Raw genomic sequence first — 223,931 nt, forward strand, 5'->3', positions numbered from 1 at the left:
TCAACGGCCGCACACTGCAGCAGATGGCTGCGGCCGTGGAAGCCGACGACAAGACCCGGGCCCGCATCAAGTTCGCGGTGCAGCAGTTCGTCGATGCGGCCTCGCCCAGCAACTTCCTAGCGACCAACCCCGAGGCGCAGAAGCTCGCGCTGGACAGCCATGGCGAAACGCTGGCGCGCGGCCTGCAGCAGCTGTGGGGCGACGTGCAGCGCGGCCATGTGTCGCAGACGGACGAAAGCGCCTTCGAGGTCGGCAAGAACGTGGCCACGACGGCCGGCACCGTGGTGTTCGAGAACGAACTGTTCCAGCTCATTGAGTACGCGCCGCTGACGCCGCAGATGCATGCCCGGCCCTTCCTGCTGGTGCCGCCCTGCATCAACAAGTTCTACATCCTCGACCTGCAGCCGGACAACTCGTTGATTCGTTACGCCGTGGCGGAGGGGCACCGCGTCTTCGTCGTCAGCTGGCGCAACCCGGACGAGTCGGTGAAGCACCTGACCTGGGACGACTACGTCGAGCAGGGCGCTGTTCAAGCCATCCGTGTCGTGCAGGCCATCTCCGGCCAGGACCAGATCAACACGCTGGGCTTCTGCGTAGGCGGCACGCTGCTGGCCTGTGCGCTGGCCGTGCTGGCCGCACGCGGCGAGCAGCCGGCTGCCAGCCTGACGCTGCTGACCACGCTGCTGGACTTTGCCGACAACGGCATCCTGGACATCTTTGTCGACGAGGCCAGCGTGCGCCTGCGCGAGGCCACGCTGGGCCCCGACTCGCCCAAGGGCCCGCAGTTGCTGCACGGCCAGGAACTGGCGACGACCTTCAGCTTCCTGCGACCCAACGACCTGGTGTGGAACTACGTCGTCGGCAACTACCTGAAGGGCGAGGCCCCGCCGGCCTTCGACCTGCTGTACTGGAACGGCGACTCCACCAACTTGCCCGGGCCCATGTATTGCTGGTACCTGCGCCACACCTACCTGCAGAACGAGCTGAAGGTGCCGGGCAAGCTGACCGTGTGCGGCGAGAAGCTGGACTTGTCCGCCATCGACTGCCCGGTCTACATCTACGGCTCGCGCGAGGACCACATCGTGCCCTGGCAGGCGGCGTACCGGAACACGCAGATCTTCAAGGGCCCGCGCCGATTCGTCATGGGCGCCTCGGGCCACATCGCCGGCGTCATCAACCCGCCGGCCAAGGGCAAGCGCAGCCACTGGATTGCCAAGAGCACGGCCCTGCCGGCCGACCCCGAGGCCTGGCTGCAGGGCGCCACCGAACACCCGGGCAGCTGGTGGACCGACTGGTCAGCCTGGCTGGCCTCGCATGCGGGCGCGATGAAGCCCGCACCCAAGACCCCTGGGAACCGCAAGTACAAAGCGATCGAGCCCGCGCCCGGCCGCTACGTCAAGGTCAAAGCCTAGACATGGTGAGCCCCTCGTCCAAGGCGTACCTTGGCCGGTCCCCCGAGTGGCCGGCGATGCTTGCAGCGTTGAGCTGCAAGCATCGCCATCGCGGGCCGGCTTGGGAGCGGCCCGGCGCTCGGCCCGAAAACGTTTCGTCCATATCACTGAGAAGGAGACTCCCATGAGCCAGCAAGACATCGTCATCGTCGCCGCCGCGCGCACCGCCATCGGCAAGTTCGGCGGCACGCTCGCCAAGACGCCCGCCAGCGAGCTGGGCGCGGCCGTCATCCAGGACCTGCTGCGCCGCACTGGCCTGGCCGGCGAGCAGATCAACGAGGTCATCCTGGGCCAGGTGCTGACAGCCGGCGTTGGCCAGAACCCGGCCCGCCAGGCCGTCATCAAGGGCGGCCTGCCGCAGGGCGTCCCGGCGTTCACGATCAACAAGGTCTGCGGCTCGGGCCTGAAGGCCGTGATGCTGGCCGCGCAGGCCATCCGCGACGGTGACAGCGACATCGTCATCGCTGGCGGCCAGGAGAGCATGAGCCTGTCGCCCCACGTGCTGCCCGCCTCGCGCGACGGCCAGCGCATGGGCGACTGGAAGCTCGTGGATACCATGGTCAACGACGGCCTGTGGGACGTGTACAACCAGTACCACATGGGCATCACCGCCGAGAACATCGCGAAGAAGTACGGCATCACCCGCGAGCAGCAGGACGCGCTGGCGCTGGCCTCCCAGCAGAAGGCCGCAGCCGCTCAAGATGCGGGTCGCTTCAAGGACGAGATCGTGCCCTTCAGCATCGTGCAGAAGAAGGGCGACCCCATCGTCTTTGCGGCCGACGAGTTCATCAACCGCAAGAGCAACGCTGAAGCGCTGGCCGGCCTGCGCCCCGCCTTCGACAAGGCCGGCAGCGTGACCGCCGGCAATGCCTCGGGCCTGAACGACGGTGCGGCCGGCGTGATGGTGATGACGGCCGCCAAGGCCGCCGCGCTGGGCCTCACGCCGCTGGCGCGCATCGCGTCCTACGCGTCGGCGGGCCTGGACCCGGCCTACATGGGGATGGGCCCTGTGCCCGCCGCCCGCAAGGCGCTGGAGCGTGCCGGCTGGAAGCCGGCCGACCTGGACCTGCTGGAGATCAACGAGGCCTTCGCGGCCCAGGCCTGCGCCGTGCACAACGAGATGGGCTGGGACACGAGCAAGGTCAACGTCAACGGCGGCGCTATCGCGCTGGGCCACCCCATCGGCGCCAGCGGCTGCCGCGTGCTCGTCACGCTGCTGCACGAGATGGTCAAGCGCGACGCCAAGAAGGGCATCGCCTCGCTGTGCATCGGCGGCGGCATGGGCGTGGCCCTGACGGTCGAGCGCTGAAATCTTTCCAACACTCCAACGAGCAGGAGACACACATGAGCCAGAAAGTTGCCTACGTCACCGGCGGCATGGGCGGGATCGGCACCGCGATCTGCCAGCGACTGCACAACGAGGGCTTCAAGGTCATCGCCGGTTGCGGCCCGAGCCGCGACTTCACCAAGTGGCTGGATGAGCAGAAGGCGCTGGGCTACACGTTCTACGCCTCGGTCGGCAACGTCGCCGACTGGGACTCCACGGTCGAGGCCTTCACCAAGGCCGTGCAGGAGCATGGCGCCATCGACGTGCTGGTCAACAACGCCGGCATCACGCGCGACCGCATGTTCCTGAAGATGACGCCGGACGACTGGAAGGCCGTCATCGACACCAACCTGAACTCCATGTTCAACGTGACCAAGCAGGTTGTGCCGGGCATGGTGGAAAAGGGCTGGGGCCGCATCATCCAGATCTCCTCGGTCAACGGCGAGAAGGGCCAGGCCGGCCAGACCAACTACTCCGCCGCCAAGGCCGGCATGCATGGCTTCACGATGGCGCTGGCGCAGGAGCTGGCGGCCAAGGGCGTGACGGTGAACACCGTGAGCCCGGGCTACATCGGCACCGACATGGTCAAGGCCATCAAGCCTGAGATCCTGGAGAAGATCGTCGCCACCATCCCGGTCAAGCGCCTGGGCACACCGGGCGAGATCGGCTCGGTCGTCGCCTGGCTGGCCGGCGAGGACAGCGGCTTCACCACTGGTGCGGACTTCTCCTGCAACGGCGGCCTGCACATGGGCTGACGCGGCCTCGGCCGCATGAGCAGCCGGCTGCGCACGCAGCCGGCTTTCTTGCGCGTGCGACCCGCCGTGCTCAGCCCCCCAGCGCCGGTTTGTTCACCATCAGGAAGAACACCGCCAGCATGGCCGCGAAGGCCGGGTAGCCCAGCCACTCCCAGGCGCGTTGCCAACGCCCGTATTGCACTGGCAGTCCGCGGCCCTCGGCCAGCGCGGACTCCACCTCGCGTGCCATCTTCAGCTGCAGCCACAGCACCGGCAGCCAGCAGGCGCCGGCCAGCGCAAAGAGCAGCAGCGAGGCCAGCAGCCACGGTGTGGTCAGCGGCCAGCCGGCCGTGTGGGCCAGCCAGAGGCCCGTGAGCGGCTGGGCGATGACGGCGGGCGTCGTGAACCACAGGTCTGCCCGCACGACAAGGCGGGCGACCACCGCGCGGGCCTCGAGGCTTGCGCTGCGGTTGGCGAAGAACAGGTAGAAGGCCGAGCCAAATCCGGTGCCGACGAGCACGACACTGGACACGATGTGCAGCCATTTGACGAGCAGGTAGGCGTTCATGTGCGGGCGCCCTTCTCGCCCAGCAGCGCGAGCAGGGCCAGCGTGGGCAGATTCTTCAGCAGCGCGCCGAAGGGGTCCAGCCACAGCGCGGGCATGAGGGCGGTGGCGATGATCGTCATGCCGACAACGCCGAGGGCGGCCAGCCGGTAGGTGAGGGCGCCGGGGCGCAGCAGCAGTAGCAGTCCGATGGCGGCGTCCCAGGCGCAGCCGAGCAGCACGATGGCCCGCGCGGCGCCTGTGGAAATACCGGTGGCCTGCTGCAGCAGCGCGATGCCGGCCGCGCCGCCGTCATGCAGGCTGGCTGCGACAGTGCCCCACCACAGCAGCACGAGGGAGGCGTGGGCGATGCGCGGCGATGTCATGCCCAGGCCCCTTGCATCGCATCGCGCAGCGGCCGGCCCAGCGGCGTGGGCGCCGCCGGTGCGGTGCTGTCGTGGGCCAGCAGTGCCAGCGCGGTGCTGCACCAGGGGCCCAGGGCCAGCAGGTCGCCCGCCCGTGCGGAGGCTCGCGTCAGCGCGCCCGGCAGAGAGATGCCGCGTGCGGGGCGCTGGCCCCGGGCCACGCGGCGGCGGGCTATCCAGTCGGCCACCGGCGCCGCCTCAGGTCCCACGGCCGTCCAGGTGATGAGCGCCTCGCTGCCCAGCGCCTGGACGATGCCGGCGGCCAGGTCTTCCACGCGGATGGGCTGGACACGGCAGCGCGCCACCTCGGCCGGCAGCGGCAGCCATGGCAGGCGGGCCAGGCGGTCCAGTAGGCGGCTGCTGACGCCACCGGGGCCGACCACCAGGCTGGGCCGCACGATGCAGGCGCGGCCGGCCAGCGCTACCTCACCGGCGTGCTTGCTGCGCGCATAGGCGCTGATGCCGCCGCACAGCGCGGACACATGCACCAGCCGCCGGATGCAGGTGGCCTCGCAAGCATCGGCCAGGGCGGCCGGGGCGCGGTGGTGCAACAGGTCCAGCAGGTCCGTCACGCCGCCCGCCTGGTCGCGCAGGCAGCCGGCGGCGTAGACGACGCCGTCCACGCCGGCCAGCAGTGGCCGCCAGGTCTCGGGACGGCTCCAGGTCGTGACAGGTGGCAAGGAAGGGCGCACGAGGGTGTGGCCGGCGTCGGCCAGCGCGTGGCGGACGTGCGTGCCGATGAAGCCGCCGGCGCCGATGACGAGGATGTTCATGGCTCAGACCCACCGGTCGGCCGCTGCGATGGGGGCCTGCGGTGCCGCAGGTCGAGCCAGCCGCTCGCGCACCGGCGCCCACACCTGCCGGGCGATGACGGCGATGCTGATGAAACTGCCCGCCGCAGCCAGCCACAGCGCGCGGCGCAGCGCATCCAGCAGGCTGCCGTCGAATTCGCCGAAGCTCAGGGCCAACACCAGCGAGCCGGCTATGGCCAGCACATGGGCGCTGCGTATCCAGAACTGCGCGCCGGCCTGGCCCGGCAGCGGCTGCGCGCAGAGCGTGTCCAGCACGACGAGCAGGATGGGCTTCAGGTAGCCGATGGCTAGCAGCGGGCCCAGCACGGCGATGACGAGGGTGAGGACGAAGTTCAGTTCCGACATGGTGCTCTCCTTGGGGGTGATCTCAATGGGTGCGGCAGGCGCCGTCCGGGGCGCAGCGGCCGGCGTGCAGGTGCACGAGGCGCAGCAGCCAGCGCGGCAGTCGGTAGCGGTGGTCGGCCAGCCAGTCGTAGGCCGGGCCGGCCAGCCGCGCCAGAACCGGGTGGGCGAGCGCGGCGGCGATGCGTGTGTGGCCGGTCGCGGCATAGGCAGCCTGCACGGCCGGCACGCCCACCAGCCAGCGGCCGTCCTCGCGCAGCACATGCAGCCGCGCCATCAGCGCGGCCTGCGTGACGCCCAGCGCCGCGGCTTCAAAGCCGGGTCTGGCGATGTCGACGAAGCGCAGCCGCCCGGCGCGGTTGTCGCGCATCAGCACGCCCATCTCGCTGCGGCACAGCGGGCAGTCGCCGTCGTAGAAGACCGTGTGACTGGGCGGGTTGGCTGTCATGGCTGTTATTTCTGTTGAAAGAGAAATTAAAGGGCAAAAAAAGGGGCGCAGCTGCACCCGGTGCGGCCTCATCCCATCGGGGGCAGGGTGGGCATGGCGGGGAAGGCAGCGGCCGGCGCGTCGGGCGCGTCCACCGGGCGCACGAAGCGCTGCACCTGGGCGCCCAGGCGCAGGATCTTCTCCAGCGTGGCGGGCGACAGCCGCAGCATCTCGTCGCTCCAACTGCCCAGGGTCTGCATGAAGTCCAGCGTGCTGCGCAGCCGGTCTTGCATCTCGGGGGACTCCTGGGCCAGCGCAGGGTCGACGGACAGGTCGCGCAGCAGAGCGACGGTGGGGTCGAACTCGCGCTCCTTGCGCTGGCGCACGATGGTGCGGAACAGCTCCCACACGTCGCTGGAGGTTTCGTAGTAATCGCGGCGGTCGCCCAGCGCCTGCGTGACGCGGATGAGCCGCCAGTTCAGCAGCTCCTTGAGGCTGTTGCTGACGTTGGAGCGGGCCAGCACCAGGGTGTCGGCAATCTCCTCGGCGTGCAGCGGCCGGCCGTGCACGAACAGCAGCGCGTGGATCTGCGCGACGCTGCGGTTGACGCCCCAGTTCGTGCCCATCTCGCCCCAGTGGACGATGAAGCGGCGGCTGATGTCGGTGAGTTCCATGGCCTGCAGCGTACGTCATCTGAAATTTCTGTCAACACAGAAATTAAGGGGGGTTTGGAGACCCGTGGCATCATGCGCGCGCTTTTTTCAGGAGAGCCGACATGGCGATGGATGTAGTCGATTACGAGATCAAGGGTGCCGAGATGCAGTTCGTCGAGGTCGAACTGGACCCCGGCGAAGCGGCCATCGGCGAGGCCGGTTCCATGATGTTCATGGATGCCGGCATCCACATGGACACGGTGTTCGGCGACGGCTCGGCCAACCAGGGCGGCGGCTTCTTCGGCAAGTTGCTGGGTGCCGGCAAGCGCCTGATCACGGGCGAGTCGCTGTTCACGACCGTCTACACCAACAACGGCCACGGCAAGCAGCGCGTGGCCTTCGCCGCGCCTTATCCCGGCAAGATCCTGCCGATGGACCTGCGCCAGCTGGGCGGCATGCTGATCTGCCAGAAGGACTCCTTCCTGTGCGCGGCGCGCGGGGTGTCGCTGGGCATCGCGCTGCAGCAGAAGCTGTCCACCGGCTTCTTCGGCGGCGAGGGCTTCATCATGCAGAAGCTCGAGGGCGACGGCCTGGCCTTCGTGCATGCGGGCGGCACGGTCGTGCGCCGCACGCTGCAGCCAGGCCAGACGCTGCTGGTGGATACCGGCTGCGTGGTGGCCTACACGCCTAGCGTGGACTTCGAGATCCAATACGTCGGCAAGATCAAGACGGCGCTGTTCGGTGGCGAGGGCCTGTTCCTGGCCAAGCTAACCGGTCCGGGTGAGGTGTGGCTGCAGAGCCTGCCGTTCTCGCGCCTGGCCTCGCGCATCTTCGCGGCGGCGCCGCAGACCGGCGGGGGCGGCCGCGAGGAGGGCTCGGTGCTGGGCGGCTTTGCCGGCGCCGGCCTGCTGGGCGGCTTGCTCGGGGGCGACCGCGACGACTGAACGCGCAGCGCGCGCGGTTTGACCTGGGACAGCTGGCCGCGCAGGCCCCCCGGGTAAACTGGTTTTGCAGGGCGGCGTGGGCCGCCCTTTTTCGTGGTCGACGGGAGTTCGGGATGTTGCGCAGTTGGTCGGTGGCCTTGGCCATGGTGGTGGCGCTGGGGGCGCAGGCCCAGCCCGTTCAGCCGGCGCGTCCGCCGGTGTTTGTGCTCAATTCGCTGAGCGCGGACATTGCCGTCGTCGACCCGGTGAGCTTCACCGTCACCAAGCGAATCCCCACCGGCAAGGAGCCGCATCACCTCTACCTGTCGCCGGATGAGAAGTCCCTCATCGTCGCCAATGCGCTGGGCGACTCGCTGACCTTCGTGGATCCGCGTACGGCCGAGGTGCAGCGCGTGGTGAGGAACATCTCCGATCCCTACCACCTGCGTTTCTCGCCGGACATGAAGTGGTTCGTCACGGCGGCCAACCGGCTGGACCATGTGGATCTGTACCGCTGGCAGGGGAGCACGGCGGCCGAGCCACTGCAATTGGTCAAGCGTATCCACGCGCCCAAGACGCCCAGCCACCTGAACATCGACACCCGCAGCACCACGGTCTACGTGAGCCTGCAGGACAGCGACGAGCTGCTGGCCATCGACCTGGGTACGCAGGCGATCAAGTGGAAGACGCCGGTCGGCAAGATGCCGGCCGACATCTACCTGACGCCGGATGACAAGCACCTGCTGGTGGGTCTGACGGGCGACAAGTTCGTGGAGGTGTGGGACGTCAGCGGCGCCGCGCCCAAGCTGTCCAAGCGCATCCCCACCGGCAACGGCGCGCATTCCTTCCGCGCCTGGGGCGACAAGCGCCACGTGCTGGTCAGCAACCGCGCGGCCAACACCATCAGCAAGATCGACCTGACGACGATGAGCGTGGTCGACCAGTTCCCGGGCCCGGCCGGCCCGGACGACATGGAGATGCTGTCCGATGGCAAGACGCTGCTCGTCACCTCGCGCTGGGCCGGCAAGGTCACCGAGATCGACACGGGCACGCGCAAGGTGGTGCGGCAGGTCAAGGTCGGAAAGTCGCCGCACGGCATCTGGACCTTGGATCACAAACCCCGTCTATGAAGGCGCGACTGTTGGCGCTCGCCGCGGCCTGTGCGGTGGTGTCCCCATGGGCCGGAGCGGCCTGCGACAAGCCGGTCTACCTGACCTTCGACACCGGCCACATGGGCGTGGCGCCGCTGATCGCGCAAACGCTGAAGAAGCACGACGCGCGCGCGACCTTTTTCCTGGCCAGCGAGCCCACGCAGACCGGGGGCACGACGCTGGACGCGACCTGGGCGCCGTGGTGGCGCGAGCGCGTGGCCGAGGGCCATGACTTCGGCTCCCACACCTGGGATCACGACATCTGGCTGGCCGACCTGCCCGAGGCCGACGGCCGCGTCACGCGCTTTCGCGTGCGCACCCAGGCCGGCGTGCAGAAGCCCGTCGTGCGCGAGCTGACGGCCGAGCAGTACTGCGCCAGCCTGAAGCAGGTTGGCGAGCGCTTCACCGCTATGACGGGCAAACCGCTGGCGCCGCTGTTCCGCGCGCCGGGCGGCCGCACTTCGCCGGCCCTGCTGGCCGCCGCCCAGGCCTGCGGCTTCACGCATGTGGGCTGGAGCCGCGCCGGCTTCCTGGGTGACGAGCTGAACAGCCAGGCCCATCCCAACGCCCAACTGCTGGAGAAGGCGCTGCGTGACGTCCGGCCGGGTGACATCCTGATGGCCCACCTGGGCATCTGGGACCGCCAGGACCCGTGGGCGCCGGCGGTGCTGGACCCGCTGCTCCACGGGCTTTCCCAGCGCGGCCTATGCTTCGCGCCGCTGCGGGAGCATCCCCGCTACGCCCGTTGGTTCAAGAAACCGTGATCGACTGGATCTCCAACACCTTCGACAACCTGCAGCTCGCGCTGTACGAACATGCCGTGCAGCCCTTGGTGTTCGGCATCGGCCTGGGCAACCTGCTGGAGGACGCGTTCGCCGCTACCGGCTGGCTGCTGCTGGGGCTGCTGCAGATCGTCATCATGCTGCTGGGCATCCGCCTGCTGGAGCGGCGCTGGCCGGTGGAGCCGCTGACCGACCGTGCGGCGGTGCGCACCGACATCGCGTACACGCTGATCCACCGCCTGGGTCTGGTGCGGCTGGCCATGTTCTTCAGCATCGAGCCGTTGTGGGATGCGGCCGCCAGCCAACTGCGCCTGGCCGGCCTGCCCACCTGGCAGCTGGACGCCCTCTGGCCCGGCGTGACCGATATCGCCTGGGTCAGCCTGCTGCTGTACCTGGTGGCGTTCGACTTCGTCGGCTACTGGCTGCACCGCTGGCAGCACGGCTGGCACTGGTGGTGGGCGCTGCACAGCCTGCACCACAGCCAGCGCCAGATGACGATGTGGAGCGACAACCGCAACCACCTGCTGGACGACGTCATCCTCGGCACCGCGTTCGCGCTGCTGGCCCGCTTCATCGGCGTGGAGCCGGGCCAGTTCGTCGCCATCACCGTCATCACGCAGCTGCACGAGAGCCTGCAGCACGCCAATGTGCGGCTGAGCTTCGGCGCCCTCGGCGAGCGGCTGCTGGTGAGCCCGCGCTTCCATCGGCTGCACCACAGCATCGGCATCGGCCATGAGGCGAACGGCCGCGGCACGCTGGGCGGCCACAACTTCGGCGTGCTGCTGCCGGTGTGGGACCAGCTGTTCGGGACCGCCAACTTCGACCTGCGTTACGACCCCACTGGCGTGCGTGACCAACTGCCCGAGGAGGGTGGCCGCGACTACGGCCGCGGCTTCTGGCGCCAGCAGTGGCTGGGGCTGGTGCGGCTGGTGCGGCATTGACCGTGCCCTGAGAGCTTGAGAGTCTTTCACCCATGCCCGCCTTGCACGCCAAAACACCCCCGCTCTTCGTTGCAAATGCGCGCCATAGCCCGAGCTATGGCTGTGCTTTGCGCCTAGATCGGAGGCGCTTTGACGTGCCTTTCGGGCACGGCCGAAAAACTCCCAAGCTCTGAGTCACGCCGCGCCGCGCGCAGTGATACTCCGCCCGCGATGAACAGCTTGATCGACTCCTTCTGGCGCGCCGCCGCCTACTGCCTGCACCCGCGCGTCATCGGCCTGTCGCTGCTGCCGCTGCTGATCTGCGGCGTGCTGGCGTTCGGCTTCATGTTCTTCTTCTGGGAGGGCGCCATCGCCAGCGTGCGGGCCACGCTGGAGAGCTGGCTGCTCGTGGAGAGCCTGCTGCGCTGGCTGGACTCGTTCGGCCTGCAGTCCTTCCGCAGCGTGCTGGCCAACATCGTTGTGCTGGCCGGCGTGCTGCCCGTCGTCATCCTGCTGAGCCTGCTGCTGGTGGCGCTGTGCATGACGCCGGCCATCGTGCGGCTCGTCGCCGAGCGGCGCTTCCCGCTGCTGGAGAAGAAGCGCGGCGGCACGCTGGCGCAGAGCGTCGCGGCGTCGCTGGGCGCGACGTTGCTGGCGTTGGTGCTTATCGTGCTGTCCATGCCGCTGTGGCTGGTGCCGCCGCTGGTTATGGTGCTGCCGCCGCTGATTTGGGGCTGGCTGACTTACCGCGTGTTCGGCTTCGACGTGCTGGCCGAGCACGCCTCGGCCGACGAGCGCCGCGCGCTGCTCAAGGCGCACCGCGTGCCGCTGCTGACCATGGGTGTCATGTGCGGCTACCTGGGGGCCGTGCCGTCGCTGGTGTGGGCCGTGTCCGGCGTGGCGGGCGTCATCTTCGCGCCGCTGACGGTGCTCGTCGCCATCTGGCTCTATACGCTGGTGTTCGCGTTCTCCACGGCCTGGTTCACGCACTACGCGCTGGCGGCGCTGCAGGCGCAACGCGCGGGCGAGCCGGTCGTTATTTCCGAAGTCCTCCCGGGAGCCTGAAGCCCATGCACGTTGGCCTCATCATCATTGGCGACGAGATCCTGTCCGGCAAACGCCGCGACTCCCACCTCGCCAAGTTCATCGAACTGCTGGCCGAGCGCGGCATGCAACTCTCCTGGGCGCAATACCTGGGCGACGACCGCGAGTGCCTGACGGCGCGGCTGCGCGAGGCCTTCGCCAGCGGCGACCTCGTCGTCAGCTGCGGCGGCATCGGTGCCACGCCCGACGATCACACCCGCCAGGCCGCCGCTGCCGCCCTGGGCCGGCCGCTGGCGCTGCACCCCGAGGCGCGCGAGCTGATCTGGCAGCGCGTGCAGCAGATGGCGCAGGAGCAGGGGCAGACAGCCGCCGAAGATCACCCCGATACGGTGCGTCGCTTCGAAATGGGTGTGTTTCCCGAAGGGGCGGGGATCATTCCGAACCCCTACAACAAGATTCCGGGTTTCTTCGTCGGCAACGTCCACTTCGTGCCAGGCTTCCCCGTCATGGCCCATCCGATGATGGCCTGGGCGCTGGATCGCTACCCGCAGCTGCACCGCCAGGTGGGCGTGCAGGAACGCTCGCTGATCGTCCAGGGTGCTATGGAAGCCAGCCTCACACCTCTGATGGAGCAGGTGGAATCGACCTTCGCCGGCATCAAGGTGTTCAGCCTGCCCAGCGTCGATCACCCGCAGTGGGGCCGCTGCATCGAACTGGGTGTGAAGGGCGATGCCGACCGCCTCGATGCGGCCTATCTTGCACTCAAACAGGGCGTGATCTCATTTGGTGCATCTATAAGCACCGAACTGGTGCGATAGAACCCTGGCCGTAACCGGCCTCCCAACGATAATGAACCGAGCAGCCGAGCTGCAACCCATGTCGGTGCATCTGGCATGCAAACTGCTTTGCTTTCCCCCGTGGCTGAAGCGCGTGTGCGTTATCAGCGGCAACCCACCCCCTCGATCCCGTAGGAGCAATTGATGGCCAAGACCGTCGCCGATGTGATGAACCTGGTGAAGGAGAACGAAGTCAAGTTCGTCGACTTCCGCTTCACCGATACCCGTGGCAAGGAACAGCACGTCACCGTGCCGGTGTCCCATTTCGACGAAGACAAGTTCACGTCGGGTCACGCTTTCGACGGCTCCTCCATCGCTGGCTGGAAGGGCATCGAGGCGTCGGACATGCTGCTGATCCCCGATCCCAACACGGCCAACATCGATCCCTTCTTCGAAGAGCCGACGCTGATCCTGACCTGCGACGTCATCGACCCGACCGACGGCAAGGCCTATGAGCGCGATCCGCGTTCGCTGGCCAAGCGCGCGGAGGCCTACCTGAAGTCCTCCGGCCTGGGCGACACCGCCTTCTTCGGCCCGGAACCCGAGTTCTTCGTGTTCGACAGCGTCCGCTGGGGCAACGAAATGTCGGGCTCGTTCTTCAAGATCGAATCCGAAGAAGGCGCCTGGAACTCGTCCAAGGAATACGAGCACGGCAACTCCGGTTACCGTCCCACCGTCAAGGGTGGCTACTTCCCCGTGCCCCCGGTCGACAGCGGCCAGGACATGCGCTCGGAGATGTGCCTGATCCTCGAACAGATGGGCATCCCCGTCGAAGTTCACCACCACGAAGTGGCGAACGCCGGCCAGATGGAAATCGGCACGCGTTTCAGCTCGCTGGTCGAGCGCGCCGACTGGACGCAGCTGCAGAAGTACATCGTCCAGAACGTCGCCCACGCCTACGGCAAGACCGCGACCTTCATGCCCAAGCCGCTGGTCGGCGACAACGGCTCCGGCATGCACGTTCACCAGTCCGTCTGGAAGGACGGCAAGAACCTGTTCGCCGGTGACGGCTACGCCGGCCTGAGCGACTTCGCGCTGTACTACATCGGCGGCATCATCAAGCACGCTCGCGCGCTGAACGCCATCACCAACCCGGGTACGAACTCGTACAAGCGTCTGGTGCCCGGCTTCGAAGCCCCGGTGAAGCTGGCCTACTCGGCCAAGAACCGCTCGGCCTCGATCCGCATCCCGTACGTGGCCAACCCCAAGGGCCGCCGCGTCGAAGCGCGCTTCCCGGACCCGTCCGCCAACCCCTACCTGTGCTTCGCAGCCCTGCTGATGGCCGGTCTGGACGGCGTGGAAAACAAGATCCATCCGGGCGAAGCCGCCACGAAGGACCTGTACCACCTGCCGCCGGAAGAGGACAAGCTGGTCCCGACCGTCTGCCACAGCCTGGACCAGGCCCTGGACTACCTGGACAAGGACCGCGCGTTCCTGACCAAGGGTGGCGTGTTCACCGATGCCTACATCGACGCCTACATCGACCTGAAGATGCAGGAAGTGACCCGCTTCCGCATGGCCACGCACCCGGTCGAATTCGACATGTACTACGCGCTGTGATGCGCCAAGGCAGCAGGCTTGCTGCCGCCCGCCCGGGCCGCAGCGTCAACGCTGCCTTGACCATCCTCCGCCAAGGGGGCCGCTGCTGCGGCCCCTTTTTGTTGGCTCATCCGGCCCTTGCGCCTGATCCACAATGCCGCCATGCTGAACCGACTGCTGGCCCCGTTGCTCGTTCTCGCCAGCCTGGGCGTGCAGGCCCAGGGCACGGTCTACCGCTGCCCCGGCCCGCCGGTGCTCTACACCGACGCGCTCTCCGCCAAGGAGGCGCAGGAGAAGGGCTGCCGCACGATCGAGGGCTCGCCCATCACGGTGGTGCAGACGCCGCGGCCGCGTTCATCGGCGCCGGCGGCGGAGGGCTCGCGCGGTGCTGAGGGCCGCGTCGATGCCGGCCAGCAGCGCGTGCGCGATGACGAGCGTCGCCGTGTGTTGCAGACCGAGCTGCGTCAGGCTGAGGAGCGCCTGGCCAGTGCGCAGCGCGAGTTCTCGGCGGGCCAGGAACGCCGCGGCGATGAGCGCAACTACCAGAAGTACCTCGACCGCATGGCCGAGCTCAAGGACAACGTCTCCCGCTTCGAGGCCGATGTGCAGGCCCTCAAGCGGGAAATCGCCAAAATCCCCTCCTGACGCGCCCGGCGCGGCGGGAGATCCCGTGCGCCATGACTGATCACTCTTTGCTGCCGGCCGAGTTCGCCGGCCTGGACCTGCTGGCGACCATGGTCGTCGTCACCAGTGCCGCCGGCGAATGCTTGTTCGCCAACGCCGCGTTCGAGGACACCATGCGGCTGTCGCGCCGCGCGGTGCAGCGGGCCCAGTTGCCCGACTGGTTCGACGACGCCCAGCGCCTGCTCGAGACGCTGGACGGCGTGGCCGCCAACCACTACTCCAGCAGCCGTTTCGACGCCGTGCTGCGCCGCGGCGCCTGGGCCCATGAGGACGGGCTGCCGGTGCATGTCATCGTCTCGCAAATGGAGGCGGCGGCCGGCGGCACGCCGCGCGTGCTGGTGGAGCTCATCGAGATCGGCCAGCTCGCCCGCCAGGACCGCGACGAGCGCAACCTCGACCAGGTGCAGGCCACCAAGGAGCTCACGCGCAACCTGGCGCATGAGATCAAGAACCCGCTGGGCGGCATCCGCGGTGCGGCGCAGCTGCTCGCGCTGGAGCTGCAGGACGGCAGCCCCGAACTGACCGAGTACACGCAGGTCATCGTGCACGAGGTCGACCGCCTGCAAAGCCTGGTGGACCGGCTGCTGGCGCCGCACCGCAAGGCGCAAGTAGTAGGTGACGTCAACATCCACGAGATCTGCGAGCGGGTGCGGGCGCTGGTGTTGATCGAGCATCCCAAGGGATTGGCGATCCAGCGCGACTACGACACCTCACTGCCCGACTTCCGCGGCGACCGCGAGCAGCTCATCCAGATGGTGTTGAACATCGTGCAGAACGCAGCCCAGGTGCTCGCGCCGCGCATGGCGGCCGGCGACGCGCAGATCCTGCTGCGCACGCGCGTGGCCCGGCAGGTCACGATCGGCAAGCAGCGCTGGCGCTTGGCACTGGAATTGCATGTCGAGGACAACGGTCCCGGCGTCCCCGCCGAGATCCGGGATCGCATCTTCTTTCCCCTGGTCTCCGGGCGGGAGGGCGGCTCGGGCCTCGGACTCACGCTTGCGCAAACGGTCGCCCAGCAACACCAGGGCATGATCGATTGCGAAAGCGAGCCGGGCAAGACGAATTTCAGAATCACGCTACCGCTGCCCTAACCCCACAAGGCCACGGGGCAGCCGAGGACACGCATGAAATCCATCTGGGTTGTAGACGACGACCACTCGATCCGCTTCGTGCTCGAGAAGGCCCTGGCCCGCGAGGGGCTGCCGGTGCGGTCTTTCAGCAATGCGCGCGACATGCTGGCCGCGCTTGACGAGGACTCGCCGCAAGTGCTGGTCTCCGACATCCGCATGCCTGGCGGCTCGGGGCTGGAGCTGCTGGCCAAGGTCAAAGCGAGGCTGCCTGCACTGCCCGTCATCATCATGACGGCCTATTCCGACCTGGACAGCGCCGTGTCGGCCTTCCAGGGCGGCGCCTTCGAGTACCTGCCCAAGCCCTTCGACCTGCCGCGCGCCGTGGAACTCATCCGCCGCGCGCAGGAAGAAAGCCAGCGCGAGGCCGGCGCGCAGGAGGCCGCGGCCGAAGTTCCCGAGATGCTGGGCCAGGCCCCGGCGATGCAGGACGTGTTCCGCGCGATCGGCCGGTTATCGCAAAGCAATGTCACTGTGATGATCACGGGCGAGAGCGGCTCGGGCAAGGAACTGGTGGCCCGCGCGCTGCACAAGCACAGCCCGCGCGGCGAAGGCCCGTTCGTGGCCATCAACACGGCGGCCATCCCCAAGGACCTGCTGGAGAGCGAGCTCTTCGGCCATGAGCGCGGCGCGTTCACCGGTGCGCAGGCCTCGCGGCGCGGCCGCTTCGAGCAGGCCGACGGCGGCACGCTGTTCCTGGACGAAATCGGCGACATGCCGTTCGAGCTGCAGACGCGCCTGCTGCGCGTGCTGTCCGACGGCCAGTTCTACCGCGTTGGCGGCCACAGCCCGATGCGCAGCAACGTGCGCGTCATAGCGGCCACCCACCAGAACCTGGAAGAGCGCGTGCGCCAGGGCGTGTTCCGCGAGGACTTGTTCCACCGCCTCAACGTCATCCGCCTGCGCCTGCCGCCGCTGCGCGAGCGCAAGGAAGACGTGCCCGCGCTGGCCCGCCACTTCCTGCAGCGCAGCGCGACGGAGCTGGGCGTCGAGCCCAAGCGCCTGTCCGACGCCGCGCTGGCCGTGCTGACCAACTTCGAGTTCCCCGGCAACGTGCGCCAGCTGGAGAACATCTGCCACTGGCTCAGCGTCATGGCGCCCAGCCAGATGGTGGAGCCCGAGGACCTGCCGGAGGAACTGCAGCCGGGCTATGTGAGTGCCGCGCCGCTGTCGCCCCCGGCGCTGCAGCCCGGCCTGGTTGCTGCGCCGGCCGTCGCGTCTGCGTCACCGGCCGCGCCGGCCAGCACCAGCAGCGGCGAAGGCTGGCTGGCCGACATGGCCGCCGACGCCCGCACCCGCCTTGCTGCCGGCGAGCCCGATGTGTGGGACGCGCTGACCAAGCGCTTCGAGGCGCAGTTGATCCTGACCGCCCTGGACATCACCCGCGGCCGCCGCATCGAGGCCGCGCAGAAGCTGGGCATCGGGCGGAACACGATCACGAGGAAGATCCAGGAGCTCGGCCTGGACGTTTGAGTCGCAGTTGGGCGGTAGGTGCCGCCTAACGGCCCGTCGCGCGCAAGCCCAGCAGCACCAGCGTCGCCAACCCGAACACCACCGTCATCCCCTGCCAGAACAGCAGCGGATGCCGTTGCTGCAGCGGCGTGCGGTCCCGCGTCATGAACTCCGGCCCCGGCGCGTGCAGGTCGTGCAGGAACTCCGACAGCGCCTGCTGCCGCCGCGCCGCCTGCGGCTGCAGCGCCTTCTTCAGCACGCGGTCCAGCCATGCCGGCAGGTCGGGGCGGCGCGTGCGCAGCGGTACGTACTGCAGCTTGTGCAGGTCGCGCTCGCCGCGCACCTGGGGCACCTGCAGGCCGTAGGGCAGGGCGCCGGTCAGCATTTGGTAGACCAGCACGGACAGCGAGAACAGCTCGGCCAGCGGTGAGCCGCCGTCGCCGGTGAAGTACTCCGGCGCGGTGTACTGCAGCGTGCCCGCCAGCTCCAGCGCGCGGCTGTCACCCGGGTAATGGCCCAAGCCTTCGCTCAGGCCCGCCACATGGGCCGAGGCCAGGTCGATGAGGATGACGGTGCCGTGGCGGTCGATGATGAGGTTCTCGGGCCGCAGGTCCTGGTGCAGCATTTCCTTGCGGTGCAGCGCCTGCAGTCCGCGCGCGATCTGGTCGGCGATGCAGCGCACCTCGTCCAGCCCGGGCCGCGGGTGGTCGGTCATCCACTGCGCCAGCGTCTGGCCATGGATGAACTCGACGGCGGTGAACAGGTGCTCGCGCTTGCGCTCGGGCGGCGCGGCCTTGATGACGTGCGGGCTGTCGACGCGCCGCGCCACCCATTCCTCGGTGGCGAAGCGGTCCAGCTCGCGTGCATGGCCGGCCAGATCGGCCGTCGGCAGCTTGAGCGCCCATTCGCGCCCGTCCGCGTCGACCGCGAGCACGACCTGGCTGCGCGCCGTCTGCTGCAGCTCGCGCACGACGCGGTAGCCCTCGAACTCCTGGCGTGGCGACAGGCGCGGCGGCAGGCGCAGGCCGTCGCGGCTGACGGGCGCGGCGATCTGCGTGGGCAGGGATTCGACGCGCGCCAGCATGACGGTGACGTTGTCCTGGCTGCCACGCGCCAGCGCTGCCACCACCAGCGCCTCGGCGGCGGCCTGCATGTCGGCACCGTGGGCGGCCAGCGTCTGCTGCACGACGGCAGCGTCCAGGAATTCGTAGGCGCCGTCGCTGGCCAGCAGGAAGGTCTCGCCGACCTCGGTGGCCCAGCAGGCGTAGTCGATGTCGAGGCGTGCCGTCACGCCCAGCGCGCGGCCGAGGTAGGTCTGGCCGCCGTACAGGCGCACGCGGTGGTCCTGGCTCAGTTGCTCCAGCGCGCCGCCGGCATGGACGCGGTAGACGCGGGTGTCGCCGACGTGCAGCAAATGCACCTCGCGGCCCTTGAACACCAACGCGCTGAAGGTGCAGACATGGCCGCGGTCCTTGTCGAAGCGGCCTTCGCCGCGCTGGCTTTCGGCGTGCAGCCAGCCGTTGGTGGCGGCCAGCACGCATTGGGCGGCGCGGCGCACCGTCCAGGCCTCGGAGGTGCCGTAGTAGTCCTCCAGGAAGCCGCGCACGGCGGCGGCGCTGGCGACTTGGCTGACCGGGCTGCTGCTGATGCCGTCGGCAATCGCCAACGCGATGCCGCGCGAGCGGCGCTGCGCGTCGGTCGGCTGGGCGACGCCGTGGAAGTCCTGGTTCAGCGGCTTGCGGCCGGCCTCGGAGTGTTGGCCGACGGCCAGGCGCAGCGTCATGTCGGTAGGCTCAGGAAATGCAACCACAGAGGCACAGAGCAAGCTCTGAATTTCTCCGTGCCTCTGTGACTCTGTGGTTGCCTTTGAGTCTTCTTCAACCCACCACGCGTTTGGGCGCCGTCTTGTAATGCGTCGCGTACAGCGTCAGGCCCACGAAGGTCAGGCCGCCCACGAGGTTGCCGACGACGGTGGGGATCTCGTTCCAAATCAGGTAGTCCATGATCGTGAAGTTGCCGCCCAGCATCAGGCCCGACGGGAACAGGAACATGTTGACGATGCTGTGCTCGAAGCCCATGTAGAAGAACACCATGATGGGCATCCACATGCCGATAGCCTTGCCCGAGACGGACGTGGACATCATGGCCGCGACGACGCCGGTGGACACCATCCAGTTGCACAGCACGCCGCGCACGAACAGCGTCAGCATGCCGGCTGCGCCGTGCGCCGAGTAGCCGACCGTACGGCCCTCGCCGATGTGGCCGATCTTTTGGCCCACCGCATTGGGCGCCTCGCTGAAGCCGAAGGTGAAGATGATGGCCATCAGCACGGCCACGGTCAGCGCGCCGGCGAAGTTGCCGAAGAACACCAGCGTCCAGTTGCGAAAGCACCCGGCCCAGGTTGCGCCGGGGCGCTTGTCCAGCACGGCTAGCGGCACCAGCGTGAACACGCCGGTCAGCAGGTCGAAGCCCATCAGGTACAGCAGGATGAAGCCCACCGGGAACAGCATGGCGCCCACGAGCGGGTTACCGGTGTTGACCGTGACGGTGACGGCGAACGCGGCCGCCAACGAGAGGATGGCGCCGGCCATGTAGGCGCGGATCAGCGTGTCGCGGGTGGACATCAGCAGCTTGGATTCGCCGGCGTCCACCATCTTGGTGACGAACTCGGTCGGAACGACGTAGGCCATGGTCTTGTCTTTCGTGGAGGAACGAGAGGGATGAACAAGCGCAAACGCCCCAGCCGGTGCGGCTGGGGCGTTTGCGGTTCGAGGTCGAAGCGGTGGCGTCGTCGCCACCGGGGAGCAAGTCTTGGCGCGGCCCTCAGGCCCGCCGGGGTCGCGGCGTCAGGCCAGCGCGACGAGCACGCGGCCGTCCTGCACCTGCACGGCGTGCGCCCGCACCGACTGCTCGGGCGCTTCGAGGCATTCGCCGGTGCTGAGGTCGAAATGGTTCTTGTAGAGCGGCGACGCGACGACGATGCGCTCGCCGAGGTTGCCCACCAGGCCGCGCGACAGCACGCTGGCGCCGGAGCGCGGGTCGATGTTGTCGATGGCGTGGAAGCGGTCCGTGCCGACGCGGAACACGGCCACGTGGCGGCCGTCCACAAGCGCGGCGACGCCGGTGTCGGGCAGGATCTGGTCGACGCTGCAGATGGGGGTGAAGGTCCTGTTGCTCATGCGTTGCTCCTTGGATGGGCTCAGGCGGGTTGCTCTTCGCGTTCCTCGGCGCGGGCCGGGCGGATCTGGCCGCGCTCCTCGACGAAGATGATCTTTTCGTCGGCCTTGTCGCTGTTGACGAAGCTGCGGAAGCGCTGGCGCACTTCGGGCGTCGTGACGGCAGTCTTCCATTCGCACTGGTAGGTGTCGACGACGGCCTGCATCTGCGCTTCCAACTCAGGCCCCAGGCCCAGCTTGTCGTCGATGACAACGCTCTTCAGATAGTCCAGGCCGCCCTCCATGTTGTCGCGCCAGGTGCTGGTGCGCTGCAGGCGGTCGGCCGTGCGCACGTAGAACATCAGGAAGCGGTCGACGTACTTGATCAGGTCGGCCTTGCTCAGGTCGCTGGCGATCAGCTCGGCGTGGCGCGGCTTCATGCCGCCGTTGCCGCAGACGTAGAGGTTCCAGCCCTTGTCGGTGGCGATGATGCCGACATCCTTGCCCTGTGCCTCGGCGCATTCGCGGGTGCAGCCGGACACGCCGAACTTGATCTTGTGCGGCGCGCGCAGGCCCTTGTAGCGGTTCTCGATCTCGACGGCGAGACCCACCGAGTCGTCCACGCCATAGCGGCACCACGTGCTGCCCACGCAGCTCTTCACCGTGCGCAGCGACTTGCCGTAGGCATGGCCGGATTCAAACCCGGCCGCGATCAGCTCCTCCCAGATCAGCGGCAGCTGTTCGACGCGGGCGCCGAACATGTCGACGCGGGCGCCGCCGGTGATCTTGGTGTACAGGCCGTACTTCTTCGCGACCTGGCCCACGGCGATGAGGCCGTCGGGCGTGACCTCGCCGCCCGGCATGCGCGGCACGACAGAGTAGCTGCCGTCCTTCTGGATGTTGCCCAGGTAGTAGTCGTTGCTGTCCTGCAGCGCGGCGAGTTCGGGCTTGAGCACGAAGTCATTCCAGCACGACGCGAAGATGCTCGCCGCTGCCGGCTTGCAGATGTCGCAGCCCAGGCCCTTGCCGTGCTTGGCCAGCAGGTCGCTGAAGGTCTTGAGGCCGCCGACGCGGATCAGGTGGTACAGCTCCTGGCGCGAGTGCGGGAAGTGCTCGCAGAGGTGGTTGTTGACGGCCATGCCGCGCTTGGCCATCTCGAACTTCATGACCTGCGTGACCAGCGGCACGCAGCCGCCGCAGGTGGCGCCGGCCTTGGTGCAGGCCTTGATGTCGCCGATCGTCGTACAGCCCTCGCCGACGGCCGCGCAGATCTGGCCCTTGGTGACGTTGTTGCACGAGCACAGCTGGGCGCTGTCGGGCAGCGCGTCGGGGCCGATGGCAACGGCGGCCTTGCCGTCGCTGCTCGGCAGGATCAGGAACTCGGGGTCGGCCGGCAGCTTGATGCCGTTCAACGCCATCTGCAGCAGCGTGCCGTATTCGTCGGCGTTGCCCACCAGCACGGCGCCCAGCAGGAACTGGCCGTCCTCGCTGACGACGATCTTCTTGTAGATCTGCTTGCGCTCGTCAACAAACTGGTAGCTGCGCGCCTTGGGCGTCTTGGCATGCGCGTCGCCGATGCTGGCCACGTCCACGCCCATCAGCTTGAGCTTGGTGCTCATGTCGGCGCCGGGGAAGGCGGCGGCGGCGTCACCGGCGATGTGGCGGGCCACCACGCGGGCCATCTCGTAGCCGGGAGCCACGAGGCCGAAGGTCTGTTCGCGCCATGACGCCACCTCGCCGATGGCGTAGATGTGCCGGTCGCTGGTCAGGCACTGGTCGTCGACGACGATGCCACCGCGCGGGCCCGTGGCCAGCGCACTCTGCCGGCCCAGCTCGTCGCGCGGGCGGATGCCGGCGGAGAACACCAGCATGTCCGTCTCCAGCCAGGTGCCGTCGGTGAACACCAGGCGGTGGCGGGCCGACACGCCGTCAGTGATCTCGACGGTGTTGCGGTTGGTGTGCACCTGCACGCCCAGCGCCTCGATCTTCTCGCGCAGCACGCGGCCGCCGCCGTCGTCCACCTGCACGGCCATCAGGCGCGGCGCGAACTCGACGACATGCGTCTGCAGGCCCATGTCGCGCAGCGCCTTGGCGCACTCCAGCCCCAGCAGGCCGCCGCCGATGACGACGCCGCTCTTGCTGACCCTGCCCGAGGCCTGCATGGCCTCCAGATCCTCGATGGTGCGGTAGACGTGGCAGTGCGGGCGCTCGCGGCCCGGCACGCCCGGCACGAAGGGGTACGAGCCCGTGGCGAGCACCAGCTTGTCGTAGTGCACGACCTCGCCGTCGGCCAGCGTCACGGTGTTGTCGCGGCGCTCGATGGCCGTGGCCTTGGCGGCCAGGCGCAGGCGGAAGCCCGGGTGCTGCTCGAAGAAGCCCGGCGGCACCAGCGACAGATCCTCGGCCGTCTTGCCCGAGAAGAACTCGGACAGGTGCACGCGGTCGTAGGCCGGGCGCGGCTCCTCGCACAGCACCGTCACTTGCACTTGGGCAGCTGCGGGGCCCTCGGCGAGGGATTCGAGAAATTTCTGGCCCACCATTCCGTGGCCGATGAGGACGATATGCATGGCTTTCCTGTCAACAACAGCCGCCCACGGGCCGACAGAAAAGCCAGCACCCTCGGCGGCACCCTGTCGGGTGCGGTTTGAAGAGACTGCCTGCGCCGCAGCGCCCCGAGAGGGCGCTGGTTGCGAGGCACTCGCCGCCGTTGGCGATGGTTTGAAGAGATCGGGAGCCCGCTTTCGCGCGGCGCCTCGACAGGACATTTGCAAAAGCCATGCCCGCCCGCTCGCCTGGGGGCGGGCAGCAGGTCAGCGCTGCCTAGCACTCGGGCGGTGCAGCCGCGCCCTTGCGGCGCACCGGTGCGGTGCGAGTGCCGCCCGGCGCCAGTGCGATTGCTCAGCGCGGCGGGCGGTCCAGCCAGACTTCCAGGCCCTGGGCGTTGAGCTCGGCGTCCAGCGCCAGCCATGCGGCGGCGTCGGCGTCCGCCGCGTGGCCGTGGGCGCGCAAGTGCGCCAGGTAGCCGTCCAGCAGCCCGGCCTTCAGCCGCTCGTGCCGGTCGGGCGCATCGCGCAGCGCCAGCGCCAGCGCCACCATCTCGTCCAGCTGCACGAGCATCTGCGCGGCCAGCCGGCGCACCTCGGCCTCCGAGCCGCCCACGCGGCCGTAGTGCGTCAGCAGCATGGCCTCGGGCCGGGCTTCCAGCAGCCGCTGCGTCGTGGCCTTCAGAGGTTCGGGTTCGAACTGCACCGGCGTCGTCGTCGGCGTCAGCCAGGCGCGGCCGTCCACGTCGAAGACCCGGTAGGACAGGCCGAAGGTGTCGCCCGTGAACCAGCTGCGGCTGCGTTCGTCCCAAATGGCGTGGTGATGCCGCGCGTGTCCGGGCGTGTCGATGAGGCGCAGCGGCCGGCCGGCCAGCATCAGCACCTGCTCGTCATGGCTGGCCTCGGCGCGCTCGGTGGGCACCGGCACCAGACGACCGTAGCTGCGCATCATCTCGGCCTCGCCGTATACGGCCATGGCGCCCAGCCACAGCGCCTTGGGGTCCACCAAGTGGCGCAGGCCGCGCGGATGGATCAGCGCGCGGGCGCGGGGCAGGGCGTCCATCAGCAGGCCCACGCCGCCGGCATGGTCCAGGTGCACGTGGGTGGGGATGACCCAGTCCACCGCGTCGCGCGCCAGGCCCAGTGCCTCCAGCGCGGCCAGTAGGCGGGGCACGGCGTAGTTGGTGCCCGTGTCGATGAAGGCGGCACGGCCGTCTTCCACCATCAGGTAGGCCGCATCGAAGCGCGGGCGCTGGAAGCCGGTGTCGATGGCGTAGATGCCGTGGCCGAGGTCGTCGAGGAAGTCGAGCATGAGAGTGAGTTTCTAGAATCGGCTACGTTTTGACCTGGGAGGCCCGCTTGGCCGTTCACGAGATCCTGAAGATGGGGGACCCGCGCCTGCTGCGCGTCGCCAAGCCGGTTGCCGAATTCGGTACGCCGGCGCTGAGGGCGCTGATTGCGGACATGTTCGAGACCATGGCCGCCGCGAATGGAGCCGGCCTGGCCGCGCCGCAGATCGGCGTCGACCTGCGGCTAGTCATTTTCGGCTACTCCAAGAATCCCCGTTACCCGGAGGCCCCGCCTGTGCCGCCCACGGTGCTGATCAACCCCGTCATCGAGGTGCTGGACGGCGGCCGCACCGAGGGCTGGGAGGGCTGCCTGTCGGTTCCCGGCCTGCGCGGCGTCGTCGAACGCGACGAGCGCATCCGTTACCGCGGCTTCGATGCCGACGGCCACCCCATCGATCGCATCGCCGATGGCTTTCATGCCCGGGTGGTGCAGCACGAGTGCGACCACCTGGATGGCATCCTGTACCCCATGCGCGTCACCGACTTCACGCGCTTCGGCTTCACGTCGGTGCTGTTCCCGGAGCTGGACCCGAACAGCGACGACGACTGACGCCAGCCCAGCCCGGCCCAATTGAAAAACTTGTAAGCGCGGTGCACCGCCCACGGGCCGCCCGCGTTGCGCAGGCGCAAAGGAGCAGCAGCTCATGACTACTTCCACCGACTCTCCGCTTGTCCTGTCGCGCCGCCAGTGGCGCATCCTCGCGATGGCCTTGCTGGTGGCCATCGCCCCCGGCGCCCGCGCGCAGGAGGCCGACCGCGACCCGCCCGCGCGCGCGGCCCGTGTCGTCGAGGTCGTCGGCGACGCCTGGTTGTTCGACCACGACACCCGTGAATGGACCCGCCTCACGCGCAACCAGACCGTGGGCGAGGGCGACCGCGTGCGCACCGACGAGCGCGGCCGCGTGTCGCTGCGCGCCGGCTCCACCTCCATCTGGCTGGACGAGCGCAGCGACCTGGAGCTGACCCAGCTGGACGACGGCCAGACACTGCTGCAGATCGATCGCGGCGATGTCGCCATCCGGCTGCGCAACGCCGAGAACGTGGCCGAGACGCGGCTGCGCACACGCGAGGGCACGGCCCAGCCGGAGCGCGAGGGCCTGTACCGCGTCGAGCAGCTGGACCGTGGCACCAAGGTCTACGTCTGGCAGGGTCGGCTGCGCTTTGACTGGGCCCGCGGTGCGGCGCCGGTGTCGCTGGGCAGCGGCGAGCAGGTGGAGCTATGGTGGCCCGACGGCCCGCGCGCGGAGCGCAGCTCGCTGTACGCCGATGGCTTCGGCGACTGGGTGCTGGCCGAGAGCCGCGCCGAGGGCGACCGCCCCGTGGCGCGCTACATCTCGCCCGAGATGACCGGTGCCGAGGACCTGGACCGCCACGGCCGCTGGGAGACGTCGACCGAGTACGGCAACCTGTGGATCCCCACCACGCTGGTGGTGGCCGACTGGGCGCCCTACCGCCACGGTCGCTGGGTGTGGTCGCGCCACTGGGGCTGGACCTGGGTGGACGACGCCCCCTGGGGCTTCGCGCCCTTCCACTACGGGCGTTGGGTCAGCTGGCGCGGCCGCTGGTGCTGGGCGCCGGGGTCCTACGTGCATCGCCCCGTCTACGCGCCGGCCCTGGTGGGCTGGGTGGGCGGCGGCTCGGTGAGCGTGGGCATCAGCATCGGCCATCGTGCGCCGCCGCCGCGCTTTGGCTGGTACCCGCTGGCGCCGCGCGAGGTCTACGTGCCGGCCTATCGCCACACGCCGCACCATGTGCATCGCGTGAACCCCTGGCGTGAGGCGCGTGACCCCGTCACCGTGCAGCGCCCGCACCGCTACCGGGACGTGCCCCAGGCCGTCAGCACGCTGCCCGCCCCGGGCGCGGCCATCCAGCCGCTGCCGGTGCGCGGCCCCGATCGCAAGCCCGAACCGGGCTGGAACCGCCCGCTGCCTGCGGCACCGGGCCGTGGGGATCTGGCCGCTGTGCTGCCGGCCCTGCCGACGCGGCCGGCCGAGGCCGAGATGCCGCATCGCCGGGAGCGCGAGCGAGACCGTGAGCCCGGCATGGGCTGGCGCAGTGACGACCAGCTGCCGCTGCGCCGCGAGCCTCGCCGTGGGTCGGATGTGACGCCGCCTGCCGCCGTGGTGACCGCGCCGCAGCGGCCTGTCACGCCGCAACCCATCGCCCAGCCGGGCCTGCCCGTGGCCCAGGATCCGGCGCAGCCAGCCCGGCCTGCCCAGGAGGCGCCGCGCGGCGGGCCCGAGAATGTTCCTTGGGGGCCGCAGCGCGAGCACCAGATGCGTCGTGATGAGCAGTTCCAGCGCGAGCAGGCGCAGCGCGCGGCGCAGCAGCAGCAGTTGCAGCGCGACATGCAGCAACGCGAAGCCCAGCAGCGTGAGGTGCAGCAGCGCGAAGCCCAACAGCGCGAGATGCAACAACGCGAAGCCCAGCAACGCGAGATGCAACAGCGCGAGATGCAACAACGCGAAGCCCAGCAACGCGAGATGCAGCAGCGCCGTGAGGCCTTCCAGCAGCAGCAACGTGACATGCAGCAGCGCGAGATGCCGATGCGCCGTGAGGAGCCGCGTGCGCAGATGCCGCAGCCGGCCCGCGAGGCGCAGCAGCCCCGCACCGACAACCCGCAACGCGCGCGCCAGGACGGCGTGCCGGCCCGTCAGGAGCGCGCCGAGCGCCGCAACACCGACGGCCCGCAGCGGCAGGGCAACGACCTGCGCTGAGTCAGGCCCGGCACCCGCGTGGGCGCCGCGTCAGAGCATCGGCCGCAGCGCCGGCCAGACGTTGTCCAGCATCGTCGGATGCGCCTTGGCCAGCGGGTGGATGCGGTCGGGCTGGAACCATTCCAGCGCGTCAGCCCGGTCCGCCACGCCCTTAAGCAGGAAGGGCACAAGACCGGCCTTCACCTGCCTTGCCACATCGCCGAACAGGCCTTCGAACTCGCGGCCGTAGCTGGCGCCGTAGTTCGGCGGCACCTGCATGCCGACGATGACGACCTTGGCGCCGGCCGCCTGCGCAGCGCGAGCCATGGCCAGCAGGTTGTCGCGCGTGCCGCTCAGCGGCAGGCCGCGCAGCGCGTCGTTGCCGCCCAGCTCAATGATGACGATGGACGGCTTGTGCGTGCGCAGCGCGGCGGGCAGGCGGCTGCGGCCGCCCGCCGTCGTGTCGCCGCTGATGCTGGCGTTGACAACGCGGTGCGGCTTCTTCTGCTGCGCCAGCCGCGCCTGCAGCAGCGCCACCCAGCCGCTGCCGGCGGTGATGCCGTATTCGGCCGACAGGCTGTCGCCGACGACGAGCACCACGGGGGCCTCGGCCGCCGCAGTGACCCCTGACGTCCAGCTGGCTAGCGCCCCGACGCTAAAGTGCGCCAACCACCAACGCCGCCGCAGTCCCGACATGCCCGAAGTCCTTGTCCAAGTTGATCAGATCACCAAGCGCGTGCGCGACGCGACCGGGGAGCTGACGATTCTGCATGACATCAGTTTCGAGCTGGCCGCGCAGGAGTCCGTTGCCATCGTGGGCGCGTCGGGCTCTGGCAAGAGCACGCTGCTGGCCATCCTGGCGGGCCTGGACGTGCCCAGCGGCGGCACCGTCAAGCTGCGCGGGCAGGATCTGTTCACGTTGGACGAGGACCAGCGCGCCGCCGTGCGTGCGCGGGAGCTGGGCTTCGTGTTCCAGAGCTTCCAGCTGCTGCCCAACCTGACGGCGCTGGAGAACGTGATGCTGCCGCTGGAGCTCCGCGGCGCGCGCGATGCCCGTGAGCAGGCGGCTGCGATGCTGGGCCGGGTTGGCCTTGGGGAGCGCCTGGGCCATTACCCACGCGTGCTGTCGGGCGGCGAACAGCAGCGCGTGGCGCTGGCGCGTGCCTTCGTGCAGCGGCCGGCGCTGCTGCTGGCCGACGAGCCGACCGGCAGCCTGGACTTCGCGACCGGCGCGGCGGTGATGGAACTGATGTTCGAGCTGAACCGCGAGGCCGGCACGACGCTGGTGCTCGTGACGCACGACCGTGAGATCGCGGCGCGCTGCGAGCGCCAGCTGCGCATCGAGGCGGGGCGGCTCGCGGCTTAGGCCAGCGCCTGGTCGAAGTCGGCGATCAGGTCTTCCGGGGCTTCCAGCCCCACCGACAGCCGCACCAGCCCGTCGGCGATGCCCATCGCGGCACGCGACTCGGCGCCCATCTCCCAGAAGATGGTCGGCGCCACCGGGATGATGAGCGTGCGCGTGTCGGCCAGGCCGGTGGCCTTCAGTGGCAGGCGCAGTCGGTTCAACACCTCGACGAGGCGGCCGGCGTCGCCCAGCTCGAAGGCCATCATCCACGAGCCGCTGCCGAACCAGTCGCGGGCGCGGGCGTGCTCGGGGTGGCTTTCCAGCATCGGGTAGTGGACCTGGGCGATGGCCGGGTGGGCGGCCAGGTGGCGGGCCAGCGCCAGCGCGGTGTCGCTGCTGCGCTTGAGGCGCAGCTCCAGCGTCTCCATGCCGACGAGGATGCGATGCGCCGCCTCGCTGGACAGCGTGCCGCCCATGTCGCGCAGGCCCTTCTTGCGGATCTGCTGCAGGCCCCAGCCGCGCGGGTCGCCCTGGCGGTAGGCCGGGAAGATGTTGGGGTAGGTGGCCCAGTCGAAGCAGCCCGTGTCGGTGACCATGCCGCCCAGCGCCTCGCCGTGGCCGGCCAGCGTCTTGGTCAGCGAGTTCATGACGAGGCCAGCGCCGAAGCGCTTCGGTTTGCACAGCGCCGGTGACGTGACCGTGTTGTCGACGACGTACAGCAGGCCGCGCTCGCGGCAGAGCGCGCCGATGCCGTCGAGGTCGGGAATGCGCGTGCTGGGGTTGGCGATGGTCTCGGCGAACACCATGCGCGTCTCGGGGCGCAGCGCGGCCTGCACGGCGGCCACGTCGCCGGCATCGACGCGGCTGACGGTGATGCCCAGGCCCTCCAGCGTCTGGAACAGGCTGTTGGTGTTGCCGAACACGCGGGCGCTGGTGACGAGATGGTCCCCCGCCTTCAGCAGCGTCAGGAACAGCGCCGTCAGCGCTGCCATGCCCGTGGCGAAGCTGATGCTGCCGGTGCCGCTCTCCAGCTCGGTGACGACGGCCTCCAGCGCCGCTGTCGTCGGCGTGCCCTGGCGCGCGTAGTTGAAGCTGCCCTTGACCCGGCCCTGGAACACGCCAATCAGGTCCTCGACGTTGTCGTAGGCGTACTGCACGGAGGGGTGGACAGGCACGTGGACGCCGCCGGAATGGCGGTCGCCACCGGTGGCGTGAACGAGGCGGGTGCTGAGGGCGTCGTGTGCGTCGGTCATGGCGTGTGGGGCTCAGATGGCAAAAGACCCGCCGGAGCGGGTCTTGAAGTACGTCTGCTGAGCAGCTTACTTGCTGAAGGTGTGGTCGGTCTTGGCCTTCTTGATCAGGCCGTCCTGGAATTCGGCCATCTTCTGCTGTTCGATGCGCTGCTTGATCTGGGCTTTGACGTCGTCGAAGGCCGGGAAGGTGGCGGCGCGCGTGTCTTCCAGCTTGATGATGTGGTAGCCGAACTGGCTCTTCACCGGCTCTTGGGTCATCTCACCCTTCTGCAGCGCGGTCATGGCCTTGCTGAACTCGGGCACGAAGTTGTTGGGGTTGGCGAAGTCCAGGTCGCCGCCGTTCTGCGCGGAGCCGGTGTCCTTGGAGTTCTTCTTGGCCAGTTCCTCGAAGTTGGCGCCACCCTTGATCTGGGCGATCAGGGCCTTGGCGTCTTCTTCCTTCTCCACCAGGATGTGGCGGGCACGGTACTCGTTGCCGGTGTTGGCCGCCTTGAACTTGTCGTACTCGGCCTGAGCCTCGGCGTCGGCCACGGGGTTCTTGGTCTTGAAGTCTTCCATCAGGCCGCGGATCAGCAGCATCTGGCGGGCCAGTTCCATCTGGGCCTTGTAGTCGCTGGTTTGCGGGATGCCGGCCTTCTCGGCTGCCTGCATAAAGATCTCGCGGCGCACGACCTCGTCCTTGACCTGGGCTTCCAGTTCCGGCGAGCGCTGCTGCTGGCCGCTCTTGGTGACCTGCTGGATCAGCGTCTCCATGCGGGCCTTGGGCACGGGCTTGCCGTTGACGGTGGCGATGTTCTGCGCGATGGCAGCGGCCGGGACCAGTGCCGCGACGGCGGCGGCGAGCGCAAACTTCTTCATGGATGGAGAGATCAGGTGGTGCTAAAAAAAATCGCGCCCGGGATGGGCGCGTGGTTTGGTCACGCCCGGCCTTCAGGCTTCACCCGGCGCCTTGGCGTCAATTGCCAGAGCGTGGATGCCGCGCTGCATCAGGTCGGTCAGGCAATGATAGACGAGGCGATGACGCGCGATTCTTTGCAGACCGGTAAAGCGGGCCGACACGACAGTCACATGAAAGTGACCGCCCTCGCGGGCCCCGGCATGGCCGGCGTGGTTGGCGCTGTCGTCGCGGATCGTCAGCAGCGACGGAGCCAGCTCGGCCTGCAGCCGGCGCTCGATGTCGGCGGCGATGGTCATTGGCTGTCCTCCTCAGGCGGCAGGTGCTTGCCGAGATAGACGCTCTGCGCAACGGTGAACACCAGGATCAGGCCCGTGACGCCGAAGACCTTGAAGTTGGCCCAGGCTGACGTGGAGAAGTTGTAGGCCACATAGAGGTTGACGACACCCATGGCTGCGAAGAACAGCACCCAGGCGCGGTTGAGCGTGGCCCAGATGGCATCAGGCAGTTTGAGCTGCGCACCCAGCATCGCCTGGATGAGGTTCTTGCCGAACGCGGCCAGCGAGATCCAGAGCGTGAGTGCCATGGCCCAGTACAGGCCGGTAGGCTTCCACTTGATGAAGGTCTCGTTGTGGAACCAGATCGTCGCGCCGCCCAGCACGACGACCAGCGCCAGGCTGATCCACAGCATCAGGTCGATCTTCTGGCCGCGGATCTTCAGGATGGCGGCCTGCGCCAGCGTGGCCAGCATGACGACCACGGTGGCCAGCAGCACCGGCGCTTCCTTGGGGCCAACGACGCCGCCCTGCACGAGGAAACCGAAATGCTGGGTCGCGAACGCAGCCGCTGCATCGGGGTTGCCTTCTGCGCCCTTGAAGGCGATGAAGAAGAGGATCAGCGGGAGAAAGTCGAGCAGTAACTTCATGAAGAGGAATTGTCCTCGACGAAGTCGATGGCGGCCGAGTTGATGCAGTAGCGCTCGCCGGTCGGCTCGGGGCCGTCCGGGAACACATGGCCCAGGTGGCTGCCGCAGCGGTTGCACCGCACCTCCACGCGCACCATGCCGTGGCTGCGGTCGACGACGCGCTCGATGACCTCGCTGTTGACCGGCGCCCAGTAGCTGGGCCAGCCGCAGCCGGCGTCGAACTTGGTGCCGGACTCGAACAGCGGCGTGCCGCAGCCGATGCAGTTGTAGTGGCCGTCGGTGAAATGGTCCCAGTACTTGCCGGTGAAGGCGCGTTCCGTGGCCGCGTGCCGGGCGACCTGGTACTGCACGGGGTCCAGTTGCTCGCGCCATTCGGCGTCGGTCTTGTGGACGGGGTAGGTCTTGGTGCTGTCGTGGGTCATGATGAGCAGGAAACTTCGAGGCCTTGGGCCCAGTCGGGCGGCAAGGCCGCGTCGTGGGGGTTCTCGGGGTCGTCGAATGGGCGGCTCAGAACTTTCAGCAGTCGGCTGACTTCGGTGAAATCGCCCTGTTGCGCGGCCTGGATGGCGCCCTCGGCGAGGTGGTTGCGCAGCACGACGGCCGGGTTGACGGCCAGCATGCGCGCCTCGGCGTCGGGCGCCACGCGGGCGCGCCAGCGGGCCAGCCAGGCGTCCAGTGCGTCGCGGTCGACGAACAGGTCGCGCAGCGGCTCGGGATGACTGAGCGCGCGGGACAGGCGACGGAAGCTGATCGTGAAGTCAGCGCGCGACGCTGCCATCAGCTTCAGGAAGTCGTCGGCCAGCGCCTGGTCGCCGTCGTCTTCGCCCGTGAGGCCCAGCTTGGCGCGCATGCGGCCCAGCATCTGGCTCGCGAAGCGCCCACGGAAGGCCTCGACGGCTGCCAGCAGCCGCTCGCCCGACGCCTCGGCCGCCTGATCGGTGTCGATGGGCAGCAGCGGCAGCAACGCTTGGGCGAGCGCATGCAGGTTCCAGAACGCGACGCCGGGCTGGCGCGCGTAGGCGTAGCGGCCGCGGTCGTCGCTGTGGTTACAGATGTGGCCGGGGTCGAAGGCGTCCATGAAGCCGAATGGGCCGTAGTCCAGCGTCAGGCCCAGCATGGACATGTTGTCGGTGTTCATGACGCCGTGGCAGAAGCCGATGGCCTGCCAGTGCGCGACGAGGTCGGCCGTCTGCAGCGCCACCTTCTCCAGCAACGCAACAGCAGGCTCCGGCGCGTCGGCGCATTCCGGCGCGTGGTGCGCGATGAACCAGCCGGCCAGGCGGCGCAGCGCGTCCAGCTGCTCGTGGTGCGCGAAATGCTCGAAGTGGCCGAAACGGATGAAGCTGGGCGCCAAGCGCGTGACGACGGCGGCGGTCTCGATGGACTCGCGCCGCACCGGCAGGCGCGAGCCTGTGAGGCACAGCGCCCGCGTCGTCGGTACGCCTAGCGCAGCCATGGCCTCGGAGCACAGGAACTCGCGGATGGACGAGCGCAGCACGGCGCGGCCGTCGGCGCGGCGGGAGTAGGGCGTCATGCCGGCGCCCTTGAGCTGCAGCTCCAGCGGGCCGGCGGGCGCGTCGACCTCGCCCAGCCACAGCGCGCGGCCGTCGCCCAGCTGGCCGGCCCACACGCCGAACTGGTGGCCGCTGTAGACGGAGGCTAGCGGCCGCATGCCGGACCAGGTGGCATTGCCGGAGAACACGCCCAGCGCGCCGTCGCGCGCGGCCCAGTCGGCGGGCCAGCCCAGCAGCTCGGCGCAGGCGGGGCTGGTGGCGACCCAGTGCGGGTCGGGCAGGCCCTGGGCCGGCAGTTCGGTGTAGAAATCGGATCCCAGCGCCGCGAAGCGGTTGGGCCAATGCAGGCCATCCAGCGGTTTCATTGCTCCAGTTTAGTAAGGCGCTGTTTGGCCTCGCCGGCCTGGGTGTTTCCCCGGGGTCGGAGGGTCGCGGTTGTGACGTTCCGGGCTTGAAACTGCGGGCTAGACTGGGTCGATAAGACAGCCAGGAGACAACCATGGCATTGATGGGCCGGATGATGTCGGACCCGCTGCTGATCTCGTCGTTGCTGAGGCACGCCGAGCGGCATTCGGGGGAGACCGAGATCGTCAGCAAGCGGGTCGAGGGCGACCTGCACCGCAGCAATTGGCGCGAAGTCGCGCTGCGTTCCCGCCAGGCCGCGCAGGCCTTCGCGCGGCTGGGCTGTGAGGCCGGCGACCGTGTCGGCACGCTGGCCTGGAACGGTCATCGCCACCTGGAAATCTACTTCGGCACCTCGGGTTCGGGTCTGGTGTGCCACACCATCAACCCGCGCCTCTTCCCTGAGCAGATCGTCTGGATCGCCAGCGACGCCGAGGACCGCGTGCTGTGCTTCGACGCGACCTTCCTGCCGCTGATTGAGAAGATCGCGCCGCTGCTGAAGACCGTGCAGCACTTCGTGCTGATGACGTCGCGCGCCCACATGCCGGCGGCCAGCGCCATTCCCGACCTGCTGTGCTTTGACGACCTGCTGGCTGCCGAGAGTGGCGACTACGCCTGGCCGCCCCTGGACGAGAACACCGCCTCCAGCATCTGCTACACGTCCGGCACCACGGGCAACCCCAAGGGCGCCGTCTACAGCCACCGCTCCACGGTGTTGCACGCCTACGCGTCGGCGCTGCCGGACGCGATGGACTGCTCCAGCCGCGACGTCATCCTGCCTGTCGTGCCGATGTTCCACGTCAACGCGTGGGGCCTGCCGTACAGCGCGGCGCTGGTGGGCTTCAAACTGGTTTTCCCGGGCCCGCACCTGGACGGCAAGAGCCTGTACGAACTCTTCGAGGGTGAGCAGGTCACGTTCTCGGCCGGCGTGCCGACCGTGTGGCTGGGCCTGCTGAATTACGTGAAGGCGGGCGCCTTGAAGTTCTCCAGCTTCAAGCGCACCGTCATCGGCGGCGCTGCCTGCCCGCCGGCGATGATGAAGTCGCTGCAGGACGACTTCGGCATCGAGGTCATCCACGCCTGGGGCATGACGGAGATGTCGCCGCTGGGCACGCTGTCCAAGCTGACGACCCGCCAGCTGGCCCTGCCGGCCGAGGCGCAGCAGCGGCTGCTGGAGAAGCAGGGCCGCGTCATCTACGGCGTGGACATGGCCATCATCGACGACGACGGCCGCTCGCTGCCTTGGGACGGCGCCAGTGCCGGCAACCTCGTCGTGCGCGGCCACTGGGTCATCAGCCAGTACTTCAAGAACGACGCGTCGCCGCTGGTCAGCGTGGACGGAGAGCCCGGCTGGTTCCCGACCGGCGACGTGGCCACCATCGACGCCGACGGTTTCATGCAGATCACGGACCGCAGCAAGGACGTCATCAAGTCCGGTGGCGAATGGATCTCGTCCATCGATCTCGAGAACATCGCGATGGCCCATCCGGGCGTGTTCGAGGCCGCGGTCATCGCGGCGCGCCACCCGAAGTGGGACGAGCGCCCGCTGCTGGTGGTCGTGAAGAAGCCCGATGCCACCGTCACGCGCGAGGAGCTGCTGGCGTTCTACGAAGGCCGTATCGCCAAGTGGCAGGTGCCGGACGACGTCGTCTTCGTCAGCGAGATCCCGCACACCGCCACCGGCAAGATCCAGAAGTTGAAGCTGCGCGACCAGCTCAAGGACCACCGCCTGCCGACGGCGTGATCCGCTGTCGCCGGGCGCCCCGATTCCCGTTCCCATCCACAACAAAGGAGACAAGCATGTTGGACATCACCTCGGTCCGCTTCCCCGTGCGCGCACTCACGGCAGCTGCCGCCCTCGTGCTCGCGGCCGGTGCCGCCCATGCCCAGAAGGGCGAGACGGTCAAGCTGGCCTACATCGACGCGCTCTCCGGCCTGATGGGCCCCGTGGGGCAGAACCAGGTCAAGACCTTCCAGTTCCTCGGCGAGAAGTTCAACAAGAGCAACCCCGCCGGCGTGAAGTTCGAGGTCGTCACCTTCGACAACAAGCTGAGCCCCGCCGAGTCGCTGAACCTGCTGAAGGCCGCAGCCGACCAGGGCATCCGCTACATCATGCAGGGCAACGGCTCCAGCGTCGCGCTGGCGCTGAGCGACGCGGTGCAAAAGCACAACGAGCGCAACCCGGGCAAGGAAATCGTCTACCTGAACTACTCGGCGGTGGACCCGGACCTGACCAACAGCAAGTGCAGCTACTGGCACTTCCGCTTTGACGCCGACACGTCCATGAAGATGGAAGCCATGTCGTCCTTCATCAAGGACCAGGCCGACGTGAAGAAGGTCTTCCTGCTGAACCAGAACTACGCGCACGGCCACCAGGTCGCCAAGTACGCCAAGGAGACGCTGGCCCGCAAGCGTCCGGACGTCCAGGTCGTCGGCGAGGATCTGCACCCGCTGGCCAGCGTGCGTGACTTCGCGCCCTATGTCGCCAAGATCAAGGCCAGCGGTGCAGACACCGTCATCACCGGCAACTGGGGCTCCGACCTCGCGCTGCTCGTGAAGGCCGCCAACGAGGCCGGCTACAACGGCAAGTTCTTCACTTACTACACCGGCGTGACCGGCACGCCGACGGCGCTGGGTGCGGGCGGCGCGGGCCGTGTGTTCCAGGTGGCCTACAGCCACTACAACATGGGCGGGCAGGTGCAGAAGGATGCCGAGGAGTACAACAAGAAGTTCAACGACGACATGTACACGCTCAGCATTCACAACATCTACACGATGCTGAGCCAGGCCATGGCCAACGCCAAGTCCACCGATCCGGTGAAGGTGGCTGCGGCGCTGGAAGGCCTGACGGTCAAGGGCTTCAATGGCGAAGTCACCATGCGCAAGACAGACCACCAGCTGCAGCAGCCGCTGTTCATCTCGGTCTGGCAGAAGGCCGATGCCAAGTTCCCGTACAGCCCCGAGAAGACGGGCATGACACTGGCGCCGGTGAAGCAGTACGACTCGTACGTGTCTTCCACGCCGACGTCCTGCCAGATGAAAAGGCCGGGCTGATCGCCTGAGCGCCTGATCCGACCGCGCCGCCGCGTCATCCCGGCGGCGCGATCCCTGAACCTTGCCGGCTGCTGCCCTTGGATCAACTCTTCATCAACCTGCTGAACGGCCTGTCGTCCGGGCTGCTGCTGTTCATGCTCAGCTCGGGCCTCACGCTGATCTTCAGCATGATGGGCGTGCTGAACTTCGCGCATGCCAGCTTCTACATGGTGGGGGCCTACGTCGCCTACTCGCTGGTGGGCGTGCTGGGCTTCTGGCCGGCGCTGCTGCTGGCGCCGCTGGCCGTGGGCGCGATGGGTGCGGGCTTCGAGCGGCTGGCGCTGCGGCGCGTGCACAAGTTCGGCCACGTGCCGGAGCTGCTCATCACCTTCGGCCTGTCCTACGTGATCCTGGAGTTGGTGCAGCTGGTGTGGGGCCGCACGGCCGTGCCGTTCACGCCGCCGCCGGAGCTGCAGGGCTCGGCGTTCACCATCGTGTCGCATGCGTCGCAGGGCATGTCCCTGGTGCTGGGCAAGGCCGGGCCGGACATCTGCGCGGCGGCGGTGTCCTGCAGCAATTTCCCGCTGACCAAGGTCTTCATGATGGCCGTGGCGCTGCTGATGCTGCTGGCCCTGTGGCTGCTGCTGACGCGCACCCGTGTCGGCCTGGTCATCCAGGCCTCGCTGACGCACCCCGAGATGGTCGAGGCGCTGGGCCACAACGTGCCGCGTGTGCTGATGCTGGTGTTCGGCAGCGGTTGCGCGCTGGCGGGGCTGGCCGGCGTGGTGGGCGGCATCACCTTCGTGACCGAGCCCAACATGGCGGCCTTCATCGGCGCCATCATCTTTGTCGTCGTCGTGGTTGGCGGCATCGGCTCGCTGGCCGGCGCCTTCGTCGGCTCCATTGTCGTGGGCCTGCTGCAGACGCTGCCGCTGACCGTCAACGGCTCATTGGCGACGCTACTGACCTCGCTGGGCTTCACCGTCACGCAGGCCACGCCGGGCTACCCACTGCTGCGCCTGACGATGGCCGAGGTGGCGCCCATCCTGCCCTACCTGCTGATGGTGCTGATCCTCATCTTCCGGCCCAAGGGCCTGCTGGGCACGCGGGAGGATTGATGAGCAAGCCCAAAGAGTTTCACTTCAAGCCGCTGAACGTCGGGCGCTGGATCATCTGGGGCTTCTTCGCGCTGGCCCTGCTGGTCGCGCCGCGCATCTGGACCAGCGGCCTCGCACAGACCATGCTCACGCAGATGGGCATCGGCATCATTGCCTGCCTGGCCTACAACATTCTGCTCGGCCAGGGCGGCATGCTGAGCTTCGGCCACGCCGTCTATAGCGGCATGGGCGCCTTCCTGGCCATCCATGCGCTGAACAAGGTGGGCGCCGGCACGCTGGGCCTGCCGGTCAGCCTGATCCCGCTGGTGGGCGGCATGGCCGGCCTGCTGTGCGCGGTGTTGCTGGGCTATGTGTCGACGAAGAAGGCCGGCACGCCGTTCGCGATGATCACGCTGGGCATCGGCGAACTGGTGTTCGCGCTGGCGCTGATGCTGCCGGAGTTCTCGGGCGGCGAGGGCGGCGTTTCCAGCAACCGCGTCATCGGCCAGCCGGTCATGGGCATCTCGTTCGGCCCGCAGATCCAGGTCTACTACCTCGTCGCCGTCTACTGCTTCGTCTGCACGGCGTTGATGTTTGCGCTGACGCGCACGCCGCTGGGCCGCATGCTGAACGCGGTGCGCGACAACCCCGAGCGCGTCGAGTTCATCGGCTACGACACGCACTGGGTGCGCTTCCTCGCGTTCGCGATTTCGGGCTTCTTCGCCGGCATCGCGGGCGGCCTGGGCGCCATCAACACCGAGATCGTCAACGGCGGCGACGTGCTGCACGCCGCGCGCTCCGGCGCCTTCCTGCTGTTCACCTTCCTGGGCGGCGCGATGTTCTTCTTCGGGCCCATCATCGGCGCGGTGCTGATGGTGTTCTGTGGCGTCATGCTGGCCGAGCTGACCAAGGCCTGGCTGCTGTACCTGGGCCTGGTGTTCCTGTTTATGGTCATGTACGCGCCTGGCGGCGTGGCCAGCCTGATCCTGATGAACCTGCGTGTCGCGGCCTTTGGCAAGCTGGGCAAGATCTGGACGTCCTACCTGGCCCTGGGCGGCGCGGCGCTGGCCGCGCTGGTGGGCGCGGCGGCCATGATCGAGATGCTCTACCACCGCCAGCTCAACGAGGCGCTGGGCCCCGAGCTGCGTTTCATGGGCGCAACGTTGAACAGCTCGGGTGTGGACGCCTGGTTCGGCGCCGGCTTCATGATCATCGTTGGCGTTGGCCTGTTCGAACTCGCGCGACGGCACTATGTGCACCAGTGGGGCGAGATCCAGGAAGACATCGAAAAAGAGATCAAGCGGAGGGAAGCGCTGTGAGCAGTTACGCCCTCGAACTGCGCGACGTGCGCAAGAGTTTCGGCAAGAGCGAGATCATTCGCGGCGCCAACCTGGCCGTGCAGGCTGGCGAGCGCGTCGCCATCATTGGCCCCAACGGCGCCGGCAAGAGCACGTTGTTCAACCTCATCAGCGGCCGCTTTGCGCCGACCTCGGGTGAAATCCACCTGCACGGTTCCCGCATCGACGGCCGCAAGCCCTACGAGATCAACCGCCAGGGCCTGTCGCGCAGCTTCCAGGTGTCCAACCTGTTCACGCGGCTGTCGGTGTTCGAGAACATCCGCTGCGCCGTGCTGTGGAGTCTGGGCCATCGCTACGCGTTCTGGAAGTTTCTGGCCGACCTGGAGGACGCCAACGACCGCGCTGAAGCCATCCTGGAAATGATCAAGCTCGACAAGCGCCGCGACGTGCTGGCCATGAACCTCACCTACGCCGAGGCGCGGGCGCTGGAGATCGGCATCACTATCGCCGGTGGGTCCAGCGTCATCCTGCTGGACGAACCCACCGCCGGCATGAGCAAGAGCGAGACCAAGCGCTTCATCCAGCTCATCCGTGAGGTCACCGTGGGCAAGACGCTGCTGACCGTGGAGCACGACATGGGCGTCGTCTTCGGCCTGGCCGACAAGATCGCGGTGCTGGTCTACGGCGAGGTCATCGCCTTCGACACGCCCGACGCCGTGCGCGCGAATGCGCGAGTGCAGGAGGCCTATCTGGGCTCCGTGCTGGCAGAAACACAGGCGGCGGCAGCATGACCCAGCAACGCACACTCAAGCTGGACAACGTCCACGCCTTCTACGGTAAGAGCCATGTGCTGCACGGCGTGAGCCTTCAGGTGAACCCGGGCGAGATCGTCAGTCTGCTGGGCCGCAACGGCGCCGGCCGCTCGACCATGGTCAAGACCATCATGGGCCAGGTCGACGCCAAGGGCTCGGTGCGGTGGGGCGACGAGGAGCTCGTGGGCCGCGAGGCCTACGAGATCGCGCACCTGGGCATCGGCTACGTGCCCGAGAACCGCGACATATTTCCCAAGCTCACCGTGCACCAGAACCTGATGCTGGGCGAGAAGGGCAAGCAGGCCAAGCCGCGCTGGAGCTTCGACGACATGTACCGCATGTTCCCGCGGCTCAAGGAGCGCCAGCACACCGAGGCCGGCGTGCTGTCGGGCGGCGAGCAGCAGATGCTCACGCTGTGTCGCACGCTGATGGGCGACCCTGACCTCATCATGATCGACGAACCCACCGAGGGCCTGGCGCCCAAGATCGTCGAACTGGTGGCGGAGTACCTGAAGGAGCTCAAGAACCGCGGCATCGCCGTGCTGCTGGTCGAACAGAAGCTGGCCATCGCGCTGGAGATCTCCGAGCGCTGCTACGTGATGGGCCACGGCCGCATCGTCTTCGAGGGCTCGCCGGCCGAGCTGCGCGGCAATGCCTACATCCGCAAGGAGTGGCTGGAGGTCTGACAGGCCTGCGCCCCTTCAGAACCTCACACCGGCAGGCCCAGGTTCTGGCGCGCGGCCTCGGCGAGGTCGCCGCCGTTGCGGCCTGTCTGCGGGAACAGCGCGGTGCCCACGCGCACGCCCAGCTGGATGAGCCTGCTCTCCACGCAGTAGGTGCCGCGCAGCGCCTGCGTCAGGCGTTGCTCCACCAGGCGTGCCTCGGCGGCGCCGGCCGCCAGCAACAGCACGGCGAAGGCCGTGCCGCCCATGTAGACCACCTCGTCCGTGCCGCGCACGCGGTTGCGCAGGCGCAGGCTGACGGTCTGGATCAGCGCGTCGTGTTCGGCGGCGCTGCGTTCGGCGTTGGTCTGCAGGGGCGCGTCCGCCTCGATCCACAGCAGCGCCAACTGGCCGTTCTCGCGGCGGCACTGTGCAAACTGGCGCGACACACGCAGGCCGAACGCCGCTGTGGACTCCGCCTGCGGCAGCCTCGACGGGCTGCCGGCGCGGGGGGCGGGGCTGGAGGCGGGGGTGATCAGGGGCGCTGGAGACATGGTGGTGTCGAGGTGGAGGCTGGCGGGGTGCGCCGTGGGCCAGCGCGCCGTGTCGGGTGAGCGTCGATGGCGATCCGGCCCCGGCTGTCGCCGCCTCCCGGGCCTCAATCGCCACCAACCCTCCATCTGTTAAACGGGGGCGTGCGACGAAACCCGACATCAGCGGTAAAAATTTTTCTGCGAGAACTGTGGCGGCGGCGACCGTCGGGGTGGTCGCCTGCCACCAGCCGGTAGAGTCCGGGCCGTGCAAGACATCACCCTGTTGCTACAGGCTGCCCGCCAGGGCGACCGCGACGCCGCCGATGCGGTGGTGGCGCAGCTGTACACCGACCTGCAGCGGCTCGCGCGGCGCCATGTGCGCCAGGCTGGACACATGACGCTGCTGGACACCACCGCGCTGGTGCATGAGGCCTGGTTGCGGCTGGCCGGGGGCGACGGCAAGGACTTCCCCGACCGCCGTCACTTTCTGGCCTATGCCGCCCAGGCCATGCGCTCCGTCGTCATCGACCTTGTGCGCGCCCGCCAGGCCGAGCGCCGCGGTGGCGGCCAGCAACACCTGACGCTGGACACGCTGCTCGCCGAGCAGCTGCCGCACGGGGATGACACATTGCTGCGCGTGCACGAGGCGCTGGACGAGCTCGCGCAGCTGGAGCCCCGCCTCGCTCAGGTGGTGGAGATGCGCTACTTCGCCGGCCTGCGTGAGCAGGAGATCGCCGAAGCCTTGGGCGTCACCGAGCGCACCGTGCAACGCGACTGGCAGAAGGCGCGGCTGTTCCTCTCGATGAGCCTGGGCTGACACATGAAACCGCTGGACAAGGGCCGCTGGCTCGCCCTGAGCCCGCTGCTGGACGAATTGCTGGACCTGGACCCCGCCGACCGCGCGGCCCGCCTGGAGGCGCTGCAGGCCCGCGACCCGGAGACGGCCGCCGAGCTGCGCGACCTGCTGGCCCGCGCCGACGGCCTGGAGCAGCAGGGCTTCATGGCCGCGCCCGCGGTGGACCTGCTCCAGCCAGGGCTGGCCGGCGCTGCCGCCGCCCCGCCGTTGCCCGACCTCGCCGGCCAGGCCATCGGCCCCTATGTGCTGGAGCGCCAGCTGGGGCAGGGCGGCATGGGCACGGTCTGGCTGGCGCGCCGGGCTGACGGGCGCTTCGAGGGCCGGGTGGCCGTCAAGTTCCTGATGGCCGGCCTGCTGGGCCAGCACGACAGCGGCCGTTTCGCGCGTGAGGGGGAGATCCTCGCCCGCCTGTCCCACCCGCACATCGCGCGCCTGCTGGACGCCGGCCTGCACCAGGGCCAGCAGCCCTACCTCGTGCTGGAGTACGTGGATGGCCAGCCCATCGACGTCTACTGCCGCGTGCAGCAGCTGGACGTGCAGGCGCGGGTGCACCTGTTCCTGGACGTGCTGGCCGCAGTGGCCCATGCGCACGCGCGGCTCATCCTGCACCGCGACCTCAAGCCCAGCAACATCCTCGTCACGCCCGCGGGCGATGTGAAGCTGCTGGACTTCGGCATCGCCAAGCTGCTGGGCGATGCCACCGAGGCCAGCCAGGGCGCGGCGGCCACCGAGCTCACGCGCCGTGCCGGCAGCGCCTTCACGCCGCAGTTCGCGGCGCCCGAGCAGGTGCAGCAGGCCGACGTGACGACGGCCACTGACGTCTACGCCCTGGGCGTGCTGCTCTACCTGCTGCTGGGCGGCAGCCACCCCACGGCGGACGACACGCAGACGCAGCTGGACCGGCTCAAGGCGGTGGTGGAGCACGTGCCCAAGCGGCTGTCCGATGCCGCAGCCGGCCAGCCCGACGAGGCCATCGCCCGCCAGGCCCGCGAGCTGCGCGGCGACCTGGACACCATCGTCGCCAAGGCGCTGAAGAAGTCGCCCGCCGACCGCTATGCCAACGCGCAGGCCATGGCCGACGACCTGCAACGCTGGCTGCACCACGAGCCCATCAGCGCGCGGCCGGACAGCCGGCTCTATGTGTTGAACCGCTTCGTGCGGCGGCATCGGTTGGCCGTGGCCACCTCCAGTTTGGCCGTGCTGTCCCTGGTCGGCCTCACGGGAGTCAGCGTCATTCAGGCGCGGCGTGCCGAGCTTGCCGAGCAGCAAGCCCAGATTCGCCGCCTGCAGGCGGAAGACTTGCTGGGATACATGGTGGGCGAACTGGCCGACAAGCTGCGGCCAATTGGCCGGCTGGAGCTGCTGGATAGCGTCGGCCGCAAGGCCCAGGGCTTGCTGTCACAGAGCCCGGAGCTCAGCGTGGTCGAGCGTGTACAGCGTGCCAAGGCGTTGGCTGTCATCGGTGAAGTACGGGTCGCCAAACATGAATTCAGTGAGGCGTTGCAGGCTTTCGACCGCGTCGAGGCTCTGCTGCCCGGAGAGCCACCGGACGACGGTCTAGTGGCCGATTGGTACAAGACTCAAGGGGCTGCCGCCTTCTGGCGTGGAGAGGTCGCCCGACTGGAACGCAAGCTGGAGCTGCAGCAGACGGCTTGGCTCGCATACCGTGACATTGCCGAGCGGTGGCGGCGACGCGAACCTGCCAATTCAGCGGCGCTATCCGAAGTGTCGGCCGCGCACGTGAACCTAGGTTCTCTAGCGCTGCGATACGGTCAACTCGCGGCCGCGGAGCGATCATTCCAGTCCTCGCTGGACATCAAGAGCCGGCTGCTGCAGGAGCGCCCGGAGGATGCGGAGCTGTTGGCGAGTTGGGCAAACAACATGAGCTGGCTGGGTTCGGCGCTGACTCAGGCCGGGCGTTGGCGACGCGCGGCGGAGCATTACGCGGCGGGGCTGCAGCGGCTTGCACAGGCGAGAGCGCGTCAGCCGCAGGACATGGCCTGGCTGCAGACAGAAGTTGATCTGCAACTGCGGCTTGCTGAGGCTTACAGGGAACTTCAGCAACCGGCGCAGTCAGCGCTGCAGGCGGCAGCAGACGGCGCGCAGGCCTTGGTGCGCGGGGACCCCAGCAACCAGGCTTGGCAATTGCGGCAGCTGCTTGCTGCAGCTGTTGCGCTGGGTGATGTGGCCGATGGCGGCGTCGGCCGTGCTGATCGTGCATTGGCGTTGCTGGATGCGCTGGCGGCCCAGCGCGGGGGCAAAGGTGCGCCGGATTCGACGCTCGCACGCCAGGTCGGCTTATTGGCGCTGGCTTGCGAGCGTGAGTGTGTGAAGACGCTCGGCGCCCGCTTTCGCGTCCATCGTGAGCGGGTGACGCGGGCCCTGCTCGCCGCTCGAACGCGCAGTTCGCACGATTTCCAGCTGCTGGAGGCTGCCGTTCGCCTTGAACTGCTGACACCCGTGTCTACAGTCGGCGCCGAACGCGATGCTTGCAAGCGTGCTGCAGCAATGCTGGATGACCGCCCCGGATGGAAGCAAGTCCATGCAGAGCTGACTCGTCAGTGGCTTCGCGTGGACGCCTGCCTTCGCGTAAGCGCTGCTGCGAATGCCGAAGCCGAGACTGCACGGCAGTGGCTGGATGCACAGCGCGAGCGTTGAGCTGGTAATTGGTTCTCTTCTTGGAAAGCTTCCATGACCACTACCTACGTGCCCCCTTATACCGTCACAGTCACCAGCACGCAGGGCGGGCTGGCTGCATGTACCTACATCGATGGCCAAGGCCAAGTGGTACCTGACGGGCAGCCTCTTCAGACCACGACGCCGCCGAACGAGCCCGGCAGCCTGGAATTTCGCTTCACCGAGACGGTGGTGGATGGGCGTGCTTTGCGCCTGGTGGGTGCGACCGCCAAGACGATCGGAAATGCCCCGACGCTGCAGCCTTACAACAATTTGTATGCCACGCGTTCACCGGATGACGGGTTCGTTGACACGCTGACCGTGCCCTGGGTCCCCAACGCGTTCACCTCTCGTGGTGTAGTTCTTCTGTTCGCCCAGTTGGACGACAAGGGGGAGATGCTGAACTTCGTACCGAGCACTGATCCCGAGGTCCAGAACGGGCCGGATGAATGAAAGACTTCGGCTGCGAGGAGCCTGATGGGAAGGCTGTGTCAGCCCAACCCCAGCCCAGTGAGCCGCTTATACCGCTTCCAAAAATCCGCCGCCAGACTCACATCGCCGCCCACGCGCTGGCCGATGTAGAGCTCCTGGCGGCGTTCTGCTATCTGCGCCCGCAGCCGGTTGGCCATGATGTCCAGCAGGCTTCATGCAGGCCACGCGCGCGATGCGCTGTGCCCGCGCCGGTGGCGGCAGTTGCTGATGTGAGAATCTGGCGTCGATGTCTGGAAGGAAGCATGAAGCCCTCAGAAGCCTTGGCCTTGCACGCCGCTGTGATCCGGCAGGTGGTGGAGTCGCACCGAGCGCGCAATGTTCGGGTGTTTGGCTCCGTGCTGCGAGGTCAGGACGAGGAGGGCAGCGACCTGGACCTCCTGATCGAACCGACCCCGGAAACGACGATGTTCGACATCGGTGCCATTCGTCACCAACTGGGCCAGTTGCTCGGCGTGTCGGTGGATGTGCTCACGCCCAACGCCCTGCCTGACAAGTTCCGCGCCCAGGTGCTGGCGGAGGCTCGGCCGGTATGAGCCGCGATCCACAGCGCCGTGCAGATTACATCGCGCACATCCTTCAAGCGATCCAGCGCATCAGCACCTATACAAAGGGCATGGACGAGGCGGCGTTCCTGAACGATCAACTGGTGCAGGATGCCGTGATTCGTAACTTCGAGATCATCGGCGAGGCCAGCAGCAACATTGAAAAGCACTTCCCCGAGTTTGCGGCCGCTCATCCCGAATTGCCACTTTCGTCCGCCTATGAGATGCGCAATGCTGTTGCTCACGGCTATTTCAAGGTGGACTTTGAACTCGTCTGGAAGACGATCCACCGCGAGCTTCCTGCCCTTCAATCGCAGTTGCTGCGGGTGCAGGCCAGTGGCCATCAACCAGACGTTTGAGTGGCTGCCACGGGAGCGGGTCCAAACTCCGAGTTGGGTGGGCGCCAACGGGCACCCGTGACCATCGTGGGGTAGGGCGAGGTCTTACTGCAGCCCCAGGCCCCTCAAGCGCTGATACCGCGTCCTCAAGAAATCCGCCGCCAGACTCACGTCGCCGCCCACGCGTTGGCCGATGTAGAGCTCCTGACGGCGTTCTGCGATCTGCGCGCGCAGCCGGTTGGCCATGATGTCCAGCGGCTTCATGCCGCCGACTTCGGCGCGTTCGATGGCCACGCGCAGTTTGTGCATCTGCAGGTTCTGCAGCATCACCGTCTGCGCCTGCACGACGCGGATGCGGCCCTGCACCAGGTGTTCGCACAGACCCAGCCAGGCGCGCACGGCGTCGGCGGGTCCGCCGATCACTTTCTCGGGCAGTTCGCCCGCAGCCAGCAGCAGGCTTTCGAGCTTGGCGCGGTCGCTGCTGGCGTAGGCCTCGTTGACGACCATCATGCGCTGCTCGCAGACCTCGCGCTCCGGGCCCGAGGGCGCCAGGTCGGGGTGGAAGCGCATGGCCGCGCGCCGGTACAGCGTCTTCAGCGTGGGAGGCGGCAGGTCCATCGTCGGGCCGGTGGGCTCGGGCGGCAGCGGCGTGGCCGTGGGCAGCGCCGGGATCTCGGGCCAGGGCTTGGTGCGCGGCGAGGCCGCCGCCGGTACGTCCACGCCCTGGCGTTTCAGCGCGTCGGCCAGCAGCGCGGTGGCCTGGTGCAGCTGGGCTTCCAGTTCGTCCAGCTCGCGCATCAGCGGGCCTAACGCGTCCAGGTAGCGCAGACGGAAGCCCAGCAGCTTGGCACGGGCGCCGTCGTGGTCGGCTTCCAGCACGGCCAGGTAGCGCTGCAGGTCCTGCAGCTGCTCGCGCCGCCGTGTCATTTCGTGCCGTGTGACTGCCATGCTCGCCATGGCCGTCATTCTGCCGTGGGCCGCCCATGAAAAACGGCCCGCGAGCGGGCCGTCTGACCGGGATTTACCAGGCTTTACTGCGCCGCAGCCGAGGCCGGCAGCTCGGCCGTGCTGGCCGCCGACGCCACCGGCTCGGCTGCGACGGCCACCGCCGCCTGCGTGGGCGAGGGTGCCTGGCTGCCGGCGCTCATCGGCAGGATGGGCACGATCAAGAGCGCCACGATGTTGATGATCTTGATCAGCGGGTTCACGGCCGGACCGGCGGTGTCCTTGTAGGGGTCGCCCACCGTGTCGCCGGTGACGGCGGACTTGTGCGCGTCGCCGCCCTTCTTGTGCAGCACGCCGGCCGCATCGGTGAAGCCCTCCTCGATGAGCTTCTTGGCGTTGTCCCAGGCGCCGCCGCCGGTGCACATGGAGATGCCGACGAACAGGCCGGTCACGATGGTGCCCATCAGCAGCCCGCCCAGCGCCGCCGGGCCCAGCACCAGGCCCACGATGATGGGGGCGGCCACTGGCAGCAGCGAGGGCACGATCATTTCCTTGATGGCCGCTGTGGTCAGCATGTCCACGGCGGCGCTGTAGTCGGGCTTGCGCTTGCCGGCCATGATGGCGCCGTCGGCGAACTGCTTGCGCACCTCCACCACCACCGCGCCTGCCGCGCGGCCCACGGCCTCCATGGCCATGGCGCCGAACAGGTAGGGAATAAGGCCGCCGATGAACAGGCCGAGGATGACCTTGTGGTCGGACAGGTCGAACGCGACGTGCATGCCGCGCGCTTCCAGCGCGTGCGTGTAGTCGGCAAACAGCACCAGCGCCGCGAGGCCGGCTGAGCCGATGGCATAGCCCTTGGTGACGGCTTTGGTGGTGTTGCCCACGGCGTCCAGCGGGTCGGTGATGTCGCGCACGCTGTCGGGCAGCTCAGCCATCTCGGCAATGCCGCCGGCGTTGTCGGTGATGGGGCCATAGGCGTCCAGCGCGACGACGATGCCGGCCATGCTCAGCATGGACGTGGCCGCGACGGCAATGCCGTACAGGCCCGCCAGCGCATAGGCCGCGTAGATGGCCGCGCAGACGAACAGCACCGGCCAGGCTGTGGACTTCATGGACACACCCAGGCCCGCGATGACGTTGGTCCCGTGGCCGGTGGTGGAGGCCTGCGCCACGTGCTGCACCGGGTGGTACTGCGTGCCGGTGTAGTACTCGGTGATCCAGACCATCGCGGCCGTCAGCACCAAGCCGACGACGCAGGCGCCGAACAGCGCCATCGCCGTCGTGCTGCCGCCCCCGCTGAGCGCCACCTCGCCGGGGAACATCGCCTTGGTGACGAAGAAGAAGGCGATCAGGCTCAGCACGCCGGCCACGATGAGGCCCTTGTACAGCGCTGGCATCACGTTCTTCATGCCGTCGCTGGCCTTGACGAACATGCAGCCGATGATGGACGCGATGATGGACACGCCGCCCAGCGCCAATGGGTAGATGACACCCGCCGCAGCGGATGTGCCCGTGACTATCAGCGCGCCCAACGCCATCGCGGCGATCAGCGTGACGGCGTAGGTCTCGAACAGGTCGGCGGCCATGCCGGCGCAGTCGCCGACGTTGTCGCCCACGTTGTCAGCAATCACCGCCGGGTTGCGCGGGTCGTCCTCCGGGATGCCGGCTTCGACCTTGCCCACGAGGTCGGCACCGACGTCCGCGCCCTTGGTGAAGATGCCGCCGCCCAGGCGCGCAAAGATGGAGATCAGCGACGAGCCGAAGGCCAGGCCCAGCATGGGCTTGAGCGCGGCGCTGTCATGCCCGCCGCCGATGGCGATGTAGAAGCCGCCCACGCCCAGCAGGCCCAGGCCCACGACCAGCATGCCGGTGATGGCGCCGCCCTTGAAGGCCACATCCAGCGCCGGGCCGATGCCCTTGGTGGCTGCCTGCGCGGTGCGCACATTGGCGCGCACCGAGATGTTCATGCCGATGAAGCCGCAGATGCCCGAGAGCACCGCTCCGATGACAAAGCCGATGGCCGTCGTCAGCCCCAGGCCCGACACCGCGATGGCGATCGCGAGCACGACGCCCACGATGGCGATGGTGCGGTACTGCCGGCCCAGGTAGGCCGCCGCGCCTTGCTGGATCGCTGTCGCGATCTCCTGCATGCGGGCATTGCCCGCGTCCTGGCCCAAGATCCAGCTGCGCTGGATGAACCCATAAAGAACCGCCGCAAGGCCACAGGCCAGTGCGAAGTACAGCGCCATCTCCGTCGACATCGATTCGTCTCCTCAGGTGCGTGTTTTCTGGTGGGCCCACGCGGGCTGCGAGGGGCCTGCGCGGCGGAGCTTAAGGGCGGGTCTTGCGCTGTAAGGGGAGCGTTTACCAGCAAAACTAGAATGCGGGTTTTCCAGCCCCTTAGAACGACGACCATGAGCCTGCACAACGTGTCCCCCGGCGCCAAGGCGCCCGAAGAGTTCAACGTCATCATCGAGATCCCGATGAATGCCGACCCCATCAAGTACGAGGTCGACAAGGAGTCCGGCGCGCTGTTCGTCGACCGCTTCCTGACCACGCCGATGTACTACCCGTGCAACTACGGCTACATCCCCAAGACGCTGGCTGACGACGGGGACCCGGTGGACGTGCTGGTCATCACCCCGTTCGCGCTGTCGCCCGGTGTCGTCGTGACCTGCCGCCCGCTGGGCGTGCTGATGATGGACGACGAGGCCGGTGGTGATGCCAAGCTGCTCGCCGTGCCCACCAACAAGATCCTGCCCATGTACAGCCACTGGGAAAAGATCGAGGACGTGAACCCGATGCGCCTGTCGGCCATCCAGCACTTCTTCGAACACTACAAGGACCTGGAGAAGGGCAAGTGGGTCAAGGTCAAGGGCTGGGAAGGCCCGGAGAAGGCCAAGTCGGAAATTGCTGAGGGCATGGCCAACTACGCCAAGGCTGAGCAGAAGTAATCCGGCCCCGCGCCCGATCATGAAGACGCCGCATCCGCGGCGTCTTTTGCTTTGTAGGGCCCATGCTCGCTGAGTTCGCTCAGATAGCCCGTCATGGCCTCGCCCTCGCGGGCCAGGAAGTCGCTGACGGCGTCGGCGAACCCCGGGTGGGCCAGCCAGTGGCTGGAGGCCGTCGGCGTGGGCATCAGCCCGCGGGCCATCTTGTGCTCGCCCTGCGCGCCGCCCTCGAAGCGCGCGTAGCCGTTCGCGATGCACCAGGTCAGCGGTTGGTAGTAGCAGGCGTCGAAGTGCAGGTTGGGGATGTGCTCGGTGGCGCCCCAGTAGCGGCCGAACGCGGCGCGGCGCCCCGGGTCTAGCGCGATCAGCGAGGCCGCCACGCGCTCACCGGCGCGCATGGCCGTGAACATCAGCCAGTGCTCGGCCATAGTGTTGGCCATGCGGGCGAAGAAGTCGCGGCTGAGGTAGGGCGTGCTGCGGTGCTCGCGGTAGGTCTGCTGGTAGCAGCGGTAGAAGTAGTCCCAGTCCTCGGCCGTGATGGCCGCACCTTCACGGGCCTCGAACACGACGCCGGCCTCGCGCACGCGGCGCTGTTCCTGCTGGATCTTCTTGCGCTTGTCGCGGTGCAGCCGCGCGAGGAAGTTGGTGAAGTCGGCATCGCCCTCGGCCGTCCAGTGGAATTGCACGCCGCTGCGCGCGGCGCAGCCCGCGGCGGCCAGTGAGGCCTGGTCGGCCTCGTCGCCGAACAGCACGTGCAGCGATGAGGCCTTGGTCTCGTTGACCAGGCCGCGCAGCCCATGTGCTAGCAGCTGACGAGCCTCGTCGTCCACGGCCAGCAGCCGGCTGCCCGGCACCGGCGTGAACGGCACGGCCACCAGCAGCTTGGGGTAGTAGCGCAGGCCGTGGCGGTGGTAGGCCTCGGCCCATGCCCAGTCGAACACGTACTCACCGTAGGAGTGCGTTTTCAGCCAGACGGGGCAGGCCGCCAGCAGGCGCTCGTCGTCCCACAGGCCCAGGAACAGCGGCTGCCAGCCGGTGTCGGCTGTTGCCGAGCCGGCGTCGTGCAGGGCCCGCAGGTATTCGTGGCGCATGAAGGGCGTGGGCCGCGGTGCGGCGGCGAGCAGCTGGTTCCAGGCGTCGCGGGGCAGGGCGGCGGGGGAGTCGTGGACGCGCAAGGTCGGCATGCCGCTATTGGATCGCCTCCGGGCATTCAGCGCGGGCTGGCGGGTTTCTCGTGGCGGGCCAGGCTGCCTTGCTGGCGCCGTGGCGCGCCGCTTGATGGCAGGATGCGGCCCATGCATTTCGACAACCTCTACAGCCATGACTTCGCCCGCCTCGCCGTGGGCATGCCGCTGTGTCGTGTGGCCGACCCGGCCTTCAACGCCCAGCAGACCATTGCCCTGCTGCGCCAGGCGGCGGCCGAGGGCGCGGCCGTCGTGGCATTCCCGGAGCTGGGCCTGTCGGCCTACACCTGCGACGACCTGTTCCACCAGCGCGCGCTGCTGGATGGCTGCGAGGCTGCGCTCACGGCGGTGCTGGCGGCCTCGGTGGACCTGCCCGTGGTCGCGGTTGTCGGCCTGCCGCTGCGCGTCGAACAGCGGCTGTTCAATTGCGCGGTGGTGCTGCAGCGCGGCCGCATCCTGGGTGTGGTGCCCAAGACCTTCCTGCCCAACTATGGCGAGTTCTACGAGGCGCGCCAGTTCTGCTCGGGCGAGGAAGCAACGGTCGACACGCTCACGCTGCTGGGCCAGACCGTGCCCTTCGGCAGTCGCCAGATCTTCACCGCTGACGACCTGCCGCTGCTGCGCCTGCATGTGGAGATCTGCGAGGACGTGTGGACGCCCATCCCGCCGTCGTCGTTCGCCGCGCTGGCCGGCGCGACCGTGCTGGTCAACCTGTCGGCCTCCAACGTCGTCGTCGGCAAGGCGGGCTACCGGCGCCAGCTGGTGTCGCAGCAGTCGGCGCGTTGCCTGGCGGCCTATGTTTATTCGTCGGCCGGCGCAGGCGAGTCGACGACTGATTTGGCCTGGGACGGCCAGGCGCTGGTCTGCGAGAACGGCGAGCTGCTGGTCGAGTCCGAGCGCTTCCAGCGCCGCTCGCAGCTGGTGACGGCGGACGTGGACCTGGAGCGCCTGGCCCGCGAGCGTATGCGGCAGACCAGCTTCGGCCAGTCCGTGCGGCTGCATGCAGCGCTGCTGGCGGGCTTTCGTCGGCAGGCGTTCACGCTGGGCCTGGACCACGAGCAGCCGCTGGCGCTGCGCCGCCGCGTCGAGCGCTTCCCGTATGTGCCAGCCGATCACGGCCGCCGCGATGATCGCTGCGAGGAGGTCTACAGCATCCAGGTCCAGGGCCTGACGCAGCGCCTGGCGTCCAGCGGTATCCAAAAGCTGGTGGTGGGCATCTCGGGCGGGCTGGACTCCACGCACGCGCTGCTCGTGGCCGCCCGCGCGATGGACGCACTGGGCCTGCCGCGTACGAACATCATCGGCGTGACCATGCCCGGCTTCGCCACCGGCGAGCGCACCCGCGCGCAGGCGCTGCGCCTGATGGTGGCCGTGGGCTGCGAGGCGCGCGAGATCGACATCCGGCCCAGCTGCCTGCAGATGTTGCAGGACATCGGCCATCCGCACCGTGACGAGCAGCCTGTCTACGACATCACCTTCGAGAACGTGCAGGCCGGCGAGCGCACCAACCACCTGTTCCGCCTGGCCAACCTGAGCGGCGGCCTGGTGCTGGGTACGGGCGACCTGTCAGAGCTGGCGCTGGGCTGGTGTACCTACGGCGTGGGCGACCACATGTCGCACTACAACGTGAACGCCAGCGTGCCCAAGACGCTGATCCAGCACCTGGTTCGTTGGGTGGCCGACACCCATCAGCTGGGCGCCAGCACGGACACGCAGGTGCTGCTGGACATCCTCGACACCGAGATCAGCCCCGAGCTCATCCCCGGCAGCATGCAGAGCACCGAGGCCACCGTGGGCGCCTACGCGCTGCAGGACTTCAACCTGTTCTACACGCTGCGCCACGGCTATGCGCCGGCCAAGGTCGCCTACCTGGCACGCCATGCCTGGCAGGAGACCTATGCGCTGGCCGAGATCAAACGCGTGCTGCGCATCTTCGTGCAGCGCTTCTTCAAGGGCAGCCAGTTCAAGCGCAGTTGCGTGCCGAACGCGCCCAAGGTCGGCAGCGGCGGCTCGCTGTCGCCACGCGGTGACTGGCGGGCGCCCAGCGATTCAGAGGCGGCCGTCTGGCTGACCGATCTGGATCGCATCCCGGACGAACATGCTTAAATCGACCTCAGACGAACCCAGGAGCCTCGCCCCATGAAGCAGATCACCGCCATCATCAAACCCTTCAAGCTCGACGAGGTCCGCGAAGCGCTGGCCGAAGTCGGCGCCTCCGGCCTGACGGTCACCGAGGTCAAGGGCTTCGGCCGCCAGAAGGGACACACCGAGCTCTACCGCGGCGCCGAGTACGTCGTCGACTTCCTGCCCAAGGTCAAGGTCGAGGTCGTCGTGAAGGACGACGAGGTCGAGCGCTGCATCGACGCCATCCTGAAGGCCGCCAAGACCGGCAAGATCGGCGACGGCAAGATCTTCGTGCAGACGGTGGAGCAGGTCGTGCGCATCCGCACGGGCGAGACGGACGAAGCCGCCGTCTGAGCCTGGCTCAGCGCAGGTGCTGCCAGAGTGCAGCACCCCAGACGCCGCCGGCCAGCAGCAGCGACAGCAGCACGGCGGCGCTCGCGATGTCCTTGGAGCGCTTGGACAGGTGGTGCAGCTCGAACGAGACGCGGTCCACCACGGCCTCGATGGCCGAGTTCAGCAGCTCGACGATGAGCACCAACAACAGCGAGCCCAGCAGCAGCGAGACCTGCACCCAGTCCCGGCCCAGCCAGAACGCCAGCGGCGTGGCCACGATGACCAGCCAGGTCTCCTGGCGGAAGGCGCTCTCGCCGGTGTAGGCCGCCTTGAGCCCGGCCCAGGAATAGCCGGCAGCGTGCAGGATGCGATCCAGGCCGGTGCGGCCTTTGTGCGGGTTGCTCATGAGCGCAACGGAAGTTGGGTGATGACGCGCGAACCGCAGAGCACGTCATGCAGGAATTGCCGGTGCGGCAGCAGGCGCGACAGCGCGCCGTAGAGCAGCATCCAGCCCAGCAGCGCGCCGGACAGCGCCCAGCCGCGCACGCCGAACTGCCACAGGCTCAGGCCGGGTAGCACCCACAGCCAGCCCAGCGCGTAGCGTGCCAGCGCGCGGGCCGTGCCCAGCGGATGCCCATGGCCGTCGACGATGCGCAGATGCCAGGTCTTCAGCGCCAGCGTCTGGCCGCTGCGCGTCCAGAAGGTCACGAAATAGAGGGCCGGCACCACGAACGCAAACACATAGCCAGGCAGGCCGAACAGCGCGTCCTTCTGGCGCGTCAGCACGACGTAGACGAAGCAGGCGAAGAACATCACGCCGAACAGCAGCACGCCTTCGTACAGCAGCGCTGCGAAGCGGCGCGCCAGGCCGGGAGGCGTGGCGCCAGGGGCCGGCAGCGTGGTCATCGGCGAGGGGCGGACGCAGCGGGCGCCTTCAGCGACAGTGGCAGCAGCGTCTTCGGGTCCACCAGGGCTGGGTCGGCGACGACCTTGGTCTCACCCGCCGTGTGGTGCAGGGGCGGAGTCAGCTTGCGTGTCATCAGCACCGTCGTGGCGCCCGGTCGGGCTTGCACGACGCTCGCGGCCACCGGGACGGCGGGCAGCAGCTTGGGCGCAGCCGGCACGATGTTGGACTTGGGCTGGGCGGCCAGCGTCTTGGCCGGACGCGCCGCTGCTTGCGCCTGGCGGCGGGCGACGGCCTTGTCGGCCAGCGCCTGGCGCTCCTCGGCGGGCAGGGCCTGATAGGCCTCCCAACGTGCCTGACGCTGCTCGGCCGTCAGCTGGCGGGCGACCTGGAAGCCGATGCGCGCGTTCAACCGATCCGCCGGGCTCATGGCCGTCCAGTCGCGGATTCGGTCGTGCACCCGCTTGATCTCTTCCCCGGACATGGTCGCCAGCGTCGGTGTGGCGCTCAGCCACTTGCTGCGCTGCGCGTCGGAGATGCCCGCCCAGTCGCGCTCCAGCGGTGCGAGCAGGGCTTGTTGCTTGGGCGTCAGCGCCGCCCAGGTGGCCGGAGGCGTGCTCAAGGCGGTCGGCGCCACCGGCTTGGCCAGCGGGCGCGTGCGGGCCACGGGCGCGGCATCGGAGGCGGCCGCAGCCGGTGCAGCGGCTGTTTCCGTGGCCTGTGCAAAAGCAGAAAACCCCGCCGCGCCGAGCAGCAGGGTCATAAACAGCCGGAAGCAGGGAGTGATCAGCGTGCCTGGGCTCATGCGCATGCGGTCATTCTTCGGCATCGCGCAGGAACTCGGCAAAGCCGGGGTCACTGAATGCGGCCGGCGGCAGGCTGTCGCTGAGCAGCTCGGAGTCGACTTCGGCGGTGGCGGCGATCTGTTCGTTGACGTGGCTGCGCTGCATCAGCAGCAGGCCGGCCACCAGCAGCAGCAGCGGCAGCGCTGACACCAGCTTGGCCCACAGACCATTGCCACCATTGTCGCCGCCCAGTGCCAGCGTCGCCTCGGCCTGGGCTATCACCACGGCGGCCGGCACACTGGCCACCTGGGCTGCACGGGCCTGGGCGGCGCGCGCGAGCGCCTGCTCACGCGCGAAGCGCAGCCGTTCCGCCACGTCGTGCGGCAAGGCCGCGCTTTGCTCGGTCAGGCCTGCAGCCACCTGCCGGCCAAAGCGCGAGACGCGGGCATCGAGTTCGTCAGCAGCGGCAGAAAAATTTGGCGACTTCATAGCGTGATCCCCTTGGCCTTGAGCGCTTTCGCCAATGCGTGAGCGGCCCGGGAGCAGTGCGTTTTCACGCTGCCCTCGGAGCAACCCATCACGGCGGCAGTCTCGGCAACATCCAGTTCCTCCCAGTAACGCAGCAGGAAGGCTTCTCGTTGACGGGCAGGCAGTTCCTGCACCTCCGCGTCAATTCGTTGCAAGATCTGTGCGCGGCTGACTTCGTCGGCCGCACTCAGAGCGCCGAGCGCGCCGTCCTGGGTTTCCAGCACTTCCAGCAGGTCGAAGTCCTCGTCGGCGCCACCGCCTTCGAACTCCGACATGTTGGTCATGACGGCGTTGCGCGTCTTCTGCCGACGGAAGTGATCCATCGTGGCGTTGGACAGGATGCGCTGGAACAGCAGGGGCAGCTCCGCCGCCGGGCGGTCGAAGTAGTTCTCGGCTAGCTTGATCATGGCGTCCTGCACGATGTCCAGCGCGGCATCGTCGTCGCGGACGAGGTAGGCCGTGCGTTTGAAGGCACGGCGGTCCACGTTGCGCAGGAAATCGTTGAGTTCTTTGTCGGTGGCCAAGGCTGAGGGCGTCGCAAGGAGCGGCGCGGATTATGGCATTCGTCTCATACGAAGGCTCGACGCTTTTCCGTCGGCATAATGCTGCTTCGCACAATGAGTCTGGTCTCCCAGTGGCCGCCCGACTGGGGCGTCATCTGATGACCGCGCAGGCTCCGAATCCGCCTCATGAGGGCGAGAAGAGGGGCACCAATGGTTTTTCGTTAGAGAAATTCACAGAGGTTCTAAAAATGGACATGTCTGCCGCGGAAACAAAGCGCGCCGCCCTGGCGCAGCCGCAATCTTCCTCCCCCAATTCCCCCACCGCGGAGCTCAACGGCTCCGAAATCCTCGTTCGCTGCCTGCAGGCCGAAGGGGTGCGTCACCTCTGGGGCTACCCCGGTGGCGCGGTGCTCTACATCTACGACGCGCTCTACAAGCAGGACAGCATCCAGCACGTGCTGGTGCGTCATGAGCAGGCTGCGGTGCATGCTGCCGACGGCTTCGCTCGGGCGACGGGCGAAGTGGGTGTGGCGCTGGTGACATCGGGCCCGGGCGTGACGAATGCCGTCACCGGCATCGCCACCGCCTACATGGACTCCATCCCGATGGTGATCATCACCGGGCAGGTCCCGACGCCGGCCATCGGCCTGGACGCCTTCCAGGAGTGCGACACGGTCGGCATCACGCGCCCCATCGTCAAGCACAACTTCCTCGTCAAGGACGTGCGCGACTTGGCCGTCACGCTGAAGAAGGCCTTCCACATCGCCCGCACCGGCCGCCCTGGCCCGGTGGTGGTGGACATCCCCAAGGACGTGTCGCTGGCGCGCACGACCTTCCACTACCCCGAGCGCATCGAGATGCGCTCCTACGTGCCGGCCAAGAAGGGCCACAGTGGCCAGATCCGCAAGGCCGTGCAGCTGCTGCTGCAGGCCAAGCGCCCCTACATTTACACGGGCGGCGGCGTCATCCTGGGTGAAGCCACGGCCGAGCTGCGCCAGCTGGTGGACCTGCTGGGCTTCCCCTGCACGAACACGCTGATGGGCCTGGGCGCCATGCCCGGCACCGACCCGCGCTTCCTGGGCATGCTGGGCATGCACGGCACCTACGAGGCCAACATGACCATGCAGCACTGCGACGTGCTGCTGGCCGTGGGCGCGCGCTTCGATGACCGCGTGATCGGCAACCCCAAGCACTTCGGCTCGGTCGAGCGCAAGATCATCCATGTGGACATCGACCCGTCGTCGATCTCCAAGCGCGTGCGCGTCGACATCCCCATCGTTGGTGACGTCAAGGACGTGCTGCAGGAGCTGATCGCCCAGCTCAAGGAGGCGCAGGCCAAGCCGGACGCAAACGCCGTCAACGCCTGGTGGAGCCAGATCAACGACTGGCGCCGCCGTGACTGCCTGGCCTACAAGGGCTCGGACGAGGTCATCAAGCCGCAGATGGTTGTCGACACGCTGTGGAAGCTGACCCGCGAGCGCGACACCTACATCACGTCGGACGTCGGCCAGCACCAGATGTGGGCCGCGCAGTTCTACAAGTTCGACGAGCCGCGCCGCTGGATCAACTCCGGTGGCCTGGGCACGATGGGCGTAGGCCTGCCGTACGCCATGGGCATCAAGCTGGCCAAGCCGGAATCGGACGTGTTCTGCATCACCGGCGAGGGCAGCATCCAGATGTGCATCCAGGAGCTGTCGACCTGCTTCCAGTACAAGACGCCGGTCAAGATTGTCTCGCTGAACAACCGGTATCTCGGCATGGTGCGCCAGTGGCAGCAGCTGGACTACGAAGGCCGCTACTCGCACAGCTACATGGACGCGCTGCCCAACTTCGTGAAGCTGGCTGAGGCCTATGGCCACGTCGGCATCTTGGTCGAGAAGCCGTCGGATGTGGAGCCGGCGCTGAAGGAAGCGATGCGCCTCAAGGATCGCACCGTGTTCTTGGACATCCGTACCGATCCGACCGAGAACGTCTGGCCTATGGTCAAGGCGGGTAAGGGCATTTCGGAAATGCTGCTGGGGTCGGAAGACCTGTGACCGGCTGAAGCCGTGGGTGTTGGCGAGGGTTGCCGCCCTCGCCGATGCCGGCGGCGGATGACGAGCACAGCCGACCCGGCGGGCTTACCTCTTCAAATCGAACCCGTTGCCAAGGTGCGCCGGTTACCGCCGGTGGCGCTGAAGAGCGCGAAGGACGAGAACCCATGAAACACATCATTGCCTTGCTCATCGAGAACGAGCCCGGTGCGCTGTCGCGCGTCGTCGGCCTGTTCTCTGCCCGCGGCTACAACATCGAGAGCCTGACCGTCGCGCCGACCGAGGACGCCTCGCTGTCGCGCATGACCATCGTGACCACCGGGTCTGATGAGGTCATCGAGCAGATCACCAAGCACCTGAACCGCCTCATCGAGGTCGTCAAGGTCGTCGACCTGACCGAGGGCAATTACACCGAACGTGAGCTGATGCTCATCAAGGTGCGCGCCGTCGGCAAGGAGCGCGAGGAGATTAAGCGCACTGCCGACATCTTCCGTGGCCGCATCATCGATGTGACCGAGAAGACCTACACCATCGAGCTCACCGGCGACGCCGGCAAGCTCGACGCCTTCATCGACGCGATCGACCGCGCGGCGATCCTGGAAACCGTCCGCACCGGCGCCAGCGGCATCGGCCGCGGCGAGCGCATCCTGCGCGTCTGATCCGTCTTCACCCCCAACACCACCCTTTTTTCCTGGAGCGACCCATCATGAACGTCTATTACGACAAGGACGCCGATCTCAGCCTCATCAAGGGCAAGAACGTCACCATCATCGGCTACGGCTCACAAGGCCACGCCCACGCGCAAAACCTGAACGACAGCGGCTGCAAGGTCACCGTGGCGCTGCGCCGCGGCGGCGCGTCCTGGGCCAAGGCGGAAGGCGCCGGCCTGAAGGTCGCCGAGATCGCCGAGGCCGTGAAGTCGGCCGACGTCGTCATGATCCTGCTGCCCGACGAGCAGATCGCCGATGTTTACAACAAGGAAGTCGCCCCCAACCTGAAGGCCGGCGCCTCGCTGGCCTTCGCCCACGGCTTCAACGTGCACTACGGGCAGGTGCAGCCGCGCGCCGACATCGACGTCTGGATGGTTGCCCCCAAGGCCCCCGGCCACACCGTGCGTGGCACCTACCGCCAGGGTGGCGGCGTGCCCCACCTGATCGCCATCTACCAGGACACCACCGGCAAGGCCCGTGACCTGGCCCTGAGCTACGCCGCGGCCAACGGCGGCGGCAAGGCCGGCATCATCGAGACCTCGTTCCGTGAAGAGACCGAGACTGACCTGTTCGGCGAGCAGGCCGTGCTGTGCGGCGGCGCCGTCGAGCTGATCAAGGCTGGCTTCGAGACGCTGACGGAAGCCGGTTACGCCCCTGAGATGGCCTACTTCGAGTGCCTGCACGAGCTCAAGCTGATCGTGGATCTGATCTACGAAGGCGGCATCGGCAACATGAACTACTCGATCTCCAACAACGCCGAGTACGGTGAGTACGTCACCGGCCCGCGCGTGGTGACCGAGGACACCAAGAACGCGATGCGCCAGTGCCTGAAGGACATCCAGACTGGCGAATACGCCAAGTCCTTCATCCTGGAGAACAAGGCCGGCGCTCCGACGCTGATCAGCCGCCGCCGCCTGACCGCCGAGCACCCCATCGAGCAGGTCGGTGCCAAGCTGCGCGACATGATGCCCTGGATCAAGGCCAACAAGCTGGTCGACAAGGCCAAGAACTGAGCCTCGGCTTCCCGAGAAAGGCCGCGTCCGCGAGGGCGCGGCCTTTTGCTTTTGTCGCGCTGCTATCCTGCCGGCCATGACTCCTGACCCGATCGAGGACGACGAGCCCAGCCTCGCCGTTCGCCCCCGCCGCAAAGGCATCTACGCGCTGCCCAATGCCATCACGCTGGCTTCGCTGTTCAGTGCCTTCTATGCCATCGTGATGGCCATGAATGGCAGGTTCGAGGTGGCCTGCGTGGCCATCTTCGCCGCCGCCATCCTCGACAGCCTGGACGGCCGCGTCGCGCGCATGACCAATACGCAGTCCGCCTTCGGCGAGCAGATGGACAGCCTGTCCGACATGGTGGCCTTCGGCGCTGCCCCGGCCCTCATCGTCTACATGTGGGCGCTGAAGGACATGGGCAAGCCGGGCTGGATCCCGGCCTTCGTCTATATCGCCGGTGCGGCGCTGCGGCTGGCGCGCTTCAACGTCAACATCGGCGTGGTCGACAAGCGCTACTTCCAGGGCCTGCCCAGCCCGGCAGCGGCGGCGCTGGTCATCGGGCTGATCTGGGCCGTGGTGGATCAGGCCAGCTACAGCGGCGTCGAGCCGGGCGGCTGGGTGGCCTGGACTGCCTATGGCGTCACGCTGTTCGCCGGGCTTTCGATGGTCACGAATGCGCCCTTCTACAGCTTCAAAGTCTTCGACCGCCGGCGCAGCGTGCCCTTCATCGTGTTGGTGCTGATCATGCTCGCCATCGGCCTGGCGGCGCTGGACCCATCGCGTGTTTTGTTCGGTGCCTTCTGCGTTTACGGCCTGTCGGGCTATGTGATCTACGGCTGGCGCAAGGCCAAGGGGAAGCCGGTCAGCGTGATCTCCACGAGCACCGACGAACCCGATGAGCGCGGCTTGCATCAATAGGCGTTCGTGCTAGATTCCACTCCCATGATCGGCGCAGCGCGAATTCAACTGCTACTAGCCCTAGAGGAACCACGGGTTCGCTAGTCAGTCACGCCTGTTCGCACGCACGCTCCCCTGACCCCAACGGCCCGTTTGCAACCGCAGCGGGCCGTTCGTGTTTTCCAAGGCTGCCGGTTGCGCCACCCACCTCTCGGATGGACCTCCCATGTTGAAGCAACCGCAGCTCAAGTACCGCCCCTTCGCCCCGATCGCACTGCCGGACCGCACCTGGCCCGATGCCGTGCTGACCCGTGCGCCGATCTGGCTGAGCACCGACCTGCGTGACGGCAACCAGGCTCTCATCGAGCCCATGGACATCGCGCGCAAGCTGCGCATGTTCCAGCAGCTGGTGAAGATCGGCTTCAAGGAGATCGAGGTCGGCTTCCCGTCCGCGTCGCAGACCGAGTTCGATTTCGTGCGCCTGCTCATCGACGGCGGGCACATCCCCGACGACGTCAGCATCCAGGTGCTGACGCAGGCGCGCAGCCACCTGATCGAGCGCACCTTCGAGGCGCTGGACGGCGCCAAGCGCGTCATCGTCCATGTCTACAACGCGGTGGCGCCCATCATGCGCCGCGTCGTGCTGGGGCAGGACGAGGCAGGCATCGTCGAACTCGCCGCCACGCATGCCCGTCAGATCAAGGAACTGGCCGCCGCCCGGCCGAGCACGGACTGGCGCTTCGAGTACTCGCCCGAGATGTTCTCCGGCACGGAGCTGGACTTCAGCAAGCGCGTCGTTGATGCAGTCACGGAAGTCTGGGCGCCCACGCCTGACCGCAAGTGCATCATCAACCTGCCATCCACCGTCGAGCACAGCACGCCCAACATCTTTGCCGACATGATCGAGTGGATGCATCGCCACCTTGAGCGTCGCGAATCGATCGTGCTGTCGGTCCATCCGCACAACGACCGCGGCACGGGCACGGCGGCCGGCGAGCTGGCGCTGATGGCCGGCGCGGATCGCATCGAGGGCTGCCTGTTCGGCAACGGCGAGCGCACCGGCAACGTCGACCTCGTCAACATCGCACTGAATCTCTACACCCAGGGTGTGGACCCGCAGCTGGACTTCTCGGACATCGACGAGGTGCGCCGCTGCGTCGAGCACTGCACGCAGATCCCGGTCCACCCACGCCATCCCTACGTGGGCGATCTCGTGTACACCTCCTTCTCCGGCTCCCACCAGGACGCCATCAAGAAGGCCTTCGCCGCGCGCCAGCCCGGCGACGTCTGGGACATGCCCTACCTGCCCATCGACCCCAAGGACCTGGGGCGCAGCTACGACGCGGTCATCCGCGTCAATAGCCAGTCGGGCAAGGGCGGCATCGCCTACCTGCTGGAGGCCGAGTACGGCCTGGAGCTGCCGCGTCGGCTGCAAATCGAGTTCAGCCAGGTCGTGCAGCGCGTCATGGACGACGCCGGCAAGGAGCTGACCGCAGCCGACATCTATGCCATCTTCGAGCGCGAGTACGGCATCGGCGACGCAGCCGCCGCTGTGGTGCAGCCGCAGATGAGCGAGGTCGCGGGCGGCACCATGCGGGTGTCGGCCGAGGTCGTGCTGGGCAGCTGGGTGGGCCATGTGCAGGGCGAGGGCAACGGCCCCATCGACGCCTTCGTGCAGGCACTGTCTACCCGCCTCGGCGAGGACGTCCGCGTGCTGGACTATCACGAGCATGCCATCGGCAGCGGTGCCGATGCCCGAGCCGTCGCCTACCTGGAAATCCGTGTCGGCGACGTGACGCGCCACGGCGTGGGCATCGATGGCAGCATCGTGCGTGCGTCCATGCAGGCCATCCTGTCCGGCCTGGCGCGCGCGCCGGTGACCGTGCCCCAACAACGAGAGGAAAACGCGCAATGACCGACAAGCTCATCATTTTTGACACCACGCTGCGTGACGGCGAACAGTCGCCCGGCGCGTCCATGACGCGTGACGAGAAGCTGCGCATCGCGCGTCAGCTGGAGCGCATGAAGGTCGACGTCATCGAGGCCGGCTTTGCCGCGTCCAGCAATGGCGACTTCGAGGCCGTGCGTGCCATTGCCGCGGCCGTGAAGGACAGCACCATCTGCTCGCTGGCCCGCGCCAATGACCGCGACATCTCGCGCGCCGCCGAGGCGCTGCAGCCCGCCCACCGCGCACGCATCCACACCTTCATCGCCACGAGCGAACTCCACATGGAGAAGAAGCTGCGCATGACGCGCGAGCAGGTGCTGGACCAGGCGACGCTGGCGGTGCGTTTTGCCCGCAACCTGTGTGGCGACATCGAGTTCTCGCCCGAGGATGGCTACCGCTCCGACATCGATTTCCTGGCCCGCGTCTGCGAGGCCGTTATCCGCGAAGGCGCCGGCACCATCAACATCCCCGACACGGTCGGCTACGGCATCCCCGAGCTCTACGGTGACTTCATCCGCCGCCTGCGCGAGAAGGTGCCCAACTCCGACCAGGCGATCTGGAGCGTGCACTGCCACAACGACCTGGGCATGGCAGTGGCCAACTCGCTGGCTGGCGTCAAGATCGGCGGCGCACGCCAGATCGAGTGCACCATCAACGGCCTGGGCGAGCGCGCTGGCAACTGCTCGCTCGAAGAGGTCGTCATGGCCGTCAAGACGCGGCGCGATTACTTCGGCCTGGATGTCGGCATCGAGACCTCGCAGATCGTGCCGGCGTCCAAGCTGGTGTCGCAGACCACCGGCTTCGTCGTGCAGCCCAACAAGGCAGTCGTCGGCGCGAATGCCTTTGCCCACGCGAGCGGCATTCACCAGGACGGCGTGCTGAAGGCGCGCGACACCTACGAGATCATGCGCGCCGAGGACGTGGGCTGGGCGGCGAACAAGATCGTGCTGGGCAAGCTGTCGGGCCGCAACGCCTTCAAGCAGCGCCTGCAGGAACTGGGCATCCAGCTGGAGAGCGAGGCTGAGGTCAACGCCGCCTTCGTGCGCTTCAAGGACCTGGCCGACCGCAAGAACGAGATCTTCGACGAGGACATCATTGCCCTCGTCATGGACGAGTCCGTCACGTCCGAGCAGGAGCATTTTCGGCTGCTGTCGCTGTCCCAGCGCAGCGAGACCGGCGAGCGCCCGCACGCCGCCATCGTCTTTGCAATGGGCGCGCAGGAGCACCGTGCCGAGAGTGACGGCAACGGCCCGGTGGATGCGACGCTGCAGGCCATCGAGTCGGTCGTGCAGTCTGGCGCCGAGATGCTGCTGTACTCGGTCAATGCCATCACCGGCGGCAGTACCGAGTCCCAGGGGGAGGTGACGGTGCGGCTGCAGCATGCCGGCCGCGTCGTCAACGGTGTGGGCGCGGACCCGGACATCGTCGTCGCGTCCGCCAAGGCCTACCTGAGCGCCCTCAACAAGCTGCAGAGCAAGAGCGAGCGCGTCGCCGCCCAGGGCTGATCCGCGCTACGCGCAGGGCAGCCGCCGGGAGGCGGCCGGCCTGCGTCGCCTGGGCGCTTCGCGTGGAATCTGGCGCGCAAACGCCGGGGTACTCGCCTGTTCGGGCAGGGCGGATGCCGACAGAATCGGGCTGTGGGCGTGCCATGGTCGCCGTTTGCGGGCTGATCCCGATACCGCTGCGCTGTCGGCCCAGGCCTACTTGCTCACACGAAAACCGCCGTCAGGCCGGGAACGGCGGCTCAGAGACCTCACTTGAGGTTTGTGGTCTAAGTTCTTATCTTGTCGATGTTTTTGGCGTCACTTACACTGCCACTCTGCTGTTGGGGACACCGTTGAAGATTCCATTTGCCGCCGCTTTCCTGAGTCTTTGTCTGGGCCTGTCGTCCTACAGCGCCGCAGCCCAGTCCGTGGCCGCCAACAAGCCCGCCAAGGCCAAGACCGCCAAAGTTGCCAAGGCCAAGGCCAAGCCGGCACCGGCGCCCACGCGCAAGGTACGCTCGGTTGTCGTGCGCAAGCCGGTGGTGCGCGCAGCGCCCACCTTTGGGCAGGCGGCTGGCCTGCACGAGGCGGACGACCCGCTGTCGCTGAAGTCCAGCGTCGCCTATGTGCTGGATCAGGACACCAACGAGGTGCTGTTCTCCAAGAACCCGCAGGCGGTGCTGCCCATCGCGTCCATCACCAAGCTGATGACGGCCCTGGTGGTTGTCGAGTCCGGCCTGTCGATGGACGAGAAGCTCACCGTGACCGTCGAGGACAAGGACACCGAGAAGAACACCGGTTCGCGCCTGGCCTTCGGCACGACGCTGACGCGCGCCGAGATGCTGCACCTGGCGCTGATGTCCAGCGAGAACCGCGCCGCCCATGCGCTGGGCCGGCATTACCCCGGCGGCCTGGCCGCCTTCGTGGCGGCCATGAACGCCAAGGCCGCCAGCCTGGGCATGACGGACACGCACTACGTCGAGCCCACCGGCTTGTCCAGCCGCAACCAGAGCAGCGCGGCAGACCTGGCCAAGCTGGTGGATGTGACCAGCCAGGTGCCCATCCTGCGCGACATGTCCACCTCTCGTGAGGCCCGCGTGGCGCTGGGCAAGCGCATGGTGCAGTTCCGCTCCACCAACGGCCTGCTGGCCAACCCGCTGTGGGACATCGGCCTGCAGAAGACCGGTTTCATCAACGAGGCCGGCAAGTGCGTCGTCATGCAGGCCAGCATGGCCGGCCGCAAGCTCATCATGGTGTTCCTGGATTCCAGCGGCAAGAGCGCGCGTATCGCGGACGCCGAGCGCATGCGCAAGTGGCTGACGTCGCTACAGGGCGACGCGGCGGTCGCTGCCAAGCTCTGAGGCGGCAGGCCTGAACGCAAACGCGGCGCCTCGGCGCCGCGTTTGCGTTTGGGGTTTGCGCGGCGGCCTCAGCCGCGGTGGCCCAGGGCTGCCGAGATCTGTGCGGCCGTTTCCTTGAGCCGCACGACCCAGCCTTCCTCCAGCCGGTCGGCCGGCGCGGAAATGGACAGGCCGGCCACCAGCTTGGCCTGGTCGTCGTAGATGCCGGCGGCCATGCAGCGCACGCCCAGCTCCAGCTCCTCGTCGTCGCGCGCGATGCCGCGCTGGCGCACGGCCGCGAGCTCGCGCTCCAGCGCGCCAACTTCGGTGAGGCTGTTGCGGGTGTGGCCGGCCAGGCCGGTGCGCGTCGCGTACGCGCGCACGCGCGAGCTGTCGTCGCTGGCCAGGAAGAGCTTGCCGACCGACGTGAGGTGCAGCGGCGCGCGGCCGCCGACGGCCCGCACGACCTGCATGCCCGAGCGCTCGGAATAGGTGCGTTCGATGTAGACGATCTCGTCGCCCTGGCGCACCGACAGGTTGACCGGCTGGTGGGTGAACTTGTGCAGCTCGCGCATGGCCGGCAGCGCGGCATCGCGCACGTCCAGCCGCGCCTTTACGAGGTTGCCCAGCTCGAGCATGCGCATGCCCAGGCGGTAGCTGCCCGCCTCGGGCCGGTCCACGAAACGCCCCAGCGTCAGGTCATTCAGAATGCGGTGGGCCGTCGATGGGTGCAGGCCGGTGGCCTCGGACAGCGCCTTCAGCGACACCGGATCCTGGTGCTGGGCCAGCACATCCAGCAGCGCAAACATGCGCTCCAGCACCTGGATCGCGGGCGTCTGCGCTTCTTTGGGTTTCATGCGGGCATTGTCGGGGAGATTGCGGTTGTTTTGTATGGCGAAAGCGGTGTTCAGAACGTGGCAAATTCTGGCCTTATTGCTGCTCGGCTCGTTGGCCCAGCCTCAGGCGGCCGCGGCTGACTCCGGCGCTCGCTGGTCATCCTGGCCCCGGCTGCACGGCCGCATCACGGCAGGCAGCCTGGGCCTGGTGATCAACACGGCCGACCCGTACTCGGTGGCCGTGGGGGAGTACTACGCCCGCCGGCGCGGCATCCCTGACGCCCATGTGCTGCGCGTGCAGATGCCGCTGCGCGCCAGCCTGACGCCGCAGGAGTTCAGTGCGCTGGACGAAGCCGTGCGCGGCCACATGCCCGAGGGCGTCAACGGCCTGGCGCTCGCCTGGGTGCAGCCCTATGCGGTGGCCTGCAATGCGCTGACCAGTGCGTTGGCGCTGGGCCTGCTGCCGGAGCTGTGCGCGAACTCCTGCGCGGCCACGCGGCCCAGCCCCTACCCGGGCTACACCGGAGCACGGCCCTGGCCTGTGCTGGGCATGCGGCCGGCGATGCAGCTGGCTGCCCGCTCGGTGCCGGCGGCGCTGGCGATGATCGAACGGGGCATCGCGGCTGACCACACGCTGGCTGTAGCCGGCGCCGTACCGGCCCAGGCCTACCTCGCTGCCACGCCGGACATCGCCCGAAACGTGCGTGAACGCCTGTTCCCGCCCGCGGGCGCAGTGCCTGGCGTGGCGGGCTTGGCGGTGGTGCGTGTCCACAGCAGTGCGTTGCCCGACATACGCCGCACGCTGGTCTACCAGACCGGCCTGGCCCGCGTGCCGGCGCCGCTAGGCGGCGAGTGGCTGCCGGGGGCGCTGGCGGATCACCTGACATCCTTTGGCGGCCAGCTCGACCGTGCGGCCGGCGAAGGCCAGATGAGCGTGCTCGACTGGATCGATGCCGGCGCGACGGCCAGCTACGGCACGGTCAGCGAGCCTTGCAATCACGTCCAGAAGTTCCCGCACCCGCAGGCACTGATGCAGGCCTACGGCCAGGGCGTCAGCGCGCTGGAGGCCTACTGGCGCAGCGTGGCCTGGCCGGCGCAGGGCGTGTTCGTCGGCGAGCCGCTGGCGGCGCCGTTCGCGCCTCTGCCCACGCCGGCCACCACGCCCTGAGCGGCCGCGCGGCCTGCGCGCACAGCACCTTCCAGCGTCGCAGGGTAGGGGCCGTCAATGTAGTCGCCCGCCGCCCACAGGCCCGGCGCGATGTAGGCCGCCGGGCGCGGCAGGCCCGGCGTGCAGGCGAAGGTGGCGCGCTTCTCGGTTAGCACCTTGTCGATGACGGGCGGCGTGGCCCAGGTCAGCTCGCGCGTCGCCTGGGCCAGCACGGCCTCGGCGGCGCCGCCGCTCGCCACCCAGGGCGCGGCGCCGCTGACGACGAAGGCGAAGCGTCCCGGTGCCCCGCCCAGCGCGCCGTGGTCGAAGACGAATTGGGCTGGTGCATCCTGGCACTCGCGCAGCGCCAGCATAGGGGCGGGCAGCGCGCTGCCGGGGCTGTACAGATAGACGGTGATGATGGGTTCGAAGTCCAGGCCCTGCGCAGTGGCCGACCACGCGGGTGCGATGCCGGCGGTCAGCCGCGCAGCTTCCACGCTGGTGCAGGCCAGCACGACGGCGTCGAACGGCTCGCCGTCAACGTGCCAGCCGGGGGCGATCTGGCGCACGCGCGCACCCAGGCGCAGCCGCTCGCCCAGCCACGCCGTCGCCGGCCCGGCGAGCAGCTCGGACAGCGGCCGGCGCGGCAGCAGCAGGTCGGCGCTGCCGGCGCCGCTGAACAGCGCGTCTCGCAGCACGCGCAGGAACACTCGTGCGCTGGCTTGGGCGGCCGCTGTGTTCAGCGCGGCGACGCACAACGGCTCGACGAGATCGCGCTTCACGACCGCCGGCAGGCCGGCGCAGAGCTCTGCGACGCTCAGGCGCTCGCCGCAGCGAAAGCCCCGCGCCAGCCAGCTGCCGGCGGCGGCCAGCAGCCCCAGCCGGGCGCCGAGCGGCCAGCCGCGGTGCGCCAGCACGCCGCGCGCGAAGGCGATCAGCGGCGGCCCGGGTGGCAGCTGCAGGCCGGGCTCGCCGGGATAGGGCAGGGACAGTGGCAGCCGCTTCAGCACCTGTTCGGGGTCGACCCCGAGCTGGCGCATCAGCGCCAGGCTGTCGCGGTAGGCGCCGATGAGGATGTGCTGGCCGTTGTCGTACTCAGGCGCCCCTGCCACGCTGCGGGCCCGGCCGCCGAGTTGCGGCGCCATCTCGAAGACGGTGATGTCATGGCCCGCATCGGCCAGCGTGACGGCCGCCGAGATGCCGGCCCAGCCGCCTCCAACGATGGCGACCTTCAATGTCCGCGCCAGTTAGTTTTCATCGCGATCCAGAGCTTGCGCACCGGCGTCAGCGCGATGCGCTGGTGCAGCACCTGGAACTGTTCGCGCTCGATCTCGACGAGCAGTGCGCGGTAGATGTTGGCCATCATCAGGCCGGGCTTCTGGGCGCTGCGGTCGGCTTCGGCCAGCAGGGCGACGGCCTCGTCGTACAGGCGGTGCGCACGCTCGGCCTGGAACTGCATCAGCGCCGTGAAGCGCTCGCTGTAGCCCCAGGGCTTGCTGCGCAGCAGGATCTCGTTGGCCTTGACGCCGAACTGCTGCAGTTCGTTCACTGGCAGGTAGATGCGGCCACGCCGCGCGTCGTCGCCGACGTCGCGGATGATGTTAGTCAACTGCATAGCCAGGCCCAGCTTGTGGGCGTACTCGACGGTCTGCGGCTGCGTGCGGCCGAAGATGCCGCTGGCCACCTCGCCGACGACGCCTGCCACCAGGTGGCAGTAGCGCGCGAGGCCCGCGTAGTCCAGATAGCGCGTTTGCTGCAGGTCCATCTCGCAGCCTTCGACGACGGCCAGCAGGTGCTCCAGCCGGATGTCGTAGGCCTTTGTGTGCGGCATCAGCGCCTTCATGGCCGGGTGGCTGGGCTGGCCGGCAAATGCGGCGGCCGCCTCCTTGCGCCACCAGGCCAGCTTGGTCGCGGCGACGCCGGCGTCCTGCGTTTCGTCGACGACGTCGTCGACCTCGCGGCAGAACGCGTAGAAGGCCGTGATGGCCGCGCGCCGGGGTGGCGGCAGGAACAGGAAGGCGTAATAGAAGCTCGAGCCGCTGGCGGCGGCTTTCTCCTGGACGTATTGCTCTGGGGTCATGATGTGGCGCGCATTGTCAGCGCACGCCACAGCAGCCTGGGAAGATCCCAGGCAGTGACGGCGGGGCGGCGTCGCAGGCTGTCATGGTCGCCGGCGGCAATCTTGTCCAGGATGAGCAGGCCGCCCTGCACGACGAGGCGCAACTCCCAGCCGGCGCGGCCGCGCAGGGTCAGCGCCAGCGACGCGCCGTCCTGCATCAGCGTCCGTGCCCAGCCGCACAGGTCGCGGATCAGCGCGCGGGCAGCGGGGCTGTCGCGGCAGGCGAGCACGTCGTCGGCGCTCAGCCCGTGGCGGTCCAGGTCGGGCTGTGGCACGTAGAGCCGGCCGTTGGGGCCGTCGCGGCTGAAGTCCTGCCAGAAGTTGATGAGTTGCAGCGCCGAGCAGATGGCGTCGGAACGGCGCAGCGAGTCGGCGTCGTCCACGCCATACAGCCCGAGCAGCAGGCGCCCGACCGGGTTGGCCGAGCGGCGGCAGTAGTCCAGCAGGTGAGCGCGGTCGCGGTAGCGGGGCGGCGCCAGATCCTGCTCGAAGGCGTCCAGCAGGTCGTGCAGCAGCGTGGGTTGCAGCCGGCGCATCTCATGCGCCAGGGGTGCGAACACCCGGGCCCAGCGCGGGGAGGGCGCCTGCCCGGCGACGACGGCAGTCAGGTCGGCGCGGTAGTCCTGCAGATCCTGCCGGCGCTGCGCAGCGGTGGCGGCACCCTCGTCGGCCAGGTCGTCGGCCGTGCGCGCGAAGTGGTAGATGGCCACGACCGCCGGCCGTAGCGCGGGCGGGCACAGCAGCGACGCAACAGGGAAGTTCTCGTAGTGGTCGACGCTCAAGCTGTTTCTCAAGTTCCGCTTGCAAATGCCCGCCGTTCCAGCGAACCTCCCCGAGGTTTGACACTGGTCACAGGGTCTGAATACATTACTGACCCGCCGGTCATTAAATTTTCGAGCCGGCCGTCCCATCTTGCCGAGGTCTGCATGTCCCATCTCCTGCGTCTCGCGCCGCCCCTGCTGTTGGCGGCACTGCTCTCGGCCTGCGGCAAGCAGGCTGCGGCTCCCGAACCGGAGCGTGCGGTGCGCACCCAACTGGTCAGCACGGGCTCGGCGAGTGCCAGCCATCAGTATGCGGCCGAGGTGCGGGCGCGGGTCGAGTCGCGGCTGTCGTTCCGCGTCAGCGGCAAGCTGCTGAGCCGCGACGTGAACCTGGGCGATACCGTGAAGGCGGGTCAGCTGCTGGCCCGCATCGACGCGCAGGACCTGAAGCTGGCCCAGGCGGCCGCCGCCGCCGGTGTGGCCGCTGCTCGCACCAACCGTGACCAGCTGGGCGCGGACTACAAGCGTTTCGTTGACCTGCAGCGTCAAGGCTTCATCAGCGCGGCCGAGCTGGAGCGCCGCGACTCGGCCTTCAAGGCCGCTCAGGCGCATCTGGAGCAGGCCAAGGCGCAGGCCGACGTGCAGGCCAACCAGGCCGCCTATGCGCAGTTGCTGGCCGACGGGGCGGGTGTCGTCACGGGTATCAGCGCCGAGCCCGGCCAGGTGCTGGCGGCCGGCACGCCGGTGGTCAGCGTGGCGTTGGACGGCCCGCGCGACATCGTCTTCTCGGTGCCCGAGGACCAGATCGGCCGTGTACGGGCTGCGGCCAGCCAGCCCGGGGCGCTGCAGTTGCGGCTGTGGGGCAGCGAGACGACGTCGCCACTGAAGCTGCGCGAGGTGGCGGCAGCGGCCGACCCGGTGACGCGCACCTTCCTCATCAAGGCCGACGCCGGCAAGCTGGACGTGAAGCCCGGGCAGACGGCCACCGTCGTGCTGGATCTGCCGCAGACGGCCAACATCATCAAGCTGCCGCTGACGGCCGTGCTGCAGCAGTCGGGCAAGACCTCGGTGTGGGTGCTGGACGGCGCGACGATGACGGTCAAGCCGGTGGCGGTGCAGGTGGGCGGCGCGGATGGCAACGAGGTGGTGGTCGCCAGCGGCCTCAGCGCCGGCCAGGAGGTCGTCGTGGCCGGCGTGCATGTGCTGACTCCGGGCCAGAAGGTCAAGCGCTACGTGCCGCCCCGCAGCGCCGCCCCGCAGCCGGCTGCCCCGGCCGCCGCTCGCTGAGCCGGGCCCGCGCATGAACATTCCGCCGAACAAGCCCGCGCTGGGCGACCGCTTCAACATCTCCCGCTGGGCGCTGGAGCACCCGGCGCTGACGCGCTACCTGATGGTGGTGCTGATGCTGATGGGCTTCGCGGCCTACTTCCAGCTGGGCCAGGACGAGGACCCGCCGTTCACCTTCCGCGTCATGATCGTGCAGGCCTTCTGGCCGGGTGCGACGGCGCAGCAGATGGCCGACCAGGTCACCGACAAGATCGAGAAGACGCTGCAGGAGGTGAACTACGCGGACAAGATCCGCTCGTCCACCAAGCCCGGCGAGTCCATCACCATCTTCCAGCTCAAGGACAGCACGCCGCCCGCCGAGGTGGCCGGCATCTGGTACCAGGTGCGCAAGAAGGTGGGCGACATGCGGCTGACGCTGCCGCAGGGCGTCATCGGCCCGTTCTTCAACGACGAGTTCGGTGACGTCTACGGCTCCATCTACGCGCTCTCCGCCGATGGCTTCAGCCGTGAGGAGCTGCGCGAGCACGCCGACCGCGTGCGCCAGGCGCTGCTGCAGGTCAAGGACGTGGCCAAGGTCGAGATCTACGGCATCCAGCCCGAGAAGCTGTTCATCGAGGTGTCGCAGAAGCGCCTGGCGCAGTTGGGCCTGGATTTCGGCCAGGTTATCAACCAGATCGGCACGCAGAACGCGGTGGAGGGCGCCGGCGTCATGAACGCGGGCAGCGCGAATTTCCAGATCCGCGTGCAGGGCCAGTTCACGTCGGTGCAGGCGTTGGCCGACGTGCCCATCCGCGCGGTCAACCCGCAGACCGGCGCGGCCAGCCAGCTGCGCCTGGGCGACATCGCCGCCATCAAGCGCGAGTATGTCGACCCGCCCACCACGACCGTGCGCTACCAGGGCCGCGACGTGCTGGCGCTGGGCGTCTCCATGGCCAAGGGCGGCGACATCATCGCGATGGGCAAGGCGCTGGGAGTGGCGACCAAGGCCATCGAGCGGGACCTGCCGGCCGGCATCCAGCTGGCGCAGATCCAGGACCAGCCCAAGGCGGTCACGACCTCGGTGAGCGAGTTCGTCCACGTGTTGATCGAGGCCGTCGTCATCGTGCTGGCGGTCAGCTTCCTGTCGCTGGGCCTGCACAAGAAGGCGGGCGGCGGGTTCCGCATCGACATCTGGCCGGGCCTGGTGGTCGGCATCACTATCCCACTGGTGCTGGCCATCACGTTCGTGGCCATGTTCTATTGGGGCGTGGGCCTGCACAAGATCTCGCTGGGCTCGCTGATCATCGCGCTGGGCCTGCTGGTGGACGACGCCATCATTGCCGTCGAGATGATGGTGCGCAAGCTCGAAGAGGGCTACGACAAGATGCACGCCGCCACGTTCGCCTACGACGTGACGGCCATGCCCATGCTGACCGGCACGCTGATCACGGCGGTGGGCTTCCTGCCCATCGGGCTGGCGAAGTCGACCACCGGCGAGTACACGTTCGCGATCTTCGCGGTGACGGCCGCAGCGCTGGTCGTCTCGTGGGTGGCGTCGGTGTACTTCGTGCCTTATCTGGGCGCCTTGCTGCTGAAGAGCAAGCCCTCGGCCGACGGCGAGGTGCACGAGCTGTTCGACACACCGTTCTACAACCGCTTCCGCAGCCTGGTGCGCTGGTGCGTGGAGAACCGCTGGACGACCATCGCGATCACGCTGCTGGTCTTCGGCCTGGGGCTGTTCGGCATGACGCGCGTGCAGCAGCAGTTCTTCCCTGACTCCAGCCGCCCCGAGATCCTCGTCGACCTGACGTTGCCCGAGGGCGCCACCATCCAGGAGACCAAGGCGCTGGCCAAGCGCTTCGAGGCGCGCATGCTGAAAGAGCCGGGCATGGCCTCGGTGACGAGCTGGGTGGGCTCGGGCGTGCCGCGCTTCTACCTGCCGCTGGACACCATCTTCCCGGCCTCCAATGTGACGCAGTCCATCCTGCTGCCCAAGGGCCTGGAGGAACGCGAAGAACTGCGCAAGCGTCTGCCCGCCGTGCTGGCTGAGGAGTTCCCCGAGGCACGCGGCCGCGTGAAGCTGCTGCCCAACGGCCCGCCGGTGCCCTACCCGGTGCAGTTTCGCGTCACGGGCGCCGATCCCAAGGTTGTGCGCGAGTGGGCCGACAAGGCCAAGGACATCCTGCGCGCCAGCCCCAACATGCGCGGCGTCAACGACAACTGGAACGAGAACGTCAAGACGCTGCGCCTGAACGTTGACCAGGACAAGGCGCGGGCGCTGGGCGTCACGAGCCAGAGTCTGGCGCAGTCGGCGCGCACGCTGCTGTCGGGCACCACCGTCGGCCAGTACCGCGAGGCCGACAAGCTCATCGACATCGTGCTGCGCCAGCCGGCTGACGAACGCGCCGTCATCACCGACATCGGCAACGCCTACGTGCCCACGAGCACCGGCCGGGCGATCCCGCTGACGCAGATCGCCCGGATCGAGTTCGACTGGGAGCCCGGCGTCATGTGGCGCGAGGGCCGCCAGTACGCCGTCACCGTGCAGGGCGACGTGGCCGAAGGGCTGCAGGGCGCCACCGTGACGAAGGAGGTCTGGCCCCAACTGGACGAGCTGCGCAAGCAGATGCCCACCGGTTATGGCATTGCCATTGCGGGCGCCGTCGAGGAAAGCAGCAAGGGCCAGGGCTCCATCGCGGCGGGCGTGCCGGTGATGCTGTTCATCACCTTCACGCTGCTGATGCTGCAGCTGCAGAGCTTCAGCCGCGCGATGCTGGTCTTCCTGACTGGGCCGCTTGGCATTGCCGGCGTGGCGATGGCGCTGCTGGTGCTGAACCGGCCGTTCGGCTTCGTCGCGCTGCTGGGCGTTGTTGCGCTGATGGGCATGATCATGCGCAACTCCGTCATCCTCATCGACCAGATCGAGCAGGACCGTGCCCGCGGCGTGCCAGACTGGTCGGCCATCGTCGAGTCGGCGGTGCGGCGCTTCCGCCCGATCGTGCTGACGGCCGCAGCGGCCGTGCTGGCCATGATCCCGCTGTCGCGCAGCGTGTTCTGGGGGCCGATGGCCGTGGCCATCATGGGCGGCCTCATCGTCGCCACCGTGCTGACGCTGCTGGCGCTGCCGGCCATGTACGCGGCCTGGTTCCGCGTCGTGCGGCCTGCCGAGGAAGAGCACAGCCGCCTGCACAGCGAGCTGCCTGCCGAGGCCTGACGCCGCGCGCACCTTAGGGTTTTGCCGCCCCGCACGCCGGGGCGGCGGCCAAACCTTGCGGGGTCGCTACAATCGCCGGTTTGCCGAATCGCCCGAATCGTGTTTGAAGGGTTGCCGGCGTCTGAAAAGACGGGCAGCCCATCCAGAACCAACCCGTTGCGCGGGTGGCGAAATTGGTAGACGCACCAGGTTTAGGTCCTGACGCCTTCACGGGCGTGCCGGTTCGAGTCCGGCCCCGCGCACCACTGTCCTTCAACTGTTCCCGAGTCCAACATGGCCGTCACCGTCGAAACCCTCGAAAAGCTGGAACGCCGCATCACCCTGCACGTGGCGGCCGCTGAGATCAACAGCGAAGTCGAAGCCCGGCTGAAGAAGCTGGCCCGCACCGTCAAGGCCGACGGCTTCCGCCCCGGCAAGGTGCCGATGAATGTCGTCGCCCAGCGCTACGGCTACTCGGTGCAGTACGAAGTCGTCAACGACAAGCTCGGCGCCGCCTTTAACAGCGCCGCCAACGAAGCGCAGCTGCGCGTCGCCGGCATGCCGCGCATCGAGCAGAAGAACGAAGCGCCCGAGGGCCAGATGGCCTTCGACGCCACGTTCGAGGTCTATCCCGACGTCAAGATCGGCGATCTGGCTGCGGCTGACGTCGAGCGCGTCACCAGTGACGTGACCGAGGAAGCCATCGACAAGACTGTCGAGATCCTGCGCAAGCAGCGTCGCAGCTTTGCCCAGCGCGCCGCCGCCGACGTGGCCGCCGCCGGTGACCGCGTGACCATTGACTTCGAAGGCAAGATCGACGGCGAGCCCTTCCAGGGCGGCAAGGCCGAAGGCTTCCAGTTCCTGGTTGGCGAAGGCCAGATGCTGGAGCAGTTCGACGCCGCCGTGCGCGGCATGAAGGCCGGCGAGAGCAAGACCTTTCCGCTGCAGTTCCCCGAGGATTACCACGGCAAGGACGTGGCCGGCAAGGAGGCCGACTTCCTCGTCACCGTCAAGAAGATCGAAGCCCAGCACCTGCCCGAAGTGAACGAGGCGTTCGCCAAGTCTCTGGGCATCAAGGATGCGACCGTCGAAGCCCTGCGCGCCGACATCAAGAAGAACCTCGAGCGCGAGGTGAAGTTCCGCGTGCTGGCCCGCAACAAGGGCGCCGTCATGGACGCGCTGGTGGCTGTGTCCGAGCTGGACGTGCCCAATGCGCTGGTGCAGGGCGAGGCCGAGCGCATGGTTGGCCAGGCCCGTGAGGACCTGAAGAAGCGTGGTGTGAAGGATGCCGACAAGGCCGAGATCCCCGCCGACATCTTCAAGCCGCAAGCCGAGCGCCGCGTGCGCCTGGGCCTGGTGGTGGCCGAACTGGTGCGCGCCAACAACCTGCAGGCCAAGCCGGCCCAGCTGCAGTCGCACATCGAAGAGCTGTCGCAGAGCTACGAGAAGCCCGCCGAAGTGATGCGCTGGTACCTGAGCGACCGCGAGCGCATGGCCGAAGTGGAAGCCGTCGTCGTCGAGAACAACGTCACGGACTTCGTGCTGGCGACCGCCAAGGTCACCGACAAGGCTCTGCCGTTCGACGAGCTGATGGCCCAGGGCAACTAAGAAGCCACACCTCAGATGAGGCGCCGCGCCGCAAGGCCCGGCGCCTTCTTTCTTGCGTGGCCATAATCTGCCCCCATAACAGGACGTATTGATTTCCAAGGATCTGAATGAGCGCGCTTGAAACCAGCAACCTGGGCATGGTGCCCATGGTCATCGAACAGTCGGGTCGCGGTGAGCGCGCCTACGACATCTACTCGCGCCTGCTGCGCGAGCGCATCATCTTCCTGGTCGGCCCCGTCAACGACGCCGTCGCCAACCTCGTCGTCGCGCAACTGCTGTTCCTGGAGAGCGAGAACCCCGACAAGGAGATCTCGCTGTACATCAACAGCCCCGGCGGCAGCGTATCGGCCGGCATGTCGATCTACGACACGATGAACTTCATCAAGCCTGAGGTGTCGACGCTGTGCATGGGCATGGCAGCCAGCATGGGCGCCTTCCTGCTGTCGGCCGGTGCCAAGGGCAAGCGCTTCTCGCTGCCCAACGCCAAGGTCATGATCCACCAGCCGCTGGGTGGCGCACAGGGCCAGGCGACCGACATCGAGATCCATGCGCGTGAAATCCTGAAGACTCGCGAGGCGCTGAACCGCATCCTGGCCGAGCGCACGGGCCAGACGCTGGAGAAAATCCAGTCGGACACCGAACGCGACTACTTCATGTCCGCCGCCGAGGCGCAGACCTACGGCCTGATCGACCAGGTGCTGGAACATCGCCCCTGAGTCCTGAAGGGCCGTCGCCGGCCTCCGGAATCACAGCGAAATCGGGACCCTTATCCCCACAAGGGTCCCGAGATCGTTTGGACTATCATCATTCGAGGCATTCCGCCTCTCATTGAGCAGTTTCATGGCCGAGAAAAAAGGCACCTCCAGCGAGAAAGTTCTGTACTGCTCCTTCTGCGGCAAGAGCCAGCACGAGGTCAAGAAGCTGATCGCCGGCCCGTCCGTCTTCATCTGCGACGAGTGCATCGAGCTGTGCAATGACATCGTCCGTGACGAGATCCCCGCGCCGGCTCCCGCAGCGCGCGCCGGCAAGTCCGACCTGCCCGTGCCCAGCGAGATCAAGTCCAGCCTGGACCAGTACGTCATCGGGCAGGACGTCGCCAAGCGCACGCTGGCCGTGGCCGTCTACAACCACTACAAGCGCCTGCGCCACATGGCGACGGCCAAGGAATCGGTCGAGCTGTCCAAGAGCAACATCCTCTTGATCGGCCCCACCGGCTCCGGCAAGACGCTGCTGGCACAGACGCTGGCGCGTCTGCTGAACGTGCCCTTCGTGATCGCCGATGCGACGACGTTGACCGAAGCCGGCTACGTCGGCGAGGACGTCGAGAACATCATCCAGAAGCTGCTGCAGAACTGCAATTACGACGTCGAGCGTGCGCAGCGCGGCATCGTCTACATCGACGAGATCGACAAGATCTCGCGCAAGGCCGACAACCCGTCCATCACGCGCGACGTGTCCGGCGAAGGCGTGCAGCAGGCGCTGCTCAAGCTCGTCGAAGGCACGATGGCCTCGGTGCCGCCGCAGGGCGGCCGCAAGCATCCGAACCAGGACTTCCTGCAGATCGACACGACCAACATCCTGTTCATCTGCGGCGGTGCGTTCGACGGCCTGGAAAAGGTCATCCAGAACCGCAGCGAGAAGTCCGGCATCGGCTTCGGCGCGACCGTGAAGAGCAAGTCCGACAAGAAGGTAGGCGAGGTCTTCCGCCAGTGCGAGCCCGAGGACATCATCAAGTTCGGCCTCATCCCCGAACTCGTCGGCCGCCTGCCTGTCGTCGCCACACTCGGCGAGCTGACCGAAGACGCGCTGGTGCAGATCCTCACCGAGCCCAAGAACGCGCTGGTCAAGCAGTATCAGCAGCTGTTCGAGATGGACGGCGTCGAGCTCGAAATCCGCAAGCCAGCCCTCGCCGCCATCGCCCGCAAGGCGTTGGCGCGCAAGACCGGTGCGCGCGGCCTGCGCTCCATCATGGAGCAGTCGCTGATCGACACCATGTTCGACCTGCCGGCGCTGGAAGGCGTCGAGAAGGTCGTGCTGGACGAGCACAACATCGAGGACGCGTCGGCACGTCCCTTGCTGGTTTACCGCGAACAGAAGGCCAGCGCGTAAACCGCACCAAGCCCTCAACTTGCAATCGCCCCCTCAGGCCGCACATCGGCCTGAGAAAGAGAGGTCTTCATGTCCGGACACCCCATCCTCCCCGCCGACCCGATCACGCTGCCGCTGCTGCCGCTGCGTGATGTGGTCGTGTTCCCGCACATGGTCATCCCGCTGTTCGTCGGGCGCCCCAAGTCCATCAAGGCGCTGGAAGCCGCGATGGAAGCCGGCCGCCAGATCATGCTGGTGGCCCAAAAGGCCGCCGGCAAGGACGAGCCCAAGCCCGAAGACATGTTCGAGGTCGGCTGCGTCTCCAGCATCCTGCAGATGCTGAAGCTGCCCGACGGCACCGTGAAGGTGCTCGTCGAAGGCCTGCAGCGCGCCACCACCAGCTCGATCACCGAGCCGGGAGAGCACTTCGTTGCCGAAGTCACGCCCATCCCGCCCGAGACCGAGCACGCCCCTGAAGTCGAAGCCCTGCGCCGTGCAGTCACGCAGCAGTTCGATCAGTACGTCAAGCTCAACAAGAAGATCCCGCCCGAGATCCTCACGTCCATCGGCGGCATCGACGATCCCGGCCGCCTGGCCGACACCATCGCCGCGCACCTGCCGCTCAAGCTCGACGCCAAGCAGGCCGTGCTGGACTTGGCCGATGTGGCCAAGCGGCTGGAGAAGCTGCTCGACCTGCTCGAGCACGAAGTCGACATCCTGCAGGTCGAAAAGCGCATCCGTGGCCGCGTCAAGCGCCAGATGGAGAAGAGCCAGCGCGAGTACTACCTGAACGAGCAGGTCAAGGCCATCCAGAAGGAACTCGGCGACGGCGAAGAAGGCGCCGACATGGAGGAGCTCGAAAAGAAGATCCTCGCCGCCAAGATGCCGAAGGAGGCGCGCAAGAAGGCCGACGCCGAGCTAAAGAAGCTCAAGTTGATGTCGCCGATGTCCGCCGAAGCCACGGTGGTGCGCAACTACATCGACACGCTGGTCAACCTGCCCTGGAGCAAGAAGACCAAGATCAAGCACGACCTCAAGAATGCCGAGGACGTGTTGAACGAAGACCACTACGGCCTCGAGAAGGTCAAGGACCGCATCCTTGAATATCTCGCGGTGCAGCAGCGCGTCGACAAGGTCAAGGCGCCCATCCTGTGCCTGGTCGGCCCTCCGGGCGTCGGCAAGACCTCGCTCGGCCAGAGCGTGGCGCGCGCCACCGGCCGCAAGTTCATCCGCATGGCGCTGGGCGGCGTGCGCGATGAAGCCGAGATCCGCGGCCACCGCCGCACCTATATCGGCTCCATGCCGGGCAAGGTGCTGCAGTCGCTGACCAAGGTCGGCACGCGCAATCCGCTGTTCCTGCTCGACGAGATCGACAAGCTGGGCATGGACTTCCGCGGCGACCCGTCGTCGGCGCTGCTGGAGGTGCTGGATCCCGAGCAGAACCACACCTTCGGCGACCACTACATCGAGGTCGACTTCGACCTGTCGGACGTGATGTTCGTTGCCACGTCGAACTCGATGAACATCCCGCCAGCGCTGCTGGACCGGATGGAAGTGATCCGCCTGTCGGGCTACACCGAGGACGAGAAGGTCAACATCGCCCAGACCTATCTGCTGCCCAAGCAACGCAAGAACAACGGCGTGCTGGACGAGGAACTGGAAGTCACCGAGTCGGCCGTGCGTGGCGTGATCCGCTACTACACGCGAGAAGCCGGCGTGCGTTCGCTCGAGCGCGAGATGTCCAAGATCTGCCGCAAGGTGGTGAAGGGCATCCAGCTGAAGACCTATGACAGTAAGGTCGTCGTCACGGAGGACAACCTCCACGACTTCCTCGGCGTGCGCAAGTACGACTTCGGTCGTGCCGAGAAGAAGAACCAGGTCGGCCAGGTCGTCGGCCTTGCGTGGACTGAGGTGGGCGGCGATCTGCTGACCATTGAGGCGACGGCAATGCCGGGCAAGGGCAACATCATCCGCACCGGTTCGCTGGGCGATGTGATGAAGGAGTCTGTCGAGGCCGCCCGCACAGTGGTGCGCTCGCGCGCCCGCCGCTTGGGCATCAAGGACGAGGTCTTCGAGAAGCGTGACGTGCACGTCCACGTGCCCGATGGCGCCACGCCAAAGGACGGCCCGAGCGCGGGTGCGGCCATGACCACTGCCTTTGTGTCTGCACTGACCGGCATCCCGGTGCGTGCCGACGTCGCGATGACCGGCGAGATCACGCTGCGTGGTGAAGTCACCGCCATCGGTGGCCTGAAAGAGAAGCTGCTGGCGGCTCACCGCGGCGGCATCAAGACCGTGATGATCCCGGAAGAGAACGTCAAGGACCTGCAGGACATTCCGGAGAACGTGAAGAACCAGCTCGAGATCGTGCCGGTGCGCTGGATCGAGCGCGTGCTGGAAGTCGCCCTGGAAGCCGTGCCGACGCCGCTGCCCGACGAGGAAGTGCCCGTGGCCGCGGCCAAGCCGGAAGAGGGTGCCGCCAAGAGCGCGACGGTGCCGCACTGAAAGATTGCGATTCGCTTGCAATCCGGCCTAAAACTGGATTAAACTTCCAGCTTCGCTAGATCGCTGACAGCAATCGAAGAGATGTAGCGAAATTGCCCGGCGAAAGCAGGCGCAATGCGGGTGTAGCTCAGTTGGTAGAGCGCAACCTTGCCAAGGTTGAGGTCACGAGTTCGAGCCTCGTTACCCGCTCCAGTTTTAAGAAAGGGAAGCCCCGGCTTCCCTTTTTCGTCGAAGTCGCACCAACGACTTTGATTTGGTTTTTTTGGCGCGATAGCAAATCGGTTATGCCCCGGATTGCAAATCCGGTTAGCCCGGTTCGACTCCGGGTCGCGCCTCCAAAGCACTCAAGCGGGTGTAGCTCAGTTGGTAGAGCGCAACCTTGCCAAGGTTGAGGTCACGAGTTCGAGCCTCGTTACCCGCTCCAGTTAAAAATCGGTCGCACCGATGTTTGATCGCAAAATCAGGCGAAATGCGCGGGTGTAGCTCAGTTGGTAGAGCGCAACCTTGCCAAGGTTGAGGTCACGAGTTCGAGCCTCGTTACCCGCTCCAAATTCACGGGAGATTCGAGCAATCGAGTCTCCCGTTTTCTTTTGTGTGGCCGCAGATAATCCGGCCAGCGGCCCGGGTGGCGAAATCGGTAGACGCAGCGGACTTAAAATCCGCCGCCCTCAACAGGCGTACGGGTTCAAGTCCCGTCCTGGGCACCATCGTTGCGCTGAGCCGGCCGGGAGGTCGGTGTCAGGCGAACGTGTTCACATGGCGGCCGACACTGCCCTGTGTGGCAAGAGCTGGCTGCTGGGGCAGGGCGTTCAGCAGCGCGACGGCGCCTTCGGCTTGCGTCTGCATGGCCTGCTTGAGCATCAGCATGCTGGCGGCAGCCTGGACGGTGCCGGGTTCGCCGTTGGAGGCGCTGTTCGCGACGGCGCTGACGCTGGCGGAATTGGCGATGTTCATGTGTTGCCTATCGGCCGTCTTGGTGCCGACTTGAGCGCCGAATTCAGCGTGGGGCCGGCCAGCGGCGCACCTCGGGTTCGTGCCAGCCCAGCACGTGTTCTATCCAGCCGTGCAGCGCGGTCGGGTCGCCGCTGGTGTCGATGTGCAGTGTGGGCGGTCCGGCGTCTGGCTGCCACAAGTCCGCGGCCCGGCGCGCGACAGCGGTCTCGATGCGCAGCAGCTGCACGTCGGCGCCCAGCGCCTCACGCCACAGGGGCTCGATCAGCGGGTAATGTGTGCAGCCCAGCAGCGCCGTGTCGACGCCCGCCGAGCGCAGCGGCTCGCAGTGCTGCTGGACCAGCACACGCAGTTCGGCGCTGTCAAGGTCGCCGGCTTCGATGTGGTCGACGACGCCCGGGCAGCCCTGGACGATGACTTCACGGCCGCCGGCATGGCGTTCAATCAGCGCGCGCAGCCGTTCGCTGGCCGCCGTGGCGGCCGTGGCCAGCAGACCGATGCGGCCGTTGCGCGAGGCTGCAACGGCGGGCTTGATGCCGGGTTCGGTGCCGACGAAGGGCAGGTCGGGCCAGCGGGCGCGCAAGGCCTCGATAGCGTGTGCCGTCGCAGTGTTGCAGGCAATCACGATGAGGCTGGCACCCTGCGCGACGAGGTGCTCGCTGATGGCGAAGCTGCGGGCGCGGATGTCGTCCGGCGTGCGGGGGCCGTAGGGGGCGTAGGCCGTGTCGGCCAGGTAGCGCAGGCGGGCGCCGGGGATCAGCGTGCGCAGTTCGCGCAGCACCGTGAAGCCGCCGACGCCGGAATCGAAAACGCCGATCTCGCGGCGTGCGGGGGAGTCTGTCTGCATGGGCAAAAGCAGTCTAGCTTCACGGATTCGAGAGACCTCTCCAAAAAGACTTGTCTCGGCGCCGACGGCGCCATGGCTAGAATCGAACGATCGTGCTTTTTTCTGCACAGCTCCGCCCGGAGCGCCCCGTAGAATCCGATTAACGTTTACGTCAATTCGAGCTGGAGTTTTCGATGAAGGTCTTGGTCCCTGTCAAACGTGTCGTGGACTACAACGTCAAGGTGCGCGTGAAGAGCGATGGCACGGGCGTTGATATCGCCAACGTCAAGATGTCGATGAACCCCTTCGACGAAATCGCCGTCGAAGAGGCTGTGCGCCTGAAGGAGAAGGGCGCCGTCACCGAGGTGATCGCAGTGTCCTGCGGCGTCACGCAGTGCCAGGAAACGCTGCGCACGGCGATGGCCATCGGCGCCGACCGCGCCATCCTCGTCGAGACCGACGCCGAGCTGCAGCCGCTGGCCGTCGCCAAGCTGCTGAAGGCGCTGGTGGACAAGGAGGAGCCGGGCCTGGTGATCCTGGGCAAGCAGGCTATCGACGACGACTGCAATCAGACCGGCCAGATGCTGGCCGCGCTGGCGGGCCTGCCGCAAGGCACGTTCGCGTCCAAGGTGGAAGTAGCCGGCGACAAGGTCAACGTGACGCGTGAGGTGGACGGCGGTCTGGAGACGGTGTCGCTGAGCCTGCCGGCCGTGGTGACGACCGACCTGCGCCTGAACGAGCCGCGCTATGTGACGCTGCCCAACATCATGAAGGCAAAGAAGAAGCCGCTGGAAACCGTGAAGCCCGCCGACCTGGGCGTGGACGTGGCACCGCGCATCAAAACGCTGAAGGTCAGCGAGCCGCCCAAGCGTGGCGCTGGTGTGAAGGTGGCCGACGTCGCCGCCCTCGTCGCCAAGCTGAAGACCGAAGCCAAGGTCATCTGAGCCTCGCCCCGACAAGAACACTGGAGTTGAAGACATGACCGCACTCGTCATTGCCGAACACGACAACGCCTCCATCAAGGGCGCCACGCTGAACACCGTCACCGCCGCGGTCGCCCTGGGTGGCGACGTGCACGTGCTGGTGGCCGGCCACAACGCCGCCGCCGCCGCCGCGGCCGCCGCGCAGATCGCCGGTGTCGCCAAGGTGCTGCACGCCGACGCCGCCGCGCTGGGCGAAGGCCTGGCCGAGAACGTCGCCGCGCAGGTGCTGGCGCTGGCCGCCGGCTACAGCCACATCCTGTTCCCCGCCACCGCTTCGGGCAAGAACGTCGCGCCGCGCGTCGCCGCGTTGCTGGACGTGGGCCAGATCAGCGACATCACCAAGGTCGTCAGCGCCGACACCTTCGAGCGCCCGATCTACGCCGGCAACGCCATCGCGACCGTGCAGAGCGCCGATGCCACCAAGGTCATCACCGTGCGCACGACCGGCTTCGATCCTGCCGCCGCCACCGGTGGCTCGGCCGCCGTGGAGGCCGCTGCAGCGGCTGCCGACGCCGGCAAGAGCAGCTTCGTCGGCCGTGAGGTGACGAAGAGCGACCGCCCCGAGCTGACCGCCGCCAAGATCATCGTGTCGGGTGGCCGCGCGCTGGGCTCGAACGAGAAGTTCATGGAAGTGCTGACACCGCTGGCCGACAAGCTGGGCGCCGCGCTGGGCGCCTCGCGCGCTGCGGTGGACGCTGGCTACGCGCCCAACGACTGGCAGGTCGGCCAGACCGGCAAGATCGTTGCGCCGCAGCTGTACGTGGCGGCCGGCATCTCTGGCGCCATCCAGCACTTGGCCGGCATGAAGGACTCCAAGGTGATCGTCGCGATCAACAAGGACCCCGAAGCGCCGATCTTCTCGGTGGCCGACTACGGCCTGGAAGCTGACCTGTTCACGGCTGTGCCGGAACTGGTGTCCCAGCTGTAAATCCACCGAACCGTCACTGCCGGGCGCCCCGACCGACACGTCGCGGCGCCCTTTTTGTCGCCTCCAGGAGGAACAAATGAGTTACCAAGCCCCCGTCAAGGACATGCTTTTCAACATCCAGCACCTCGCCGGGCTGGACACGCTGACGCAACAAGTCCCCGCCTTCGCGGACTTCGGCCTGGACACCGCCGGTGCCGTGCTGGAGGAATGCGCCAAGCTGACGCAGGACGTCATCGCGCCGCTGAACTTCGAGGGTGACAAGAACCCGTCGTCCTGGAAGGACGGCCAGGTCACGACGACGCCCGGCTTCAAGCAGGCCTTCCGCGCCTACGCGGAGGGCGGCTGGCAGGGGCTGTCGCACCCGGCTGACTTCGGTGGCCAGGGCGCACCCAAGACCATCGCTGCGGCCTGCAACGAGATGCTGCAGGCGGCCAACATGAGCTTCGCGCTGTGCCCGCTGCTGACCGATGGCGCCGTCGAGGCGCTGCTGACTGCGGGCAGCGATGAGCAGAAGGCCGTCTTCATCCCCAAGCTGCTGGACGGCTCGTGGACTGGCACGATGAACCTGACCGAGCCGCAGGCCGGTTCGGACCTGGCGCTGGTGCGCACGCGCGCCGAGCCGCAGGGCGACGGCACCTACAAGATCTTTGGGACCAAGATCTTCATCACCTACGGTGAGCACGACATGGCCGAGAACATCGTCCACCTCGTGCTGGCCCGCGTGGCCGGCGCGCCGGAGGGCGTGAAAGGCATCAGCCTGTTCCTGGTGCCCAAGTTCCTGGTGAATGCCGACGGCTCACTGGGCGCGCGCAACGACGCGCACTGCGTGTCCATCGAGCACAAGATGGGCATCAAGGCCAGCCCGACGGCGGTGCTGCAGTTCGGCGACCACGGCGGCGCCATCGGTCAGCTGATTGGCGAAGAGAACCGCGGCCTGGAGTACATGTTCATCATGATGAACGCGGCTCGCTACGGTGTGGGCGTGCAGGGCATCGGTATCGCCGACCGCGCCTACCAGAAGGCCGTGGGCTACGCGAAGGACCGCGTGCAGTCTCGCCCCGTGGACGGCTCCAAGCCCGGCAGCGCCGCGATCATTCACCATCCCGATGTGCGCCGCATGCTGATGATGATGCGCGCGCTGACCGAGGGCTGTCGCGCGATGGCCAGCACGGCCGCCGCCGCGTTTGACGCCGCCCACCATCACCCCGATGCCGACGCCCGCAAACAGAACGCCGCGTTCTACGAGTTCATGGTGCCGCTGGTGAAGGGCTACAGCACCGAGATGAGCCTGGAGGTCACGTCGCTCGGCGTGCAGGTGCATGGCGGCATGGGCTTCATCGAGGAGACCGGCGCGGCCCAGTACTACCGCGACGCCAAGATCCTGACCATCTACGAAGGCACGACGGCCATCCAGGCCAACGACCTCGTCGGCCGCAAGACGGCACGCGACGGCGGCCAGCTGGCGCGTGCGGTGGCGGGCCAGATCGAGCTGACCGAGGGCGAGCTGGCCCAGCGCAGCAGCGCCGCCGCCCAGGCCATGCTGAAGGCGCTGCGCGCCTCGCGCGAGGACTACCTGGCGGTTGTCGACTTCATCGCGGCCTCGGCCAAGGCCAAGCCGAATGCGGCCTATGCCGGCTCGGTGCCCTACCTGATGCTGGCAGGCAATCTGGTGGCCGGCTGGCAGCTGGCCCGCGCGCTGCTGGCGGCCGAAGACGCGTTGGCGACTGACAAGGCCTTCATGGACGCCAAGATCACGACGGCGCGCTTCTACGCTGAACACATCCTGCCGCGCACCGGTGCGCTGCGCGCGGCCGTCGTGGGCGGCGCCGACAGCGTGACCGAACTGGCACTCGACGCCTTCTGAGGAGACCGACCTTGGCTTTGCCCGACATCCTGAAAAACCTGCCGCTGCCCGTCATCGGCTCGCCGCTGTTCATCATTAGCAACCCCAAGCTCGTCATCGAGCAGTGCAAGGCCGGCGTCGTCGGCTCCATGCCGGCGCTGAACGCGCGCCCGGCCGAGCTGCTGGACGAGTGGCTGTCCGAAATCACCGAGACGCTGGCGGCCTACAACAAGGCCAACCCCGACAAGCCGGCCGCGCCGTTCGCGATCAACCAGATCGTGCACAAGAGCAACGAGCGCCTGGAGCACGACATGGCGGTGTGCGCCAAGTACAAGGTGCCCATCGTCATCACCAGCCTGGGTGCGCGCGAGGACGTGAACCAGGCCGTGCACGCCTGGGGCGGCATCGTGCTGCACGACGTCATCAACAACAAGTTCGCGAAGAAGGCCATCGAGAAGGGCGCCGACGGCCTGATCGCCGTGGCGGCCGGTGCGGGCGGCCATGCGGGCGTGAAGAGCCCGTTCGCGCTGATCCAGGAAATCCGCGAGTGGTTCGACGGCCCGCTGGCACTGTCGGGTTCCATTGCATCGGGCGATGCCGTGCTGGCAGCACAGGCCTGCGGTGCGGACCTGGCCTACATCGGCTCGGCCTTCATCGCGACCGAAGAGGCGCGCGCCAGTGACGACTACAAACAGATGATCGTCGCCAGCAACAGCGACGACATCGTCTACAGCAACCTCTTCACCGGCGTGCACGGCAACTATCTGCGCGGCTCGGTCGTGGCAACCGGCCTGGACCCGGACAAGCTGCCCGAGAGCGACCCCAGCAAGATGAACTTCGGCGGCGGCGCGGCCAAGGCCTGGAAGGACATCTGGGGCAGCGGGCAGGGTATCGGCGCGGTGCGCGAGGTGGTGCCGGCGGCGCAGCTCGTCGCGCGGCTCAAGCGCGAGTACCAGGCGGCGAGGGCGCGCCTCGCGCTGGTCTGACCGGCACGGCGCTCAGCGCTTGTGGAAGCGCCAGGGCGGCAGCGTCCAGCCCGTCCACAGCGCCAGCGCACGCAGCATCACCGTGATGGCGGCTGCCGCGCTGATGGCGGCCCATTGCGGCGCCTGCAGCTGCACCGCCGCCACCACCACCCAGCCGCCGACGAAGCTGCACAGCGCGTAGGGCCGGTGGTCGTGGAAGGCCGCTGGGATCTCGTTGCAGACGATGTCTCGCAGCACGCCGCCGAAGGTGGCGGTGATGACGCCCATCAGCACCGCCACGATGGCCGGCATGCCGGCCTGTAGCGCGATCCAGCTGCCGTTGGCGGTGAACAGGCCCAGGCCCAGCGCGTCGGGCCACTCGATGGCGCGCTCCGTCAGCGCCAGGTGGCGGTGGCGCAGGAACAGCATCGCGCCGAAGGCCAGCCCCATCAGCGCCCACAGCCAGTCGGCGTGCTCGACCCAGAAGAAGGGCCGGCGGTCCAGCAGCACGTCGCGCAGTGTGCCGCCGCCGAAGGCCGACAGGCCTGCCACGACGCACAGGCCGACCACGTCCAGCTGCTTGCGCGCCCCGGCCAGCAGGCCGGACAACGCGAATGCCAGCGTGGCGGAGATTTCGACGACGGACTGCAGCGTCGAGAAGCTGATGACGGGAGGTTTCATCGCGAGGCCTGCGGTGTCAGTCGATCAGGGCCGCGTCGCGCAGGAAGCGGGACGGGCGCTGCGGGTCGAAGCTCAGCGTGAGCTGGCGCCGCGCGCGCGTCATGGCCACGTAGAGCAGGTTGCGGGTCTCGGTCGAGCTATCGCCGAACTCGCCCCGGGAGAGGTGCGGCACGATGACGTGGTCGAACTCCAGCCCCTTGGCCGCCTCGATGCTGGACAGCGCCACACGGTCGTGGCTGCGCAGGCGGCGCCGCGCGGCGTCCATGGCCGCGAACATGCGGAAGGCCCCGTCCACGCCGGCCTCCTCGGCCACGGCCACGCGGTGCAGCTGGGTGATGTTGTCCAGCACTTGCGCGGCGTCGTCCTGGCGCACGAACACGCGGCTGGCCAGCGCCAGTGGGTCCAGCGCGTTCAGGAACGAGGCCTCGAAGGCGCCGGCATGGCGCGTGCGCAGCACGCTCATCGCGGCTTCCAGCTGCCGCCGGGCGGCGGGGTGGGCGCTGCGCAGCACATGGGCGTCGACGAAGGCCCGTGTCGTGTCGGCGCTGGCGGCGGCCTCGCCGACGGCCACCCGCTGGGCCTCGGCGCTGTCGAGGTTGCGCAGCTCGATGCTGTCCACGCGAGCGCCCGAGAACAGCAGCAGCGCGTCCAGCAGCGCGGCTCGCTGCGCCGGGGTCTCAAAGCCCGTGTCGTCCTGGCAGGCGATGGCATACAGGCCGCGCACCAGCAGCGTTTCGGGGCGCTCCAGGTAGGGCGCGAAGCCGACGGTGTCGTAGGGCACGCCCAGGCGCAGCAGCTCATGCTCGATCAGCACGGACTGCGCGGCATGGCGCAGCAGCACGCGCAGGCTGGCATGGGCCTGCTGCTGGTGGTGGGCCTGCGCCTGGCGGGCGATGAAGGCCGCGGCCAGCCGGGGTGTCTCGCAGGACTCCAGGCGGATGAGCGTCTGCAGCGCCTCGTCCGCCGCGTAGGGCTTGCCGGCGAGCGCGCCCACGTGGCGGGCCAGCTGCGGGCTGAAGCGGTGGCTGCGGGTGAGCGGCAGCACCTCGGGCGGGCCGATCTCGGCGCGGAAGTGCTCGTGCATGAAGCCGGCTTCGGCTCCCGTCTGCGCGTGGATGACCTGGTCCCGGTCGCCCACGCCGACGAAGGCCGCACGCGGGTTGGCGGCCAGGACGGCCTTCAGCACCGTGAAGGCGGCGCGGTTCACGTCATGCATCTCGTCGACGCAGATCAGCGTGAGGCCCTGGCGCAGCGCGTCGTCGCCCGCGTCGATCTCGCCGCTCAGCAGCGCGCGGGCCAGGTCGTAGGCGCCGTCGCCGTGGAAGCGGAACTCCGGCCGGTCGGGGTGGCCGCCCTTGCGCGCGAACTCATAGCAGGCCCAGGCGCGCATCGTCAGGTAGCCGAAGCCCAGCTCATCGGCCAGCGCGGGCGTCATGCGCTGCTCTGGGTCGAGGTGCTCCACCAGCATGCGGCCCTTGATCACGTCGAAGGACTTCAACAGCCCCTCGACGAGGTCGCGCGGCTGCGCGTCAGTCATCAGCTCGTCAGGGTGGCGCTCGTCGGGCAGCGACTGCGCGCGCTCGATGGCGCGCACCACATAAGGCCGAGCCTGCTCGTGCGCGGTGATGACGCGGGCCGCCTCGCCCTGCGCGACTGCCAGTACCGCGAGGCTGAAGGCTTCGAAGGTCTGGATGCGCAACTGCTGCACGACGGCCCTGGGCACGCCGATGCCGGCCAGCCGCACCTTGAGCGCGGCGACGGCAGGCGCGGTGGTCGTCAGGGCCAGCACCGTCTCGGGCTGGGCGCCGCGCTGCAGCGCCTGGGCGATGCGCAGTGCGAGCGTCGTCGTCTTCGCCGCACCGGCATTGGCCTCCACGAGAAGGAGGCGGGTTCGGCGCAGCTGGATAGCCAGCTGCTCGGCACTGGGGCTGATGCCGGTGGGCTGGAAGGGGACGTCGCTCATTGCGCGGATTGTCCCGCGCTCGCCTGGCATGGCGGCACTTCAGGGCGGCACTGACGCCGCCCCGGCGACCTCACTTCATCGTGGCCCAGCGGGCCTGCGGGGCATCGTTGGCGGAGTGCGGGATGGTCACGCCCGCCTTCATCGCCCACGGCCGCACCTGGTGGTGGATGGGGATGAACAGGAACTCGTCGCGCGTGCGCTTCAAGGCCTCCTGCATCAGTGCCAGGCGCTTGGGCACGTCGGTCTCGACCTTCATCTGCTGCACGAGCGCATCCACCTTGGCGTCGCTGACGCGCGAGTAGTTGCCCTTGCCGTCGGCCCCCGAGGTCTTGGTGTGCACGATGTCCTGCAGCGTGTATTGCGCGTCGAAGGTCGTCACGCCCCAGCCATACATGTACAGCGGCAGGTCAAAGCGCTGCAGCGCGGCGGAGTGCTGGGTCATCGGCTGCGTCTGCAGCTTCGCCTTCAGGCCGATACGGGCCCACATCGACACCACTGCCTGGCAGATCTCCTCGTCGTTGACGTAGCGGTCGTTGGGGCAGGCCAGCGGCACCTCGAAGCCGTCGCCGTAGCCGGCCTCCGTCATCAGCTGCTTGGCGCGGGCGACGTCGGCCTTGGCCACGGTGTCCAGCTCCTGTGACCAGCCGTAGGCCACGGGCGCCACCATGACGGCCGCCGGAATGGACAGGCCGCGCATCAGGCTGCGCTTGATGGCCTCGCGGTCGATGGCCAGCGACATGGCCTCGCGCACACGCTTGTCCTTGAAGGGGTTCTTGCCCTTCACGGAGGCGCCCTTGATCTCGTCGCTGCCGATGTCCAGGGCGAAAAACACGGTGCGGTTCTCCGGCCCGTCGATGACCTTCAGTCGCGGGTCGGCCTTGAGCTTGGTGACGTCCTGCGGCGGCAGGTCGGTCAGCAGGTCCAGGGCTCCCGACAGCAGGGCGGCCACGCGCGTGGCGTCCGACTTGATGGGCAGGTAAACGACCTCGCTGATGTTGCCCGTGGGCTTGTCCCACCAGTCTTTGTTGGCCACCATCGTGACCTTCTGGTCCGGCGTCCAGCTGGTGATGCGGAACGGGCCGGTGCCGTTGGCGTTGCGGGCGGCGAAGGTGTCCTCCTTGGCCTTGAAGTCCTGCGGGTTCTCGGAGCGGTTCTTGGTCGCCCAGGCCTTGCTGACGATGCGCACGAAGGTCAGGTTGCGCAGCAGCACGGGGTTGGGGCCGTCGAGGATCAGGTCCACCGTGTGGCTGTCGATCTTCTTGGCCTCCTTGATGCCGGAAGCGTAGATGATCATGTTGCTGGCTGGGTGCTTGATGCGCTGCAGGCTGAATACCACGTCGTCCGCTGTGAAGGGCGTACCGTCGTGGAACTTCACGCCACGGCGCAGCTCGAAGCGCATCTGCGTGGGTGACACCATCGTCCACTTGGTGGCCAGCGCCGGCTCCACGTCGAACTTCTCGGTGTAGCGCGTCAGGCCTTCGTAGGCGTAGCCCGAGATGGTCGTCGTGGCCGAGTGGTTCTGGGAGTGCGGGTCCAGCGTCTGGATGTCGTTCTGCGCGGCCCAGCGCAGCGTGTTAGCGGTGGCGGGAGCGGTGGCGGCGAGCGAAGCGCACACCAGAAGCGCGGCGGTGGCCATGCGCAGTTTCATCGGCGATCCTCCTGGGTTAGGAGGGCGCATGATCGCCGAAGTCGCCGGCTATTTCACGGTGGTGTAGCGGGCCTCGAAGTAGTCGTTGGAGCGGTGCGTGGTCTGCACGCCGGGCTTCAGCGCCCAGGGCCGCATCTGGTGGTGCATGGGGATGAACAGGAACTCGTCGCGGATGCGCAGCACGGCCTCGCGGATGAGTGCGTTGCGCCGGGCCACGTCGGGCTCGAACTTGATCTGCTGGATCAGCGCGTCCAGGCGCGCATCGCTGACGCGGCCGAAATTGAAGTTGCCGTCCGCGCCGGCCGTGCGCGTGTGTCCCCAGGACTGCATGGCGTACAGCGCGTCGTAGGTCGACACGCCCCAGCCCAGCATGAAGAACGCCGACTCCATGCGCTGGAAGGTCTGGCTGTGGGTGGCAAACGGCGCGGCGACGAGGCGCGCCCTCACGCCGATCTTGGCCCACATGGAGACGGCCGCCTGGCAGATCTGCTCGTCATTGACGTAGCGGTTGTTGGGGCAGTGCAGCGGCAGCTCGAAGCCGTTCGCGTAGCCCGCGTCCGCCAGCAGGCGGCGTGCCTTGGCGAGGTCGGGCTTGAGTGGCGCGTCCAGCGCGCTGTCGTAGCCGTTCACGCCCGGTGGGATCATCAGCGCGCCCGGCACCGACAGGCCGCGCATGAGGCTGCGCTGGATGGCCTCGCGATCCATCGCCAGGTTCAGCGCCTCGCGCACGCGGCGATCCTTGAACGGGTTGCGGCCCTTCACGCTGGACTCGCGCAGCTCGTCGCTGCCCTGGTCCATGACGAAGAAGATGGTGCGAATCTCGGGGCCTTCCAGCAGCCGGACACGGCCGTCCGCCTTGAGCTTGAAGAAGTCCTGCGGCGGTAGGTCAGTGACGAGGTCCACGTCCCCGGACAGCAGCGCCGCCACCCGCGTCGGCGCGCTCTTGATGGGCAGATAGGCCAACTCGGTGACGTTGCCGGGGTTCTTGTCCCACCAGTCCGGGTTGGCCACCATCGTCACGGCCTGGTCGGGCTGCCAGCGCACCAGCTTGTATGGCCCCGTGCCGTTGGCGTTGCGCGATGCGTGGTTCTCTTCCTTGGCCTTGTAGTCCTGTGTGCTGGTCGTGTTGTGCTTCGTGGACCACAGCTTGCTCATGATGGGGAAGCTGATGATGTTCTGCAGCAGCATCGGCGTGGGGGCTTCCAGCATCAGGTCGACGGTATGGTCATCGACCTTCTGCACAGCCTTGATGCCCGACACATAGGTCTGCTTGGTGCCTTGCGGCTGCGTGATGCGGCCGAAGCTGAACACCACGTCGTCGGCCGTGAACGGCGAGCCGTCGTGGAACTTCACCCCCTTGCGCAGTTCGAAGCGAACCTGCGTTTGCGACAGGTACGTCCACTTGGTGGCCAGCGACGGTTCGGGTCGGTAGCCCTTGCTCAGCCGGGTCAGGCCCTCGTAGATGTGGGCGCCGATGGCGTTGGAGGTGTTGTGGTCCTGCGCGTGCGGGTCCAGCGTCAGGATGTCGTTCTGTGCGGCCCAGCGCAGCGGGGCGGCCTGAGCTGAGGGCAGGGCGGCGCCCAGGGTCAGGGCGGCCAGCAGCGGCAGCAGGTGGAGGACAGCGGTCATGCAGCTTCTTCGGGGAGGACAGAAGCCGAAAAATGTAGCGACGCGCCGGCCCTGGCCGGCTAGGGCTTGCCCGTGACTTCGAGCGAGCAGTCGCAGCCGCTGCCAGACGAAATCCAGCGCTTCACCAGCCAGCCCCTCAGGCCGCTCGGTTGCGCCATCAGCGCGCCGCACACGTAGCGGGCGCCGTCCCAGCGCAGCGCGGCGCAGGCGCCCTTCAGGCGCCGGCTCAGCAAGACACCCAGCGGGCAGGGTTCGGCCAGGCAGCAGACGCCGCAGCCGTTGCATGTGGAACCGAACGCCGGCTTGGGCGGCGCGTCGGGGTGGATGTCGATGACCCGGGTGGGAGGCATGCCCCATCATGACCCAACGCCCGCACGGGCGAGCAGCACGAAAGCGGCCCAGTCGCGCGCGGGCGCGCCCTCCGCCATCGCTTGCCGCTGCGCCTGTTGCAAGGCCGTGGCGGCATCACCGTGCTGGCGTGTGTAAGCGGTGTAGAAGCGTTGCATGAAGCGCGCCGTGGCGCGGTCGTCCACGCGCCACAGGCTGGCTAGCACCTGGCCGGCGCCCCGGTCCAGCAGCGCGGCGGCCAGGCCGTCGACCTCGCGGCCACCGCCGCCCGAATCCATCACGGCCGTCTCGCAGGCCGACAAGGTCACCAGTTGGGGCCGGCCGATGTCGATGCGGCGCATGCGCTCCAGCGGGAGGCGGCTGCCGTCGCCCAGCAGCAACCAGGACTTGGCGATGCTGCCCGGGCGCAGCACGAAATGCGTGCTGATGTGCAGCAGCTCGTTCGCTGTCGGGGCGGCGTCGGCGCGCGTCAATGCGGCTTCGGTGAACAGCCCGTTGAGCCTGGCCTGACCGCGCACCGGACCCTGGCCGCGGGCGGTGCTGCCGCAACTGCTGTTGCTGCCGGCTTCCAGGCCGAGCACCGGGCCGTCCACGATGTCGCACAGTTCATCGGCCACGGCTGTCAGCGCGGGCAGGCCCTGGAAGGCCTGTGTCACGCCGAACGCGTTGATCTGCGGCGCCACGGTGGGCCTGGCCGCCGGGCGCTGCGGCGCGGCTAGGCCGCCGGCCACGACGAAGCGGTAGCGCGCCGCCAGTGGCTGTCGGCCGTCATGCATCAGCCCGGGCGGCAGGTAGCGCAGCGGCCCGTCCAGCCAGACGACGATCCGGCCCGCGCGCTGGCGCCGTGCGGCCTGGTCGATCAGGTGGCCGAAGCGGCTGTACAGCACCTTGGCCAGCGGCTGGACGGCGCCGGCCGACTGGGTGCCCGCGAGCGCGTCGCGCAGCGCAGCGACCTGGCGCGCCAGCTCGGTGGCACCCAGGTCCAGCTGGTGTACCTGGGTGCCACCGGCCCCCATCAGCAGCAGGCTCAGGCGCTGTTCACCGGCCAGCGTGTAGACGTGAAGCTGGCCGGCCGGTGGCTTGTTCGTCGGCGCCTTGCGGCCCGGTGGCGATGGGCGTGGCTGGGTGCCCAGGCCGGTCAGCAGCGCGTTCAACCCGGCGGCGCGGTGGTCGCGCTGCGCGGCCTCGTCGCGGCGCAGTTGGGCCAGGCGTGCGGTTTCTTCCGCCGTGATGCGCTGCGAGGCGGCGCGCTCGCTCAGGGCGCGCAGCTCGGTCGCGCCGGCCCCGCCTTGCAGCGCCGACTCCAGCCGCTGCCACGCAGCCTGCTCGGCCGCGCTCAAGCTGATACCGCCAGCCGCGAAGGCGTCGACGAAGCCGCGTTCGTTGAACTCGGCCTGCTCCTGCAGCTTCAGCAGCCGCATGACCTCCAGCGCCTCGGGAATGCGTTGCGCCTGCAGCAGCCAGTCGGCCACGCGGCGGTACAGCGGCGCCTTGTCGGCGAGGTAGCGCGCGTCGGCCACGGTGCCCAGCGGCAGCAGGCGCTGGCGTTGCTGCTGCAACCGGGTCAACGCCAGCTTGCCGAGGAAGATGGCCTGGTCGCGCTGGCCGGTATCGGCGAGCACGTCGGCCCACAGCGCCAGCGCCTGCCATTGCAGGCGCGGCTGGCCGGAGGCCAGGGCGGCCGCCACGGCGCTGCGGGCGGCGGCGTCGGCCGCGCCCGCGTCACCTGCAGCGCGGGCGCGTCGGGCAAGGGACATCTGCGTCAGCGCGTCGGTGTCGGGCGTGCCGGCTGCACTCGTGGTGGGCGGGCAGGCGGCGGCCTGCAGCTCGCAGGCCTGGGTCTGGATGAAACGGCGGTCGGGATGCTCGGGCGGCATCGCGGCGGCCACGGCCTGGTCGGCGGCCAGCCAGGCGCGGGCCGCCGCCGCGGTGTCGCCCCGGCGTTGGGCCAGCGTGGCCTGCAGCACCTGCAGGCGCGCGCTCTCCTCGGGGCTGCGCGGGCGGCTGTCGGTGGCCACCCATTGCAGTGAGGTGGCTGCCTCGTCCAGTTCGCCCAGTTCGATCATGGCCAGCGCATGGCCCAGCCGCAGCGCCAGCGCGGTGTCGGCCTCGGGCGCGCCGACGGTCGTGCTCAGCAGCGCCAGCGCGCGCCGGTAGGTCGCCACGCCTTCGCCCAGTTCGCCCAGTGCCAGCTGCGCCTCGGCCACGCGGCGCAAGGGTCGTGCACCGCGCGCGGTGGCGGCCTCGGGCCGGCCTGCCAGCGTGGCCACGGCTTCGTGGGCCACCTGCAGCGCCTCGGCCGGGCGGCCGCGCGCGAGCAGCAGGCCCGACAGCGTCTCGCGCACCGAGGCCTGGTGGCCCATCAGGTCGACGGCTCCCGCCGCCTGCGCGTCGCGGGCCTGCTGCAGCGCGGCCTGCAGTGCGGCCTCGGCGGCGTCGAAGCGGGCCTGGCTCATCAGCAGCAGGCCGCGGTTGTGCAGCGCGGTGGCGATGTTGACCGGGTCCTGCGTCAGGCGCACCTGGCGCAGCGCGATCTCGCGCTCGGTGTAGGCCAGCGCGTCGGCCAGCCGCGACTGGCGGCGCGCCAGATTGGCCAGCGAGTTCAAGGCGGCCGCCGCCTGCGGGGCCAGCGTGTCGGGCTGCGCCAGAGCTTCGTCCAGCAGGCCCAGCAGCAGCTGGTTGGCCTCGTCGAAGCGGCGCGCCCGCGACAGCAGCGAGCCGTGGTTGAGGCGCACGCGCAGGCTGTCGCCGAGGCTGGCGCCCGAGCCAGGGTCGACCATCGCGTCCACGGCGCGCTGCGACCATGTCAGCGCCGTGTCCAGCTGCGCGCGCTGCAGCCAGATCACCATCAGCATGCCGGCCACCATGCTGCGCTTGTCGATGTGGGCGGGGCTGGCGGCCAGGTACTGGTGGTAAGCGGCGTCCAGCAGCGGCTCGGCCTCGGCGGAGCGGCCCAGCCACACCAGCGCGGCCGCCACCTGGGCCCGCCACTCGGTGAGCAGCAGGGCGGGGCTGGCCGGGTTGCGCGCCACCTGCCGCCAGCCCTGGCAGGCCTCGGCCAGCCCGGCGCCGGTGGTGGCTGTCTGCGCGGCAACGATGCGCTGGGTCAGTACGGCAAGGTCGGTCGCAGGCGCCTCGGGCACGGTCGCGCAGGCCGTCTCAAGCGCGGCGGTCGGGTCGGCGGTGGCGCTGCCTGCGGCCAGCAACCCCGCAAGCACCCAGGTGGGGGGCTTCCATCTCGACGTGCTCATGGGCGGGCCGGTGCGGGCGTGTTGACGAATTCGATCTGCAGGCTGGGCCCGGTGGGTGCGGCCAGGCCTAGCCGCTTCAGCGCCTCGGCTTGCCGGGCCGGCAGGGGCACGGGCAGGCTGACGTCGATGCCCAGGCGCCCCAGGCGCTCGAAGGGCTGCGCGTCGAAGCCGGCGGCTTGAAGGGCCCGCAGCAACTGCTGGCGGCGCTGCACCACGTCTACGGTCTCGACGCGCTGCACCGGCGCGCCGCGCAGCGCGCTGCCGTCGTCGGTGCCGTCCCTGGCGGGCACGAAGACCAGCACGACACCGCACAGGGCGACGCAGGCCGCCAGCGCCGGGCGCCACCACGCGCCGGCCTTGCCGCGTGGCGGGGCATCGTTGGCGGCCGATGCCAGCACGCCGGCGTCGCGCGCCCGGGTCAGCAGGCGGCCGACCCGCGCATCGGCGTCCGCTGGCGCGCCCGGCGGCGCCGTCACGCGGTAGCTCAGCACGGCCGCGCGCAGCCAGGCGGCTTCCCTGCGCGTGCGCGCATCGGCGTCGGGCGCCGTGCGGCCGGCCATCAGGTCCAGCCAGTGCTGGTCGTCGTCGTCGGGCGTGGTGGGCGTCATGGTGTGCCCCCGGTGGGGCCGACGAGGGTGTACCAGGCCGCGAAAAAGGGGCGCGCCTTCTTGCGGCATTGCGAGATGAACTCGCGCGTGGCGCCGGGGCTGCGTTCCAGCAGGCCTTCGATCGCGGCGTTGTCCAGGCCATCCTCCACGACCCAGCGCAGCACCGTCGCATGCTCGGGGTGCACGGCGGCGAACTGCTCGAAGCAGCGGCGGAACACGGCCTCGACCTGGTGCTCGGCCAGCGCGCCCTCCGGCGTGGCCACGCCTTGAACCGACAGGCCCAGCACGGCGGCCTCGGCTTCGTGGGTCAGCTGCCCGTCGTCGTCGTGCAGGGCTTCTTCCCGTGGCGCCTGCACGGCGCGCTGCCGCAGCGCGTCCAGCAGCGTGTGGCGCACGATCTGGTGAATCCAGGCGATGGGGTCACCCGTGCTGCGAAAGCTCGCGCAGCGCTGCCAGACCTTGACCATCGCCTCCTGCACCACGTCCTCCGCCGCCTGCCAGCTGCGCAGCGCGGCGGCGGCCTCGCGGTAGAAGCGCGCGCCGTGCTCGCGGTCGACCACGCGCAGCCAGGTCTCGATCTGGCGGCCGCCTTCGCGGCAGGCCTGAGTGAACGATTGAGCGGACAGGTGCATGGAACGCGGGGCGGTTGCAGGCTGGCGGCGATGGTACGGGCAAGGCCTGGCCCCGGCTGTTTCATGTCACCCCAGCCTCACGGGTGTGTGGCCCTGGTGGCTTGCTGGCGGCGTCCACGCATTCGGCGGCCGCCCATGAGCGTCAGCCCGACAAGCCAGAGGGCCACCGTCGCCGGCTCCGGCACCGCCGTCACCCGCAGCAGCACGCTGTCGGCCGTGTACTCCACGGCGAACTGGCCGGCGCCCAGGCCATGCCAGCTGACGCTGTCGAAGGTCGAGCCGGACAGACGCTGGCCGAAGCTGGCGAGGGTGTAGACCTCGCCCAGCTGCAGCGTCAGGCCCGCACCGCCCCAGATGGACAGTTCGCCGTTCAGCAGCACGTCGCTGGTGACGGCCAGCTTGTCGGACACGCCGCCACCGGCAAGGTCGATGTGCAGAACGGAGCTGCCCGTCAGCGTCAGGTCGCCGTCGATGGTCAGGGTGCCGACGGCGTCGAGCTGGCCGGGGTCAATGGTGCCGTTGCTGGTGAGGGCTGTGCCGGCGTTGAGCGTCTTCACGGTGCCGTCGCCGGTGAGCAGGCCGTCGCTGACGAACTGGCTGCTGTACGCCTGCAGCAGCGCGCCGGCGGCCACGTCCACTCGGCCCGTGTTGCTGAAGCCGGCATCGACGCTGAAGCTGCCCTGGGCGACCTGCAGCAGACCAGCGTTGACGAAGCCGGTGGTGTAGGTTTCGCCCAGGCCCGTGCGCACATAGCGGCCGTGGTTCGTGAAGAGGCGCGCGCCGGTGAGCGTCTTGTAGCCCGACGCCGAGGCCGCGCCCTCGTCGCTGAACGTGGCGCCGGCGGCGATGTCGACGTGGGCGTCCGGCCCTGCGCTGCCACCGGTGGCCACGGCCAGGCGGCCGTTGCCGGCCGTCCAGCGGCTGGCGCCGGCGAGGTTGAGCGTGTGGTTGTAGTCGACGCTCAGCGTGTCGGCGCCGGAGAACGTGGCGGGGCCGGTCACGTTCAGCGTGCCGCCGCCCGGCGCGCCGCTGTTGCCGCCGAGCTTGCCGTGGTTGAACGTGAAGGCGCGGGTGGTGAGCGTGCCGGGGCCGGCGATCTGGGTGCCGTTCATCACCAGCGAGTCGACAGCGTGCGCTCCCTGGATCACCATCGTGCCGAAGTCCATCTGCCAGGCGCCGTCGATCTGCGCGCCGCTGGCCACCGTCACGCTGCCGCCGTACTGCCGGACCAGGCCGCTGTTGTTGACGACGCTGCCCTGCGTGAACGTCATGTTGGACAGCCCCAGCGTGCTGCCGCTGGCGACGTTGATGGTGCCGGCGGAGGTGTTGGCGTAGTTGCCGTTGTCGAAGATGAAGTTGCCGCTGGCGACGTTCAGTGTGCCGGTGGCGTTGACGTTGACGTTGCGGGCGTAGGTGTCGCCCAGGCCGGTGCGCAGGTAGTTGCCGTTGACGTTGGTGCCGCTGAGGATCTTGTAGCCGGAGCCGCTGGCCGCGCCCAGGTCGGTGAACGTGGTGCCCGCGCCGACGTTGATGGCCGAGGCCGCGAAGCTCTGGCCGCCGGCGCTGTAGGCGCTGTCCACCGAGATGCGGCCGTTGCCCTGCAGCCAGGTGGCGTTGCCGCCGAGGTTGATGGTGCTGCTGTAGGAGACCGTCTGCGTCTGCGTGCCGTCGAACACGGCGGCGCCGCTGACGTTCATGAAGCCGCCGGCGCCCTGCGCCACGGAGCGGCCGAAGTAGCCCGAGCTGAACGACAGCGCACCCACCGTCAGCGTGGAGGTGCTGGCCAGGTTGCCGTTGATGAACAGCTGCGCCACGCTGCGCGGATCGCGCACGAGCACGGTGCCGGTGCCGGTGCCCTGGATGGTGGCGCTGTCGCCGCTGCCCGGCACGCCCAGCAGTGTCCAGCGCGAGGCGTCGCCCCAGACGCCGTCGCCGCCCTGCCAGATGTAGTCGACGGCCCAGGCGGGAGCCTGCAGCAGGCTGATTGCCAGTGCGACGCCGCCGAGTTGGAGGTACTTGCGAGGGTTCTTGTTCATGGGTGTTCCATTTCTGCGGATGACAGCGAAATCGAGGGTCGCTCGGGCAGCAGGTCCGCCTGCGTCGATCAACACCGGACAGGTGCGCCGGAGGTTTGTCAGGCCGGCCGGCGGGCCTGCGTCACCCGCGCGGTGCGCGGCCGCGGCGTGCGATCAGGCCCAGCATGGCGAAGCCGGCCAGCCAGAGCAGCGTGGTTGCTGGTTCCGGCACGGCGCTGACGGTGTTGGGGAAGAAGCCCGAGGCCGACGTCGTGACGGTGCCCTCGGGGCCGCTGAAGGACGCGCCGACCGAATGCGAGAAGTCGACGACGAAGGTGAGGCGCTCAGGCAGCGGGAAGTCCGACTGGAAGCGCGCCGATACGTTCAAGTAAGCGACCCATTCGAAGCTGCCACCCGGCTCGAAGGTCGAACTGATGACGGTGGGGGTGTTCGCCTGGACATCGATGTAGGGTGCCGTCGCACCATCGAACCACGGCGTGTACGGGCGCCCCAGATAGCCGCCGACGCCGCTGTCGCTGATGCGCAGCGCGCTGATCGCGGCGCTCAGGCGGGTGTATTCCGCCTGAGCTTCTGCGTTCCAGGGCTTGTCCCACAGCGCGTCCATCTGGGTCTGCAGGGCCATGTAGCCGGGGCGGTAGGCCTGGAAGCCGAAGATGACCAGGCTCTGGAAATCCGGGTCCAGAGGCGCCATCAGGGCGCTCGGCAGCGACTGCCGGATGGTGCCGGTGACGGAGAAGCTGAACGTGACCTTCTCGCCCGGCTGCCAGGCGTGGGCCTGGCCGGTGGCGGCGTCGACGGCGCCGAAGGTGTCGCCGAATTGCGCAGTCGCGCTGCTGTTGATGTAGTCGGCGGTGCCGCCCGCCGAGGCTTTCAGCGAGCCCTCGGCCAGCGAGGCGCGCGAGTAGGCACTGTCGATGCCGTTGTAGGTGGTATCGGCGGTCAGCGCGCTCTCGGTGGTCGCGCCGGTGGTGTTGGACACCAGACGCTGCGTGTCGGGCGCGGCGTAGATGTAGGAGACGTTGGCCACCGACATCGATTGGGCAAAGGTGCTCGTGGCGGCGGTGGTCAGGGCGAGGGCAGTCCAGAGGGCCAGGTGTTTCATTGGGCGTTCCAGGGGATTTCAGTGATGACAGCGAGAATCAGGCGGGCCCGCCGTTGGCGAGCCGGGGGTGCACGCCACTGTGCCCAGCGCCCGCGGTGCCGTCGTTGCCTGTTTGGGCAAGACCCGACCCTTGAGCGCGCGCCGCCCCCGCAAGCCAGGGGTGCGTTGGCATGGCGGCGCTGCGCAGGATCAGCGAGACGAGTTGCGACTGCCGGCGCGTGCCGCTCTTCACCAGTACGCGTTTGATGTGGGACTGCACGGTGTTGATCTGCACGCCCATCGCCAGCGCCAGTTCGGCGCCCGTCTGGCCCTGGGCCAGGCCCGCAGCCACCAGTGCCTCGGTGGGTGTGAGGTCGAAGAGGTCCTGCAGCAGATCGGTGTCGGGTGTCTCCAGTGCGGGATCCCGCAGCGTGACCAGCACCCATTCCATGCCCGACGCCGACAGCCGTTCGGCGCGCAGCGTCAATGCCGGGCCGTCGGCCCGTGGCAGGGATGCCGCCGTGCGGCTGCCGCGCACGGCCCTCGCCAGCGCGCGGTTCAGCGCGGGTTGGTCGCCGGGCGTGTGCAGGCTGCGCTGCTGCACGGTCAGCACGGGCGTGGCCCAGGCCAGCAGGCGTTGCGCGGCCGGGCTCACATGCACCACGCTCAGCCGGATGTCCAGCAGGATGCAGGGCCCTGCTGGCACAAGCCGTTCGATCATCGAAGCCTCCGTCTGCGACGCAGTGCTTGCGGTGCTCCGGTGGAACCCGCCGCCTGCGTCGGTCAGAGGAGAGACGAATGCGCTGCCGATTTGTCAGGCGGCGCGGCGAAAACCGGGATCAGGTCTTGACGCCCAGCTCGCGCAGGCGCTCGTTGAGGTAGGCGTCCGCCGTGTAGCGGTCGCTCAGCACCACGTTGTCGCGAGGGTGCAGGAACAGCGGCAGCGACACGCGGCTCTTCTTCGCGCCGTCGCCGGTCGGGTTGACGACGCGGTGCTGCGTCGACGGGTAGTAGCCCGCAGAGGCTTCTTGCAGCATGTCGCCGATGTTGATGGTCAGCGTGCCGAAGTCGCAGGGCACGTCATGCCAGGCGCCGTCCTTACCCAGCACCTGCAGGCCGGGCTCGTTGGCGGCGGGCAGGATGGTCAGCAGGTTGATGTCGCCGTGCGCTGCGGCGCGCAGCGAGCCGGCCGGCTCCAACCCCGTCAGCGGCGGGTAGCGCAGCACGCGCAGCAGCGTCTTGTTGCTGCCCTGGATCATGTTGGACAGCGGCTCGCGGTACTTCGCGGCGATGTCCGGCGGCGTGTAGCGCTCCACCCAGCCCAGCAGCTCCTCGGCCAGTGCGTTGGCCTCGCGGTAGTAGGTGAGGGCGTCTTCCCTCAGCTGCTCCGGGATGCGGCCCCAGGGGTAGACATGGAAGTACTCCTTGATGTCCTTTTGCTTGGAACCCTTCGCAGTTTCTGAAATCTCGGTTGAAAACCAGCCGTCCTGTGTCTCGCGCGAGAACGCGTAGGCGTCCTTGCCCTCGCCGTTGAAGAACGCGAGCCAGTCCGCGTAGATCTTCTCGACCAGGGCCTGCCGGATGGGGTGGTGGGTCAGCACGCCGAAGCCGGTTTCGTGCAGGGAGCGGGTGAACTTCTCGGCTGCGTCCGCAGCGCGGTAGTCGACGACCTGGACTTGCATGGGGAATCCTCGTTGTCCCGTGGCGCAGCCATTCAATCGCGGGGCTGTCGCGGGCGCAAGTTTACGAGGCAGTCAACTTTTTTCGAGCCCGATCAGTGAAGTTTGTCGCGGCCGGGCGGCTGCGCCGGGCAAACCCGAGGTGCTAGAGTTCGGCCCCTTGAGACTTATGGTCCTTCCCGTCCCTTTTGCCTGGTCAACAGCGAAGGTGGGTCGCAATCCGCCAACCGGTCGAGCCGTGTCGCGGAAGGTTCTTCAACCAGCCAACTCCCTGGAAACCGGGGCATGAGGTGAGCGAAAGATGATGCAGCAATACAGGTCGAACTCCTACCTGTTCGGGGGCAATGCCCCGTACGTGGAGGAGATGTACGAGGCTTACCTCGACAACCCGGGCTCTGTGCCCGACAACTGGCGCGATTACTTCGACGCCCTCCAGCACGTGCCCGCCGTAGACGGCAGCGAGTCCCGTGACGTGGCCCATGCGCCGGTCATCGAGTCCTTCGCGCAACGTGCCAAGGCCAACGCCTTCGCCAACAAGGCTTCCAGCGCCGACCTCGCCGTCGCCCGCAAGCAGGTGCACGTGCAGTCGCTGATCGCGGCCTATCGCTTCCTCGGCAACCGCTGGGCCGAGCTGGACCCGCTCAAGCGTGCCGAGCGCCCCAAGATCCCCGAACTCGACCCCGCGTTCTACGACCTGAGCGAGTCCGACATGGACATCTCGTTCAGCGCCGTGAACAGCTACTTCGGTGGCGAGACGATGACGCTGCGCCAGATCGTGCAGGCGCTGCGCGAGACCTACTGCGGCAGCATCGGCTCCGAGTTCATGCACGGCTCCGACCCGGCCGAGAAGCGCTGGTGGCAGGAGCGGCTGGAGAAGTCGCGCAGCAAGCCCAGCTTCAGCGCCGAGAAGAAGAAGGCCATCCTGGAGCGGCTGACGGCGGCCGAAGGCCTGGAGCGCTACCTGCATACCAAGTACGTCGGCCAGAAGCGCTTCTCGCTGGAAGGTGGCGAGAGCTTCATCGCCGCCATGGACGAACTGATCAAGCGCGGCGGCGAGCGCGGTGTGCAGGAAATCGTCATCGGCATGGCCCACCGCGGCCGTCTGAACGTGCTGGTCAACACGCTGGGCAAGATGCCCGCCGATTTGTTCGCCGAGTTCGAGCACAAGGCCGCTGAAGACCTGCCCGCCGGTGACGTGAAGTACCACCAGGGCTTCAGCTCTGATGTGTCCACCGCAGGCGGTCCGGTCCACCTGTCGCTGGCCTTCAACCCGTCCCACCTGGAAATCGTCAACCCGGTCGTCGAAGGCAGCGTCCGCGCCCGCCAGGACCGCCGGGGCGACACCGTCGGCGCGCAGGTGCTGCCGGTGCTGGTGCACGGTGACGCGGCCTTCGGTGGCCAGGGCGTCGTGCAGGAAACGCTGGCCATGGCCCAGACCCGTGGCTACCGCACGGGTGGCACGGTGCACATCGTCATCAACAACCAGATCGGCTTCACCACCAGCGACCCGCGCGACCTGCGCTCGACCTGGTACTGCTCCGACGTCGTCAAGATGGTGGAGGCGCCGGTGCTGCACGTGAACGGCGACGATCCCGAGGCCGTGGTCTACGCCATGCAGCTGTGCATGGACTACCGCGCCGAGTTCAAGAAGGACGTCGTCATCGACATCGTCTGCTTCCGCAAGCTGGGCCACAACGAGCAGGACACGCCCGCGCTGACGCAGCCGCTGATGTACAAGAAGATCGCCGCCCACCCCGGCACGCGCAAGGTCTACGGCGACAAGCTGGTCGCCCAGAACGTGTTGCCGGTCGAGGGGCCGGACGAAATGGTCAAGACCTACCGTGCCGCCATGGACGAGGGCCGCCATACCGTCGACCCGGTGCTGACCAACTTCAAGAGCAAGTTCGCCACCGACTGGTCGCCCTTCCTGGGCAAGAAGTGGACGGACAGTTGCGACACTGCCATCCCCGCCACCGAGTGGAAGCGCCTGGCCGAGAAGCTGACGACGCTGCCCAAGGACTTCGCGCCGCACAACCTCGTCGCCAAGCTGTACGCCGACCGCGCCACGATGGGCCGGGGCGAGGTGAACATCGATTGGGGCATGGGCGAGTCCATGGCTTTCGCGTCGCTGGTGGCCTCGGGCTATCCGGTGCGCCTGTCGGGCGAGGACAGCGGCCGTGGCACGTTCACGCACCGCCACGCCGTGCTGCACGACCAGAACCGCGCCAACTGGGACGACGGTACCTACATCCCGCTGCAGAACGTTGCAGACGGCCAGGCGCCTTTCGTCGTCATCGACTCCATCCTGTCCGAGGAGGCAGTGCTGGGCTTCGAGTACGGCTACGCCGCCGCCGAGCCCAACACGCTGACCATCTGGGAAGCGCAGTTCGGCGACTTCGTCAACGGCGCGCAGGTCGTCATCGACCAGTTCATCGCCTCGGGCGAAGTGAAGTGGGGCCGCTCCAACGGCCTGACGATGATGCTGCCGCACGGCTACGAAGGCCAGGGCCCCGAGCACAGCTCGGCCCGCCTGGAGCGTTTCATGCAGCTGGCTGCGGACAACAACATGCAGATCGTGCAGCCGACCAACGCCGCGCAGATCTTCCATGTGCTGCGCCGCCAGATGCTGCGCATGTTCCGCAAGCCGCTGGTCATCATGACCCCGAAGAGCCTACTGCGTGCGAAGGATGCGACGTCGCCGCTGACCGACTTCACCAAGGGCGAGTTCAAGACCGTCATCGGCGAGCGCGACGAGAGCATCAATGCCGACAAGGTCAAGCGCGTCATCGTCTGCTCGGGCAAGGTCTACTACGACCTCGTCAAGACCCGTGCCGAGAAGAAGGCCAACGACGTCGCCATCGTGCGCGTTGAGCAGCTCTATCCCTTCCCGCACAAGGCCTTCTCGACCGAGCTCAAGAAGTACCCCAACGCCACCGACATCGTCTGGTGCCAGGACGAGCCGCAGAACCAGGGCGCCTGGTTCTTCGTGCAGCACTACGTGCACGAGAACATGCTCGAAGGCCAGAAGCTCGGCTACGCAGGCCGTGCTGCCAGCGCCAGCCCGGCCTGCGGCTATGCCCACCTGCACCAGGACCAGCAGAAGGCTTTGCTGGACCAGGCGTTCGCCAAGCTCAAGGGCTTCATCCTGACCAAGTAAGACCGCATGACGCAGCGCCCCTTCTGACGAAGACCCGGCGCTGCGCTTGCCTGCGCCTGCGCACCCCACACCCAAATACAAGACACGGAGCCTCACACCATGGCCATCGTTGACGTTCAAGTTCCCCAGTTTTCCGAATCTGTTTCCGAAGGCACGCTGCTGACCTGGAAGAAGAAGCCCGGCGAAGCCGTCTCGGTTGACGAGACCCTCGTCGAGATCGAGACCGACAAGGTCGTGCTGGAAGTGCCGGCACCGGCCTCGGGCGTGTTGACCGAGATCGGCGTTGCCGACGGCAGCACCGTCACCAGCCAGCAGCTGCTGGCCAAGATCGACACCGAAGCCAAGGCCGGCGCCGCAGCGCCCGCCGCGGCTGCTGCACCGGCTGCCGCTGCCACCGTGGCTGCTGCACCGGCTGCCACCGGCGGCAACAAGGGCGACGTGGCCATGCCCGCTGCCGCGAAGATCCTGGCCGAGAAGGGCCTGACGGCCACCGACGTCGCCGGCTCCGGCAAGGACGGCCGTGTGACCAAGGGTGACGCGCTGGCCGCCTCGGCCAAGCCCGCCGCTGCTCCCGTGGTCGTGCCCGCCGCGCCCGCCGTCGCCAAGCCGCTGCCCAGCGTCGCCGCCCCCGGCCTGCAGAGCCTGGGCGACCGCCCCGAGCAGCGCGTGCCCATGACCCGCCTGCGCGCCCGCATCGCCGAGCGCCTGCTTCAGTCGCAAGCCACCAACGCCATCCTGACCACGTTCAACGAAGTGAACATGGCCCCGGTCATGGAGCTGCGCAAGAAGTTCCAGGACAGCTTCACCAAGGAACACGGCACCAAGCTGGGCTTCATGAGCTTCTTCGTGAAGGCCGCCGTGCACGCGCTGAAGAAGTACCCGGTGCTGAATGCGTCGGTCGACGGCAACGACATCGTCTACCACGGCTATTTCGACATCGGCATCGCCGTCGGCTCGCCGCGCGGCCTGGTCGTGCCCATCCTGCGCAACGCCGACCAGATGAGCTTCGCCGACATCGAGAAGAAGATCGCCGAGTTCGGCAAGAAGGCCCAGGAAGGCAAGCTCGGCATCGACGAGATGAGCGGCGGTACCTTCTCCATCTCCAACGGCGGCACCTTCGGCTCCATGCTGTCCACCCCCATCATCAACCCGCCGCAGTCGGCCATCCTGGGTGTGCACGCCACCAAGGATCGCGCTGTGGTGGAGAACGGCCAGATCGTCATCCGCCCGATGAACTACCTGGCCATGTCCTATGACCACCGCATCATCGACGGCCGCGAAGCCGTGCTGGGCCTGGTTGCGATGAAGGACGCGCTGGAAGATCCGTCGCGCCTGCTGTTCGACATCTAAGCTGAGGACACGATCAGCATGACTACAAAGCAATTCGACGTCGTCGTCATCGGTGGCGGCCCTGGCGGCTACATCGCCGCTATCCGTGCGGCCCAACTGGGCATGAATGTCGCCTGCGTCGACGAGTGGAAGAACGACAAGGGCGGCCCGGCTCCGGGCGGCACCTGCACCAACGTGGGCTGCATCCCGTCCAAGGCGCTGCTGCAGTCGTCGGAGCACTTCGACCACGCTGGCCATCACTTCGCCGAGCACGGCATCAGCCTGGACAACCTGAAGATCGACGTCGCCAAGATGGTGGGCCGCAAGGACGCCGTCGTGAAGCAGAACAACGACGGCATCCTCTACCTGTTCAAGAAGAACAAGGTCACCTTCTTCCACGGTCGCGGCAGCTTCGTCGCCGCCAAGGATGGCGGTTATGAGCTCAAGGCCGGGGACGAGACTGTCTTCGCCAAGCAGGTCATCCTGGCCACGGGCTCCAACGCCCGCCAGCTGCCCGGCGCGGAGTTCGACGAGGAGTTGATCCTGTCCAACGACGGCGCGCTGCGCATCCCGGCCGTGCCGGGCAAGTTGGGTGTCATCGGCTCGGGCGTCATCGGCCTGGAGATGGGCTCGGTGTGGCGTCGCCTGGGCTCGGAAGTGACCATCCTGGAAGCCATGCCGGCCTTCCTGGCCGCGGCCGACGAAGGCGTGGCCAAGGAAGCCGCCAAGGTCTTCAAGAAGCAGGGCCTGGACATTCAGCTCAGCGTCAAGATCAGCAAGGTCACCAAGGGCAAGAAGGACGTCACCATCGCCTACACCGACGCCAAGGGCGCCGAGCAGACGCTGGTGGTTGACAAGCTGATCGTTTCCATCGGCCGCGTGCCCAACACCATCGGCCTGAACACCGACGCCGTGGGCCTGAAGCTCGACGAGCGTGGCGCCATCGTGGTGGACGACGAATGCAAGACCAACCTGCCGGGCGTCTGGGCCGTGGGCGACGTGGTGCGTGGTCCCATGCTCGCGCACAAGGCCGAGGAAGAGGGCGTGGCGGTGGCCGAGCGCATGGCCGGCCAGCATGGCCACGTCAACTTCAACACCATCCCGTGGGTCATCTACACCTCGCCCGAGATCGCCTGGGTCGGTAAGACCGAGCAGCAGCTCAAGGCCGAAGGCGTGGCCTACAAGGCGGGCCAGTTCCCGTTCCTGGCCAACGGCCGCGCCCGCGCGTTGGGGGACACGACCGGCTTCGTCAAGTTCCTGGCTGATGCCACGACCGACGAAATCCTGGGCGTGCACATCATCGGCCCGTTCGCCTCCGAGCTGATCTCGGAGGCTGTCGTGGCCATGGAGTTCAAGGCCTCGGCCGAGGACATCGCCCGCATCTGCCACGCCCATCCGTCGCTGTCCGAGGCGACCAAGGAAGCGGCGCTGGCCGTAGACAAGCGCACGCTGAACTTCTGATCGAGCGTCGCGCGATCTGAGAAGGGGCGGCCGAACAGTCGCCCCTTTTTTTGCCATGACCACAGTCACCGAGCTCTACCAGCAGATCCTCGCCGAGCGCGGCTTCAAGGCCGATGCGGCGCAGCTGCGGGCCATCCAGGCGCTGCAGCGCTGCCAGGACGAATGGGCGGCCTACAAGGCCCGCCGCGGCAATGCCGTCACCAAGCTGCTCGTGCGCCCGCCCATCCCGCGCGGTGTCTACATGTATGGCGGCGTCGGCCGTGGCAAGAGCTTCCTGATGGACTGCTTCTTCCAGGCCGTGCCGCTGACACGCAAGACGCGGCTGCACTTCCACGAGTTCATGCGCGAGGTGCACCGCGAACTGCAGGAGCTCAAGGGCATTGCCGACCCGCTGGACGAACTGGGCAAGCGCATCGCGCGGCGCTTCCGGCTCATCTGCTTCGACGAGTTTCACGTCGCCGACGTGACCGACGCGATGATCCTGCACCGGTTGCTGGAGGCCCTGTTCCGCAACCGCGTCTCCATTGTCACCACGTCCAACTTCCACCCTGACGAGCTCTACCCCAACGGCCTGCACCGCGACCGCATCCTGCCCGCCATCGAGCTGCTGAAGGCCAACCTCGAGGTCCTCAATGTCGATGCCGGCACCGACTACCGGCGCCGCACGCTGGAGGACATGAACCTCTACCTGACGCCGTTGAACGAGGCCAACGAGGCTGCGCTGACGCAGGCCTTCGACTCGCTGGCCGAGGCGCAGGACGAGGACCGCAAGCTGATGATCGAGCACCGCGCGCTGTACGCGCACCGGCGCGCCGGCGGCGTCGTGTGGTTTGACTTCCAGACGCTGTGCGGCGGCCCGCGCTCGCAGAACGACTACCTGGAACTGGCCAGCCAGTTCCACACCGTCATCCTGTCCAACGTGCCCGAGATGCCCGTGCGGTTGGCCAGCGAGGCGCGCCGCTTCACATGGCTGGTGGACGTGCTGTACGACCGCCGCGTCAAGCTCGTCATCTCGGCCGCCGTGCCGGCGGAACAGCTCTACACCGAGGGCCCGCTGGCCCACGAGTTCCCCCGCACCGTGTCGCGCCTGCAGGAGATGCGCTCGGCCGAGTACCTGGCGCTGGCCCGCCGTGATGTCGACACCTCGCTGACCTGATGACAGCCTTGCTCACCCTGCTGGCAGCGGCTGCCGCATCCGCTCCGCTGGCACCCGCCACGCTGGCAGCACCGGCCGACCTGGCGGCGCAGCGCGCGTTCATCGAGCAGCGCTTCGAGCGGGAGCGGCAGGCCTGCGAGGCGCGCTTCGCGGTCACGCCGTGCCTGGACGAGGTGCGCGAGCGCCGCCAGGCCGCGCTGCTGCCGGTGGTGCGCCAGGAGCAGGCCTTGGCCGCCGAGCAGCGCCTCGCACGCGCGGCGGCGCAGCGCCAGCGGGTCAGCGAGCGGGAGCTGGCTGCGGCGCAGGACGAGGGTCAGCGCAGACAGCGCCTGATCGAGGACGCTCCAGCCGTGTCGCCAGCCCCGTCGGCCCCTGCGACCTCGCCCGTGATCCGGGCGCGCGACCCGCAGGCCGCCGAGCGCCAGCAGCGCCTAGCTGCCGGCCAGGCCGAGGCGCAGGCCGCCGAGCGGCGCGAGCGCGCACAGGAGCGGCAGCAGCGGGTGCGTGAGCGCGTGGCCGCTCAACAGTCGCAGCAGGACGCCCGCACCAAGCCGGCCGCCGCGCCGCTGCCCCGGCCGGGCGCCTCGGCGGCGCCCCGCTGATCAGTCCAGGCTCTCGAGCTTGACGATGGCGAGCGACAGGTTGTCGCCGCCGCCTCGCGCGCGCTGGCGCGCCTTGCTGACGAGCAGCTCCGCCGCCTCGCGCGGTGGCAGGCTGTAAAGCACGCTGCCCAGTTCCTGTGCAGTGAAGTAGTGCCACAGGCCGTCGCTGCAGCACATCAGCGAGTCGCCCACCTCCAGGCCCTCGAAGCGCTCCGACGAGGAGGTCGGGTCCTGCACCGTGCCCAGGCAGGACGTCAGCAGATTGCTCTGCGGATGCGAGCTGGCCTCGGCCTCGCTGAGCTGGCCTTCGTCGACGAGGCGCTGCACGTAGGAGTGATCCATCGAGCGCTTCACGAGGCGTGCGCCGCGGAACCAGTAGATGCGAGAGTCGCCGGAATGAATCCAGTGCGCGCAGCGGTCGCTGGTGATGACGAAGCCAGCAATGGTGCTGTGCGGCTCCTCTTCGGCTGAGATGGCCGTCAGCTTGATCATCAGATGCGCCTCGGACGTGATCTGGCCCAGCAGCTCGGCCGGCGATTCGTCGTCGGGCGAGTAGCGCTCGAACAGCTGGTGGGCCGTCAGGATGACCTGGTCGGCCGCCTTGCGGCCGCCGCTCTTGCCGCCCATGCCATCGGCCACGATGCCCATCACGCATCCGGCGATGCGCGGGTGGGCGATCACCGACACCTGGTCTTGCTGGTATGCCCGGTCACCGCGGTGCGTGCCCGTGGCGGCACTGAGCCGGAATCCGGTGGCGGGGGAAGGAGGAGCCATGGCGAAAACTATACTGGCCCGCCCGCCCCCGACTTGCCGCGAGCCGCTCTCGTTAACCCCGTCATGGATGAACAACTTCACTCGTTGACGCGGCGCCTCATCGAGCTGCGCATGGAGCATGCGGACCTCAATGCCGCGATCGACCGGCTCAGCGAGCAGGCGCCCCTGGACGAACTGGGCGTGCAGCGGCTGAAGAAGCGGCGCCTCGCGCTGCGCGACATGATCGCGCGGCTGGCCGCCGAAACGGAGCCGGATGAGCCCGCCTGATCTCGACGACTGGCTGGACGCGCTCGACCAGGCCACTCCGCCCGCCGCACCTGCCGCTGACGAACTGGCTCAGGCCGTGGAGGCCGCGTTCGATGCCGGCGGACCGTTGGCGCGGCTGGACCGGGGCTACAAGCCGCGCGAGCCGCAGCTGCAGATGAGCCGCGCCGTCGCGCGCGCGCTGAGCCGCCGCCAGGCGCTGGTGGTGGAGGCCGGCACTGGCGTCGGCAAGACCTTCGCCTACCTTGTTCCCACCTTGCTGGCGGGCAGCCGGGCCTTGATCAGCACGGCCACTAAGAGCCTGCAGGACCAGCTCTTCCTGCGCGACCTGCCGCGCCTGACCAAGGCGCTAGGCATGCCCGTGCGGCTGGCGCTGCTGAAGGGCCGCAGCAGCTACCTGTGCTTGCACCGCATGAAGGAGGCGCGCGTGTCCGGCGAGTTCCCAGACCGCCGCACGGCGCTGTCGCTGGCGCGCATCGAGCGCTGGGCGCTGGGCACGACGACCGGCGACTTCGCCGAGATCGATGGCCTGGATGAGCGCTCGCCCATCATCCCCATCGTCAGCTCCAGCCGCGAGAACTGCCTGGGCCAGGAATGCCCGGATTGGAAGGCCTGCTACGTCGTCAAGGCGCGGCGCGAGGCGATGGAGGCCGATGTCGTCGTCGTCAACCATCATTTGTTCTTCGCCGACATGACGCTGCGCGACACTGGCGTGGCCGAGCTGCTGCCTAGCGTGGAGATCGCCATCTTCGACGAGGCCCACCAGCTGGCCGAGGCCGGTGTGCAGTTCCTGGGCACCGTGCTGGGTACGGCGGCGCTGATCGACTTTGCGCGGGACCTGCTGGCCCAGGGCCTGGCCCATGCGCGCGGCGTGAACGACTGGCAGGGCCTGCATGCCACCATCGAGAAGGCCGCGCGCGAGCTGCGACTGGCGGCTGCGGGCGCGCTGGCCACGGCCGGGCGCGAGCTGCGCGGTACGCTGAAGCTGGGCTGGAAGGAGCGGGCCACGCAGCCGGCCTTCAGCGCGGCGCTGGTCAGCGTGGCGGCCGCCTGTGAGCAGGGCTTGGAGGCGCTGACCGCCGTGCGCGAGGCGGCGCCGGACTTCGCCCGCCTTTGCGAACGCGCCCAGCAGTTGCGCGACCTGGCCAGGCAGTTCGCCGCCGAGCCCGACCCGGGCGACGTGCGCTGGATCGACATCAGCCCGCACGCGGCGCGGCTCGTTGAATCGCCGCTGGACATCCGCGACGCGATGCAGCAGCAGCTCGAAGGTCCGCCCAAGGCGTGGGTGTTCACGTCCGCGACGCTGGGCGACGACGAGGGGCTGACCTGGTTCACCGAGCCCGCCGGGCTGCAGGACGCCGAGATCCTGCGCGTCGGCAGCCCGTTCGACTACCCGGCACACGCGCGGCTGTACGTGCCGCGCGGCTTTCCGAAACCAAGCGAGCCGACGCACCCGCCCAGCGTCGCGCTGTTGGCGTCCCGCCTGGCGAGGGCGCTCGGTGGGCGCACCTTCGTGCTGACGACGACGCTGCGCAACCTGCAGGCGGTGGCCGACGCCTTGCGTGAGTGCTTCGAGGAGGGCGGTGACGCGATCACCGTGCTGCAGCAGGGCGCGCTGCCGAAGCGCGTGCTGCTGCAACGCTTCATCGACAACCCGGCCTCGGTGCTTGTGGGCTCAGCCAGCTTCTGGGAAGGCATCGACGTGCCGGGCGATGCGCTGCAGTGCGTCGTCATCGACAAGCTGCCGTTCCCGCCGCCGAATGACCCGCTGGTGGAGGCGCGCGTACAGCGGCTTGAGGCCGAGGGGCGCAACGCCTTCTCGGAGTATTTTGTCGCCGAGGCGGCCATCGCGCTGAAGCAGGGTGCCGGGCGGCTGATCCGCACCGAGACCGATCGTGGCCTGTTGGTGGTGTGCGACCCGCGCATGGCCGGCATGAACTACGGCCGCCGCCTGCGTGCCGCGCTGCCGCCGATGACGCCGGTGGCCAACGAGGCCGAGGCGCTTGCCTGGCTGCAGCAGCTCAATGAAGAACGGGCCTGACGGCCCGTTGGATGTTTCTGGTTTTCGCGCCCGAGCATCGGGTCGCTCCGCAGCCAGCCCGCATGGGCGAGCGGCTGCGTCACATCACCAGACCTTCCACCACGGCTTCTTTTGCTTGCCGCCATTGGAGGCGTACTGGCTGTCGGGGAAGTTCTTGTCCAGCACACGGCGCGCGTCGTCGCGCAGCTGCGTGAGGCCCAACTTGTCGTAGCTCTCGCCCATGATGTAGAGCGCTTCCTCGATGCCGGGAGCGTTCTGGAACTCGGCGACGGCTGACTGCGCGCGGTTGGCGGCGGCCACGTAGGCCTTGCGGTTGAAGTAATAGCGCGCAACGTGTATCTCGTAGGCCGCCAGCGTGTTGGAGATGAAGTTGGCGCGCGTCTGGGCGTCGGGTGTGTACTTGGATTCGGGGAACTGCTCGATCAGCTGGCGGAAGGCCAGCAGCGCCTCGCGCGAGGCCTGCTGGTCACGCTCGGAGACGTCCTGGCTGGCCAGCCGGCCGAACAGGCCGAGGTCCTCGTTGAAGTTGACGATGCCCTTCATGTAGAGGGCGTAGTCCAGCGCCGGGCTGGACGGGTTGAGCTTGATGAAGCGATCCAGCGTGGACACCGCCTGCGCACGCTCGGCCGTCTTGTAGTAGGCCCAGGCCAGATCCAGCGTCGCCTGCTGGCCCATGGGCGTGCCGGCTGCCCGGCCCTCGATGCGCTCCAGCGTCTTGATCGCACGGTCGTAGCTGCCGGCGTTCAGGTCGTCCTTCGCGTCTGCATACAATTTGTCCAGCGCGGCCTGGGAGTTGGGGTCGTCCTTGGCCGTGGAGCCGCAGCCGCTGAGCGCGAGCGCGAAGGCCATCAGCACGGTGCCGGCGACGATGCGGCCGGCCTTGAATTTCTCAACAAACATGTCTGAAGTCGACGGCGGTGCTGCCGGCTGGTCACGGGGAACAATGGACGCGGAGTATAGGGCGGGGGGTCTGACAGACCCGGAAGACGACGGCGCCGACGACGCGCCGGAGCGGCGCAGTGCCGATGTCGACGCGGCAGGCCATGGGGAGCGATTGGATCGCTGGCTGACCGGCCTGGCGCCGGAGTTCTCGCGCAACCACCTGCAGGCGCTCATCGAGCGCGGCTGCGTGACGGCCGATGGCCGCCCGCTGGCCAAGCCGGCCCTCAAGCTGCGCGCCGGCCAGCGCGTGGAGATCGAGTTGCAGCCCACCGACGAGAGTCGCGCCTTCCGCCCCGAGGCGATGGCGCTGAGCGTGGTGTACGAGGACGAGCACCTGGCCGTTATCGACAAGCCGGTGGGGCTGGTGGTGCACCCGGCGCCGGGCAACTGGTCGGGCACGCTGATGAATGGGCTGCTGGCGCGCCACCCGGCCGCCGCCACGCTGCCGCGCGCCGGCATCGTGCACCGGCTGGACAAGGACACCAGCGGGCTGATGGTGGTCGGCAAGACGCTGGAGGCCGTCACGGCGCTGAGCCGCCAGATCGCCGCCCGCGAGGTGCACCGCGAGTATCTGGCGCTGGCCTGGGGGCGCGTCGAGGAGCCGTTCGTCATCGAGAAGGCGATGCGCCGCGACCCGGTGTCGCGCGTGAAGATGGCCATCGCGCCCGCCAATCTTGGCAAGCCGGCGCGCACCGATGTCTTCCTGCTGGGCGTGGGCGAGGTGCAGGTCAACGGGCAGGCGCGGCCCGTCAGCGCCGTGCATTGCGTGCTGCACACCGGCCGCACGCACCAGATCCGCGTGCACCTCACGCACAGCGGCCATCCGCTGCTGGCCGACGCGCTGTACGGCGGCGTGGCGGCGCTGGGCCTGGCGCGCCAGGCGCTGCATGCGGCCCGGCTGTCGTTCTCTCACCCGGTCACTGGCGAGGCCCTGAGCCTGCGTGCGCCGCTGCCGCCCGACATGGCCTCGGCCTGGGCTTCGGTGGGGGCGCCCGACCTTTCCGATTGACATGGCTACAATGCAGTCTGGTTGTCGCGCCACAACGCCGTGCCGAGAAGGCGCGGCCCGTCGCGGGATTGCAGTCCACCCGGAAGCCGCCAACCCTACTCGCCGACGTGCCCGTGCCCTGAAGGCCGGCTGCGGCGCACCGTGCAAGACTTGACACGTCCGCCTGACGAGCGCTCTGGACAGAGCGCCCGGGTCCAAGTGCCAATGCCAGAGCTCTACCCATTGAGGGTGTGAAGTTGAGTTCATGAATACCCAGGATGCCAAGCGCGTCCTTGAAACCGCGCTGATCTGTGCCCCGCAGCCGCTGACGTTGCGCGAGATGCGCAGCCTTTTCGCTGACGAGCTGGGTGCCGACACGCTGCGGGGCCTGCTCGACGAGCTGCGCCGCGACTGGGACGGCAAGGGCGTGGAGCTGGTGGCGCTCGCCTCGGGTTGGCGCTTCCAGAGCCGGCCCGAGCTGCGCGAGTACCTGGACCGGCTACATCCCGAGAAGCCGCCCCGCTACTCGCGCGCCGTGCTGGAGACGCTGGCCATCATTGCGTACCGCCAGCCCGTCACGCGCGGCGACATCGAGGACATCCGCGGCGTCGTCGTGGCCAGCCAGATCATCAAGCAGCTGGAAGACCGCGGCTGGATCGACGCTATCGGCCACCGCGAGACGCCCGGCCGGCCGGCGCTGTACGCGACGACCAAGGCCTTCCTCGACGACCTGGGCCTATCCAGCCTGGAGCAGCTGCCGGCGCTGGACGTCGGCAGTGCGCCGCCGGCCTTCGAGGCATTGCAAGGCCAGCTGCTGGACGCGGCCGACGAGGTGCCGGCCGAGCCGCCGGCGCAGGATGTCGCCGTCGCGCCGCCGGCACCCGACGACCTGTCGGTGGCCAGCCCGGCGGATGCCGGGTCCGAATCCGAGCCCGAGCCTGCCGAGGCGCCTGCTGCCGAGGCGCCGCCCGTGGCGGCGCTGCCGGACGCCGTGCCTGATCTTTTGGTGCCGACGGCATCTTCCAGCCTGTTCGGCGCCGACGGCACGCCAGCTCTGCCGACCCTCGATCCCACCGATACGCCCCCGCAACCCCTGCACTGAAATACCGAATGAACGACGCTGCCGATCAAGACAAGCCCTTGCTCCCCGTTGCCGATGCCGAGGCGCCAGCGGCGCCCAAGCGCCGCCGCACAACGGCCAAGGCCGCCGCCGAGGTGGCGCCGGACGCTGCTCCCGAGGGAGCGGAGGCCGCCGTGCCGGTGAAGCGCACGCGGCGCAAGGCCGAGCCGGCTGCTGCCGAGGCCGCGCCCGAGGCCGTGGCAGAGGAGGCGTCTGCGGCGCCCGCCCGCAAGCGCGCCCCGCGCAAGGCGGCGGTGGCGGCCGCCGAGCCGGTCGCCGAGGTGGCGCCGGCCCAGGCTCCGCTGTTCACGCTGGTGCCCGACGCGCCGGCGGCGGTGAGCGAGGTGCAAGCGAGCGAGGGCGGTGCCGATGACGGCGGTGAGGGCGACGATGACGGTGACGAGGGTGAGCGCAGCGGCCGCGGCCGCAACCGCCGCCGCAATCGCAAAGAGCGTGGTGAGCGGTCGGCGGATGGCGCGGCTGAGCCGGTGGCGGGTGGCAGCGAGCTGCCGGCGCCGGCGTTGACGCATGAGCTCGTCGAGGCCGCCGGTGCGCGCTTCGCAGACGTGCTGTCGGGCAACCTGGACGCCGAGTCCGAGGGCCCTGTCGGGGAGCTGCCGCAGCTGCGACCGGAGGCTGACGAGGCCGAGGCCGAGGCCGCCGACGGCGAGGGCAAGCGCGTGCTGGCGCCGGATGCCGATGCGCCCAAGCTGCAAAAGGTGCTGGCGCAGTCGGGCATCGGGTCGCGCCGCGACATCGAGGAGTGGATCGCCGAGGGCAAGATCGAGGTGAATGGCGAGGTCGCTCATGTCGGCCAGCGCATCTCGTTCGGTGACCGCGTGCGCGTCAACGGCAAGGAGGTGCGCGTGCGCATCTCGCCGCCCAACCCGCGCATCCTGGCTTATCACAAGCCCACCGGCGAGGTGTCGACGTTCAACGACCCCGAGGGCCGCCCGACCGTGTTCCGCTCGCTGCCGCGTGTGCAGGGGCAGAAGTGGCAGTCCGTCGGCCGTCTGGACATCAACACCGAAGGCTTGCTGTTGTTCACCAACTCGGGTGAGCTGGCCAACCAGCTGATGCACCCGCGCTTCGGCGTGGAGCGCGAGTACGCGGCCCGTGTGCTGGGCTCGCTGAGCGACGAGCAGCGCACCAAGCTGCTGGAGGGTGTCAGCGTCGACGGCCAGACGGCCGCGTTCAAGGCCATCGAGGACGGCGGCGGCGAAGGCGCCAACCGCTGGTACCGCGTCACCATTACCGAAGGCCGCAACCGCGAGGTGCGCAAGCTGTTCGAGGCGGTTGGCATGGTGGTCAGCCGGCTGATCCGCATCCGCTACGGCACCGTCGTGCTGCCGCGCGGCCTGAAGCGTGGTGTCTGGGTGGAGCTGGGTGACGATGACGTGCGCGTCATCCGCCGCCTGGCCGGCCACAGCTCCAACACGGGCCAGGCCCAGCCGCAGCAGCCGTCGCAGGGCCAGGGCCAGCAGGGCAAGGGCCAGCAGCAGGGCGGCAAGAACGACCGCAACAAGCGCCGCAACGACGACCGCCATGCCGGCGTCGGACCGCGCCCCAGCCGCCCGCAGGAGCCGCAGCAGCCGCGCCCGCCGCGCGAAGAGCGCGCTCAACGCCGGGACGATGACGACGAGGACGACGGCTTCATTCCTCACCACATCAATCCGCTGGAGCAGACTTTCGACCGCCGCCATGCGACTGGCGGCAGGCGTGGTCTGCCCCAGGGTTTCGGTGCCGGCGGCAGCCAGCAGCAGGACCGGCCCAGCCGTGGCGGCGGCAACAAGGGTGGTGGCCCCCGCGAGCCCGATCCGATGCAGACCTCCGTGGGCTACATCGGCGGTGACGCCTTCCTGCGCCGCGGCGGTAGCGGTGGCGGGCGTGGCGGCAAGGGTGGCGGCGGTGGCGGCGGTGGCGGTGGCCGTTCGGGCGGCGGCTACGGTGGCCGGCGCTGAAACCGGTCGCAAGCTGCAACTAGGGTCATCCCTGAACGCTACAATCGCAGGCTTTGTCCAATACGCCCCTTCAGGAGAACTCCATGGCGATCGAAACCACCCTGTCCATCATCAAGCCCGATGCCGTGGCGAAGAACGTCATCGGCCAGATCTACGCCCGTTTTGAAGCCGCCGGCCTGAAGGTCGTGGCTGCCAAGATGGTGCACCTGTCGCGCGGCGAAGCCGAGCAGTTCTACGCCGTGCACAAGGCCCGCCCGTTCTTCAACGACCTGGTCAACTTCATGATCAGCGGCCCGGTGATGATCCAGGCCCTGCAAGGCGAAGGTGCCATCCTGAAGAACCGTGACCTGATGGGCGCGACCGACCCGAAAAAGGCCGAGAAGGGCACCATCCGCGCCGACTTCGCTGACAGCATCGACGCCAACGCCGTGCACGGCTCCGACGCTGCCGAAACGGCCGCCGTCGAAGTGGCGTTCTTCTTCCCCGGCATGAACGTCTACGCTGCCAAGTAAACCCCCAACGGGGTCGGGAGACCCCGGCCCAGGAAGTTCGTATGGACGCGGTCAACCTGCTCGGTTTTGATCTGCCAGGCCTGGCCGCCTACTGCGAGCAACTGGGCGAAAAGAAATTCCGTGCGACCCAGCTGTTCCGCTGGGTTCATCAGAAAGGCGCGTCGGACTTCGACCAGATGTCCGACCTCGCCAAGTCCTTGCGCGACAAGCTCAAGGGCCGTGCCCACATCTCGGCGCTGCCGGTGATCTCGGAGCACGTGTCGGCCGACGGCACCATCAAGTGGCTGTTCGACGTCGGTGCCGGCAACGCGGTCGAGGCCGTGTTCATTCCCGAGTTCGGCGATGCCGGGCCGTCCCAAATCGCCGAAGCGTCCCCTCGGGGGACAGCCGCTGCAGGCGGCCAGGGGTCAATAGTCCTTGATCGCGGCACGCTTTGCATTTCCAGCCAGGCTGGTTGCGCCGTGGGCTGCCGTTTCTGCTCTACCGGCCACCAGGGCTTCAGCCGCAACCTGACGACGGCCGAGATCACGGCCCAACTGTGGTTCGCCGAGCACTCGCTGCGCAAGCGCCTCAACACCGATGAGCGCGTCATCTCCAACGTCGTGATGATGGGCATGGGCGAGCCGCTGCAGAACTACGACCAGCTCGTGCCGTCGCTGAAGACCATGCTGGACGACCACGGCTACGGCCTCAGCCGCCGTCGCGTGACGGTGTCGACGTCCGGCGTCGTGCCCATGATTGACCGGCTGCGCGAGGACTGCCCCGTGGCGCTGGCCGTCAGCCTGCACGCGCCCACCGACCCGCTGCGCGATCAGCTCGTGCCGCTGAACAAGAAGTACCCGATCGCCGAGCTGCTGGACAGCTGCAATCGCTACCTGGAGAAGGCGCCGCGCGACTTCATCACCTTCGAGTACTGCATGCTGCAGGAGGTGAACGACTCTCCCGAGCAGGCGCGTGAGCTGGTGCGCCTGGTGAAGCACCACGTGAACTGCAAGATCAACCTGATCCCGTTCAACCCCTTCCCGGCATCCGGCCTGATCCGCAGCACGAATGCGCGCGTCCAGGCCTTCGCCGAGGTGTTGATTCAGGCCGGCATCGTGACCACCGTGCGCAAGACGCGCGGCGACGACATCGACGCTGCCTGCGGCCAGCTGGCCGGTGAGGTGCAGGATCGCACCCGCGCGCATATCCGCATGGTCAGGGCCCCCGTGATGGTGGCCAAATCCACGCCGTGACACGCTGGGTGTCCAACCTCGAGGATTTGATGAAGCGACTGCTGACCGTCCTGACTGCCTGTCTGCTGGCCGCCTGCGCGAGCACCGGCACCGCGCCCACCGCCGACCGTGAGATCAAGACCGACTCCGATCAGACCGACGTCGACCGCCGCGCGGCCATCCGGCTGGAGCTGGCGCAGGGCTACTTCTCGCGCGGCCAGTTCCCGACGGCGCTGGACGAGCTCAAGCTCGCGCTGCAGGCCAAGCCCGACATGCGCGAGGCTGTCAACCTGCGCGGCCTCATCTACGCGTCCATGGGCGAGATGCAGCTCGCCGAGGAAACATTCCGCCGCGCGCTGGCCGTCTACCCCAACGACCCTGACACGCTGCACAACTACGGCTGGTTCCTTTGCCAGCAGCGCCGCTGGCCCACGGCGGATTCGCTGTTCGACCAGGCGCTGGCCCAGTCGACCTACCGCGCGCCGGCGCGCACGCTGCTGGCCAAGGGCGTCTGCGAGGCCCGTGCCGGCCGCCTGCTGGTGGCCGAGAAGACGCTGTCGCGCGCCTTCGAACTGGACCCGGCCAGCCCCGTCATCGCCGTCAACCTGTCCGAGGTGCTGTACCGCAACCGTGAGCTGGAGCGCGCCCGCTTCTACGTGAAGCGCGTCAACGACCAGCCCGAGCAGCTCAACGCGCAGAGCGTTTGGCTGCAGCTACGCATCGAGCGCAAGCTGGGCCACACGGGCATCGTTGACGACCTGGCCCTCATCCTGCGCCGCAAGTTCCCGCAGGCCCCCGAAACGCAGGCGCTGGACGCCGGCCGCTACGAAGACTGAGCCGCCCTGCGGCCGACCGAAGAACGAGACGATGCAACCCATCTCCGAGGGGCGTGAGCCCCAGCCCGCCACCGCAGGCGCCTGGTTGAGGCAGGCCCGTCAGCAACGCGGCCTGCACATCGCAGCGCTGGCGGTCATGCTGAAGGTGCCTCAGGCCAAGCTGGAAGCGCTGGAATCCGACCGCTACGACGAGCTGCCCGATGCGACCTTTGCGCGCGCGTTAGCGACGGCGATGTGCCGTGCGCTGAAGGTCGATGCCGGGCCCGTGCTGGCGCTGCTGCCGAGCACGCGCGATCAGCAGTTCGACATGCGCCCCGGGCTGAACCAGCCCTTCCGCGAGCGCACGGGCAGCGCTGTGCTCGACGGCGCCGTGCTGGCCGCGCTGCTGCGGCCTGTGGTCTGGGGGCCGCTGCTGCTGGTGGCCGCGGCCGCTGCCATCTACTGGATCCCGGCCGGCTGGCTGCCGCAGGGCGGCGGGGCCTCGCAGCCCGAAGGCGTGGCCCCAGCGTCCGGCGTTGTGACCTCGGTGGCCAGTGCGCCGGTCGTCGAGTTTGTCCCGGCTCCGCCTGCGCCGCTGGCGGCCTCGGCGGCGTCTACGTTGGCGTCATCGCCCGCGATGGTGCCCGCAGCCGCGTCCGCACCGGCGCCAACCCCCGCGCCGGTGGCTGCAGCGGTCGTTACGGGGGCAGCCACCTTGCGCCTGTCGGCCGCGGCCGACAGCTGGGTTGAGGTGGCGGACGCCAAGGGCCAGGTCTTGCTGTCGCGCCTGCTGCGCCAGGGGGAGCAGCAGGAGTTCTCTGGCGCCGCTCCGTACAAGCTGCGCATCGGCAACGTCGGCGGTACGCGCATCGAATGGCGTGGTGCTGCTGTCGACCTGGCCGCCAGCGCTACGAACAACGTCGCCCGTCTGGAGTTGAAGTGATGAGCGAATGGATCATTCCCGAGGCCGCTCCCGCGGCGCGCAAGAGCCGTCAGGCGCGTGTGGTCTGGGGCAGTCGCGTGGTCACCGTTGGTGGCGACGCGCCGGTGCGCGTGCAGTCCATGACGAACACCGACACGGTGGACGCCATTGGCACGGCCATCCAGGTCAAGGAGCTTGCGATTGCAGGCTCGGAGATGGTGCGCATCACCGTCAACACGCCCGAGGCGGCTGAGCAGGTGCCCTACATCCGCGAGCAGCTGGATCGCATGGGTATCGACACGCCGTTGGTGGGCGACTTCCACTACAACGGCCACCGCCTGCTGACCGAGTACCCGGCGATGGCGCAGGCGCTGTCCAAGTACCGCATCAACCCCGGCAACGTCGGTAAGGGCGATAAGAAGGACAAGCAGTTCGCGCAGATGATTGAGGCGGCGATGACCTACGACAAGGTCGTGCGCATCGGCGTCAACTGGGGCAGTCTGGATCAGGAGCTGCTAGCGCAGTTCATGGACGAGAACGCCCGTCGCGCGGCGCCCTGGGGCGCCAAGCCGGTCATGTACCAGGCGCTGGTCGAGTCCGCGCTGACATCGGCCGCCTATGCCCGCGAGCTGGGCATGAACCCCGACAACATCATCATCAGCTGCAAGGTCAGCGGCGTGCAGGACCTGATCTCGGTCTACCGCGAACTGGCCCGCCGCTGCGACTACGCGCTGCACCTGGGCCTGACCGAAGCCGGCATGGGCACCAAGGGCACGGTGGCGTCCTCTGTTGCGCTGGGCATCCTGGCGCAGGAGGGCATTGGCGACACCATCCGCGTCAGCCTGACGCCGCAGCCGGGCGAGGCGCGCACGCAGGAAGTCGTCGTCGCGCTGGAGATCCTGCAGTCGCTGGGCCTGCGCCACTTCAACCCCAGCGTCACGGCCTGCCCGGGCTGTGGCCGCACCACCAGCACGACCTTCCAGGAACTGGCCAAGCAGATCGACGACTTCCTGCGCCTGCAGATGCCGGTCTGGCGCAACAAGTATCCCGGCGTCGAGGAGATGAAGGTGGCCGTTATGGGCTGCATCGTCAACGGCCCCGGCGAGAGCAAGCATGCCGACATCGGCATCAGCCTGCCCGGCACGGGCGAGGCGCCGGCGGCGCCCGTCTTCATCGACGGCGAGAAGGCTGTGACGCTGCGCGGCGACAACATCGCGCAGGAGTTCCACGCGCTGGTCGAGAACTACATCGAGAAGCGCTTCGGCGCCACGGCTGCGGCCTGAACACGGATTCCATGAGCGAGACCAAGAAAGTCCAGCCCGCGCTGCAGGCGGGTGATCGGAAGACCACCTTGCAGGCGGTCAAGGGCATGAACGACATCCTGCCGCCCGAGTCGGCGCGCTGGGAGCAACTCGAAGCCACGATGCGCAGCGTGCTGGCGCGCTACGGCTACAGCAATGTGCGCGTGCCCATCGTCGAGCCGACGGCGCTGTTCGTGCGCGGCATCGGCGAGGTGACGGACATCGTCGAGAAGGAGATGTACGCCTTCGAGGACCGCGCCGACAAGCACGGCCAGGCTGAGCACCTGGCGCTGCGCCCCGAGGGCACGGCCGGCGTCGTGCGGGCAATGATCGAGCACAGCTACCTGCGCGACAGCCCGCGCCGGCTCTACTACGTCGGCCCGATGTTCCGCCGGGAGAAGCCGCAGAAAGGCCGCTACCGCCAGTTCCACCAGATGGGCATCGAGGCGCTGGGCTTCGCCGGCCCGGACGTGGATGCCGAAGTCATCCTGTTGGCCCGCACGCTGTGGCGTGAGCTGGGCCTGAAGGAGGGCGAGGACGTATCGCTGGAGATCAACTGCCTGGGCCAGCCCGAGGAGCGTGCTGCGCACCGCGCTGCGCTGATCGCCCACCTGGAGCAGCATCAGGACGTGCTAGACGAGGAAGCCAAGTCCCGCATGTACAGCAATCCGCTGCGCGTGCTGGACACCAAAAATCCGGCGATGCAGGCTATGGCCGAAGCGGCGCCTAAGCTGCTGGATTTCCTCGGCGACGCCTCGCTGGCCCACTTCAACGGCGTGCGCGCGCTGCTGGATGCGGTCGGCCTGGCTTACCGCATCAACCCGCGCCTGGTGCGCGGGCTGGACTACTACAACCTCACCGTCTTCGAGTGGGTGACGGGCAAGCTCGGCGCCCAGGGCACGGTGTGTGCCGGCGGCCGCTATGACGGGCTGATCGAGCAGCTCGGCGGCAAGCCGGCGCCGGCCGTGGGCTTCGGCATGGGCATGGAGCGCCTGCTGCTGCTGCTAGAGACGCTGGGCCTGCAGGCGCCCGCCGCGGCGCCTGATGCCTACGCCGTCGTGCCCGACCCGGCCGAGCTGCCGCGCATTCTGCCCGCGCTGGAGGCGCTGCGTGCGGCCGGCGTGGCTGTGCAGATGCACGCCGGCGGCGGCTCCTTCAAGTCGCAGTTCAAGAAGGCCGACGGCTCCGGTGCGCGCTACGCGCTGGTGTTCGGCGCCGACGAACTGGCCCGTGGCGAGGTGGCCGTGAAGCCTCTGCGCGACGGCGCCGAGCAGACCTGCCGCCCCCTCGCCGACGTGGCCGCCTGGGCGGCCGAATTGCGCACCGCATAATCCCGGGCCTTGGCCCGCACACGCTGACTTCCTCCCATGGCATCGCATCTCGACCTCGAAGAACAAGAACAACTCGACCAGCTCAAGGCCTTCTGGAAGCGCTGGGGCAACCTGATCACCTGGGTGATCACCGCCGCGCTGGCCGCCTTTGCCGCCTGGCAGGGCTGGACCTGGTACCAGCGTGACCAGGCCGCCAAGGCCGGCGCCATGTACGAGGAGTTCGATCGCGCCTTCACCGCGCAGGACCTGGACAAGGCTGCCACGGCCGTGGGCGACCTGAAGTCGCGCTACGCTGGCACGGGCTTCGCCGCCCAAGCCGGCCTGCAGATCGCCAAGCTGCAGCTGGACAAGGACAAGGCCGACGACGCCCGTCAGAGCCTGGCCTGGGTGGCAGAAAAGGGCGCCGAGGCGTCCTACCGTGACCTGGCCCGCCTGCGCCTGGCCGGCCTGCAACTGGATGCCAAGGCCTTTGACGATGCGCTGAAGACGTTGGACGCCATCAAGTCTGCGGAGTTTGCCGCGCTCGTGGCCGACCGTCGGGGTGACGCGTTGCTGTTGCAGGGCAAGGGCGATGCCGCCAAGGCCGAGTACCAGAAGGCGCTGGCGGGCCTGGAGAAGACGCAGGACTACCGCCGCATCATCGAGGCCAAGCTCGCCACGCTCGGCGTGCCGACCGCCGTCGAACCCACCACCGGAGCCGCGCAATGAAGCGCCTTGTCCAGATCTCGCTGATCGCGCTGGCGGCGGCCAGCCTGTCGGGCTGCTCGACGATCAGCAACACCTGGGATCGCTGGTTCGGTGACGGCAAGAACCGCCCAGCTGCGCTGGAGGCGCTGAGTGGCCCTGCCACGGGCCGCGTGCTGTGGAGCAGCAAGGGCGACGACATCACCTTCCCGCTCAGCATCTCGACGCCGGGTGACCGCTTTGTCGTTGCCAGCGTCGACGGCACCGTCCGCGCACTGGCTGCGGCCGACGGCCGCGAGCTGTGGCGCGGCACGGCCGGGGCCAAGCTGGCCGCCGGTGTCGGTAGCGACGGCCGCTTCGCGGCCGTGGTCAACCGCGACAACGAACTGGTCGTGCTGGACGCCGGCCGCGTGGCCTGGAAGAAGGCCCTGCCCACGCCCGTCATCGCCGCACCGCTGGTGGCTGGCGAGCGCGTCTTCGCGCTGACGCTGGACCGTCAGGTCATCGCCTTCGATGCGCTGGACGGCCGCAAGATCTGGGAACTGCGCCGCCCCGGCGAGCCGTTGACGCTTGCCAAGGCTGGCGTGCTGACCGCGTACAAGGACACGCTGATCGTCGGCCAGGGCGCGCGCCTGGCGGGCATCGACCCGCTCAAGGGCCAGCTGCGCTGGGAAGCCAGTGTGGCCACGCCGCGCGGCACCAACGAGGTCGAGCGCCTCGCTGACCTCGTCGGCCCGGCCGTGCGTCAGGGTGAGGTTATCTGCGCGCGCGCCTTCCAGTCGTCGGTCGGCTGCGTGAATGCCGAGCGCGGCAGCGCGCTGTGGAACCGCATCGTCGGTGGCACCAACGGCATCGGCGCGGACGACCAGGTCGTCGTGGCCGGTGACGCGTCAGACCGCCTGTCGGCCTGGAAGCTGGCCAATGGCGACCTCGCCTGGTCGGCCGACCAGTTCCAGCTGCGCAAGCTGTCGGCACCCGTGGTGTTGAACAAGCAGATCATCGTGGGCGACTTCGAGGGCCAGGTGCACCTGCTGGATCGCGACACCGGCAAGACCCGCTCCCGCATCGCAACCGACGGCACGCCCATCGCGGCCATCACGCTGCTGGGCGACACGGCGCTTGTCGCCACCAAGAATGGCGGCCTGTTCGCCATCAAGACCGAATGAAGCCTGTCATTGCCCTGGTCGGCCGCCCCAATGTGGGCAAGTCGACGCTGTTCAACCGCCTGACGAAGTCGCGCGACGCCATCGTGGCCGATTTCGCCGGCCTGACGCGCGACCGCCACTACGGTGATGGCCGCCTGGGCGACCGCGAGTTCATCGTCATCGACACCGGCGGCTTCGAGCCCGACAGCTCGACCGGCATCGTCAAGGAGATGGCCAAGCAGACCAAGCAGGCCGTCGCGGAGGCCGATGCGGTCATCTTCGTCGTCGACATCCGCCTGGGCCTGTCGGCCCACGACAGCGACATCGCCCGCTACCTGCGCAGCGTCAACAAGCGCGTGCACCTGGCCGTCAACAAGGCCGAGGGCATGAGCGAGTCGCCACTGCTGGCCGAGTTCCACGAGCTCGGCATGGGTGAGCCTCACCCGATCTCGTCGGCGCACGGCCAGGGCATCCGCAGCCTGCTGGACGCCGTGCTGGAGCCTTTCGAGGACACCAGCGAGGAGTTCGGTGCCGGCCCGCAGCAGGACGGCGTCATCCGCCTGGCCGTGGCTGGCCGCCCCAACGTCGGCAAGAGTACGCTGATCAACACCTGGCTGGGCGAGGAACGCCTCGTCGCCTTCGACATGCCGGGCACCACGCGTGATGCCATCTCGGTGGACTTCGAGCGCAATGGCCAGAAGTTCAAGCTCATCGACACGGCCGGCCTGCGTCGCAAGGGCAAGGTCTTCGAGGCCATCGAGAAGTTCTCGGTCGTCAAGACGCTGCAGGCCATTGCCGACGCGCACGTCGTACTGCTGCTGCTGGACGCCACGCAGGGCGTGACCGACCAGGACGCCCACATCGCCGGCTACATCCTCGACAGCGGCCGTGCCGTCGTGCTGGCATGCAACAAGTGGGACGCCGTCGACAGCTACCAGCGCGAGACGCTGAAGCGCCAGATCGAGCAGCGCCTGGCCTTCCTGAAGTTCGCGCCCATGCACAACATCTCGGCGCTGAAGCGCCAGGGCCTGTCGGCGCTGTGGAACGCGATGGCCGATGCTTACGCGTCGGCCTACCGCAAGATGACGACGCCTGTGCTGACCCGCCTGATCCAGGAGGCGGTGGAACACCAGCAGCCCAAGCGCTCGGGCGTGTCGCGCCCCAAGATGCGCTATGCCCACCAGGGCGGCCAGAACCCACCCATCGTCGTCATCCACGGCAATGCACTGGACGGCGTCACCGAGGTCTACAAGCGCTACCTGGAAGGCCGCATCCGCGCGCACTACAAATTGGTCGGCACGCCGCTCAAGATTGAGCTGCGTTCTTCGAAGAATCCCTTCGACGAAAAGACCTAGGCTGACGTCCGGAGGGTTAAAGGCGCTGTGTTAAGGTCTTACCCGTAGTCCACACCCCGAATAACTCGGAGCATACCGATGAGCAATAAAGGCCAACTTTTGCAGGATCCCTTTTTGAACCTGCTGCGCAAAGAGCACGTGCCGGTTTCCATTTACCTGGTCAACGGCATCAAGCTGCAAGGCCACATCGAGTCCTTTGACCAATATGTCGTGCTGCTCCGCAACACGGTCACGCAAATGGTCTACAAGCACGCGATCTCCACCGTCGTGCCGGGCCGCGCGGTCAACTTCCACGCCGGCGACGCTCCCGCGGACGCCTGATCCCACCCCCCTTGTCTTCGACAGCTACCAACGCCGCGACGCCGCCCTCCGAGGCGGCGCGCGCCATTCTTGTGGGTGTCGATTTCGGTCGACATTCCGCCAAGCAGGGCTTTGACGAAAGCCTGGACGAACTGGCGCTGCTGGCCGAATCGGCAGGCGACACGCCGGTCGCCAAGGTCATCGCCCGCCGCCCCGCGCCCGATGCGGCGCTGTTCGTGGGCTCCGGCAAGGCCGACGAGATCAAGCTGCTCGTGCAGGCCCACCAGGCCCACACGGTGCTGTTCGACCAGGCCATCTCGCCCGCGCAGCAGCGCAACCTCGAGAAGGTGCTGGGCGTGCCCGTCGCCGACCGCACGGCGCTGATCCTCGAAATCTTCGCGCAGCGCGCCAAGAGCCACGAAGGCAAGCTGCAAGTCGAGCTGGCGCGGCTGCAGTACCTGGCCACGCGCCTGGTGCGCCGCTGGAGTCACCTGGAGCGCCAGAGCGGCGGCATCGGCATGCGCGGCGGCCCAGGCGAGGCGCAGATCGAGCTGGACCGTCGCATGATCGACGACCGCATCAAGAAGACCAAGGAGCGCCTGAAGCAGGTGCAGAAGCAGCGCAGCACGCAGCGCCGCTCGCGCTCGCGAAACGGCGTCTTCAAGGTCTCACTGGTCGGCTATACGAACGCGGGCAAGAGCACGCTGTTCAATGCGCTTACCAAGGCACGCAGCTACGCCGCCAACCAGCTGTTCGCGACGCTGGACACCACCACCCGCTCGCTCTACCTGGACCAGGCAGGTGCCAGTGTGTCGCTGTCCGACACGGTCGGCTTCATCCGCGACCTGCCGCACAAGCTCGTCGAAGCCTTCCGCGCGACGCTGCAGGAGGCGGCCGACGCCGATCTGCTGCTGCACGTTGTCGATGCCGCCAGCCCGGTGCTGGACGAGCAGATGGCCGAGGTCGAGCGTGTGCTGGAAGAAATCGGCGCGGGCCACGTGCCGCAGATCCTGGTCTACAACAAGCAGGACCTGCTGGCCGACGACCAGCGCCCGCGCGACATCGTCGACGCGATGCTGCGCCCCAATGGCTCGACCGAGCCGACGCCGCGCGTCTTTGTCAGTGCCGTCGAAGGCGACGGCCTGGCGGAACTGCGCCAGCTGATTGCGACGGCCATGCAGGCCCAGCCCTTGATTCCCGACGAGCGGGACCCACGTTTCGACGGTCATCCGTCGGACGACCACGAGTCTTCATCCTCAGACCCCACCCAGGCATGAGCAGCACTTCCCACACATCGCCCCGCAGTCCCTGGGCCCGGCGTCTGTTGACGCCGGTCGCGCGCGCCGCTGGCCGGCTGCTGAACAACGGTCGCAACGATGGTCCGCCCGACCTCGATGAGCTGTGGCGCGACTTCAACCGCAAGCTCTCGGGCATGTTCGGCGGCAAGCCGGGCGGCCCGACCGGCCCGGTGGGCCCGTCCGGTGGCGGCGCGCCCGACATGAAGGGCGCGGGCATCGGCATCGGGCTGATCGCCGGTGTCGTGGCACTGGGCTGGATGGCCAGCGGCTTCTTCATCGTTCAGGAAGGCCAGCAGGGCGTCGTGACGTCCTTCGGCAAGTACAGCAAGACGGTGGAGGCGGGCTTCCAGTGGCGGATGCCGTTTCCGTTCCAGGCGCACGAGGTGCAGCCGGTGTCGCAGCTGCGCCAGGTTGAAGTGGGTCGCAACTCGGTCGTCGCCGCCACGGGGCTGCGCGACTCGTCCATGCTGACGCAGGACGAGAACATCGTCGACATCCGCTTCTCGGTGCAGTTCGTCGTGCGTGATCTCAAGGACTTCCTGTTCGAGAACCGCGACCCCGAACAGGCCGTGCTGCTGGCCGCCGAGTCGGCTGTGCGGGAGATCGTCGGCAAGAGCAAGATGGACTCCGTGCTCTACGAGCAGCGCGATGCCATTGCGACCGACCTCGTCAAGTCCATCCAGGCCCAGCTGGACCGCTTGAAGGCGGGCATCCAGGTCAAGAACGTCAACGTGCAGAGCGTTCAGGCGCCCGAGCAGGTGCAGGCCGCGTTCGCCGATGCGTTCAAGGCCGGGCAGAACCGGGAGCAGATCAAGAACGAGGCTGAGGCCTATGCCAACGAGGTGATCCCGCGCGCGCAAGGCGAGGCGGCCAAGCTGCGCGAGCAGGCCGAGGGCTACAAGGCGCGCGTCATCGCGACCGCTGAAGGTGATGCGCAGCGCTTCAAGAGCGTGCTGGCCGAGTACCAGAAGGCGCCGCAGGTCACGCGCGACCGGCTCTACATCGACACCATGCAGCAGGTCTACACCAACGTCAGCAAGGTCATGGTGGACAGCCGCACCGGCTCCAACATGCTCTACCTGCCGCTGGACAAGCTGCTGCAGCAGAGCAGTGGCACCGTGACCGTGTCGCCGCCGCAGCCCACCACCGTGCCCGAGCCGCAGGTCGTGCCGAACGCCGTCGACCTGCGCAGCCGTGACAACCAGCGCAGCCGCGACGGCCGCTGATCGAGGAGTCTTCACATGAACCGAATTGCCGCCATCGTTGCCGGCGTCCTCGTCGCGCTGATGCTGGCCTCGTCCATGCTGTTCGTGGTCGACCAGCGCCAGTTTGCTGCGGTCTACGCGCTGGGCGAGATCAAGGAAGTCATCACCGAGCCGGGCCTGCACGGCAAGCTGCCGCCGCCGTTCCAGAACGTCGTGCTGCTGGATCGCCGCGTGCAGACGCTGGACAGTGCCGAGTCCCGCCCCATCTTCACGGCCGAGAAGAAGAGCCTGGTCATCGACTGGCTCATCAAGTGGCGCATCACCGAGCCTCGTCAGTTCATCCGCAACAGCGGTGCCGACATCCGCAACGTCGAGAACCGCCTTTCGCCCATCGTGCAGGCGGCGTTCAACGAGGAAGTGACCAAGCGCACGGTCATCGCCGTGCTGGCCACCGAGCGCGAGAAGGTGATGAACGATGTGCAGAAGCGCCTGGCCGACGAGGCCAAGCAGTTCGGCATCGAGATCGTGGACGTGCGCATCAAGCGCGTGGACTTTGCGTCTGACATCACCGAGGCGGTCTACCGCCGCATGGAGTCGGAGCGCAAGCGCGTTGCCAACGAGGCCCGCTCCACCGGCGCCGCTGAGGGCGAGAAGATCAAGGCCGATGCCGACCGCCAGCGCGAGGTCATCGTGTCCGAGGCGTACCGCGATGCGCAGAAGGTCATGGGCGATGGCGACGCGAAGGCGTCAGCTCTCTACGCGGAAGCATTTGGCCGTGACCCGCAGTTCGCGCAGTTCTACCGCTCGCTGACGGCCTACCGCACCAGCTTCAAGAGCAAGAGCGACGTGATGGTCGTCGACCCCGGTAGCGACTTCTTCAAGGCCATGCGAGGCGCCGGCCCCGCGCCCGTTGCCGCGCCCGCGCGCAAGTGACCGAACTGCTTGGCGCGCTGGCGCTGGTCTTGATCATCGAGGGGCTGATGCCCCTGATCAGCCCCACGCGCTGGCGCGAGGTGTTCAGCCGCGTGCTGGCCATGAGCGACGGTCAGATCCGCTTCATCGGCCTGGTCAGCATTCTGCTGGGGGGCTTGGGATTGCTGTGGTTGCGCTGATCTGAAGGCTCGGGGCGTGTGGCTGCGGGGAGGGCATAGGTACAATGCCTTTTTTAACCGCCTAGCCTGCGCCCATGTCCTCTGCTTGGCTGCTGCCCGAGCACATCGCCGATGTCCTGCCTTCGCAGGCGCGCCGCATCGAAGAGCTGCGTAGAGAGCTGCTCGACATGGCCCGCAGCTACGGCTGCGAGCTGGTCATCCCTCCCTTGCTTGAGCACCTGGACTCGCTGCTGTCCGGCGCTGACAGTGGCTCGGGCACCAAGCTCTTCCAGCTCGTCGATCAGCTGTCCGGCCGCTCGCTCGGCCTGCGCGCCGACACGACGCCGCAGGTCGCCCGCATCGACGCTCATCTGCTGAACCGCCGGGGCGTGACACGCCTTTGCTACTGCGGCCCCGTCGCGCACACGCGCCCCGACGGCCTGAACACCAGCCGCGAGCCGCTGCAGTTCGGTGTCGAGATCTATGGCCATGCGGGCCTGGAAGCCGACCTTGAGGTGCAGGACCTTGCACTGGACGCGCTGCGCCGGGCCGGCTTGAACAAGGTCATGCTGGACCTGGGCGATGCCCGCCTGCTGCAGGGCGTGCTGGATGGTGTGAAGCTGTCGCCCGAGGCCCTGGACGCGCTGACCGCGGCACTGGCGGCCAAGGACGTCGCCGTGCTGGCCGAGCTGACTGCCGGTCTGCCTGCCGTGACGCGTGATGCGCTGCTGGCCTTGCCCAGCCTTTACGGCGGTCGCGAGATGCTGGCCGAGGCGGCTCGCCGGCTGCCGGCTCATCCGCTGGTTCAGGCCGCGCTGGCCGATCTGGACTGGCTGGCCGGTCACCTGGCGGCCGTGCATCCGGCGGTCAACCTGGGCTTCGACCTTGCCGATCTGCAGGGCTATGCCTACTACACCGGCATCCGTTTCGCGGCCTTTGCGGAGGGCTGCGCCGATGCGGTGCTGCGCGGTGGCCGCTACGACGAGGTGGGTGCCGTGTTCGGCCGCCGCCGCCCGGCAGCCGGCTTCAGCCTGGATCTGAAGACGCTGGTGACGCTGGTGCCTGCCACGCCGCTGCGCGCCGCCGTGCGTGCGCCCTGGGGCGAGGACGCCTCGCTGCGCCAGGCCGTGCGCGCACTGCGGGAACAGGGCGAGACGGTGGTCTGCGTGCTGCCGGGCCACGAGCACGAGGCCGATGAATTCGACTGTGACCGCGAGCTGGTTCGCGAGCACACTGACTGGGTCGTCCGGGCGCTGTAAAGCGCGACGGCCCCACTTTCTTCCAAGCTACAAGCAGGCAAACAATATGCAAAGCCAAACCGCGCGTGGACGCAATGTGGTCGTCGTCGGCACCCAGTGGGGCGACGAGGGCAAGGGCAAGGTCGTCGACTGGATGACCGATCACGCGCAAGGCGTCGTGCGTTTCCAGGGCGGTCACAACGCCGGGCACACGCTGGTCATCAAGGGCATCAAGACGGCGCTGCAGCTGATCCCCAGCGGCATCATGCGCGACGGCGTGGCCTGCTACATCGGCAACGGTGTCGTGCTGGATCCGACGCATTTGCTCAGTGAGATCGAGCGTCTCGAGGCTGCCGGCGTCGAGGTGCGTTCGCGCCTGTTCATCAGCGAGAGCTGCCCGTTGATCCTGCCGTTCCACGTCGCCGTCGACAAGGCGCGCGAGGCGCTGCGCGAGACCAGCGGCAGCGGCAAGATCGGCACCACCGGCAAGGGCATCGGCCCGGCCTACGAGGACAAGGTTGCCCGTCGCGCTCTGCGCGCCCAGGACCTGAAGCACCCTGAGCGCTTCGCCAAAAAGCTGCGCGAGCTGCTGGAGCTGCACAACTTCGCGCTGCGCGGCTACCTGAAGGGCGAGGAGCTGGCCTTCGAGCCCATCTTCGAGCAGGCGATGAAGATGGCTGAAGCCATCAAGCCCATGCTGGCCGACGTCGGCTACATGATCCACAAGGCCAGCAAGGCCGGTGCCAACATCCTGTTCGAAGGCGCGCAGGGCACGCTGCTGGACATCGACCACGGCACCTACCCGTACGTCACGTCCAGCAACTGCGTGGCCGGCAACGCCGCTGCCGGTGCTGGTGTGGGTCCGCAGATGCTGCACTACATGCTTGGCATCACGAAGGCGTACACGACGCGCGTGGGCTCCGGCCCGTTCCCGACCGAACTGGATTGGGAAGTGGCGGGAACCGTCGGCTATCACCTGTCCACCGTCGGCCAGGAGCGCGGCACCGTGACGGGTCGCGCACGCCGCTGCGGCTGGCTGGATGCCGCCGCGCTGAAGCGTTCCATCATCATCAACGGCATCACCGGCCTGTGCCTGACCAAGCTGGACGTGCTGGACGGTCTGGCCGAGATCAAGGTCTGCGTTGGCTACCAGCTCAACGGCCAGCTGCTGGACATCCTGCCGCTGGATGCCGACGAGATCGAGGACTGCACGCCGGTGTACGAAACCTTCCCGGGCTGGACCGAGACTACCTTCGGCATGACCAGCTGGGATGCGCTGCCGGCTAACGCGCGCGCCTACCTGAAGCGCGTCGAGGAAGTCATCGGCGCGCCCATCGACATGGTCTCCACCGGCCCCGATCGAGAGCACACCATCGTGCTGCGCCACCCGTATTCCGCCTGACCACCAATCAATCCAACGGAGACAACACCACCATGTTGACCGACGACGGCAAGCACCTCTACGTATCCTGGGACGAGTACCACCTGCTGACCGAGCGCCTGGCGCTCAAGGTGCACGCCTCGGGCTGGCAGTTCGACCAGATCCTCTGCCTGGCCCGTGGCGGCATGCGCCCGGGCGACGTGCTGTCGCGCGTGTTCGACAAGCCGCTGGGCATCATGTCGACGAGCTCCTACCGCGCCGAGGCCGGCACCATCCAGGGCCGGCTGGACATGGCCAAGTACATCACCATGCCCAAGGGCGAGCTGGCAGGCCGCGTGTTGCTGGTGGATGACCTGGCGGACTCGGGCGTCACGCTGAAGGCTGTCGTGGAGCGGCTGCGCGGCATGCCGGCCATCAGCGAACTGCGCTCGGCCGTCATCTGGACGAAGAAGGTCTCGGCCTACACGCCGGATTACTACGTCGAGATGCTCGAAACCTCGCCTTGGATCCACCAGCCGTTCGAGGAATACGACGGCATGGGGCCGGAAGCCCTGGCGAAGAAATTCGTCGTTTGAACGTGAAGATGGGCGCCCGGCAGGATTCGCTGATGCGCCCCTCGAAGGCGGCGCCCGACGCGTTGAGCGCCGCCGCTTTTTCTTCTTTGGCCTTGCCGGGGTGCACAAAGCAAAAAGGCCAGCACTTGCGTGCTGGCCTTTTCGTTTCTTGTTATGGTGCCCAGGAGAGGACTCGAACCTCCACGGAGTTACCCGCTAGTACCTGAAACTAGTGCGTCTACCAATTCCGCCACCTGGGCAAGGTTCTCAAAACTTCTTTTGAAGTCCTGAGCCGTTTCAGGAAAGCGCGGACTATAGCATCAAAAACTTGAAGAACACAACACACCCCTCCCATGCCGATGGTGCCGGGCTGCTCGGCGAAGTCGAAGGCATGCTGCAAGGTCATCGCGACGGCCACGGTTTCCTGATTCCCGATGACGGCTCCGCCGATGTCTATCTATCCTCGCAGGAGACCCATGCCGTCATGCATGGCGACCGCCTGCGCGTGCGCGTTATGCGCTTCGACAAGCGTGGCCGCCCCGAAGGCAAGGTGCTGGAGATCCTGGAGCGCAAGAAGCGGCCTCTCATCGGGCGCCTGTTGCTGGAGTCCGGCATCTGGCTGGTCGCGCCCGAGGACCGGCGCATGGGGCAGGACATCCTTATCCCCAAGAACGGCATCGCCAATGCGACGGCCGGGCAGGTCGTCGCCGTCGAACTGACCGAGCCGCCGTCGCTGTACTCGCAGCCGGTTGGTCGCGTCGTCGAGGTGCTGGGCGAGATCGACGATCCCGGCATGGAGATCGAGATCGCCGTGCGCAAGTACGACGTGCCGCACCGCTTCAGCCCCGAGACACTGGCGCAAAGTGCCAAGCTGCCCGAGAAGCTGCGTGCCGTCGACCTGAAGAACCGCATCGACCTGCGCGACGTGCCGTTGGTCACCATCGACGGGGAGGACGCGCGTGACTTCGACGACGCCGTCTACTGCGAACCCTTTAAGCAGGGCCGCGGCAAGAAGGCCTTCGACGGTTGGCGCCTGTTGGTGGCGATTGCCGACGTGTCGCACTACGTGAAGCCCGGCGAGCCGCTGGATGCCGATGCGTATGAGCGCGCCACGTCGGTCTACTTCCCGCGCCGCGTGATCCCTATGCTGCCGGAGAAGCTGTCCAACGGCCTGTGCTCGCTCAACCCGTACGAAGACCGGCTCAGCATGGTCTGCGACATGCTTGTATCCGCCGACGGCGAGGTCTCGGCCTATCAGTTCTATCCGGCCGTCATCAGCTCGCACGCGCGCTTCACGTACAACGAGGTCGCGGCCATCCTGGGCAACACGCATGGCCCTGAGGCGGCCAAGCGGCGCGAGCTCGTCCCGCACCTGCTGCACCTGCACGAGGTCTACCGCGCGCTGCTGTCCGAGCGCGGCCGGCGCGGTGCTATCGACTTCGAGACTACCGAGACCCAGATCGTCTGCGACGACAACGGGCGCATCGAGAAGATCGTCCCGCGCACGCGTAACGATGCGCACCGGTTGATCGAAGAGGCCATGCTGGCCGCCAACGTCTGCGCGGCCGACTTCATCCACACCAACAAGCACCACGCGCTGTTCCGCGTGCACGAGGGCCCCACACCCGAGAAGCGCCAGACGCTGCAGAACTACCTGCGCTCGCTGGGCATCTCGCTGGGCATCTCCGACGATCCGGTGCCGCGCGAGTTCCAGCAGCTCGCGGCCGCCACGAAGGATCGCCCCGACGCGCAGCAGATCCACCAGATGCTGCTGCGCTCCATGCAGCAGGCTATCTACACCGGCACCAACTCCGGCCACTTCGGCCTGGCTTACCCGGCGTACACGCACTTCACGAGCCCGATCCGGCGCTATCCCGACCTGCTGGTGCATCGCGTTATCAAGGCGCTGCTGGCGGCGAAGAGGTACACGCTGGACCCCGCCAAGATGAACGTGCCGCAGGCGCCCAAACGCCCCGGCCGCGCCGCGCCACCCAACCCGGCGGATGCCCGCAACGAGGCCGAGCGCTGGGAGGTCGTCGGTGCGCACTGCAGCGCCAACGAGCGCCGCGCCGACGAGGCTAGTCGCGACGTCGAGGCCTGGCTGAAATGCCGCTACATGCGCGACCACCTCGGCGAGGAGTTCGCCGGCACCGTCAGTGCGGTCACGTCGTTCGGGCTGTTCGTGCAGCTGGACGCGCTCTACGTCGAAGGCCTGGTGCATATCACCGAGCTGGGCGGCGAGTACTACCGTTTCGATGAGGTGCGCCAGGAGCTGCGCGGCGAGCGCACCGGCATCCGCTACGCCACCGGCGCGCGCGTGCAGGTGCAGGTCAGCCGCGTGGACCTGGATGGCCGCCGCATCGACTTCCGTCTTGTGCGGGAGGCCGACGAGGCGCGGGCGCCCAGCCGCAGTGCGACCGGCAAGCCGCCGGCCCGCAAGCGCGCGCCCAAGACCGCCGTCCAAGCCCTGGACGAGGTGCGCCAGGCTGACCGCGATGTGAAGAAGAGCCGTAAGGCGGCCGTGGCGGCGCAGCATCCGGTGAAGGCGGCGCAGCAGGCTGCCAAGCGCGCTGCGGGCAAGGCGGCCAAGAAGGCCGTGGCCAAGCCGGCGCCGCGTAAGCGGCGCTGACGCTCATCGCGCGGCGGCCAGCCGCTCGATGAGGTCGCCGGCGCGCAGCACGCCGTCGACCTCGCCGGCCCGGCCGTGTGCGTCCACGCCGGCGCAGGCGATGGCGTGCGCGCTGGCGCCGGGCTGCTGGGCCCACAGCCCGCCCAGCCAGCCAGCCAGTACGTCGCCGCTGCCGGCGGTGGCCAGGGCCGGCCCGCCGCTGCCGCAGACCGCCGTTCGCTCACTTGGCGAGGCGATGACGCTGCCGGCGCCTTTCAGCACCACGGTGCATGCGAACCGCCGGGCCAGCTCGCGCGCAGCGGCAAGGCGGTCGGCCTGCAGGCTGGCGGTCTCGCAGCCCAGCAGGCGCGCTGCCTCCAGTGGGTGGGGTGTCAGCACGGTCGCACTGTCGGGGCGTGCGCGCAGCGCCTGCTGCAGGCCGGCGTCGGTGGCGATGGCGTTCAGCGCATCGGCGTCGATGACCGCGCGGGACAGTTGGCGCAGCAGGTCCGGCAGCGCCGCAGCGACTGCCGCACCGCCGCCGCAGCCCAAGACACCCACGGCCCGCGGCAGCGCCGCCAGCGTGCCGCGCATCAGCTCCGGCCGGCCCGGGTCGGCAGCCTGGTCTGCCGGCAGGTTCAGCAGGTCCAGGTAGACGCGCCCAGCGCCGCATGCCAGCGCCGCGCGCGCCGCCAGCCGCGCAGCGCCCTGCATGCCGGGCGCGCCGCCGACGACGAGCACCTGGCCGTGGCTGCCCTTGTGGCTGGTGGCGCCCCGCGCCGGGCGCCGTGTGGTGCCCAGCAGTTCGGCGGATGGCGCCTCGTCGGGCGCGATGCCCAGATCGTCGAACCAGAGATGCCCGCAGTGGGCTCGTCCTTCGCCAGTGAGCAGGCCCGGCTTGAGCGTCAGCAGCGCCAGCGTGTGGTCGGCGCGCACCGCGTGGCCACCGGCCGGCAGGCCGGTGTCGGCCAGCAGGCCGCTGGGCAGATCCACGGACAGCACCGGTGCGCCACAAGCCGCCATCGCCGCGAAGATGAGTTGCATCTCGGTGGAGGGGGTGCGGTTGAGGCCTAGGCCCAGCAAAGCGTCGATGACGAGGGACGGGCGGCGCGGCGCGTTGTGGCCCACGTGCACGGGAACGCCCGCCTCGGTCAGACGCTGCGCGGCCACCCGTCCGTCGCCGCCGTTGTTGCCGGGGCCGCAGGCGATCCACACTGGCCCGTCGCCGCGACGCAAGGCCAGCGAGAGCTTGGCTACCGCCAGGCCGGCGCGCGCCATGAGGTCGGGCGAGTGAGTGAGGGCGCGCGCTTCGATGCGCCGGCTGGCGGCGACGTCGAAGAGCGGCAGCGTGGCGGTCGTGGGCAGCAGCAGGTGCATGCCTGCGAGCTTAGGCCAGGCGTTGCGGGCTCAGGCCCGAGATGTCGGTGCTCGGCGGCTGGCCAGCGATCATCTGTGCCAGCACTTGGGCGCTGCCGCAGACGCTGCCCCAGCCCTGGCCGCCCAGTGGCAGATTGAGCCACAGGCGAGGTTGCGCGGTGGGGCCGATCAGCGGCAGGCCGTCGGGCGCCGCCGCGCGGCGGCTGCTGCGCTGCTGCACCTGCTGGTGCAGCACCGAGCCGGGGAACCAGTGCTGCAGTGCGCGGTGCAGGGCTTCGAAGTCGGGGGTGTGCTTGCTGCCTGGTGCGCAGATCGTGGCGCCTCCGCTGACGCGCACGCGCTGGCCGATGCGGGTGATGGCGATGCCTGCGGCGAGGTCCGCCCAGGCTGCCTTGGGGCCGAGGTCCGGATGGGCTTCGAGCTGGCGCAGCGGTGCCGTGATGGACGCCTCGTGGTGGGCGTGGAGCCGCAGCCGCTTGGCGAGCAGGTCCAGCGCGTCCAGGCCGCTGCACAGCACGACGGCGTCGAAACGCTGCTCCTGGGCGCCGAGGGCCTGGGGCTGGGTGTCACCGGCTTCGCGCTCTGCGCTGCGGGTGGCAGGCTCCGTAGGCGGCGTGTGCTCGTGTCGCAGGGTGATGCCGGCGGCATCCGTCTGCAGGTGGCGCACGGTCGTGTGGAAGCGGAACTCTGCGCCGAGTCGCTGTGCCTGCAGCCGCAGCTGTTGGGCGAACAGGCGAGGGTTGCCGGTGCCTGCCTGAGCGACGGCCAGCGCAGCGGCGAACGGCGCCTGGCTGTCGAGGCCGGGTTCACGCAGCCGGGCCTCTTCGGCGTCGATGAGTTGCACCTGCAGCCCCATAGCCTGCCAGTCGGCTAGCTGGGCCTGGACAGCGGCGACGCGTCGCGCGTCGGCCAGTGCGACGAGCAGGCCGCTGGCGGCTTCATCGTCCAGCCCCAGCTCGCGCCGCAGCTGGGCCGCGCGGGCCAGGCCCATTTGGCTGAGGGCGCACAGCGGGCCGGCCGCGTCGTCGGGCCGGCGTGCGGCCCGCCAGCGGCGCAGGCGGAAGGCCGGCGGGGCGGGCGGGCTGACATCGACCAGGCCCGGGACGAACGGCGCCACCAGCGCGCTGCTGGCGAAGCTGGCCTGCTCGGCCACGCTGGCGCGGCGCTCGAACACCTGTACGCGCCATCCCAGCGCGGCGAGTTCGTAGGCTGTCGTCACACCCGCCAGCCCGGCACCCACCACGGCGACACTGCGGCTCAAGCGCGCACCTCGAACGACATGCCGCGCAGGGGCGCGGCGACGGGGCAGGCGACCGCTGGTGGGCGGTGTCGGCAGTGGGTGGCCATGGATTGTGTATACTCTGCGGGTTTTGCCGGAGGAGGTGGCTGCTTGAGCCGCCGCCGTCCTCGGCAAAACAGTTGTGAGGGGTGGTGCCTGGGAGCAGGCTTCCGCACATTGCAACAAATCGCAAACCGGCCACGCTAAGGTGTTGCGGCTTGCGGCGACTCTAGAAACAGGTGTTTCAGGGTGCTGCAACGCAATTCGGGCCGGATTTTAGACACAACCTTCGGAGTAAGACCCATGTCTGTCACGATGCGCGAGATGCTGGAAGCCGGCGTCCATTTCGGCCACCAAACCCGCTTCTGGAATCCCAAGATGGCCCCGTATATCTACGGCCATCGCAACAAGATCCACATCATCAACCTCGAGAAGACGCTGCCCGCGTTCAACGATGCGATGAAGTTCGTGCGCTCGCTGGCAGCCAAGCGCGGCACGATCCTGATGATCGGCACGAAGCGCCAGGCCCGTGAGTTCATCGCCGCCGAAGCCCAGCGCGCCGGCATGCCCTACGTCGACTCGCGTTGGCTGGGCGGCATGATGACCAACTTCAAGACGGTCAAGACGTCGCTCAAGAATCTGAAGGACATGCAGGCCCAGGTCGACGCTGGTACCCAGCCCGCGATCAAGAAGGAAGCCCTGCTGTTCCAGCGCGACATCGCCAAGCTGGAAAAGAACATCGGTGGCATTCAGGACATGACCGCGCTGCCCGATGCCATCTTCGTCATCGACGTCGGCTATCACAAGATCGCCGTTGCTGAAGCCAAGAAGCTTGGCATTCCCGTCATCGGCGTGGTTGACACCAATCACTCGCCCGAAGGCATCGACTACGTCATCCCCGGCAACGACGACTCGGCCAAGGCTGTGGCGCTGTACGCCCGCGCCGTTGCCGACGCTGTGCTGGAAGGCAAGGCCAACGCTACGAACGAAGTGCTGGCTGCCGTGGCCCCCGCTGGCGACGAGTTCGTCGAGGTGTCCGAAGAGGCGTAAGCCTTTTCGACCCTGCATCTGAAAGGGGCCGCGAGGCCCCTTTTGCCAACTGAAATCTGGAGAGAACAATGGCTGCAATCACTGCAAGCATGGTGGGCGAACTGCGTGCCCGCACCGACGCCCCGATGATGGAGTGCAAGAAGGCGCTGACGGAAGCTGACGGCGACCTGGGCCGCGCAGAAGAGATCCTGCGCGTTAAGCTGGGCAACAAGGCAGGCAAGGCTGCCTCGCGCATCACTGCTGAAGGCATCGTCGCCTCGGCCGTCGTCGGCGGCAACGGCGCGCTGATCGAAGTGAACTGCGAGACCGACTTCGTCTCGAAGAACGACGCCTTCCTGGCCTTCGTGGGCGCGCTGGCCGGCCTGGTGGCCGAGCACAACCCCGCTGACGTGGCTGCACTGTCGGCCCTGTCCCTGTCGCAGGAAGGCTTCGGCCCGACGGTGGAAGACGTGCGCAAGGGTCTGATCGGCAAGATCGGCGAGAACATGACGATCCGCCGCTTCCAGCGCTACACCGGCTCCAAGCTGGCCACCTACCTGCACGGCACCCGCATCGGCGTGGTCGTCGAGTTCGAAGGTGACGACACGGCCGCCAAGGACGTCGCGATGCACATCGCTGCCATGAAGCCCGCTGCTCTGTCCAGCGCCGACGTGCCGGCCGAGCTGGTCGAGAAGGAACGCAAGATCGCCACCGAGAAGGCTGCCGAATCCGGCAAGCCGGCCGACATCGTCGCCAAGATGGTCGAAGGCTCGGTGCAGAAGTTCCTGAAGGAAGTCTCGCTGCTGGACCAGGTCTTCGTGAAGGCCGCCGACGGCAAGCAGACCGTGGGCGCCCACCTGAAGGCTGCCAACACGACGGTCAAGGGCTTCACGCTCTACGTCGTCGGTGAAGGCATTGAGAAGAAGGTCGACGACTTCGCCGCCGAGGTGGCCGCGCAGGTTGCGGCTGCCAAGGGTCAGTAAAGACTCTCGCGATAGATAAGGGCGCCAAGTTGGCGCCCTTTAAACTTCCGGCCCACCATAGGCCCCCAAACACTGAGGACACCATGCCCGCGTACAAGCGCATCCTGCTCAAACTCTCCGGTGAAGCCCTGATGGGCGACGACGCCTACGGCATCAACCGCGCCACCATCGTGCGCATGGTGCAAGAGGTCCGTGAAGTGACGCAGATGGGCGTGGAAGTCGCCGTCGTCATCGGCGGCGGAAACATCTTCCGCGGCGTGGCCGGCGGCTCGGTCGGCATGGACCGTGCCACCGCCGACTACATGGGCATGCTGGCCACGGTGATGAACTCGCTGGCCCTGGCCGACACGATGCGCCAGGAAGGCATGATCGCCCGCGTGATGTCGGCCATCGGCATCGAGCAGGTCGTCGAGCCCTATGTGCGCCCCAAGGCGCTGCAGTACCTCGAAGAGGGCAAGGTTGTCGTCTTCGCGGCCGGCACCGGCAACCCCTTCTTTACGACCGACACGGCCGCCGCGCTGCGCGGTGCCGAGATCGGCGCCGAGATCGTGCTGAAGGCCACCAAGGTCGACGGCGTCTACACGGCCGACCCCAAGAAGGACCCGCAAGCCAAGCGCTACTCGGCCATCACCTTCGACGAGGCCATTGGCCGCAACCTGCAGGTGATGGACGGCGCCGCCTTCGCGCTGTGCCGCGACCAGAAGCTGCCGATCAAGGTGTTCAGCATCTTCAAGCCCGGCGCGCTCAAGCGCGTCGTGCAGGGCGAGGACGAGGGCACGCTGGTCCACGTCTGAGCTGCGTCCGCTGGGGGCGCGCGCTGACGGGCGCCCCGCAATGAATAGGTATCGATCATGAGCATTGCCGACATCAAGAAGAACGCCGAAGCCAAGATGGCCAAGTCCGTCGAGGCCCTGAAGAACGAACTGCACAAGATCCGCACTGGCCGCGCCCACCCGGGCATCCTGGATCAGGTCAGCGTCGACTACTACGGCTCCATGGTGCCCATCAGCCAGGTGGCCAACGTCAGCCTGCTGGATGCCCGCACGATCTCCGTCCAGCCTTGGGAAAAGGGCATGGGCGCCAAGATCGAGAAGGCCATCCGCGAGAGCGACCTGGGCCTGAACCCCGCCTCGCAGGGCGACCTGATCCGTGTGCCGATGCCGCCGCTGACCGAGGAGCGCCGCAAGGAGCTGACCAAGGTCGTGCGCAACGCCGGCGAAGACGCCAAGGTGGCCGTGCGCAACCTGCGCCGCGACGCCAACGAGCAGGCCAAGAAGCTGCTGAAGGACAAGGAGATCGGCGAAGACGATGAGCGCCGCAGCCTCGACGAGGTGCAGAAGCTCACTGACCGCGTGATCAACGAGATCGACAAGCTGATCTCGGCGAAGGAAGCCGAGGTCATGGCGGTTTGAGCGCGTCGTCTGTCGTGGCTCAGGATCGCCTGGCGCCGCCGCGCCATGTCGCCATCGTCATGGATGGCAACGGCCGCTGGGCCAAGAAGCGCTTTCTGCCGCGCTTCTTCGGCCACAAGGCGGGCGTGGACGCGGTTGTCCGCACCATCCAGGCCTGCATCGATCGCGACATCGAGTTCCTGACTGTCTTCGCGTTCTCCAGCGAGAACTGGAAGCGCCCCAGCGACGAGGTGTCGGGTCTGATGGGCCTGGTGCTGGCCGCCGTGTCGCGCTACCTCGGCAAACTCGATTCGATGGGTGTGCGCGTGCGCGTCATCGGTGACCGCGACAGCATCGCCGAAAAGCTGCGCCAGGCCTGGGACGGTGCCGAAGCGCGCACCGCCCACAACACCAAGCTGACGCTGAACGTCGCCTTCAACTACGGCGGCCGCTGGGACATCGTGCAGGCCAGCCGCAAGGCGATCGCGGCCGGCGTGCCGGCCCATGAGCTGACCGAGGACAAGCTGAGCGAGTTCATGGCGCTGGCCCACGCGCCGGACCCCGACCTCTTCATTCGCACCGGTGGCGAGGTACGCATCAGCAACTTCTTGCTGTGGCAGGTGGCGTACACCGAGTTCGTATTCAGCGACTGCCTGTGGCCCGAGTTCGGCGCGCAGCAGCTGGACGCGGCCATCGACGCCTTCCACGGCCGCGACCGCCGCTTCGGCGGCGTCAAAGACGCACCCAACGCCGCCTGACCGCGGTCCTGCCATGCTCAAGACCCGCGTCATCACCGCTGTCGTGTTGCTGGCCATCCTTTTGCCCGTGCTGTTCCAGGCCTCGCCCTGGCCGTTCGCGTGGCTCACGGTGGCGTTGATCGGCGCGGCCGGCTGGGAATGGACGCGGCTCAACGGCCTGCCGGGCGCCGGCGCGCTGGCGGCCGGCGTCGCGCTGGCGCTTGGTTGCGTGTGGACGCTGCTGATCGGTGGCCTGCAGACGCCGCCGGCCTGGATTTGGTGGCTGGCTACGGTGCTGTGGGTGCTGGGCGGCGCATATGCGCTGCGTGCTGGGCCTGCCGGCTGGCCGCATCTGGCTCGTGGCGGGCGGCTGGCGCTGGGTGCCGTGCTCCTGTGGGGCGCGTGGTTGGCCATCGCCCAGGCCAAGGTGCTGGGCATCAATTTCCTGTTGTCGGTGTTCTGCCTGGTGTGGATGGCCGACGTCGCCGCCTACTTCTGCGGCCGAGCCTTCGGCCGACGCAAGCTGGCCCCGGCCATCAGTCCCGGCAAGAGCTGGGAAGGCGTCTGGGGCGGCATGGCCGGCGTCGTGCTGCTGGGCTTCGTGTGGGTGCATGTCATCGACGTTCGCGTGGCGGTCGACTCGCCCAGCCTCTACACGCTGCTGGTGCAGCGGCATGGCGTGGTGTCGCTGCTGGCACTGTTTTTCCTCGCCGCGATGAGCGTCGTCGGCGACCTGTTTGAATCTCTGGTCAAGCGTGCCGCAGGCGCCAAGGACAGCAGCGGCCTGCTGCCCGGCCATGGCGGCGTGCTGGACCGCATCGACGCACTGCTGCCGGTGTTCCCGCTGGCGCTGGCCCTGATCAGCCTCTGAGTTTCTCTGTCATGACCCGCCAACGCGTCTGCGTCCTCGGCTCCACCGGCTCCATCGGCGTCAACACGCTGGACGTACTGGCCCGCCATCCCGACCGCTACGAGGTCGTCGCGCTGAGCGCGATGAGCCGTGTCGATGAACTGCTGGCCCAATGCCTGCAATGGCGCCCGCGCTTCGCGGTGATGCCCGAGTCGGCCGCGGCGGCGCGGCTGCGCGAGCGTCTGCGCGAGGCCGGCAGCGCCACCGAGGTGCTGGATGGTGCGGCCGCGCTAGCCGACATCGCCGCGCACCCCGATGTGGACACCGTCATGGCGGCCATCGTCGGTGCGGCGGGCCTGGCGCCGGCCATCGCCGCGGCGCGCGCCGGCAAGCGGCTGCTGCTGGCCAACAAGGAGGCCATCGTCGTCGGCGGCGCGCTGTTCATGCAGGCGGTAGAGGAGGGTGGTGCCACGCTGCTGCCCATCGACAGCGAGCACTCTGCCATTTTCCAGTGCCTGCCTGAAGTGCGCACGACCTGGCAAGACCGCATCGATCACATCGTGCTGACCGCCTCCGGCGGTCCGTTCCGCACCCGTGAACCCGGGACGCTGGCTGACGTGACGCCCGAGCAGGCCTGCGCCCACCCGAACTGGGTGATGGGCCGCAAGATCTCGGTCGACTCCGCAACCATGATGAACAAGGCGCTGGAGGTCATCGAGGCCCGCTGGCTGTTCAACCTGGCGCCCGAGCAGATCAAGGTGCTGATCCACCCGCAGAGCATCATCCATTCGATGGTGGTCTGCCGGGACCAGTCGGTGCTGGCCCAGCTCGGTACTCCCGACATGCGCGTGCCAATTGCCTATGGCCTGTCTTTCCCGGAGCGCATCACGTCGGGCGCCAGCCAGCTCAACCTGCTGACCACGCCCAGCCTCACGTTCGAGGAGGCAGATGCCGCGCGCTTCCCCGGCCTGCACCTGTCCTGGCAGGCGCTGCGCGGCCCCGAGGGCAGCACGGCGGTGCTGAACGCGGCCAATGAGGTTGCCGTCGACGCCTTCCTGAACGGCCGCCTGCGTTTTGATCGCATCCCGGCGCTCAATGCCCAGTGTCTGGCCGATGTGCAGCCAGGTGATTGCAGCAGCATCGACGCGCTGCTGGACCTGGACGCCCGCACGCGGACCCACGCGCTGACGCTGCTGTGACCACGTTGCTCGCCTTCCTGGCGGCGCTTGCGCTGCTGATCGCCATCCACGAATGGGGTCACTACCGCGTGGCTCGCGCCTGTGGCGTCAAGGTGCTGCGCTTCTCCATCGGCTTCGGCCACGTGCTGTGGCGGCGGGTGGGGCGCGACGGGACGGAGTTCACGCTGAGCGCGCTGCCGTTGGGTGGCTATGTGCGCATGCTGGATGAGCGCGACGGCCTGGTTGCGCCGCACGAGCGCGCGCAGGCCTTCAACCAGCGGCCGCTGCGCCAGCGTGCGGCCATCGTCGCAGCCGGCCCGGCGGCCAACTGGCTGCTGGCCATCGCGCTGTTTGCTGCGGTGGCCTGGCTGGGCAGCGAAGTGCCCAAGGCCGTGCTGGGCACGCCGCCTGCGGGCTCGCTGGCCGAACGGGCCGGGCTGCGCGCCGGGGACTGGGTGCGGGCGGTGTCTGCCGACGGCCAGCAATGGCAGGACGTGCAGGCGCTGCCGGACCTGCAGGCCGCCGTCGTGCAAGCCCAGACGCAAGGCGAGTCGCTGCACCTGTCGGTGACGGACGCCGCGGGCCACGGCTCGCGCAGTCTGCGGCTGGAGACCGCGCGCCTGGCGGGGCGCGCGCCCGATGCGCAGCTGTTCCACGACATCGGCCTGGCGCCGTTGGCCGCGCCGCTGATCCGCCAGGTCGTGGCGGGGGGCGCGGGTGCGGCGGCCGGCCTGCAGGCTGGTGACCGCGTGCTGGCGCTCGACGGCCAGCCGGCGTCCGATGCCGGTTTTGTGCGCGACGTCATCCGTCGCGCGCACGATGGCACGACGCCGCGCAGCCTGAGCTTGCGCGTCGAGCGCGACGGCCGGGTGATCGAACTGCAGGCGACGCCGCGCGTTGTCGAGGACGCTGGCCGCAGCATCGGCCGGCTAGAGATCGGCGTCGGGGCGCCGCCCGAGCGCGTGTTCGTCAGCCATGGCCTGCTCGACAGCCTGTCGCTGGGCTTCCAGCGCAGCTGGGACATGGCCGCCATGACCGTGCGGCTGCTGGGCCGCATGCTGGTGGGTGAGGCCTCGCTGAAGCACCTGAGCGGCCCGCTGACCATGGCCGACTACGCCGGCCAGTCTGCCAAGGCCGGGCTGGCGCCTTACCTCGAATACCTGGCCCTGCTCTCCATGAGTCTGGCGGTCTTGAACCTGCTGCCGCTGCCAATGCTGGATGGCGGGCACCTCATGTATCATCTTTTCGAGGGTCTGAGCGGCCGCCCCGTCTCCGAACGGTGGCAGCAGCAACTGCAGCGAGTCGGCTTGCTGATCCTGATGCTGATGATGGCCTTGGCCCTTTCCAACGACGTCGCCCGCCTCGCGGGCTGGCACTGAAACTCCCGGTCTCCATGTCCTTTTTTCTACGTTCGGGAGCGAAGAAACGTCGCCCCTCAGTCTTGGCCTTGGCTCTGTTGGGGCTGTTCCAGTCGGGGCTGGCCTGGGCCGTCGACCCCTTCGTGCTGAAAGACATCCGCGTCGAGGGCCTGCAGCGCACCGACCCTGGCACCGTGTTCGCGTCGCTGCCCTTCCGCATCGGCGACACCTACAACGACGAGAAGGGCGCTGCCGCACTGCGCGCGCTGTTCGCCACCGGCCTGTTTAAGGACGTGCGCATTAGCATCGAGGGTGACGCCGTCGTCGTCATCATCGACGAGCGCCCCATCATCGCCAACGTCAACTTCGTCGGCCTGAAGGAGTTCGACACCGAGGCGCTGTCCAAGTCGCTGAAGGACGTCGGCATCGGCGAAGGCAAGCCCTTCGACCGCGCGCTGGCCGACCGTGCCGAGCAGGAGCTCAAGCGGCAATACCTGACCCGCAGCCTCTACGGCGCCGAGGTCACGACGACCATCACGCCCATCGAGCGCAACCGCGTCAACGTCAGCTTCAATGTGACCGAGGGTGAGCCGGCCAAGATCGCCGAGATCCGCATCCTGGGCACCAAGGTGTTCTCCGAGAGCACGCTGCTGGGCCTGCTGGAGCAGACCAGCTCCGGCTGGCTGACCTGGTACACCAAGACCGACCGCTACTCGCGCGCCAAGCTGAACGCGGACCTGGAAACCATCCGCAGCCACTACCTGAACCGCGGCTACCTGGAAGTGGCGGTCACGTCCACGCAGGTCACGATCTCGCCGGACAAGCAGAGCATCAGCATCGCCGTCACTATCAGCGAAGGCCAGCCCTACACGGTGACTGGGGTGAAGCTGGAAGGCGACTACCAGGGCCGCGAGGAAGACTTCAAGCACCTCGTGTTCCTGAAGCCCGGCCAGGCCTACCAGGGCGAGGCCGTGGCCGCCACGACGCGTGCCTTCAGCGACCTGTTCGGCACGTACGGCTACGCCTTCGCCCGCGTGGACAGCCGCCCCGAGATCGACCGTGCCACCGGCCAGGTGGTCGTCACCTTCGTCGCCGAGCCGCAGCGCCGCGTCTACGTGCGCAAGGTCATCATCTCCGGCAACTCGCGCACCCGCGACGAGGTCATCCGTCGCGAATTCCGCCAGTTCGAGTCGGCCTGGTACGACGGCCAGAAGATCAAGGCCTCGCGCGACCGTGTGGAGCGCCTGGGCTACTTCAAGGACAAGGAAGTCAACATCGACACCCAGGAGGTGCCGGGCGCGCAGGATCAGGTGGATGTGATCCTGACCGTCGTCGAGCGCCCCACGGGCGCCATCACGGTGGGTGCCGGTTACTCCAGCCAGACCAAGCTGTCCTTCACCGGCTCCATCCGCCAGGACAACGTGTTCGGCTCGGGTAACTACCTGGGCATCGACGTTGCCACCGCCCGCACGGGGCGCCAGCTGCAGGTCTCCACGGTAGACCCGTACTTCACGGTCGACGGCGTGTCCCGCGCGCTGGATGTGTTCTACCGCACGACCAAGCCCATCAACACGCTGGGCGAAGAGTACGAGTACGTCACCAAGGGCGGCTCTGTGCGTTTCGGCGTGCCGTTCTCCGAGCTGGACACGGTGTTCTTCGGCGTCGGCTACGAACAGACGGACATCACCACCTCGCGCGGCCTGCCGCAGAGCTACTTCGACTACGTCAACCGCTTCGGCACGCGCAGTGATTCCATCCCGCTGACCATCGGCTGGCAACGTGACAGCCGCGACAGCGTCATCACGCCCATGAAGGGCCGCTACCAGCGCGCCAACTTCGAGCTCAGCACGCTGGGTGACGTGCGCTTTGCGCGCCTGAACCTGCAGCACCAGGAGTACTTCGAGATCACCAACAAGATCACGCTGGGCATCAACAGCGAGCTCGGTTGGGGTGAGGGCCTGAGCGGCCGTCCTTACCCGATCTTCAAGAACTTCTACGCGGGTGGCCTGGGTTCGGTTCGGGTCTTCGAAGCCGGGACGCTGGGCCCGGTGGACCCCACCGGTTCCTACAGCGGCGGCAACCGTCGCTTCAACCTGAATGCCGAGCTCTACTTGCCGGTGCCCGGCAGCGGCAACGACAAGAGCTTCCGCATCTTCCTGTTCGCTGACGCCGGCAACGTCTGGGGCGAGCACGAGAAGCTCAAGCTCGACAGCGTGCGAGCCTCGGCCGGTATCGGCCTGTCGTGGCTCTCACCCATGGGCCCGCTGCGCCTCAGCTATGGCAAGCCTATCCGCAAGGAACGCACGGATAGAATCGAGAAATTCCAATTCCAGATCGGGACTGCATTCTGATGATGAGCAAGCTCTTGCAATCGGCGGCTTTGGCCGCGTCGATGATGGTGGCCACCTCGGCCGTGCAAGCCCAGGAACTGAAGATCGGCTACGTCAACAGCGAACGAGTGCTGCGCGAAGCCAACCTGGCCAAGACGGCGCAGATCAAGCTGGAAACGGAGTTCGGCAAGCGCGAGAAGGATCTGCGCGACCTGGAAGCCAAGCTGCGCGGTGCTGCCGAGAAGCTGGAAAAGGACGCGCCCACGCTGTCTGAGGCCGAGCGCAACCGTCGCCAGCGCGACGTGGTCGAACAGGAACGTGACCTGCAGCGCAAGCGCCGCGAGTGGCAGGAAGACCTGACCCAGCGCAAGAATGAGGAACTGTCTGTCGTCGTCGAACGCGCCAACAAGGTCATCAAGCAGATCTTTGACGCCGAGAAGTACGACCTGATCCTGCAGGACGCCATCCACTTCAGCGCCCGCGTGGACATCACCAAGAAGGTGATTGACGCGCTGAACGCGCAGAAGTAAGTCGCAGGCCGCCATGAGCTCGACGACCGTCGCGCTCGCCGAGCTGATCGCCGCCTTGGGCGGCGATTTGCTTGGTGGGTCCGAAGTCCGCATTGGCCGCATCGCACCGCTAGACGAGGCGGACGGCGACTGCATCAGCTTCCTGGCCAACCCGCGCTACCAGGCTCAATTGGGCACGACGCGGGCGGGCTGCGTCATTGTTGCGCCGGCCTTCGCCGAGGCTGCCGCCACCCGCGGCGCAGCCATCGTCACGCCCGACCCCTACCTCTACTTCGCCCGCCTGACGCAATGGTGGGCGGCCCGCACGCGTCCGGCGCCCGGCGTGGGCGTGCATCCCAGCGCCGTCGTGTCGCCCGAGGCGACGCTGGGCCGCGATGTGGAGATCGGCCCGCTGGCCGTGGTGGAGGCGGGGGCCGTCATCGGCGACCGCGCACGCATCGGCGCGCACTGCGTCGTCGAGCGCGATGCGCGGGTGGGCGAGGGCACGCGGCTGGCGCCTCGCGTGGTGCTGGGCTATGGCTGCCGCATCGGCGCGCGTGGCCTGGTGCACAGCGGCGTCGTCATCGGCGCCGACGGCTTCGGCCTCGCGCCGAGCAAGCAGGGCTATGTGAAGATCGAACAGCTCGGCAATGTGACCATCGGCGATGACGTCGAGATCGGTGCCAACACCTGCATCGATCGCGGTGCGCTGGCCGATACCGTCATCGAGGACGGCGTGAAGCTCGACAACCTGATCCAGATCGCCCACAACGTGCACATCGGCAAGAACACGGCCATGGCGGGTTGCGCGGCGGTGGCGGGCTCCACCCGCATCGGTGCGAACTGCACCATCGGGGGCGCCGCCAACATCATCGGCCACCTGACGCTGGTGGACGGCGTGCACATCTCCGCGGCAACGACGGTCACGCGCAGCATCGCCGAGCCGGGCGTCTACAGCGGCCCCCATCCCTTCGAAGAAAACTCGAGCTGGCAGAAGAACGCGGCAACGCTGCGCCAGCTCCACACCCTGAGAGAGCGTGTGCGCGCGCTGGAAAAGAAATGACGACCGAGACGATCACGATGGACATCCACGAAATCCTGACGCGCCTGCCGCACCGCTACCCCATTCTGCTGGTGGACCGTGTGGTCGAACTGGTCAAGGGAGAGCGCATCCGCGCGATCAAGAACGTCTCCATCAACGAGCCCTTCTTCCTGGGCCACTTCCCGCACCGGCCTGTGATGCCGGGCGTGCTCATCCTGGAAGCCATGGCCCAGGCCGCGACGCTGCTGGCGCTGCGCAGCATGGACATGGTGCTGGATGACAAGTCGGTGGTGTACTTTGCCGGCATCGACGGCGCCCGCTTCAAGCGCCCGGTCGAACCGGGCGACCAGCTCGTGCTGGAGGTGACGCTGGGCCGCGCGAAGGCCGGCATCTACAAGTTCAGCGCCCGTGCGCTGGTGGGTGACCAGCTCGCCGCCGAGGCCGAGCTGATGTGCACGATGCGTCGTCTGGAAGCCTGAGGTCACGCCCGATGGCCATCCACCCCACCGCCATCGTCGACCCCGGCGCGCAGTTGGACAGCAGCGTCGAGGTCGGGGCCTACACGCTGATCGGCCCGCACGTGAAGATCGCGGCCGGTACCAAGGTCGGCCCGCACTGCGTCATCGAAGGCCACACGACGATTGGGCGCGACAACACCTTCTTCCAGTTCAGCTCCATCGGTGCGGCCAACCAGGACAAGAAGTACGCCGGCGAGCCGACGACGCTGGTCATCGGCGACCGCAACACCATCCGCGAGTTCTGCACGCTGAACGTCGGCACGGTCCAGGACCGTGGCGAGACGACGCTGGGCAACGACAACTGGATCATGGCGTACTGCCATCTGGCGCATGACGTCGTCATCGGCAACGAGTGCGTGCTGGCCAACAACGCGACGCTGGCCGGCCATGTGCATGTGGGCGACCACGTCACCATCGGCGGCCTGACCGGCATCCTGCAGCGCATGCGCATCGGCGACCACGCGATGATCGGCTTCCAGGCCCACGTCGCGCAGGACGTGCCGCCGTTCATGACGGTGGACGGTAACCCGCTGGCGGCGCGCGCCGTCAATGTCGTGGGCCTGAAGCGCCGCGACTTCAGCGCCGAGCGCATTGGCGTCATCCGCCAGATCTACAAGTTGCTGTACCGCATGGGCCACACGCTGGACGAGGCCAAGGTGGCCATCGAGGCGCTGCGCGGCACGGAGGGTGGTGCTGCCGATGGCGACATCGACAACATGTTGACCTTCCTCGCCGCGTCCACCCGCGGCATTGTTCGGTAACTGATGACGACTGCGCCCCGCCTCGGCATGGTGGCCGGCGAGGCCAGCGGCGATCTGCTGGCCGGCCTGCTGCTGCAGGGCCTGCGTGCGCGCTGGCCCGGGCTGGCCTCCGAAGGCATCGGCGGCCCGAAGATGATCGCCCAGGGCTTTGAGACCTGGTGGCCGCACAGCAAGCTGTCCATCTTCGGTTATGTCGATGCGCTGCTGAACATCCGCGAACTGCTGTCCATCCGCAAGCAACTGGGCACGCGGCTGATCGCCAACAAGCCCGATGTATTCATCGGTGTCGACGCACCCGACTTCAACTTCGGCCTGGAGACGCGGCTGCGCGAGGCCGGCATCAAGACGGTCCACTTCGTCTGTCCGTCCATCTGGGCCTGGCGGCCGGAGCGCGTGCAGAAGATCAAGGCGGCGGCGGACCATGTGCTCTGCCTGTTTCCGTTCGAGCCCGAGATCCTGCACCAGGCCGGCATCGGCGCCACCTACGTGGGCCATCCGCTGGCCGATGCCATCCCGATGGAACCGCCGCGGGCCGCGTCGCGCGACGCGCTGCAGCTGGCCGGGCAGGACACCGTCATCGCGCTGCTGCCCGGCAGCCGTAAGAGTGAAATCAAGTACATCGCGCCGGCGCTGATTGGTGCTGCGAAGCTGCTGGCCAAACCGGGGCGCCGCTTCGTGATGCCCGTGGTGCCGGGGCTTCGCGGCCTCGTCGAGCCGATGCTGCAGGGCGCCGACATCCAGCTTGTCGACGGCCAGTCGCACGTTGTGCTGGCCGCCTGCGACCTGACGCTGGTGGCCAGCGGCACGGCCACGCTGGAGGCGGCGCTGTTCAAGCAGCCCATGGTCATCGCCTACCGCATGCACTGGCTGAACTGGTGGCGCATGAAGGACCGGGGCCTGCTGCCCTGGGTGGGCCTGCCCAATATCCTGGCGCGTGACTTCCTCGTGCCCGAGCTCATCCAGCATGCCTGCACGCCCGAGAACCTCGCCCGCGAGGCCGAGGCGCTGCTGGCAGATGCGCCGCGCCGCGCCGCGCTGCACCAGCGCTTTGTGCAACTCCACGAGCTGCTGCGGCAAGACACCGCGCGGCGTGCCAGCGATGCGATCGCGACACTCATCGGCGCCTGAGCAGGGCTCGCTGGACTGGACGCCGCCCGGCCTCGTCGCCGGCGTGGACGAGGCCGGCCGCGGCCCGCTGGCCGGCCCAGTGTTCGCCGCCGCCGTCATCCTGGACGACCTGCAGCCCATCGCGGGCCTGGCCGACTCCAAGGTGCTGACGGCTGCGCGCCGTGCGCGGCTCTACGACGAGGTGCGCGCCAAGGCGCTGTGCTTCTGCATCGCGCAGGCGTCCATCGAGGAGATCGACCGCCTCAACATCCTGCAGGCGACGATGCTGGCCATGCAGCGGGCGGTGACCGGGCTGCGCCTCAAGCCAGCGCTGGTGCGCGTGGACGGCAACCGCTTGCCGGTGCTGCCCATGGCGGCCGAGGCCATCGTGAAGGGCGACGCCACCGTGCCCGCCATCTCGGCCGCCAGCATCCTGGCTAAGGTCGCGCGTGACCTGTTTTGCGAGCAGATGCACGCGAGCCACCCGGAGTACGGCTTTGCCGCCCACAAGGGCTATGGCACAGCCGAGCACCTGGCGGCGCTGAAGGCCCATGGCGCCAGCCCCTGGCACCGTCGCAGTTTTGCGCCCGTGCGGGCGGTCTGTACCGAATGAAGCTGGATCACATCACCTCGCGCGACAACCCGGCCCTGGTTCGGCTGCGCAAGCTTGCGGCCGACCCGGGCGGCTACCGCAAGAGCGGCAGCGTGTGGCTGGAGGGCGACCACCTGCTGCGCGCGGCGCGGCAGCGTGACTGGCCGCTGGGGCTGGTGGTCATCACCGAGGCGGCTTTGCAGGACGAGGCCTTGCGCGCGCTGGCCGAGGCGGCCACGCGCGCGCTGGTCGTGCCCCCGGCGCTATTCAAGGGACTGAGCGGGCTGGAGTCGCCGGCGCAAATTGGCGCCGAACTGGCGCTGCCGCCGGCCGCTGCCATGGACGCCAGCGCGGCCAGCGTCGTGCTGGACCGGCTGCAGGATGCCGGCAACGTCGGCGCCATCCTGCGCAGCGCGGCGGCTTTCGGCGTGCGCCAGGTGCTGGCACTCAAGGGCACGGCGGCGCTGTGGTCGCCCAAGGTGCTGCGGGCCGGGCAGGGCGCGCACTTCGGGCTGCGCCTGATCGAAGGCTTGGCTGCGGACGACCTCGCCGCGCTGGTCGTGCCGATGATCGCCACCAGCTCACATACCGAGCATGTGCTACACAAGGTGGCCTTGCCGTCGCCGTGCGCGTGGGTCATGGGGCACGAAGGGCAGGGCGTGTCACCCGCGCTGATGGCGCGCTGCGCGTTGACGGTGGGCATTCCGCAGCCCGGCGGCGAGGAGTCGCTGAACGTCGCTGCCGCTGCCGCCATCTGCCTGTACGAGAGCGAGCGCCAGCGCGGCTGAACTTGTCTGGCGCCGGGCGCACTGCCCGAAAGATGCGAATGACTTGCAATTGAGAACGGTTCTCATTAAAGTCGCCGCATGCTTGCTGACCACGAACCACGCCCAACCTCCGTCCTGCCGCCGGTCGTACCGGCAGGCGCCGATGCGCTGCGCCGCGTCGACAGTGCCTCGCTGCTGGGCCCGGCGGGCGAGGTGCTCATCCATCACCAGCAGCAGGTCTACCGCCTGCGCGTCACCAGCCTGGGCAAGCTCATCCTGACCAAGTAGCGCCCGGGCTTCGCCCGTCTTCATTCGTTACCCGCGCCAGCCAGCCCTCGCCAGCCCGCGCTCTTTTTCGGAGCTCCCGTGCTGAAGACCCCTGCCCCCGTGGACTTGCGCCAGGCCTACATCGATGCGCGCGCCGGCGGCGCCGTGCAACCCGACGAGATCGCCGCGGCGCTGGGCGTCAGTGAAGGCGCGCTGCTGGATGCCCATGTGGGCGCGCCTGCAGGAGCGTTGCAGGCGCAGCGCCTGCGGCCGGATTTTGGCCGCCTGCTCTCCGAGCTGAGTCGCGCGGGCGAGCTGCTCGCGCAGACCGGCCACGCGCACAGCGTGCAGGAGTGCGTGGGCGTCTACGAGCGGCTGGGCGACGCCATGCCGCCAAGCCACGAGTTCAGCCCTGCGCGTGGCGACGAGATCGATCTGCGTCCGCGACTGGCGTGCTGGGCCCAGGGCTATGCGGTGCGCGAGGCCGGCCCGCGTGGCGAGGTGCAAAGCCTGCAGTTCTTCGACGCAGCGGGCCGAGCGGTGCACAAGGTGTTTGCGCAGCCGGCCACGCAGCAGGCCTGCTGGCAGGCGCTGCGAGTGCGCTGGATAGACGCCTTGGTGCCGGCGCCATGCTGGCAGCCGCACGCCCCTGCCGAGGTGCCTGCGCCGGCCATCGATGCAGCGGCCTGGCGGGCCGCCTGGGCCGGCCTGCGCGATGCGCAGCAGCTCGACACCCTGCTGTTGCGTCATGGCCTGCGCCGCCTTGACGCCCTGCGGTTGGCGGCGCCGCAGTTCGCGCAGCGCGTCGATGACGACGCCGCCCGCATGCTGCTCTCAGCTGCTGCCGCCAGCGGCACGCCGCTGCTGGCCTTGGTGAGCAGTGCGGGGGGCGTGCAGGCCCGCAGTGGTTGTGTCGCCAGCGTCGGCGTCGAGCGCGGTTGGCTGCAGGTGATGGCGCCTCGCTTCCGGCTGGCGCTGCGCGAGGCGGCGATTGCCGAGGCCTGGGCCGTGCGCCGGCCCGGTGCGGACGGGGTGGTCAGCTCGCTGGAGCTATACGCCGCAGACGGCGAGCCAATCTTGCGCCTGCTGGGGCAGCGCAAGCCCGGCGAGCCCGAGCGTTGGGCCTGGCGCGACTTGATCGATGCACAGGTCGATGACCCGATCTGGCGCGAAGAAGCGACCAGTTGCGCCGCCTGACGCGCGCCCGCCGAGAGCCCTGAACCCCTGACGCTGGAGATTCCCGATGGCTGACTTCTGTTGCGCCGCGCATGCGGCCGCGCCCCCCAACGCCGGTTCACGCCGCCGGCGCCTGTGGGAGCTGGGCAGCCACGCTCACTGCCCGGTCATCGGCGTGTGCGTGCCGCTGGAGCGCGTGCGCGTGCTGGCCAAGAAGCTGCTGGTGCTGCAGGGCGACGAGGACGACTACACGCTGCACTGCAGCCTGGTGACTGCGGCCGCGCGGCGAAATGCGGTGGCCGAGGCGCTGCAGAAAGACCTGGAGCAGCGCTTCACGCTGGACATCCGCAGCGCCGGCCAGGCGAAGTGCCGCGAGTCGCTGATGACCTGGTGGCGGGGCCGCGCCGCGCAAGGCGAGATTGCCGGCGCCCTGTGGGCCACGCTGACGCATGCGCGCTGCGACGAGTGGCTGGAGATGCGTGTGCTTGGCCAGGTGCACATGCTGCAGCACCAGGTGGGCGCCGCGCAGCGGGTGGACATGGTGCGCCACCGCGAGCTGCTGTCCGAGCACCAGGCGCTGTCGCGCGAGTACGGCGAGGTGCAGCAGCGTGTTACGGCCTGGAGCCAGGAGCGCGCCCGCGAGCAGCAGGCCTGGGAGCAGGAGCGCATGCAGCAGCGGGCGCTCGTGATCTCGCTGCAGACCCAGCTGGCCCAGGCCCAGGAGCAGGTGCTGCACTGGCAGTCGCTGCGCCCCGACCTGCCGGAGCGCGAGCAGCTGCGCGATCGCCTGGCCGAACAGACCGAGCGCAACCATGCGCTGCAGCGCGAGCTGGCCCGGCTGACGCCTCGCGCTGTGGCGGTGGCCGACGCGGTGCCGGCGGCGCTGCCGGTGCAGGCCGCCGCGCAGGTGGTGGCCGTGCCCGTCAAGCTGGAGCGGCGCGTGGTGCTGTGCGTGGGCGGCCGGGGCGGCAGCGTGCCGCAGTACCGGCAGGCGGTGGAAGGCTGCGGTGCGCAGTTCCTGCACCATGACGGCGGCGCCGAGCACAAGCCCGCGCAGCTGGAGCCGCAGCTCGCCGCGGCCGACCTGGTCATCTGCCAGACCGGCTGCATCAGCCACGACGCCTACTGGCGCGTGAAGGACCACTGCAAGCGCCACCACAAGCGCTGCGTGTTCGTCGAGACGCCCAGCCGCAGTGCCTTCGAACGTGCGCTGGCGCAGGCCGCCGCGACAGAAGGCAGCGAGCTGCCGACCTGAGGGCAAGCCCCAAGGGGAGGCGGCACACTGGAGGCGGCACACTGCCAACGTTTGCAGTCTCGTGGAGATCGGTTCATGGCCCCCGTCGCATCGCCCCACCAGCTCGCCCGCCGCGCCATCGCCCTCGTGCTGGCCGGCGGCCGTGGCTCTCGCCTCAAGCAGCTCACCGATTCGCGGGCCAAGCCGGCGGTCTACTTCGGCGGCAAGTTCCGCATCATCGACTTCGCGCTGAGCAACTGCGTGAACTCGGGCATCCGCCGCATCGGCGTGGTGACGCAATACAAGAGCCACTCGCTGCTGCGCCACATCCAGCGCGGCTGGAGTTTTCTGCGCGCCGAGCTGAACGAGACGGTGGACCTGATGCCCGCGCAGCAGCGTGTGGACGAGGAGAGCTGGTACCGCGGAACGGCCGATGCGGTCTACCAGAACCTGGACATCATCCAGAGCACCGAGGCCGACTACATCGTCGTGCTGGCCGGCGACCACATCTACAAGATGGACTACTCGTCCATGCTCGTGGATCACGTGGCCACGGGCGCGGGCTGCACGGTCGGCTGCATCGAGGTGCCCAAGGCCGAGGCCAGCGCCTTCGGCGTGATGGCCGTGGACGGCGAGCGCCACATCACCGCCTTCCAGGAAAAGCCCGCCGACCCACCCACCTTGCCTGGCCGCAGCGACACCTGCCTGGCCAGCATGGGCATCTACATCTTCAGCGCCGACTACCTCTACCGCCTGCTGGCCGAGGACCTGGCCGACGCTGGCTCCAGCCACGACTTCGGCAAGGACGTTATTCCCAAGGTCGTCGCCGAGGGCCGCGCCGTGGCCCACCCCTTCGGCATGAGCTGCATCCACAACCCCAACGGCTCGTCGCCCTACTGGCGCGACGTCGGCACGCTGGACGCCTTCTGGGCTGCCAACCTGGACCTGGCCTCCATCAACCCCGAGCTGGATATCTACGACACCGACTGGCCTATCTGGACCTACCAGCGCCAGCTGCCGCCGGCCAAGTTCATCCCCGATCACAACGGCATGCACGGCATGACGGTCAACACCATGGTTAGCGGCGGCTGCATCGTGTCGGGCTCGCACGTCGTGCAGTCCGTGCTGTTCAGCAATGTGCGCATCCGCTCCTTCTGCAACATCCACCAGAGCGTGCTGCTGCCGGGTGTCAGCGTGGGGCGCAACTGCCGGTTGACCAAGGTCATCGTCGACCGCGGCTGCGACATTCCCGACGGCCTGGTCGTCGGTGAGGACGCCGCGCTGGACGCGGCCCGCTTCGAGCGCACCGACAACGGCGTCGTGCTGATCACGAAGCAGATGCTCGCGAAGCTCTGATATGCGCGTGCTGCAAGTCAGCGCGGAGCTGTTTCCGCTGCTGAAGACCGGCGGCCTTGCCGACGTGGCCGGCGCCTTGCCCGCCGCGCTGGCCGCAGCCGGTGCCGAGCCGCGGCTGCTGGTGCCGGGCTTCCCGGCGCTGCGTGCGGCGCTGGTGCAGGAATGCGCCGTCGCGCCTGTCGCGCTGCCGTGGAGCGAGGGCCGTGCCGCACTGCTGCGCGGGAGGCTGCCGGGCTTCGCGCAGGCCGTCTACCTGCTGGATGCGCCAGGCCTGTTCGACCGCCCCGGCAACCCCTACGCCGACGCCAGCGGCAGCGCCTATGCCGACAACCACCGCCGCTTCGCGCTGCTGGGCTTGGCCGCCGCCCGGTTGGCCGAGGGTGTGGACGCCAGTTGGCGACCCGACATCGTGCATGCGCATGACTGGCATGCCGGCCTGGCCTGTGCCCATGTCGCCGCCAGCCGCGCGCGCCAGCGCAGCACCGCCAAGACCGTCTTCACGGTTCACAACCTCGCCTACCAGGGACTGTTCCCGGCCGGCCAGTTCGGCGAGCTGGGCCTGCCGGCAGAGCACTACGCGGTCGAGGGGCTGGAGTTCTACGGCCAGGTCAGCTTCATCAAGGCCGGCCTGCACTTCGCCGACGCGATCACCACCGTCAGCCCAACCTACGCCCGCGAGATCCAAACCGCCGAGCAGGGCTGCGGCCTGGACGGGCTGCTGCGCCATCGGTCGGCCGCCTTGCACGGCATCCTGAACGGCGTGGACTACCGCATCTGGTCACCGGCCGCCGATGCCGCCATCGCTGCGCCCTATGGCGCCGACGACATCGCGGGCAAGGCAGCCTGTAAGGCCGCGCTGCAGCGCGAGTGCGGCCTGGCCGTGTCGGCCGAGGCGCCGTTGTTCGGCGTTGTCAGCCGCCTCACCGAGCAGAAGGGGCTGCCGCTGGTGCTGCAGGGGCTGGACGACCTGGTGGCTGCCGGCGGCCAGCTCGTCATCCTTGGCGCCGGGGACGCCCGGCTGGAAACCGAGTTCGCCGCCGCCGCGGCCCGCCACCCCGACCGCGTCGCCCTGCGCAGCGGCATGGACGAGGGCCTGGCCCACCGCATCTACGCCGGCATCGACGTGGTGCTGGTGCCCAGCCGCTTCGAGCCCTGCGGCCTGACCCAGCTCTACGGCCTCAGCTACGGCGCGCTGCCGCTGGTGCATCGCGTCGGCGGCTTGGCCGACACCGTCATCGACTGCACGCTGGAAGACCTGGACGCCGGCAGCGCGACGGGCTTCGTCTTTGACGCCTACACGCTGGATGCCTACTGCCGCGCGCTGCGCCGGGCGTTCGTGCTGTGGCAGCGCCCCGCCTGCTGGGCGCGTGTGCGTGCCGCGGCGATGCGGCAGCGCCTGGGCTGGGACACGGCCGCCGCGCGCTACGTGGACCTCTACGCCGACCTGCTACATGGCTAGCGCGACGACACCGAGCGCGATCAGGCCCGCGCCGGCCAGCCGCCAGCCGCGCTCGGCCTCGCCCAGCAGTTGCCCGCCCAGCAGCGCAGCGATCAGCATGGACACCTCGCGCGCCGGGGCCACCCGCGACAGCGGGGCCTCTTTCACGGCCAGCAGCACCAGCACATAGGCCGCCGGACCCAGCGCCGACACGGCCAGGATGCCGCGCCACGACTGCCGCACCTCGGACCAGAACGTGTGCCGCTGGCGCAGCGACACGGGCGCCTGCATCACCATGCGCAGCAGGTTGCCCACCCAGTCCAGCAGCAGCGGCGACACCGCCAGCAGCTTGACCGCGTAGGCATCGATGACTGTGTAGCCCGCGATCAGCGCGCCGGTGGCCGCGCCCCACAACAGGCCCAGCCGGCGGCGGCGCTCGGCGGCGGCGTCATGCGTCAGGCCACGTCCGATGAGGCGTGGCCCCAGGGTGATGAGCAGGATGCCGCCCACAACGCCGGCCAGGCCCAGCGCGCCCTGCGCGCCCAGGTGCTCACCCAGCAGTAGCACGGCCGCCAGTGCGGACAGCAGCGGCCCGCTGCCGCGCGCCACCGGGTAGACCACGGTCAGGTCACTCGCCCGATAGCCCGCCACCAGGCAGTTGAAGTACAGCAGGTGCACGACGGCGCTGGCCACCACCAAGCCCCACACCAGAGGCGTCCAGTGCGGCACCTCGTCCACGCCCAGCCACACGGCGGCCGGCAGCCACAGCAGCACGACGCCGATGGCGCAGCTCATGACGAAATGCGGCCCGCCGCCCCATTTCTTGGCGGCCAGGTTCCAGAGTGCGTGGAGGAGGGCCGCAGTGAGGACGAGGGCCAGCGCCGAGGCGGGCATCAGGCCGGCATCAGTAGATCAGCCGGTCGGGTCGGATGTCGCGCAGGATGGTCGTTGCGATCTCTTCGATGCTCTTGTGCGTCGACGACAGCCACGAGATGCCCTCGCGCTTCATCATGGCCTCGGCCTCGTTGACCTCGTAGCGGCAGTTCAGCGGGTCGGCGTACTTGCTGCCGGGGCGGCGCTCGTTGCGGATGCCGGACAGCCTCTCGGGGTCGATGGTCAGGCCGAAGCACTTGCGCCGGTGCGGCACCAGCGCCGGCGGCAGCTTGCGGCGCTCGAAGTCCTCGGGAATCAGCGGGTAGTTGGCTGCTTTGATGCCGTGCTGCATCGCCAGGTACAGCGACGTCGGCGTCTTGCCCGAGCGCGACACGCCGACGAGGATGACATCGGCCACGTCCAGGTTCTTGGACGACTGACCGTCGTCGTGCGCCAGCGAGAAGTTGATCGCCTCGATGCGGTCGTGGTACTCCTGGCTCTGCGCCACGTCGGAGAAGCGCCCCACGCGGTGGTTGCTCTTGATGCCGAACTCTTCCTCCAGCGGTTCGATGAAGGTGCCGAACATGTCCATCACGCGGCCCTGGCAGTGCTCACGCACGATCTTCAGCACGTCGCGGTCCACCAGCGTGGCGAACACGATGGGCCGCTCGCCCTCGCGCACGGCCAGCTCGTTGATCTCGGCCACCACGGCATGCGCCTTGTCGGCCGTGTCGATGAAGGGACGACGCACGTGGCGCGGCTTGATGGAGAACTGCGCCAGGATGGAGTTGCCGAAGGTTTCGGCGGTGATGCCGGTGCCGTCAGAGACGAAATAGACAGTTCTGGCGGTCATGGCAAGGCGCTTGGTAGTCGAAGTCCCAGCCATGATAGCCAGCGCCCCCGGGGCGAGGGGGTGTTTCCCAACAGCGGACCTTTCGCACATCCGGCGCCGGTTACGCGCGGGTACGAACCGCCTAGAATCCGCCGCAATTCCTCGCGATCAGCCCCATGCGCGCCGCCATCCTCCAAGAAGAATCCAGAAATGGGTGGAGCCGCGCCTGCCTTGAGCCCCTGAGCTCGGTACCGGGCCCGGACGACGCGATGACACCGGTTTTTCAACCTCCCGGAGTTTTTTCATGTCCACCCTGTTCGAGGCGACCGCCCTGGTCGTACCGTTTGAGAACCTGAGGATGACCGACGTCGAGGCAGTAGGCGGCAAGAACGCCAGCCTCGGCGAAATGATCTCGCAGCTCGCCGCCAGCGGCGTGCGCGTCCCCGGCGGCTTCGCGACGACCGCGCATGCCTTCCGGCAGTTCCTCAAGCACGAGGGCCTGGACGCGCGCATCGCGGCGCGGCTGAGCTCGCTCAACACCGACGACGTCCGCGCGCTGGCCCAGGCCGGCGCGGAGATCCGTGGCTGGATCGAGAACCAGCCCTTCCCGGCCGATCTGGAGGCAGGCGTGCGCGCGTCCTACGCGCAGCTGACTGCTGACAACCCCGACGCCACCTTCGCCGTGCGTTCCTCGGCCACCGCCGAAGACCTGCCCGACGCGTCCTTCGCCGGCCAGCAGGAAACCTTCCTGAACGTGCACGGCATCGACGAGGTGCTGCACAAGATGCGCGAGGTGTTCGCCTCGCTCTACAACGACCGCGCGATCAGCTACCGCGTGCACAAGGGTTTCGCCCACGGTGATGTGGCACTGTCCGCCGGTGTGCAGCGCATGGTGCGCTCGGACCTGGGCTCTGCCGGCGTCATGTTCACCATCGACACCGAGAGCGGCTTCCAGGACGTCGTTTTCATCACATCCAGCTACGGCTTGGGCGAGACGGTGGTGCAGGGCGCCGTGAACCCGGACGAGTTCTATGTGCACAAGCCCGCGCTGAAGAACGGCAAGCTGGCCATCATCCGCCGCAACCTGGGCTCCAAGCTGCTGCGCATGGAGTTCTCGACGCCTGAAGAAAAGGCGGCCAGCGGCAAGTTGGTGAAGACGGTGGATACGGCCGTCGAGTCTCGCAACCGCTACTCGCTGAACGACGCCGAGGTCACCGAGCTGGCCCAGTACGCGCTGATCATCGAGCAGCATTACGGCCGCGCGATGGACATCGAGTGGGGCCGTGACGGCGTCGACGGCAAGCTCTACATCCTGCAGGCCCGTCCCGAGACGGTGAAGAGCCAGGCGGCCGGCCAGGTGGAGCTGGCCTACAAGCTCAAGGCCCACAGCGCCGTGCTGGCCGAGGGCCGCGCCATCGGCCAGAAGATCGGCACCGGCCCGGTCCGCCTGGTCGACAACGTCGCCGACATGGAGCGCGTGCAGCCCGGCGATGTGCTGGTCACCGACATGACCGACCCCAACTGGGAGCCGGTCATGAAGCGCGCCAGCGCCATCGTGACGAATCGCGGTGGCCGCACCTGCCACGCGGCCATCATTGCGCGCGAGCTGGGCATCCCTGCCGTCGTCGGCTGCGGCGACGCGACGGACAAGCTCAAGGACGGCCAACTGGTCACCGTGGCCTGCTCCGAGGGCGACACCGGCTACATCTACGACGGTCTGCTGGAGACCGAGGTCAGCGAGGTGCACCGCGGCGAGCTGCCGTACTGCCCGATCAAGATCATGATGAACGTCGGCAACCCGCAGCTGGCCTTCAACTTCGCGCAGATGCCGTCCGGCGGTGTGGGCCTGGCCCGCCTTGAGTTCATCATCAACAACAACATCGGCGTCCACCCCAAGGCCATCCTGGACTATCCGAACATCGACGCCGACCTGAAGAAGGCCGTCGAGTCGGTGGCCCGGGGCCATGCGTCGCCGCGCGCGTTCTACGTGGACAAGCTGGCCGAGGGCATTGCGACCATCGCGGCCGCGTTCTTCCCGCGCCCGGTCATCGTGCGCCTGTCGGACTTCAAGTCCAACGAGTACCGCAAGCTCATCGGCGGTAGCCGCTACGAGCCGGACGAAGAGAACCCGATGCTGGGCTTCCGTGGCGCGTCGCGCTACATCAGCGGCGAGTTCCAGGACGCGTTCGCGATGGAGTGCGAGGCGCTCAAGCGCGTGCGCAAGGACATGGGTCTGACCAACGTCGAAATCATGGTGCCCTTCGTGCGCACCGTGAAGCAGGCGGCCAAGGTCGTGGACATGCTCGCCGAGAAGGGCCTGAAGCGGGGCGTCGACGGCTTGCGCGTCATCATGATGTGCGAGGTGCCGAGCAACGCCATCCTGGCCGAGCAGTTCCTGGAGCACTTCGATGGCATGTCCATCGGTTCCAACGACCTGACGCAGCTCACACTCGGCCTGGATCGCGACTCCGGCCTGGAGCAGCTGGCCGGCGACTTCGACGAGCGCGACCCGGCCGTCAAGGCCATGATCTCGCGCGCCATCCGTGCCTGCCGTGCCACCGGCAAGTACATCGGCATCTGCGGCCAGGGCCCCAGCGACCACCCCGACTTCGCCGACTGGCTGGCCGAGGAAGGCATTGTGTCCATCTCGCTGAACCCCGACACGGTCATCGAGACCTGGCAGCGCTTGGCCGCCAAGTAAGGCTTCACCGTTGACGACCCGGGGCCCGGGTTCTCCGTAAGGGGAACCCGGGCTTTTTGTTGCCATGATCGCGGCCGTGCTCGCCAACCGCCTACATCGCCGCTACGCCGTCTTCGCGCTGAGCTTCATCGCGCTCGTTGTCGTGCTGGGCGTGGCCGAACAGCGCGGCATGCCCAAAGCCTGGATCGGCTACACCTTCCTGGGCGCAACGGTGGCGGTCTATGCCGTCATCGGCATCCTGGGGCGCACCACCGACCCGGCGGAGTACTTCGTCGCCGGCCGGCGCGTGCCGCCGCTCTACAACGGCATGGCCGCCGCGGCCGACTGGATGAGCGCGGCCAGCTTCATCGGCCTTGTGGGTACGCTGTACGCCAGCGGCTACTCGGGGCTGGCCTATGTGCTGGGCTGGACGGGCGGTTTCGTGCTGGTGGCGCTGTGCATCGCACCCTACCTGCGCCGCTTCGGGCAGTTCACGCTGGGCGACTTCCTCGGCGAGCGTTTCGACAGCCGGGCGCTGAGGCTGCTGGGCGCCGCCGCCGCCATCCTGGTGTCCTTCGTCTACCTCGTCGCGCAGATCTATGGCGTGGGGCTGATCACGACGCGACTCACCGGCCTGGCCTTCGAGGTGGGCGTGTTCGTGGGCCTGGGCGGCGTGTTGGTGTGCTCCTTCCTGGGCGGCATGCGTGCCGTTACCTGGACGCAGGTGGCGCAGTACCTCATCATGATCCTGGCCTACCTGGTGCCGGTCATCTGGCTCAGCGTCAAGCAGACCGGCTGGCCGCTGCCGCAGCTGGTGTATGGCCAGCAACTGCACCAGCTGGCCGAGCGCGAGCGCGAGCTCATCCACGACCCCGCCGAGCTGCAGGTGCGCGCGCTGCACCAGCAGCGCGCCGACGCCGCGGCCGCCCGGCTGCAGGACGTGCCCGCTGCGCTGGCCAAGGCGCAGGCTGAGGCGGCTGCGCGCGTCGCTGCTTTGAAGGCGCAAGGCGCGCCTCTGGCGGCCATCCAGGCCGCCGAGAAGCAGCGCGCCGCGATGCCGCGTACGCCGTCCGAGGCGGAGGAGCAATGGCGCCGCGAGCAGGCCAGTGAGACCCAGCGCGCCCGGCCGCTGTCCGGGCTCGTGCCGCATTCCGAGCCCTTCCCTGAATCGTCTTCTGCTGGCAGCGCAGGAGAGGCCACACAGGGCAGCGATTCACGCCGCAACTTCATCGCGCTGGCGCTGTGCCTGATGGTGGGCACGGCCGGCCTGCCCCACCTGCTGACGCGCTACTACACGACAGGCTCTGTGGCCGCCGCGCGCGAGTCGGTGGCCTGGTCGCTGGTGTTCATCTGCTTGCTCTACCTGACGGCACCGGCGCTGGCCGTCATGGTCAAGACCGAGGTGTTCAACGGTCTGGTAGGCACGGCGTTCGACCAGTTGCCGGCCTGGATACGCCAGTGGCAGCGCGTCGATCCCGCGCTGCTGTCGGCGGTGGACCTCAATGGTGACGGCCGCCTGCAGCTGGGTGAGCTGCGGCTGCATCCCGACCTCGTCATGCTGGTGCTGCCGGAGCTGGGCGGCCTGCCCTATGTGATCTCCGGCATGGTGGCGGCCGGCGGGCTCGCCGCGGCGTTGTCGACCGCCGACGGGCTGCTGCTGGCCATCTCCAGCGCGCTTTCGCATGACATCTACTTCAAGTCCATCAACCCTGACGCCTCACGCACGCGGCGCGTCACGCTGTCCAAGGCGCTGCTGCTGGCCGCTGCGCTGACGGCGGCGGCGGTGGCCTCCAGCCGACCGGCGGACATCCTGGCCGTCGTGACGGCGGCGTTCTCCATCGCCGGCTCGACCTTCTTCCCGGCACTGGTGGCCGGCGTGTTCTGGCGGCGCGCCAATCGAGCCGGTGCGCTGGCTGGCATGCTGAGCGGGCTGGCAGTGTGCCTGGCCTACCTCGCCATGGCGCACCCCGACCTGCGGGCGCTGTTCGGCCTGGCTGGGCCCGCCGTGCAGCTGTGGGGCATACAGCCGGCTGCAGCAGCCGTGTTCGGCGTGCCGGCCGGGGCGCTGGCCCTGGTGCTGGTGAGCCTGCTGACGGCGCCGCCAGGGCCCCGCGAGCGGGAGATCGTTGAGACCCTGCGCACGCCGCCACCGCGCTGATGCGGCACCGGTTTGGGATTTTTCAGGTTGCGGGCTAGAATCACGGGCTTCGCCTTGCCGCACCACGAGTAGACGCCGTGGCGCGGCTTCCTCAGGCCGGCCGTCACTTCCGACCATGCCGGGCTGGAATCCACAAGGAGTACTCATGCGTCACTATGAAATCGTTCTGCTGATCCATCCGGATCAAAGCGAACAGGTTCCGGCCATGCTGGAGCGTTACAAGGGCCTGATCACCGCCGGCGGCGGTGTCGTGCACCGTGTCGAGGACTGGGGCCGTCGTCAGCTGGCCTACCAGATCCAGAAGCTCGCCAAGGCCCACTACCTGTGCCTGAACATCGAAGCCAGCAAGGAAGTCCTCGTTGAGCTCGAGACCGGCTTCCGCTTCAACGACGCCGTGCTGCGCCACCTGACCGTGGTGCAAGACAAGGCCATCACGACCCCCTCGGTCATGATGAAGGCCGTCGAGCGCGAAGAAGCCCGCAAGGCGCCGCAGCAAGAAGCGGCCTGAGCTGACGCTCATCGCTGAAGAACCAGGTTTTTCGAACAGCGTGCCGACAGCGTGAATCAACTTCACCTGCAGGCACAGATCCAGCAACTCGGACAAGTTCGCTACACACCCGCCGGGCTGATGGCCCTGGACGCCGCCCTCAAGGCCGAGTCCGAAGTCATCGAAGCCGGCAAGCCGCGCAAGGTCTCCCTGGAGATCAAAGCGGTCGCGGTGGGCGAGGTGGCCAAGCAGTTGCAGGCGCTGGGAGTCGGTGGCCACGCGATCTTTCGCGGCTTCCTGACCCATCAGCGCAACGGCCGGGGTTTCATTGCCCACGTGACCGTGATCGAACCCGCTGCGTCGCAAAACCCGGACATTGATTGATCCGGATAGATTTAACAGAGGTCCAACATGCCCCCTCTTCGTGGCAAAGGTCGCTTCTCCAAGGACAAGAAGCCCAAGCGCAACCAACAGTCGCTGCTGTTCCGCCGCAAGCGTTTCTGCCGTTTCACCGTCGCTGGCGTCGAGAAGATCGACTACAAGGACATCGACACGCTGCGCGACTTCGTTGCCGAGAACGGCAAGATCACGCCCGCTCGCCTGACTGGCACGCGCGCTTTCTTCCAGCGTCAGCTGACGGTGTCCATCAAGCGCGCGCGCTTCCTGGCCCTGCTGCCGTACAGCGACCAGCACAAGGTCTAAGGAGCTGACGACATGCAAGTGATCCTGCTCGAAAAAGTCGCCAACCTCGGCAACCTCGGCGATGTCGTCAAGGTCAAGGACGGCTACGCCCGCAACTTCCTGATCCCGACCAAGGCCGCCCGTCGCGCGACCGAAGCCGCGATTAAGGAATTCGAAGCCAAGCGCGCCGAACTTGAAAAGATCGCCGCCGCCAAGCTGGCCGAAGCCCAGAAGCTGGGTGAAGCCATCGCCGGCAAGACCGTCCGCATCGCCCAAAAGGCCGGCGTGGACGGCCGCCTGTTCGGCTCGGTGACCAACGCCGACGTCGCTGACGCGCTGACCAAGGCCGGCACCGCCGTCGTCAAGGCTCAGGTGCGCCTGCCGAACGGCCCGCTGAAGACCGTGGGCGAGTTCCCGGTCAGCGTCGCCGCTCACACGGATGTGATCGTCGAGATCACCGTTCACGTGGTTGCCGAAGCGGAATAAACGCTTCCCCTGATGCGCGGTGACAGCTTGTCGCCGCAACATCCAACGAAGGCCGATACCCTCTGGGTTTCGGCCTTCTGTCTTTCAGGGCCGAGTTGTCCCGCCCGGCCCACCGTTTGCTCCCAGTTCGTCCACAGCTTTATCCACAGGCATGTCCGCGATCTTCCCCGCTTCCCCTTCCACCGCGCCGCAAGACGACGAGGTCGCCCGCCTGCGCGTGCCGCCGCATTCGGTGGAGGCCGAGCAGAGCGTGCTCGGCGGCCTGCTGATCGACAACTCGGCCTGGGACAAGGCTGCCGACCTGCTGACGGAGAGCGACTTCTACCGCTTCGAGCACAAGCAGGTGTTCGCCGCCATCGGCAAGCTCGTCAACGGCGGCAAGCCGGCCGACGTGGTGACTGTCTTCGACGAGCTGACCTCGCTGGGCCGCGCCGAGGAATGCGGCGGCCTGGCCTACCTGAACGCGTTGGCGCAGAGCGTGCCGAGCGCCGCCAACCTGCGCCGTTATGCCGAGATCGTTCGTGAGCGTGCCATCCTGCGCAAGTTGGTGGCGACGTCCGACGAGATCGCCACCGCCGCGATGAACCCGCAGGGCAAGGCCGTCAACCAGATCCTGGACGAGGCCGAGGGCAAGATCTTCAAGATCGGTGAGGAAGGCTCGCGCAGCCAGCAGGGCTTTCAGAGCATGGACCGGCTGGTGATTGCGCTGATCGACCGCGTCAACGAGCTGGCCGAGGCTGGCCACCAGGACGTCACCGGCGTGCGCACCGGCTTCTTTGACCTGGATAAGCAGACCGCCGGCCTGCAGCCGGGTGACCTCATCGTGCTGGCCGCGCGACCGTCCATGGGCAAGACGGCGTTCGCCGTGAACATCGCCGAGAACGTGGCCATCAACGAGGGCCTGCCGGTCGTCATCTACTCGATGGAAATGGGCGCCGCGCAGTTGGCTCTGCGGATGGTGGGTTCCATCGGTCGCATCGACCAGAGCCACCTGCGCACCGGCCAGCTCAAGGATGACGAATGGAGTCGGCTGTCCGAGGCCGTGGATAAGCTGGGCAAGGCCGCGATCTACATCGACGAGAGTCCGGGCCTCTCGCCCAGCGAGGTGCGCGCCCGGGCGCGGCGCCAGGCACGCATCAGCGGCCAGCTGGGACTGATCGTCATCGACTACCTGCAGCTGATGACAGGCAACGGCGGCGGCAGTGAGGAGAACCGCGCCACCGTGCTGGGCGAGATCTCGCGGGGCCTGAAGGCACTGGCCAAGGAGCTGCGCTGTCCCGTCATCGCGCTGTCGCAGCTGAACCGTTCGGTGGAGCAGCGGCCCGACAAGCGGCCCATGATGTCCGACCTGCGCGAGTCCGGAGCCATCGAGCAGGATGCGGACATCATCATGTTCATCTACCGTGATGAGTACTACACGAAGGATGAGTGCAAGGAGCCGGGCGTGGCCGAGATCATCATTGCCAAGCAGCGTAATGGCCCGGTGGGCACGGTGAAGCTGATGTTCCAGCGCATGCACACCAAGTTCGAGAACCTCGCGCCCGGCTACGTGGGCGTGGAGCGCGACGAGTACTGAGCGGGTGCAGGCGCCCGGGCCTGCCCCGCGATGGCCGCGGGCGCCGGCCGGCGCAGCAGGAAGTGCGCGAGCGCCGGCAGCAGCACCAGCGCGCCCACCATGTTGACGATGAACATGAAGGCCAGCAGCACGCCCATGTCGGCCTGGAACTTGATCGGCGACAGCGCCCAGGTCGCCACGCCCACGGCCAGCGTCACGCCGGTCAGCAGCACGACGCGGCCGGTGAACTGCAGCGACAGACGGTAGGCCTCGGCCAGGCTCGCGCCCTGGCGCATCTGTACGAGCAGGATGCTGAGCACGTACAGCGCGTAGTCCACGCCGATGCCCACGCCCAGTGCCACCACCGGCAGCGTGGCCACCTTCAGGCCTATCCCCAAGCCCACCATCAGCGCCTCGGCCAGGATGGACGTCAGCAGCAGCGGGACGATGGCGCAGGCCACCGCCTGCCAGGAGCGGAAGGTGAGGTAGGCCAGCAGCACGACGGCCGCATACACCCATAGCAGCATCTGCCGGTTGGCCTTCTCGACGACGGCATTGGTCGCCGCCTCGAAGCCTGCGTTGCCGGCGCCCAGCAAGAAGGTGGCAGCGTCGCTGTCGTGCTCGCGGGCGAAGCGCTCGACCTCATCGGTCACGCGCTTCAAGGTGCCGGCCTTGTGGTCTGCCAGGAAGACCTGCACCTGCAGCAGCGAGAAGGCCGGGTCCACCAGGTGGCGCGGCGCACGCGAGGCGGCCGTGTTCAGCGCGCCCTGCTCGGGCAGCAGCTCGTACCAGCGCAGCTGGCCCTCGTTCATGCCGACGGCGCTCTGCCGCGCTAGCGTGGCCAGCGACTGCGTGGACTCGACGCCCTCCACCTGCCGCAGCCGCCATTCCAGCTCGTCCACCAGGTCCAGCACCACGTGCTTGAGCGCGCCCTGCTCGGGCGTGCGCACCAGCAGCGTCAGCACGTCGCTGCTGGTGGCGTAGTGGCCGGTCAGGTAGGCGTTGTCGAGGTTGTACTGCGACGTGGGCCGCAGCTCGGGCGCGCCGGCGTCCAGGTCGCCGATCTGCAGGCCGCCTGCCACCTGGAGGCCCACCGTGGCCAGCACGACCGACACGGCGATGGCCGTGACGGCCCAGCGCCGCTCGGTGAAGCGCACCAGCAGCGCCCACAGGCCGCCCGTCGATTCGGCCTCGCGCAGCGCCCGCTCGGCGGCGCGCGTGCTGACGCCGGTGTAGCTCAGCAGCACTGGCAGCAGGATGAGGTTGGTGAACACCAGCACGGCCACGCCCAGGCTGGCGATGAGGGCCAGCTGGCGGATGGCCGCGATGTCGATCAGCAGCAGCACGGCGAAGCCCACCGCGTCGCAGGCCAGCGCCGTGAAGCCGGCGATGAAGAGGCGGCGGAAGGTGTAGCGCGCGGCCACCTCGCGCGGTGCGCCGCGGGCGATGTCCTGCATGACACCGTTCATCTTCTGCGCGCCGTGGCTCATGCCGATGGCGAATACGAGGAAGGGCACCAGCACCGCATAGGGGTCCAGCGCGAAGCCCAGCAGCGGCAGCAGGCCCAGCTGCCAGACGACCGCGACGATGGAGCAGGCCATCACCAGCACCGTGCTGCGTATGCAGCGCGTGTACCAGAGCACGACGGCCGCCGCGATGGCCGCGGCCAGCGCGAAGAACAGCGCCACCTGCGTCATGCCGTCCATCAGGTCGCCAACGACCTTGGCGAAGCCGGTGATGCGTATCTGGAAGCGCTCGTCGCTGTACTTGGCGCGCAGCGCTTCGAGCTGCTGTTGCAGCGCGGCGTAGTCCAGGCCTTCGCCGTGCTCGCCGCGTTCGGCCAGCGGCACGACGAGCACGCTGGACTGGAAGTCGCGCGCCACCAGCTGGCCCACCTCGCCCGAGCGCTCGATGTTGAGGCGCACGCGATCCAGCGCGCGCGGCGAGCCGTCGTAGTCGTCCGGCATGACGGTGCCGCCCTCGAAGCCGGCCTCGGTCACGGCGGTCCAGCGTGTGGACGGCGTCCACAGCGACTTCAGCTGTGCGCGGACGACGCCGGGCAGCACGAACAGCTCGTCGTTGACGCGCTTGAGCGTGTCGAGGTAGTTCTTGTCGAGGATGCTGCCGCCGTCACGGCGCTCCACGATGAGGCGCAGCGTGTTGGCCTGCGCGGTGATCTTGGCCTTCTCGGCTAGGTAGTTCTGCAGGTAGGGGTGGGACAGCGGCAGCATGCCCTCGAAGCTGGCGTTCAGCGTCACGCGCGTGGCGAGGGCGCCGAGCCCCAGCGTCAGCAGCAGGGCCAGCGCCAGCACCCAGCGGCGGTGGTTGAACACCAGCCGCTCCAGGCGGGTGCCGGAAGCGGGGTCGAAGGCCTCGGCAGGGCCGGCGGGCGAGCCCATGTCGGGGGCGGGAGTCATGCGAGGAGATCCTTAGGTACTGCGGGACTTCAGTGCCACGCGCTGCAGGCCGCGCTGGCCCACGAGCACGAGGGCGCCGTCGGGGGCGGCGGCGAGGTCGGCGAACGGAAAGCGCGTGGGCAGCGGCCGCGGCTGGAAGCTGCGGCCCGCGTCACGCGAGATCAGCAACTGGCCCGCCGCGCCGACGACGGCCACGCTGCCATCGGCCAGCGGCGTGCCGCCGGTGAGGGCTGCGTCGATGGGCGTGGCGATGGCCTCGAGCGGCGCGCCCGGCGCGGCACTGCGCAGCACGCGGCCGCGCAGGCCCAATAGCAGCAGCGTGCCGTCGGCCAGCACGACGCTGCCGAACAGCGACGCGGCGCTGGGCGGCGCGACGGGCTGGAAGCGGGGCCGTGCCGCATCCGCGCGCAGCAGCAGCCCCTGCTCGCCGTACAGCCACAGCTCGTCGCCGCGCTCGGCGTGGCCGTACAGCGAGAAACCGTCGGGGTTGGGCAGCGCGTGCATCAGCGAGGCCCACTGCCGGCCGCCATCGCGCCCGGCCAGCGCCATGCCGTAGGCGCCCACGGCCAGCAGGCTGCCGTCGGCGCGCGGGGCGATGTGCAGCAGCGGCTTGTCGGCGCCTTCGTCGACGAAGCGCTGCGCGTCGTCGGCGGTCAGTGTGGCCTCGGCGTTCGCCGCATCGGCGGCTGACGCGCCGGCATGGATCAACGCGGCCGCCTGCCGGCCTTCCAGAACGCGGATCCAGCGCCTGCCGCCGTCGTCGGTGCGCAGCACGACGCCCATGTGGCCGGTGGCCCAGCCGTGGCGGGCGTCGGTGAAGGCCAGCGAGGTCAGCGTGACGCTGACCGGCACCTCGGCCTGGGCCCAGGTCTGGCCGGCGTCGTCGGAGCTGATGACCACGCCGCGCTCGCCGGCCGCCACCAGCCGTTGGCCGGCCCGTGCAACGGCCAGCAGCGCGCAGTGAGTGGGCCGGCGCACGGGCAGCGCCGCGCGCTCGGTGGCGGGTGCGCGAGCCGCCTTGGCGGGCAGGGCCAGCCCGCCCAGACCGGCGGCGATGAAGGCCCGCCGGCGCCTGTCAAACAGAGGGCTCACGTTCAGCGGACTCCGCCACTGGACAGAGCCGCCGACGAGAACTTGCTCAGCCGCCTGGCGTCGAACGGCGCATAGGCCACGCCGCCGGTGTCGTTGATGGCCGCGGCGTACATGAAGCCGCCGCCGACGAGGTCGAAGATGGCGTAGGACAGCGTGGTGGCCAGCGGCTGGTCGCCGGCCAGCAGCGTGAAGGCCTGGCCTGTCTTCCACAGCTTGCCCTGTGCGTCCCAGGAGTCGCTCAGCACGGCCTGCCAGGTGTCCTCGTGCAGGTAGAGGCGGCGCTTGGCAGCGACGTTGCGCTTGCCGTCGCGCAGCGTGCCCTCGACCACCCACACACGGTGCAGTTCCCAGCGCACGGCGTCCGCGGCTAGCGTGTGCTTGCCCAGCGCTTGGTCGATGGACTTGAGCATCAGGCCGTTGTTGTTGAACGGCACGAACATCTCGCGCTTGCCGATGAGCTTGAACTTGTAGCGGTCCTGCGCGCCGATGAAGAGGTTGACGTCGTCGAAGTTGGCGATGCCGGCAGTGGACGGGTCGGGCGTGTCGTAGGCCACCGACGGCGACTTGCGCACGCGGCGCTGGCCGGGCACGTACTGCCAGGCATCCTTGGCGTGGCTGAAGTTGTCGACGTAGTCGATGGTCAGCAACGCCTGGCCGGCGTTGGCCGGCGGCTCGGTGATGCCGATGCGCGCGCGCGCCCATTCGCCGTCAAAGCCCTCGGCCGAGGCGTCGAGGTTGTAGTACGGGTAGATCAGCGACGTGCCCTGGCGGTTGGTCAGCACGCGCTGGCCGCTGGAGGTCGTCACGTACTTGTCTGACACGAACTCCGTCACCTGGCCGCGGTAGCTCAGCATGTGGTTCCAGATCGCCTCGTGCCCGTCCTTGGGCACGGGGAAGGGCACGCCGCCGAAGGCGTCCTCGATGGTCAGGCCGTCGTTGGCCAGCTTGGCGCGGCCGGCGTTCTTCATGATCTGCAGGTACAGCGCCTGCGGGAACACGGCCGAGCGGCGCGTGGGGTAGACGTCGATGCGGAAGTCGGGGTACTTGGCCAGCAGCGCCTTGGTGCCGTCGCTGAGCTTGTCGCCCTGCGCTGTGGCGTTGGCGGCGGTGATGGTCAGGCGTGGCCTGTCGGCGGCGAAGGGGTCATTGCGGCGGCCCTTGGCGTCCAGCGTCGTGGGCACGGGCTTGCCGTCCCACGCGGGGATGCTGCCGTCCTTGTTGGCGGCGCGCTCGGCGCCGTACGGGGTCAGGTTGCCGGACTTGAGTGCGGCGCTGTCGTCGCTGGCGCCGGCCAGCGATGCTGTGGTGGCGGCAACCAGGCCGGCGACGAGCCAGGCGGCCTGGCGGCGGTGGAGGGCTTGCATGGGAGGGTCTCCTGTCTTCGATGTCGGGGTGGGCGTGTCGCGTCGGGCGCCGCGCCCCTGCAGGCCGGCCTGCAGGACCGGCCGGACGGGCCCGCGTTCAGCGGGCGCGGGTGGGGGCGAGCGGCGTCAGAACGCGACCTGCGCGCTGAAGCGCAGGTAGTCGCGGTCCAGCACCGGCTGGCGCTCGGGCTTGCCGAGGAAGTTGATGTACGAGAGGTTGAAGTTCCACTTGTTCAGGTAGGTGCCGCCGATGCCCAGGACCAGCTCGCCGGCCCTGTCAGGGCTGCCGCTGAACGGGAAGGAGGTGTCCACCATGGAGTTGCCGCGCAAGGACCAGCCCAGGTTGACGGGGGCATTCAGGTCCAGCCCCGGCAGGGCCTGGTACCAGGTGGGCGTGAAGATGACGCGCAGGCCGCCGCTGGTCTCGTGCTTGTCGCGGTTGACCTTCTCGGTGCCGACGGGGAAGCGGCCGCCGACGACGGTGCGCACGTCGTCGATGCGGTCGACATGGTTGGCTGCGAACTCGCCGACCAGGCTGGCGCCGTCCCAGAAACCGCCCTTGGGCAGCAGCGTGGTCCACGACAGGTTCAGGTGCACCGTGCGGCCGGTCACGTAGCGTGGGTCGGCGGGTGAGACCACGCCTTCCTTGACGGCCAGGATCTGCCCGTCGCGCACGGACATCTCCAGGCCGACGTTGGTTTCGCCGATGAGGCGCGCGATGCTGGCGCCGAAGGCCTTCACCGGCTCGGTGGGCACGATGAGGCGGTAGCTGCCGCCGCTTGTGTTGGTCTGGATGACGGTGGACGTGTCGCGGTACTGGATCGCGTAGAAGCCGAGGTCGGCGTCCAGCGCGGCGCTGCGGGTGTTCAGCGCGAAGCCGAAGTTGTGGCTCTGCTTGCCCTCGGCCATGCCGAGGTAGTCCAGGTAGCAGTTGTTGAAGCGCTGCGAGATGGGCACCGTACTTGCGCCGCAGCGGTTGGCGCTGGCGTTGCCGATGAACATGCGCTCGGCACCGGCGCCCAGCATGTCGGTCGCGCTCAGGTAGCTGCCCGATGGGTGCAGCCGCGTGGGCTTGTACTTGAACTGCACATAGGCCTCGACGCTGGTGTTGTCGCTCAGTTGCAGCGTGGACGACAGCTGCGGCACCGGCATCGTCGTCTCCTTGGCCTGCGTGCCGGGGATGCTGAGTTTGTAGACGTCGATGGGTGCCATGCCCTTGGCGATGCCGTTCATGCCGAAGAACAGGCTGGTGCCCCAGATCAGCGAGTGCTGGCCCAGCCGCATGGACAGCACCTTGCCGTCGCCGAAGTCGTGCCGGCCGAAGGCGAAGGCATCCAATATCTCGACACGTTGGCCTGCGATGTCGCGCGTGCCCTTGGTGAAGGCGTTGTACGCCACGCTGGCGCGGCTGGCGGACAGCGGCGAGTCATGGTCATTGGCCTGGGTGTAGACGCGGTCAACCCAGGCCGCGGCGGACAGGCGCAGGCCCCAGCCGTCCTTCTGTGCGTCGAACTCGGACAGCAGGTCCACGCGGTTGGAGATCAGCGCACCCTTGGCGAAGCCGCGGTTGCCGTCGTCGGTGTTGGGGCTGGCGAGCGTCAGGTCTTGCGCCCTCAGGCGCTGGCCGACGCTGTAGCGCAGCGTGTTGTCCCAGCGGATCTGCCAGTCGCCGCCTGGGTTCAGATCAGTCGCGAAGGCGGCGGGCGGGAGGCCCAGGCCGAGGAGGGCGACGGCGCGGGCGGCCGCGCGCAGCGCCGGCCGGGGGCGCATGGATGCGTGCTTCAAGTGGTCTCCTGTTCATTGCTCCCGGTCAGCCTGCGCAGTGGCGGCGTTGCACCGGACCCATCGCCTCCCGGGGGGATGCCTCGCCGCCGTGCCGCTCTTGACTGGCGGCTGCGGGCGGGGCTGGGGGCGTGAAAGGATGTTGCCGACGGCCTCCCGGCACGTCGATTGAGAAATCTCGCGCCCGGGTTGAGCGAGCGGTTAAGCCGCGTTTTCCCGGGGGCGGGTGTTTAGGGCAGAGGGCGGATGCTCAGGCCCAGGCTGCCGGCCGGGTGGTGCTCGTTGAAGAGCTGCCAGACCCGCCCCGCGCGTGCCGCCGTACCGAAGGCCTGTCGCAGGACGCTGCGGTCGTCCGCATTCAGGCTCCGGCGCGACAGGTACAGCCCGCTGGCACTCCAGCCCAGCTCTTCCAGCGGCTCTGCGCGCAGCTGCCGGAGCAGTGGCTGCAGGTCGTTCTCGACGAGCAGGGTGCCGACGAAGATGCTCGCCGGCATGACCGTGCCCTGCGCGAGCCCCTGGCGCAATGCACGTGCGACGCCGACCGCGTCGGCTTCCTCGACGAGGCGCTGACGCTGGCGCAGCGCGGCGATGGTGTTGTCGTAGGCCGGCCCGAACGAGAAGCCACGCACGACGGCCAGCTTGTAGTCGGGGCGCGCAAGAAGATCGGCCAGCGAACGCGGCAGTTGCGCCTGTTCGTCCAGTGCCAGTACGCTGGGGCGCACCTGGATCAGCGGCACGAACTCCGCCACCGCGTCACGTGCGGGTGTGGCCGAGGCGGGCACCAGGATGTCGGCGTGGCCGGCATCGAACAGCGTTTGCTGCCGGGCCCGCGGCACGCGCTGCACCTCCAGCTGGCAGCCGGCGTTGGCCGCCGCCTCGCGCAGCAGCGTGGGGTAGATGCCCATCGCCTGGCTGCCTTCGAAGCTGACGCTCACGCCGATGGGGGCCAGCGGCACGCGCAGCGGGCGCGTGCAGCCGGCCTGGGCGCCCAGCGCCGCGAGCGCAGCCAGGCTTGCAATGACGGATCGCTGGATGACGTTCATGCCGACGGGCTCCCGTTGACAGCGCCACCATTGTGAACTGGCGCGTCGCGTCGTTCCATCCGGGGCAACGCCGGCCTGGCCGCGCCTGGGGCTGGCTGCTCAGCCCCGGGCGCGCAGCCGCTGCGCCAGCGTGGCGTAGGCGGGCTCGACGCGGGCCGGCGCGGCGTCGGCCAGGTGGGCGCGCAGTACGCGCTTCAGCGTCTCAGGCTGCGGCGTCAGTGGGCCGGCGAAGCGCACGTGCCCGGCGTCGGCGATCAGCAGCGTGGGAAAGGTCTCGATGTCCAGCTCGCCGATCAGCTCGGCCTCGTCCTCGATGTCGATCCAGTGCACCCGCAGCCCGTCCTGGGGCAGCTCGGCGCAGGCGGCTTCGAAGACTTCGCGGTAGGACTCGCAGGTGCGGCACCAGGCGGCACACAGGCAGGCGACATGCAGGCTCATGGGGCGGATGCTGCCACGAGTGGGCGCGAGGTCACTTCAGCCCCGCCCACCAGCGCCGGTTCTCGCGCGGTGCGCCCACGGTCAGCACCTCGCCGATCTCGGGCGTGGCCAGCGTGATGCCGCGTGCCGACGTGAGTTCGGCGATGCGCTCCAGCGGGTCGCGCCAGGTGTGGAAGGCCAGGTCGAAGGTGCTGTTGTGCACCGAGTACAGCACCCGGCCGCGCAGGTCCTGGAAGGCCTGCACGCTCTGCTCGGGCGTCATGTGCACGGCGGGCCAGTAGGTGTCGTAGGCGCCGTTCTCCATCAGCGCGAGGTCGAATCCGCCAAAGCGCTCGCCGATGGCCTTGAAGCCGTCGAAGTAGCCGGTGTCGCCGCTATAGAACAGGCGCTGCCCGCCGGCCTCCAGCGCCCAGGAGGCCCACAGCGTGCGGTTGCGGTCGGCCAGCGTGCGGCCCGAGAAGTGCTGGGCCGGCGTGGCTGTCAGCGTCACGCCGGCATGCGTGGCGGCCTGCCACCAGTCGAACTCCTGCACGCGCTCGGCCGGCACGCCCAGGTCCACCAGCCGCGCCTTGACGCCCAGTGGCACGAAGTAGCGCTCGGCTTTGGTGGCGAGGTGCTCGATGGTGGGCACGTCCAGGTGGTCGTAGTGGTCGTGCGACAGGATGATGCCGGCGATGGGCGGCAGCTCGCGCAGCGCCAGAGGCGGTGCATGGAAGCGTTTGGGGCCGGCAAAGCTGAAAGGCGACACGCGCTCGCCGAACACCGGGTCGATGAGCCAGTAGCGGCCCTGCAGCTTCAGCAGGTGCGAGGAATGGCCCAGCCGCACGATGTGGTTGGCCTTCGGGTCCAGCGCGTCCAGCTGCGCGCGTGTGACGGAACGCACGGGGATGGCGTCCACCGGCACCGTGCCGACCTTGCTGCCGAACAGGAAGCGCGACCAGATCTGCCAGCCACTGGCGCTGGGTGGCGTGGCTGGGTTGGGTGGGTTGGTGAACTGGCAGTTGCGGAACTGCGGCGAGGCGGCGTAGGGCGAGTCGCAGTCGCGGCTGCTGGCGCAGCCGCTCATCAGCGCTGTGCACGTCAGGAGGGCGAGCAGGGCCAGCAAGGACAGCGCGGCGCGGGCGTTGCGGGAAGACAGGCGCAGTAGGGCGTGCATGCGCCGCACTGTGCACCAGCGGCAGCGGCCTTGCTGACGCGCGGGTTCTTGCGAGCCTGACGCTATGGCAGTCATCAACAAACGCAACTGGCCGCCGCGCCGCCGCCTGCGAATACTGCAGGCCAGTCGTCGCGCGGTGGCCGCTCTGCCCCCGGCGCGGCGGCATCACAAGACCACGGCGCTTGCGCGCAGGAGACACGCATGCTCACCACACTGATTGACGCCTGCCGGTGCGGCATGGCGGTGCTGGGCGCCAGCCGCTGGCCGCTGGAGGCCGCGCTGGCCCATGGCCTGCGGCTGCCTGCAGACGGCAGCGTGTGATGCGCTCGGGTCAGGCCGCGGCCGGGCCAGGGCCGGCGGCGCCCGGGCCGCAGCCGCATGGCGAGGCGATGCGGCGCCTGTGGACGCGGCTGCTCGCGCTGCTGGCGCACCTGGCGCAGGTCTGCCGTGATCCCGAGGGTGAGCGGCTCTTGCGCGGCGTGGGCGTGCGGCGCACGCAGGTGCTGATCGCGGGCCTGGACGGCGAGTACGGCAAGTCCCGCGAGCTGGCGGCGCGCTGTGGCTGCGAGCCCAGCGGGCCCGAGGTGCAGGCGCTGGCAGCGCAGCTGACGCGGCGCGACGACCTGGCGCAGAGCTTCCTGGAGCTGGGCCATTGCTACGAGCAACTGCTGCGCTTGTGGGCGCCGCCCGCCGGCACGCACCGTTACAACTGGCTGGACAGCCGCGCCCGCGTGCACCTGGCGCGGGCGGCTTCTATCCGGGGTTGAGGGCGCGAGCGCCTGTCACCCCTGCCCGCCTGGCATGCCCGCCGGGCCGCTGAGTGGCAGCTCCACGCGGGCATCCAGCCCGGCGATGCGCCCCTGCGCCAGTCGGTTGCGCAGCGTGATCTGCCCGCCTAGCGACTGCACCAGCGCCTGGCAGATGGCCAGCCCCAGGCCCGAGCCGCTGCCACCTTCGCCCGTGGCAAAGGGCAGGAAGAGCCGCTGCTGCTGCACGTCCGTCAGGCCGGGGCCGTCGTCGGCGATCAGCAGCCGCGCATGGGGGCCCTCGGTGTCCAGCGTGATCGCCAGCCTGCTGCCGGGAGGCGTGTGCTGGATGGCGTTGTGCAGCAGGTTGCGCGTCAGCTCGCGCAGCGCCCACTCGTGGCTGGCGATGGGTGCGGGCTCGGTGTGGATGTCGAAGTCCAGCCCCTGCTTGGCGATCAGCGGCGCGAGGTCCAGCGCCATCGCGCGCACGATGTCGGCCCAGTCCAGCACCGGCATGTCGTCGCGCTGCTGGCGCATCTGCTCGGCGCGGGCCAGCGCCAGCATCTGCGTGGCCAGCTGCGTGGCGCGGGCCACGGTGGTGTCGATCTCGGCGAGCGCCTGCTGCGGCTCCACATCGCCCTGGCGGGCGGACTGCACCTGCACCTTCAGCACTGCCAGAGGCGTGCGCAGCTGGTGCGACGCATCGCGCACAAAGCGCTTCTGGTGCTCCAGCAGACGCGCCTGGCGGGCCAGCGCGTCGTTGGTGGCGACGATGAGCGGCGCCAGCTCGGCCGGCATGTCGGGCGCCTGCAGCGGGCTGAGGTCGTCGGCGTCGCGCTCGCGCAGCGCGGCGCTGAGCGCACGCACTGGCCGCGTCGCGCGCTGCACGACGGCCCACACGACGATGGCGATGACGCCCAGCAGCGCCGCCTGCCGCCACAGCGTGTGCAGCAGCACCTGGCGCGCGAGGCTGCGGCGCAGCGCCAGCGTCTCGGCCACCTGGATAGTGGCCAGACCCATGCCGGTCTGGCCCGACACCGGCTGCAGCAGCACGGCCATGCGCACCGGCTCGCCACGGAAGCTGTCGTCATAGAAGTCCACAAGCGCCGGGTAGGCGCCCTGGTCGGGCAGCTTGCCCTGCCACGCGGGCAGGTCGTCGTAGCCCGACACCATCTCGCCCTTGAAGCCCAGCACGCGGAAGTACAGCCGGCTGCGGCTGTCGGTCTCGAAGGCCTCCAGCGCCGCGTAGGGCACAGCGGCCACCAGCCGCGCCTGCTCGCCGCTGCCGTCCACGCCAAGCAGCTCGCCGATGGCCTTGGCCGATGCCAGCAGCGTGCGGTCGTAGGCGGTGTCCACGGCGCGCAGCGTGTCGCGGTACAGGCTCACGGTGTTGATGGCCACGATGAGGCCCACCGGCAGCAGGATGCCCCACAGCAGCCGAGCGCGCATGGACAGGCCGGCCAGGCGCTGGCGGAACTCAGTCATCGGCCTGGAGGAGGTAGCCGAGGCCGCGCAGCGTGACGAGCTTCGCTCCGGTTGCAGCCAGCCGCTTGCGCAGCCGGTACGCGACCACCTCGATGGCGTCGGGCTGGGCGTCGGCCGCATCGGCAAATACCAGTTCGAACAGCCGGTCCTTGGCCACCGCCTGACCCGGCCGCACGAGCAGCGCGCGCAGCAGCGCCGCCTCGCGCGGTGGCAGGTCCAGCGGCTGGCCGTGGTGGTAGACGGCGCCGCTGTCGGCGTCCGCGCGCAGCCCGCAGAAGCTGGGCGCCTCGCGCGGTGCGTCGCTGGCCTGGCCCTGGCGGCGCACCAGCGCACGGATGCGCGCCTCCAGCTCGTCCAGGTCAAAGGGCTTGGGCAGGTAGTCGTCTGCGCCAGTGTTCAGGCCCAGGATCTTGTCGCCCAGCGTGCCGCGCGCCGTGATGATGATGACCGGCGTCGTCAGCCCCTGGGCGCGCGCCTGGGCCAGCACGTCCAGGCCGTCCTGCCCGGGCATGGACAGGTCCAGCAGCACCACGTCGGGCACGGCTGCATGCCAGCGGCCCAAGGCCTTGGCGCCGTCGTCGCAGATGACGACCTTGAAGCCGCGCCGCTCGAAGGAGCGCTGCAGCGTGGTCTGCATCGCGATGTTGTCTTCAATGACCAGCAACTTCATGGGCGACACGCTAGCACCGGCGCGCGTGGGGCCAGGGCCTGAGGTTTACCCCGACGCGTTGGACAGCCGATTGACAGCCTGGCTGCTCAGCATGACGGCTCCCATAAGTCATACACAGGAGACAACCATGAACTTCCGAATGAAGGCGCTCGTCGCCGCCCTGCTGGCGGGCACCGCCACGCTGGCCGCAGCCCAGTCCTCCAGCGTCACCATCTTCGGCGTGCTCGACGTCGGCGTGCAGCGCCTGACCAACGGCAACAAGACGCTGAACCTGGAGAGCATCGATGGCATGCAGACCAGCCGCATCGGCTTCCGCGGCCGCGAGGACCTGGGGGGCGGGCTGAGCGCTGGCTTCCACCTCGAAGGCGCCATCGGCCCCGACGTCGGCTCGGGCGGTGACTGGCGCCGCCGCGCTACGGTCAGCCTGGCGAGCAAGGACGCCGGCGAGCTGCGCCTGGGGCGCGACTACACGCCGACCTTCTGGAACATCAGCAAGTTCAACGCCTTCGGCACCAACGGCGTGGGCGCGGCCAGCAACCTGGTCTACGGCTTCGACGGCGCGTCCAGCACGGCCAAGACCGTGATCCGCTCGGACAACTCGGTGGGCTACTTCCTGCCCGACGGCCTGGGCGGCGTTTACGGCCAGGCCATGGTGGCGGCGGGCGAGGGCAGCACGGGCCGCTACGTCGGCGCGCGCCTGGGCTGGGCCGGCAACGGGTTGGACGTGGCGCTGGGCGTGTCCGAGACCACCAACACCGCCGCCGGTGCCAAATTCAAGGTCGTCAACCTGGGCGGCAGCTACACGGTCGGCGCGCTCAAGCTGCTGGGCCTCATTCACAACAGCAAGCAGACGACGCGCGAACAGAAGAACCTCGTCATCGGCGCGCACTACGCGCTGGGCAGCGGCATCGTGCGCGCCAGCTTCGTCAACGCGCAGTCGCGCAACAGTGCCAATGGCGAGGACTACACGGGCAAGCTGTTCGCGCTGGGCTATGTGCACAACCTGTCCAAGCGCACGTCGCTCTACTCGACGATCTCGCAGGTCAACAATAGCAAGACGGGCCGCTTCCTGATCCCCGGTGGGTCGGCGATCGCCCTGGGTGACGATTCGCGCGGCATCGAGGCCGGCATCTATCACTCGTTCTGACAGGCCCCTCGTCCAGGGAGTACCTCGGCCGGCCTTGCAGGCAGCGCTTCGGCGAGTGCCTCAGCCCTTCGCCAGGCACGTCGCGCCCACTGGGCGCAACATGTCCTGGCTAAGCCCCGAGGGGACGGCGATGCTTGCGGCTGCGAGCCGCAAGCACATCGCCGGAACGGGCCGGCGCTCGGCCCGCGAGTTCACAGATGACGTCAAAGGAGACAACCATGCGTCGCGACACCTTCCTCAAGTCCCTGGCAGCGCTGGCTGCCACTGGCGCGCTCCCACTGAGCGCCAGCGCGGCCGGCGTGCCCATGAAGCTGATGATCCCCGCCAACCCCGGCGGCGGCTGGGACACCACGGGCCGTGCGCTCGGCAAGGCGCTGCAGGATGCGGGCGTCGCGTCGTCCGTGCAGTTCGAGAACAAGGGCGGCGCGGCCGGCGCGCTGGGCCTGGCCCAGTTCGTCAACGCCAGCAAGGGTGACCCGCACGCGTTGCTGGTCATGGGCGCCGTCATGCTGGGCGGCATCATCACCGGCAGGCCGCCGGTCAGCCTGTCGCAGGCCACGCCCATCGCGCGCCTGATCAGCGAGTACAACGTGTTCGTCGTCCATGCGGCGTCGCCGCTGAAGACGATGAAGGACGTTGTCGAGCAGCTGAAAAAGGACCCCGGCAGTGTCAAGTGGGGCGGCGGTTCGCGCGGCGCGACCGAGCACATCGCCGCGGCCATGATTGCCCGCGACGTCGGTGTGGACGCGGCCAAGATCAACTACGTGCCCTTCCGTGGCGGTGGCGAGGCGACGGCGGCCATCCTGGGCGGCAACGTCACCATCGGCGGCAGCGGCTTCAGCGAGTTCCAGCCGTATCTTGAGAGCGGCAAGATGCGCGCCATCGCCGTCACGGCGCCTGCGCGCATCAAGGGCCTGAACGCGCCGACGCTGAAGGAGTTGGGCATCAACGTCGAGATCGGCAACTGGCGCGGCGTGTACGCGCCGCCGGGCATCACGCCGGAGCAGCGCAAGGCGCTGACCGACCTCGTCGTGGCGGCCACCAAGAGCAAGAGCTGGGCCGAGTCCGTCGACAAGAACGGTTGGACGCCGGCGTTGCTGGCGGGCGTCGAGTTCGACGCATTCGTCGACCGTGAGTTCGCGACGCTGCGCGCCATCATGGTCAAGAGTGGAATGATCTGAGGCCGGCAATGAGCAGTACCCCTTCCACGGCCAGCCAGACGCTGGTGGGTGCCGGCGTTCTCGTCGTCGGCGCCGTCATGGCGTTCGGCGCCACGTTCATCCCGTCCGATGCCGGCTATGCCGGCGTGGGGCCCAACGCGTTGCCGTGGCTGGTGTCCGTCGTGCTGATGCTGTGCGGCGGCTGGCTGGTGTGGGAGGCGCGCACGGGCGGCTACCGCGAGATGGAAGCGCCGTCCGGCGCCGAACGCGGCGACTGGCGCGCCGTGGCCTGGGTGGTGGCCGGCGTCGTCGCCAACGCCAGCCTCATCACGACGATCGGCTTCATCCTCGCCTGCGGCCTGTGCTTTGCGCTCGCCGTGCGCGGCCTGCGCATGGCCGAGGGCAAGCCGGGTGGCGGGGCGAAGCGCAGCGCTACCGACCTGTTGACCGGCGTGGCCATCGCGGCGCCGGTGTTCTGGATGTTCAGCAAGCTGCTGGCCATCAACCTGCCGGGCCTGACGGCCAGCGGCTGGCTGTAAGGAGCGGCCGATCATGATGGATCTCTGGAACCAGCTGATGGGCGGCTTCGCCGCCGCCGGCACGCCCGTCAACCTGCTGTGGGCCTTCCTCGGCTGCGTTATCGGCACCGGCATCGGCGTGCTGCCGGGCCTGGGCCCGGCGGTGACTGTGGCCATGCTGCTGCCCATCACGTCGCAGGTCGAGCCGACCGCCTCGATGATCTTCTTCGCCGGCATCTACTACGGCGCGATGTACGGCGGCTCCACCACGTCCATTCTGCTCAACACGCCGGGCGAAACCGGCACGATGGTGACGGCGCTGGAGGGCTTCAAGATGGCCAAGAGTGGCCGCGCCGGCGCGGCGCTGGCCACGGCGGCCATCGGCTCCTTCGTCGCTGGCACGGTGGCGACGGTGCTCGTCACGCTGTTCGCGCCGGTCGTGGCGGACTTCGCCGTCACGCTGGGCCCGCCGGAGTACTTCCTGCTGATGTTGCTGGCGTTCACGACCGTCAGCGCCGTGCTGGGCAAGAGCACGCTGCGCGGCATGACGGCGCTGTTCATAGGCCTGGCGATGGGGCTCATCGGGCTGGACCAGATCACCGGCCAGGTGCGTTATACGGGCGGCGTGCCCGAGTTCATGGACGGCATCGAGACCGTGCTGGTGGCCGTGGGCCTGTTCGCCGTTGGCGAGACGCTCTACATGGCGCTGTACGAGGGCCGCAGCAAATCCGAGGTCAACAAGCTCAGCAGCGTGCACATGACGAAGATGGAGTGGAAACGCTCCATCCCCGCCTGGCTGCGCGGCACGGTCATCGGCTTCCCGTTCGGCACCATCCCGGCCGGTGGCTCGGAGATCCCGACCTTCCTGAGCTACGCCACCGAGCGCAAACTCAGCGACCACAAGCATGAGTTCGGCACAACAGGCGCCATCGAAGGCGTGGCCGGCCCCGAGGCCGCCAACAACGCGGCTGTGACGGCCACGCTGGTGCCGCTGCTCACGCTCGGCATCCCGACCTCGGTGACGGCCGCCATCCTGCTGAGCGCGCTGCAGAACTACGGCATCCAGGCCGGCCCGCAGCTGTTCACCGCGTCGTCCGCGCTGGTGTGGGCGCTGATTGCGTCGCTGTACATCGGCAACGTGATGCTGCTGGTGCTGAACCTGCCGCTGGTGGGCCTGTGGGTGAAACTGCTGAAAATCCCCAAGCCGCAGCTGTACGCGGGCATCCTGATCTTCGCGACGGTGGGCGTCTACGGCATGCGCCAGAGCGCGTTCGACCTGTTCCTGATGTTGGGCCTGGGCCTGGTGGGCGTCGTGATGCGGCGCTTCGACTTCCCGACCGCGCCGGTCGTCGTCGGTATGATCCTGGGGCCCCTGGCCGAAGCTCAGGGCCGCAACGCGCTGTCCATCGGCAGCGGCAGCTGGAGCGTGTTCGTCGAGCGGCCGCTGTCGCAGGGGCTGCTGGTGTTGCTGGCAGCCGTGCTGGTGGTGCCACGGGTGTGGAAGATGATGCGTCGTTAGGTGGTTGTCGGGTGCCCAATGATGTGTCGCAGCACCCGGTCTTCCAGCTCCGCGAACCCCGGCACCGCGCGTGAGCGGGAGCGGGGCAGCGTGACCGTCGCGTCCAGCGCGATACCGCCGCGGTCGATGAGCAGCACGCGATCGGCCAGGGCCACGGCCTCGGCGACGTCGTGCGTCACCAGCAGCGCGGTGAAGCCATGGCGCTGCCACAGCTGCTCGATGAGGCGGTGCATCTCCAGTCGGGTCAGCGCGTCCAGCGCGCCCAGCGGCTCGTCCAGCAGCAGCAGGCGCGGGCGGTGCACCAGCGCGCGGGCCAGCGCCACACGCTGACGCTGGCCGCCAGAGAGCGTCGCCGGCCAGTCGTCGCCGCGGCCGGCGAGACCCACCTGGGCCAGCGCTTCCATCGCGCGTGCTCGGGCGTCGCGGCCCGCCAGCCCCAGCGCGACGTTGTCGACGACGCGCCTCCACGGCAGCAGCCGCGCGTCCTGATACATCAACCGACGTTCATGCGCCGCGCCGGCGTCGACGAGGCCGGCGCTGGGTGCGTCCAGCCCCGAGATGAGGCGCAGCAGCGTGCTCTTACCGCAGCCGCTGCGGCCCACCAGCGCTACAAATTCTCCGGGCGCGATATGGACGTCGAGGTTCCGCAGCACGTGACGCGTGCCGAAGGACTTGTCGACGCCGCGCAGCGTCAGCGCCAGGCCGTGCGAGGTGTCGCGCGCCGGTGGATCGTTGGTCACGGTGTCACGCGGCAGCGCGGGGGTGTCGAACTCAGTGAGCCACATTGTCAGGATCCTTCGCTCGCATAGCCGCGGTGCCAGGGCAGCCAGGCACGCTCCAGCGCCCGTGCGACCACGTCGGCCAGCTTGCCCAGCAGCGCGTACAGCAGGATGCCCACAAGCACGATGTCGGTCTGCAGGAACTCGCGGGCATTCATCGTCAGGTAGCCGATGCCGGCCTGCGCCGACAGCGTCTCGGCGACGATGAGGAGCACCCACATCAGCCCCAGCGAGAAGCGCAGGCCGACGAGGATGGACGGCAGGGCGCCGGGCAGGATGACCTGCCTGTACAGCTGCCAGCCTGACAGCCCGTAGCTGCGCGCCATCTCGATGAGGTCGCGGTCGACGTTGCGGATGCCGTGGAAGGTGTTCAGGTAGACCGGGAAGAACACGCCCACGGCCACCAGCACCAGCTTGGCCGCCTCGTCGATGCCGAACCAAAGGATGACCAGCGGGATCAGCGCCAGCGCCGGGATGTTGCGCAGCATCTGCAGTGTCGTGTCCAGCAACGCCTCGGCGTGACGCCAGGTGCCCGTCAGCAGGCCCAGCAGCAGGCCCAGCCCGCCGCCGACGGCCAGCGCCGAGAACGCGCGCGCCGCGCTGACGCCGACGTGATGCGCCAGCTCTCCGGAGCGCAGCAGCGTCCAGAACGCGTTGGCCACGGCGGCGGGCTCCGGCAGGATGCGCGCGGACAACCAGCCCGTGCGTGACGCGACCTCCCACGCGACGAGGATGGCCGCGGGCAGCAGCCAGGGGGTGAGGCGCTTCAGCATGCGTCAGCTCGCCGACACGGCCTTGGGCACGTAGCTGTTCGCCACCACCTCACCGAACGGCCCGGTCAGCGCCGGCGCTGTCAGCTTCTCGCGCACGCCCAGCGGCAGCAGCGGGAACACCAGCTCGGCTAAACGGTGTGCTTCGTCCAGGTGCGGGTAGCCGCTGAGGATGAAGTACTCCAGGCCGAGGTCGGCGTATGCCGTGATTCGGGCCGCCACCTGCTGCGGGTTGCCCACGAGGGCCGTGCCCGCGCCGCCGCGCACCAGGCCCACGCCGGCCCACAGGTTGGGCGCGATCTCCAGCCCGGCGCGCACGTTGTTCTTGTCGAACTGGCCGCTGTGCAGCTCAGCCATGCGGCGCTGGCCGACCGAGTCCATCGTCTTGAACTTGGCCTGGGCGGTGGCGACCGTGGCCTCGTCCAGCTGCGACACCAGCTCGGCGGCCGCGCGCCAGGCCTCGTCCTCCGTTTCGCGCACGATGACGTGCAGCCGGATGCCGTACTGCAGCTGCCGGCCCTTCGCGGCAGCGCGCTCGCGCACGTCGGCTAGCTTCTTCGCGACGTCGGCAGGCGGCTCGCCCCAGGTCAGGTAGGTATCCACCTGCTCTGCGGCGAGGTTGTGCGCCGGGCCGGACGAGCCGCCGAAGAACACCGGCGGGTAGGGCTTGCTGATGGGCGGATACAGGACCTTGCCGCCCTTCACGCCGAGGTGATCGCCGTCGAAGTCCAGCGGCGCGCCGTCGTGCGAGCGGGCCAGCAGTTCGCGCCAGATACGGATGAACTCGGCCGATTGCTCGTAGCGCTGGGCATGGCCGAGGAACTGGCCGTCGCCGGCCAGCTCGTCCGGGTCGCCGCCGGTCACGAGGTTGACGAGCAGGCGCCCGCCCGACAGCCGGTCCAGCGTGGCGGCCATGCGCGCGCTCTGCGACGGCGCCACCAGCCCGGGCCGCAGCGCGACGAGGAACTTGAGGTTCTTGGTCGCGTCGATGAGGCTGGCCGCGACGATCCACGAGTCCTCGCACGAGCGGCCTGTGGGCAGCAGCACGCCCTCGTAGCCGAGACTGTCAGCGGCGATGGCGATCTGCTTGAAGTAGGCGTGGTCGGCCACGCGCGCGCCGCGCGCGCTGCCGAGGTAGCGGCTGTCGCCGTGGGTGGGGATGAACCAGAAGATCTTCATGCGGTGGCTCCCGGTACCCTGATGCGCAAGCCTTCGCGCTGCCAGAGTGCCGCGGTGGTGGCGAGGATGGCGATGGCGGCAAGCCGCGGGGCGGGCGAGCTCACTTGCCGGCCTCGGCGAGCTTCACGCTGCCGGGCAGCGCATCCGCCACGCGGATGGGCTTGGGGATCAGGCCCAGCGCGTGGAAGGTGTCGGCGATCTTCTGCTGCTCGGCGACCACAGCGGCGGTCAGTGGCTTCACGCCGAACTGGTAGCGCGTCAGGCTCTTTTCGACGACTTCGGGCTCCAGCCCCTGCAGTGGCGCGATGACGGCCGCGGCGGCCTTGACGTTGGCCTTCAGCGCCGCGGCCTGGGCCTGCGTGTCCTCGAACAGCGCCTGGATGACCTGCGACTGCTTCTCGGCGTAGCCGCGTTCGGCCAGGTAGTAGGCGTAGTTGTTGACGATACCGCGGCCGTCCTGCAGCAGGCGGGCGCCGCTCTGTTTTTCAACAGCGGCGAGGAACGGGTCCCAGATCACCCAGGCATCCACCGCGCCGCGCTCGAAGGCGGCGCGTGCGTCGGCCGGTGGCAGGTAGACGGCCTGCACGTCGCTGAACTTCAGACCTTGCTTCTCCAGCGCCTTCACGAGCAGGTAGTGCACGTTGCTGCCCTTGTTCAGCGCGACCTTCTTGCCTTTCAACCCGGCGACGGTCTTGATGTCCGAGTCCCTGGGCACGACGATGGCCTCGGCCTCCGGCGCGGCGGGGTCGAAGCCGATGTAGACGAACTTGGCGCCGGCCGCCTGCGCAAAGATGGGCGGCGCCTCGCCGACGAAGCCCACGTCGACAGCGCCGACGTTCAGGCCTTCCAGCAGCTGCGGGCCGGCGGGGAATTCCACCCACTTGACCGACACGCCCAGGGCGCTGAGCTTCTTCTCTAGCGAGCCGCTGGACTTCTGGAAGGTGAGCAGGCTGGCGGATTTCTGGAACCCGATGCGCAGTGTCCCGGGTTGTGCGGCCTGGGCTTGCGCCTGTGCATGCAGACTGGTGGCCAGCAACAGAGGCGCCGCCAAGCGCAGGAGGTGACGGAGGGTCATGAGCGATGTCCTTTCAAAAAGATCCCGGCGCCGGTGCGCACCCGATCCGCGCACCCAAGGCGCCGGGATGAAGTCGCCGTTCCCTGAACGGGGGGCGAGGAGACAAACGGTGAGGCGTGCGCCGCGTCAACAGCGGGCGTGCTGCTCGGCCAGCGGCGTCCGCATTCGTGGTGTTAGCGGGGCCAGGGCGCGATCCAGCCGCGCGATGAGCTCGGGCTCCGGGACATAGCCGCCGGCCTCGTGGCGGCGCAGATGCGCGTCCGTGGCGAACACGCAGTCGAGCACATGCCGGGCGCCCAGAGCTGACAGCACGGGCTTGAGCGCGTAGTCCAGAGCCAGGAAGTGCGCCGGGCTGCCGCCGGTGGCCAGCGGCAGCACCAGCTTGTGCCGCAGGGCGTCGGGCGGCAGCAGGTCCAGGAAGACCTTCAGCAGCCCGCTGTAGGCCGCCTTGTAGATGGGTGTGCTGACGATGACGAGGCTGGCAGCCTCGACGGCGCGCACGGCGGCGGCGATGTCGGGCTGCTGCACGTCGGCGGCCAGCAGTGCCTGGGCCGGAAGGCTGCGCACGAGGATGTCGTGCTGCTGCGCGGCATGGCCCTCCAGTCGCGTCAGCGCGAACTGCGTGAGCCACGCGGAGCGCGAGCGTTCGCTGGGGCTGGCGGAGATGCTGGTGATGTGCATGGGGCCTGGTGAAGTTCAGGCCGCCACGATAGGGACGCGCGCTTCTGCGCGGAACGAAGGAAAGTGGTGATGCTTATGCGCCGGGGCGATCCTGTCGCCCGGCTCCCGGGCGCCGGCACTGCGGGCCTGTGGTCCCGCCGACAGGAATCGAACCTGTATCTGCCGCTTAGGAGGCGGCCGTTCTATCCATTGAACTACGGCGAGGCTTCACTCACGGGCCGGACGGCCCGCCGAGGGCGCGGATTCTCGCATGGGCTCTGCAGCGCGCTTGGGTGCAGCTTGCGGCTATCGCTGCCATTGCGAGGCTTGCATTGCACCGTCATGGGGAGATTCCTAGACTGCCCAGGCCCCCAAACAGGAGATCCCTCATGTCCTCGACCGAAGCCAAGTGCCCCTTTTCCGGTGCCACGTCTGCCCCCGCACCCGCCCGCACCAACCGCCAGTGGTGGCCCAACCAGCTCAACGTCAATGTGCTGCACCAGCACCCGTCGGCCAGCAACCCCATGGGCGCCGACTTCGACTACGCCGCCGAGTTCAAGACGCTGGACCTGGACGCCGTCGTCCGGGACCTGCATGCGCTGATGACCGACTCGCAGGACTGGTGGCCGGCCGACTACGGCCACTACGGTCCCTTCTTCATCCGCATGGCCTGGCACGCGGCCGGCACCTACCGCGTGGCCGACGGCCGTGGCGGCGCGGGCACGGGTAGCCAGCGCTTCGCGCCGCTGAACAGCTGGCCCGACAACGGCAACCTCGACAAGGCCCGTCGCCTGCTGTGGCCCGTCAAGCAGAAGTACGGCCGCAAGCTCTCCTGGGCAGACCTGTTCATCCTGACCGGCAACGTCGCGCTGGAGTCCATGGGCTTCAAGACCTTCGGCTTCGGCGGCGGCCGCGAGGACATCTACGAGCCAGAGGACATCGACTTCGGTGCCGAGACCCAGTGGCTGGCACCCAGCACGGCGGAGCACAGCCGTTACAGCGGTGACCGCGAGCTCGTTGGCCACCTGGCCGCGGTGCAGATGGGCCTGATCTACGTGAACCCCGAGGGCCCGGACGGCAACCCTGACCCGCTGCTGTCGGCCCGCGACGTGCGCGACACCTTCGCTCGCATGGCCATGGACGACGAGGAGACCGTGGCCCTGGTGGCCGGCGGCCACACCTTCGGCAAGGCGCACGGCGCCGGCCCGGCCAGCCACGTGGGCAAGGAGCCCGAGGCTGCCGACATCACTGAGCAGGGCCTGGGCTGGACGAGCAGCTATGGCAGCGGCAAGGGCAGTCATGCCATCACCAGTGGCCTGGAAGGCGCCTGGAAGCCCAACCCCACGACCTGGGACAACGGCTACTTCGAGACGCTGTTCAAGTACGAGTGGGAGCTGACCAAGAGCCCGGCCGGCGCCCACCAGTGGGTGCCCAAGGGCGGCGCCGGCGCGAACGACGTGGTCGATGCCCACGACCCCAGCAAGTTCCACGCACCCATGATGTCCACCGCCGACCTGGCTCTGCGCATGGACCCGGCTTACGAGAAGATCTCGCGCCGCTTCCTGAACGATCCCGCTGCCTTCGCCGACGCCTTCGCCCGCGCCTGGTTCAAGCTCACGCACCGCGACATGGGGCCCGTGGCCCGCTACCTGGGCAAGCTGGTCCCGGCGCAGGAACTGATTTGGCAAGACCCGCTGCCCAAGGCCAGGCATGCGCCGGTGGACGCGCAGGACGTCGCCGCACTGAAGGCCCGCCTGCTGGCCTCGGGCTTGAGCGCCTCGCAGCTGGTGTCCACTGCCTGGGCCTCGGCCTCCACCTACCGCGACAGCGACAAGCGCGGCGGCGCCAATGGCGCGCGCATCCGCCTCGCGCCGCAGAAGGACTGGGCTGTCAACCAACCGGCCGCGCTGGCCCCGGTGTTGGCCACGCTGGAGGCCGTGCAGCGGGACTTCAACGCGTCGGCCACCGGCGGCAAGCAGGTCTCGCTGGCCGACCTCATCGTGCTCGGCGGCAACGCGGCCGTAGAGGCGGCGGCCAAGGCGGCCGGCTTCGACGTGAGTGTGCCCTTCCGCGCCGGCCGTACAGATGCGACGCAAGGCCAAACCGACGTGGCCTCGTTCGCCGTGCTGGAGCCCCAGGCCGACGGCTTCCGCAACTACCTGCGCCCGGGTCTGCCGGCGGCGTCGGCGGCCGAGCGGTTGATCGACAAGGCCCAGCTGCTGGCGCTGTCCGCGCCGCAGATGGCGGTGCTGGTGGCCGGCCTGCGCGTGCTGGGCGCCAACACGGGTGGCAGTGCCCATGGTGTGTTGACAACGCGCCCCGGCGTCCTGAGCAACGACTTCTTCACCCACCTGCTGGACATGGGCACGATCTGGCGGCAGGCCAGCGGTGAGCCTGGCGTGCTGGAAGGCATGGACCGCAAGACCGGCGCGCGTCGCTGGACGGCGACCGTCGCCGACCTGGTATTCGGTTCCAACGCGCAGCTGCGCGCGCTGGCCGAGGTCTATGCCGGCGCGGACGCGCAGCGCAAGTTCGTGGACGACTTCGTGGCGGCGTGGGTGCAGGTGATGGAGGCCGACCGCTTCGACCTGCGCTGACACTGGCATCACGCTGGTCTTGACGAAGGCACCGCCGGAGGGCGGTGCCTTTTTTCCAGAGGGTGAGAGCTTTCCGGCCGTGCCCGAAAGGCGCGACAAAACGCCCTCAAGCGAGGCTCAAAGCGCAGGCATAGCTCGGGCTATGCCGAGCATTCGCAACGACAGGCCGGGGTGTTGGGGCGTGCAAGGCGGGCATGAATGAAGAGCTCTCACCCTCTCAGTTCCAGCGCCATTGCCAGATCAGGTCCAGCGCCGTGTCGTCGCCGCTCTGTGCGCGCAGCGTGAAGCGCTGGGCGATGCGGTAGATGAGCTGCCATGATCCCGTCGTCGCGTTGAGGCTGCGCTCGTAGCCCACGTACCAGCGCCGCGAGATTTGCTTGCCCAGGCGCACGATGGTGGCGCGGGTGTCGTCGTCGCTCTGTGCCAGCGACAGCTCGTCCAGCCCCAGCTGGCGCAGCGCGCGGCCGGTGGCGCCTTCGCCCTCGCCGCTGAGCAGGGCCATCGCGGCGCGCTGCAGCAGCGCGGTGTCGGTCCGGCCCAGGCCATCGGGCGCGCGGCCCAGCAGCAGCCAGGAGAGCTTGTCGGTGTCGCTCATTTCGGGCTCTGAATACAGGCCGATGCGTGGGGCCTGCGCTGTGCCGCCCACTTGCACGCCCACGCGCACGTCGAGGTTGGGGCGCACGGCCAGCAGGTCCAGCGCCGGGTTGTCGGGTGCGCCGGTGAAGCTGATGTCGCCGCGCTCGATCTCCAGCTTCTGGCCGTAGGCCGCGTACTGGCCGCCGTCGGCCGCCAGCTTGCCGGTCATGCGCAGCGGGCTGTCGTCCTTCTGCGTGAGCTGCAGCTGGCCCCGTAGCGTGGTCGTCAGGCCGCGGCCGCTGACCTTGAAGTCGCGACCAAAGTCCAGCGCCAGCGCGATGCGCGAGCCGCGGCGCAGGGTGGGCGTGGCCGCCTCGGCCGTCTGCGCCTCCCGCGCTTCGTGGGCGCCGCGGCGCACGACGACGTCGTCGGCCAGCGTGGGCGCGTCGGCACGGCTGAAGTCGAACAGGCCTTCATCGGCGCGCAGGCTGCCGTTCAGTTGCAGCGTTTGCTCGTCCAGCGCCAGCGTGGCGTTGCCGCTGGCCACGACGCGGCGGTCCACGCGCGACAGCACGCGCAGCTTGTCAGCCACCAGTTCGATGCGGGCCGTGGGCTGGGCGCCCAACTCGGCGCGGCCGGTGGCGCGCAGCCAGCCGTCGCCGGCGCGGGCCTGCAGCTGCGTGAGCTCGGCGTGCCGGCCGCGCAGGTCCAGCGTGAAGCGGCCCTCGGTGACGTCCACGCCATACAGCAGGTGGCGCAGCGCGATGCCGTCGCCCTCGGCCCGGCCGTGCAGCTCGGGCGCGCCGAGCCGGCCGGCGATCTGTACCGTCGCTGCGGCGCGGCCGGCCACGCGCCAGCCAGGCGGCACCCAGCGGCCCCAGGTAGCCATGTCCGACACATTGGCCTGCAGCACGCCATGCACGGGCGTGTCGGCGTCGGGCCAGCGGCCGGTGGGGCGCAGCGTCAGTGCGCCGCCCAGGCCGCCAAGCTCCTGGCCGGCCAGGCCCTGGGCCAGCATCCACACGCCGTCGCGCACGTTCAGCGCCAGGCGCAGGTCGCTTAGGCCCAGCGCCCGGGTGCCGAACTCGTCGGTCACGCGCAGGTCGCCGCCCTGGCGCTGCAGCAGCACGTCGGCGCTGAGCGTGTCGGTCAGCAGCAGCGAGGCGTGGCCGGTGATGCGCAGGTCGCCGCCCCAGCCGAAGTCGGGCTGCCAGCGCGCCAGCAGCGGCGCGGCGGCCAGGTCTTCCAGCTGCAACTCGACGCGGGCCTCGGGGCGCTCGCCGCCGCGCCAGCCGAGGTGCTGCCAGCGGACGAAGGCGCCGCCTACCTCGGCGCGGCCGGGCTCGGCGCTGAGGTTCCAGCCGCTGTCAGTCAGCGCGGCGCGCAGGCCGATGCCGGCCGCCGCCAGCGTGGCTGGCAGGCCAGGGCGCAGTGGTGCGATGTCCAGCCGGGCCAGGCGGCCGGCCCAGGCTTGGCCGTCCCAGCCGCCCTGGGCCTGCAGCGTGGCGTCCAGCGGGATGTCTTGCTCGGCGCGCGGCAACTGGCCAGCGATCTGCAGTTGGAGCTCGTGTGCGCTTCGCCGGCCCTGCAGCGTGAGCTTCAGCGTCCGCAGTCGCGCTTGCGGGTGGCGCAGTCCGCCGGCCTCCAGCTGCAGCGACAGTGGTGCGTCACCCGCCGTGCCCGGTGCGAGCAGGGCCCAGCGGGCCTGGGCGTTGTCCAGCACCAGCCCCTGGGCGCTGAGGCGCTTGAGCGTCGCTTGGCCGCTGCCGCCGACCTGCCACGTGGCGGCGGTCTTGGCGGGTGCAGGCCCGCGCTTCAATTGCAGCTCGCCCTCGCCATCGGCCTGGCCGGTGACGGGCCCCTGGCCGGCCAGCGCCAGCAGCGGGTTCAGCTCGGCCAGCTTGGGCGCGTTGAGCTGCAGCAGCGCGGTGACGGCGTCCAGCCGCGCCTGGCCTGAGGCCTGGATGCGATTGCTGCCCAGCCGGGAGCTCAGCTCGAAGGTGGCAGCGTCTGTCGCACGAGTGCGGGTGAGCTGCAGACGGCCGTCCAGCGCCAGGCCGGCGAGCTGGCTTGGCAGCAGCGTGGCCTCGGCGCGTCCGGTGGCGTTGTCGGCGCGGTGGCCGCTGAGGTCCAGCGCGAGGTCTGCATTGAGCTGGGTGCTGCCTGGCAGGCGGGCCCAGGCCGAGTCGGGCGCGCCGCGCCACAGCAGGCGTGGGTCGAACTGACGTAGCTGGGCCTGCAGGCGGGCCGTGGGCTGGCCGGTCTGCGGGGCCTGCAGGCTGCCGCTGGCGCTCAGCAGGCTGGCGCCGCTGGACAGTCGCAGCTCGTCGACGTCCCAGCGGCTGCTGCCGTCGCGCAGCTGCCCCTGCACGCGGGCCTGCAGACGCAGCGGGCGCTGGGCCAACGTGCCGGCGAGGTCCAGCCGCGCCTGCAGTGGCGCCATGCCGCCGCCGGACAGTGCGAGCGGCCCGTCCAGCCGGGCCGGTGCGGCGCGGGCGTCCAGCAATTCGGGGCGCAGCGCCTGCACGCGGGCGTCCAGCTGCCAGCGGCCGTCGGCCTCGCGGCGGCCATGGCCCTGCACGCGGGCGCCGCCTTCCAGCACGGCGTCCAGCGTGGTCAGGCGCAGGCTGGTGGGTTGGTCCGGCCGACCGGCCAGCGCCAGCTGCAGGCGGCGCACGGGCAGGGCGCCCTGGTCCCAGCGGCCGGGGGCGGTGTTGCTGAGGTCGGCTTGCAGCGTGGCTTCGGCATCGCGGGCCGGGGCGTGCAGGCGGGCCTGGCCGGTGAGGGCGGTGCGCGGCAGGCCGGGGGCGAGCGTGGCCAGCGCGGCGAGGTCGAACTGGCGGGCCTGCAGTTGCATTGCGCTGACGGGCCAGGGCGCGAACGGGCGCAGCTCGCCGCTGGCCTGCAGCGTCTGGCCGGCAGCCGTCACCTCGGCCTGCAGAGTCAGGTGCGCCAGCGGCCCGCGGGCGCTCGCCACGGCCTGCCAGGGCAGGGCGCTGCCCTCGCGCTGTTGCGCGGACAGTTGCAGCTGCGTTTGCAGCGGCTGGGCGCTGGTCAGCTGCAGCCGGCCCGTGAACTGCACCTGCTGCCAGCTGGCGCTGTTCAGCCGCAGGTCGTGGGTGCCGTGGCGTGGCAGGTCCAGGTCGGCTGCGATGCCGAGCAGGGGCGGCTGGTCGGCCGCCCAGCTGAGGCGGGCGATGGCCAGGCGCGGCAGGCGCAGGCCCAGCGGCAGTGACAGCTCGGCCGGCGCCGTCAGCGGGCCGCCGCCGGGTTGGGTGCGCAGCGTGAGCTCGTTCACCACCAGTTCGCGCGCGGCCAGGCGGCCGTCGCGCAGGCCCAGACCGGCCCAGCGCAGGCCACGCAGGTCTGCCGTGCCGCCGGCCCAGCTCAGCAGCAGGCGGCGGGCGCGGAAGTCACCCAGCAGCGTGCCCTCGGGCGCCTCCACCTGCACGCCTGGCAGACGGGCGAGCAGCCAGGCGCTGCCGGCCGGGCGCAGCAGCAGCCAGCCGAGCGCAGCCGTCACCGTGGCCAGCGTGACGGCGAGCGCGATCAGCGCGACGCGCAGGGGCCGGCTCATCGCGTGATCCCCACGTTGTTCGACAAAGTCGCAGCGGCTGAATTCATAGCGTGATCCCCACGCTGAAGTGCAGGCGCCACTTGCCGGTTTCCTGCGCGCGCGCGGCGTCGATGCGCAGCGGCCCGACCGGGCTGCGCCAGCGCACGCCGGCGCCGATACCGACGACAGGGCGGTAGTCGCCCCAGCGCGAAGCGGCATTGCCGGCGTCCACGAACACGGCGCCCAGCACGCTGGGCAGGCTGGCGGTGAAGGGGCGGGCCAGCTCCAGGCTGGCGGTGGCCAGCACGCGGCCGCCGACGGTCAAGCCATTCTCGACCGGGCCCAGGCTGCGGTAGGCGTAGCCGCGCACGGACTCGTCGCCGCCGGCCAGGAAGCGCAGCTTCTCGGGCACGCCGACCTGCTCGCGGGCAATGACCTGGGCCAGCTCGGCGCGCGCCGTGCCGAACCAGCCGCCCAGCGGGCGGTAGTAGCCCAGCTTGAATTGCAGCCGGCCGAAGGGACCGCTGTCGTCGCTGCCACCGCCGCGCACATGGCCGGCACCGAGCAGCAGCAGGCCCTGGTGGCCGTCGGTGGGCAGCAGTGTGCTGTCCAGGCGGCGGCGCACCCACTGCTGGTTCAGCGACAGCGCGAGGTTGGTGTTGACCTGGCTGCCCGTGGTCTCGCGGGCGCGCAGCAGCTCGACATAGGTCAGCCGCTCGTCCTGCGGCGCCTCGTACAGCCGGCCCAGCCGCATGCCGAGGTTCTGCGCGATGGTGTCGCTGCTGCGGTCCTGCTCGAACTGCAGCGACATCAGGTTGCGCTTCAGGTCGGGCTGCGGGTGCGAGCTGAGCTCCAGCTCCACGCCATGCACGTCACGGCTGAGCTGCAGCTTGGAGCGCGCGCGTACCGACTGGCCGAAGGGCCGGCGGTGCAGGTGCTCGATGCTGAGGCTCTGGCCGTCGTTGGCGTGGTAGCCGACGGCGACGGTGGCCTGCTGCAGCGCGGACTCGGTCAGCGTGACGCGCACGGGGCTGCTGCCGTCGGCGTCCACAACCTCGGACTGCAGCTGCACGCGCACGGCGTCGAACAGCTGGGTCTTGACTAGGCGCTCCTGGAAGTCGGCCAGCGCCTGCTCGGTGTAGGGTGTGCCTCGCTCGAAGCCGGTCAGGCGCTCGACGGTCTGGCGAGCCTGGCGCTGCAGGCCTTCGATGCGCAGCTCGCCCAGCCGGGCGCGGTGGCCGCTGGCCATCACCAAGCGCAGCTCGGCGGTGTGGGTGTCGGGGTCCACTTGCGCGGCGGTCTCGGCCCAGCGCGCCAGGGGGTAGCCGCCCTGGCGGGCGCGTAGCAGCAGGTCGCTCTTGGCCGACGCCCAGGGCGACTGCGTGAACGGCACGCCCTCGCCCAGCGGCCAGGCGCTGCGCAGCGCGTCGCGCAGGGCCTGCGCGTCATCATGGCCCAGCGCCTCAGTGAACAGCAGCTCAACCCGGACCACCCGCGTCACCGGACCGGGCTTGACCAGCAGCCGCAGCCGCGAGGCGTCGTCCGCGGCGCGGCTGACCGAGACGCTGGCGTTGAAGTGGCCCTCAGTCTCCAGCAGGGTCTGGGCTTGGGCAGGCGCGGCCGTGGCCAGCCGAGCCAGCTCGCCACGGCTGAGTGCGGCTTCACTGGCGCGGTAGCGGGCGAGGTCCAGGTGCTGCTGCAGCAGCTTGCGCAGACGGTCGTCGCGGTAGTCGCCATCGACCTCGATGTCCAGGCTGTAGACGGCCGGCGCCTCGGCAGCGGTCGGGGCAGCGGTCGGGGCGGGGGGCGCAGCGCCGGGCGCCGGGGCCGTCGCACAGCCGCTCAGTACCGCCACGAGCAGCAGGCCGACGAACAGTCGCGTCATTTGCTGAGCAATCGCATCGCGCCTTCAAGGCCGGAGAGGCTGAGCGGGAACATGCGCTGCTGCATCAGCTGCTGAATCAGCGCGATGCTCTGCCGGTACTGCCAGACGCCTTGCGGCTCGGGGTTGATCCATGCGTACTTGGGGAACGCGTGCGTGAGCCGCTGCAGCCACTCGGCGCCCGGCTCGTCGTTGTTGTATTCGACGCTGCCGCCGGCCTGCAGGATCTCGTAGGGGCTCATCGTCGCGTCGCCGACGAAGATGAGCTTGTAGTCGCGGTTGTACTTGCGGATCAGCTCGAAGGTGTCGAGCTTCTCGGCGAAGCGGCGCCGGTTGTTCTTCCAGACGAAGTCGTAGACGCAGTTGTGGAAGTAATAGAACTCCAGGTGCTTGAACTCGCTCTTGGCGGCGCTGAAGAGTTCTTCCACGCGGTGCACGTGCTCGTCCATCGTGCCGCCCACGTCCATCAGCAGCAGCACCTTGACCTTGTTGTGGCGCTCGGGCTGCATGCGGATGTCCAGCATGCCGGCGTTGGCGGCCGTGCCGTGGATGGTGCCGTCCAGGTCCAGCTCCAGGTCCGACCCCTCGCGTGCGAAGCGGCGCAGCCGCCGCAGCGCGACCTTGATGTTGCGGGTGCCCAGCTCCAGCGAATCGTCGTAGTCGCGGTAGGCGCGCTGCTCCCAGACCTTGACGGCACTCTTGTTGCCGCCTGCGCCGCCGATGCGCACGCCCTGCGGGTTGTAGCCGCCGTTGCCGAAGGGGCTGGTGCCGCCGGTGCCTATCCAGCGGTTGCCGCCCTCGTGGCGCTCCTTTTGCTCCTCGAAGCGCTTCTTGAGCGTCTCCATCAGCTCGTCCCAGCCCATCTTCTCGATGGCGGCCTTCTGTTCGGGCGTCAGGTTGAGTTCGAGGTTCTTCTTCAGCCAGTCCAGCGGCACCTCGGCCGTGAAGTCGGTCAGCATCTCCACGCCCTTGAAGTAGGCGGCGAAGGCGCGGTCGAACTTGTCGTACTGGGTCTCGTCCTTGACGAGGCTGGCGCGGGCCAGGTGGTAGAAGTCGTCGATGCGTGCCACGCCGCCGTCCTCGGGCGACGCGATCACGCCAGCGCGCAGCGCCTCCAGCAGCGTCAGGTACTCCGGAACGGTGACCTTGAGCTTGGCGGCGCGCAGCGTGTAGAAGAACTGGATCAGCATGGCCCGCCGATTATGCGGAGTCGGGCCATGCGCCGTTGTCAGCGGGTGTTGCGGCGGCGCGCGCGCAGGCCGACGGCGGCCAGGCCGGCCAACATCAGCGCGTAGGCGGAGGGTTCCGGCACGGGCGTGCTGACGACGACGACCTGGTTCAGGTCGGGCGTGGTCGAGGCGACGGCCCAGCCCTCGGTGCGCATGTCCAGCCAGTCGTTGACGCTGAACAGGTTGCGCGTGCCGTTGGTGGTGGGGAACATGTTGTCGCCCTGGACGGTGCCGTCGTGCAGCAGGCCGAACACATGGCCCATCTCGTGCATGGCGACGGTGGCGAAGTCCAGCGTGCCCGAGACGGTCTCGGCGCTGCGGATGTCGTTGTCGAAGTACCAGTTGCGCGCAGCACCGCTGGAAGTCGTGGTGTCGAACAGCATCTGGCCGCCCCAGCCCGAGAAGAAGCCGTTGTCGCTGGTGTTGGTGCGGTTCGGGACGGCCGTGCCGACATAGGCCAGGCCGATGGTGCTCGAGCTCAAGTCCACGGCGCCGACGTAGATCACCAGTGTGTTGGCCGCAATGTCCCGGTCGGTCACCGATAGCGCCGTGCCGGCATACCCGGCCATCAGGCCGGTGCTGAATGACACGTCGGTCAGCGCTGCCAGCGAGTTGGTGAGGTTGTTCTCGAAGATGGACGCCACCTGGTTCAGCGTCTCGCGCTTGGCGGCGGTGAAGAAGCCGGTGGAGTCCAGGCTGTAATCAAAAACGATGTCCAGGGCCTGTGCGGCGGGGGCAGCGCCGACCAGCGCGGCGGCGAGGGTGGCAGCCAGGGTGTGACGGATCTTCATTGGCGTGTCTCGTTGTGATTGCAGCAGGGCGGAATCCGCTGATTGTGTCGGCGCATGCTCGCGCGCGCCGGCCGGCCGTCACCCGCAACCTGGGGGGGTCAGCTTCGCGTCTGGCCGGTGTGCTTCGCGAGCCACGCGAAGAATTCGCCGTACCAGAGCCGGCTGTTGCGCGGCTTCAGGATCCAGTGGTTCTCGTCCGGGAACCACACCAGCCGCGCCGGCACGCCCAGCGACTTCAGCGTGTTGTAGTAGGCCAGGCCCTGGGCGTCGGGCACACGGTAGTCCAGAGCGCCGTGGATGACGAGGGTGGGCGTCTTGAAGTGGGCGGCAAACGCATGCGGGCTCTGCGCGGCCACGCGGGCCGGGTCGTCCCAGTAGGCGGCGCCCAGCTCCTTGCGGTGCCAGGCGTAGGCGTCGTCCGCGTACATGGCCTGCCAGTCGTAGCAGCCGGCATGGCAGATGTAGGCCTGGTAGCGGCCGGGCGCCACATGGCCGTTCATCCACGCCACCATGTAGCCGCCGTAGCTGCCGCCGGTGGCGACGATGCGTTTCTTGTCGACCCAGCGCTGGCGCACCAACCAGTCGGTGCCGGCTTCCACGTCCTGCAGTTCGTACTCGCCCCAGTGCCCGGTGATGCTGTCCAGGAACTCATGGCCGAAGCTGGAGGAGCCGTGGTAATTGACGCTGGCCACCACGTACCCCTGGGCGGCGAAGGCCTGATGGTTCCAGCGCCAATGCCAGCTGTCACCGAAGGCGGTGTGCGGGCCGCCATGGATGACGTGCATGACGGGCCACTTCTTCTTGGCGTCGAAGCCGGGCGGGTAGGTCAGCCACATCTGCACGGCGTCGCCGCGCGCGCCGGTGAGGCTGACTTCCTCGTGGCGGCCGAAGCGGTGTGCGGCCAGCCGCTCATCGTTCAGGCGCTCGATGCGTTGTGCGCCGCCGTCGTCGTCCATCACGGAGAGCCGCGGCGGGTGCTGCATGCCGTCATGGTTGATCACCGTGAGGCCACCGGCCTGCGCGAAGGCGCCGACGTGGCCGCCTTCGAACACGCGCTCGGCCCGGCGGTCGCCCAGCGCGAAGCGCCACAGGTGGCGGCGCCCGCGCTCTTCGGCCGTGAACAGCACGGCCTGGTCGTCCTCGGTCCACTGCAGCGGCGCACTGACCTCGTGGTCCCAGTCCTCGCTGAACACGGCCCAGTGGCCGCGCTGGTCCAGCACGGCCAGGCGGGCGGGCTGGTTGTGGCCCAGCGCCTGGTGGCTGGCCAGGAAGGCGAGGTGGGCGCCGGACTGGCTGTAGCGCGGCGCGCCGAAGTCCCAGTCGGCGTCCTGCAGCAGCGTTTGCACGGCGCGTGTCTTCACGTCGATCTCGGCGAGCGCTTGACGGCTGTCCAGCCGCTTCTCGGTGCCGGGGTCGAAGGCGAAGGCGATGCGCCGGCCGTCGGGCGAGATGTCGAAACAGGTGGCCTCGGGCTCGGCCCGCTCCAGCTCCCAGGCGCTGCCCTCGAACAGGTCGCGGACCTTGCCGGTGGCCACGTCCATCACATGCAGGTGCGGCACGCGGCCCTGCGGGATGTGATGGTCCCAGAAGCGGTAGAGCGTTTCGTCGGTGACGTAGGCCGTCTCCTTGCGGGCCTTGAACTCGCGCAGCGCGTCCGCCTGCGCGGCGGCCTTGCGGTCGGGCCACACCCAGGACACGAAGGCGATGCGCCGGCCGTCCGGAAACCAGCGGAAGGCACCCACGCCAGTAGCCACCTGGCCCACGCGGCGCGCCTCGCCGCCGTCGGGCGGGATGACGTAAAGCTGGGCTTCGTCGTCCTTCACTCCGCTCTGCTCGCGCTTGGCGGTGAAGGCGATCAGGTCGCCGCGCGGGCTCCACAGCGGCTGGCCGTCCTTGTCGCCTGCCTCTGTCAGCCGGCGCGGCTCGCCGCCCAGCGTGGAGAACAGCCACAGGCTGGCCTGCGCGCGGTTGGCCTGCATGTCGTGGCGCGTGACGGCGGCCACGGCCTGTGCGCCATCGGGGCTGAGGCTGGGGGCGCCGAGGCGGTCCAGCGCCCAGAGGGCATCGACGTCGAAGACGGGGGCGGCGTTGCGGGTCATGGTCGGGGGCGGGTGAGTTGCCATTGCAGATGGGCCCGGACCTCGGGCCATTCGCCGGCGGTCAGGCTGTACATCACGGTGTCGCGCACCGTGCCGTCGCGGCGCAGCGCGTGGTGGCGGATCACGCCGTCACGCCGCGCGCCCAGGCGCTCGATGGCGCGCTGCGAGGCGTGGTTGAAGTTGTCGGTGCGCCAGCCGACGAGTTGTGCGCCCAGCGTCTCGAAGGCGTGCGTCAGCAGCAGCAGCTTGGCCGTGGTGTTGACCGCGCTGCGTTGCACGCGCCGGGCATACCAGGTGTAGCCGATTTCCAGCCGCTCGACGGCCGGCACGATGTCGTGATAGCTGGTGGAGCCCAGTACCTCGCCGCTGCGGGCATCCAGCACCGCGAAGGGCAGACGGTGCCCGGCGGCCTGGCCGGCCAGGGCGGTGTCGATGTAGGCGTGGGTCTCGTCCGGCGCCGGCACGCTGGTGAAGCGCAGGTTCCAGAGCTCGCCGTCGGCGGCAGCCGCCTGCAAGCCAGGTGCGTGCGCCAAGGTCAGCGGCACCAGCCGGACCGGCCCGGCCGCCAGCTCGACCGGCAGGACGGGCTTCAAGACGGGTCTCGCAGCATCACGCGCCGCGCGGCCCAGCGGCCCACGCCGCAGCCGGCCACGATCAGCAGCAGGCCCAGCATCTGCTGCGCGTTCCAGTCGGTGCTGGCGACGAAGTCGATGCCGAACTGCCGGCCCAGGCCCCAGCCGGCCAGCGCGCCGCCCACAAAGCCGACGGCATCCGCCAGCGCCTCGCGCATCGCGCGGTTGAAGTCTTGGGCCATCTCAGCGGTTGTTGCGTTGCATGAACACGAGTTTTTCGAACAGGGTCAGGTCTTGCTCGTTCTTGAGCAATGCCCCGACCAGCGGCGGGATGCTGACCTTCTCGTCCTGGGCCTGCAGCGCCTGTACGGGCACGTCCTCGGCCACCAGCAGCTTGAGCCAGTCGATGAGCTCGGAGGTGCTGGGTTTCTTCTTGAGGCCCGGCAGGTTGCGCACGTCGTAGAAGTTCTTCAGCGCGGCGGCCAGCAGGTCCTTCTTCAGCGTGGGGAAGTGCACGTCGACGATCTTGGCCATCGTCTCGGCGTCCGGGAACTTGATGTAGTGGAAGAAGCAGCGGCGCAGGAAGGCGTCAGGCAGCTCCTTCTCGTTGTTGGACGTGATGAACACCAGCGGGCGGTGCCTGGCCTTCACGAGTTGGCGCGTCTCGTAGACGTAGAACTCCATGCGGTCGATCTCGCGCAGCAAGTCGTTCGGGAATTCAATGTCGGCCTTGTCGATCTCGTCGATGAGCAGCACCACGGGCTGATCCGCCTCGAAGGCCTGCCATAGCACGCCCTTGACGATGTAGTTCTCGATCTGGCGCACGCGCTCGCTGCCCTCGATGCCGGCGAGCTGGCTGTCCCGCAGCCGGCTGACGGCGTCGTACTCGTACAGGCCCTGCTGGGCCTTGGTGGTGCTTTTGATGTGCCACTGCAGCAGCGGCATGCCCAAGGCGGCGGCTACCTCCTCGGCCAGCATGGTCTTGCCCGTGCCGGGCTCGCCCTTGATAAGCAACGGGCGCTGCAGCGTAGCGGCTGCGTTGACCGCCAGCATCAGGTCGGCGGTGGCCACGTATTGGTCGGAACCTTGGAATTTCATGGGGAAAACCGGGGCAGGAAGGGGGCCGAATCAGTATAGGAGCCCTCCTATAATCGCGGCCGCCTAAGAACCCAGACCCCACGAGACATGAAAAAACTGCTGCAGATCTCGATCACCCTGGCCGCCCTGTTCGGCGCCGCCGCCGTGCAGGCTCAGGACGTGAAGGCCGGTGAAAAGAAGGTCGCGATGTGCATCGGCTGCCATGGCATCCCGGGTTACCAGGCCAGCTTCCCTGAAATCCACAAGGTGCCCATGATCGCGGGCCAGAACGCGAAGTACATCGTGGCCTCGCTGCAGGCGTATGCCAAGGGCGAGCGCAAGCACCCCACCATGCGCGGCATCGCCGGGTCCATGAGCGAGCAGGACATGCTGGACGTGGCGGCTTTCTATGAGCAGCAAGCCAAGAAGCCCGCCGTGCCCGAGAACGTGCCCGCCGCGCCGGCCAACGTGGCCGAACTGCTGACCAAAGGCGCCTGCATCTCCTGCCATGGTGCGAACTTCAGCAAGCCCATCGACCCGGCCTATCCCAAGATCGCCGGCCAGCACGCCGACTATCTGACGGTGGCGCTGAAGTCCTACAAGACCGAGAAGAACGCCAACGTGGGCCGCAGCAATGGCGTCATGGCGGGCCAGGCCAAGCAGTTCAGCAATGCCGAACTGAAGGCCATTGCCGGCTACATCGCCAGCCTGCCGGGCGAGCTGGCCACCGTGCCGCAGGGCAAGATGCGCTGAGGCGCACACCGCTGCGCCGGTCGAAGAGCCGCCTCGGTCGAGGCGGCTTTTTTTCGTGGGTCTTTGCGCATTGGCTCGTGATTCCGATGGCGAGCGTCTGCGAAAACTAGGCCGGGTCGGGCCAGCGGCGCGCAGTGGCAGGCCGGCCCGGTTTCCGGCGCTCACCCCATGTCATCGCTGCGTCAGCAGACAACGCGCAGCGAGCCCCTTTCATCGGGCAAACCGTGCAGGGTTGCACACCGTGGCTGCTGACCGTGAACCGATACTCGCCCGGATGGAAATGACGCCGTCATGCTGAAGAAAATCCCGACCACCGAGGCCAGGCTCGGCATGTATCTGCAGGCCATGGAAGGGGCGTGGTTGTCCCACCCCTTCTGGAAAACCAAGTTCGTGCTGACCGATTCCGCTGACCTGGCCGCCCTGAAGTCCAGTGGTGTGCCGGCGGTGTGGATCGACGTCAGCAAGGGGGCAGATGTCGCGTCAGCCGTCGCCAGTCCCGTCACGACAGCGCAGTCACCGGCGGTGCCAGCCCCAGCCTCAGCGCCGGCGCCGGCTGCCGCTGCGCGATCGTCCACACGGGTCAGCATGGAGTCGGAGCTGGACCGAGCCGGCCAGGTGCTGAACCGGTCCAAGGCCGCCGTCATGGCGCTCTTCAACGAGGCCCGGCTGGGCAAGGCGATAGACAGCGAGGTCTGCCTGCCCATCGTCGACGAGGTGGCCTCGTCGCTGGCGCGCAACCCGTCCGCCTTCGTCAGCCTGGCCCGGCTGAAGGACAAGGACGACTACACCTACATGCACTCCGTGGCCGTGTGCGGGCTCATGGTGGCCCTGGGCCGCCACATGGGCCTGAACGACGCCGAGGTGCGCGAGGCGGGCCTGGCAGGCCTGTTGCACGATGTGGGCAAGATGCAGATGCCCCTGGATGTCCTGAACAAGCCCGGCTCCCTGACCGACGCGGAGTTCAATGTGATGCGCAGCCACCCGGAGCGGGGCTGGGAGATGCTCAGCGAAGGTACCCAGGTGCCCGCCGTGGCGCTGGATGTCTGCCTGCATCACCACGAGAAGGTGGACGGCACCGGCTATCCGCACAAGCTGGCCGGCGAGCAGATCAGCCTGCTGGCACGCATGGGGGCGGTCTGCGACGTCTATGACGCCATCACCTCGACGCGGCCCTACAAGAAGGCCTGGGATCCGGCAGGCTCGCTGCAGCGCATGGCGCAATGGAAGGGCCAATTTGATCCGGTGGTGTTCCAGGCCTTCGTGAAGAGCATCGGCATCTACCCCACCGGCACGCTGGTGCGGCTGCAGTCCGGACGGCTGGCGGTGGTGGTGGACCAGAACCCCGAGTCACTGGTCGCGCCGCGCGTGAAGGTGTTCTATTCCACCAAGTCCAACATGCCCATCCCGGTGCAGGTGCTGGATCTCTCGGCGCAGGGCACTACCGACCGCATCGCCGGGCGCGAGCCGCCGGAGAACTGGGGCTTCAATCATCTGGAAGAACTCTGGAATCCAAATCTAAAAAGGTGATTTGGGTCGCTCCTAAACTGCCAGGCCTTGCAGTTCTTGGGGTGGGAAGATGAAACGATGGATGGCGGCGGCCCTGCTGGGCTGGTCTCTGGTGGCGTCGGCGCAGACCTTGCGCTGGGCGGGCCAGGGTGACCCGCAGACGATGGACCCGCACTCGCAGAACGAGACGCTGACGAACAACGTCAACTCCCAGATCTACGAGCGCCTCATCCACCGCGACGCGCGGCTGGCGCTGGTGCCAGGGCTTGCCACGTCCTGGGCCCAGACCGGTCCGCTGAGCTGGCGCTTCAAGCTGAGGCCGGGCGTGAAGTTCCACGACGGCACGCCGCTCACGGCCGACGACGTCGTGTTCTCGCTGCAGCGCGCCCGGGCGCCCACGTCGCAGATCGCCGTTTATGCCCATGCGGTCGGCACAGCAAAGCGCGTGGACGACCTGACGGTGGATTTCCAGCTTGCGGCCTTCAACCCCATCTTCCTGCAGCACCTCGAGCAGCTGCCCATCATGAGCCGCAAGTGGTGCGAGGCGCACCGCGTGGTGCTGCCGCTGGACTTCAAGGGGCGCGAGGAGAGCCACGCCTCCGTCAACGCCAATGGCACGGGGCCCTTCCAGCTGGTCACGCGCCAGCCAGGCGTGAAGACCGTGCTGCGGCGCAACCCGGCCTGGTGGGGGCGCGCTGACGGCAATGTGCAGGAGGTGGTCTACACCCCGATCGCCAGCGACGCCACGCGGCTGGCAGCCCTGGTGTCGGGAGAGGTCGATCTGGTCAACGACCCGGCGCCGCGCGACATCACGCGGCTGCGCAGCACGCCCGGCGTGAAGATCATCGACGGACCCGAGAACCGGCTGGTCTTCATCGGCATGGACCAGGCGCGCGACAAGCTGCTCTACGGCCGCGCACCCGGCGACCGCAATCCGTTCAAGGATGTCCGCGTGCGGCGTGCGCTCTACCAGGCCATCGACGTGCAGGCGCTCAAGCTCAAGCTGATGGCCGGCCTGTCCGAGCCCACCGGCGCACTGACGCCGTCGGCCAACGCGTCCTTCGACGACCCGGCGCTGCAGTCTCGCCTGCCGCTGGACGTTGCGGGCGCCCGCAAGCTGATGGCCGATGCCGGCTATGCGGACGGCTTCGAGGTCACGCTGGACTGTCCCAACAACCGCTACATCAACGACGAGGAGATCTGTGCCGCGCTGGCCGCCATGTGGGCGCAGCTCAAGGTTCGTGTGAAGGTCAACGCCATGCCGCGCGCGCTGTACTTTCCCAAGCTGGAGAAGCTGGACAGCAGCCTGTTCTTGTACGGCTGGGGCGGCAGCATCACCGATGCCGAGGTCATGCTGACCCCCGTGCTGCGCAACCGCGGCGCCAAGGGTGTGGGCGACTACAACTACGGGGGCTTCCGCAACGACCGCGCCGACGCGCTGGCCGCGCAGAGCAGCGTCGAGACCGATGCGAAGAAGCGCGAGCAGCTGATCCGCGGCGCGTTGGCGCAATGGCGCGAGCAGGTCAACGTGATCCCGCTGCACCGCCAGGTCATCCCCTGGGCCATGCAGGCTGCTGTGACGGCGGTGCACCGCGCCGACAACTTCGTCGAGCTGGCCTGGGTGCAGATCAAGCGCTGAAACCCGGCGCTTAACCGCGCACTGCGGCCGCCTGCGGCGCGGCAAACTGGCTGGAGCCCAGTTCCAGACCGCGCCATGCCGTACCGTCCCACCGCCCTCGTTGTTCCCCTGCTCGTGATGCTCACCGCGTGTGGCGGAGGCGGTGGCAAGGATGAGGCCGGCTCGACCCCGGCGGCTACGACGCCGCCGACGCTGCGCGGCGTTGCGGCCACCGGCGCGCCACTGGTGAATGCGCAGGTCAGCGTCGTCGATGGCCAGGGCAAGCTCGTCGGCTCGGCCACCACCCACGCGGCGGACGGCAGCTACAGCGTGACGCTGTCGGCCACCAGCCCGGCGGCGCCGCTGTTCATCCAGGCGCGCGGCATGGACGCCGCCGGTCGCATGCAGGTTCTGCACTCCACCGTGCCCGTCATCGCCGCCACCATGGTGGGCCATGTCACGCCGCTCAGCGACGCCGTCGTCGCGCTGGCGCTAGGTACCGAGCCGGCGCCGGTGTTCGCCGCCGCCGCCACCAGCACCAGCCAGCTCACGCAGATGGCCAGCGCCACGACGGCCGCCAAGGACTTCCTAAAGACACTGGTCAAGACCCAACTGACCGATCTGAAGATTACCGACGCGGCGGCGCTGGATCCGCTCGCCGATGCCAGCTTCGCGGCCAACAAGGGAACGCACGACCTGCTCATCGAGAGCGTGCGCGTGGACTTTGCGCGCTCCAGCGCCAACGTACCGCAACTGCAGATCGGCAACAAGTTCCTCGCCAGCACGGCGGCCGAGGTGGTTGTGGCGCTGCCCACGGCGCAGACGGAACTGCTCAAGGCCACCGGTGCCACGCCGGCCAACGCCATCACATCCACGCTGAAGGCCGCCACCAGCGCGTCCAAGCTGCTGCCCAACCTGTCGGGCTTGGACGACCTGGGCGCGGCGCTGAACAAGCTCATCGTGCAGGGCAAGGACAGCGCAGCCATCCAGGCCGATACGCTGTTGGCTACCAGCTACGACCGCCACAACAGCCGCACCGCTGCCGGCCTGGCCACGCTGCTGGCCAGCTACTCGGCCGCCAACCGCCAGCTCGGCCGCTTCCAGCTGCTGGGCTGCGCGGAGGGGGCGGCGACGACCGGCGACTGCAGCAAGGTGCTAGTGGCCGCGGCGGTCAGCGACTCGACCGGGGCCATCGTCGATGTGTTCAGCGACGCCGTCAGCTACAACAAGAACGCCACGACCACGAACAAGTGGAACCTGGCGGGCAACGGCAAGAAGCTGGCGGTGGCTGTGCATCCACTGGGCTTTGCGGCCAAGAAGGCCGACGGCAGCGCCGACAGCACGCAAAGTCCCAACGCCGGCATCGGCCTGCAGGTGGAAATCCAGGCTTTGGCAGCCGACGCCAGCGTGCTCATCAGCAGCGCCACCGTGCAGCTCACCGGCGGCTTCAGCCTGTCCTTCCGCGACTGCGGCCGCAGCCTGCTGTGCATGTCTTCCGCCGCCGGCACGGCCAGCGTCGTGCCCACCGGCGGCGTGGCCGACATCGCAATCCAGCGCGCGGCCATCGGTTGGGTGGGTGGCGTGGACAGCACGCGCGGCGCCAAGTTCCTCGTCACCACGGCGCTGGAAGACCGCAGCATTTACCTGAACGCGGACGTGCCCGGCGAGCCGGCCGCCGCGCGCTTCCCGGCGCTGGACACCGTCAACAGCAGTGCACTGCTGCGCGCGACCGACCTGCAGGGCAGCACGCTGCAACTCGACTGGCGCACCTGGGCGGCTGCCAACCCGGACCTGCGGCTCATCGAGATCAAGCGTGTCTTCCGCCCCACCGACGGCAGTGCCCCCACGGTGCTGGACACGACCGTGCCGCTGCCGCCCAAGACCAGCGTCACGCTCGTCACGCCGTTCATGCCGGCCGTCACGGTCACCACCGAGCTGTGGCTGCAGGCCATGGACACGCAGGGCCGGCGCCTGCACACGCGCTACACCGCGCAGCCCTGAAATGACCGGGCTCTTGGCGCATTGCTTCGTGATGGTTCTTTTGGGGAGCCATCGCAAGAAGACATGGGCTGGCATGGCCCCGACGGTCGGGGCATCAGGAGCCACAGATGCGCGGCGGAGAACTCAAGAGGATGCTGGCCCAGGCGTAGAAGCGGAAGCCGAAGCCGACGCAGAGGCGGGAATTGATACGGATCCTGAGCGATGTCGATGAGGCTGAGCAGGTCGTGCAGACGGTTCAATCGCGCCCGCAGGCCTGCCCTCACTGCCAAGGTGAGCTCGTGGTTCGCAACGGACACGCCAGCGGGTTGCCGCGCTACAAGTGCCGCGACTGCGCCAGGAGCTTCAGCTCGCTGATCCAGACGCCGCTGGCTCGGCTTCGGCACAAGGGGAAATGGGAGCGCCAAGCCGAAGTGCTGCGTCAAGGATTGAGCGTGCATCAGGCGGCCTACACCCTGGCGGTGGCACCCAGCACTGCCTTCAGCTGGCGTCACCGATTCCTGCAGCTGGCCCAAAGCGTGAAGGGCTTACTTCGGCGCCATGCGAATGGCGCCGTCCAGGCGGATGACCTCGCCGTTGAGCATGTCGTTGGTGATGATCTGGTGCACCAGCTTGGCGTAGTCGTCCGGGCGGCCGAGGCGGCTGGGAAAGGGCACGCTGGCCGCCAGCGCGTCTTGCACCTCCTGCGGCATGCCGAACAGCATGGGCGTGCCGAAGATGCCCGGCGCGATCGTCATGTTGCGGATGCCGCTGCGTGCGAGGTCGCGGGCGATGGGCAGCGTCATGCCCACCACGCCGCCCTTGGAGGCGGCATAGGCCGCCTGGCCGATCTGCCCGTCGTAGGCGGCCACCGAGGCGGTGGAGATCAGCACGCCGCGCTCGCCAGTGGCTTCGGGCTCGTTCTTGGCCATGGCTTCCGCGGCCAGGCGGATCATGTTGAACGTGCCGATCAGGTTGACGCTGATGGTCTTCGTGAAGCTGGCCAGCGGGTGGGCGCCGTCCTTGCCGACGGTCTTGACCGCCGGGGCGATGCCGGCGCAGTTGACCAGGCCCATCAGCTTGCCGATCTCGACGGCGGCCGCAACGGCGGCCTGGCCGTCGGCCTCCTGGCTGACGTCGCACCTGACGAAGCGGCCGCCGAGCTCGGCGGCGAGCTGCTCGCCGCGCTCGACCTGCAGGTCTGCGATGACGACCTGCGCGCCGTGGGCGGCCAGCATGCGGGCCGTGCCTTCGCCGAGGCCCGAGGCGCCGCCGGTGACGATGAACACCTTGCCTGCGATTTCCATGATGAGGATCTCCTGGGTTTGATTGACGTGAACGTCAATTGTCGACGACAAAAAAGCCGCAGGGCCAGAGCGCTGCGGCTTGTTGGGCGGGTGGGGCGCTGAAGCCCCTGCCTCCTCAGCTCAGCGCGGCGAGGGCGCGCTTGGTGATGTCATCCACCGAGCCGAGGCCTTCGATGCGGCGGTACCTGGGCGCATCGGCGTCGCCAGTGGCGGCCCACTGCGAGTAGTAGTCGACCAGCGGGCGCGTCTGCGCGGAGTACACGTCCAGGCGCTTCTTGACGGTGGCTTCCTCGTCGTCGGGGCGTTGCACCAGGTCTTCGCCGGTTTCGTCGTCCTTGCCTTCCACCTTGGGCGGGTTGAACTTGACGTGGTAGGTGCGGCCCGAGGCCGGGTGCGAGCGGCGGCCGCTCATGCGCTCGATGATGGCGTCGAAGGGCACGTCGATTTCCAGCACGAAGTCCAGCTTGACGCCGGCCGCCTTCATGGCGTCCGCCTGGGGGATGGTGCGGGGGAAGCCGTCGAAGAGGAAGCCGCCGGCGCAATCCGCCTGCGCAATGCGCTCCTTGACCAGCGCAATGATCAGGTCGTCGCTGACCAGCCCGCCTGCCTTCATCACCGACTCAGCCTGCTGGCCCAGCGCGGTGCCGGCCTTGACGGCAGCTCTCAGCATGTCGCCAGTCGAAATCTGCGGAATGCCGAATTGCTTGCAGATGAAGGCAGCTTGGGTGCCTTTGCCGGCGCCGGGTGCGCCCAGAAGGATCAGTCGCATGGGTCTCCTCTTGTGTCGGGGCTGTGAAGCAGTCCCGCCTCAACTCAGCGAGGCAGTATCGCATGCGGCCTTGCTGGGGCCTGACGTGCGCGCCGGTGTCAACCCTTGATCAGCAGGCGCACGCGCGCCAGGTCTTCGGGGGTGTCCACACCCGGCCCGGGCTGTTCAGCGCTGATGTGTACCGCGATGCGCTCGCCATGCCAGAGTACGCGCAGCTGTTCCAGCGATTCGATCTGCTCCAGCGGGCTCACCGCCAGCGTCGGGAAACGGCGCAGGAAGCCCGCGCGATAGGCGTACAGGCCCACGTGGCGCAGCGCCTGGTTGGGCTGACCCGCGCCGTCGCGCCACCATGCGATGGGGGCGCGTGAGAAGTACAGCGCCCGGCCGGCCTTGTCGGTGACCAGCTTGACGACGTTGGGGTTCGCGAATTCCGCAGGATCCTGCAGCGCATGGGCCACGGTGGCCATCACGCAGTCGGGCTGTGCGGCCAGTGTGGCAGCGCAGGCATCGATCATCGCGGGCGCGATCAGCGGCTCGTCGCCCTGCACGTTGACGACGGCGGCGTCGTCGGCCAGGCCGAGTTGCTCGACGGCCTCGGCAAGCCGGTCACTGCCGGACGGGTGATCTGCGCGCGTCATGAGCGCCTGGACGCCGTGAACAGCGCAGGCGGTGGCCACCTCGGGCGCATCCGTGGCGACGACGACGCGCTCCGCGCAGGAGAGCGCCGCGCGCTGCGCGACGCGCACGATCATCGGCAGGCCGCCGATGTCGGCCAGCGGCTTGTTGGGCAGGCGGGTCGAGGCCAGCCGCGCCGGGATGACGACGGTGAAGCTCACGGTGCGAGCGGCAGTGGTGCCGAGGCCGCCTCGGGGTCCCAGGGGCGGGCTTCGCTTTCCAGCATCAGCGGGATGCCGTCGCGGATGGGGAAGGCAAGGCGGTCGGCGCGGCAGGCCAGCGCGGGCAGGTCGGCCTCGGCGCCGCGCAGCAGCGTCAGCGGCCCCTTGCACAGCGGGCAGACCAGCATTTCGATCAGTCGTTGATCCATAGCGACGGGAACAGGCGTTGGAGATGGAGATCCAGTGCGGCCGCGAAGCCGGCGCCGGGCGCGAAGTCTAGCGTCACGACCCAGACCGGCATGGTGCCGACGCGATCGGGCGGCAGTTTGACCGCGTCCTTCTCGGTCAGCAGCACGCCGGCGGCGTCGGCGGGCCAGGGCAGGGTGCTGAAGTCGGCATGGTCGGCCAGCGGCAGCGGTGCTGCCTGCACGCCCAGGCTCGCCAGCATGTCGAAGAAGCGGCGTGGCTGGGCGATGCCGGCCACCGCCACCAGCCCCGGCAGACCGCACAGGGCCTGCAGCGGCGCCAGGTCGGCAGCTCGCCCGGCCCACCAGTCCGCCAGCGGCACGGCACCGGCCAACTGCCGGGTGCCGACGAAGCCCGGCAGCGGCGTGCTGGGCCGGGGCGCGTTGTAGACCACCAGCTCCTGAGCCGTCGGTGCGGTGGGCGGCTGGCGCAGCGGGCCTGCGGGCAGCACGCGGCCGTTGCCCAGGCCGCGTTCGTCGAAGACCAGCAGGCTCAGGTCGCGAGGCAGCCGCCAGTGCTGCAGGCCGTCGTCGCTGACGAGCAGTTGCAGTCCGGGTTCAGCGGCCAGCAGTGCGCGGGCCGCAGCCACGCGGTCGCGGCCCACTGCCACCGGCACCCCGGCTCGCAAGTGGATGAGCAGCGGCTCATCGCCCGCCTGGGCGGCGGTGGACTCGCGGCTGAGCAGGTGCACGTCGTCGCCGTCGCGCCCGTAGCCTCGCGAGATGACGCCGGCCTTGAGGCCGCGGGCCTGCAGCAGCGACAACAGGGCCAGCGTGGTCGGTGTCTTGCCGGCACCGCCGACGATCCAGTTGCCGACGACGATGACGGGCACCGGCAGCGTCTCGACCCGCTTCAACCCTAGGCTATAAGCCAGTCGGCGCAGGGCCAGCAGCGCGCGGTAGAGCGCACTCAGCGGCAGCAGCGCGGCCGCCAGCGGTCCGCCGGTCAGCCACTCGCGCTGCAGACGGTCACTGAGCGTCGGTCTGGGCGGCGAAGGTGACACGGATCAGGCCCACGCGCCGGGCGGCGTCCATCACGTTGATGACGGCCTGGTGAGGGGTGGCGGCATCGGCCGAGATGATGACCGAGGTCTCGGCGTTGCCGCCCGAGGCCTGGCGCAGTGCGCTGACGAGGATGTCCACCGAGCGACCCTCGACTGCCTGCTTGTTGATGACGAAGCGGCCATCGGCGGCGATGCCGACGATGACCTCTTGCGGCCTGTCCTTGAGCTTGTCGGCATTGGCCGCCGGCAGCGTGATCTGCAGCTCGGTGAACTTCGAGTACGTCGTCGACAGCATCAGGAAGATCAGGATCACCAGCAGCACGTCGATGAAGGGAATCAGGTTGATCTCCGGCGGCTCGCTTTGCGGTGAACGGAAGCGCATGGCGTGATCCTCCCGCGCTTCAGGCCGTGTAGCGGCGCAGCTGGCCCAGCAGGCGGTCGGCGGCGGCTTCGAGCTCCAGCACGTACTCCTCGATGCGGCCGCGGAAGTGGCGGTGGGCGACCAGTGCCGGGATGGCGATCATCAGCCCGAAGGCGGTGTTGTAGAGCGCGATGGAGATGCCATGCGCCAGCTGGGCCGGGTTGTTGCCGCCCGGCGTCTGGCTGCCGAAGATCTCGATCATGCCCACCACCGTGCCCATCAGGCCCAGCAGCGGCGCGGCGGTGGCGATGGTGCCCAGCGTGTTCATGTAGCGCTCGAGCTGGTGCACGGCGCGCCTGCCGGCGAACTCGAACACCTGGCGCAGCTTGCCCTCGGGCATTTGCGGCTCAGCTGTGACGGCGCGCAGGCCGGCGGCCAGCACCTCACCCAGTACCGAGTTCTCGGCCAGCCGGTCCACCATCTCCGGCGTTGGCAATTGCTGGGTACTGACGTTCAACACGTCCTCCAGCAGCCGCGGCGGCAGGATGCGGCTGGCGCGCAGGCTGGTGAGGCGTTCGATGATCAGCGCCAGGGCCACCACGGAGCACAGGAGCAAGGGCCAGATCGGCCAGCCGGCGGCTTGTATGATCGAAAACAAGGGCGTCCCCGTCAGAAATAGCGGCCGCTGACCGGCCGGGAATTGCGCGGGATTATGGGCCCAGGCCAGGGCTGCTTCGCGAATGCCAAGCCCCCAAAGAAGGCGTGCCAACAATCCACCGCCGCTGTGGATAACTTTGTGGGCAACCCCGGGGCGGATCGCGCCGGAGGCCGTCAAATCAAGGCCTTGGACAACTTGCCTCGAATTTGAGCAGCGGATTTCGAATTGAAAAACAAGACCTTATGTGCTCATGACGGCCGGCTGACGGGCGCCGTGAGCCGAAATCGACCGCCAGCCCAGTGCTGGCGCGGCTGTGGACTTCCCGGCCCGCGCCGGCATTGGGTTTGCGCGTGATCGAGCCTCGCGAAGCCCCGCCGAATCGGCGTGTCTGGGGCGTGGCCGGCCTTGTGGAGGCCGTCGCCCAGAGCTTGTCGGAGCGTTTCTCGGTCGTCGTTGTGGGCGGCGAGATCTCGGGCTTCACGCGGGCGGCCAGCGGCCACTGCTACTTCACGCTGAAGGATGCCGACGGGCTGGCGGCCAGCCTGCGCTGTGCGATGTTCCGCCGTGCGGCGGCGATGCTGGACTTCGCGCCGGCTGATGGCGCGCTGGTGGAATTGCGCGGCCGCGTGGCCGTCTACGAGCCGCGCGGCGAACTGCAGTTCGTCGTCGAGGCCATGCGGCGAGCCGGCGCTGGCACGCTGTACGAGCAGTTCCTGAAGCTGCGTGCTCGCCTGGCGGCCGAAGGCTTGTTCGAGGCCGACGCCAAGCGCGCGCTGCCGCCGCATCCGCAGCGCATCGGCGTCATCACGTCGGCCGCCGGCGCGGCGCTGCACGATGTGCTGACGGCGCTGGCGCGCCGCGCGCCGCAGGTGGAGGTGGTCGTCTACCCCAGCCCAGTGCAGGGCGCTGAGGCGCCGCCGGCGCTGGTGAGCGCGCTGCGCACGGCCAACGAGCGGGCCGAGGTGGACCTGCTTTTGCTGGTGCGCGGTGGCGGCTCGCTGGAGGACCTGTGGGCGTTCAATGACGAGCGCGTCGTGCGGGCGGTGGCGATGTCCGGTCTGCCCGTTGTCTGCGGCGTCGGCCACGAGACGGATGTGACGCTCAGTGACCTCGCCGCCGATGTGCGCGCGCCCACGCCCACGGCAGCGGCCGAATTGGCGGCGCCATCGCGCGAGGCCTTGCTGCAGCAGCTCGCCAGTCTGGAGCGCGCGCTGACGCTGCGGCTGGATCACCGGCTGCAGGCCGTCGCCCAGCGGCTGGACCGGATGGCGCTACGCCTCTCCCGCCCCAGCGAGGTGCTGGCCCGCCAGCGCCGCCTGCTGGACTTGCTGGCCCAGCGCGCGGCAGTCGCGCCCGGGCGGCGCATCGAGCTGCAGCGCCAGCGGCTGGACCACCTGGCGCCGCGCCCGGCGCGTGCGCTGGCCGAGACGCTGCGGCGCCAGGGTGCCCGGCTGGATTCGCTTCAGGCCCGGCTGCAGGCGCTGGACCCGCAGCATGTGCTGGCCCGCGGCTATGCGTGGCTGGACGATGGCCAGGGCGGGGCGATCACGTCGGCTCAGGCGCTGCAGCCAGGCCGCGAGGTGCGCGCCGTGCTGGCCGACGGCAGCGCCGACATGCAAGTCCAACGGGTACGGCTATTGCCGCCAGGGTGATTGGCGCTCCCTACAATCTGCCGCGTTTCGCTCCCCCCCCCCAACATTCAGAGGTTCACACCATGGAACACACGCTGCCCCCGCTGCCCTACGCAATCGACTCGCTGGCCCCGCACTACAGCAAGGAAACGCTGGAGTTCCACCACGGCAAGCACCACAACGCCTACGTCGTGAACCTGAACAACCTGCAGAAGGGCACCGAGTTCGAGAGCAAGACGCTGGAAGAGATCGTCAAGACCTCCAGCGGCGGCATCTACAACAACGCCGCGCAAATCTGGAACCACACCTTCTTCTGGAACTGCATGAAGCCGCAAGGCGGCGGTGAGCCCAGCGGCGCGCTGGCCGATGCCATCAATGCCAAGTGGGGCAGCTACGCGGCCTTCAAGGAAGCCTTCGTCAAGAGCGCCGTCGGCAACTTCGGTTCCGGCTGGACCTGGCTCGTGAAGAAGGCCGACGGTACGGTCGACATCGTCAACACCGGCGCCGCCGGCACGCCGCTGACCACCGCCGACAAGGCGCTGCTGACTGTCGACGTGTGGGAGCACGCCTACTACATCGACTATCGCAACCTGCGCCCGAAGTTCGTCGAGACCTTCCTGAGCAACCTCGTGAACTGGCAGTTCGCCGAAGCAAACTTCGCCTGACCTTCCGGCAGCGGCGCCCATGGCGGGCGCTTCTCCGGACGCGACAAGGCCGCCCGCGTGCGACGCGAGGCGGCTTTTTCTTGCCGGGCCGTTGTGCTTGTGGTCGGTCGGGCCTTACTTCTTGACGGGCGGCAGCAGCACGCGGTCCACCGCATGGGCCATGCCGTTGGTGGCAATGATGTCGGCCCGCAGCACCAGGGCCTCGTCCACCGTGACGAAGTCACCCGCCTTGGCCAGCGCCAGGTTGCCGCCCTGGCGGCTCTTGGCAGCGCCGGCCTTGATGTCGGCGGCCGCCAGACGACCGTCGACGATGTGGTGGCTCAGCACGGCCTTCAGCTGGGCGCGGTCACCGGCCAGCGCCTCCATCGTCTTGGCCGGCACGGCCTTGAAGGCCTCGTCGCTGGGCACGAAGACCGTCAGCGGGCCGGCGCTGCGCAGTTCCTCGGTCAACCCGGCCTGTGCGGCCAGCCGGGTGAAGGTGCTGAACTGCGGGTCGCGGGCCAGCGTGTCGGCCAGCGGCGCGGGGGCGGGCGTCGTCGCGCAGGCGCTCAGCAAGGCGACGGTGGCGAGCAGGGGCAGGGCGCTGCGGCGGATCATGGGGTGCATCTCCAGAGGTGGGCGGCTAGGTCACTACTACTCTAGAAGTCGATCATGACGATTGCGTGAACCTCCGATTACGCTGTCACAAAGCAGTCCGCACCGCTTCACAGCAGGGAAAAGACGCGATCCAATGACCGGACTGTGCAAGAGACGGTCACTGAATCGTCACATTCGGTGCCTAGGATGCGTGGCATCGTTCAACCGCCTGCGGAAGGTGTTCCAGATGAATTTTGTCCAGGTCAGCAAGTCGTTCGCGCTCGTCGCGGGTCTGTTGGGCGCCCAGGTGGCGCTCGCTCAGGACGTCACCGGTGCCGGCGCGACCTTCCCGGCGCCCATCTACGCCAAGTGGGCTGACGCCTACAACAAGGCCAGCGGCGCCCGCATCAACTACCAGTCTGTCGGCTCCGGCGCCGGTATCCGTCAGATCAAGGCCAAGACGGTCGATTTCGGCGCCTCCGACATGCCGCTGAAGGACGAAGACCTCGCCAAGGACGGCCTGGTGCAGTTCCCCACCGTCATCGGCGGCGTGGTGCCGGTGATCAACATCAAGGGCGTGGCCCCGGGCCAGCTGAAGCTGACCGGCCCCGTGCTGGCCGACATCTACCTGGGCAAGATCGCCAAGTGGAACGATGCCGCCATCACGGCGCTGAACCCCGGCGTGGCGCTGCCTGACGCCGCCATCGCTCCGGTGGCCCGTGCCGACGGTTCCGGCACCACCTTCATCTTCACGAACTACCTGTCCAAGGTCAGCGAGTCCTGGAAGACCCAGGTCGGCGAGGGCACGACGGTCAAGTGGCTGGCCGGCACGGCCGGCAAGGGCAACGAGGGTGTCGCCGCCTTTGTGCAGCGCCTGCCCAACTCCATCGGCTACGTCGAGTACGCCTATGTGAAGCAGAACAAGATGACCTTTGTTCAGCTGAAGAACAAGGAAGGCCAGTGGGTCAACCCCAGCGACGACGCCTTCAAGGCCGCCGCTGCCGGCGCCGACTGGAACAAGACCTTCTACCAGATCACGACGGACCAGCCGGGCAAGGCCTCGTGGCCGCTGACCAACCCGACCTACATCCTGATGTACAAGTCCCAGGACAAGGCCGCTAACGCCAGCGCCGCGCTGAAGTTCTTCGACTGGGCCTTTGCCAACGGCGACAAGATGGCCGATGAGCTCGACTACGTGCCGCTGCCCGCCAGCGTGAAGGACCTGGTGCGCAAGCAGTGGGCCGACCAGATCAAGGACACGGCCGGCAAGCCTGTCGCGTTCAAGTGATCCCGAGGCGCTGAGCAAGGCCCGGCCCCGGCCGGGCTTTGCCATGTCCACAGCGCAATTCTTTGACCCTACCCTCAGGAGGCACCTTGGCAGCCATCCTCCCAGCCGGCGATGCCGGCGTCGACCGCAGTGAGCAGCAGACGTCGCCCACGAGCCCCAAGCCCCAGCGTCGCCGTGTCGCCCCTTGGGCCGACACCTTGTTCGCCGCCCTGTCGCAAGGCGCGGCCTGGCTGACGCTGCTGCTGATGGTCGGCATCATCGGCTCGCTCATCGTCGGCGCGGCACCTGCGCTGCAGGCCTTCGGCCTGGGCTTCCTGACCAGCTCGGACTGGGACCCGGTGCAGGAGAAGTTCGGTGGCCTGGTGATGATCTACGGCACGCTGGCCAGCTCCTTCATCGCGCTGGTCATCGCCGTCCCGGTGAGCTTCGGCATCGCCATCTTCCTGACCGAACTCTCGCCCAGCTGGCTCAAGCGGCCGCTGGGTATCGCCATCGAACTGCTGGCGGCCGTGCCTTCCATCGTCTACGGCATGTGGGGCCTGCTGGTGTTCGGCCCCATCCTGGCCACTTTCGTGCAGCAGCCGCTGCAGGCGGTGTTCACGGGCGTGCCCTTCATCGGCGCGCTGTTCTCCGGCCCGCCCGTGGGCATCGGCATTCTGTCGGCCGGCATCATCCTGGCGATCATGATCATTCCCTTCATCGCGTCGGTGATGCGTGACGTCTTCGAGGTCACGCCGCCCATGCTGAAGGAGTCGGCCTACGGCTTGGGCGCGACGACCTGGGAGGTTGTCTCGCGCGTCGTGCTGCCGTACACCAAGACCGGTGTCGTCGGTGGCGTCATGCTGGGTCTGGGCCGCGCGCTCGGCGAGACGATGGCGGTCACCTTCGTCATCGGCAACATGAGCCAGCTCAATTCGTTGTCGGTCTTCGAGGCCGCCAACAGCATCACCTCCACGCTGGCCAACGAGTTCGCCGAGGCCGGCGAGGGCCTGCATCAGGCCTCGCTGATGTACCTGGGCCTGGTGCTGTTCCTGATCACCTTCGTGGTGCTGTCCATCTCCAAGCTGTTGCTGATCCGTCTCAAGAAGAACGAAGGAGCGCGCGCATGAGCACCGCACTCGACGCTCGCCGCCTGGCGATGCACAAGAAGCGCAAGCGCATCAACGCGGTGGCGCTGACGCTGTCGCTGGGCGCGATGGCCTTCGGCGTGTTCTGGCTGATCTGGATCCTGTTCGAGACCATCGTGCTCGGCATCGGCGGCCTGAGCCTGGCGACGTTCACCGAGATGACGCCGCCGCCGCAGGGTGAGGGCGGTGGCCTGGCCAACGCCATCTTCGGCAGCTTCGTGATGGTGGGCCTGGCCACACTGGTGGGCACGCCGGTGGGCATCCTGGCCGGCGTCTATCTCGCCGAGTACGGCCAGAAGAATTGGCTGGGCGCGGCTGTGCGCTTCATCAACGACATCCTGCTGTCGGCGCCGTCCATCGTCGTGGGCCTGTTCGTCTACGCAATGGTGGTGGCCAAGATGAAAACCTTCTCGGGCATGGCGGGCTCGCTGGCGCTGGCGCTGCTCGTCATCCCGGTCGTTATCCGCACGACGGAGAACATGCTGAGCCTGGTGCCCAACGCGCTGCGCGAGGCGGCCTACGCGCTGGGTACGCCCAAGTGGAAGGTCATCCTGTCCATCACGCTGAAGGCGGCCCGCGCCGGCGTCATCACCGGCATTTTGCTTGCGCTGGCCCGCGTGTCCGGCGAGACGGCGCCGCTGCTGTTCACCGCACTGTCCAACCAGTTCTGGACCAGCAGCATCGGCGCCCCGATGGCCAGCCTGCCGGTCACCATCTTCAAGTTCGCGATGAGCCCCTACGAGAACTGGCAGAAGCTGGCCTGGGCCGGCGTCTTCCTGATCACGGTCGGCGTGCTGCTGCTGAACATCCTGGCCCGCGTGCTCTTCAAGAACAAACACTAAGGACCCAACATGGACGCCAAGATCGATATGCCCGTGGGTGAACGCGCCAAGTTGTCGGTGCGTAACCTGAACTTCTACTACGGCGGCTTCCACGCGCTGAAGAACATCAACCTCGACATCCCCGAGAAGAAGGTCACCGCCTTCATCGGCCCGTCGGGCTGCGGCAAGTCCACACTGCTGCGCACGCTGAACCGCATGTTCGAGCTCTACCCCGAGCAGCGCGCCGAAGGCCAGATCCTGCTGGACGGCGAGGACATCCTGTCCAGCAAGGACGATGTCTCGCTGATTCGCGCCAAGGTCGGCATGGTGTTCCAGAAGCCCACGCCCTTCCCGATGTCCATCTACGACAACATCGCGTTCGGCGTGAAGCTGTTCGAGACGCTGCCGCGCGTAGAGATGGACGAGCGCGTCGAGTGGGCGCTGAAGAAGGCGGCCCTCTGGACCGAAGTGAAGGACAAGCTCAACCAGAGCGGTGCCGGCCTCTCCGGCGGCCAGCAGCAGCGCCTGTGCATCGCGCGTGGCATCGCCATCAAGCCCGAGGTACTGCTGCTCGACGAGCCCTGCTCGGCGCTGGACCCGATCTCCACCGGCAAGATCGAGGAGCTCATCCACGAGCTCAAGAGCGACTACACCGTGGCCATCGTGACCCACAACATGCAGCAGGCCGCGCGTTGCTCGGACTACACGGCCTACATGTACCTCGGCGACCTCATCGAATTCGGGCCGACCGCGGAGCTCTTCATGAAGCCCAAGCGCAAGGATACCGAGGACTACATC

General features: G+C 68.6%; 201 protein-coding genes, 8 tRNA genes and 1 pseudogene (2 of these 210 cut by a window edge). 127 read left to right on the forward strand and 83 right to left on the reverse strand.

The genetic code is table 11. The annotated features are described in order from the left end of the window. From phaC to phbB, 3 genes are all read left to right on the forward strand, one after another. Positions 1 to 1,412: the 3' portion of a class I poly(R)-hydroxyalkanoic acid synthase gene (gene phaC, locus ACG0Z3_RS09030; RefSeq protein ID WP_394396978.1), read on the forward strand. It extends 259 nt beyond the left edge of the window; the window shows 1,412 of its 1,671 coding nt (coding positions 260-1,671); its start codon lies off the left edge, out of view; it ends in the stop codon at positions 1,410 to 1,412. Between the two features lie 163 nt (positions 1,413 to 1,575). Then, positions 1,576 to 2,760, forward strand: coding sequence for an acetyl-CoA C-acetyltransferase (locus ACG0Z3_RS09035; RefSeq protein WP_394396980.1), 1,185 nt, complete (start codon positions 1,576 to 1,578; stop codon positions 2,758 to 2,760). Between the two features lie 35 nt (positions 2,761 to 2,795). After that, a complete protein-coding gene (gene phbB, locus ACG0Z3_RS09040; RefSeq protein WP_394396982.1) occupies positions 2,796 to 3,533 on the forward strand; it encodes an acetoacetyl-CoA reductase in 738 nt (245 codons plus the stop codon). Between the two features lie 70 nt (positions 3,534 to 3,603). On the opposite strand, the gene ACG0Z3_RS09045 is transcribed toward phbB, so the two are convergent. The 6 genes from ACG0Z3_RS09045 to ACG0Z3_RS09070 form a co-directional block, all read right to left on the reverse strand. Next, positions 3,604 to 4,080: a DUF2269 family protein gene (locus tag ACG0Z3_RS09045; protein WP_394396984.1), complete on the reverse strand. Its 477-nt coding sequence runs from the start codon at positions 4,078 to 4,080 to the stop codon at positions 3,604 to 3,606. After that, positions 4,077 to 4,442, reverse strand: a complete 366-nt coding sequence (locus ACG0Z3_RS09050) for a DoxX-like family protein (protein ID WP_394396986.1) — start codon at positions 4,440 to 4,442, stop codon at positions 4,077 to 4,079. The genes ACG0Z3_RS09045 and ACG0Z3_RS09050 overlap by 4 nt, the downstream gene beginning before the upstream one ends. Beyond that, on the reverse strand, positions 4,439 to 5,254 hold the full coding sequence (locus ACG0Z3_RS09055; RefSeq protein WP_394396988.1) for an NAD-dependent epimerase/dehydratase family protein: 816 nt from the start codon (positions 5,252 to 5,254) through the stop codon (positions 4,439 to 4,441). Before ACG0Z3_RS09055 ends, ACG0Z3_RS09050 begins: the two co-directional genes overlap by 4 nt. A 3-nt stretch (positions 5,255 to 5,257) precedes the next feature. Then, positions 5,258 to 5,638: a hypothetical protein gene (locus ACG0Z3_RS09060; protein ID WP_394396990.1), complete on the reverse strand. Its 381-nt coding sequence runs from the start codon at positions 5,636 to 5,638 to the stop codon at positions 5,258 to 5,260. 22 nt (positions 5,639 to 5,660) lie between these two features. After that, complete coding sequence (locus tag ACG0Z3_RS09065; RefSeq protein WP_394396992.1) at positions 5,661 to 6,083, reverse strand: thiol-disulfide oxidoreductase DCC family protein; 423 nt, start codon at positions 6,081 to 6,083, stop codon at positions 5,661 to 5,663. A gap of 68 nt (positions 6,084 to 6,151) precedes the next feature. Further along, positions 6,152 to 6,736 carry a GbsR/MarR family transcriptional regulator gene (locus tag ACG0Z3_RS09070; protein WP_394396994.1) on the reverse strand — a complete coding sequence of 195 codons (585 nt, stop codon included), beginning with the start codon at positions 6,734 to 6,736 and terminating at the stop codon, positions 6,152 to 6,154. A 101-nt stretch (positions 6,737 to 6,837) separates the two neighbouring features. Between ACG0Z3_RS09070 and ACG0Z3_RS09075 the strand changes: the two genes are divergently transcribed. The 10 genes from ACG0Z3_RS09075 (at position 6,838) to ntrC (ending at position 17,194) form a co-directional block, all read left to right on the forward strand. Continuing rightward, positions 6,838 to 7,659, forward strand: coding sequence for a TIGR00266 family protein (locus ACG0Z3_RS09075; protein ID WP_268168383.1), 822 nt, complete (start codon positions 6,838 to 6,840; stop codon positions 7,657 to 7,659). A gap of 113 nt (positions 7,660 to 7,772) precedes the next feature. After that, on the forward strand, positions 7,773 to 8,768 hold the full coding sequence (locus ACG0Z3_RS09080; RefSeq protein WP_394396996.1) for a YVTN family beta-propeller repeat protein: 996 nt from the start codon (positions 7,773 to 7,775) through the stop codon (positions 8,766 to 8,768). Next, complete coding sequence (locus ACG0Z3_RS09085; RefSeq protein WP_394396998.1) at positions 8,765 to 9,553, forward strand: polysaccharide deacetylase family protein; 789 nt, start codon at positions 8,765 to 8,767, stop codon at positions 9,551 to 9,553. The genes ACG0Z3_RS09080 and ACG0Z3_RS09085 overlap by 4 nt, the downstream gene beginning before the upstream one ends. Continuing rightward, positions 9,550 to 10,512 (forward strand): sterol desaturase family protein, encoded by a 963-nt coding sequence (locus ACG0Z3_RS09090; RefSeq protein ID WP_394397000.1) that lies wholly within the window; start codon positions 9,550 to 9,552, stop codon positions 10,510 to 10,512. The genes ACG0Z3_RS09085 and ACG0Z3_RS09090 overlap by 4 nt, the downstream gene beginning before the upstream one ends. A 210-nt stretch (positions 10,513 to 10,722) precedes the next feature. Continuing rightward, positions 10,723 to 11,556, forward strand: coding sequence for an EI24 domain-containing protein (locus ACG0Z3_RS09095; protein WP_394397002.1), 834 nt, complete (start codon positions 10,723 to 10,725; stop codon positions 11,554 to 11,556). Positions 11,557 to 11,561: 5 nt separating this feature from the next. Beyond that, on the forward strand, positions 11,562 to 12,353 hold the full coding sequence (locus ACG0Z3_RS09100; RefSeq protein WP_394397004.1) for a competence/damage-inducible protein A: 792 nt from the start codon (positions 11,562 to 11,564) through the stop codon (positions 12,351 to 12,353). Between the two features lie 162 nt (positions 12,354 to 12,515). Further along, complete coding sequence (gene glnA, locus ACG0Z3_RS09105; protein WP_394397006.1) at positions 12,516 to 13,931, forward strand: type I glutamate--ammonia ligase; 1,416 nt, start codon at positions 12,516 to 12,518, stop codon at positions 13,929 to 13,931. 141 nt (positions 13,932 to 14,072) lie between these two features. After that, positions 14,073 to 14,555, forward strand: coding sequence for a hypothetical protein (locus tag ACG0Z3_RS09110; RefSeq protein ID WP_394397008.1), 483 nt, complete (start codon positions 14,073 to 14,075; stop codon positions 14,553 to 14,555). Positions 14,556 to 14,587: 32 nt separating this feature from the next. After that, on the forward strand, positions 14,588 to 15,685 hold the full coding sequence (gene glnL / locus ACG0Z3_RS09115; protein ID WP_394397010.1) for a nitrogen regulation protein NR(II): 1,098 nt from the start codon (positions 14,588 to 14,590) through the stop codon (positions 15,683 to 15,685). A 33-nt stretch (positions 15,686 to 15,718) separates the two neighbouring features. Further along, the gene (gene ntrC, locus ACG0Z3_RS09120; protein ID WP_394397012.1) at positions 15,719 to 17,194 is read left to right on the forward strand and encodes a nitrogen regulation protein NR(I); all 1,476 of its coding nucleotides are present in this window, start codon (positions 15,719 to 15,721) and stop codon (positions 17,192 to 17,194) included. A 25-nt stretch (positions 17,195 to 17,219) separates the two neighbouring features. Here the strand turns inward: ntrC and ACG0Z3_RS09125 are convergent, their stop codons facing one another. From ACG0Z3_RS09125 to ACG0Z3_RS09145, 5 genes are all read right to left on the reverse strand, one after another. Then, positions 17,220 to 18,956 (reverse strand): bifunctional protein-serine/threonine kinase/phosphatase, encoded by a 1,737-nt coding sequence (locus tag ACG0Z3_RS09125; protein WP_394397014.1) that lies wholly within the window; start codon positions 18,954 to 18,956, stop codon positions 17,220 to 17,222. A 94-nt stretch (positions 18,957 to 19,050) separates the two neighbouring features. Continuing rightward, positions 19,051 to 19,863, reverse strand: coding sequence for a formate/nitrite transporter family protein (locus tag ACG0Z3_RS09130; protein WP_394397016.1), 813 nt, complete (start codon positions 19,861 to 19,863; stop codon positions 19,051 to 19,053). 156 nt (positions 19,864 to 20,019) lie between these two features. Next, on the reverse strand, positions 20,020 to 20,352 hold the full coding sequence (gene nirD / locus ACG0Z3_RS09135; protein ID WP_394397018.1) for a nitrite reductase small subunit NirD: 333 nt from the start codon (positions 20,350 to 20,352) through the stop codon (positions 20,020 to 20,022). Between the two features lie 20 nt (positions 20,353 to 20,372). Next, on the reverse strand, positions 20,373 to 22,895 hold the full coding sequence (nirB, locus tag ACG0Z3_RS09140) for a nitrite reductase large subunit NirB (RefSeq protein WP_394397020.1): 2,523 nt from the start codon (positions 22,893 to 22,895) through the stop codon (positions 20,373 to 20,375). 331 nt (positions 22,896 to 23,226) lie between these two features. Next, positions 23,227 to 24,183 (reverse strand): MBL fold metallo-hydrolase, encoded by a 957-nt coding sequence (locus tag ACG0Z3_RS09145; RefSeq protein ID WP_394397022.1) that lies wholly within the window; start codon positions 24,181 to 24,183, stop codon positions 23,227 to 23,229. 47 nt (positions 24,184 to 24,230) lie between these two features. On the opposite strand from ACG0Z3_RS09145, the gene def reads away from it, so the two are divergent. Then, on the forward strand, positions 24,231 to 24,770 hold the full coding sequence (gene def / locus ACG0Z3_RS09150; RefSeq protein WP_394397024.1) for a peptide deformylase: 540 nt from the start codon (positions 24,231 to 24,233) through the stop codon (positions 24,768 to 24,770). A gap of 94 nt (positions 24,771 to 24,864) precedes the next feature. Next, positions 24,865 to 26,937, forward strand: a complete 2,073-nt coding sequence (locus ACG0Z3_RS09155) for a DUF6600 domain-containing protein (RefSeq protein WP_394397026.1) — start codon at positions 24,865 to 24,867, stop codon at positions 26,935 to 26,937. Positions 26,938 to 26,967: 30 nt separating this feature from the next. Here ACG0Z3_RS09155 and ACG0Z3_RS09160 read toward each other — a convergent pair whose 3' ends face one another. Continuing rightward, the gene (locus tag ACG0Z3_RS09160; protein ID WP_394397027.1) at positions 26,968 to 27,612 is read right to left on the reverse strand and encodes an arylesterase; all 645 of its coding nucleotides are present in this window, start codon (positions 27,610 to 27,612) and stop codon (positions 26,968 to 26,970) included. Here ACG0Z3_RS09160 and ACG0Z3_RS09165 point away from each other — a divergent pair. Further along, positions 27,611 to 28,282 (forward strand): ABC transporter ATP-binding protein, encoded by a 672-nt coding sequence (locus tag ACG0Z3_RS09165; protein WP_394397029.1) that lies wholly within the window; start codon positions 27,611 to 27,613, stop codon positions 28,280 to 28,282. The two genes, ACG0Z3_RS09160 and ACG0Z3_RS09165, sit on opposite strands and share 2 nt — an antisense overlap. Here ACG0Z3_RS09165 and ACG0Z3_RS09170 read toward each other — a convergent pair. The 6 genes from ACG0Z3_RS09170 to ACG0Z3_RS09195 form a co-directional block, all read right to left on the reverse strand. Next, positions 28,279 to 29,514 (reverse strand): cystathionine gamma-synthase family protein, encoded by a 1,236-nt coding sequence (locus tag ACG0Z3_RS09170; protein WP_394397031.1) that lies wholly within the window; start codon positions 29,512 to 29,514, stop codon positions 28,279 to 28,281. The two genes, ACG0Z3_RS09165 and ACG0Z3_RS09170, sit on opposite strands and share 4 nt — an antisense overlap. A gap of 66 nt (positions 29,515 to 29,580) precedes the next feature. After that, positions 29,581 to 30,372 (reverse strand): peptidylprolyl isomerase, encoded by a 792-nt coding sequence (locus ACG0Z3_RS09175; RefSeq protein WP_394397033.1) that lies wholly within the window; start codon positions 30,370 to 30,372, stop codon positions 29,581 to 29,583. 72 nt (positions 30,373 to 30,444) lie between these two features. Continuing rightward, positions 30,445 to 30,708, reverse strand: coding sequence for a BolA family protein (locus tag ACG0Z3_RS09180; RefSeq protein WP_394397035.1), 264 nt, complete (start codon positions 30,706 to 30,708; stop codon positions 30,445 to 30,447). Then, the gene (locus tag ACG0Z3_RS09185; protein WP_394397037.1) at positions 30,705 to 31,334 is read right to left on the reverse strand and encodes a septation protein A; all 630 of its coding nucleotides are present in this window, start codon (positions 31,332 to 31,334) and stop codon (positions 30,705 to 30,707) included. Before ACG0Z3_RS09185 ends, ACG0Z3_RS09180 begins: the two co-directional genes overlap by 4 nt. Further along, positions 31,331 to 31,756, reverse strand: coding sequence for a peptide-methionine (R)-S-oxide reductase MsrB (msrB, locus tag ACG0Z3_RS09190; protein ID WP_394397039.1), 426 nt, complete (start codon positions 31,754 to 31,756; stop codon positions 31,331 to 31,333). Before msrB ends, ACG0Z3_RS09185 begins: the two co-directional genes overlap by 4 nt. Next, positions 31,753 to 33,213 (reverse strand): protein adenylyltransferase SelO, encoded by a 1,461-nt coding sequence (locus tag ACG0Z3_RS09195; RefSeq protein ID WP_394397041.1) that lies wholly within the window; start codon positions 33,211 to 33,213, stop codon positions 31,753 to 31,755. The genes msrB and ACG0Z3_RS09195 overlap by 4 nt, the downstream gene beginning before the upstream one ends. Positions 33,214 to 33,347: 134 nt before the next feature. On the opposite strand from ACG0Z3_RS09195, the gene ACG0Z3_RS09200 reads away from it, so the two are divergent. From ACG0Z3_RS09200 to ACG0Z3_RS09225, 6 genes are all read left to right on the forward strand, one after another. After that, positions 33,348 to 34,994: a 3-(methylthio)propionyl-CoA ligase gene (locus tag ACG0Z3_RS09200; protein ID WP_394397043.1), complete on the forward strand. Its 1,647-nt coding sequence runs from the start codon at positions 33,348 to 33,350 to the stop codon at positions 34,992 to 34,994. A 56-nt stretch (positions 34,995 to 35,050) separates the two neighbouring features. Next, a complete protein-coding gene (locus tag ACG0Z3_RS09205; protein WP_394397045.1) occupies positions 35,051 to 36,304 on the forward strand; it encodes a branched-chain amino acid ABC transporter substrate-binding protein in 1,254 nt (417 codons plus the stop codon). A gap of 71 nt (positions 36,305 to 36,375) precedes the next feature. Further along, positions 36,376 to 37,401 (forward strand): branched-chain amino acid ABC transporter permease, encoded by a 1,026-nt coding sequence (locus tag ACG0Z3_RS09210; RefSeq protein WP_394397503.1) that lies wholly within the window; start codon positions 36,376 to 36,378, stop codon positions 37,399 to 37,401. Continuing rightward, positions 37,401 to 38,699, forward strand: a complete 1,299-nt coding sequence (locus ACG0Z3_RS09215) for a branched-chain amino acid ABC transporter permease (protein WP_394397047.1) — start codon at positions 37,401 to 37,403, stop codon at positions 38,697 to 38,699. The genes ACG0Z3_RS09210 and ACG0Z3_RS09215 overlap by 1 nt, the downstream gene beginning before the upstream one ends. After that, positions 38,696 to 39,469: an ABC transporter ATP-binding protein gene (locus ACG0Z3_RS09220; RefSeq protein ID WP_394397049.1), complete on the forward strand. Its 774-nt coding sequence runs from the start codon at positions 38,696 to 38,698 to the stop codon at positions 39,467 to 39,469. The genes ACG0Z3_RS09215 and ACG0Z3_RS09220 overlap by 4 nt, the downstream gene beginning before the upstream one ends. Next, positions 39,466 to 40,176 (forward strand): ABC transporter ATP-binding protein, encoded by a 711-nt coding sequence (locus ACG0Z3_RS09225; protein ID WP_394397051.1) that lies wholly within the window; start codon positions 39,466 to 39,468, stop codon positions 40,174 to 40,176. The genes ACG0Z3_RS09220 and ACG0Z3_RS09225 overlap by 4 nt, the downstream gene beginning before the upstream one ends. A gap of 23 nt (positions 40,177 to 40,199) precedes the next feature. Here ACG0Z3_RS09225 and ACG0Z3_RS09230 read toward each other — a convergent pair whose 3' ends face one another. Then, the gene (locus ACG0Z3_RS09230) at positions 40,200 to 40,706 is read right to left on the reverse strand and encodes a diguanylate cyclase domain-containing protein (protein WP_394397054.1); all 507 of its coding nucleotides are present in this window, start codon (positions 40,704 to 40,706) and stop codon (positions 40,200 to 40,202) included. 244 nt (positions 40,707 to 40,950) lie between these two features. Here ACG0Z3_RS09230 and ACG0Z3_RS09235 point away from each other — a divergent pair, with 244 nt between their 5' ends. The 5 genes from ACG0Z3_RS09235 (at position 40,951) to ACG0Z3_RS09255 (ending at position 45,610) form a co-directional block, all read left to right on the forward strand. After that, the gene (locus tag ACG0Z3_RS09235; RefSeq protein WP_394397056.1) at positions 40,951 to 41,502 is read left to right on the forward strand and encodes an ECF-type sigma factor; all 552 of its coding nucleotides are present in this window, start codon (positions 40,951 to 40,953) and stop codon (positions 41,500 to 41,502) included. A gap of 3 nt (positions 41,503 to 41,505) precedes the next feature. Beyond that, on the forward strand, positions 41,506 to 44,199 hold the full coding sequence (locus tag ACG0Z3_RS09240; protein WP_394397058.1) for a protein kinase domain-containing protein: 2,694 nt from the start codon (positions 41,506 to 41,508) through the stop codon (positions 44,197 to 44,199). Positions 44,200 to 44,232: 33 nt separating this feature from the next. Then, positions 44,233 to 44,670, forward strand: a complete 438-nt coding sequence (locus ACG0Z3_RS09245; protein WP_394397060.1) for a hypothetical protein — start codon at positions 44,233 to 44,235, stop codon at positions 44,668 to 44,670. A gap of 281 nt (positions 44,671 to 44,951) precedes the next feature. Next, a complete protein-coding gene (locus ACG0Z3_RS09250; protein WP_394397504.1) occupies positions 44,952 to 45,242 on the forward strand; it encodes a nucleotidyltransferase family protein in 291 nt (96 codons plus the stop codon). Beyond that, positions 45,239 to 45,610: a HepT-like ribonuclease domain-containing protein gene (locus tag ACG0Z3_RS09255; RefSeq protein ID WP_394397062.1), complete on the forward strand. Its 372-nt coding sequence runs from the start codon at positions 45,239 to 45,241 to the stop codon at positions 45,608 to 45,610. The genes ACG0Z3_RS09250 and ACG0Z3_RS09255 overlap by 4 nt, the downstream gene beginning before the upstream one ends. Positions 45,611 to 45,694: 84 nt before the next feature. On the opposite strand, the gene ACG0Z3_RS09260 is transcribed toward ACG0Z3_RS09255, so the two are convergent. Beyond that, positions 45,695 to 46,546, reverse strand: a complete 852-nt coding sequence (locus tag ACG0Z3_RS09260) for a J domain-containing protein (RefSeq protein WP_394397063.1) — start codon at positions 46,544 to 46,546, stop codon at positions 45,695 to 45,697. A gap of 74 nt (positions 46,547 to 46,620) precedes the next feature. Then, positions 46,621 to 48,798 carry a sodium-translocating pyrophosphatase gene (locus ACG0Z3_RS09265; RefSeq protein ID WP_394397064.1) on the reverse strand — a complete coding sequence of 726 codons (2,178 nt, stop codon included), beginning with the start codon at positions 48,796 to 48,798 and terminating at the stop codon, positions 46,621 to 46,623. Positions 48,799 to 48,951: 153 nt separating this feature from the next. On the opposite strand from ACG0Z3_RS09265, the gene ppa reads away from it, so the two are divergent. Then, positions 48,952 to 49,491 carry an inorganic diphosphatase gene (gene ppa / locus ACG0Z3_RS09270; protein WP_394397066.1) on the forward strand — a complete coding sequence of 180 codons (540 nt, stop codon included), beginning with the start codon at positions 48,952 to 48,954 and terminating at the stop codon, positions 49,489 to 49,491. A gap of 17 nt (positions 49,492 to 49,508) precedes the next feature. Here the strand turns inward: ppa and ACG0Z3_RS09275 are convergent, their stop codons facing one another. Further along, positions 49,509 to 50,672 (reverse strand): GNAT family N-acetyltransferase, encoded by a 1,164-nt coding sequence (locus tag ACG0Z3_RS09275; protein ID WP_394397068.1) that lies wholly within the window; start codon positions 50,670 to 50,672, stop codon positions 49,509 to 49,511. Positions 50,673 to 50,774: 102 nt separating this feature from the next. Here ACG0Z3_RS09275 and ACG0Z3_RS09280 point away from each other — a divergent pair, with 102 nt between their 5' ends. Further along, complete coding sequence (locus ACG0Z3_RS09280; protein WP_394397070.1) at positions 50,775 to 52,778, forward strand: NAD(+) synthase; 2,004 nt, start codon at positions 50,775 to 50,777, stop codon at positions 52,776 to 52,778. 33 nt (positions 52,779 to 52,811) lie between these two features. Beyond that, positions 52,812 to 53,150 (forward strand): P-II family nitrogen regulator, encoded by a 339-nt coding sequence (locus tag ACG0Z3_RS09285; RefSeq protein WP_394397071.1) that lies wholly within the window; start codon positions 52,812 to 52,814, stop codon positions 53,148 to 53,150. 7 nt (positions 53,151 to 53,157) lie between these two features. Here ACG0Z3_RS09285 and ACG0Z3_RS09290 read toward each other — a convergent pair whose 3' ends face one another. From ACG0Z3_RS09290 to ACG0Z3_RS09310, 5 genes are read right to left on the reverse strand one after another with little or no spacing between them, the layout of a single operon-like run. Further along, positions 53,158 to 53,535 carry a diacylglycerol kinase gene (locus ACG0Z3_RS09290; RefSeq protein ID WP_394397073.1) on the reverse strand — a complete coding sequence of 126 codons (378 nt, stop codon included), beginning with the start codon at positions 53,533 to 53,535 and terminating at the stop codon, positions 53,158 to 53,160. Continuing rightward, positions 53,532 to 54,035 carry an RDD family protein gene (locus ACG0Z3_RS09295; protein ID WP_394397074.1) on the reverse strand — a complete coding sequence of 168 codons (504 nt, stop codon included), beginning with the start codon at positions 54,033 to 54,035 and terminating at the stop codon, positions 53,532 to 53,534. Before ACG0Z3_RS09295 ends, ACG0Z3_RS09290 begins: the two co-directional genes overlap by 4 nt. Then, a complete protein-coding gene (locus ACG0Z3_RS09300) occupies positions 54,032 to 54,796 on the reverse strand; it encodes a DUF3106 domain-containing protein (RefSeq protein ID WP_394397075.1) in 765 nt (254 codons plus the stop codon). Before ACG0Z3_RS09300 ends, ACG0Z3_RS09295 begins: the two co-directional genes overlap by 4 nt. 52 nt (positions 54,797 to 54,848) lie before the next feature. Continuing rightward, positions 54,849 to 55,307: a DUF3619 family protein gene (locus ACG0Z3_RS09305; RefSeq protein WP_394397076.1), complete on the reverse strand. Its 459-nt coding sequence runs from the start codon at positions 55,305 to 55,307 to the stop codon at positions 54,849 to 54,851. Beyond that, the gene (locus ACG0Z3_RS09310; protein WP_394397077.1) at positions 55,304 to 55,870 is read right to left on the reverse strand and encodes an RNA polymerase sigma factor; all 567 of its coding nucleotides are present in this window, start codon (positions 55,868 to 55,870) and stop codon (positions 55,304 to 55,306) included. Before ACG0Z3_RS09310 ends, ACG0Z3_RS09305 begins: the two co-directional genes overlap by 4 nt. A 227-nt stretch (positions 55,871 to 56,097) precedes the next feature. On the opposite strand from ACG0Z3_RS09310, the gene ACG0Z3_RS09315 reads away from it, so the two are divergent. From ACG0Z3_RS09315 to pbpG, 7 genes are all read left to right on the forward strand, one after another. Continuing rightward, complete coding sequence (locus tag ACG0Z3_RS09315; RefSeq protein ID WP_394397078.1) at positions 56,098 to 57,885, forward strand: acetolactate synthase 3 catalytic subunit; 1,788 nt, start codon at positions 56,098 to 56,100, stop codon at positions 57,883 to 57,885. Positions 57,886 to 58,049: 164 nt separating this feature from the next. After that, positions 58,050 to 58,541, forward strand: coding sequence for an acetolactate synthase small subunit (gene ilvN, locus ACG0Z3_RS09320; protein ID WP_268168339.1), 492 nt, complete (start codon positions 58,050 to 58,052; stop codon positions 58,539 to 58,541). Between the two features lie 47 nt (positions 58,542 to 58,588). Then, complete coding sequence (ilvC, locus tag ACG0Z3_RS09325; RefSeq protein WP_394397079.1) at positions 58,589 to 59,605, forward strand: ketol-acid reductoisomerase; 1,017 nt, start codon at positions 58,589 to 58,591, stop codon at positions 59,603 to 59,605. A gap of 76 nt (positions 59,606 to 59,681) precedes the next feature. After that, complete coding sequence (gene pssA / locus ACG0Z3_RS09330; protein ID WP_394397080.1) at positions 59,682 to 60,506, forward strand: CDP-diacylglycerol--serine O-phosphatidyltransferase; 825 nt, start codon at positions 59,682 to 59,684, stop codon at positions 60,504 to 60,506. A 205-nt stretch (positions 60,507 to 60,711) separates the two neighbouring features. Next, on the forward strand, positions 60,712 to 62,400 hold the full coding sequence (leuA, locus tag ACG0Z3_RS09335) for a 2-isopropylmalate synthase (protein ID WP_394397082.1): 1,689 nt from the start codon (positions 60,712 to 60,714) through the stop codon (positions 62,398 to 62,400). After that, positions 62,397 to 63,938, forward strand: a complete 1,542-nt coding sequence (locus tag ACG0Z3_RS09340) for a 2-isopropylmalate synthase (protein WP_394397084.1) — start codon at positions 62,397 to 62,399, stop codon at positions 63,936 to 63,938. Before leuA ends, ACG0Z3_RS09340 begins: the two co-directional genes overlap by 4 nt. Positions 63,939 to 64,276: 338 nt before the next feature. Beyond that, positions 64,277 to 65,278, forward strand: coding sequence for a D-alanyl-D-alanine endopeptidase (pbpG, locus tag ACG0Z3_RS09345; RefSeq protein WP_419964728.1), 1,002 nt, complete (start codon positions 64,277 to 64,279; stop codon positions 65,276 to 65,278). 68 nt (positions 65,279 to 65,346) lie between these two features. Here the strand turns inward: pbpG and ACG0Z3_RS09350 are convergent, their stop codons facing one another. Then, on the reverse strand, positions 65,347 to 66,114 hold the full coding sequence (locus ACG0Z3_RS09350; RefSeq protein WP_394397086.1) for an IclR family transcriptional regulator: 768 nt from the start codon (positions 66,112 to 66,114) through the stop codon (positions 65,347 to 65,349). 91 nt (positions 66,115 to 66,205) lie between these two features. On the opposite strand from ACG0Z3_RS09350, the gene ACG0Z3_RS09355 reads away from it, so the two are divergent. Further along, positions 66,206 to 67,261, forward strand: a complete 1,056-nt coding sequence (locus tag ACG0Z3_RS09355; protein WP_394397087.1) for a TIGR03790 family protein — start codon at positions 66,206 to 66,208, stop codon at positions 67,259 to 67,261. Here the strand turns inward: ACG0Z3_RS09355 and hpnE are convergent. The 3 genes from hpnE to hpnC are packed head-to-tail and all read right to left on the reverse strand — an operon-like array spanning position 67,162 to position 70,141. Continuing rightward, positions 67,162 to 68,475, reverse strand: coding sequence for a hydroxysqualene dehydroxylase HpnE (hpnE, locus tag ACG0Z3_RS09360; protein WP_394397088.1), 1,314 nt, complete (start codon positions 68,473 to 68,475; stop codon positions 67,162 to 67,164). The two genes, ACG0Z3_RS09355 and hpnE, sit on opposite strands and share 100 nt — an antisense overlap. Then, on the reverse strand, positions 68,472 to 69,320 hold the full coding sequence (gene hpnD / locus ACG0Z3_RS09365; protein WP_394397089.1) for a presqualene diphosphate synthase HpnD: 849 nt from the start codon (positions 69,318 to 69,320) through the stop codon (positions 68,472 to 68,474). The genes hpnE and hpnD overlap by 4 nt, the downstream gene beginning before the upstream one ends. Continuing rightward, positions 69,317 to 70,141, reverse strand: coding sequence for a squalene synthase HpnC (gene hpnC / locus ACG0Z3_RS09370; protein WP_394397091.1), 825 nt, complete (start codon positions 70,139 to 70,141; stop codon positions 69,317 to 69,319). The genes hpnD and hpnC overlap by 4 nt, the downstream gene beginning before the upstream one ends. A gap of 144 nt (positions 70,142 to 70,285) precedes the next feature. Here hpnC and ACG0Z3_RS09375 point away from each other — a divergent pair, with 144 nt between their 5' ends. The 12 genes from ACG0Z3_RS09375 (at position 70,286) to ACG0Z3_RS09430 (ending at position 81,487) form a co-directional block, all read left to right on the forward strand. Then, positions 70,286 to 71,407, forward strand: a complete 1,122-nt coding sequence (locus tag ACG0Z3_RS09375) for an efflux RND transporter periplasmic adaptor subunit (RefSeq protein ID WP_394397092.1) — start codon at positions 70,286 to 70,288, stop codon at positions 71,405 to 71,407. A gap of 13 nt (positions 71,408 to 71,420) precedes the next feature. Next, a complete protein-coding gene (locus ACG0Z3_RS09380) occupies positions 71,421 to 74,600 on the forward strand; it encodes an efflux RND transporter permease subunit (protein WP_394397093.1) in 3,180 nt (1,059 codons plus the stop codon). Between the two features lie 158 nt (positions 74,601 to 74,758). Then, a tRNA-Leu gene (locus ACG0Z3_RS09385) sits at positions 74,759 to 74,845 on the forward strand. A gap of 28 nt (positions 74,846 to 74,873) precedes the next feature. Further along, the gene (gene tig / locus ACG0Z3_RS09390; RefSeq protein ID WP_394397094.1) at positions 74,874 to 76,187 is read left to right on the forward strand and encodes a trigger factor; all 1,314 of its coding nucleotides are present in this window, start codon (positions 74,874 to 74,876) and stop codon (positions 76,185 to 76,187) included. 107 nt (positions 76,188 to 76,294) lie between these two features. Beyond that, complete coding sequence (gene clpP, locus ACG0Z3_RS09395) at positions 76,295 to 76,903, forward strand: ATP-dependent Clp endopeptidase proteolytic subunit ClpP (RefSeq protein ID WP_394397096.1); 609 nt, start codon at positions 76,295 to 76,297, stop codon at positions 76,901 to 76,903. Positions 76,904 to 77,027: 124 nt separating this feature from the next. Beyond that, positions 77,028 to 78,296 (forward strand): ATP-dependent Clp protease ATP-binding subunit ClpX, encoded by a 1,269-nt coding sequence (gene clpX / locus ACG0Z3_RS09400; protein ID WP_394397098.1) that lies wholly within the window; start codon positions 77,028 to 77,030, stop codon positions 78,294 to 78,296. Between the two features lie 69 nt (positions 78,297 to 78,365). Continuing rightward, a complete protein-coding gene (gene lon, locus ACG0Z3_RS09405; protein ID WP_394397099.1) occupies positions 78,366 to 80,780 on the forward strand; it encodes an endopeptidase La in 2,415 nt (804 codons plus the stop codon). A gap of 116 nt (positions 80,781 to 80,896) precedes the next feature. Then, positions 80,897 to 80,972, forward strand: a tRNA-Gly gene (locus tag ACG0Z3_RS09410). Between the two features lie 72 nt (positions 80,973 to 81,044). Further along, a tRNA-Cys gene (locus ACG0Z3_RS09415) sits at positions 81,045 to 81,118 on the forward strand. Positions 81,119 to 81,128: 10 nt separating this feature from the next. Beyond that, positions 81,129 to 81,204 (forward strand) — tRNA-Gly (locus ACG0Z3_RS09420). 49 nt (positions 81,205 to 81,253) lie between these two features. Next, a tRNA-Gly gene (locus ACG0Z3_RS09425) sits at positions 81,254 to 81,329 on the forward strand. Positions 81,330 to 81,399: 70 nt separating this feature from the next. Then, positions 81,400 to 81,487, forward strand: a tRNA-Leu gene (locus ACG0Z3_RS09430). Positions 81,488 to 81,518: 31 nt separating this feature from the next. On the opposite strand, the gene ACG0Z3_RS09435 is transcribed toward ACG0Z3_RS09430, so the two are convergent. After that, positions 81,519 to 81,734 carry a putative motility protein gene (locus ACG0Z3_RS09435; RefSeq protein ID WP_394397100.1) on the reverse strand — a complete coding sequence of 72 codons (216 nt, stop codon included), beginning with the start codon at positions 81,732 to 81,734 and terminating at the stop codon, positions 81,519 to 81,521. Between the two features lie 43 nt (positions 81,735 to 81,777). Then, entirely contained in the window at positions 81,778 to 82,578 is an 801-nt protein-coding gene (murI, locus tag ACG0Z3_RS09440; protein WP_394397101.1) for a glutamate racemase, read from the reverse strand. 173 nt (positions 82,579 to 82,751) lie between these two features. Between murI and ACG0Z3_RS09445 the strand changes: the two genes are divergently transcribed. From ACG0Z3_RS09445 to ACG0Z3_RS09460, 4 genes are all read left to right on the forward strand, one after another. Continuing rightward, positions 82,752 to 83,501: an electron transfer flavoprotein subunit beta/FixA family protein gene (locus ACG0Z3_RS09445; protein ID WP_394397102.1), complete on the forward strand. Its 750-nt coding sequence runs from the start codon at positions 82,752 to 82,754 to the stop codon at positions 83,499 to 83,501. Between the two features lie 34 nt (positions 83,502 to 83,535). Beyond that, positions 83,536 to 84,468 (forward strand): electron transfer flavoprotein subunit alpha/FixB family protein, encoded by a 933-nt coding sequence (locus ACG0Z3_RS09450; protein WP_394397104.1) that lies wholly within the window; start codon positions 83,536 to 83,538, stop codon positions 84,466 to 84,468. 76 nt (positions 84,469 to 84,544) lie between these two features. Beyond that, positions 84,545 to 86,332 carry an acyl-CoA dehydrogenase gene (locus ACG0Z3_RS09455; protein WP_394397106.1) on the forward strand — a complete coding sequence of 596 codons (1,788 nt, stop codon included), beginning with the start codon at positions 84,545 to 84,547 and terminating at the stop codon, positions 86,330 to 86,332. 11 nt (positions 86,333 to 86,343) lie between these two features. Further along, complete coding sequence (locus ACG0Z3_RS09460) at positions 86,344 to 87,297, forward strand: NAD(P)H-dependent flavin oxidoreductase (protein WP_394397107.1); 954 nt, start codon at positions 86,344 to 86,346, stop codon at positions 87,295 to 87,297. A gap of 12 nt (positions 87,298 to 87,309) precedes the next feature. Here the strand turns inward: ACG0Z3_RS09460 and ACG0Z3_RS09465 are convergent, their stop codons facing one another. The 12 genes from ACG0Z3_RS09465 to ACG0Z3_RS09520 all read right to left on the reverse strand — a co-directional run bounded on the left by ACG0Z3_RS09465 (position 87,310) and on the right by ACG0Z3_RS09520 (position 102,835). Continuing rightward, the gene (locus ACG0Z3_RS09465; protein ID WP_394397108.1) at positions 87,310 to 87,957 is read right to left on the reverse strand and encodes a trimeric intracellular cation channel family protein; all 648 of its coding nucleotides are present in this window, start codon (positions 87,955 to 87,957) and stop codon (positions 87,310 to 87,312) included. A gap of 16 nt (positions 87,958 to 87,973) precedes the next feature. Beyond that, complete coding sequence (locus ACG0Z3_RS09470) at positions 87,974 to 89,920, reverse strand: 3'-5' exonuclease (RefSeq protein WP_394397110.1); 1,947 nt, start codon at positions 89,918 to 89,920, stop codon at positions 87,974 to 87,976. Positions 89,921 to 89,990: 70 nt separating this feature from the next. Then, positions 89,991 to 91,568, reverse strand: coding sequence for an ABC transporter substrate-binding protein (locus tag ACG0Z3_RS09475; protein ID WP_394397112.1), 1,578 nt, complete (start codon positions 91,566 to 91,568; stop codon positions 89,991 to 89,993). Between the two features lie 48 nt (positions 91,569 to 91,616). Beyond that, on the reverse strand, positions 91,617 to 93,197 hold the full coding sequence (locus ACG0Z3_RS09480) for an ABC transporter substrate-binding protein (protein ID WP_394397114.1): 1,581 nt from the start codon (positions 93,195 to 93,197) through the stop codon (positions 91,617 to 91,619). Between the two features lie 59 nt (positions 93,198 to 93,256). Further along, positions 93,257 to 93,547, reverse strand: coding sequence for a hypothetical protein (locus tag ACG0Z3_RS09485; RefSeq protein ID WP_394397116.1), 291 nt, complete (start codon positions 93,545 to 93,547; stop codon positions 93,257 to 93,259). A 6-nt stretch (positions 93,548 to 93,553) separates the two neighbouring features. Further along, positions 93,554 to 96,796 carry a CHAT domain-containing tetratricopeptide repeat protein gene (locus tag ACG0Z3_RS09490; protein WP_394397118.1) on the reverse strand — a complete coding sequence of 1,081 codons (3,243 nt, stop codon included), beginning with the start codon at positions 96,794 to 96,796 and terminating at the stop codon, positions 93,554 to 93,556. Further along, on the reverse strand, positions 96,793 to 97,404 hold the full coding sequence (locus ACG0Z3_RS09495) for a hypothetical protein (protein WP_394397120.1): 612 nt from the start codon (positions 97,402 to 97,404) through the stop codon (positions 96,793 to 96,795). The genes ACG0Z3_RS09490 and ACG0Z3_RS09495 overlap by 4 nt, the downstream gene beginning before the upstream one ends. Then, entirely contained in the window at positions 97,401 to 98,036 is a 636-nt protein-coding gene (locus ACG0Z3_RS09500) for an RNA polymerase sigma factor (protein WP_394397122.1), read from the reverse strand. Before ACG0Z3_RS09500 ends, ACG0Z3_RS09495 begins: the two co-directional genes overlap by 4 nt. A 77-nt stretch (positions 98,037 to 98,113) precedes the next feature. Continuing rightward, positions 98,114 to 100,072 carry a PEP-CTERM sorting domain-containing protein gene (locus ACG0Z3_RS09505; RefSeq protein WP_394397124.1) on the reverse strand — a complete coding sequence of 653 codons (1,959 nt, stop codon included), beginning with the start codon at positions 100,070 to 100,072 and terminating at the stop codon, positions 98,114 to 98,116. 121 nt (positions 100,073 to 100,193) lie between these two features. Then, complete coding sequence (locus ACG0Z3_RS09510) at positions 100,194 to 101,174, reverse strand: PEP-CTERM sorting domain-containing protein (protein WP_394397126.1); 981 nt, start codon at positions 101,172 to 101,174, stop codon at positions 100,194 to 100,196. A gap of 37 nt (positions 101,175 to 101,211) precedes the next feature. Then, positions 101,212 to 101,874, reverse strand: a complete 663-nt coding sequence (locus ACG0Z3_RS09515; RefSeq protein WP_394397128.1) for a helix-turn-helix transcriptional regulator — start codon at positions 101,872 to 101,874, stop codon at positions 101,212 to 101,214. Between the two features lie 118 nt (positions 101,875 to 101,992). Then, complete coding sequence (locus tag ACG0Z3_RS09520) at positions 101,993 to 102,835, reverse strand: isopenicillin N synthase family dioxygenase (protein WP_394397130.1); 843 nt, start codon at positions 102,833 to 102,835, stop codon at positions 101,993 to 101,995. A gap of 298 nt (positions 102,836 to 103,133) precedes the next feature. Here ACG0Z3_RS09520 and ACG0Z3_RS09525 point away from each other — a divergent pair, with 298 nt between their 5' ends. The 5 genes from ACG0Z3_RS09525 to ACG0Z3_RS09545 all read left to right on the forward strand — a co-directional run bounded on the left by ACG0Z3_RS09525 (position 103,134) and on the right by ACG0Z3_RS09545 (position 110,537). Beyond that, on the forward strand, positions 103,134 to 105,989 hold the full coding sequence (locus ACG0Z3_RS09525) for a 2-oxoglutarate dehydrogenase E1 component (protein ID WP_394397132.1): 2,856 nt from the start codon (positions 103,134 to 103,136) through the stop codon (positions 105,987 to 105,989). 99 nt (positions 105,990 to 106,088) lie between these two features. Further along, positions 106,089 to 107,339 (forward strand): 2-oxoglutarate dehydrogenase complex dihydrolipoyllysine-residue succinyltransferase, encoded by a 1,251-nt coding sequence (gene odhB, locus ACG0Z3_RS09530; protein ID WP_394397134.1) that lies wholly within the window; start codon positions 106,089 to 106,091, stop codon positions 107,337 to 107,339. A gap of 18 nt (positions 107,340 to 107,357) precedes the next feature. Next, a complete protein-coding gene (gene lpdA, locus ACG0Z3_RS09535) occupies positions 107,358 to 108,779 on the forward strand; it encodes a dihydrolipoyl dehydrogenase (RefSeq protein WP_394397136.1) in 1,422 nt (473 codons plus the stop codon). 55 nt (positions 108,780 to 108,834) lie between these two features. Beyond that, the gene (gene zapE, locus ACG0Z3_RS09540) at positions 108,835 to 109,935 is read left to right on the forward strand and encodes a cell division protein ZapE (RefSeq protein WP_394397138.1); all 1,101 of its coding nucleotides are present in this window, start codon (positions 108,835 to 108,837) and stop codon (positions 109,933 to 109,935) included. Then, the gene (locus ACG0Z3_RS09545; RefSeq protein ID WP_394397140.1) at positions 109,935 to 110,537 is read left to right on the forward strand and encodes a hypothetical protein; all 603 of its coding nucleotides are present in this window, start codon (positions 109,935 to 109,937) and stop codon (positions 110,535 to 110,537) included. Before zapE ends, ACG0Z3_RS09545 begins: the two co-directional genes overlap by 1 nt. Here ACG0Z3_RS09545 and ACG0Z3_RS09550 read toward each other — a convergent pair whose 3' ends face one another. Further along, on the reverse strand, positions 110,538 to 111,311 hold the full coding sequence (locus ACG0Z3_RS09550; protein ID WP_394397142.1) for a PP2C family protein-serine/threonine phosphatase: 774 nt from the start codon (positions 111,309 to 111,311) through the stop codon (positions 110,538 to 110,540). 63 nt (positions 111,312 to 111,374) lie between these two features. Here ACG0Z3_RS09550 and ACG0Z3_RS09555 point away from each other — a divergent pair, with 63 nt between their 5' ends. Further along, positions 111,375 to 111,578 (forward strand): YdcH family protein, encoded by a 204-nt coding sequence (locus ACG0Z3_RS09555; RefSeq protein WP_394397145.1) that lies wholly within the window; start codon positions 111,375 to 111,377, stop codon positions 111,576 to 111,578. Continuing rightward, positions 111,565 to 113,616: a DNA repair helicase YoaA gene (locus ACG0Z3_RS09560; RefSeq protein WP_394397147.1), complete on the forward strand. Its 2,052-nt coding sequence runs from the start codon at positions 111,565 to 111,567 to the stop codon at positions 113,614 to 113,616. Before ACG0Z3_RS09555 ends, ACG0Z3_RS09560 begins: the two co-directional genes overlap by 14 nt. Before the next feature lie 84 nt (positions 113,617 to 113,700). On the opposite strand, the gene ACG0Z3_RS09565 is transcribed toward ACG0Z3_RS09560, so the two are convergent. Further along, entirely contained in the window at positions 113,701 to 114,516 is an 816-nt protein-coding gene (locus ACG0Z3_RS09565; RefSeq protein ID WP_394397149.1) for an outer membrane protein assembly factor BamD, read from the reverse strand. A gap of 43 nt (positions 114,517 to 114,559) precedes the next feature. Between ACG0Z3_RS09565 and ACG0Z3_RS09570 the strand changes: the two genes are divergently transcribed. The 20 genes from ACG0Z3_RS09570 (at position 114,560) to ACG0Z3_RS09665 (ending at position 134,994) form a co-directional block, all read left to right on the forward strand. After that, the gene (locus ACG0Z3_RS09570) at positions 114,560 to 115,567 is read left to right on the forward strand and encodes an RluA family pseudouridine synthase (RefSeq protein ID WP_394397505.1); all 1,008 of its coding nucleotides are present in this window, start codon (positions 114,560 to 114,562) and stop codon (positions 115,565 to 115,567) included. Positions 115,568 to 115,811: 244 nt separating this feature from the next. Then, positions 115,812 to 116,648: an SMC-Scp complex subunit ScpB gene (gene scpB, locus ACG0Z3_RS09575; protein WP_394397151.1), complete on the forward strand. Its 837-nt coding sequence runs from the start codon at positions 115,812 to 115,814 to the stop codon at positions 116,646 to 116,648. A gap of 8 nt (positions 116,649 to 116,656) precedes the next feature. Beyond that, entirely contained in the window at positions 116,657 to 118,627 is a 1,971-nt protein-coding gene (rluB, locus tag ACG0Z3_RS09580) for a 23S rRNA pseudouridine(2605) synthase RluB (protein ID WP_394397153.1), read from the forward strand. A gap of 83 nt (positions 118,628 to 118,710) precedes the next feature. Then, complete coding sequence (ndk, locus tag ACG0Z3_RS09585) at positions 118,711 to 119,139, forward strand: nucleoside-diphosphate kinase (RefSeq protein WP_394397155.1); 429 nt, start codon at positions 118,711 to 118,713, stop codon at positions 119,137 to 119,139. A 41-nt stretch (positions 119,140 to 119,180) separates the two neighbouring features. Further along, positions 119,181 to 120,374 carry a dual-specificity RNA methyltransferase RlmN gene (gene rlmN, locus ACG0Z3_RS09590; RefSeq protein ID WP_394397157.1) on the forward strand — a complete coding sequence of 398 codons (1,194 nt, stop codon included), beginning with the start codon at positions 119,181 to 119,183 and terminating at the stop codon, positions 120,372 to 120,374. A gap of 29 nt (positions 120,375 to 120,403) precedes the next feature. Then, positions 120,404 to 121,189, forward strand: a complete 786-nt coding sequence (pilW, locus tag ACG0Z3_RS09595) for a type IV pilus biogenesis/stability protein PilW (RefSeq protein ID WP_394397159.1) — start codon at positions 120,404 to 120,406, stop codon at positions 121,187 to 121,189. 31 nt (positions 121,190 to 121,220) lie between these two features. Next, a complete protein-coding gene (locus ACG0Z3_RS09600) occupies positions 121,221 to 122,111 on the forward strand; it encodes a helix-turn-helix domain-containing protein (RefSeq protein WP_394397161.1) in 891 nt (296 codons plus the stop codon). Further along, entirely contained in the window at positions 122,111 to 123,373 is a 1,263-nt protein-coding gene (gene ispG, locus ACG0Z3_RS09605) for a flavodoxin-dependent (E)-4-hydroxy-3-methylbut-2-enyl-diphosphate synthase (RefSeq protein WP_394397163.1), read from the forward strand. The genes ACG0Z3_RS09600 and ispG overlap by 1 nt, the downstream gene beginning before the upstream one ends. A gap of 11 nt (positions 123,374 to 123,384) precedes the next feature. Beyond that, positions 123,385 to 124,722 carry a histidine--tRNA ligase gene (hisS, locus tag ACG0Z3_RS09610; RefSeq protein WP_394397165.1) on the forward strand — a complete coding sequence of 446 codons (1,338 nt, stop codon included), beginning with the start codon at positions 123,385 to 123,387 and terminating at the stop codon, positions 124,720 to 124,722. 36 nt (positions 124,723 to 124,758) lie between these two features. Next, positions 124,759 to 125,430 (forward strand): YfgM family protein, encoded by a 672-nt coding sequence (locus ACG0Z3_RS09615; protein ID WP_394397167.1) that lies wholly within the window; start codon positions 124,759 to 124,761, stop codon positions 125,428 to 125,430. After that, positions 125,427 to 126,572 carry an outer membrane protein assembly factor BamB gene (gene bamB, locus ACG0Z3_RS09620; protein WP_394397169.1) on the forward strand — a complete coding sequence of 382 codons (1,146 nt, stop codon included), beginning with the start codon at positions 125,427 to 125,429 and terminating at the stop codon, positions 126,570 to 126,572. The genes ACG0Z3_RS09615 and bamB overlap by 4 nt, the downstream gene beginning before the upstream one ends. Next, complete coding sequence (gene der, locus ACG0Z3_RS09625) at positions 126,569 to 127,906, forward strand: ribosome biogenesis GTPase Der (protein WP_394397171.1); 1,338 nt, start codon at positions 126,569 to 126,571, stop codon at positions 127,904 to 127,906. The genes bamB and der overlap by 4 nt, the downstream gene beginning before the upstream one ends. Before the next feature lie 78 nt (positions 127,907 to 127,984). Next, a complete protein-coding gene (hfq, locus tag ACG0Z3_RS09630) occupies positions 127,985 to 128,227 on the forward strand; it encodes an RNA chaperone Hfq (protein WP_056198163.1) in 243 nt (80 codons plus the stop codon). 11 nt (positions 128,228 to 128,238) lie between these two features. Continuing rightward, complete coding sequence (hflX, locus tag ACG0Z3_RS09635; RefSeq protein ID WP_394397174.1) at positions 128,239 to 129,483, forward strand: GTPase HflX; 1,245 nt, start codon at positions 128,239 to 128,241, stop codon at positions 129,481 to 129,483. Further along, positions 129,480 to 130,730 (forward strand): FtsH protease activity modulator HflK, encoded by a 1,251-nt coding sequence (gene hflK, locus ACG0Z3_RS09640; RefSeq protein WP_394397176.1) that lies wholly within the window; start codon positions 129,480 to 129,482, stop codon positions 130,728 to 130,730. Before hflX ends, hflK begins: the two co-directional genes overlap by 4 nt. Positions 130,731 to 130,745: 15 nt before the next feature. Next, complete coding sequence (hflC, locus tag ACG0Z3_RS09645; protein ID WP_394397179.1) at positions 130,746 to 131,642, forward strand: protease modulator HflC; 897 nt, start codon at positions 130,746 to 130,748, stop codon at positions 131,640 to 131,642. Beyond that, entirely contained in the window at positions 131,639 to 131,821 is a 183-nt protein-coding gene (locus tag ACG0Z3_RS09650) for a DUF2065 domain-containing protein (protein WP_394397181.1), read from the forward strand. Before hflC ends, ACG0Z3_RS09650 begins: the two co-directional genes overlap by 4 nt. A 74-nt stretch (positions 131,822 to 131,895) precedes the next feature. Then, entirely contained in the window at positions 131,896 to 133,059 is a 1,164-nt protein-coding gene (locus ACG0Z3_RS09655) for an ATP phosphoribosyltransferase regulatory subunit (protein ID WP_394397183.1), read from the forward strand. Between the two features lie 46 nt (positions 133,060 to 133,105). Then, a complete protein-coding gene (locus tag ACG0Z3_RS09660) occupies positions 133,106 to 134,440 on the forward strand; it encodes an adenylosuccinate synthase (RefSeq protein ID WP_394397185.1) in 1,335 nt (444 codons plus the stop codon). Between the two features lie 32 nt (positions 134,441 to 134,472). Next, positions 134,473 to 134,994 carry a phosphoribosyltransferase gene (locus ACG0Z3_RS09665; protein WP_056269406.1) on the forward strand — a complete coding sequence of 174 codons (522 nt, stop codon included), beginning with the start codon at positions 134,473 to 134,475 and terminating at the stop codon, positions 134,992 to 134,994. 154 nt (positions 134,995 to 135,148) lie between these two features. On the opposite strand, the gene ACG0Z3_RS09670 is transcribed toward ACG0Z3_RS09665, so the two are convergent. After that, a tRNA-Leu gene (locus ACG0Z3_RS09670) sits at positions 135,149 to 135,233 on the reverse strand. A 131-nt stretch (positions 135,234 to 135,364) separates the two neighbouring features. Between ACG0Z3_RS09670 and rnr the strand changes: the two genes are divergently transcribed. Further along, on the forward strand, positions 135,365 to 137,602 hold the full coding sequence (gene rnr / locus ACG0Z3_RS09675) for a ribonuclease R (RefSeq protein WP_394397506.1): 2,238 nt from the start codon (positions 135,365 to 135,367) through the stop codon (positions 137,600 to 137,602). A gap of 3 nt (positions 137,603 to 137,605) precedes the next feature. Here rnr and ACG0Z3_RS09680 read toward each other — a convergent pair whose 3' ends face one another. Beyond that, positions 137,606 to 138,958, reverse strand: a complete 1,353-nt coding sequence (locus tag ACG0Z3_RS09680) for an NAD(P)H-hydrate dehydratase (protein WP_394397187.1) — start codon at positions 138,956 to 138,958, stop codon at positions 137,606 to 137,608. A 10-nt stretch (positions 138,959 to 138,968) separates the two neighbouring features. Next, positions 138,969 to 140,219 carry an NAD(P)/FAD-dependent oxidoreductase gene (locus ACG0Z3_RS09685; RefSeq protein WP_394397189.1) on the reverse strand — a complete coding sequence of 417 codons (1,251 nt, stop codon included), beginning with the start codon at positions 140,217 to 140,219 and terminating at the stop codon, positions 138,969 to 138,971. Between the two features lie 321 nt (positions 140,220 to 140,540). Here ACG0Z3_RS09685 and rpsB point away from each other — a divergent pair, with 321 nt between their 5' ends. From rpsB to glgA, 21 genes are all read left to right on the forward strand, one after another. After that, positions 140,541 to 141,287, forward strand: a complete 747-nt coding sequence (rpsB, locus tag ACG0Z3_RS09690; protein WP_394397191.1) for a 30S ribosomal protein S2 — start codon at positions 140,541 to 140,543, stop codon at positions 141,285 to 141,287. Between the two features lie 68 nt (positions 141,288 to 141,355). After that, positions 141,356 to 142,249 carry a translation elongation factor Ts gene (tsf, locus tag ACG0Z3_RS09695; RefSeq protein ID WP_394397193.1) on the forward strand — a complete coding sequence of 298 codons (894 nt, stop codon included), beginning with the start codon at positions 141,356 to 141,358 and terminating at the stop codon, positions 142,247 to 142,249. An 83-nt stretch (positions 142,250 to 142,332) separates the two neighbouring features. Further along, a complete protein-coding gene (pyrH, locus tag ACG0Z3_RS09700; protein WP_394397195.1) occupies positions 142,333 to 143,043 on the forward strand; it encodes a UMP kinase in 711 nt (236 codons plus the stop codon). A gap of 57 nt (positions 143,044 to 143,100) precedes the next feature. Next, positions 143,101 to 143,661, forward strand: coding sequence for a ribosome recycling factor (gene frr, locus ACG0Z3_RS09705; RefSeq protein ID WP_394397197.1), 561 nt, complete (start codon positions 143,101 to 143,103; stop codon positions 143,659 to 143,661). Then, the gene (gene uppS / locus ACG0Z3_RS09710) at positions 143,658 to 144,398 is read left to right on the forward strand and encodes a polyprenyl diphosphate synthase (RefSeq protein ID WP_394397199.1); all 741 of its coding nucleotides are present in this window, start codon (positions 143,658 to 143,660) and stop codon (positions 144,396 to 144,398) included. The genes frr and uppS overlap by 4 nt, the downstream gene beginning before the upstream one ends. A gap of 13 nt (positions 144,399 to 144,411) precedes the next feature. Further along, positions 144,412 to 145,248: a phosphatidate cytidylyltransferase gene (locus ACG0Z3_RS09715; RefSeq protein ID WP_394397201.1), complete on the forward strand. Its 837-nt coding sequence runs from the start codon at positions 144,412 to 144,414 to the stop codon at positions 145,246 to 145,248. 11 nt (positions 145,249 to 145,259) lie between these two features. After that, complete coding sequence (ispC, locus tag ACG0Z3_RS09720; protein WP_394397203.1) at positions 145,260 to 146,426, forward strand: 1-deoxy-D-xylulose-5-phosphate reductoisomerase; 1,167 nt, start codon at positions 145,260 to 145,262, stop codon at positions 146,424 to 146,426. Next, complete coding sequence (gene rseP, locus ACG0Z3_RS09725) at positions 146,423 to 147,784, forward strand: RIP metalloprotease RseP (protein WP_394397205.1); 1,362 nt, start codon at positions 146,423 to 146,425, stop codon at positions 147,782 to 147,784. Before ispC ends, rseP begins: the two co-directional genes overlap by 4 nt. A gap of 14 nt (positions 147,785 to 147,798) precedes the next feature. Then, on the forward strand, positions 147,799 to 150,114 hold the full coding sequence (bamA, locus tag ACG0Z3_RS09730; protein ID WP_394397207.1) for an outer membrane protein assembly factor BamA: 2,316 nt from the start codon (positions 147,799 to 147,801) through the stop codon (positions 150,112 to 150,114). A 2-nt stretch (positions 150,115 to 150,116) separates the two neighbouring features. Next, positions 150,117 to 150,623, forward strand: a complete 507-nt coding sequence (locus tag ACG0Z3_RS09735; protein ID WP_394397209.1) for an OmpH/Skp family outer membrane protein — start codon at positions 150,117 to 150,119, stop codon at positions 150,621 to 150,623. A gap of 13 nt (positions 150,624 to 150,636) precedes the next feature. Next, positions 150,637 to 151,665, forward strand: a complete 1,029-nt coding sequence (lpxD, locus tag ACG0Z3_RS09740; protein ID WP_394397211.1) for a UDP-3-O-(3-hydroxymyristoyl)glucosamine N-acyltransferase — start codon at positions 150,637 to 150,639, stop codon at positions 151,663 to 151,665. Continuing rightward, complete coding sequence (fabZ, locus tag ACG0Z3_RS09745) at positions 151,662 to 152,123, forward strand: 3-hydroxyacyl-ACP dehydratase FabZ (protein ID WP_394397213.1); 462 nt, start codon at positions 151,662 to 151,664, stop codon at positions 152,121 to 152,123. The genes lpxD and fabZ overlap by 4 nt, the downstream gene beginning before the upstream one ends. Before the next feature lie 11 nt (positions 152,124 to 152,134). Beyond that, positions 152,135 to 152,923 (forward strand): acyl-ACP--UDP-N-acetylglucosamine O-acyltransferase, encoded by a 789-nt coding sequence (lpxA, locus tag ACG0Z3_RS09750; RefSeq protein WP_394397214.1) that lies wholly within the window; start codon positions 152,135 to 152,137, stop codon positions 152,921 to 152,923. 3 nt (positions 152,924 to 152,926) lie between these two features. Next, positions 152,927 to 154,051 carry a lipid-A-disaccharide synthase gene (lpxB, locus tag ACG0Z3_RS09755; RefSeq protein WP_394397215.1) on the forward strand — a complete coding sequence of 375 codons (1,125 nt, stop codon included), beginning with the start codon at positions 152,927 to 152,929 and terminating at the stop codon, positions 154,049 to 154,051. Then, entirely contained in the window at positions 154,023 to 154,643 is a 621-nt protein-coding gene (gene rnhB, locus ACG0Z3_RS09760) for a ribonuclease HII (protein ID WP_394397217.1), read from the forward strand. The genes lpxB and rnhB overlap by 29 nt, the downstream gene beginning before the upstream one ends. After that, complete coding sequence (locus tag ACG0Z3_RS09765; protein WP_394397219.1) at positions 154,640 to 155,410, forward strand: TrmH family RNA methyltransferase; 771 nt, start codon at positions 154,640 to 154,642, stop codon at positions 155,408 to 155,410. The genes rnhB and ACG0Z3_RS09765 overlap by 4 nt, the downstream gene beginning before the upstream one ends. Positions 155,411 to 155,488: 78 nt before the next feature. Continuing rightward, positions 155,489 to 155,677: a hemin uptake protein HemP gene (gene hemP / locus ACG0Z3_RS09770; RefSeq protein WP_394397221.1), complete on the forward strand. Its 189-nt coding sequence runs from the start codon at positions 155,489 to 155,491 to the stop codon at positions 155,675 to 155,677. A 78-nt stretch (positions 155,678 to 155,755) separates the two neighbouring features. Further along, the gene (locus tag ACG0Z3_RS09775; RefSeq protein WP_394397223.1) at positions 155,756 to 156,853 is read left to right on the forward strand and encodes a ChuX/HutX family heme-like substrate-binding protein; all 1,098 of its coding nucleotides are present in this window, start codon (positions 155,756 to 155,758) and stop codon (positions 156,851 to 156,853) included. Between the two features lie 46 nt (positions 156,854 to 156,899). Then, entirely contained in the window at positions 156,900 to 158,087 is a 1,188-nt protein-coding gene (locus tag ACG0Z3_RS09780) for a DUF2325 domain-containing protein (protein WP_394397225.1), read from the forward strand. 75 nt (positions 158,088 to 158,162) lie between these two features. Further along, entirely contained in the window at positions 158,163 to 159,422 is a 1,260-nt protein-coding gene (gene glgC / locus ACG0Z3_RS09785) for a glucose-1-phosphate adenylyltransferase (RefSeq protein WP_394397227.1), read from the forward strand. 1 nt (position 159,423) lies between these two features. Further along, entirely contained in the window at positions 159,424 to 160,881 is a 1,458-nt protein-coding gene (gene glgA, locus ACG0Z3_RS09790; RefSeq protein ID WP_394397229.1) for a glycogen synthase GlgA, read from the forward strand. Here glgA and ACG0Z3_RS09795 read toward each other — a convergent pair. Beyond that, on the reverse strand, positions 160,870 to 161,754 hold the full coding sequence (locus tag ACG0Z3_RS09795; RefSeq protein WP_394397231.1) for an EamA family transporter: 885 nt from the start codon (positions 161,752 to 161,754) through the stop codon (positions 160,870 to 160,872). The two genes, glgA and ACG0Z3_RS09795, sit on opposite strands and share 12 nt — an antisense overlap. A 10-nt stretch (positions 161,755 to 161,764) precedes the next feature. Next, positions 161,765 to 162,586, reverse strand: coding sequence for a posphoenolpyruvate synthetase regulatory kinase/phosphorylase PpsR (gene ppsR, locus ACG0Z3_RS09800; RefSeq protein WP_394397233.1), 822 nt, complete (start codon positions 162,584 to 162,586; stop codon positions 161,765 to 161,767). A 283-nt stretch (positions 162,587 to 162,869) separates the two neighbouring features. Here ppsR and ppsA point away from each other — a divergent pair, with 283 nt between their 5' ends. From ppsA to dnaB, 7 genes are all read left to right on the forward strand, one after another. Beyond that, positions 162,870 to 165,266 carry a phosphoenolpyruvate synthase gene (ppsA, locus tag ACG0Z3_RS09805; protein ID WP_394397235.1) on the forward strand — a complete coding sequence of 799 codons (2,397 nt, stop codon included), beginning with the start codon at positions 162,870 to 162,872 and terminating at the stop codon, positions 165,264 to 165,266. 76 nt (positions 165,267 to 165,342) lie between these two features. After that, positions 165,343 to 167,403, forward strand: a complete 2,061-nt coding sequence (locus tag ACG0Z3_RS09810) for a VC_2705 family sodium/solute symporter (protein ID WP_394397237.1) — start codon at positions 165,343 to 165,345, stop codon at positions 167,401 to 167,403. Positions 167,404 to 167,548: 145 nt separating this feature from the next. Next, positions 167,549 to 167,911: a 30S ribosomal protein S6 gene (rpsF, locus tag ACG0Z3_RS09815; RefSeq protein WP_268168250.1), complete on the forward strand. Its 363-nt coding sequence runs from the start codon at positions 167,549 to 167,551 to the stop codon at positions 167,909 to 167,911. Positions 167,912 to 167,962: 51 nt separating this feature from the next. After that, positions 167,963 to 168,274 carry a primosomal replication protein N gene (gene priB / locus ACG0Z3_RS09820; protein WP_394397240.1) on the forward strand — a complete coding sequence of 104 codons (312 nt, stop codon included), beginning with the start codon at positions 167,963 to 167,965 and terminating at the stop codon, positions 168,272 to 168,274. A 27-nt stretch (positions 168,275 to 168,301) separates the two neighbouring features. Then, positions 168,302 to 168,592 carry a 30S ribosomal protein S18 gene (gene rpsR, locus ACG0Z3_RS09825; RefSeq protein WP_394397242.1) on the forward strand — a complete coding sequence of 97 codons (291 nt, stop codon included), beginning with the start codon at positions 168,302 to 168,304 and terminating at the stop codon, positions 168,590 to 168,592. 12 nt (positions 168,593 to 168,604) lie between these two features. Continuing rightward, positions 168,605 to 169,057: a 50S ribosomal protein L9 gene (rplI, locus tag ACG0Z3_RS09830; protein ID WP_394397244.1), complete on the forward strand. Its 453-nt coding sequence runs from the start codon at positions 168,605 to 168,607 to the stop codon at positions 169,055 to 169,057. Positions 169,058 to 169,208: 151 nt separating this feature from the next. Continuing rightward, positions 169,209 to 170,633: a replicative DNA helicase gene (dnaB, locus tag ACG0Z3_RS09835; RefSeq protein ID WP_394397246.1), complete on the forward strand. Its 1,425-nt coding sequence runs from the start codon at positions 169,209 to 169,211 to the stop codon at positions 170,631 to 170,633. Here the strand turns inward: dnaB and ACG0Z3_RS09840 are convergent. The 7 genes from ACG0Z3_RS09840 to ACG0Z3_RS09870 form a co-directional block, all read right to left on the reverse strand. Further along, on the reverse strand, positions 170,603 to 173,029 hold the full coding sequence (locus tag ACG0Z3_RS09840; protein WP_394397248.1) for an efflux RND transporter permease subunit: 2,427 nt from the start codon (positions 173,027 to 173,029) through the stop codon (positions 170,603 to 170,605). The genes dnaB and ACG0Z3_RS09840 overlap by 31 nt on opposite strands. Positions 173,030 to 173,041: 12 nt before the next feature. After that, a complete protein-coding gene (locus ACG0Z3_RS09845; protein WP_394397250.1) occupies positions 173,042 to 174,121 on the reverse strand; it encodes a WD40/YVTN/BNR-like repeat-containing protein in 1,080 nt (359 codons plus the stop codon). Positions 174,122 to 174,123: 2 nt separating this feature from the next. Then, positions 174,124 to 175,485 carry a DUF1329 domain-containing protein gene (locus tag ACG0Z3_RS09850; protein ID WP_394397252.1) on the reverse strand — a complete coding sequence of 454 codons (1,362 nt, stop codon included), beginning with the start codon at positions 175,483 to 175,485 and terminating at the stop codon, positions 174,124 to 174,126. Positions 175,486 to 175,611: 126 nt separating this feature from the next. Beyond that, a complete protein-coding gene (locus ACG0Z3_RS09855) occupies positions 175,612 to 177,270 on the reverse strand; it encodes a DUF1302 domain-containing protein (RefSeq protein WP_394397254.1) in 1,659 nt (552 codons plus the stop codon). A gap of 227 nt (positions 177,271 to 177,497) precedes the next feature. Continuing rightward, the gene (locus ACG0Z3_RS09860; protein WP_394397256.1) at positions 177,498 to 178,310 is read right to left on the reverse strand and encodes a substrate-binding periplasmic protein; all 813 of its coding nucleotides are present in this window, start codon (positions 178,308 to 178,310) and stop codon (positions 177,498 to 177,500) included. Positions 178,311 to 178,409: 99 nt separating this feature from the next. Further along, positions 178,410 to 178,748 (reverse strand): thioredoxin family protein, encoded by a 339-nt coding sequence (locus ACG0Z3_RS09865; protein ID WP_394397258.1) that lies wholly within the window; start codon positions 178,746 to 178,748, stop codon positions 178,410 to 178,412. 31 nt (positions 178,749 to 178,779) lie between these two features. After that, a complete protein-coding gene (locus tag ACG0Z3_RS09870; protein ID WP_394397507.1) occupies positions 178,780 to 179,814 on the reverse strand; it encodes an MBL fold metallo-hydrolase in 1,035 nt (344 codons plus the stop codon). Positions 179,815 to 180,224: 410 nt separating this feature from the next. On the opposite strand from ACG0Z3_RS09870, the gene ACG0Z3_RS09875 reads away from it, so the two are divergent. After that, on the forward strand, positions 180,225 to 180,671 hold the full coding sequence (locus ACG0Z3_RS09875) for a low molecular weight phosphatase family protein (protein WP_394397260.1): 447 nt from the start codon (positions 180,225 to 180,227) through the stop codon (positions 180,669 to 180,671). 15 nt (positions 180,672 to 180,686) lie between these two features. On the opposite strand, the gene ACG0Z3_RS09880 is transcribed toward ACG0Z3_RS09875, so the two are convergent. Both ACG0Z3_RS09880 and ACG0Z3_RS09885 read right to left on the reverse strand, forming a co-directional pair. Then, complete coding sequence (locus ACG0Z3_RS09880) at positions 180,687 to 182,135, reverse strand: sensor histidine kinase (protein WP_394397262.1); 1,449 nt, start codon at positions 182,133 to 182,135, stop codon at positions 180,687 to 180,689. Continuing rightward, on the reverse strand, positions 182,128 to 182,805 hold the full coding sequence (locus ACG0Z3_RS09885; RefSeq protein ID WP_394397264.1) for a response regulator transcription factor: 678 nt from the start codon (positions 182,803 to 182,805) through the stop codon (positions 182,128 to 182,130). Before ACG0Z3_RS09885 ends, ACG0Z3_RS09880 begins: the two co-directional genes overlap by 8 nt. Positions 182,806 to 182,932: 127 nt before the next feature. Between ACG0Z3_RS09885 and ACG0Z3_RS09890 the strand changes: the two genes are divergently transcribed. The 4 genes from ACG0Z3_RS09890 (at position 182,933) to ACG0Z3_RS09905 (ending at position 187,149) form a co-directional block, all read left to right on the forward strand. Further along, the gene (locus ACG0Z3_RS09890) at positions 182,933 to 183,952 is read left to right on the forward strand and encodes a porin (protein WP_394397266.1); all 1,020 of its coding nucleotides are present in this window, start codon (positions 182,933 to 182,935) and stop codon (positions 183,950 to 183,952) included. Between the two features lie 218 nt (positions 183,953 to 184,170). Continuing rightward, positions 184,171 to 185,133: a tripartite tricarboxylate transporter substrate binding protein gene (locus ACG0Z3_RS09895; RefSeq protein ID WP_394397268.1), complete on the forward strand. Its 963-nt coding sequence runs from the start codon at positions 184,171 to 184,173 to the stop codon at positions 185,131 to 185,133. A gap of 8 nt (positions 185,134 to 185,141) precedes the next feature. Then, complete coding sequence (locus ACG0Z3_RS09900) at positions 185,142 to 185,651, forward strand: tripartite tricarboxylate transporter TctB family protein (protein WP_394397270.1); 510 nt, start codon at positions 185,142 to 185,144, stop codon at positions 185,649 to 185,651. Between the two features lie 16 nt (positions 185,652 to 185,667). Beyond that, a complete protein-coding gene (locus ACG0Z3_RS09905) occupies positions 185,668 to 187,149 on the forward strand; it encodes a tripartite tricarboxylate transporter permease (protein WP_394397508.1) in 1,482 nt (493 codons plus the stop codon). Here the strand turns inward: ACG0Z3_RS09905 and ACG0Z3_RS09910 are convergent. From ACG0Z3_RS09910 to ACG0Z3_RS09935, 6 genes are all read right to left on the reverse strand, one after another. After that, complete coding sequence (locus tag ACG0Z3_RS09910; protein ID WP_394397272.1) at positions 187,146 to 187,934, reverse strand: ATP-binding cassette domain-containing protein; 789 nt, start codon at positions 187,932 to 187,934, stop codon at positions 187,146 to 187,148. The genes ACG0Z3_RS09905 and ACG0Z3_RS09910 overlap by 4 nt on opposite strands. 2 nt (positions 187,935 to 187,936) lie before the next feature. Beyond that, positions 187,937 to 188,701 carry an aliphatic sulfonate ABC transporter permease SsuC gene (gene ssuC, locus ACG0Z3_RS09915; RefSeq protein WP_394397274.1) on the reverse strand — a complete coding sequence of 255 codons (765 nt, stop codon included), beginning with the start codon at positions 188,699 to 188,701 and terminating at the stop codon, positions 187,937 to 187,939. 3 nt (positions 188,702 to 188,704) lie between these two features. Continuing rightward, positions 188,705 to 189,877, reverse strand: a complete 1,173-nt coding sequence (ssuD, locus tag ACG0Z3_RS09920) for an FMNH2-dependent alkanesulfonate monooxygenase (RefSeq protein WP_394397276.1) — start codon at positions 189,875 to 189,877, stop codon at positions 188,705 to 188,707. A 100-nt stretch (positions 189,878 to 189,977) separates the two neighbouring features. Beyond that, the gene (locus ACG0Z3_RS09925; RefSeq protein ID WP_394397278.1) at positions 189,978 to 190,952 is read right to left on the reverse strand and encodes a sulfonate ABC transporter substrate-binding protein; all 975 of its coding nucleotides are present in this window, start codon (positions 190,950 to 190,952) and stop codon (positions 189,978 to 189,980) included. Positions 190,953 to 191,078: 126 nt separating this feature from the next. Then, positions 191,079 to 191,633: an NADPH-dependent FMN reductase gene (ssuE, locus tag ACG0Z3_RS09930; RefSeq protein ID WP_394397280.1), complete on the reverse strand. Its 555-nt coding sequence runs from the start codon at positions 191,631 to 191,633 to the stop codon at positions 191,079 to 191,081. A 129-nt stretch (positions 191,634 to 191,762) separates the two neighbouring features. After that, positions 191,763 to 191,837: transfer RNA gene (locus ACG0Z3_RS09935), tRNA-Arg, on the reverse strand. Between the two features lie 164 nt (positions 191,838 to 192,001). Between ACG0Z3_RS09935 and katG the strand changes: the two genes are divergently transcribed. Further along, positions 192,002 to 194,209 (forward strand): catalase/peroxidase HPI, encoded by a 2,208-nt coding sequence (katG, locus tag ACG0Z3_RS09940; RefSeq protein WP_394397282.1) that lies wholly within the window; start codon positions 192,002 to 192,004, stop codon positions 194,207 to 194,209. 217 nt (positions 194,210 to 194,426) lie between these two features. Here the strand turns inward: katG and ACG0Z3_RS09945 are convergent, their stop codons facing one another. The 8 genes from ACG0Z3_RS09945 to ACG0Z3_RS09980 form a co-directional block, all read right to left on the reverse strand. Beyond that, positions 194,427 to 198,362: a translocation/assembly module TamB domain-containing protein gene (locus tag ACG0Z3_RS09945; protein ID WP_394397284.1), complete on the reverse strand. Its 3,936-nt coding sequence runs from the start codon at positions 198,360 to 198,362 to the stop codon at positions 194,427 to 194,429. Positions 198,363 to 198,405: 43 nt separating this feature from the next. Continuing rightward, entirely contained in the window at positions 198,406 to 200,226 is a 1,821-nt protein-coding gene (locus ACG0Z3_RS09950) for an autotransporter assembly complex protein TamA (protein WP_394397286.1), read from the reverse strand. Beyond that, a complete protein-coding gene (locus ACG0Z3_RS09955; RefSeq protein WP_394397288.1) occupies positions 200,223 to 201,413 on the reverse strand; it encodes a vWA domain-containing protein in 1,191 nt (396 codons plus the stop codon). Before ACG0Z3_RS09955 ends, ACG0Z3_RS09950 begins: the two co-directional genes overlap by 4 nt. A gap of 38 nt (positions 201,414 to 201,451) precedes the next feature. Next, positions 201,452 to 202,243 carry a PEP-CTERM sorting domain-containing protein gene (locus ACG0Z3_RS09960; RefSeq protein WP_394397290.1) on the reverse strand — a complete coding sequence of 264 codons (792 nt, stop codon included), beginning with the start codon at positions 202,241 to 202,243 and terminating at the stop codon, positions 201,452 to 201,454. Between the two features lie 98 nt (positions 202,244 to 202,341). Continuing rightward, a complete protein-coding gene (locus ACG0Z3_RS09965) occupies positions 202,342 to 204,342 on the reverse strand; it encodes a S9 family peptidase (RefSeq protein ID WP_394397293.1) in 2,001 nt (666 codons plus the stop codon). Continuing rightward, a complete protein-coding gene (locus ACG0Z3_RS09970; RefSeq protein WP_394397294.1) occupies positions 204,339 to 204,935 on the reverse strand; it encodes a GNAT family N-acetyltransferase in 597 nt (198 codons plus the stop codon). Before ACG0Z3_RS09970 ends, ACG0Z3_RS09965 begins: the two co-directional genes overlap by 4 nt. Then, entirely contained in the window at positions 204,932 to 205,156 is a 225-nt protein-coding gene (locus ACG0Z3_RS09975) for a hypothetical protein (RefSeq protein WP_394397296.1), read from the reverse strand. Before ACG0Z3_RS09975 ends, ACG0Z3_RS09970 begins: the two co-directional genes overlap by 4 nt. A gap of 1 nt (position 205,157) precedes the next feature. Beyond that, positions 205,158 to 206,012 (reverse strand): AAA family ATPase, encoded by an 855-nt coding sequence (locus ACG0Z3_RS09980; RefSeq protein ID WP_394397298.1) that lies wholly within the window; start codon positions 206,010 to 206,012, stop codon positions 205,158 to 205,160. 87 nt (positions 206,013 to 206,099) lie between these two features. On the opposite strand from ACG0Z3_RS09980, the gene ACG0Z3_RS09985 reads away from it, so the two are divergent. The 5 genes and pseudogenes from ACG0Z3_RS09985 to ACG0Z3_RS23410 form a co-directional block, all read left to right on the forward strand. Then, positions 206,100 to 206,744 carry a c-type cytochrome gene (locus ACG0Z3_RS09985; RefSeq protein WP_394397300.1) on the forward strand — a complete coding sequence of 215 codons (645 nt, stop codon included), beginning with the start codon at positions 206,100 to 206,102 and terminating at the stop codon, positions 206,742 to 206,744. A gap of 291 nt (positions 206,745 to 207,035) precedes the next feature. Next, the gene (locus ACG0Z3_RS09990; protein WP_394397302.1) at positions 207,036 to 208,271 is read left to right on the forward strand and encodes a cyclic di-GMP phosphodiesterase; all 1,236 of its coding nucleotides are present in this window, start codon (positions 207,036 to 207,038) and stop codon (positions 208,269 to 208,271) included. Between the two features lie 49 nt (positions 208,272 to 208,320). Next, positions 208,321 to 209,889, forward strand: a complete 1,569-nt coding sequence (locus tag ACG0Z3_RS09995) for an ABC transporter substrate-binding protein (protein ID WP_394397304.1) — start codon at positions 208,321 to 208,323, stop codon at positions 209,887 to 209,889. A gap of 75 nt (positions 209,890 to 209,964) precedes the next feature. Beyond that, entirely contained in the window at positions 209,965 to 211,869 is a 1,905-nt protein-coding gene (locus ACG0Z3_RS10000) for a hypothetical protein (protein WP_394397305.1), read from the forward strand. A 224-nt stretch (positions 211,870 to 212,093) separates the two neighbouring features. Further along, positions 212,094 to 212,207: pseudogene (locus ACG0Z3_RS23410) on the forward strand (transposase-like zinc-binding domain-containing protein); the annotation flags it as partial. 186 nt (positions 212,208 to 212,393) lie between these two features. Here the strand turns inward: ACG0Z3_RS23410 and ACG0Z3_RS10005 are convergent. The 7 genes from ACG0Z3_RS10005 to ACG0Z3_RS10035 form a co-directional block, all read right to left on the reverse strand. Next, on the reverse strand, positions 212,394 to 213,152 hold the full coding sequence (locus ACG0Z3_RS10005) for a 3-hydroxyacyl-CoA dehydrogenase (RefSeq protein ID WP_394397306.1): 759 nt from the start codon (positions 213,150 to 213,152) through the stop codon (positions 212,394 to 212,396). Positions 213,153 to 213,267: 115 nt separating this feature from the next. Beyond that, positions 213,268 to 213,921, reverse strand: a complete 654-nt coding sequence (gene adk / locus ACG0Z3_RS10010; RefSeq protein ID WP_394397308.1) for an adenylate kinase — start codon at positions 213,919 to 213,921, stop codon at positions 213,268 to 213,270. 98 nt (positions 213,922 to 214,019) lie between these two features. Beyond that, entirely contained in the window at positions 214,020 to 214,757 is a 738-nt protein-coding gene (gene kdsB, locus ACG0Z3_RS10015) for a 3-deoxy-manno-octulosonate cytidylyltransferase (protein WP_394397310.1), read from the reverse strand. After that, positions 214,754 to 214,966 carry a Trm112 family protein gene (locus ACG0Z3_RS10020; RefSeq protein ID WP_394397312.1) on the reverse strand — a complete coding sequence of 71 codons (213 nt, stop codon included), beginning with the start codon at positions 214,964 to 214,966 and terminating at the stop codon, positions 214,754 to 214,756. The genes kdsB and ACG0Z3_RS10020 overlap by 4 nt, the downstream gene beginning before the upstream one ends. Then, entirely contained in the window at positions 214,951 to 216,006 is a 1,056-nt protein-coding gene (gene lpxK / locus ACG0Z3_RS10025) for a tetraacyldisaccharide 4'-kinase (protein WP_394397313.1), read from the reverse strand. Before lpxK ends, ACG0Z3_RS10020 begins: the two co-directional genes overlap by 16 nt. Next, a complete protein-coding gene (locus tag ACG0Z3_RS10030) occupies positions 215,972 to 216,388 on the reverse strand; it encodes an ExbD/TolR family protein (protein WP_394397314.1) in 417 nt (138 codons plus the stop codon). The genes lpxK and ACG0Z3_RS10030 overlap by 35 nt, the downstream gene beginning before the upstream one ends. A gap of 19 nt (positions 216,389 to 216,407) precedes the next feature. Beyond that, a complete protein-coding gene (locus ACG0Z3_RS10035; protein ID WP_394397316.1) occupies positions 216,408 to 217,025 on the reverse strand; it encodes a MotA/TolQ/ExbB proton channel family protein in 618 nt (205 codons plus the stop codon). A 350-nt stretch (positions 217,026 to 217,375) separates the two neighbouring features. Here ACG0Z3_RS10035 and xseA point away from each other — a divergent pair, with 350 nt between their 5' ends. Both xseA and ACG0Z3_RS10045 read left to right on the forward strand, forming a co-directional pair. Then, positions 217,376 to 218,677: an exodeoxyribonuclease VII large subunit gene (xseA, locus tag ACG0Z3_RS10040; RefSeq protein WP_394397318.1), complete on the forward strand. Its 1,302-nt coding sequence runs from the start codon at positions 217,376 to 217,378 to the stop codon at positions 218,675 to 218,677. Between the two features lie 62 nt (positions 218,678 to 218,739). Then, entirely contained in the window at positions 218,740 to 219,321 is a 582-nt protein-coding gene (locus ACG0Z3_RS10045) for a superoxide dismutase (protein WP_394397320.1), read from the forward strand. A gap of 114 nt (positions 219,322 to 219,435) precedes the next feature. Here the strand turns inward: ACG0Z3_RS10045 and ACG0Z3_RS10050 are convergent, their stop codons facing one another. Beyond that, positions 219,436 to 219,918 carry a fasciclin domain-containing protein gene (locus tag ACG0Z3_RS10050; RefSeq protein ID WP_394397321.1) on the reverse strand — a complete coding sequence of 161 codons (483 nt, stop codon included), beginning with the start codon at positions 219,916 to 219,918 and terminating at the stop codon, positions 219,436 to 219,438. A 226-nt stretch (positions 219,919 to 220,144) separates the two neighbouring features. Here ACG0Z3_RS10050 and pstS point away from each other — a divergent pair, with 226 nt between their 5' ends. The 4 genes from pstS to pstB form a co-directional block, all read left to right on the forward strand. Continuing rightward, complete coding sequence (gene pstS, locus ACG0Z3_RS10055; RefSeq protein WP_394397322.1) at positions 220,145 to 221,185, forward strand: phosphate ABC transporter substrate-binding protein PstS; 1,041 nt, start codon at positions 220,145 to 220,147, stop codon at positions 221,183 to 221,185. An 86-nt stretch (positions 221,186 to 221,271) separates the two neighbouring features. Then, a complete protein-coding gene (gene pstC, locus ACG0Z3_RS10060) occupies positions 221,272 to 222,294 on the forward strand; it encodes a phosphate ABC transporter permease PstC (protein ID WP_394397324.1) in 1,023 nt (340 codons plus the stop codon). After that, positions 222,291 to 223,154, forward strand: coding sequence for a phosphate ABC transporter permease PstA (gene pstA / locus ACG0Z3_RS10065; RefSeq protein WP_394397325.1), 864 nt, complete (start codon positions 222,291 to 222,293; stop codon positions 223,152 to 223,154). Before pstC ends, pstA begins: the two co-directional genes overlap by 4 nt. Before the next feature lie 9 nt (positions 223,155 to 223,163). Beyond that, positions 223,164 to 223,931: the 5' portion of a phosphate ABC transporter ATP-binding protein PstB gene (pstB, locus tag ACG0Z3_RS10070; RefSeq protein WP_394397327.1), read on the forward strand. 18 nt of this gene lie beyond the right edge of the window; only the first 768 of its 786 coding nucleotides appear in the window; the start codon lies at positions 223,164 to 223,166; its stop codon lies beyond the right edge, outside the window.

Source organism: Pelomonas margarita (genome assembly GCF_043555875.1).
Classification (GTDB): domain Bacteria; phylum Pseudomonadota; class Gammaproteobacteria; order Burkholderiales; family Burkholderiaceae_C; genus Pelomonas; species Pelomonas margarita.

What these genes read in the sequence shown, in the direction of transcription:
- ACG0Z3_RS09070 (WP_394396994.1), bottom strand. Translation starts at nt 6,736, where the DNA reads ATGGAACTCACCGACATCAGCCGCCGCTTCATCGTCCACTGGGGCGAG.
- ACG0Z3_RS09655 (WP_394397183.1), top strand. Translation starts at nt 131,896, where the DNA reads ATGTCCTCTGCTTGGCTGCTGCCCGAGCACATCGCCGATGTCCTGCCT.
- ACG0Z3_RS09565 (WP_394397149.1), bottom strand. Translation starts at nt 114,516, where the DNA reads ATGTTTGTTGAGAAATTCAAGGCCGGCCGCATCGTCGCCGGCACCGTG.
- ACG0Z3_RS09065 (WP_394396992.1), bottom strand. Translation starts at nt 6,083, where the DNA reads ATGACAGCCAACCCGCCCAGTCACACGGTCTTCTACGACGGCGACTGC.
- ilvC (WP_394397079.1), top strand. Translation starts at nt 58,589, where the DNA reads ATGAACGTCTATTACGACAAGGACGCCGATCTCAGCCTCATCAAGGGC.
- ACG0Z3_RS10050 (WP_394397321.1), bottom strand. Translation starts at nt 219,918, where the DNA reads ATGATCCGCCGCAGCGCCCTGCCCCTGCTCGCCACCGTCGCCTTGCTG.
- ACG0Z3_RS10020 (WP_394397312.1), bottom strand. Translation starts at nt 214,966, where the DNA reads ATGGATCAACGACTGATCGAAATGCTGGTCTGCCCGCTGTGCAAGGGG.
- ACG0Z3_RS09615 (WP_394397167.1), top strand. Translation starts at nt 124,759, where the DNA reads ATGGCATCGCATCTCGACCTCGAAGAACAAGAACAACTCGACCAGCTC.
- frr (WP_394397197.1), top strand. Translation starts at nt 143,101, where the DNA reads ATGAGCATTGCCGACATCAAGAAGAACGCCGAAGCCAAGATGGCCAAG.
- ACG0Z3_RS09215 (WP_394397047.1), top strand. Translation starts at nt 37,401, where the DNA reads ATGAGCAAGCCCAAAGAGTTTCACTTCAAGCCGCTGAACGTCGGGCGC.
- glgC (WP_394397227.1), top strand. Translation starts at nt 158,163, where the DNA reads ATGGCCCCCGTCGCATCGCCCCACCAGCTCGCCCGCCGCGCCATCGCC.
- ACG0Z3_RS09255 (WP_394397062.1), top strand. Translation starts at nt 45,239, where the DNA reads ATGAGCCGCGATCCACAGCGCCGTGCAGATTACATCGCGCACATCCTT.
- ACG0Z3_RS09780 (WP_394397225.1), top strand. Translation starts at nt 156,900, where the DNA reads ATGGCTGACTTCTGTTGCGCCGCGCATGCGGCCGCGCCCCCCAACGCC.
- ACG0Z3_RS09925 (WP_394397278.1), bottom strand. Translation starts at nt 190,952, where the DNA reads ATGACCCTCCGTCACCTCCTGCGCTTGGCGGCGCCTCTGTTGCTGGCC.
- ACG0Z3_RS09170 (WP_394397031.1), bottom strand. Translation starts at nt 29,514, where the DNA reads ATGACCGACGCACACGACGCCCTCAGCACCCGCCTCGTTCACGCCACC.
- ACG0Z3_RS09145 (WP_394397022.1), bottom strand. Translation starts at nt 24,183, where the DNA reads ATGCTCGACTTCCTCGACGACCTCGGCCACGGCATCTACGCCATCGAC.
- lpxA (WP_394397214.1), top strand. Translation starts at nt 152,135, where the DNA reads ATGGCCATCCACCCCACCGCCATCGTCGACCCCGGCGCGCAGTTGGAC.
- ACG0Z3_RS09515 (WP_394397128.1), bottom strand. Translation starts at nt 101,874, where the DNA reads ATGATCGAACGGCTTGTGCCAGCAGGGCCCTGCATCCTGCTGGACATC.
- rpsF (WP_268168250.1), top strand. Translation starts at nt 167,549, where the DNA reads ATGCGTCACTATGAAATCGTTCTGCTGATCCATCCGGATCAAAGCGAA.
- ACG0Z3_RS09200 (WP_394397043.1), top strand. Translation starts at nt 33,348, where the DNA reads ATGGCATTGATGGGCCGGATGATGTCGGACCCGCTGCTGATCTCGTCG.
- ACG0Z3_RS09055 (WP_394396988.1), bottom strand. Translation starts at nt 5,254, where the DNA reads ATGAACATCCTCGTCATCGGCGCCGGCGGCTTCATCGGCACGCACGTC.
- rluB (WP_394397153.1), top strand. Translation starts at nt 116,657, where the DNA reads ATGAACGACGCTGCCGATCAAGACAAGCCCTTGCTCCCCGTTGCCGAT.
- ACG0Z3_RS09350 (WP_394397086.1), bottom strand. Translation starts at nt 66,114, where the DNA reads ATGAAACCCAAAGAAGCGCAGACGCCCGCGATCCAGGTGCTGGAGCGC.
- zapE (WP_394397138.1), top strand. Translation starts at nt 108,835, where the DNA reads ATGACCACAGTCACCGAGCTCTACCAGCAGATCCTCGCCGAGCGCGGC.
- odhB (WP_394397134.1), top strand. Translation starts at nt 106,089, where the DNA reads ATGGCCATCGTTGACGTTCAAGTTCCCCAGTTTTCCGAATCTGTTTCC.
- ACG0Z3_RS09980 (WP_394397298.1), bottom strand. Translation starts at nt 206,012, where the DNA reads ATGAAATTCCAAGGTTCCGACCAATACGTGGCCACCGCCGACCTGATG.
- ACG0Z3_RS09660 (WP_394397185.1), top strand. Translation starts at nt 133,106, where the DNA reads ATGCAAAGCCAAACCGCGCGTGGACGCAATGTGGTCGTCGTCGGCACC.
- rpsR (WP_394397242.1), top strand. Translation starts at nt 168,302, where the DNA reads ATGCCCCCTCTTCGTGGCAAAGGTCGCTTCTCCAAGGACAAGAAGCCC.
- hisS (WP_394397165.1), top strand. Translation starts at nt 123,385, where the DNA reads ATGAGCGAGACCAAGAAAGTCCAGCCCGCGCTGCAGGCGGGTGATCGG.
- ACG0Z3_RS09225 (WP_394397051.1), top strand. Translation starts at nt 39,466, where the DNA reads ATGACCCAGCAACGCACACTCAAGCTGGACAACGTCCACGCCTTCTAC.
- ACG0Z3_RS09680 (WP_394397187.1), bottom strand. Translation starts at nt 138,958, where the DNA reads ATGCACCTGCTGCTGCCCACGACCGCCACGCTGCCGCTCTTCGACGTC.
- msrB (WP_394397039.1), bottom strand. Translation starts at nt 31,756, where the DNA reads ATGACCCACGACAGCACCAAGACCTACCCCGTCCACAAGACCGACGCC.
- ACG0Z3_RS09510 (WP_394397126.1), bottom strand. Translation starts at nt 101,174, where the DNA reads ATGAAACACCTGGCCCTCTGGACTGCCCTCGCCCTGACCACCGCCGCC.
- lon (WP_394397099.1), top strand. Translation starts at nt 78,366, where the DNA reads ATGTCCGGACACCCCATCCTCCCCGCCGACCCGATCACGCTGCCGCTG.
- ACG0Z3_RS09035 (WP_394396980.1), top strand. Translation starts at nt 1,576, where the DNA reads ATGAGCCAGCAAGACATCGTCATCGTCGCCGCCGCGCGCACCGCCATC.
- glnA (WP_394397006.1), top strand. Translation starts at nt 12,516, where the DNA reads ATGGCCAAGACCGTCGCCGATGTGATGAACCTGGTGAAGGAGAACGAA.
- ACG0Z3_RS09490 (WP_394397118.1), bottom strand. Translation starts at nt 96,796, where the DNA reads ATGAGCACGTCGAGATGGAAGCCCCCCACCTGGGTGCTTGCGGGGTTG.
- ACG0Z3_RS09950 (WP_394397286.1), bottom strand. Translation starts at nt 200,226, where the DNA reads ATGACGCGACTGTTCGTCGGCCTGCTGCTCGTGGCGGTACTGAGCGGC.
- ACG0Z3_RS09715 (WP_394397201.1), top strand. Translation starts at nt 144,412, where the DNA reads ATGCTCAAGACCCGCGTCATCACCGCTGTCGTGTTGCTGGCCATCCTT.
- ACG0Z3_RS09125 (WP_394397014.1), bottom strand. Translation starts at nt 18,956, where the DNA reads ATGACGCTGCGCCTGGCCGTCGGCCAACACTCCGAGGCCGGCCGCAAG.
- bamB (WP_394397169.1), top strand. Translation starts at nt 125,427, where the DNA reads ATGAAGCGCCTTGTCCAGATCTCGCTGATCGCGCTGGCGGCGGCCAGC.
- ACG0Z3_RS09870 (WP_394397507.1), bottom strand. Translation starts at nt 179,814, where the DNA reads ATGAGCGGCTGCGCCAGCAGCCGCGACTGCGACTCGCCCTACGCCGCC.
- ACG0Z3_RS09475 (WP_394397112.1), bottom strand. Translation starts at nt 91,568, where the DNA reads ATGAAACTGCGCATGGCCACCGCCGCGCTTCTGGTGTGCGCTTCGCTC.
- ACG0Z3_RS09560 (WP_394397147.1), top strand. Translation starts at nt 111,565, where the DNA reads ATGAGCCCGCCTGATCTCGACGACTGGCTGGACGCGCTCGACCAGGCC.
- ACG0Z3_RS09525 (WP_394397132.1), top strand. Translation starts at nt 103,134, where the DNA reads ATGATGCAGCAATACAGGTCGAACTCCTACCTGTTCGGGGGCAATGCC.
- ACG0Z3_RS09555 (WP_394397145.1), top strand. Translation starts at nt 111,375, where the DNA reads ATGGATGAACAACTTCACTCGTTGACGCGGCGCCTCATCGAGCTGCGC.
- ACG0Z3_RS09180 (WP_394397035.1), bottom strand. Translation starts at nt 30,708, where the DNA reads ATGACCATCGCCGCCGACATCGAGCGCCGGCTGCAGGCCGAGCTGGCT.
- pssA (WP_394397080.1), top strand. Translation starts at nt 59,682, where the DNA reads ATGACTCCTGACCCGATCGAGGACGACGAGCCCAGCCTCGCCGTTCGC.
- leuA (WP_394397082.1), top strand. Translation starts at nt 60,712, where the DNA reads ATGTTGAAGCAACCGCAGCTCAAGTACCGCCCCTTCGCCCCGATCGCA.
- nirD (WP_394397018.1), bottom strand. Translation starts at nt 20,352, where the DNA reads ATGAGCAACAGGACCTTCACCCCCATCTGCAGCGTCGACCAGATCCTG.
- ACG0Z3_RS09600 (WP_394397161.1), top strand. Translation starts at nt 121,221, where the DNA reads ATGCAACCCATCTCCGAGGGGCGTGAGCCCCAGCCCGCCACCGCAGGC.
- ACG0Z3_RS09795 (WP_394397231.1), bottom strand. Translation starts at nt 161,754, where the DNA reads ATGCCCGCCTCGGCGCTGGCCCTCGTCCTCACTGCGGCCCTCCTCCAC.
- ACG0Z3_RS09300 (WP_394397075.1), bottom strand. Translation starts at nt 54,796, where the DNA reads ATGACCCTGCTGCTCGGCGCGGCGGGGTTTTCTGCTTTTGCACAGGCC.
- bamA (WP_394397207.1), top strand. Translation starts at nt 147,799, where the DNA reads ATGTCCTTTTTTCTACGTTCGGGAGCGAAGAAACGTCGCCCCTCAGTC.
- ACG0Z3_RS09960 (WP_394397290.1), bottom strand. Translation starts at nt 202,243, where the DNA reads ATGAAGATCCGTCACACCCTGGCTGCCACCCTCGCCGCCGCGCTGGTC.
- ACG0Z3_RS09130 (WP_394397016.1), bottom strand. Translation starts at nt 19,863, where the DNA reads ATGGCCTACGTCGTTCCGACCGAGTTCGTCACCAAGATGGTGGACGCC.
- tig (WP_394397094.1), top strand. Translation starts at nt 74,874, where the DNA reads ATGGCCGTCACCGTCGAAACCCTCGAAAAGCTGGAACGCCGCATCACC.
- ACG0Z3_RS09850 (WP_394397252.1), bottom strand. Translation starts at nt 175,485, where the DNA reads ATGCAAGCCCTCCACCGCCGCCAGGCCGCCTGGCTCGTCGCCGGCCTG.
- katG (WP_394397282.1), top strand. Translation starts at nt 192,002, where the DNA reads ATGTCCTCGACCGAAGCCAAGTGCCCCTTTTCCGGTGCCACGTCTGCC.
- rnr (WP_394397506.1), top strand. Translation starts at nt 135,365, where the DNA reads ATGCTGCAAGGTCATCGCGACGGCCACGGTTTCCTGATTCCCGATGAC.
- ACG0Z3_RS09985 (WP_394397300.1), top strand. Translation starts at nt 206,100, where the DNA reads ATGAAAAAACTGCTGCAGATCTCGATCACCCTGGCCGCCCTGTTCGGC.
- ACG0Z3_RS09945 (WP_394397284.1), bottom strand. Translation starts at nt 198,362, where the DNA reads ATGAGCCGGCCCCTGCGCGTCGCGCTGATCGCGCTCGCCGTCACGCTG.
- ACG0Z3_RS09455 (WP_394397106.1), top strand. Translation starts at nt 84,545, where the DNA reads ATGAGTTACCAAGCCCCCGTCAAGGACATGCTTTTCAACATCCAGCAC.
- rplI (WP_394397244.1), top strand. Translation starts at nt 168,605, where the DNA reads ATGCAAGTGATCCTGCTCGAAAAAGTCGCCAACCTCGGCAACCTCGGC.
- phbB (WP_394396982.1), top strand. Translation starts at nt 2,796, where the DNA reads ATGAGCCAGAAAGTTGCCTACGTCACCGGCGGCATGGGCGGGATCGGC.
- tsf (WP_394397193.1), top strand. Translation starts at nt 141,356, where the DNA reads ATGGCTGCAATCACTGCAAGCATGGTGGGCGAACTGCGTGCCCGCACC.
- ACG0Z3_RS09955 (WP_394397288.1), bottom strand. Translation starts at nt 201,413, where the DNA reads ATGCTGATCCAGTTCTTCTACACGCTGCGCGCCGCCAAGCTCAAGGTC.
- ACG0Z3_RS09050 (WP_394396986.1), bottom strand. Translation starts at nt 4,442, where the DNA reads ATGACATCGCCGCGCATCGCCCACGCCTCCCTCGTGCTGCTGTGGTGG.
- ACG0Z3_RS09060 (WP_394396990.1), bottom strand. Translation starts at nt 5,638, where the DNA reads ATGTCGGAACTGAACTTCGTCCTCACCCTCGTCATCGCCGTGCTGGGC.
- ppa (WP_394397066.1), top strand. Translation starts at nt 48,952, where the DNA reads ATGAGCCTGCACAACGTGTCCCCCGGCGCCAAGGCGCCCGAAGAGTTC.
- ACG0Z3_RS09735 (WP_394397209.1), top strand. Translation starts at nt 150,117, where the DNA reads ATGAGCAAGCTCTTGCAATCGGCGGCTTTGGCCGCGTCGATGATGGTG.
- ACG0Z3_RS09550 (WP_394397142.1), bottom strand. Translation starts at nt 111,311, where the DNA reads ATGGCTCCTCCTTCCCCCGCCACCGGATTCCGGCTCAGTGCCGCCACG.
- hflC (WP_394397179.1), top strand. Translation starts at nt 130,746, where the DNA reads ATGAACCGAATTGCCGCCATCGTTGCCGGCGTCCTCGTCGCGCTGATG.
- dnaB (WP_394397246.1), top strand. Translation starts at nt 169,209, where the DNA reads ATGTCCGCGATCTTCCCCGCTTCCCCTTCCACCGCGCCGCAAGACGAC.
- ACG0Z3_RS09990 (WP_394397302.1), top strand. Translation starts at nt 207,036, where the DNA reads ATGCTGAAGAAAATCCCGACCACCGAGGCCAGGCTCGGCATGTATCTG.
- hemP (WP_394397221.1), top strand. Translation starts at nt 155,489, where the DNA reads ATGCTTGCTGACCACGAACCACGCCCAACCTCCGTCCTGCCGCCGGTC.
- ACG0Z3_RS09900 (WP_394397270.1), top strand. Translation starts at nt 185,142, where the DNA reads ATGAGCAGTACCCCTTCCACGGCCAGCCAGACGCTGGTGGGTGCCGGC.
- lpxD (WP_394397211.1), top strand. Translation starts at nt 150,637, where the DNA reads ATGAGCTCGACGACCGTCGCGCTCGCCGAGCTGATCGCCGCCTTGGGC.
- ACG0Z3_RS09520 (WP_394397130.1), bottom strand. Translation starts at nt 102,835, where the DNA reads ATGCAAGTCCAGGTCGTCGACTACCGCGCTGCGGACGCAGCCGAGAAG.
- ACG0Z3_RS09545 (WP_394397140.1), top strand. Translation starts at nt 109,935, where the DNA reads ATGACAGCCTTGCTCACCCTGCTGGCAGCGGCTGCCGCATCCGCTCCG.
- ACG0Z3_RS09910 (WP_394397272.1), bottom strand. Translation starts at nt 187,934, where the DNA reads ATGTGGCTCACTGAGTTCGACACCCCCGCGCTGCCGCGTGACACCGTG.
- ndk (WP_394397155.1), top strand. Translation starts at nt 118,711, where the DNA reads ATGGCGATCGAAACCACCCTGTCCATCATCAAGCCCGATGCCGTGGCG.
- ACG0Z3_RS09375 (WP_394397092.1), top strand. Translation starts at nt 70,286, where the DNA reads ATGTCCCATCTCCTGCGTCTCGCGCCGCCCCTGCTGTTGGCGGCACTG.
- ACG0Z3_RS09260 (WP_394397063.1), bottom strand. Translation starts at nt 46,546, where the DNA reads ATGGCGAGCATGGCAGTCACACGGCACGAAATGACACGGCGGCGCGAG.
- ACG0Z3_RS09230 (WP_394397054.1), bottom strand. Translation starts at nt 40,706, where the DNA reads ATGTCTCCAGCGCCCCTGATCACCCCCGCCTCCAGCCCCGCCCCCCGC.
- ACG0Z3_RS09480 (WP_394397114.1), bottom strand. Translation starts at nt 93,197, where the DNA reads ATGACCGCTGTCCTCCACCTGCTGCCGCTGCTGGCCGCCCTGACCCTG.
- ACG0Z3_RS09840 (WP_394397248.1), bottom strand. Translation starts at nt 173,029, where the DNA reads ATGACTCCCGCCCCCGACATGGGCTCGCCCGCCGGCCCTGCCGAGGCC.
- rnhB (WP_394397217.1), top strand. Translation starts at nt 154,023, where the DNA reads ATGCGATCGCGACACTCATCGGCGCCTGAGCAGGGCTCGCTGGACTGG.
- ACG0Z3_RS09895 (WP_394397268.1), top strand. Translation starts at nt 184,171, where the DNA reads ATGCGTCGCGACACCTTCCTCAAGTCCCTGGCAGCGCTGGCTGCCACT.
- ACG0Z3_RS09240 (WP_394397058.1), top strand. Translation starts at nt 41,506, where the DNA reads ATGAAACCGCTGGACAAGGGCCGCTGGCTCGCCCTGAGCCCGCTGCTG.
- ACG0Z3_RS10030 (WP_394397314.1), bottom strand. Translation starts at nt 216,388, where the DNA reads ATGCGCTTCCGTTCACCGCAAAGCGAGCCGCCGGAGATCAACCTGATT.
- rpsB (WP_394397191.1), top strand. Translation starts at nt 140,541, where the DNA reads ATGTCTGTCACGATGCGCGAGATGCTGGAAGCCGGCGTCCATTTCGGC.
- ACG0Z3_RS09155 (WP_394397026.1), top strand. Translation starts at nt 24,865, where the DNA reads ATGACTACTTCCACCGACTCTCCGCTTGTCCTGTCGCGCCGCCAGTGG.
- ACG0Z3_RS09250 (WP_394397504.1), top strand. Translation starts at nt 44,952, where the DNA reads ATGAAGCCCTCAGAAGCCTTGGCCTTGCACGCCGCTGTGATCCGGCAG.
- fabZ (WP_394397213.1), top strand. Translation starts at nt 151,662, where the DNA reads ATGACGACCGAGACGATCACGATGGACATCCACGAAATCCTGACGCGC.
- ACG0Z3_RS09450 (WP_394397104.1), top strand. Translation starts at nt 83,536, where the DNA reads ATGACCGCACTCGTCATTGCCGAACACGACAACGCCTCCATCAAGGGC.
- ACG0Z3_RS09295 (WP_394397074.1), bottom strand. Translation starts at nt 54,035, where the DNA reads ATGACCACGCTGCCGGCCCCTGGCGCCACGCCTCCCGGCCTGGCGCGC.
- ACG0Z3_RS09435 (WP_394397100.1), bottom strand. Translation starts at nt 81,734, where the DNA reads ATGAACATCGCCAATTCCGCCAGCGTCAGCGCCGTCGCGAACAGCGCC.
- ACG0Z3_RS09470 (WP_394397110.1), bottom strand. Translation starts at nt 89,920, where the DNA reads ATGAGCGACGTCCCCTTCCAGCCCACCGGCATCAGCCCCAGTGCCGAG.
- ssuC (WP_394397274.1), bottom strand. Translation starts at nt 188,701, where the DNA reads ATGCTGAAGCGCCTCACCCCCTGGCTGCTGCCCGCGGCCATCCTCGTC.
- ACG0Z3_RS09165 (WP_394397029.1), top strand. Translation starts at nt 27,611, where the DNA reads ATGCCCGAAGTCCTTGTCCAAGTTGATCAGATCACCAAGCGCGTGCGC.
- pstS (WP_394397322.1), top strand. Translation starts at nt 220,145, where the DNA reads ATGAATTTTGTCCAGGTCAGCAAGTCGTTCGCGCTCGTCGCGGGTCTG.
- ACG0Z3_RS09500 (WP_394397122.1), bottom strand. Translation starts at nt 98,036, where the DNA reads ATGCACCTGTCCGCTCAATCGTTCACTCAGGCCTGCCGCGAAGGCGGC.
- ACG0Z3_RS09185 (WP_394397037.1), bottom strand. Translation starts at nt 31,334, where the DNA reads ATGAAGTTACTGCTCGACTTTCTCCCGCTGATCCTCTTCTTCATCGCC.
- pyrH (WP_394397195.1), top strand. Translation starts at nt 142,333, where the DNA reads ATGCCCGCGTACAAGCGCATCCTGCTCAAACTCTCCGGTGAAGCCCTG.
- ACG0Z3_RS09205 (WP_394397045.1), top strand. Translation starts at nt 35,051, where the DNA reads ATGTTGGACATCACCTCGGTCCGCTTCCCCGTGCGCGCACTCACGGCA.
- clpP (WP_394397096.1), top strand. Translation starts at nt 76,295, where the DNA reads ATGAGCGCGCTTGAAACCAGCAACCTGGGCATGGTGCCCATGGTCATC.
- ACG0Z3_RS09485 (WP_394397116.1), bottom strand. Translation starts at nt 93,547, where the DNA reads ATGCCTCCCACCCGGGTCATCGACATCCACCCCGACGCGCCGCCCAAG.
- ACG0Z3_RS09665 (WP_056269406.1), top strand. Translation starts at nt 134,473, where the DNA reads ATGTTGACCGACGACGGCAAGCACCTCTACGTATCCTGGGACGAGTAC.
- ACG0Z3_RS09305 (WP_394397076.1), bottom strand. Translation starts at nt 55,307, where the DNA reads ATGAAGTCGCCAAATTTTTCTGCCGCTGCTGACGAACTCGATGCCCGC.
- ACG0Z3_RS09890 (WP_394397266.1), top strand. Translation starts at nt 182,933, where the DNA reads ATGAACTTCCGAATGAAGGCGCTCGTCGCCGCCCTGCTGGCGGGCACC.
- ACG0Z3_RS09245 (WP_394397060.1), top strand. Translation starts at nt 44,233, where the DNA reads ATGACCACTACCTACGTGCCCCCTTATACCGTCACAGTCACCAGCACG.
- ispG (WP_394397163.1), top strand. Translation starts at nt 122,111, where the DNA reads ATGAGCGAATGGATCATTCCCGAGGCCGCTCCCGCGGCGCGCAAGAGC.
- ACG0Z3_RS09290 (WP_394397073.1), bottom strand. Translation starts at nt 53,535, where the DNA reads ATGAGCAACCCGCACAAAGGCCGCACCGGCCTGGATCGCATCCTGCAC.
- ACG0Z3_RS09505 (WP_394397124.1), bottom strand. Translation starts at nt 100,072, where the DNA reads ATGAACAAGAACCCTCGCAAGTACCTCCAACTCGGCGGCGTCGCACTG.
- der (WP_394397171.1), top strand. Translation starts at nt 126,569, where the DNA reads ATGAAGCCTGTCATTGCCCTGGTCGGCCGCCCCAATGTGGGCAAGTCG.
- ACG0Z3_RS10005 (WP_394397306.1), bottom strand. Translation starts at nt 213,152, where the DNA reads ATGGAAATCGCAGGCAAGGTGTTCATCGTCACCGGCGGCGCCTCGGGC.
- hflK (WP_394397176.1), top strand. Translation starts at nt 129,480, where the DNA reads ATGAGCAGCACTTCCCACACATCGCCCCGCAGTCCCTGGGCCCGGCGT.
- ACG0Z3_RS09045 (WP_394396984.1), bottom strand. Translation starts at nt 4,080, where the DNA reads ATGAACGCCTACCTGCTCGTCAAATGGCTGCACATCGTGTCCAGTGTC.
- ACG0Z3_RS09280 (WP_394397070.1), top strand. Translation starts at nt 50,775, where the DNA reads ATGCGGCCCATGCATTTCGACAACCTCTACAGCCATGACTTCGCCCGC.
- ACG0Z3_RS09175 (WP_394397033.1), bottom strand. Translation starts at nt 30,372, where the DNA reads ATGAAGAAGTTTGCGCTCGCCGCCGCCGTCGCGGCACTGGTCCCGGCC.
- glnL (WP_394397010.1), top strand. Translation starts at nt 14,588, where the DNA reads ATGACTGATCACTCTTTGCTGCCGGCCGAGTTCGCCGGCCTGGACCTG.
- scpB (WP_394397151.1), top strand. Translation starts at nt 115,812, where the DNA reads ATGAATACCCAGGATGCCAAGCGCGTCCTTGAAACCGCGCTGATCTGT.
- ACG0Z3_RS09265 (WP_394397064.1), bottom strand. Translation starts at nt 48,798, where the DNA reads ATGTCGACGGAGATGGCGCTGTACTTCGCACTGGCCTGTGGCCTTGCG.
- ACG0Z3_RS09275 (WP_394397068.1), bottom strand. Translation starts at nt 50,672, where the DNA reads ATGCCGACCTTGCGCGTCCACGACTCCCCCGCCGCCCTGCCCCGCGAC.
- ACG0Z3_RS09160 (WP_394397027.1), bottom strand. Translation starts at nt 27,612, where the DNA reads ATGTCGGGACTGCGGCGGCGTTGGTGGTTGGCGCACTTTAGCGTCGGG.
- hfq (WP_056198163.1), top strand. Translation starts at nt 127,985, where the DNA reads ATGAGCAATAAAGGCCAACTTTTGCAGGATCCCTTTTTGAACCTGCTG.
- clpX (WP_394397098.1), top strand. Translation starts at nt 77,028, where the DNA reads ATGGCCGAGAAAAAAGGCACCTCCAGCGAGAAAGTTCTGTACTGCTCC.
- ACG0Z3_RS09875 (WP_394397260.1), top strand. Translation starts at nt 180,225, where the DNA reads ATGCGCTCGGGTCAGGCCGCGGCCGGGCCAGGGCCGGCGGCGCCCGGG.
- adk (WP_394397308.1), bottom strand. Translation starts at nt 213,921, where the DNA reads ATGCGACTGATCCTTCTGGGCGCACCCGGCGCCGGCAAAGGCACCCAA.
- ACG0Z3_RS09465 (WP_394397108.1), bottom strand. Translation starts at nt 87,957, where the DNA reads ATGAAACCTCCCGTCATCAGCTTCTCGACGCTGCAGTCCGTCGTCGAA.
- lpdA (WP_394397136.1), top strand. Translation starts at nt 107,358, where the DNA reads ATGACTACAAAGCAATTCGACGTCGTCGTCATCGGTGGCGGCCCTGGC.
- ACG0Z3_RS09315 (WP_394397078.1), top strand. Translation starts at nt 56,098, where the DNA reads ATGGACATGTCTGCCGCGGAAACAAAGCGCGCCGCCCTGGCGCAGCCG.
- ACG0Z3_RS09095 (WP_394397002.1), top strand. Translation starts at nt 10,723, where the DNA reads ATGAACAGCTTGATCGACTCCTTCTGGCGCGCCGCCGCCTACTGCCTG.
- ssuE (WP_394397280.1), bottom strand. Translation starts at nt 191,633, where the DNA reads ATGCACATCACCAGCATCTCCGCCAGCCCCAGCGAACGCTCGCGCTCC.
- ispC (WP_394397203.1), top strand. Translation starts at nt 145,260, where the DNA reads ATGACCCGCCAACGCGTCTGCGTCCTCGGCTCCACCGGCTCCATCGGC.
- ACG0Z3_RS09860 (WP_394397256.1), bottom strand. Translation starts at nt 178,310, where the DNA reads ATGAACGTCATCCAGCGATCCGTCATTGCAAGCCTGGCTGCGCTCGCG.
- pilW (WP_394397159.1), top strand. Translation starts at nt 120,404, where the DNA reads ATGAAGCGACTGCTGACCGTCCTGACTGCCTGTCTGCTGGCCGCCTGC.
- ssuD (WP_394397276.1), bottom strand. Translation starts at nt 189,877, where the DNA reads ATGAAGATCTTCTGGTTCATCCCCACCCACGGCGACAGCCGCTACCTC.
- ilvN (WP_268168339.1), top strand. Translation starts at nt 58,050, where the DNA reads ATGAAACACATCATTGCCTTGCTCATCGAGAACGAGCCCGGTGCGCTG.
- ACG0Z3_RS09285 (WP_394397071.1), top strand. Translation starts at nt 52,812, where the DNA reads ATGAAGCAGATCACCGCCATCATCAAACCCTTCAAGCTCGACGAGGTC.
- ACG0Z3_RS09100 (WP_394397004.1), top strand. Translation starts at nt 11,562, where the DNA reads ATGCACGTTGGCCTCATCATCATTGGCGACGAGATCCTGTCCGGCAAA.
- rlmN (WP_394397157.1), top strand. Translation starts at nt 119,181, where the DNA reads ATGGACGCGGTCAACCTGCTCGGTTTTGATCTGCCAGGCCTGGCCGCC.
- ACG0Z3_RS09995 (WP_394397304.1), top strand. Translation starts at nt 208,321, where the DNA reads ATGAAACGATGGATGGCGGCGGCCCTGCTGGGCTGGTCTCTGGTGGCG.
- ntrC (WP_394397012.1), top strand. Translation starts at nt 15,719, where the DNA reads ATGAAATCCATCTGGGTTGTAGACGACGACCACTCGATCCGCTTCGTG.
- murI (WP_394397101.1), bottom strand. Translation starts at nt 82,578, where the DNA reads ATGCAGACAGACTCCCCCGCACGCCGCGAGATCGGCGTTTTCGATTCC.
- ACG0Z3_RS09340 (WP_394397084.1), top strand. Translation starts at nt 62,397, where the DNA reads ATGACCGACAAGCTCATCATTTTTGACACCACGCTGCGTGACGGCGAA.
- ppsA (WP_394397235.1), top strand. Translation starts at nt 162,870, where the DNA reads ATGTCCACCCTGTTCGAGGCGACCGCCCTGGTCGTACCGTTTGAGAAC.
- ACG0Z3_RS09865 (WP_394397258.1), bottom strand. Translation starts at nt 178,748, where the DNA reads ATGAGCCTGCATGTCGCCTGCCTGTGTGCCGCCTGGTGCCGCACCTGC.
- nirB (WP_394397020.1), bottom strand. Translation starts at nt 22,895, where the DNA reads ATGCATATCGTCCTCATCGGCCACGGAATGGTGGGCCAGAAATTTCTC.
- hpnD (WP_394397089.1), bottom strand. Translation starts at nt 69,320, where the DNA reads ATGACCCCAGAGCAATACGTCCAGGAGAAAGCCGCCGCCAGCGGCTCG.
- ACG0Z3_RS09885 (WP_394397264.1), bottom strand. Translation starts at nt 182,805, where the DNA reads ATGAAGTTGCTGGTCATTGAAGACAACATCGCGATGCAGACCACGCTG.
- ACG0Z3_RS09965 (WP_394397293.1), bottom strand. Translation starts at nt 204,342, where the DNA reads ATGACCCGCAACGCCGCCCCCGTCTTCGACGTCGATGCCCTCTGGGCG.
- ACG0Z3_RS09975 (WP_394397296.1), bottom strand. Translation starts at nt 205,156, where the DNA reads ATGGCCCAAGACTTCAACCGCGCGATGCGCGAGGCGCTGGCGGATGCC.
- ACG0Z3_RS10000 (WP_394397305.1), top strand. Translation starts at nt 209,965, where the DNA reads ATGCCGTACCGTCCCACCGCCCTCGTTGTTCCCCTGCTCGTGATGCTC.
- glgA (WP_394397229.1), top strand. Translation starts at nt 159,424, where the DNA reads ATGCGCGTGCTGCAAGTCAGCGCGGAGCTGTTTCCGCTGCTGAAGACC.
- ACG0Z3_RS09195 (WP_394397041.1), bottom strand. Translation starts at nt 33,213, where the DNA reads ATGAAACCGCTGGATGGCCTGCATTGGCCCAACCGCTTCGCGGCGCTG.
- ACG0Z3_RS09495 (WP_394397120.1), bottom strand. Translation starts at nt 97,404, where the DNA reads ATGACGCCCACCACGCCCGACGACGACGACCAGCACTGGCTGGACCTG.
- ACG0Z3_RS09110 (WP_394397008.1), top strand. Translation starts at nt 14,073, where the DNA reads ATGCTGAACCGACTGCTGGCCCCGTTGCTCGTTCTCGCCAGCCTGGGC.
- pstA (WP_394397325.1), top strand. Translation starts at nt 222,291, where the DNA reads ATGAGCACCGCACTCGACGCTCGCCGCCTGGCGATGCACAAGAAGCGC.
- ACG0Z3_RS09765 (WP_394397219.1), top strand. Translation starts at nt 154,640, where the DNA reads ATGAAGCTGGATCACATCACCTCGCGCGACAACCCGGCCCTGGTTCGG.
- ACG0Z3_RS09445 (WP_394397102.1), top strand. Translation starts at nt 82,752, where the DNA reads ATGAAGGTCTTGGTCCCTGTCAAACGTGTCGTGGACTACAACGTCAAG.
- ACG0Z3_RS09085 (WP_394396998.1), top strand. Translation starts at nt 8,765, where the DNA reads ATGAAGGCGCGACTGTTGGCGCTCGCCGCGGCCTGTGCGGTGGTGTCC.
- ACG0Z3_RS09080 (WP_394396996.1), top strand. Translation starts at nt 7,773, where the DNA reads ATGTTGCGCAGTTGGTCGGTGGCCTTGGCCATGGTGGTGGCGCTGGGG.
- ACG0Z3_RS09570 (WP_394397505.1), top strand. Translation starts at nt 114,560, where the DNA reads ATGGACGCGGAGTATAGGGCGGGGGGTCTGACAGACCCGGAAGACGAC.
- ACG0Z3_RS10045 (WP_394397320.1), top strand. Translation starts at nt 218,740, where the DNA reads ATGGAACACACGCTGCCCCCGCTGCCCTACGCAATCGACTCGCTGGCC.
- ppsR (WP_394397233.1), bottom strand. Translation starts at nt 162,586, where the DNA reads ATGACCGCCAGAACTGTCTATTTCGTCTCTGACGGCACCGGCATCACC.
- ACG0Z3_RS09905 (WP_394397508.1), top strand. Translation starts at nt 185,668, where the DNA reads ATGGATCTCTGGAACCAGCTGATGGGCGGCTTCGCCGCCGCCGGCACG.
- lpxB (WP_394397215.1), top strand. Translation starts at nt 152,927, where the DNA reads ATGACGACTGCGCCCCGCCTCGGCATGGTGGCCGGCGAGGCCAGCGGC.
- ACG0Z3_RS09880 (WP_394397262.1), bottom strand. Translation starts at nt 182,135, where the DNA reads ATGACTGAGTTCCGCCAGCGCCTGGCCGGCCTGTCCATGCGCGCTCGG.
- ACG0Z3_RS09075 (WP_268168383.1), top strand. Translation starts at nt 6,838, where the DNA reads ATGGCGATGGATGTAGTCGATTACGAGATCAAGGGTGCCGAGATGCAG.
- ACG0Z3_RS09380 (WP_394397093.1), top strand. Translation starts at nt 71,421, where the DNA reads ATGAACATTCCGCCGAACAAGCCCGCGCTGGGCGACCGCTTCAACATC.